Annotated in this window: 210 protein-coding genes, 3 pseudogenes and 1 riboswitch (2 of these 214 running past the window's edge); of the genes and pseudogenes, 112 read left to right on the top strand and 101 right to left on the bottom strand. The window is 70.4% G+C overall.

The features are described from left to right. The 5 genes from OG302_RS05550 to OG302_RS05530 all read right to left on the bottom strand — a co-directional run. Window positions 1–313: the beginning of an acetyl-CoA carboxylase biotin carboxylase subunit family protein gene (locus tag OG302_RS05550; RefSeq protein WP_371525694.1), read on the bottom strand. Its footprint begins 929 nt before the window's first position; the window shows 313 of its 1,242 coding nt (coding positions 1–313); the start codon lies at window positions 311–313; its stop codon lies beyond the left edge, outside the window. 97 nt (window positions 314–410) lie between these two features. Further along, complete coding sequence (locus OG302_RS05545) at window positions 411–1,415, bottom strand: ABC transporter substrate-binding protein (RefSeq protein WP_371525693.1); 1,005 nt, start codon at window positions 1,413–1,415, stop codon at window positions 411–413. 82 nt (window positions 1,416–1,497) lie between these two features. Further along, window positions 1,498–2,418, bottom strand: a complete 921-nt coding sequence (locus OG302_RS05540; protein WP_371525692.1) for an ABC transporter ATP-binding protein — start codon at window positions 2,416–2,418, stop codon at window positions 1,498–1,500. Continuing rightward, the gene (locus OG302_RS05535) at window positions 2,415–3,470 is read right to left on the bottom strand and encodes a FecCD family ABC transporter permease (RefSeq protein WP_371525691.1); all 1,056 of its coding nucleotides are present in this window, start codon (window positions 3,468–3,470) and stop codon (window positions 2,415–2,417) included. The genes OG302_RS05540 and OG302_RS05535 overlap by 4 nt, the downstream gene beginning before the upstream one ends. Further along, window positions 3,467–4,486, bottom strand: coding sequence for a FecCD family ABC transporter permease (locus OG302_RS05530; protein WP_371525690.1), 1,020 nt, complete (start codon window positions 4,484–4,486; stop codon window positions 3,467–3,469). Before OG302_RS05530 ends, OG302_RS05535 begins: the two co-directional genes overlap by 4 nt. A 200-nt stretch (window positions 4,487–4,686) precedes the next feature. Here OG302_RS05530 and OG302_RS05525 point away from each other — a divergent pair, with 200 nt between their 5' ends. Together OG302_RS05525 and OG302_RS05520 are read left to right on the top strand one after the other, a co-directional pair. Continuing rightward, the gene (locus tag OG302_RS05525; protein ID WP_371750020.1) at window positions 4,687–5,577 is read left to right on the top strand and encodes a (2Fe-2S)-binding protein; all 891 of its coding nucleotides are present in this window, start codon (window positions 4,687–4,689) and stop codon (window positions 5,575–5,577) included. Window positions 5,578–5,628: 51 nt separating this feature from the next. Continuing rightward, window positions 5,629–6,765: an isopenicillin N synthase family dioxygenase gene (locus tag OG302_RS05520; protein WP_371525689.1), complete on the top strand. Its 1,137-nt coding sequence runs from the start codon at window positions 5,629–5,631 to the stop codon at window positions 6,763–6,765. On the opposite strand, the gene OG302_RS05515 is transcribed toward OG302_RS05520, so the two are convergent. Both OG302_RS05515 and OG302_RS05510 read right to left on the bottom strand, forming a co-directional pair. Next, window positions 6,752–7,486, bottom strand: coding sequence for a Clp protease N-terminal domain-containing protein (locus OG302_RS05515; protein WP_371525688.1), 735 nt, complete (start codon window positions 7,484–7,486; stop codon window positions 6,752–6,754). The genes OG302_RS05520 and OG302_RS05515 overlap by 14 nt on opposite strands. A gap of 56 nt (window positions 7,487–7,542) precedes the next feature. Further along, a complete protein-coding gene (locus OG302_RS05510; RefSeq protein WP_371525687.1) occupies window positions 7,543–8,205 on the bottom strand; it encodes an HD domain-containing protein in 663 nt (220 codons plus the stop codon). Between the two features lie 168 nt (window positions 8,206–8,373). Between OG302_RS05510 and OG302_RS05505 the strand changes: the two genes are divergently transcribed. Continuing rightward, window positions 8,374–9,384, top strand: coding sequence for a GlxA family transcriptional regulator (locus tag OG302_RS05505; RefSeq protein ID WP_371525686.1), 1,011 nt, complete (start codon window positions 8,374–8,376; stop codon window positions 9,382–9,384). Between the two features lie 42 nt (window positions 9,385–9,426). Here OG302_RS05505 and OG302_RS05500 read toward each other — a convergent pair whose 3' ends face one another. The 5 genes from OG302_RS05500 to OG302_RS05480 all read right to left on the bottom strand — a co-directional run bounded on the left by OG302_RS05500 (window position 9,427) and on the right by OG302_RS05480 (window position 14,670). Continuing rightward, entirely contained in the window at window positions 9,427–10,182 is a 756-nt protein-coding gene (locus OG302_RS05500; RefSeq protein ID WP_371525685.1) for a helix-turn-helix transcriptional regulator, read from the bottom strand. A 102-nt stretch (window positions 10,183–10,284) separates the two neighbouring features. Beyond that, window positions 10,285–11,196 carry an aminoglycoside phosphotransferase family protein gene (locus OG302_RS05495; protein WP_371525684.1) on the bottom strand — a complete coding sequence of 304 codons (912 nt, stop codon included), beginning with the start codon at window positions 11,194–11,196 and terminating at the stop codon, window positions 10,285–10,287. Between the two features lie 87 nt (window positions 11,197–11,283). Continuing rightward, entirely contained in the window at window positions 11,284–12,543 is a 1,260-nt protein-coding gene (locus OG302_RS05490) for an MFS transporter (RefSeq protein WP_371525683.1), read from the bottom strand. A gap of 153 nt (window positions 12,544–12,696) precedes the next feature. Next, entirely contained in the window at window positions 12,697–13,209 is a 513-nt protein-coding gene (locus OG302_RS05485) for a GNAT family N-acetyltransferase (RefSeq protein ID WP_371525682.1), read from the bottom strand. A gap of 126 nt (window positions 13,210–13,335) precedes the next feature. Then, window positions 13,336–14,670 carry a M64 family metallopeptidase gene (locus tag OG302_RS05480; protein ID WP_371525681.1) on the bottom strand — a complete coding sequence of 445 codons (1,335 nt, stop codon included), beginning with the start codon at window positions 14,668–14,670 and terminating at the stop codon, window positions 13,336–13,338. Window positions 14,671–14,851: 181 nt separating this feature from the next. On the opposite strand from OG302_RS05480, the gene OG302_RS05475 reads away from it, so the two are divergent. The 4 genes from OG302_RS05475 to OG302_RS05460 all read left to right on the top strand — a co-directional run bounded on the left by OG302_RS05475 (window position 14,852) and on the right by OG302_RS05460 (window position 17,890). After that, complete coding sequence (locus OG302_RS05475) at window positions 14,852–16,243, top strand: helix-turn-helix domain-containing protein (RefSeq protein WP_371525680.1); 1,392 nt, start codon at window positions 14,852–14,854, stop codon at window positions 16,241–16,243. 213 nt (window positions 16,244–16,456) lie between these two features. Beyond that, entirely contained in the window at window positions 16,457–16,954 is a 498-nt protein-coding gene (locus tag OG302_RS05470) for a hypothetical protein (RefSeq protein WP_371525679.1), read from the top strand. A gap of 78 nt (window positions 16,955–17,032) precedes the next feature. Next, window positions 17,033–17,449, top strand: coding sequence for a hypothetical protein (locus tag OG302_RS05465; RefSeq protein ID WP_371525678.1), 417 nt, complete (start codon window positions 17,033–17,035; stop codon window positions 17,447–17,449). Between the two features lie 54 nt (window positions 17,450–17,503). After that, the gene (locus OG302_RS05460) at window positions 17,504–17,890 is read left to right on the top strand and encodes a PPOX class F420-dependent oxidoreductase (protein WP_361831174.1); all 387 of its coding nucleotides are present in this window, start codon (window positions 17,504–17,506) and stop codon (window positions 17,888–17,890) included. Window positions 17,891–17,916: 26 nt separating this feature from the next. Here the strand turns inward: OG302_RS05460 and OG302_RS05455 are convergent, their stop codons facing one another. Further along, window positions 17,917–18,945 carry a tetratricopeptide repeat protein gene (locus OG302_RS05455; protein WP_371525677.1) on the bottom strand — a complete coding sequence of 343 codons (1,029 nt, stop codon included), beginning with the start codon at window positions 18,943–18,945 and terminating at the stop codon, window positions 17,917–17,919. 179 nt (window positions 18,946–19,124) lie between these two features. Next, window positions 19,125–20,339: a hypothetical protein gene (locus OG302_RS05450; protein WP_371525676.1), complete on the bottom strand. Its 1,215-nt coding sequence runs from the start codon at window positions 20,337–20,339 to the stop codon at window positions 19,125–19,127. Window positions 20,340–20,731: 392 nt separating this feature from the next. Here OG302_RS05450 and OG302_RS05445 point away from each other — a divergent pair, with 392 nt between their 5' ends. Further along, complete coding sequence (locus OG302_RS05445; protein ID WP_371525675.1) at window positions 20,732–22,960, top strand: MMPL family transporter; 2,229 nt, start codon at window positions 20,732–20,734, stop codon at window positions 22,958–22,960. 105 nt (window positions 22,961–23,065) lie between these two features. On the opposite strand, the gene OG302_RS05440 is transcribed toward OG302_RS05445, so the two are convergent. Together OG302_RS05440 and OG302_RS05435 are read right to left on the bottom strand one after the other, a co-directional pair. Next, window positions 23,066–24,040 (bottom strand): DUF3048 domain-containing protein, encoded by a 975-nt coding sequence (locus tag OG302_RS05440; protein ID WP_371525674.1) that lies wholly within the window; start codon window positions 24,038–24,040, stop codon window positions 23,066–23,068. A gap of 182 nt (window positions 24,041–24,222) precedes the next feature. Beyond that, window positions 24,223–25,368: a S1 family peptidase gene (locus tag OG302_RS05435; protein WP_371525673.1), complete on the bottom strand. Its 1,146-nt coding sequence runs from the start codon at window positions 25,366–25,368 to the stop codon at window positions 24,223–24,225. 329 nt (window positions 25,369–25,697) lie between these two features. On the opposite strand from OG302_RS05435, the gene OG302_RS05430 reads away from it, so the two are divergent. Next, window positions 25,698–27,659, top strand: coding sequence for a M13 family metallopeptidase (locus OG302_RS05430; protein ID WP_371525672.1), 1,962 nt, complete (start codon window positions 25,698–25,700; stop codon window positions 27,657–27,659). A gap of 72 nt (window positions 27,660–27,731) precedes the next feature. Here the strand turns inward: OG302_RS05430 and OG302_RS05425 are convergent, their stop codons facing one another. Together OG302_RS05425 and OG302_RS05420 are read right to left on the bottom strand one after the other, a co-directional pair. Next, window positions 27,732–28,265, bottom strand: coding sequence for a DinB family protein (locus tag OG302_RS05425; protein WP_371525671.1), 534 nt, complete (start codon window positions 28,263–28,265; stop codon window positions 27,732–27,734). Then, window positions 28,262–29,011, bottom strand: coding sequence for a glutathione S-transferase family protein (locus OG302_RS05420; protein ID WP_371525670.1), 750 nt, complete (start codon window positions 29,009–29,011; stop codon window positions 28,262–28,264). The genes OG302_RS05425 and OG302_RS05420 overlap by 4 nt, the downstream gene beginning before the upstream one ends. 621 nt (window positions 29,012–29,632) lie before the next feature. Then, window positions 29,633–29,746, top strand: a riboswitch (SAM riboswitch). 47 nt (window positions 29,747–29,793) lie between these two features. On the opposite strand from OG302_RS05420, the gene OG302_RS05415 reads away from it, so the two are divergent. From OG302_RS05415 to OG302_RS05400, 4 genes are all read left to right on the top strand, one after another. Continuing rightward, entirely contained in the window at window positions 29,794–29,940 is a 147-nt protein-coding gene (locus OG302_RS05415) for a putative leader peptide (RefSeq protein WP_371525669.1), read from the top strand. A gap of 76 nt (window positions 29,941–30,016) precedes the next feature. Continuing rightward, window positions 30,017–31,282, top strand: a complete 1,266-nt coding sequence (locus OG302_RS05410; RefSeq protein WP_371525668.1) for an LLM class flavin-dependent oxidoreductase — start codon at window positions 30,017–30,019, stop codon at window positions 31,280–31,282. A gap of 19 nt (window positions 31,283–31,301) precedes the next feature. After that, a complete protein-coding gene (locus OG302_RS05405; protein ID WP_371525667.1) occupies window positions 31,302–32,747 on the top strand; it encodes an NtaA/DmoA family FMN-dependent monooxygenase in 1,446 nt (481 codons plus the stop codon). A 14-nt stretch (window positions 32,748–32,761) separates the two neighbouring features. Continuing rightward, entirely contained in the window at window positions 32,762–33,889 is a 1,128-nt protein-coding gene (locus tag OG302_RS05400) for an LLM class flavin-dependent oxidoreductase (protein WP_371525666.1), read from the top strand. 271 nt (window positions 33,890–34,160) lie between these two features. Here OG302_RS05400 and OG302_RS05395 read toward each other — a convergent pair whose 3' ends face one another. Then, complete coding sequence (locus OG302_RS05395) at window positions 34,161–35,387, bottom strand: PucR family transcriptional regulator (RefSeq protein ID WP_371525665.1); 1,227 nt, start codon at window positions 35,385–35,387, stop codon at window positions 34,161–34,163. Between the two features lie 172 nt (window positions 35,388–35,559). On the opposite strand from OG302_RS05395, the gene OG302_RS05390 reads away from it, so the two are divergent. Beyond that, the gene (locus OG302_RS05390; protein WP_371525664.1) at window positions 35,560–36,732 is read left to right on the top strand and encodes a lactate 2-monooxygenase; all 1,173 of its coding nucleotides are present in this window, start codon (window positions 35,560–35,562) and stop codon (window positions 36,730–36,732) included. After that, complete coding sequence (locus OG302_RS05385; protein WP_371525663.1) at window positions 36,729–37,706, top strand: 2-hydroxyacid dehydrogenase; 978 nt, start codon at window positions 36,729–36,731, stop codon at window positions 37,704–37,706. The genes OG302_RS05390 and OG302_RS05385 overlap by 4 nt, the downstream gene beginning before the upstream one ends. Before the next feature lie 66 nt (window positions 37,707–37,772). Here the strand turns inward: OG302_RS05385 and OG302_RS05380 are convergent, their stop codons facing one another. Beyond that, on the bottom strand, window positions 37,773–38,594 hold the full coding sequence (locus tag OG302_RS05380; RefSeq protein WP_371525662.1) for an endonuclease I family protein: 822 nt from the start codon (window positions 38,592–38,594) through the stop codon (window positions 37,773–37,775). 243 nt (window positions 38,595–38,837) lie between these two features. Continuing rightward, a complete protein-coding gene (locus OG302_RS05375) occupies window positions 38,838–39,428 on the bottom strand; it encodes a TetR/AcrR family transcriptional regulator (protein WP_371525661.1) in 591 nt (196 codons plus the stop codon). Window positions 39,429–39,532: 104 nt separating this feature from the next. Between OG302_RS05375 and OG302_RS05370 the strand changes: the two genes are divergently transcribed. Beyond that, window positions 39,533–40,969 carry an aldehyde dehydrogenase family protein gene (locus tag OG302_RS05370; protein WP_371525660.1) on the top strand — a complete coding sequence of 479 codons (1,437 nt, stop codon included), beginning with the start codon at window positions 39,533–39,535 and terminating at the stop codon, window positions 40,967–40,969. A gap of 25 nt (window positions 40,970–40,994) precedes the next feature. Here the strand turns inward: OG302_RS05370 and OG302_RS05365 are convergent, their stop codons facing one another. Together OG302_RS05365 and OG302_RS05360 are read right to left on the bottom strand one after the other, a co-directional pair. After that, complete coding sequence (locus tag OG302_RS05365; protein WP_371525659.1) at window positions 40,995–41,777, bottom strand: thioesterase family protein; 783 nt, start codon at window positions 41,775–41,777, stop codon at window positions 40,995–40,997. 113 nt (window positions 41,778–41,890) lie between these two features. Further along, complete coding sequence (locus tag OG302_RS05360; protein WP_371525658.1) at window positions 41,891–43,114, bottom strand: acyl-CoA dehydrogenase; 1,224 nt, start codon at window positions 43,112–43,114, stop codon at window positions 41,891–41,893. A 216-nt stretch (window positions 43,115–43,330) separates the two neighbouring features. Here OG302_RS05360 and OG302_RS05355 point away from each other — a divergent pair, with 216 nt between their 5' ends. Further along, window positions 43,331–43,552, top strand: a complete 222-nt coding sequence (locus OG302_RS05355; protein ID WP_371525657.1) for a hypothetical protein — start codon at window positions 43,331–43,333, stop codon at window positions 43,550–43,552. A gap of 26 nt (window positions 43,553–43,578) precedes the next feature. Then, window positions 43,579–44,073, top strand: coding sequence for a hypothetical protein (locus tag OG302_RS05350; RefSeq protein ID WP_371525656.1), 495 nt, complete (start codon window positions 43,579–43,581; stop codon window positions 44,071–44,073). Here OG302_RS05350 and OG302_RS05345 read toward each other — a convergent pair. Then, the gene (locus tag OG302_RS05345; protein ID WP_371525655.1) at window positions 44,030–44,488 is read right to left on the bottom strand and encodes an Rrf2 family transcriptional regulator; all 459 of its coding nucleotides are present in this window, start codon (window positions 44,486–44,488) and stop codon (window positions 44,030–44,032) included. The two genes, OG302_RS05350 and OG302_RS05345, sit on opposite strands and share 44 nt — an antisense overlap. A 147-nt stretch (window positions 44,489–44,635) precedes the next feature. On the opposite strand from OG302_RS05345, the gene OG302_RS05340 reads away from it, so the two are divergent. The 6 genes from OG302_RS05340 to OG302_RS05315 all read left to right on the top strand — a co-directional run bounded on the left by OG302_RS05340 (window position 44,636) and on the right by OG302_RS05315 (window position 52,511). Further along, a complete protein-coding gene (locus tag OG302_RS05340) occupies window positions 44,636–44,734 on the top strand; it encodes a putative leader peptide (protein ID WP_371525654.1) in 99 nt (32 codons plus the stop codon). A gap of 125 nt (window positions 44,735–44,859) precedes the next feature. After that, window positions 44,860–45,834 carry a TauD/TfdA dioxygenase family protein gene (locus OG302_RS05335; protein WP_371525653.1) on the top strand — a complete coding sequence of 325 codons (975 nt, stop codon included), beginning with the start codon at window positions 44,860–44,862 and terminating at the stop codon, window positions 45,832–45,834. 401 nt (window positions 45,835–46,235) lie between these two features. Beyond that, window positions 46,236–46,463, top strand: a complete 228-nt coding sequence (locus OG302_RS05330; RefSeq protein ID WP_361040187.1) for a type A2 lantipeptide — start codon at window positions 46,236–46,238, stop codon at window positions 46,461–46,463. 93 nt (window positions 46,464–46,556) lie between these two features. Next, a complete protein-coding gene (locus OG302_RS05325) occupies window positions 46,557–47,363 on the top strand; it encodes an HlyD family efflux transporter periplasmic adaptor subunit (protein WP_371525652.1) in 807 nt (268 codons plus the stop codon). Next, entirely contained in the window at window positions 47,360–49,645 is a 2,286-nt protein-coding gene (locus OG302_RS05320) for an NHLP family bacteriocin export ABC transporter peptidase/permease/ATPase subunit (protein ID WP_371525651.1), read from the top strand. The genes OG302_RS05325 and OG302_RS05320 overlap by 4 nt, the downstream gene beginning before the upstream one ends. Before the next feature lies 1 nt (window position 49,646). After that, window positions 49,647–52,511 carry an NHLP bacteriocin export ABC transporter permease/ATPase subunit gene (locus OG302_RS05315; RefSeq protein ID WP_371525650.1) on the top strand — a complete coding sequence of 955 codons (2,865 nt, stop codon included), beginning with the start codon at window positions 49,647–49,649 and terminating at the stop codon, window positions 52,509–52,511. 36 nt (window positions 52,512–52,547) lie between these two features. Here OG302_RS05315 and OG302_RS05310 read toward each other — a convergent pair whose 3' ends face one another. The 3 genes from OG302_RS05310 to OG302_RS05300 all read right to left on the bottom strand — a co-directional run bounded on the left by OG302_RS05310 (window position 52,548) and on the right by OG302_RS05300 (window position 54,853). Next, window positions 52,548–53,723 carry a serine hydrolase domain-containing protein gene (locus tag OG302_RS05310; protein ID WP_371525649.1) on the bottom strand — a complete coding sequence of 392 codons (1,176 nt, stop codon included), beginning with the start codon at window positions 53,721–53,723 and terminating at the stop codon, window positions 52,548–52,550. A gap of 127 nt (window positions 53,724–53,850) precedes the next feature. Then, the gene (locus tag OG302_RS05305) at window positions 53,851–54,366 is read right to left on the bottom strand and encodes a lytic polysaccharide monooxygenase auxiliary activity family 9 protein (RefSeq protein WP_371525648.1); all 516 of its coding nucleotides are present in this window, start codon (window positions 54,364–54,366) and stop codon (window positions 53,851–53,853) included. A 139-nt stretch (window positions 54,367–54,505) separates the two neighbouring features. Beyond that, complete coding sequence (locus OG302_RS05300) at window positions 54,506–54,853, bottom strand: DoxX family protein (RefSeq protein ID WP_371525647.1); 348 nt, start codon at window positions 54,851–54,853, stop codon at window positions 54,506–54,508. Window positions 54,854–55,111: 258 nt separating this feature from the next. On the opposite strand from OG302_RS05300, the gene OG302_RS05295 reads away from it, so the two are divergent. The 3 genes from OG302_RS05295 to OG302_RS05285 are packed head-to-tail and all read left to right on the top strand — an operon-like array spanning window position 55,112 to window position 57,207. After that, window positions 55,112–56,035, top strand: coding sequence for an NADP-dependent oxidoreductase (locus OG302_RS05295; protein ID WP_371525646.1), 924 nt, complete (start codon window positions 55,112–55,114; stop codon window positions 56,033–56,035). Between the two features lie 54 nt (window positions 56,036–56,089). Continuing rightward, a complete protein-coding gene (locus OG302_RS05290) occupies window positions 56,090–57,073 on the top strand; it encodes an AraC family transcriptional regulator (protein ID WP_371525645.1) in 984 nt (327 codons plus the stop codon). 5 nt (window positions 57,074–57,078) lie between these two features. Next, window positions 57,079–57,207: a hypothetical protein gene (locus OG302_RS05285; protein WP_371525644.1), complete on the top strand. Its 129-nt coding sequence runs from the start codon at window positions 57,079–57,081 to the stop codon at window positions 57,205–57,207. 11 nt (window positions 57,208–57,218) lie between these two features. On the opposite strand, the gene OG302_RS05280 is transcribed toward OG302_RS05285, so the two are convergent. Then, window positions 57,219–57,812, bottom strand: coding sequence for a dihydrofolate reductase family protein (locus tag OG302_RS05280; protein WP_371525643.1), 594 nt, complete (start codon window positions 57,810–57,812; stop codon window positions 57,219–57,221). Between the two features lie 69 nt (window positions 57,813–57,881). On the opposite strand from OG302_RS05280, the gene OG302_RS05275 reads away from it, so the two are divergent. Beyond that, complete coding sequence (locus tag OG302_RS05275) at window positions 57,882–58,460, top strand: TetR/AcrR family transcriptional regulator (protein ID WP_371525642.1); 579 nt, start codon at window positions 57,882–57,884, stop codon at window positions 58,458–58,460. A 10-nt stretch (window positions 58,461–58,470) separates the two neighbouring features. Here the strand turns inward: OG302_RS05275 and OG302_RS05270 are convergent, their stop codons facing one another. Next, window positions 58,471–58,947, bottom strand: coding sequence for a carboxymuconolactone decarboxylase family protein (locus tag OG302_RS05270; RefSeq protein ID WP_371525641.1), 477 nt, complete (start codon window positions 58,945–58,947; stop codon window positions 58,471–58,473). 106 nt (window positions 58,948–59,053) lie between these two features. Beyond that, the gene (locus OG302_RS05265) at window positions 59,054–59,806 is read right to left on the bottom strand and encodes a sulfite exporter TauE/SafE family protein (protein ID WP_371525639.1); all 753 of its coding nucleotides are present in this window, start codon (window positions 59,804–59,806) and stop codon (window positions 59,054–59,056) included. Between the two features lie 223 nt (window positions 59,807–60,029). Here OG302_RS05265 and OG302_RS05260 point away from each other — a divergent pair, with 223 nt between their 5' ends. Together OG302_RS05260 and OG302_RS05255 are read left to right on the top strand one after the other, a co-directional pair. Continuing rightward, window positions 60,030–60,983: a LysR family transcriptional regulator gene (locus OG302_RS05260; RefSeq protein WP_371525638.1), complete on the top strand. Its 954-nt coding sequence runs from the start codon at window positions 60,030–60,032 to the stop codon at window positions 60,981–60,983. A 64-nt stretch (window positions 60,984–61,047) separates the two neighbouring features. After that, window positions 61,048–62,010 carry an ankyrin repeat domain-containing protein gene (locus OG302_RS05255; protein ID WP_371525637.1) on the top strand — a complete coding sequence of 321 codons (963 nt, stop codon included), beginning with the start codon at window positions 61,048–61,050 and terminating at the stop codon, window positions 62,008–62,010. Window positions 62,011–62,141: 131 nt separating this feature from the next. On the opposite strand, the gene OG302_RS05250 is transcribed toward OG302_RS05255, so the two are convergent. Beyond that, entirely contained in the window at window positions 62,142–63,248 is a 1,107-nt protein-coding gene (locus tag OG302_RS05250) for a sugar ABC transporter substrate-binding protein (RefSeq protein WP_371525636.1), read from the bottom strand. 273 nt (window positions 63,249–63,521) lie between these two features. On the opposite strand from OG302_RS05250, the gene OG302_RS05245 reads away from it, so the two are divergent. Continuing rightward, the gene (locus OG302_RS05245) at window positions 63,522–64,736 is read left to right on the top strand and encodes a carboxylesterase family protein (RefSeq protein WP_371525635.1); all 1,215 of its coding nucleotides are present in this window, start codon (window positions 63,522–63,524) and stop codon (window positions 64,734–64,736) included. Between the two features lie 4 nt (window positions 64,737–64,740). Here OG302_RS05245 and OG302_RS05240 read toward each other — a convergent pair whose 3' ends face one another. Continuing rightward, entirely contained in the window at window positions 64,741–65,661 is a 921-nt protein-coding gene (locus OG302_RS05240; protein ID WP_371525634.1) for an MBL fold metallo-hydrolase, read from the bottom strand. 79 nt (window positions 65,662–65,740) lie between these two features. Here OG302_RS05240 and OG302_RS05235 point away from each other — a divergent pair, with 79 nt between their 5' ends. The 7 genes from OG302_RS05235 to OG302_RS05205 all read left to right on the top strand — a co-directional run bounded on the left by OG302_RS05235 (window position 65,741) and on the right by OG302_RS05205 (window position 71,875). Further along, a complete protein-coding gene (locus OG302_RS05235; RefSeq protein WP_371525633.1) occupies window positions 65,741–66,169 on the top strand; it encodes a MarR family winged helix-turn-helix transcriptional regulator in 429 nt (142 codons plus the stop codon). A 277-nt stretch (window positions 66,170–66,446) separates the two neighbouring features. Beyond that, window positions 66,447–66,650 carry a cold-shock protein gene (locus OG302_RS05230; RefSeq protein WP_100598391.1) on the top strand — a complete coding sequence of 68 codons (204 nt, stop codon included), beginning with the start codon at window positions 66,447–66,449 and terminating at the stop codon, window positions 66,648–66,650. Window positions 66,651–66,813: 163 nt separating this feature from the next. Continuing rightward, on the top strand, window positions 66,814–68,340 hold the full coding sequence (locus OG302_RS05225; RefSeq protein ID WP_371525632.1) for a DEAD/DEAH box helicase: 1,527 nt from the start codon (window positions 66,814–66,816) through the stop codon (window positions 68,338–68,340). 67 nt (window positions 68,341–68,407) lie between these two features. Continuing rightward, complete coding sequence (locus tag OG302_RS05220; protein WP_371525631.1) at window positions 68,408–68,986, top strand: TetR/AcrR family transcriptional regulator; 579 nt, start codon at window positions 68,408–68,410, stop codon at window positions 68,984–68,986. A gap of 99 nt (window positions 68,987–69,085) precedes the next feature. Beyond that, entirely contained in the window at window positions 69,086–69,868 is a 783-nt protein-coding gene (locus OG302_RS05215) for an oxidoreductase (protein ID WP_371525630.1), read from the top strand. Window positions 69,869–69,991: 123 nt separating this feature from the next. Beyond that, complete coding sequence (locus OG302_RS05210) at window positions 69,992–70,561, top strand: TetR/AcrR family transcriptional regulator (RefSeq protein ID WP_371525629.1); 570 nt, start codon at window positions 69,992–69,994, stop codon at window positions 70,559–70,561. A 108-nt stretch (window positions 70,562–70,669) separates the two neighbouring features. Beyond that, window positions 70,670–71,875 (top strand): GDSL-type esterase/lipase family protein, encoded by a 1,206-nt coding sequence (locus OG302_RS05205; protein ID WP_371525628.1) that lies wholly within the window; start codon window positions 70,670–70,672, stop codon window positions 71,873–71,875. Window positions 71,876–71,893: 18 nt separating this feature from the next. Here the strand turns inward: OG302_RS05205 and OG302_RS05200 are convergent, their stop codons facing one another. Then, window positions 71,894–72,628: an ankyrin repeat domain-containing protein gene (locus tag OG302_RS05200; protein WP_371525627.1), complete on the bottom strand. Its 735-nt coding sequence runs from the start codon at window positions 72,626–72,628 to the stop codon at window positions 71,894–71,896. A gap of 119 nt (window positions 72,629–72,747) precedes the next feature. Between OG302_RS05200 and OG302_RS05195 the strand changes: the two genes are divergently transcribed. After that, window positions 72,748–73,902, top strand: coding sequence for a chitinase (locus OG302_RS05195; protein ID WP_371525626.1), 1,155 nt, complete (start codon window positions 72,748–72,750; stop codon window positions 73,900–73,902). 39 nt (window positions 73,903–73,941) lie between these two features. On the opposite strand, the gene OG302_RS05190 is transcribed toward OG302_RS05195, so the two are convergent. Next, window positions 73,942–74,121 (bottom strand): hypothetical protein, encoded by a 180-nt coding sequence (locus OG302_RS05190; protein ID WP_371525625.1) that lies wholly within the window; start codon window positions 74,119–74,121, stop codon window positions 73,942–73,944. Window positions 74,122–74,373: 252 nt separating this feature from the next. Here OG302_RS05190 and OG302_RS05185 point away from each other — a divergent pair, with 252 nt between their 5' ends. After that, window positions 74,374–75,210: an endonuclease/exonuclease/phosphatase family protein gene (locus tag OG302_RS05185; RefSeq protein ID WP_371525624.1), complete on the top strand. Its 837-nt coding sequence runs from the start codon at window positions 74,374–74,376 to the stop codon at window positions 75,208–75,210. On the opposite strand, the gene OG302_RS05180 is transcribed toward OG302_RS05185, so the two are convergent. Continuing rightward, window positions 75,207–75,740: a winged helix-turn-helix transcriptional regulator gene (locus tag OG302_RS05180; RefSeq protein WP_371525623.1), complete on the bottom strand. Its 534-nt coding sequence runs from the start codon at window positions 75,738–75,740 to the stop codon at window positions 75,207–75,209. The genes OG302_RS05185 and OG302_RS05180 overlap by 4 nt on opposite strands. A 110-nt stretch (window positions 75,741–75,850) precedes the next feature. Between OG302_RS05180 and OG302_RS05175 the strand changes: the two genes are divergently transcribed. Both OG302_RS05175 and OG302_RS05170 read left to right on the top strand, forming a co-directional pair. Next, window positions 75,851–76,615: a class I SAM-dependent methyltransferase gene (locus tag OG302_RS05175; protein WP_371525622.1), complete on the top strand. Its 765-nt coding sequence runs from the start codon at window positions 75,851–75,853 to the stop codon at window positions 76,613–76,615. Window positions 76,616–76,725: 110 nt separating this feature from the next. Then, entirely contained in the window at window positions 76,726–77,256 is a 531-nt protein-coding gene (locus OG302_RS05170; RefSeq protein WP_371525621.1) for a GNAT family N-acetyltransferase, read from the top strand. Here the strand turns inward: OG302_RS05170 and OG302_RS05165 are convergent. Next, the gene (locus tag OG302_RS05165) at window positions 77,243–78,247 is read right to left on the bottom strand and encodes a DMT family transporter (protein ID WP_371525620.1); all 1,005 of its coding nucleotides are present in this window, start codon (window positions 78,245–78,247) and stop codon (window positions 77,243–77,245) included. The genes OG302_RS05170 and OG302_RS05165 overlap by 14 nt on opposite strands. A gap of 230 nt (window positions 78,248–78,477) precedes the next feature. Between OG302_RS05165 and OG302_RS05160 the strand changes: the two genes are divergently transcribed. After that, on the top strand, window positions 78,478–78,876 hold the full coding sequence (locus OG302_RS05160; protein ID WP_371525619.1) for a molybdopterin-binding protein: 399 nt from the start codon (window positions 78,478–78,480) through the stop codon (window positions 78,874–78,876). 89 nt (window positions 78,877–78,965) lie between these two features. Here OG302_RS05160 and uvrA read toward each other — a convergent pair whose 3' ends face one another. From uvrA to OG302_RS05145, 3 genes are all read right to left on the bottom strand, one after another. Beyond that, window positions 78,966–81,452: an excinuclease ABC subunit UvrA gene (gene uvrA, locus OG302_RS05155; protein ID WP_371525618.1), complete on the bottom strand. Its 2,487-nt coding sequence runs from the start codon at window positions 81,450–81,452 to the stop codon at window positions 78,966–78,968. An 82-nt stretch (window positions 81,453–81,534) separates the two neighbouring features. After that, the gene (locus OG302_RS05150) at window positions 81,535–82,038 is read right to left on the bottom strand and encodes a hemerythrin domain-containing protein (RefSeq protein WP_371525617.1); all 504 of its coding nucleotides are present in this window, start codon (window positions 82,036–82,038) and stop codon (window positions 81,535–81,537) included. A 249-nt stretch (window positions 82,039–82,287) separates the two neighbouring features. Further along, window positions 82,288–82,728 (bottom strand): ATP-binding protein, encoded by a 441-nt coding sequence (locus OG302_RS05145; RefSeq protein ID WP_371525616.1) that lies wholly within the window; start codon window positions 82,726–82,728, stop codon window positions 82,288–82,290. A 325-nt stretch (window positions 82,729–83,053) separates the two neighbouring features. Here OG302_RS05145 and OG302_RS05140 point away from each other — a divergent pair, with 325 nt between their 5' ends. Together OG302_RS05140 and OG302_RS05135 are read left to right on the top strand one after the other, a co-directional pair. Continuing rightward, window positions 83,054–83,863, top strand: a complete 810-nt coding sequence (locus tag OG302_RS05140) for an alpha/beta fold hydrolase (RefSeq protein WP_371525615.1) — start codon at window positions 83,054–83,056, stop codon at window positions 83,861–83,863. Next, window positions 83,863–85,134 carry a PP2C family protein-serine/threonine phosphatase gene (locus OG302_RS05135; protein ID WP_371525614.1) on the top strand — a complete coding sequence of 424 codons (1,272 nt, stop codon included), beginning with the start codon at window positions 83,863–83,865 and terminating at the stop codon, window positions 85,132–85,134. The genes OG302_RS05140 and OG302_RS05135 overlap by 1 nt, the downstream gene beginning before the upstream one ends. A 15-nt stretch (window positions 85,135–85,149) precedes the next feature. On the opposite strand, the gene OG302_RS05130 is transcribed toward OG302_RS05135, so the two are convergent. Beyond that, window positions 85,150–85,614, bottom strand: coding sequence for a peroxiredoxin (locus tag OG302_RS05130; RefSeq protein ID WP_371525613.1), 465 nt, complete (start codon window positions 85,612–85,614; stop codon window positions 85,150–85,152). A gap of 194 nt (window positions 85,615–85,808) precedes the next feature. Further along, complete coding sequence (locus OG302_RS05125; protein ID WP_371525612.1) at window positions 85,809–86,651, bottom strand: SigB/SigF/SigG family RNA polymerase sigma factor; 843 nt, start codon at window positions 86,649–86,651, stop codon at window positions 85,809–85,811. 449 nt (window positions 86,652–87,100) lie between these two features. On the opposite strand from OG302_RS05125, the gene OG302_RS05120 reads away from it, so the two are divergent. Further along, the gene (locus OG302_RS05120; RefSeq protein ID WP_371525611.1) at window positions 87,101–87,427 is read left to right on the top strand and encodes a plasmid stabilization protein; all 327 of its coding nucleotides are present in this window, start codon (window positions 87,101–87,103) and stop codon (window positions 87,425–87,427) included. Window positions 87,428–87,506: 79 nt separating this feature from the next. Here OG302_RS05120 and OG302_RS05115 read toward each other — a convergent pair whose 3' ends face one another. Both OG302_RS05115 and OG302_RS05110 read right to left on the bottom strand, forming a co-directional pair. Then, window positions 87,507–87,746 carry a DUF5133 domain-containing protein gene (locus tag OG302_RS05115; protein ID WP_371525610.1) on the bottom strand — a complete coding sequence of 80 codons (240 nt, stop codon included), beginning with the start codon at window positions 87,744–87,746 and terminating at the stop codon, window positions 87,507–87,509. A 64-nt stretch (window positions 87,747–87,810) separates the two neighbouring features. Then, entirely contained in the window at window positions 87,811–88,719 is a 909-nt protein-coding gene (locus OG302_RS05110) for an RNA polymerase sigma factor SigF (protein WP_371525609.1), read from the bottom strand. A gap of 303 nt (window positions 88,720–89,022) precedes the next feature. Between OG302_RS05110 and OG302_RS05105 the strand changes: the two genes are divergently transcribed. Next, complete coding sequence (locus tag OG302_RS05105; protein WP_371525608.1) at window positions 89,023–90,186, top strand: PP2C family protein-serine/threonine phosphatase; 1,164 nt, start codon at window positions 89,023–89,025, stop codon at window positions 90,184–90,186. A 71-nt stretch (window positions 90,187–90,257) separates the two neighbouring features. Here OG302_RS05105 and OG302_RS05100 read toward each other — a convergent pair whose 3' ends face one another. The 13 genes from OG302_RS05100 to OG302_RS05040 all read right to left on the bottom strand — a co-directional run bounded on the left by OG302_RS05100 (window position 90,258) and on the right by OG302_RS05040 (window position 111,035). Then, entirely contained in the window at window positions 90,258–90,755 is a 498-nt protein-coding gene (locus OG302_RS05100) for a MarR family winged helix-turn-helix transcriptional regulator (protein ID WP_371525607.1), read from the bottom strand. A 288-nt stretch (window positions 90,756–91,043) separates the two neighbouring features. Continuing rightward, the gene (locus OG302_RS05095) at window positions 91,044–91,931 is read right to left on the bottom strand and encodes a lysophospholipid acyltransferase family protein (RefSeq protein WP_371525606.1); all 888 of its coding nucleotides are present in this window, start codon (window positions 91,929–91,931) and stop codon (window positions 91,044–91,046) included. A 77-nt stretch (window positions 91,932–92,008) separates the two neighbouring features. Further along, window positions 92,009–92,689, bottom strand: coding sequence for a DUF1295 domain-containing protein (locus tag OG302_RS05090; protein WP_371525605.1), 681 nt, complete (start codon window positions 92,687–92,689; stop codon window positions 92,009–92,011). A gap of 28 nt (window positions 92,690–92,717) precedes the next feature. Continuing rightward, entirely contained in the window at window positions 92,718–93,890 is a 1,173-nt protein-coding gene (locus OG302_RS05085) for a Rieske 2Fe-2S domain-containing protein (RefSeq protein WP_371525604.1), read from the bottom strand. An 11-nt stretch (window positions 93,891–93,901) separates the two neighbouring features. Next, on the bottom strand, window positions 93,902–96,595 hold the full coding sequence (locus OG302_RS05080) for a PEP/pyruvate-binding domain-containing protein (protein ID WP_371525603.1): 2,694 nt from the start codon (window positions 96,593–96,595) through the stop codon (window positions 93,902–93,904). 22 nt (window positions 96,596–96,617) lie between these two features. Then, entirely contained in the window at window positions 96,618–97,706 is a 1,089-nt protein-coding gene (locus OG302_RS05075; protein ID WP_371525602.1) for a cyclopropane-fatty-acyl-phospholipid synthase family protein, read from the bottom strand. An 11-nt stretch (window positions 97,707–97,717) separates the two neighbouring features. After that, the gene (locus tag OG302_RS05070) at window positions 97,718–98,551 is read right to left on the bottom strand and encodes a thioesterase II family protein (RefSeq protein WP_371525601.1); all 834 of its coding nucleotides are present in this window, start codon (window positions 98,549–98,551) and stop codon (window positions 97,718–97,720) included. Further along, window positions 98,538–99,608, bottom strand: a complete 1,071-nt coding sequence (locus tag OG302_RS05065) for an NAD-dependent epimerase/dehydratase family protein (RefSeq protein ID WP_371525600.1) — start codon at window positions 99,606–99,608, stop codon at window positions 98,538–98,540. Before OG302_RS05065 ends, OG302_RS05070 begins: the two co-directional genes overlap by 14 nt. A 3-nt stretch (window positions 99,609–99,611) precedes the next feature. Continuing rightward, a complete protein-coding gene (locus OG302_RS05060; RefSeq protein WP_371525599.1) occupies window positions 99,612–106,181 on the bottom strand; it encodes an aminotransferase class I/II-fold pyridoxal phosphate-dependent enzyme in 6,570 nt (2,189 codons plus the stop codon). A 16-nt stretch (window positions 106,182–106,197) separates the two neighbouring features. After that, window positions 106,198–107,841, bottom strand: a complete 1,644-nt coding sequence (locus OG302_RS05055) for a D-alanine--poly(phosphoribitol) ligase (RefSeq protein WP_371525598.1) — start codon at window positions 107,839–107,841, stop codon at window positions 106,198–106,200. Continuing rightward, the gene (locus tag OG302_RS05050; protein WP_371525597.1) at window positions 107,838–109,724 is read right to left on the bottom strand and encodes an aminotransferase class I/II-fold pyridoxal phosphate-dependent enzyme; all 1,887 of its coding nucleotides are present in this window, start codon (window positions 109,722–109,724) and stop codon (window positions 107,838–107,840) included. The genes OG302_RS05055 and OG302_RS05050 overlap by 4 nt, the downstream gene beginning before the upstream one ends. Then, window positions 109,721–109,984 (bottom strand): acyl carrier protein, encoded by a 264-nt coding sequence (locus tag OG302_RS05045; protein WP_371525596.1) that lies wholly within the window; start codon window positions 109,982–109,984, stop codon window positions 109,721–109,723. The genes OG302_RS05050 and OG302_RS05045 overlap by 4 nt, the downstream gene beginning before the upstream one ends. A 67-nt stretch (window positions 109,985–110,051) precedes the next feature. After that, entirely contained in the window at window positions 110,052–111,035 is a 984-nt protein-coding gene (locus OG302_RS05040) for a beta-ketoacyl-ACP synthase III (RefSeq protein WP_371525595.1), read from the bottom strand. 336 nt (window positions 111,036–111,371) lie between these two features. Between OG302_RS05040 and OG302_RS05035 the strand changes: the two genes are divergently transcribed. The 7 genes from OG302_RS05035 (at window position 111,372) to OG302_RS05005 (ending at window position 117,119) form a co-directional block, all read left to right on the top strand. Beyond that, the gene (locus OG302_RS05035; RefSeq protein WP_371525594.1) at window positions 111,372–111,617 is read left to right on the top strand and encodes a phosphopantetheine-binding protein; all 246 of its coding nucleotides are present in this window, start codon (window positions 111,372–111,374) and stop codon (window positions 111,615–111,617) included. After that, window positions 111,614–112,840, top strand: a complete 1,227-nt coding sequence (locus OG302_RS05030; protein WP_371525593.1) for a beta-ketoacyl synthase — start codon at window positions 111,614–111,616, stop codon at window positions 112,838–112,840. Before OG302_RS05035 ends, OG302_RS05030 begins: the two co-directional genes overlap by 4 nt. 70 nt (window positions 112,841–112,910) lie before the next feature. Next, entirely contained in the window at window positions 112,911–113,339 is a 429-nt protein-coding gene (locus tag OG302_RS05025; protein WP_371525592.1) for a DUF6041 domain-containing protein, read from the top strand. Window positions 113,340–113,364: 25 nt separating this feature from the next. Next, complete coding sequence (locus OG302_RS05020; RefSeq protein WP_371525591.1) at window positions 113,365–114,255, top strand: DUF6206 family protein; 891 nt, start codon at window positions 113,365–113,367, stop codon at window positions 114,253–114,255. Further along, a complete protein-coding gene (locus OG302_RS05015; protein ID WP_371525590.1) occupies window positions 114,252–115,031 on the top strand; it encodes a 4'-phosphopantetheinyl transferase superfamily protein in 780 nt (259 codons plus the stop codon). The genes OG302_RS05020 and OG302_RS05015 overlap by 4 nt, the downstream gene beginning before the upstream one ends. A 46-nt stretch (window positions 115,032–115,077) precedes the next feature. Continuing rightward, window positions 115,078–116,244, top strand: a complete 1,167-nt coding sequence (locus OG302_RS05010) for a RedV protein (protein ID WP_371525589.1) — start codon at window positions 115,078–115,080, stop codon at window positions 116,242–116,244. 254 nt (window positions 116,245–116,498) lie between these two features. Next, window positions 116,499–117,119, top strand: a complete 621-nt coding sequence (locus OG302_RS05005; protein ID WP_371525588.1) for a DNA-binding response regulator — start codon at window positions 116,499–116,501, stop codon at window positions 117,117–117,119. On the opposite strand, the gene OG302_RS05000 is transcribed toward OG302_RS05005, so the two are convergent. From OG302_RS05000 to OG302_RS04975, 6 genes are all read right to left on the bottom strand, one after another. After that, on the bottom strand, window positions 117,075–117,464 hold the full coding sequence (locus OG302_RS05000) for a RedY protein (RefSeq protein WP_371525587.1): 390 nt from the start codon (window positions 117,462–117,464) through the stop codon (window positions 117,075–117,077). The genes OG302_RS05005 and OG302_RS05000 overlap by 45 nt on opposite strands. Window positions 117,465–117,497: 33 nt before the next feature. After that, entirely contained in the window at window positions 117,498–118,655 is a 1,158-nt protein-coding gene (gene redW, locus OG302_RS04995) for an L-prolyl-[peptidyl-carrier protein] dehydrogenase (RefSeq protein ID WP_371525586.1), read from the bottom strand. Then, entirely contained in the window at window positions 118,652–121,486 is a 2,835-nt protein-coding gene (locus OG302_RS04990; protein ID WP_371525585.1) for a polyketide synthase, read from the bottom strand. The genes redW and OG302_RS04990 overlap by 4 nt, the downstream gene beginning before the upstream one ends. After that, window positions 121,486–122,304 carry a BTAD domain-containing putative transcriptional regulator gene (locus OG302_RS04985; RefSeq protein WP_371525584.1) on the bottom strand — a complete coding sequence of 273 codons (819 nt, stop codon included), beginning with the start codon at window positions 122,302–122,304 and terminating at the stop codon, window positions 121,486–121,488. Before OG302_RS04985 ends, OG302_RS04990 begins: the two co-directional genes overlap by 1 nt. A gap of 208 nt (window positions 122,305–122,512) precedes the next feature. Next, window positions 122,513–123,205, bottom strand: a complete 693-nt coding sequence (locus tag OG302_RS04980; protein ID WP_371525583.1) for a response regulator — start codon at window positions 123,203–123,205, stop codon at window positions 122,513–122,515. Beyond that, a complete protein-coding gene (locus OG302_RS04975) occupies window positions 123,202–124,569 on the bottom strand; it encodes a sensor histidine kinase (RefSeq protein ID WP_371525582.1) in 1,368 nt (455 codons plus the stop codon). Before OG302_RS04975 ends, OG302_RS04980 begins: the two co-directional genes overlap by 4 nt. Before the next feature lie 515 nt (window positions 124,570–125,084). Here OG302_RS04975 and OG302_RS04970 point away from each other — a divergent pair. From OG302_RS04970 to OG302_RS04960, 3 genes and pseudogenes are all read left to right on the top strand, one after another. Next, a pseudogene (locus OG302_RS04970) lies at window positions 125,085–125,327 on the top strand (MFS transporter); the annotation flags it as partial. Between the two features lie 225 nt (window positions 125,328–125,552). Further along, on the top strand, window positions 125,553–127,964 hold the full coding sequence (locus tag OG302_RS04965; RefSeq protein WP_371525581.1) for a phosphoketolase: 2,412 nt from the start codon (window positions 125,553–125,555) through the stop codon (window positions 127,962–127,964). A 91-nt stretch (window positions 127,965–128,055) separates the two neighbouring features. Beyond that, entirely contained in the window at window positions 128,056–128,412 is a 357-nt protein-coding gene (locus tag OG302_RS04960) for a hypothetical protein (protein WP_371525580.1), read from the top strand. A gap of 10 nt (window positions 128,413–128,422) precedes the next feature. Here OG302_RS04960 and OG302_RS04955 read toward each other — a convergent pair whose 3' ends face one another. After that, window positions 128,423–128,785, bottom strand: a complete 363-nt coding sequence (locus OG302_RS04955) for a DoxX family protein (protein WP_371525579.1) — start codon at window positions 128,783–128,785, stop codon at window positions 128,423–128,425. A 12-nt stretch (window positions 128,786–128,797) separates the two neighbouring features. Continuing rightward, window positions 128,798–129,292, bottom strand: coding sequence for a cupin domain-containing protein (locus OG302_RS04950; protein WP_371525578.1), 495 nt, complete (start codon window positions 129,290–129,292; stop codon window positions 128,798–128,800). An 80-nt stretch (window positions 129,293–129,372) separates the two neighbouring features. Between OG302_RS04950 and OG302_RS04945 the strand changes: the two genes are divergently transcribed. The 3 genes from OG302_RS04945 (at window position 129,373) to OG302_RS04935 (ending at window position 134,026) form a co-directional block, all read left to right on the top strand. Next, entirely contained in the window at window positions 129,373–130,224 is an 852-nt protein-coding gene (locus tag OG302_RS04945; protein ID WP_371525577.1) for a LysR substrate-binding domain-containing protein, read from the top strand. Window positions 130,225–130,328: 104 nt separating this feature from the next. After that, window positions 130,329–130,946: a TOPRIM nucleotidyl transferase/hydrolase domain-containing protein gene (locus OG302_RS04940; protein WP_371525576.1), complete on the top strand. Its 618-nt coding sequence runs from the start codon at window positions 130,329–130,331 to the stop codon at window positions 130,944–130,946. Between the two features lie 239 nt (window positions 130,947–131,185). Next, on the top strand, window positions 131,186–134,026 hold the full coding sequence (locus tag OG302_RS04935) for an NACHT domain-containing NTPase (protein WP_371525575.1): 2,841 nt from the start codon (window positions 131,186–131,188) through the stop codon (window positions 134,024–134,026). A 13-nt stretch (window positions 134,027–134,039) separates the two neighbouring features. Here the strand turns inward: OG302_RS04935 and OG302_RS04930 are convergent, their stop codons facing one another. Next, window positions 134,040–134,282, bottom strand: a complete 243-nt coding sequence (locus tag OG302_RS04930; protein ID WP_371525574.1) for a DUF6411 family protein — start codon at window positions 134,280–134,282, stop codon at window positions 134,040–134,042. 201 nt (window positions 134,283–134,483) lie between these two features. Between OG302_RS04930 and OG302_RS04925 the strand changes: the two genes are divergently transcribed. Beyond that, the gene (locus OG302_RS04925; RefSeq protein ID WP_371525573.1) at window positions 134,484–135,707 is read left to right on the top strand and encodes a phosphatidylserine/phosphatidylglycerophosphate/cardiolipin synthase family protein; all 1,224 of its coding nucleotides are present in this window, start codon (window positions 134,484–134,486) and stop codon (window positions 135,705–135,707) included. Window positions 135,708–135,767: 60 nt separating this feature from the next. Here OG302_RS04925 and murJ read toward each other — a convergent pair whose 3' ends face one another. From murJ to OG302_RS04910, 3 genes are all read right to left on the bottom strand, one after another. After that, window positions 135,768–137,450, bottom strand: coding sequence for a murein biosynthesis integral membrane protein MurJ (gene murJ, locus OG302_RS04920; protein ID WP_371525572.1), 1,683 nt, complete (start codon window positions 137,448–137,450; stop codon window positions 135,768–135,770). Between the two features lie 47 nt (window positions 137,451–137,497). Continuing rightward, window positions 137,498–138,121 (bottom strand): hypothetical protein, encoded by a 624-nt coding sequence (locus tag OG302_RS04915; RefSeq protein ID WP_371525571.1) that lies wholly within the window; start codon window positions 138,119–138,121, stop codon window positions 137,498–137,500. A 92-nt stretch (window positions 138,122–138,213) separates the two neighbouring features. Next, entirely contained in the window at window positions 138,214–139,275 is a 1,062-nt protein-coding gene (locus tag OG302_RS04910) for a methyltransferase (RefSeq protein ID WP_371525570.1), read from the bottom strand. A 201-nt stretch (window positions 139,276–139,476) separates the two neighbouring features. Here OG302_RS04910 and OG302_RS04905 point away from each other — a divergent pair, with 201 nt between their 5' ends. The 5 genes from OG302_RS04905 to OG302_RS04885 all read left to right on the top strand — a co-directional run bounded on the left by OG302_RS04905 (window position 139,477) and on the right by OG302_RS04885 (window position 144,571). After that, complete coding sequence (locus tag OG302_RS04905; RefSeq protein WP_371525569.1) at window positions 139,477–140,469, top strand: GlxA family transcriptional regulator; 993 nt, start codon at window positions 139,477–139,479, stop codon at window positions 140,467–140,469. Window positions 140,470–140,598: 129 nt separating this feature from the next. Further along, window positions 140,599–141,243, top strand: a complete 645-nt coding sequence (locus OG302_RS04900) for a cysteine hydrolase family protein (RefSeq protein WP_371525568.1) — start codon at window positions 140,599–140,601, stop codon at window positions 141,241–141,243. A gap of 173 nt (window positions 141,244–141,416) precedes the next feature. After that, window positions 141,417–141,494, top strand: a complete 78-nt coding sequence (locus tag OG302_RS04895) for a 50S ribosomal protein bL37 (protein ID WP_370443954.1) — start codon at window positions 141,417–141,419, stop codon at window positions 141,492–141,494. Between the two features lie 120 nt (window positions 141,495–141,614). Next, window positions 141,615–142,025 (top strand): VOC family protein, encoded by a 411-nt coding sequence (locus OG302_RS04890; RefSeq protein ID WP_371525567.1) that lies wholly within the window; start codon window positions 141,615–141,617, stop codon window positions 142,023–142,025. Between the two features lie 152 nt (window positions 142,026–142,177). Further along, window positions 142,178–144,571, top strand: coding sequence for an ATP-binding cassette domain-containing protein (locus OG302_RS04885; protein WP_371525566.1), 2,394 nt, complete (start codon window positions 142,178–142,180; stop codon window positions 144,569–144,571). Window positions 144,572–144,895: 324 nt separating this feature from the next. Here the strand turns inward: OG302_RS04885 and OG302_RS04880 are convergent, their stop codons facing one another. Beyond that, complete coding sequence (locus OG302_RS04880; protein WP_371525565.1) at window positions 144,896–145,078, bottom strand: hypothetical protein; 183 nt, start codon at window positions 145,076–145,078, stop codon at window positions 144,896–144,898. Window positions 145,079–145,740: 662 nt separating this feature from the next. Further along, the gene (locus tag OG302_RS04875; RefSeq protein ID WP_371525564.1) at window positions 145,741–146,031 is read right to left on the bottom strand and encodes a hypothetical protein; all 291 of its coding nucleotides are present in this window, start codon (window positions 146,029–146,031) and stop codon (window positions 145,741–145,743) included. A gap of 396 nt (window positions 146,032–146,427) precedes the next feature. Here OG302_RS04875 and OG302_RS04870 point away from each other — a divergent pair, with 396 nt between their 5' ends. The 5 genes from OG302_RS04870 (at window position 146,428) to OG302_RS04850 (ending at window position 155,446) form a co-directional block, all read left to right on the top strand. Continuing rightward, a complete protein-coding gene (locus tag OG302_RS04870) occupies window positions 146,428–147,987 on the top strand; it encodes an alpha/beta hydrolase (RefSeq protein WP_371525563.1) in 1,560 nt (519 codons plus the stop codon). 360 nt (window positions 147,988–148,347) lie between these two features. Further along, window positions 148,348–149,511 carry an acetyl-CoA carboxylase biotin carboxylase subunit family protein gene (locus tag OG302_RS04865; protein WP_371525562.1) on the top strand — a complete coding sequence of 388 codons (1,164 nt, stop codon included), beginning with the start codon at window positions 148,348–148,350 and terminating at the stop codon, window positions 149,509–149,511. 244 nt (window positions 149,512–149,755) lie between these two features. After that, window positions 149,756–152,494: an alpha/beta fold hydrolase gene (locus tag OG302_RS04860; RefSeq protein ID WP_371525561.1), complete on the top strand. Its 2,739-nt coding sequence runs from the start codon at window positions 149,756–149,758 to the stop codon at window positions 152,492–152,494. Window positions 152,495–152,508: 14 nt separating this feature from the next. Beyond that, entirely contained in the window at window positions 152,509–153,471 is a 963-nt protein-coding gene (locus OG302_RS04855; protein ID WP_371525560.1) for an NAD-dependent epimerase/dehydratase family protein, read from the top strand. A 1-nt stretch (window position 153,472) separates the two neighbouring features. Next, complete coding sequence (locus OG302_RS04850; RefSeq protein WP_371525559.1) at window positions 153,473–155,446, top strand: aminotransferase class I/II-fold pyridoxal phosphate-dependent enzyme; 1,974 nt, start codon at window positions 153,473–153,475, stop codon at window positions 155,444–155,446. Between the two features lie 6 nt (window positions 155,447–155,452). Here OG302_RS04850 and OG302_RS04845 read toward each other — a convergent pair whose 3' ends face one another. Then, window positions 155,453–155,902 carry a hypothetical protein gene (locus OG302_RS04845; protein WP_371525558.1) on the bottom strand — a complete coding sequence of 150 codons (450 nt, stop codon included), beginning with the start codon at window positions 155,900–155,902 and terminating at the stop codon, window positions 155,453–155,455. 151 nt (window positions 155,903–156,053) lie between these two features. Between OG302_RS04845 and OG302_RS04840 the strand changes: the two genes are divergently transcribed. The 3 genes from OG302_RS04840 (at window position 156,054) to OG302_RS04830 (ending at window position 160,384) form a co-directional block, all read left to right on the top strand. Further along, entirely contained in the window at window positions 156,054–157,832 is a 1,779-nt protein-coding gene (locus OG302_RS04840) for a carbamoyltransferase (RefSeq protein WP_371525557.1), read from the top strand. Between the two features lie 130 nt (window positions 157,833–157,962). Beyond that, the gene (locus OG302_RS04835) at window positions 157,963–159,438 is read left to right on the top strand and encodes an esterase (RefSeq protein WP_371525556.1); all 1,476 of its coding nucleotides are present in this window, start codon (window positions 157,963–157,965) and stop codon (window positions 159,436–159,438) included. A gap of 136 nt (window positions 159,439–159,574) precedes the next feature. Then, window positions 159,575–160,384 carry an SDR family oxidoreductase gene (locus OG302_RS04830; RefSeq protein ID WP_361830921.1) on the top strand — a complete coding sequence of 270 codons (810 nt, stop codon included), beginning with the start codon at window positions 159,575–159,577 and terminating at the stop codon, window positions 160,382–160,384. A 30-nt stretch (window positions 160,385–160,414) separates the two neighbouring features. On the opposite strand, the gene OG302_RS04825 is transcribed toward OG302_RS04830, so the two are convergent. Together OG302_RS04825 and OG302_RS04820 are read right to left on the bottom strand one after the other, a co-directional pair. Next, entirely contained in the window at window positions 160,415–160,927 is a 513-nt protein-coding gene (locus OG302_RS04825; protein WP_371525555.1) for a hypothetical protein, read from the bottom strand. Then, window positions 160,911–161,165 (bottom strand): hypothetical protein, encoded by a 255-nt coding sequence (locus OG302_RS04820; protein WP_371525554.1) that lies wholly within the window; start codon window positions 161,163–161,165, stop codon window positions 160,911–160,913. The genes OG302_RS04825 and OG302_RS04820 overlap by 17 nt, the downstream gene beginning before the upstream one ends. A gap of 220 nt (window positions 161,166–161,385) precedes the next feature. Here OG302_RS04820 and OG302_RS04815 point away from each other — a divergent pair, with 220 nt between their 5' ends. After that, entirely contained in the window at window positions 161,386–161,772 is a 387-nt protein-coding gene (locus OG302_RS04815) for a winged helix-turn-helix transcriptional regulator (protein ID WP_371525553.1), read from the top strand. 16 nt (window positions 161,773–161,788) lie between these two features. Next, entirely contained in the window at window positions 161,789–162,634 is an 846-nt protein-coding gene (locus OG302_RS04810) for an aldo/keto reductase (protein ID WP_371525552.1), read from the top strand. Here OG302_RS04810 and cynR read toward each other — a convergent pair. Next, window positions 162,612–163,499 carry a transcriptional regulator CynR gene (gene cynR, locus OG302_RS04805; protein ID WP_371525551.1) on the bottom strand — a complete coding sequence of 296 codons (888 nt, stop codon included), beginning with the start codon at window positions 163,497–163,499 and terminating at the stop codon, window positions 162,612–162,614. The genes OG302_RS04810 and cynR overlap by 23 nt on opposite strands. A gap of 131 nt (window positions 163,500–163,630) precedes the next feature. Between cynR and OG302_RS04800 the strand changes: the two genes are divergently transcribed. Both OG302_RS04800 and cynS read left to right on the top strand, forming a co-directional pair. Beyond that, the gene (locus OG302_RS04800) at window positions 163,631–164,224 is read left to right on the top strand and encodes a carbonic anhydrase (RefSeq protein ID WP_371525550.1); all 594 of its coding nucleotides are present in this window, start codon (window positions 163,631–163,633) and stop codon (window positions 164,222–164,224) included. 55 nt (window positions 164,225–164,279) lie between these two features. After that, the gene (gene cynS, locus OG302_RS04795; protein WP_371525549.1) at window positions 164,280–164,750 is read left to right on the top strand and encodes a cyanase; all 471 of its coding nucleotides are present in this window, start codon (window positions 164,280–164,282) and stop codon (window positions 164,748–164,750) included. Window positions 164,751–164,760: 10 nt separating this feature from the next. On the opposite strand, the gene OG302_RS04790 is transcribed toward cynS, so the two are convergent. Both OG302_RS04790 and OG302_RS04785 read right to left on the bottom strand, forming a co-directional pair. Then, window positions 164,761–165,300 (bottom strand): GNAT family N-acetyltransferase, encoded by a 540-nt coding sequence (locus OG302_RS04790; protein ID WP_371525548.1) that lies wholly within the window; start codon window positions 165,298–165,300, stop codon window positions 164,761–164,763. 82 nt (window positions 165,301–165,382) lie between these two features. Beyond that, the gene (locus OG302_RS04785) at window positions 165,383–166,702 is read right to left on the bottom strand and encodes an aminotransferase class I/II-fold pyridoxal phosphate-dependent enzyme (RefSeq protein WP_371525547.1); all 1,320 of its coding nucleotides are present in this window, start codon (window positions 166,700–166,702) and stop codon (window positions 165,383–165,385) included. Window positions 166,703–166,770: 68 nt separating this feature from the next. On the opposite strand from OG302_RS04785, the gene OG302_RS04780 reads away from it, so the two are divergent. After that, window positions 166,771–168,081, top strand: coding sequence for an MFS transporter (locus OG302_RS04780; RefSeq protein ID WP_371525546.1), 1,311 nt, complete (start codon window positions 166,771–166,773; stop codon window positions 168,079–168,081). Window positions 168,082–168,169: 88 nt separating this feature from the next. Here the strand turns inward: OG302_RS04780 and OG302_RS04775 are convergent, their stop codons facing one another. Further along, window positions 168,170–169,237 (bottom strand): YncE family protein, encoded by a 1,068-nt coding sequence (locus tag OG302_RS04775; RefSeq protein WP_371525545.1) that lies wholly within the window; start codon window positions 169,235–169,237, stop codon window positions 168,170–168,172. A gap of 211 nt (window positions 169,238–169,448) precedes the next feature. On the opposite strand from OG302_RS04775, the gene OG302_RS04770 reads away from it, so the two are divergent. After that, the gene (locus tag OG302_RS04770; protein WP_371525544.1) at window positions 169,449–170,951 is read left to right on the top strand and encodes an alpha/beta hydrolase; all 1,503 of its coding nucleotides are present in this window, start codon (window positions 169,449–169,451) and stop codon (window positions 170,949–170,951) included. A gap of 18 nt (window positions 170,952–170,969) precedes the next feature. Here OG302_RS04770 and OG302_RS04765 read toward each other — a convergent pair whose 3' ends face one another. From OG302_RS04765 to OG302_RS04750, 4 genes are read right to left on the bottom strand one after another with little or no spacing between them, the layout of a single operon-like run. Continuing rightward, window positions 170,970–171,917 carry an aminoglycoside phosphotransferase family protein gene (locus OG302_RS04765; protein WP_371525543.1) on the bottom strand — a complete coding sequence of 316 codons (948 nt, stop codon included), beginning with the start codon at window positions 171,915–171,917 and terminating at the stop codon, window positions 170,970–170,972. Beyond that, window positions 171,914–172,858: an aldo/keto reductase gene (locus OG302_RS04760; protein ID WP_361830887.1), complete on the bottom strand. Its 945-nt coding sequence runs from the start codon at window positions 172,856–172,858 to the stop codon at window positions 171,914–171,916. Before OG302_RS04760 ends, OG302_RS04765 begins: the two co-directional genes overlap by 4 nt. A 45-nt stretch (window positions 172,859–172,903) precedes the next feature. Continuing rightward, complete coding sequence (locus OG302_RS04755) at window positions 172,904–173,818, bottom strand: adenosine kinase (protein WP_371525542.1); 915 nt, start codon at window positions 173,816–173,818, stop codon at window positions 172,904–172,906. A gap of 21 nt (window positions 173,819–173,839) precedes the next feature. Beyond that, entirely contained in the window at window positions 173,840–174,880 is a 1,041-nt protein-coding gene (locus OG302_RS04750; protein WP_371525541.1) for a LacI family DNA-binding transcriptional regulator, read from the bottom strand. Between the two features lie 346 nt (window positions 174,881–175,226). On the opposite strand from OG302_RS04750, the gene OG302_RS04745 reads away from it, so the two are divergent. The 7 genes and pseudogenes from OG302_RS04745 (at window position 175,227) to pulA (ending at window position 185,866) form a co-directional block, all read left to right on the top strand. After that, window positions 175,227–176,498 (top strand): extracellular solute-binding protein, encoded by a 1,272-nt coding sequence (locus tag OG302_RS04745; RefSeq protein WP_371525540.1) that lies wholly within the window; start codon window positions 175,227–175,229, stop codon window positions 176,496–176,498. After that, window positions 176,499–177,509 (top strand): carbohydrate ABC transporter permease, encoded by a 1,011-nt coding sequence (locus tag OG302_RS04740; RefSeq protein ID WP_371525539.1) that lies wholly within the window; start codon window positions 176,499–176,501, stop codon window positions 177,507–177,509. Next, window positions 177,506–178,420, top strand: coding sequence for a sugar ABC transporter permease (locus OG302_RS04735; RefSeq protein WP_371525538.1), 915 nt, complete (start codon window positions 177,506–177,508; stop codon window positions 178,418–178,420). Before OG302_RS04740 ends, OG302_RS04735 begins: the two co-directional genes overlap by 4 nt. Before the next feature lie 66 nt (window positions 178,421–178,486). Next, complete coding sequence (locus tag OG302_RS04730; protein ID WP_371525537.1) at window positions 178,487–180,136, top strand: glycoside hydrolase family 13 protein; 1,650 nt, start codon at window positions 178,487–178,489, stop codon at window positions 180,134–180,136. Next, the gene (locus tag OG302_RS04725; RefSeq protein WP_371525536.1) at window positions 180,124–181,209 is read left to right on the top strand and encodes a LacI family DNA-binding transcriptional regulator; all 1,086 of its coding nucleotides are present in this window, start codon (window positions 180,124–180,126) and stop codon (window positions 181,207–181,209) included. Before OG302_RS04730 ends, OG302_RS04725 begins: the two co-directional genes overlap by 13 nt. 374 nt (window positions 181,210–181,583) lie before the next feature. Next, window positions 181,584–182,981: pseudogene (locus OG302_RS04720) on the top strand (alpha-amylase family protein); the annotation flags it as partial. Between the two features lie 179 nt (window positions 182,982–183,160). Then, window positions 183,161–185,866 (top strand): pullulanase-type alpha-1,6-glucosidase, encoded by a 2,706-nt coding sequence (gene pulA / locus OG302_RS04715; RefSeq protein WP_371525535.1) that lies wholly within the window; start codon window positions 183,161–183,163, stop codon window positions 185,864–185,866. A 26-nt stretch (window positions 185,867–185,892) separates the two neighbouring features. Here pulA and OG302_RS04710 read toward each other — a convergent pair whose 3' ends face one another. Continuing rightward, a complete protein-coding gene (locus OG302_RS04710; protein ID WP_371525534.1) occupies window positions 185,893–186,327 on the bottom strand; it encodes a GNAT family N-acetyltransferase in 435 nt (144 codons plus the stop codon). Then, entirely contained in the window at window positions 186,324–187,289 is a 966-nt protein-coding gene (locus OG302_RS04705) for an MBL fold metallo-hydrolase (RefSeq protein ID WP_371525533.1), read from the bottom strand. Before OG302_RS04705 ends, OG302_RS04710 begins: the two co-directional genes overlap by 4 nt. A gap of 128 nt (window positions 187,290–187,417) precedes the next feature. Here OG302_RS04705 and OG302_RS04700 point away from each other — a divergent pair, with 128 nt between their 5' ends. The 6 genes from OG302_RS04700 (at window position 187,418) to OG302_RS04675 (ending at window position 191,869) form a co-directional block, all read left to right on the top strand. Further along, window positions 187,418–187,627, top strand: coding sequence for a hypothetical protein (locus OG302_RS04700; RefSeq protein WP_371525532.1), 210 nt, complete (start codon window positions 187,418–187,420; stop codon window positions 187,625–187,627). Then, entirely contained in the window at window positions 187,614–189,002 is a 1,389-nt protein-coding gene (locus OG302_RS04695) for an amidase (RefSeq protein WP_371525531.1), read from the top strand. Before OG302_RS04700 ends, OG302_RS04695 begins: the two co-directional genes overlap by 14 nt. A gap of 54 nt (window positions 189,003–189,056) precedes the next feature. Beyond that, window positions 189,057–189,617, top strand: coding sequence for a TetR/AcrR family transcriptional regulator (locus OG302_RS04690; RefSeq protein WP_371525530.1), 561 nt, complete (start codon window positions 189,057–189,059; stop codon window positions 189,615–189,617). A 209-nt stretch (window positions 189,618–189,826) separates the two neighbouring features. Continuing rightward, entirely contained in the window at window positions 189,827–190,711 is an 885-nt protein-coding gene (locus OG302_RS04685; RefSeq protein WP_371525529.1) for an MEDS domain-containing protein, read from the top strand. A gap of 35 nt (window positions 190,712–190,746) precedes the next feature. Beyond that, window positions 190,747–191,139 carry an ATP-binding protein gene (locus tag OG302_RS04680; RefSeq protein WP_371525528.1) on the top strand — a complete coding sequence of 131 codons (393 nt, stop codon included), beginning with the start codon at window positions 190,747–190,749 and terminating at the stop codon, window positions 191,137–191,139. 196 nt (window positions 191,140–191,335) lie between these two features. After that, on the top strand, window positions 191,336–191,869 hold the full coding sequence (locus OG302_RS04675; protein ID WP_371525527.1) for a GNAT family N-acetyltransferase: 534 nt from the start codon (window positions 191,336–191,338) through the stop codon (window positions 191,867–191,869). Here OG302_RS04675 and OG302_RS04670 read toward each other — a convergent pair. After that, on the bottom strand, window positions 191,838–192,506 hold the full coding sequence (locus OG302_RS04670) for a class I SAM-dependent methyltransferase (RefSeq protein ID WP_371525526.1): 669 nt from the start codon (window positions 192,504–192,506) through the stop codon (window positions 191,838–191,840). The genes OG302_RS04675 and OG302_RS04670 overlap by 32 nt on opposite strands. Before the next feature lie 83 nt (window positions 192,507–192,589). Between OG302_RS04670 and OG302_RS04665 the strand changes: the two genes are divergently transcribed. Continuing rightward, window positions 192,590–193,246, top strand: coding sequence for a helix-turn-helix domain-containing protein (locus OG302_RS04665; RefSeq protein WP_371525525.1), 657 nt, complete (start codon window positions 192,590–192,592; stop codon window positions 193,244–193,246). Window positions 193,247–193,254: 8 nt separating this feature from the next. On the opposite strand, the gene OG302_RS04660 is transcribed toward OG302_RS04665, so the two are convergent. Then, window positions 193,255–195,312 (bottom strand): phosphocholine-specific phospholipase C, encoded by a 2,058-nt coding sequence (locus OG302_RS04660; protein ID WP_371525524.1) that lies wholly within the window; start codon window positions 195,310–195,312, stop codon window positions 193,255–193,257. 189 nt (window positions 195,313–195,501) lie between these two features. On the opposite strand from OG302_RS04660, the gene OG302_RS04655 reads away from it, so the two are divergent. Continuing rightward, window positions 195,502–196,671 carry a damage-control phosphatase ARMT1 family protein gene (locus OG302_RS04655; protein WP_371525523.1) on the top strand — a complete coding sequence of 390 codons (1,170 nt, stop codon included), beginning with the start codon at window positions 195,502–195,504 and terminating at the stop codon, window positions 196,669–196,671. A gap of 85 nt (window positions 196,672–196,756) precedes the next feature. Here the strand turns inward: OG302_RS04655 and OG302_RS04650 are convergent, their stop codons facing one another. The 3 genes from OG302_RS04650 to OG302_RS04640 form a co-directional block, all read right to left on the bottom strand. Then, the gene (locus OG302_RS04650) at window positions 196,757–197,212 is read right to left on the bottom strand and encodes an RDD family protein (protein WP_371525522.1); all 456 of its coding nucleotides are present in this window, start codon (window positions 197,210–197,212) and stop codon (window positions 196,757–196,759) included. A 154-nt stretch (window positions 197,213–197,366) separates the two neighbouring features. Beyond that, complete coding sequence (locus OG302_RS04645; protein ID WP_371525521.1) at window positions 197,367–197,927, bottom strand: DoxX family protein; 561 nt, start codon at window positions 197,925–197,927, stop codon at window positions 197,367–197,369. A gap of 84 nt (window positions 197,928–198,011) precedes the next feature. Beyond that, window positions 198,012–198,422: a hypothetical protein gene (locus tag OG302_RS04640; RefSeq protein ID WP_371525520.1), complete on the bottom strand. Its 411-nt coding sequence runs from the start codon at window positions 198,420–198,422 to the stop codon at window positions 198,012–198,014. A 165-nt stretch (window positions 198,423–198,587) separates the two neighbouring features. Here OG302_RS04640 and OG302_RS04635 point away from each other — a divergent pair, with 165 nt between their 5' ends. Then, window positions 198,588–198,956 (top strand): hypothetical protein, encoded by a 369-nt coding sequence (locus OG302_RS04635; RefSeq protein ID WP_371525519.1) that lies wholly within the window; start codon window positions 198,588–198,590, stop codon window positions 198,954–198,956. Window positions 198,957–198,983: 27 nt separating this feature from the next. Here the strand turns inward: OG302_RS04635 and OG302_RS04630 are convergent, their stop codons facing one another. After that, a complete protein-coding gene (locus OG302_RS04630; protein ID WP_371525518.1) occupies window positions 198,984–199,175 on the bottom strand; it encodes a hypothetical protein in 192 nt (63 codons plus the stop codon). Between the two features lie 301 nt (window positions 199,176–199,476). Between OG302_RS04630 and OG302_RS04625 the strand changes: the two genes are divergently transcribed. The 3 genes from OG302_RS04625 (at window position 199,477) to OG302_RS04615 (ending at window position 202,733) form a co-directional block, all read left to right on the top strand. Then, complete coding sequence (locus OG302_RS04625) at window positions 199,477–200,745, top strand: aminotransferase (protein ID WP_371525517.1); 1,269 nt, start codon at window positions 199,477–199,479, stop codon at window positions 200,743–200,745. Between the two features lie 248 nt (window positions 200,746–200,993). Further along, window positions 200,994–201,917 carry a hypothetical protein gene (locus tag OG302_RS04620; RefSeq protein WP_371525516.1) on the top strand — a complete coding sequence of 308 codons (924 nt, stop codon included), beginning with the start codon at window positions 200,994–200,996 and terminating at the stop codon, window positions 201,915–201,917. Window positions 201,918–201,980: 63 nt separating this feature from the next. Next, window positions 201,981–202,733, top strand: a complete 753-nt coding sequence (locus OG302_RS04615; RefSeq protein WP_371525515.1) for a type 1 glutamine amidotransferase — start codon at window positions 201,981–201,983, stop codon at window positions 202,731–202,733. 22 nt (window positions 202,734–202,755) lie between these two features. Here OG302_RS04615 and OG302_RS04610 read toward each other — a convergent pair whose 3' ends face one another. Then, window positions 202,756–203,364, bottom strand: a complete 609-nt coding sequence (locus OG302_RS04610) for a GNAT family N-acetyltransferase (protein WP_371525514.1) — start codon at window positions 203,362–203,364, stop codon at window positions 202,756–202,758. A gap of 100 nt (window positions 203,365–203,464) precedes the next feature. Next, on the bottom strand, window positions 203,465–203,782 hold the full coding sequence (locus tag OG302_RS04605; protein WP_371525513.1) for an ArsR/SmtB family transcription factor: 318 nt from the start codon (window positions 203,780–203,782) through the stop codon (window positions 203,465–203,467). 167 nt (window positions 203,783–203,949) lie between these two features. Between OG302_RS04605 and OG302_RS04600 the strand changes: the two genes are divergently transcribed. Continuing rightward, entirely contained in the window at window positions 203,950–204,279 is a 330-nt protein-coding gene (locus tag OG302_RS04600; protein ID WP_371525512.1) for a putative quinol monooxygenase, read from the top strand. Window positions 204,280–204,314: 35 nt separating this feature from the next. On the opposite strand, the gene OG302_RS04595 is transcribed toward OG302_RS04600, so the two are convergent. After that, complete coding sequence (locus tag OG302_RS04595) at window positions 204,315–204,884, bottom strand: TetR/AcrR family transcriptional regulator (RefSeq protein ID WP_371525511.1); 570 nt, start codon at window positions 204,882–204,884, stop codon at window positions 204,315–204,317. A gap of 70 nt (window positions 204,885–204,954) precedes the next feature. Between OG302_RS04595 and OG302_RS04590 the strand changes: the two genes are divergently transcribed. Next, window positions 204,955–205,848, top strand: coding sequence for an NADP-dependent oxidoreductase (locus OG302_RS04590; protein WP_371525510.1), 894 nt, complete (start codon window positions 204,955–204,957; stop codon window positions 205,846–205,848). 64 nt (window positions 205,849–205,912) lie between these two features. Here the strand turns inward: OG302_RS04590 and OG302_RS04585 are convergent, their stop codons facing one another. Further along, window positions 205,913–206,797, bottom strand: coding sequence for an NAD(P)-dependent oxidoreductase (locus OG302_RS04585; protein WP_371525509.1), 885 nt, complete (start codon window positions 206,795–206,797; stop codon window positions 205,913–205,915). Window positions 206,798–206,960: 163 nt separating this feature from the next. On the opposite strand from OG302_RS04585, the gene OG302_RS04580 reads away from it, so the two are divergent. Together OG302_RS04580 and OG302_RS04575 are read left to right on the top strand one after the other, a co-directional pair. Continuing rightward, window positions 206,961–207,557, top strand: coding sequence for a TetR/AcrR family transcriptional regulator (locus OG302_RS04580; protein ID WP_371525508.1), 597 nt, complete (start codon window positions 206,961–206,963; stop codon window positions 207,555–207,557). A 37-nt stretch (window positions 207,558–207,594) separates the two neighbouring features. Then, window positions 207,595–207,800, top strand: a pseudogene (locus OG302_RS04575) (hypothetical protein); the annotation flags it as partial. Window positions 207,801–207,853: 53 nt separating this feature from the next. On the opposite strand, the gene OG302_RS04570 reads toward OG302_RS04575, so the two are convergent. The 4 genes from OG302_RS04570 to OG302_RS04555 all read right to left on the bottom strand — a co-directional run bounded on the left by OG302_RS04570 (window position 207,854) and on the right by OG302_RS04555 (window position 212,078). Continuing rightward, complete coding sequence (locus OG302_RS04570) at window positions 207,854–208,291, bottom strand: STAS domain-containing protein (RefSeq protein ID WP_371525507.1); 438 nt, start codon at window positions 208,289–208,291, stop codon at window positions 207,854–207,856. A gap of 156 nt (window positions 208,292–208,447) precedes the next feature. Beyond that, entirely contained in the window at window positions 208,448–210,931 is a 2,484-nt protein-coding gene (gene fxsT / locus OG302_RS04565; RefSeq protein WP_371525506.1) for an FxSxx-COOH system tetratricopeptide repeat protein, read from the bottom strand. A gap of 92 nt (window positions 210,932–211,023) precedes the next feature. Next, complete coding sequence (locus tag OG302_RS04560; protein ID WP_371525505.1) at window positions 211,024–211,299, bottom strand: hypothetical protein; 276 nt, start codon at window positions 211,297–211,299, stop codon at window positions 211,024–211,026. Between the two features lie 125 nt (window positions 211,300–211,424). Further along, the gene (locus OG302_RS04555; protein ID WP_371525504.1) at window positions 211,425–212,078 is read right to left on the bottom strand and encodes a hypothetical protein; all 654 of its coding nucleotides are present in this window, start codon (window positions 212,076–212,078) and stop codon (window positions 211,425–211,427) included. Between the two features lie 322 nt (window positions 212,079–212,400). Between OG302_RS04555 and OG302_RS04550 the strand changes: the two genes are divergently transcribed. After that, window positions 212,401–212,910, top strand: a complete 510-nt coding sequence (locus tag OG302_RS04550; protein WP_371750019.1) for a GNAT family N-acetyltransferase — start codon at window positions 212,401–212,403, stop codon at window positions 212,908–212,910. Window positions 212,911–213,038: 128 nt separating this feature from the next. Then, the gene (locus OG302_RS04545) at window positions 213,039–213,998 is read left to right on the top strand and encodes a GNAT family N-acetyltransferase (protein WP_371525503.1); all 960 of its coding nucleotides are present in this window, start codon (window positions 213,039–213,041) and stop codon (window positions 213,996–213,998) included. Between the two features lie 51 nt (window positions 213,999–214,049). Here OG302_RS04545 and OG302_RS04540 read toward each other — a convergent pair whose 3' ends face one another. Next, window positions 214,050–214,988: an oxidoreductase gene (locus tag OG302_RS04540; RefSeq protein ID WP_371525502.1), complete on the bottom strand. Its 939-nt coding sequence runs from the start codon at window positions 214,986–214,988 to the stop codon at window positions 214,050–214,052. A gap of 118 nt (window positions 214,989–215,106) precedes the next feature. Between OG302_RS04540 and OG302_RS04535 the strand changes: the two genes are divergently transcribed. Beyond that, window positions 215,107–215,769, top strand: coding sequence for a TetR family transcriptional regulator (locus OG302_RS04535; protein WP_371750018.1), 663 nt, complete (start codon window positions 215,107–215,109; stop codon window positions 215,767–215,769). After that, window positions 215,762–216,448, top strand: a complete 687-nt coding sequence (locus OG302_RS04530; protein WP_371525501.1) for a ribonuclease H — start codon at window positions 215,762–215,764, stop codon at window positions 216,446–216,448. The genes OG302_RS04535 and OG302_RS04530 overlap by 8 nt, the downstream gene beginning before the upstream one ends. A 3-nt stretch (window positions 216,449–216,451) precedes the next feature. Here OG302_RS04530 and OG302_RS04525 read toward each other — a convergent pair whose 3' ends face one another. Together OG302_RS04525 and bla are read right to left on the bottom strand one after the other, a co-directional pair. Next, window positions 216,452–218,104, bottom strand: coding sequence for a penicillin-binding transpeptidase domain-containing protein (locus tag OG302_RS04525; protein ID WP_371525500.1), 1,653 nt, complete (start codon window positions 218,102–218,104; stop codon window positions 216,452–216,454). Window positions 218,105–218,264: 160 nt separating this feature from the next. Next, on the bottom strand, window positions 218,265–219,212 hold the full coding sequence (gene bla, locus OG302_RS04520; protein WP_371525499.1) for a class A beta-lactamase: 948 nt from the start codon (window positions 219,210–219,212) through the stop codon (window positions 218,265–218,267). Window positions 219,213–219,381: 169 nt separating this feature from the next. Here bla and OG302_RS04515 point away from each other — a divergent pair, with 169 nt between their 5' ends. The 3 genes from OG302_RS04515 (at window position 219,382) to OG302_RS04505 (ending at window position 222,292) form a co-directional block, all read left to right on the top strand. After that, entirely contained in the window at window positions 219,382–220,344 is a 963-nt protein-coding gene (locus OG302_RS04515) for a LysR family transcriptional regulator (RefSeq protein WP_371525498.1), read from the top strand. A gap of 62 nt (window positions 220,345–220,406) precedes the next feature. Beyond that, complete coding sequence (locus OG302_RS04510; protein ID WP_371750017.1) at window positions 220,407–221,333, top strand: serine hydrolase; 927 nt, start codon at window positions 220,407–220,409, stop codon at window positions 221,331–221,333. Window positions 221,334–221,506: 173 nt separating this feature from the next. Next, on the top strand, window positions 221,507–222,292 hold the full coding sequence (locus tag OG302_RS04505) for an SAM-dependent methyltransferase (protein WP_371525497.1): 786 nt from the start codon (window positions 221,507–221,509) through the stop codon (window positions 222,290–222,292). A gap of 28 nt (window positions 222,293–222,320) precedes the next feature. On the opposite strand, the gene OG302_RS04500 is transcribed toward OG302_RS04505, so the two are convergent. Then, window positions 222,321–222,668 carry a hypothetical protein gene (locus OG302_RS04500; RefSeq protein ID WP_371525496.1) on the bottom strand — a complete coding sequence of 116 codons (348 nt, stop codon included), beginning with the start codon at window positions 222,666–222,668 and terminating at the stop codon, window positions 222,321–222,323. 211 nt (window positions 222,669–222,879) lie between these two features. On the opposite strand from OG302_RS04500, the gene OG302_RS04495 reads away from it, so the two are divergent. Continuing rightward, window positions 222,880–223,890 (top strand): LacI family DNA-binding transcriptional regulator, encoded by a 1,011-nt coding sequence (locus OG302_RS04495; protein WP_371525495.1) that lies wholly within the window; start codon window positions 222,880–222,882, stop codon window positions 223,888–223,890. A gap of 233 nt (window positions 223,891–224,123) precedes the next feature. After that, window positions 224,124–225,555, top strand: partial view of an extracellular solute-binding protein gene (locus OG302_RS04490; RefSeq protein WP_371750016.1) — the 5' portion only. 11 nt of this gene lie beyond the right edge of the window; the window shows 1,432 of its 1,443 coding nt (coding positions 1–1,432); it begins with the start codon at window positions 224,124–224,126; its stop codon lies beyond the right edge, outside the window.

Here is a 225,555-nt window from a genome sequence, read left to right as displayed (position 1 = left end):
CGGCGGCCAGGGCGGCCTGGGTCTGCAGGTGGTCGCTGTTGGTGAAGATCGCGTCGGGGGAGTGGTGGGCGGAGATCCGGCTGATGACGGCGCGGAAATCGCGTACGTCGCACTCAAGGATCTGCAGGGCCTCGGAGTTCTCCAGGATCTCCAGGTGAGCCGGGCGCTCCGTGGAATCCGGGCCCTCCCGGCGACGGTGCGCCTCCGGCTGGTCGGTGAGGAGCGTGACGTCGAGGCCGAGCCTGCGCGCGGCGGGCAGAAAGCCTTCGGTGACCGAGTCGGTGGGGTTGCGGGCAAGGACGTACAGCCGCATGTGCGAGTCCACTTCCGGGTGCGAGCGGAGGTGCGTGTGGGGGAGAAGGGGAGGGGCGGGCCGCAACCGAGCGGGGCCCGCCCCCGAAGGCGGGTGGCTACTTGGCCGGGAGCTCGACGTCCGTCGCCTTGGCCACGTCCTCAAGGACGTGCTCTGCTGCCTGGACCCCGATGCCCGACATCCACGTCTCGTCCGGGACGGTGAAGACCTTGTCCTTCTTGACGGCCGTCAGGTCCTTCCAGACGGGGTTGGACGTGACGTCCTTCTGCTGGGTCTTGTCGGGGGCGTCGGCGGTCGTCACGAAGATCAGGTCGGCCTCGGCCTTGTCGATCTGCTCGGGGCTGACGTCCAGCATCGTCTTCTCGGGGTCGGACGAGTTCTGCGAGGCCGGGCGCTCGAGGCCGATGTCGTCGAGGACGACGCCGCTGTAGGCGGACTTCTGGTACAGCCGTGTCGGGCCCGCGACGAAGCGGACGACCGAGGCCGACGGCATCTTTCCGTCGTACTTCGCCTTGATGGAATCGCCCAGGGCCTTGGCGCGCGTCTCGTAGTTCTTGAGCGCCGTGTCCGCCTGGCTCTCCATGCCGAGGGCCTTGGCGTGGACCTTCAGGTTCGCCTTCCAGGGGCCGCCCGTGGTCTCGGTGAAGACGGTCGGCGCGATGCCCTTGAGCTTGTCGTAGACCTTCTCGTGCCGGACCTTGGAGGACAGGATCAGATCGGGCTTGAGGGACGCGATCAGCTCCAGGTTCGGTTCCTCCATCGGGCCGACGTCCTTCACCCCGCCGATCTTGCCCTTGAGGTACGAGGGGAAGCCGCCCGCGGTCTTGAAGTGCGGGGAGACCGCGCCGACCGGCTTGACGCCGAGCAGCGTGACGTCGTCGAGCTCTCCGGTGTCCAGGACGACGACCTTCTGCGGCCGTGCGGGGATCTCGGTGCTGCCCATGGCGTGCTTGACGGTGCGCGGGAAACCGGTTTCGGCGGCGGAGCCGGCCTTGCCCTTGTCGTCGCCCTCGGAGTCACCGCACGCGGCGAGCGCGCCGGTGCCGAGGACGACGGTGAGCAGGACGGCACTGAGCCTGCGTGGAACGCTGCTGGTGGTCATGAGGCCTGGATTCCCTTGCTGTGAGCGGATGGTGGGGAGGGGAGGCGGGCGGACAGTGCGTACCGATGTCTGACGGTGACGATCAGGCGGGGACGGCCGGATCGTCCGTGGCGCGGCGGGCGGCTCTGCCCTTCGGTACGACCAGTGGGGTGCCGGTCTCCGGGTCGGGGACGACCCGGCAGTCGACGTCGAACACGTCCTTGACGAGCTGGGCGTCGAGTACGTCGGCGGGAGCCCCGGCAGCGGCGAGCCGGCCGTCCTTGAGGACGACCAGGTGATCCGCGTACCGGGCGGCCTGTCCGAGGTCGTGCAGCACCATCACCACGGTGCGGCCCGCCTCGGCATGCAGATCGGCGACCAGGTCGAGCACGTCGAGCTGGTGGCGCAGGTCCAGGAAGGTGGTCGGCTCGTCCAGGAGCAGGAGTTCGGTGTCCTGGGCCAGCGCGAGGGCGATCCAGGCACGCTGACGCTGGCCGCCGGAGAGCTGGTCGACGCTCCGCTCGCGCAGTTCCGTGGTGCCGGTGCGTTCCAGCGCCTCGTCCACCGCCGCCTGGTCGGCCTTGGACCAGGGGCTGAGGAAGGTCTGATGGGGGTACCGGCCGAGGCGTACGAGGGCTTCGACCGTGATGGCCTCGGGCGTCACCGGCTGCTGCGGCAGGAGACCCATCCGCCGGGCAAGGGCCCGCGCCGACATCCGGTGGATGTCCGCGCCGTCCAGGGCGACACTTCCGCCCGCCGGTGCGAGCAGCCGCGTCAGGCCGCGCAGCAGGGTGGACTTGCCGCAGGCGTTCGGGCCGACGATGGCGGTGACCGCGCCGCCGGGCAGGGTCACGTCGAGGCCGCCGACCACCACCTTGTCGCCGTACCGCAGGTCGAGCCCGTGCGTGGAGAGTTGATTGGCGGGGGACGCCGGTGCGGACGTCCCCGCGGACGAGGACTGCTTGGACGGCTGCTTGGACGGCTGCTTGGACGACCGCGTGGATGACGGCTGCGTGGGGCTCATGCGGCACTCCGGTTGACGGGCCTGCTCTGTCGGATCATCAGGACGAGGAGCCAGGGAGCGCCGAGCGTCGCGGTGACCACCCCGACGGGGAGCCCGGACACCGGGAGCAGATGCTGCACCACCAGGTCGGACGCGAGCAGCAGCACCGCGCCCGCCAGGCCGGTGAGCGCCAGCGTCCCCGGTGTGGGCGGGCCCGCGACGAACCGCACCAGATGCGGTACGGCGAGCGCCACGAACGCGACGGGCCCGGTGAGCGCGGCGGCGAGCGAGGCCAGCACGATGGCGGTGACGAGGAGTTGGAGGCGCGCGGCCGACGGGTTCAGGCCGAGGCCGCCCGCAGACTCATCGCCCAGGTCCAGCACGGCGAGGCGCCGCTGGAGCGCGAACGCGGCCATGAGCGCGAGCGCCACCGCGCCTCCGGCGGCCCACACCTCGGTCCACGTCCGCCCGTAGAGCGATCCGGTGGTCCACTGCAGCGCGGAGCCCGCGAGTTCGGCGGGGAAGCGTACGACCATGAGGTTCACGGCGGCGGCGAGGCCCGCCTGGACCGCGAGCCCGACGAGCACGAGCCGGGTGACGGTGAGCCCCGAGCGCCAGCCGAACACCCCGAGCAGCAGCGCGGCCAGGAGACCGCCGCCCAGCGCGGCCAGCGGGATCAGCGTCTGGGAAGCCCCTGTGGCGAGCAGCACGACGGCTCCGAAGGAGGCACCGCCGGTCACGCCCATCACGTCCGGCGAGGCCAGCGGATTGCGGAACACCCGCTGCAACAGCGATCCCGCGACCCCGAGCCCGACCCCGGCGACGACAGCGGCGATCACCCGGGGCGCCCGGAAGTCCCGCACCACCATGACGTCCGCCGGGTCACCGAGGCCGACCAGGCCGCGCAGCGCGACGGACGCGGGCAGCGGCAGCTGGCCCGTCGTCAGGGCCAGCGTGACGAGGGCGAAGAGGATGCCGAGACCGCAGATGCCGAGCAGTGCCAGGCGGCGCGACTGCCGGACCCGTGCCCTGGTGGGGGTGGCCGCTTCCTCCCGTACGGCGAAGACGGTCATCGCGCCACCTTCCGGGCCAGGACCGCGAGCAGCGGTGCGCCGAGGAAGGCGCTGACGATGCCCACCTCCAGCTCGGAGGGGCGCACGACGACGCGCCCGAGGACATCGGCGGCCAGGAGCAGCAGCGGCCCGGCGATCAGGCAGCCCGGCACGAGCAGCCGGTGGTCGGAGCCGACCGCGAGCCGCACCAGGTGCGGGGCGGCGAGGCCGATGAACGCGACGGGCCCGGCGACCGCCACCGCCGAGCCCGCCAGCAGGACGACCGCGATGCCCCCGGTCACGCGGATTCTGGCCACCGGCACGCCGAGCGCCTGCGCCGAATCGTCGCCCAGCGCGAGGGCGTTGAGCGCGGGGGAGATCGCGAGGGCGACGACCAGGCCGATGACGAGGGTGGGCAGGACCGGCCAGAGCGCGTCGAGCGTGCGGCCGGACAGCGAACCGGCAAGCCAGAAGCGGGCCTCGTCCAGGGTGCGTTCGCTTGCCAGCATCACGGCCTGGGACCAGGAGAGCAGCACCATCTGGAGGACGACGCCGCCGAGCGCGAGCCGCACCGGATCGAGGTCACCCGCGCGCCGGGCGAGGAGCTGGGCGAGCATCCCGGCCGCCGCGGCACCGAGGAAGGCGAACCACAAGTACTCGACGGGTCGCGTGAGATGCAGGGTGTAGATCGCGACGACGACCGCGAATCCGGCGCCCGCGTTGATGCCGAGTGTGGTCGGCGAGGCGAGCGGGTTGCGCGTGATGCCCTGGGCGACGGCTCCGGCCACGCCGAGGGCGGCGCCGACGGCGAGCGCGACGACGGTGCGCGGAAGGCGCAGTCCGGTGACGACGATCGCGTCCCGCCCGTGGGCGTCGCCGAAGAGCGCTTCGGCCACCGTGGAGAGCGGCACTGGACGCGATCCCAGGGCCAGGCTCAGCGCGGCGCACACGGCCAACGCGCCGATTCCGGCGAGGAGCAGAGGGATCCGTCGCGCGAAGAGGCTGCCTGGCGGGACGGCCCGAGCGATCTTGGACACGGGGCGAGAGTTTAGGTTAGGTATACCTAATGATGTCAACTCGCTGTGAGGAGTGGATCACTCGGGACGCAGATGTTCGCGGCGCGCCGTTCACGATGCGGCAAGTTGAAGAGAAATAAGGTAAGCCTTACCTAGTTCGCGGTGGACGGGTCCGCCGTCGGACGCCCGATGGACCTGCCTTCCAAGGAGTACGAGTGCCGCTGACCGTGGCCCCGGACCTGGCGTCGAACGCCACCGCCCTGAGCCCCGCCGCCCTGCTCGCCGAGACGTACCGGCGGCTCGCCACGCACTGCGAGTCGCTCGCCGTCACGGTGGCGCGACCTGACTCGGCCGTGAGCCAAGGGTGGGTCACCGGTGCCGAACTGGTGTCACATCAAGGTGCTCTCGACGCCTTCGTCGGGGCGGAGGCCGCACGCATCCGCGCCGGCCACGACCACACTCCGCGGCCGGACGTCGCCGCGTCCCGCGCCCTGCACGGCTACCTCTGGTCGGTCTCCCTGCTGATGAGTGGCGCCTGGCACCTGGAGCGGCGTGTGCCGCGGATCCACCCCGAGGAGGTGCGCGTCCACCTGGAGACCGGTGAATTCGAGATCGTCCCCGGCTCCTTCGCCTGCCTCCCGGACGACCCGGCGGCCGGACTCCCCGGAACGCGAGTCCTCGCCGACGAGGAGTCGCTGCGCGCCGAACTCCGCGCCGCGGTCGTCGCGCACATGCGTCCGCTGCTCACGGCCATCGGCCCCCGACTGCGGCGCGGACAGCGGGCGTTGTGGGGGATGGCGGGGGACGACCTCATCTCCGGGATCTGGTACCTGGGCCGCATGCTCGGCCAGGAGGACGAGGCCCTGTGTGCGGTGGACGCCCTGCTCCCCGGCCCTGTCGAGCCCTTCCCCGGTGGCGCGGCCTTCCGCAACCTGACGACCCGTGACGGCGAACGGCACCCGACCCGCACCCGCCTCGGCTGCTGCCTCTACTACACGATCCGGGCCGCCGAGGCCTGCGGCACCTGCCCCCGCGTCTGCGACGCGGAACGGCTGCGAAGGCTGGAGGCGGACATCACCTCGGCCGACGTGCCGTCGGAGGCAGGGCAGTGAGATCGTGACAGGGAATCGGGCCCAGACCCTCGCTGACGCCAGGAGACGCCGATGTCCCCCTCCGCGACCGAACCGCAGGTGCCGGTCGGGCCGCCGCCGCCCTTCGAGGTTCCCGTCATCGACATCACGCCGTACGTCGACGGCGGCCCCGCATGTCAATGTGCGAGCGTGGCAAGGCAGATGGACGACGCCTGTGCCCGCGTCGGCTTCGTCCAGATCCTCGGTCATGGCATTCCCGACGGGACGGTGGACGGCCTGACCGCCGCCATGGACGGCTTCTTCGGCCTGCCCCTGGAGGGGAGGAAGAGCTACCGGGTGACCGGTGCGAACCGCGGCTACAGCCCGCCCAAGAGCGAATCCCTCAGCCTGAGCCTCGGCGTGGAGTCGGCCGGGCGGATGAACGACTTCTTCGAGGCGTTCAACATCGGCACCGAAGCCCGCTCGTTCCCCGGCCTCGATCTCTCCGAGGACGATTACGGACTCAACGTCTGGCCCACGCAGGTCGACGGCTTCGAACCGGCCGTGCTGGGCTACTTCGCCCAGGCCGGACGCGTGGCACGCACCCTGACCCGCGTTTTCGCGGACGCGCTGGGGGAGCCGTCGGACTTCTTCGATTCGCTGACCGACCACTCCATCGACGTACTGCGCATGAACAACTACGCCCTGCCCGAAGGCCCCGTCACCCTCGACGGTGACCTGACGGGGATGGGCGAGCACACCGACTTCGGCCTGGTCACCGTGTTGTGGGCGGACCAGGTCGCCGGGCTGCAGGTGCTCGGCACCGACGGGGCCTGGCACGACGTCTCCCCCGTCGACGGTGCTCTCCTGGTCAACCTCGGCGACCTGACCGCCCGGCTCACGAACGACCGCTGGATGTCCACCCTGCACCGCGTCAAGCCGCCGATCGTGGACGGCGGCATCGTCCGGCGCCGGTCCGCCGCCTACTTCCACGACGGTAACGTGGACGCGGTCATCTCCACGCTGCCGAGCCATCTCGACGCCTCCGGCGAACTGGCCTACGAACCGATCCTGGTGCGCGACCACATCAAGGCGAAGCTCGCCGGATCCCGGCAGGGCAAGGCGAACGCGGCGGCCGTCCGGGAGGCGGCGCGGGTGCGCGCGGCAGCGGGGCGGGAACCCGGAAAGGGTGGCCCCGCGGCCGGATCCGGCCCGGTCACGCCTCGTTGAGGGAGGGGCGGATTGCCTCCAGGGCCTCGGTGATGTGCGTTTCGGCGGCCGACTTGTCGATGCCGAGCCCGGCGAGCGCGCCCGAGCCGCCCTCCGCCTCCAGGAGCGAGAGCAGGATGTGCTCGGTCCCGATGTAGTTGTGCCCGAGCCGCAGTGCCTCGCGGTAGGTGAGCTCAAGGACCTTCTTCGCCCCGGCGTCGTACGGGATGAGGTCGGGCACCTCGGCGACCGCGGGCGGCAGCCCCGTGGTGATGCCCTCGCGGATCGCGTCGAGTGAACTCCCCTGTGCGACAAGGGCCTTCGCGGCGAGGGCGTCCGGCTCGGTCAGGAGGGCGAGGGCCAGATGGCCGGGCCCGATCTCGTCGTTCCCCGCGGCACGGGCCTCCTCCTGCGAGGCCATGACCACGTTCTTCGCCCGGGGGGTGAACCGGCTGAAGCCCTGCCGGGGATCGAGGTCCGACATCTCGCCGGGGTCCTTGGGCACGAACCGCTTCTGGGCCGCCTGCCGGGTGACTCCCATGCTCTTGCCGATATCCGTCCAGGAGGCGCCCGAGCGGCGCGCCTGGTCCACGAAGTGGCCGATCAGATGGTCGGCGACGTCGCCGAGGTGATCGGCGGCGATCACCGCGTCGGAGAGCTGGTCGAGGGCCGCTTCGGGATGGGCCGTCTTGATCGCCTGGATCAGGTCGTCCAGTCGAATGGGGTGTGCAGGTTGCGTCATGTGTCAACGGTAGGTTGACAGTTGAGTGGGTGTCAACCCTGGGTTGACATCCTTCTCTACTCCGCCCAGGGGGAGTTCTGGATGACCTCGACGAAGTCGCCGCGCACGTAGCCGGGGACGAAGTGCTCCAGGACGTCGGCCTTCACGTTGCCGAAGGTGGTCTCCGGCTTGGGCGCGATGCCCTCGGTGAACGCCTCCAGAATCCGCCGCTTGAAGTCGGGGCGCGGATGCAGCGCGGTGACCTCGGCGCGGTCCTCGGCGGACAGGTCGTCGTAGCCGATGCCCAGGACGTCGTACTCCACCCCGGCGGTGACCAGGGCGACCTCCGGCTCCATGAACTCGGGGATGCCCGGGGTGGTGTGCAGGGCGATGGCGGTCCACACCCGGCGCACGCTGTCCTCCGGGACGCCGTGACCGTGCAGGAAGCGGCGGGCCTCATCGGCGCTGTCCACCTCGAACCGGCGCCCGCTGTCCCGGAACCGCTCGTCCAGGCCCAGGTCGTGGAACATCGCGCCGACGTAGAGCAGCTCGGGATCGAAGCTCAGCCCCCGCCGGGCGCCTTGCAGGCTGCCGAACCAGAAGACGCGGCGGGAGTGGTGGTAGATCAGCTCGCTCGCCGTGTCCCGCACCAGCTCGGTGGCTGCGGCGGCGAGCTTGGTGTCCGGCACGGCGACTCCGGCCGCGGAAGAGGTGAGGGCGGGGGATACGTGATCAGGCATGGCGTGACTCCTGTGGGCGTGGTCGCTGTCGTCGTCGTTCTCGGCATCGGGTGGCGTTCTTCCCGGCGGTTCCTGGGATCAGCCTGCTCGTCGTACGCCCGCCACGGCCATGTCCCTGTGGACACGTACCCCACACATATGGACACGTCCTGCCGTTACCGTGGACGCGTGCGCGAACCATCCGGCGGACCCCGCCCCCACCACGTCTGCGTCCTCGCCTTCGACGGCGTGCGCCTCCTCGATGTCGCGGCCCCCTTGGAAGTCTTCGCCACCGCGAGCCGTTACACCGGCGGCCGCTACACCGTGCGGGTCTGCACCCCCGACGGGCAGGACGTCCGGACCTCCACCGGGCTGCGGATCGCGGCGGATCTTCCGGCGGCCGACGTGAGCGGCACCGACACCCTGGTCGTTCCCGGGCACGCCGAGCTCGTCACGTTCGCCGAGCGGCCCGACCTCGTCGAGCTGGTGGCCCAACTGGCCGACGGGGCAAGGCGGGTGGCCGCCGTGTGCACCGGGGCCTTCGCCCTCGCCGCCGCGGGACTCCTGCGCGGCCGCAGGGCGACCACGCACTGGGAGCACGCGGCGAAGCTGGCCCGGCTGTACCCCGACATCACCGTCACGGCGGATGCCATCTACGTCCAGGACGGGCCCGTCCTCACCTCGGCCGGGGTCACCGCGGGCATCGACGTCTGCCTGGCCCTCGTGGAGCAGGACCACGGCCCCGACATCGCACGGCGGGTCGCCCGTGATCTCGTGGTCTTCCTCCAGCGACCCGGCGGGCAGTCGCAGTTCTCCGCGGCATCGCGTGCTCCCGCGACCAGTCATCCGGTGCTGCGCCCGCTCCTCGACGCCATCGCCGCCGACCCGGCCGCCGACCACCGCCTCGCGACCCTGGCCGGGCGGGCCGCCGTGAGCCCCCGACACCTGACCCGTCTCTTCACGCGGCAGCTCGGCAGCACCCCGGCCGCGTACGTGGAGTCACTCAGGCTGGAGGCCGCCCGCATGCTCCTCGAACGCGGGGCGAGCGTCACCGGCGCCGCCGAGCGCAGCGGCCTCGGCAGCGACGAGACCCTGCGCAGGGCCTTCGCCCGCCACCTGGGGACGACGCCGTCCGCGTACGCCGCGCGCTTCCGTACGACACGGGTCGAAGTGAATCCGGCGGTCCGTGCCCAGGGCTAGGGCGACCCAGGGTGTGTCGCGATGTGCAGGGCGCGGCCGTGGTCAGTTGTGCGCCCGCCAAGCGCCGGGTGTGTGGCCGAAGGCCCGCCGGAAGACATCGATGAAGGCGCTGCTCGACGCCCAGCCGCAGCGGTGCGCGACCACGGTGACCGGGGTGTCGTCGGCCAGCAGACACAAGGCGTGGTGCAGGCGCAGCTGCGTGCGCCACTGCGGAAAGCTCATGCCGAGTTCGGCCCGGCAGAGCCTGGTCAGGGTGCGGTCGCTGACCCCGGTCGCGGCGCCGAGCTGCGTCAGGGTCCGGGGGTCCGCCGGGTCGGCACGCAGGACGGCGCACACCGCGACCAACCGGGGGTCACGGGCCGCCGGTACGTGGACGGGCTGCTGGGTCGAGCGGCGGAGCTGGTCGAGCAGAACGGCCCGCAGGCGGCGGCGCTCGGCGGCACTGCCCGGGTGCGGTTCGGCCTGCCCCGTGTAAGCGATGATCAACTCGCGCAGCAGCGGGGTGACTTCGAGGACGGCAGGCCCGGTCAGACACAGCGGGTTGTCCGGCACCGGCAGGCCCACCAGGTGGAGGTCCGTGTCGCCGTACGCGCGATGCTCGTGGACCGTTCCCGCGGGGACCCAGATGGCCCGCGTCCCGGGGGCGACCCAACTGCCCGCGTCGGTGGTGACCGACAGGACGCCCCGGCCCGCGTACACGATCTGGTGCTCGTCGTGGCGGTGCGCGTCGACCTCCGCGCCCGCACGGAGAGGGAGGAGGCCGGTGGTCGCACGAGGAGTGTGGCGGATGTTCGGCACAGGCCGAGATTTTATCGGAATCGGGAAGCCGAAGACGGAAGCGGGAATCGGGGAAGCGGGAAGATACAGGCGGCCGTCCCTCCCGTCCGCGTGACCGAAGCGTCAGCAGTCCGCAAGGACCCGGTCGAGCGTGGCCCGGCCCGCGACTCCCCAGGTCCGCTTCCCGCCGGGAAGCCCCTGCTCCCCGGCGCGGCCGATGTGGATGAGGCCGATGGCGCGGAGCACGGCCCAGCCGCGAGCGCGTCGTACGGTCGCCTCGTCCACGGGACCGTACGCGTCGAGGAACCGTGACGCCGCGCCTGCGGGAAGCAGGATCCACGCGGCCGAGAGGTCGGTCGCGGGATCGCCGGCGCAGAGTTCACCGAAGTCGAGCACGCCGGACAGTGTTCCGCCGGAGACGACGACGTTCGCGGGGTGCAGGTCACCGTGCAGCCAGACCGGAGGGCCCGCCGGACCGGGGGCCGAGACGGCGTCCTCCCAGAGGTCCCGTACGGCGGCGGGAATGTCACTGAAGGCTGCGGCGGCCTCAAGACCCTCGACGAATCCGTGCGCGTAATTGCTGAGGGGAAGGCCACGCGTCGGATTGACCGGTGCGTCGGCGGGCGCCTCCACGTGGAGTGCCCCGAGGAACGCGGTCAGCGTGTCGGCCGCGTGGTCGCCGCGGCTGATGGTGGTGCGGTCGGCCGGTTCACCGGGAACCCAGGCCGCGATGGTCCAGGGCTTCGGGAAGCGGGTGGACGGTTCACTGATCCGCAGGGGGGTCGGCACCGGGAGGGGCAGGCGTGGGGCCAGGGCAGGGAGCCACTGGTGCTCCTTGCGGAGCAGGTCCGGGGCCCGGTCCGTGCACGGCAGCCGTACGGCCAGGTCTTCGCCCAGGCGCCACAGCTGGTTGTCCCAGCCGCGCACCGTCCCGTGGAGGTCGAGGCCCGCGAGGTCCGGATGCTGCTCATGGAGCAGGGAGCGGACCAGTGCCTCATCGATCTCCACGACGTCGCCCATGTACAGAGAACCCATTCCTCGGAGTCGGAGCCGGAGTCGGAGTGCGGTAGGTGGCCGATGAATATACGCCCCTCCGCCGCGGTCCCGGCCGATCCCCATTCCTCATCCCTCACTGGCCAGCGGGCGGGGTGACTCGATCCGTTGTCCCGCATCCGCGACCGACCCCGCGCGCTCCGCCCACCGCACCGCGGGGCCCATCGCGAGGCTCGCCCCGAGGAAGATCCCGCCGAGGAGCAGCCAGCCCGGCACGCCCCAGACCACGAGCAGCGAAGTGAGCAGGAGCGGGCCGAGCGTACGGGCGACGGGGACCCCGGTGCCGAAGAAGCCCTGGTACTGGCCCACTTGGTGCGCGGGCGCCAGGTCGAAGCTGATCTGCCAGGAACCGGCGGACTGCTGCATCTCCGCGATGACCTGGAGCACCGCCCCCGCCACCAGGACGGCCACTGTCGTCCACACCGGAAGCCCCGCGGCCGAAAGGGCGAAGACCGCGCACGAAGCGAGCATGACGAGCCCGGAACGGCGCACCGCACGCGTGGCCGTGCGCGGTCCGTCGACGTCACGGGCCATGCGGACCTGGAAAGCCATCACCGCAAGGGTGTTGAGGACGAAGAGCGCCGATACGAGCCAGCTCGGCGCGTCCGTCCGATCCACCACCCACAGCGGAATCGCCAGGCTCAGCAGCGGCATCCGCAGCAGCAGGACCGCGTTGAGCGCGGTGATGACGGCGTACGGCCGGTCGCGGAGCACGGCCAGGCGGGGCTCACCCTTCCCGCGCGCCGCGGACCTCGGTACCGCGGGCAGCCGGAGCAGCACCAGCGCGCAGAGCAGGAAGCTGGCCGCGTCCAGCGCGAAGACCGCCAGGTAGGCCTCGTGCGTGTCGTAATTCAGGGCTATGCCGCCGATGGCCGCACCGACGGCGAGACCTGCGTTGAGCGTGGACTGGAGGTGGGCCAGGGCGCCCGTGCGTTCCGCCGGGGTCACCAGGCCCGCGAGCAGTGCCTGCCGGGCGGCGGCGAGCCCGCACTGGGCGACGGCGTACAGGCAGGCCGCGAGGAGGAACGCGACGAAGGAGCGGATGAACAAGAAGGAGGCGACCGACGCGCCGGTGGCCAGGGCGAGCAGCACCGCTGTGCCGCGCGGTCCCTTCCGGTCGGCGAGGGCGCCCAGCGGAACGCCTGTCACGGAGCCGATGGCCCACGCGACCGTGAGCGCGAGCCCGATCTGTGTGGGGGAGAGGCCGATGACGCGGGTGAAGTACAGGGCAGAGGTCACGTAGTAGGCGCCGTCGCCGAGCGAGTTGCTCAGCTGGGCGGCGGCGAGCACGCGTGGTGCTCCGGCCGGCGGCAGGATCTGAAGCGGCACAACGCTCCCGGAGTAGGCGGCCGTTGGGCCGTTCCTTCGCTGATGAGAGCAGGCTAGCCAGCCGAATGGTCGGCCCTGTGGACCATTTATCGGTGGTGAGTGTGGGCCAATTCAGTGCCTGACGCGGTGGTGCGCCCCGAGGGTCCGAAGCGGTCAGCCCGGCTGCCGGACCATGAACACGTCGACCGGGTCCGCGTCCTCGGCGTCCTCGGCGTCCTCGGCGTCCTCGACGCTGAAACCGTGGCGTTCGTAGAGACGTCGGGCCGCACTGCCCTGCAGGACGTTCAGGCGGACCGGGTCGCCGGCGGCGTCGGTCCGGTCTAGCAGCGCGCGCAGCACGGCCGAACCCAGGCCCCGGCCCTGGAGGGCGGGGTCGAGGTAGAAGTGTTCGAGCCACTGGCAGTCCTCGGCCGGTCGCAGGGCGACGCAGCCCGCGAGGGCGCCGTCGGCGACGATGACCGAGGTGTGCAGGGGAGAGAAGGAGTTCCGGAACCTCTGGCGGACCCGGTCCTCGTCGAACCGGCCGAGCCGCTCCAGATCCGGGCGCATCACGGTAGCGCGCAGCTCGGCTATGGGCTCGACGTCGGCGGGCTCCGCGGTCCGCAGCGCCCACTCGGGGGCGGGGGCCACCGCCTCCCGTGGCTGCTGCTGTGCATGCGTGGTCATGGCCGAAGTATTCCTGACCGCGCGCCGGCCGACCGAAGCGGCCGCCGCAGGTCATCGTGCCTGCGGCGACCGCCTCGTGTGGCCAGCGGGTGCTCAGTGGGCGCTCAGCGCGTGATCGGCGGGTGGTCAGCGCGTGGCCTGCCAGCTGAGCGAACGGGTCATCAGCTTGCGCAGCTCCGGGGCGCGGACCGCCTTGTTCGGGTCGGTGGCGCGTGCCGTGACCGTGTGCACGCGGCCGTCGGCCGGTACCCGGAGGGACTTGAGGGTCACGCCGGCCGCGTCCCGGGCCTTCCGTGCCTCGCGGCCGTCGACGTACCAGCGCAGTCGGGCGTGGGAGGACGCCTTGACGTGGATCCGCTCGGTGCCGCGCACCTTCCGGTCCGTGGGAGTGGCGGAGGTCAGGACGGGCGCGTGCTGGTGGAAGCCCGCGATCATCGCCTCGCGTCCGGGCAGATTGAACTCACGGCCCAGGGTGCGCATGATCGAGTCCTCGGTGGGGCGGTTGAGACCGTGCCCGTGATAGCCACCCCCCTCGTACGCGCCGACCGAGCCGCCGTCAGGAGATTCCTGGCCGAGCCACCGGTGCCACTTCACCTTCTGGGCTGCCATCTCGTCGGCGCTGAGTTTGCTGAGGTTGGACTCGCCGGGCTCGGGGCCGGTGTAGGTGCTCTCGTCGTACCAGTACTCGTCGGCGAGCTTGCCGAACGAGTGGCCGGTCTCGTGCACGGCGACCTGATCCGAGTCGGGGTGGTCGGAGGAGGCGGTGCCTATGCCGTCGTACCCGGACGGCGAGGTGATGTCGTTGTAGCCCGCGCCGCCGTACTTGGTGGAGTTGCTGAGCACGATGACGAGATCGGGGTCGGCGGCCTTGCTCGCGTACGCCTCGACCTTGTTGGTGTCGACGCACAGCAGCCGCTCGGTGCCGTCGCAGAAGAAGGCCGAGTCCAGGGCGGTGTTCTTGTGCACGTCGCTCGTCGGGTCGCCCGAGACGCCGGAGTCCTGCGAGTGGGCGTCGACGGCCCAGACGTTGAACAGGTCCTGGTACTGGGCGTACGGCTCGACGGCGGCCATCTCCTTCCACTTGGTGCGCACGTCGGCGTGGAAGTCCTCCTGCTGGGCGGCGGTGTAGCCGTCGCCGATGAAGACGACGTCGACCTTGGTGTCGCTCGCTCCGGCCTCCACGATCGGCAGGACGTCGCCGTCGTCCTTGATCGTGGCCCGCTCCTTCCTGTTGAGCGAGGTGGAGGCGGGGACTTCGGTGTGGCGGGGGTGGCCGTCGGGTCCGGTGAAGTACTCGACCTTGACGCTGTCGGCACCTTGGGCGGCTTGCGCGGCGCCGTCCTGGCCCTGGCCCGCGGCGACCGGCGCGGTGACGGCGAGCGCCGCGGCCAGAGCGACACCGGTGGCCGCGGCGAGCCGCTTGCGGGATATGCCGGATATACGGGAAGCGTGTCTACGCATGGATGATCTCCCGAGCGTTGGCGCGGACCGAGTCACCGAGTCGTCGAGTCACTGAGTCGTGGAGTCGTCGAGTCACGTCAAGTCCGCGATATAAGTGGGGGGTTAAGGGAGCTTAAGGCGCGGTTCAATGTAGGGGCTGCGGGGAAGTCAGGCAATGGCCGAGACGCAAGGAGGGGGAGAGATGACGGAGAAGGGATCCGGCGGCGCACCGCTGAACGAGCCCGCGACGATCGGGCGCCGCGTCCTGCGGCTGCGTACGGAACTCGGGCTCACCCAGAGGCAGTTGGCCGAGCCCGCGTACACGCCCGCCTACGTCTCCACGCTGGAGTCGGGCAAGGTGCGGCCGTCCGAGGCCGCCCTCCGGCACCTGGCCCAGCGGCTCGGCGTCACCCCGGAGGAGCTCGCGACGGGACGCCCGGCCCGCCTCGCCGCCGAGCTGCGCCTGCGCCTCACCGACGCGCGGCGCGCCCTGGCCACCGGATCCCCCGAGGACGCCGCCGCCCTCTTCCGCGCGCTGCGCGCCGAAGCCGTCGAGCACGCCCTGCCGGGGGAGGAGGCAGCCGCGCTCCTCGGTCTCGGTGACTGCCTCCTCGAATCCGGCGACCTCGACGACGCGCACACGTGCTTCGCCTCGGTGGAGCGACTGCTCGCCGACGAGCCGCTCCCGCGCCGCGTCCCCGCCATCCGGGGTCGCGCCAACGCGCACCGCCTCATGGGCGAACTCCGTTATGCCTGCCATCTGTTGGAGACCGCGCTCGACCAGCTCAACGCCGCGGGCCTGCACGACCCCGACGCGCTGCTCCTCCTCTACTCGGCATCCATCGCCCCGTACATGGACATGGGCGCACACGAGCGCGCCGCACACGCCGCCGAACTGGCTCTCGCGCTGGCGCCGCGCGTGGACGATCCCGCCCTGCTCGCCGGGATGCACCGCGGGGTCGCCCGTACGCTCATCGCCCAGGGCCGGATCGCCGAGGCCGACGCGTCGCTGGCCAGGGCCCAGGATCTCTACCAGCAGCTGCACATCCGCACCGAACTCGCCCACTGCCACTGGATGCGGGGCTATGTGCACGCCCAGGACGGCGACCTGGAACGCGCCGAGAGCGAACTGCGCACCGCGCACGCCATGCTCACCGCCAAGCGGGCCGCGCTCTACGCCGAGCAGGTCGAGGTGGAACTCGCGGACGTCCTGCGCAGGCGCGGCGACACCAGGGAGGCCGAGGCGCTGCTGAGACCGCTGCTGGCCGCGGGCACGGAGTCCACGGAGGTCCCGGCGCTGCGGGCCGGGCGCAGTGCGGTGCACATGGGCGCCGCGCACCGGCTGCTCGGCCTCATCGCGGAGGAGTGCGCTGACACGGAGGCCGCCGAGGAGCACTACCGCGCCGCCCTGCCGCTGCTCGAACGCGCGGGCGCGGCCGGGGACGTGGCCGACCTGTGCTGCCTCCTCGGTGATCTGCTCCGGCGCACGGGACGGACGGAAGCCGCCCTGGACACCTACCGCACCGGCCTCGCCCACCGGGCCACCCCGGGCACGACGACGCTGGGACCCGCGCCCGCGCCACCGCCGATGTGAGGGCCGCCGGGCCGTAATCGAGGCGCTTCGGGCCTCACCCCGAGAGGCCGCGGCACTTCCCCTTCCCTTTCTTGGGCAACCTGATGTCCCCGCATGTCCGATCACCTGCTAAAAATACGGTCGGCACAGGGACATGAACGCCCTTGTGCGAACGCATGGCATCAATCTGAAAGTTGGACCCGCAAGGGTCGCAGGGGGAGAGGTATCAGCCTGATGAACCGCATACGTACGACCGCAGCAGTCCTGGGCACGGCAGGAGCCCTTACGGCCGCTCAGCTCGGCCTGGCCGGATCCGCATCGGCGGTGGACGCACCGAAGGCACCGAAGGGTGCGGCTGCCTCGGCACGGAGCGCGGCCTGCCCGATCGACATCGTCTACACCTCCCGGTTCCAGATCACCCCGGACAAGAAGGTGAAGGGCGGCCTCTACTTCGGACTCAAGAACAAGAGCACCAAGAGCTTCAAGAAGGTCACCTTCACCGTCACGAACGTCAAGAACATCCGCTTCGGCACGGCGAAGGCGAAGGGCGGCAAGGTCACGCACAGGACCTCGAAGACCGTCTCGGTCTACGACAACAACCTGAAGGGCAAGGCCAGCCTCGGTGTCAGGGTCGCGACGACCCTGAAGAACACCAGGACGTACAAGGTGAAGTTCGCGGTCCGCGGCACCGGCTGGAACTGCTCCGTCGACCAAGGCACCTGGGGCGCCTGACCCTCACGCACCACGCGCCCGCGGGACCCGGCCCGGCCCGGTTCCCGCGGGCGCACCGCGTCCCGGTACGGTCTGCTGATGCCGCGCAGCGAGAAGAAGCCCCGACGTCTCGTCGTCGAGGGGGAGGTCTTCCTCTGGTCCGTGAGCCACACCCACCGCGTGCCGCCCGGTGGAGGCTACGAAGACTGCTGCGAAGTCCTCGCCGTCCGGCGGTTCCAGGCACGGGGGCGGCTCCGCATTCTCTTCCGGGACGGTGCCGGCAGGCTCGTGCCCGATGGCTTTCTGCACTCCGGGGCGGTCGGCACCACGGAGAGCGGCGACTTCCTGAACCTGCACGAACCCGGCACCGCCAGGGCGCTGCTCGACGCGGCGATGGCTCACGGGTGGCATCCCGATGAGCCGTCGGAGCGGGAGCTGGACGGCTGGGTCTTCTTCGAAGCCGTGGCCGCCCGCGTCCGTGACTCGCCCGCGCGGAGCGAGCGTGATCGCGAGTAACATCCGCACCGTCGGGGGTCGTGGTTGAGTCAACAAGATGTCTGGAGCGGTCAAGTGGACGAGGTGGCGAAGCCCGGGCTCGGCGCCGGGAAGTACCTGCTGGTCAGCAGCTACCGCAAGAACGGCACCGCGGTGCCGACCCCCGTCTGGGTCGTCGAGGACGGCGACGCGCTGGGCATCTGGACGGTCACGGACTCCTGGAAGGTCAAGCGGATCCGCAATCGCGCCGATGTCCTGATCGGCCCCTGCGACCTGCGGGGCAACCCCACCGGCGAACAGGTCCCCGCCACCGCGGAGATCTGTGATCCCGAGGTGACGGCGCATTACCGCACCCTCATCGTGCGCAAGTACGGCCTGATCGGCCGCCTCACCCTGCTCGGCAGCAAGCTCCGGCGCGGCACCAGCGGGACGATCGGGATCCGCATCACGCCGACGGAGTGACACCCCGGGGCCTCGACGCCCCGGCGTCACGTCATGCTGAACTCCGCGACCGTCTCGTTCCGGAATTCGATCGCCGCCTCCCGCGCCTGCCGCAGCCCGATACGCGCGAAGTCCCCTTCGAGCTCGGCGAGTTCGGCGAGTGTCTCGCTCCGGTCGCGGCCGAGCCGGGCGCGCGACTTGACCAGGCCGAGCCGGGACAGGGCCACCCCGCGCGGCTCCCGCATGGCGTCGAACTCCTCCAGGGCGACGGCGTACATCTCGCGGGCGGCGGCGTAACTCCCGTGCCGGTACAGGACATTGCCGCGCATCTTGTGGTTGTACGCGAGCGCGCTCGCCAGATCCATGGCGCGGCAGATGACCTCCGCCTCGGAGAGCAGGTCGAGGGCCTTCTCCGTCTCGCCCCGCAGTGACAGGACATCGGCGACTCCGCGCAGCGACCAGGCGCGCCCCCGCGCGTCCTGGGCGTGGGCCGAGATCCTGACGCACTCCTCGAACAGCTCTAACGCCTCGGCGTAGTCGCCGGTGTTGCGCCGCATCTGGGCGATGCCGGACATCGCCCACACCATGTGCCGTGCCTCGCCGTGTGCCCGGCCCTGCTCCAGGAGCTGCTCGTGGAGGGCGGCCACCGCCGCGTAGTCCCCCTGGATGCGCCCCGTCTCGGCGAGCCCGGCGAGCGCGTAACCGTGCGCGAGCCGCTCGCCGCTGTCGGAGGCAAGCTCGACGCCCCAGGTCAGCAGCCGTCGGGCGAGCCGCAGCTGGCCGCACTGGCGGGCGAGCGTGCCGCCGCTCCACAGGGCCCAGGCCATGGCGCCCGCGTCCCCCGCGACGCGTGCGCTGCGGTAGCTCTGCCGCCAGGCGGAGCCCGCCTCGTCCACCTGGCCGAGGCGCCGGTTGGCCTCGGCCAGGGCGAGGGCTGCGCGCGCCCTCTCCAGTGCGGTGTCCGCCTGGGAGAGGGCGCGGTCCGCCGCCGTCAGCACCTCCTCGTAGGAGGAGTTCACCCCGAGTGACGCGCCCAACTCGCCCTGATATTCGGGCGCGAATGCCTTGCCGTGCATAGATTCATGACCTCTCGATCAACTCCGTACGTCGGTCTCCGTACGTTGATCAAGAAGCTACGAGCCAGGCGGGGTGCGGCGAATCCCTCCGCATGTGGGTCATGCCGTACGACTCCAGGGCTACGGACAGGGCCATGGTCATCATCGGGATGTACGGGAGAGCGGAGGGTCCGCGATCGTCAGCCGGCGTCCGGGGTGGCGTCCTGCGCGGCGGTGGCCGTGTCGTCGAAGACGGGCATGTCGTCGAAGACGGCGACGGCGTCAGCAGCCGCGGTGACGGTGGCGGCGGCCGTGGCAGTAGCAGTGGCGGAACCGGCGGCAGCCGAACCCGCCGTCGCCGACTGCAGCGCCGTGATGCACGCGGCGATCGACTTCTGCAGCTCCTCCAGGCGCAGCAGCATGTCGTCCTCGTAGATGTCGTCGACCTCGGCGTCGTCGAAGGTCAGCTCCTCGAAGACCTTCGTCGCCTTCTGCAGGCTGCTGTAGAACTTCGCGCGGCGCTCCTGCACCCGCAGCTGCGGGTCGCTCTGGACGGTCTGGGCGACCAGGTCCTTCACGGTGTCGTACGCCTCGCGGGCCCACTCGCCGGAGTCCTCGCCGTCGTCCAGCTCGTCGATGAGGGAAAGGTGGCGCTCGGCCTCCTCCTTCAGCTCGGCGGGCGCGTCGATCAGCTGGCCCGCCGGCGTCTTGACCTGCCCCTTGTCGACGATCTGGCGGACGTAGTCGACGCGGTCGCCCGCCTTGGCCTCGGCCGCGACCGCCTTCTTGAGGTCATCGGCCCGCACGATGTCCCGGACGAGCTCGGTGCGCAGCGCCGGGTCGTCGTCGAGCCGGTCCATCAGCGCGCGCCGCGCCGCCTCGGCGGTCCCGGGGTCGGCGAGGATCGCGGCCCGCAGCGCGGTGGGGTTCTCCGCGACCTCCAGGGCCTTGGTGGGGCGGATGCCCTCGGCCTCGGCGGCCTCCGTGATCGCGGTGCCGCGCGGGGAGAGGGCGCTGGAGCGGGACGCGTAGTACGTCAACCAGACGTCGGAGTCGGGAAGTTCGATGTCCTCGCCGGGCGTGAGCGCCTCGAAGTGGGGTACGAGGCCGTCGTCAGCGGCCTTGTCCCACGCTTTGTAGTAGCGCATGACGCGCTCGGCGGAGCAGCCGGCCAGCTCGCTGAACTCCTTCGCCGAGACCTTCGGCGTCTCGTCGGCACCCTGTCCGCCGGGGCGCACGCTGCGCGCCACCTTCAGGGCGAAGGCCCAGCCGCCGGTCCGCGCGTAGGCACCGAACTCGCGGGCGTCCCGGGCCACCGCCTCGGGCACGTCGGCCGACGTGCCCGAGGCGGGGTCGTCCACGGAGGTGTCGTCGGACGAGTCGGCGGCTTCAGACGGCGCGATGGCAAGAGTCACGAAGGTTCTCCTGGATGGTGATGACAAGTATCTGAGAGCTGACTCGACACCTTATCTCTCCTATTGAGGTGGTATGAGGGCGAGTTGTTCTGTGGTGAACAGGTGTCCCACGGTACGGAGGCGAAGCCTCCGGTGATCGCCGGTCGGATGTGGGGTCTACACATCCTGACCACATCTCCTCCCCGAGGATGACCCAGCGTGCACGGCACTACAGCGGCCGTGGGCCGATAGTCCGACTCTGAGTCTGACTTCCGGGCCGGTTCCCGCCCGGACTATGGAGGGGAAACCTGCTGATCGCCCTGACGTGCACTGATGTGACGACGGGGAGTCGCCTCTGCCTTGCCTGTCCCTGCCTGTTCCGCCTGCCGATTCCCGACGGGAGCCCTTTCGCCGTGGCTACGTTCCTCTACAAACTGGGCCGCCTCGCCTTCCGGCGACGCCGCTATGTGGCACTGATGTGGGTGGTGCTGCTGGCCGGCGTCGGTTTCTCCGCGTCCGCCGCACCCGCACCGCCCGAAGACTCCTTCTCCATGCCGGGGACCGAGTCCCAGAAGGCTTTCGACCTCCTCGACGAGAAGTTCCCCGCGGCCAGCGCCGAAGGCGCCACCGCCCGCGTCGTCATCCGCGCCCCCGACGGGGAGAAGCTGACCCAGTCCGGCCCCAAGGCCGACGTCGAGAAGCTGGTCAAGACCCTGGGCGCAGGACCGCAGGTCGCCGAGGTCGCCGACCCGTACAAGGCGAAAGCCGTCAGCAAGGACGGCACCACCGCGTACGCGTCCGTCACGTACAAGGTCGCCGCCACCGAGCTGACCGACAAGGCGCGTGACGCGCTCACCAAGGCCACCGACGACACCCGCAAGACGGGCTTCACCGTCGAGACCGGCGGCGACGCCGTCATGGCCGAGCAGGAGATGGGCGGCTCCGCCGAGCTCATCGGCATCGCGGTCTCCGCGGTCGTCCTGATCATCACCTTCGGGTCGATGGTCGCCGCGGGCATGCCGCTCCTCACCGCCATCATCGGCGTGGGCATCGGCGTCTCGGGCATCGCGGCCCTGGGCAGCGTCCTCGATCTCTCCTCCACCACCTCGACGCTCGCGATGATGATCGGCCTCGCCGTCGGCATCGACTACGCCCTGTTCATCGTCTCCCGCTACCGGGCGGAGATCACCGACGGCCGGGAGCCGGAGGAGGCCGCGGGCCGGGCCACCGGAACCGCCGGATCCGCCGTGGTGTTCGCCGGACTCACCGTCATCGTCGCGCTGTCCGGCCTCGCGATCGTCAACATCCCGATCCTCACCAAGATGGGCCTGGCCGCGGCCGGCACGGTCGCCGTCGCCGTCCTCATCGCGCTCACCATGATCCCCGCGCTGCTCGGCTTCGCGGGCAAGAAGGTGCTGCGCCGCAAGGACCGCAAGAAGCCCGCGAGTGAACTGCGCGACCCGAACGCCAAGCCGAAGCTGGGCACCCGCTGGGCACGCTTCGTGCTGCGCCGCCCGGTCCCGGTCCTGCTGCTCGCCGTTGTGGGCCTCGGTGCGGTCGCCGTACCGGCCACCAGCCTGGAGCTCGGCCTGCCCGACGAGGGCACGTCGGCGCCGGACACCACGCAGCGCAAGGCGTACGACATGCTGTCCGAGTCCTTCGGGGCCGGCTTCAACGGCCCGCTGATGGTCACCGTCGACACCGACAAGGACAAGGGAGCGGCCGCCGCGGCCGGCACCGTCGGCAAGGAGATCGCCAAGATCGACGGCGTCGCCGCCGTCACGCCGGCGAACGGCAACAAGTCCGACGACACCGCGATCTTCAACGTCGTACCGGAGACCGGTCCCAGCGACCACAAGACCGAGGGCATCGTCAAGGAGATCCGCTCGACCGTCGACGGCCTCGGCGACAAGACGGGCTCCGAGGTCCTGGTCACCGGTGCGACCGCCATGACCATCGACTTCTCGCAGACCCTGGACGATGCGCTCCTGCCCTACCTGGGACTCGTCGTCGGCCTGGCCTTCCTGCTCCTGATGCTGGTCTTCCGCTCGGTCCTCGTGCCGCTCAAGGCGGCGCTCGGCTTCCTCCTGTCGGTGGCCGCCGCGCTCGGCGCCGTCGTCGCGGTCTTCCAGTGGGGCTGGCTCGCCGACATCGTGGGCGTGGACCAGCCGGGCCCGATCATGAGCATGATGCCGATCTTCATGATCGGCGTGGTCTTCGGTCTCGCCATGGACTACGAGGTCTTCCTCGTGACCCGCATGCGTGAGGCGTACGTCCACGGGGCGCGCCCCGGCGAGGCCGTCGTCACCGGCTTCACACACGGCGGACGGGTCGTCGCCGCCGCGGCGGTCATCATGATCAGCGTCTTCTCCGGCTTCATCATGGAGAACGACGACATGATCAAGATGATGGGCTTCGGCCTGGCCATCGCCGTCCTGTTCGACGCCTTCGTCGTCCGCATGGCGATCGTCCCGGCCGTGCTCGCCCTGCTCGGCAAGAAGGCGTGGTGGCTGCCGAAGTGGCTGGACCGCGCGCTGCCGAACGTCGACGTCGAGGGGGAGAAGCTGCACAAGCAGCTCGGCGACTACCCCACGGCGCACCAGGAGGACCCGGAAAGGGAGCTCGAGTCCGTACGCGGCTGAGCATCTGACGCTCCGTGCGGAGCACCCCCGTCGGCCCGGTGACCGAACACGGTCACCGGGCCGACGCCTGTTAGGGGCCTGTCAGGGGCCTTCGGCCGGGGTGGCTCAGCGGTCCGCGAAGACCATCCAGACCTGCCCGGGAGCGAAGGGCATCCGCCGGCCGTTGGAGAGCGTGAACGACGTGCCGCCCTCGGGACTCGACCGCTTCCAGTGGGTCCGGTACGCCTTGCCGCCCCGAAGGACGGTCGCCCTGCCGCTGCCGACCGTCTTGATGTACGGCGTCGCCGCGCCGTTGACATCCTTGTAGCGCGACGGCGGCATGTCCACGTGCTGGATCACGATCGTCCTCGCCCCGAGGCGCGCCCCCGAGGTGCTGCGGGCCGGTGCCCCGTCGAAGGACGCGAGCCAGCGGTGCTCCTGGGGCGACCAGCTGAAGGTGTGGCTGGCCGAGGAGTAGCGGACGGTCCGCACCGATGCGGGAGTGCCGCCTTCCGGGGCCGGGCCGAAGCGGAAGCCGATGTCGGTGGGGTGGTCGGCCCGCGGGGCCGAGCGCAGCAGGGCCTGGGGGCGGACGAAGAGGTTGTGCGGGGCCGGGCGGTTGCCGTCGCGGAAGTAGGCGCTGGGGACACGGCCGTGCGGGCGGACGTACAGCGGTGACTGCTTGAGCATCTTGTGGAGCGAACTGCGCACCCCCGAGTAGGCGAGTGCCGGGCGGCCGAACTGCCGCAGCAGCTCGACGTCGGACTCCCGTGCGCTGCGCACCGGGCCGACGGCCTGGGGGAGGCGGCTCGAGTACACGCCCATGAGGCGGCTCATGCCGCCCTCGACCTTCTCCACGTAGACGATGTCCGCCTGTGCCAGACCGGTGTGCGGCCGGGCCATGCGCGCGTTGTCGAACTTCACCGCGAGCACCGGGCCCTGGTCCGCCCTCGTTCCGGTGAAGGGCGACCGCTCCAGCGGCGGGGCCCCGGCGTCCGCCGGTGCGCCCGGGAGTGCGGCTCCCGTCGTGAGCGCGCCCACGGCGACCGTGACAAGAAGACGCGTGCCGATGCGGGCGCGGCTGCGGGCCCTAGCAGTCATCGTGGTTCTCCGTTCGTCCCCGAACGCGTGGTCCCGGGACCGGTTCGTTCCTGGCAGTGGCAGCCGCAGTCCTTCCTCCGGGGCGCGTGCGGTGAACCCGGTTAGGGCCATACAGGCGCCAGGACTCACCGCAGCGGCGTACGCGCCGGACCCTCTCGCGGGCCCGGCGCGGTCCGGCGCCGTCAGGCGGTGTGCAGGGTCAGCCCGTAGCGCCCGAGGATCTCGTTGACCGGCTGGTGCCAGGTCTCACCGCCGCCGCTGCAGTTGCCCCAGCCGCCAGAGGTGACGCCCTGGGCCTGGTCGCCGCTGATGAACGAGCCGCCGGAGTCGCCGGGTTCGGCGCAGACGCTCGTCTTGGTCATCTGGTGGACGGCGCCCTGGCTGTAGTTGACGGTCTCGTTCTTGGCGAGCACGGTGCCGCAGTGCCAGTGCGTGGTGGAGCCGGAGCGGCAGATCGACGCACCCACGGGTGCCTCCGCCGAGCCGCGGACGAGCTGGTCGGAGACGGTGCCCCAGCCGAGCACCACCGGGACGGTCCACCAGCCGTTGCCCACGCTGACGTACGCGTAGTCGTTGTCGGGGAACGAGGAGCCCTGGAAGTTGCCGATGGGCGAGTTGTCCCAGCCGCGCACCGCGGCGCCCGCCTGCCCGCAGTGGCCCGCCGTGACGAACCCGCCGTGCACCGAGAAGCCGATGGAACAGCGGACGTTGCCGGTGTAGTACGGGTCGCCGCCCACGGTGCCCGCGGCGAAGGTGCTGGGAGCCTTGCCGACCGTCTCGACCTGGACGGGACCGGCCTTCCGGGCCCGGTCGACGAACCGGCGGACATCGTTGTCGTCCTTCTGAGCAGCGACGACGTTCACCACTATCTTGTTGCTGCGCGGCGCCACGTGCCAGCTGCTGACGCCCTTGGGCGCGGACAGGGAGTCGATGCGCTTCTTGGCGGCGTCCAGTTCCTTCGCGCTGTGGCGGACCACGCGGACGGTGGCGCCGGTCTCGCGCAGGGCGTCGGTCCTGCCCGCGCTGGTGGTGGCGACGGTCAGCTTGCCGGTGTCGGCGTCGTACCAGGATCCGGCGTACGTGGATCCGGCCGCCCGCTGCGCCGCGCGGTCGACGCGGGTCGCGTTCTTCTCGGCGGCGAGGCGGGCGCGCGCCTGGCTCGCGGTGAGTCCGAGGTCGTCCTGCAGGGCGGTGAGCATGCCCGCGGATGCCGGGGGAGCGGCGGGTGCGGGGGCGGCGATCGCGGTGGGGGCGAGCGAGGCACTCGCCCAGGTGCCGGCCAGAAGCAAGGAGGAGAAGGCGATGCGGACTCCGGTTCTGCGTCTCACGGCAGGGCCCTTTCTGTCGTTCCATCGGGGTGGGGAGGAACAGGGGGGATGAGAGCGCTCTCACGATGAGTTCAGGCGGAGCATAAGAGCGGCTCGGCAGTCATGTCCATACCAACTGGGAGTCATCCGGAGGCAATTGGAGCCAAAAGACAGCAGCCGGGTGGTGTTCACCGACACGCCCGCGTGCCCGGGTGGCCGACGGTGACACGGTGACGGCGCGGCAGCTGCGGGAGTGCGTCGGCGGCTGAGGACGGCGGGGACCGGCCGGGGCGCGATCGGCGGTCGCAAGCCGATCGTGTTCGGCCACGCTGTCCGCGTAGGGTGCGTGAATGAGCATGCTGGATGACGCCCGCACGGGCATGAACCCCGAGATCCGGCCGCAGGACGACCTGTTCGGCCACGTCAACGGTCACTGGCTGGAGCACGAGCCGATCCCCGAGGATCGCTCCAGCTGGGGCCCCTTTGTGCAGCTGGTCGACACGGCCGAGGAACAAGTGAAGGCGATCATCCAGGAGCTGGCGTCGGCCGCGACGTCCGGTGCGGTCCCGGATGACGCCCGCAAGATCGCCACGCTGTACGCCTCCTTCATGGACGAGGAGACGATCGCCGCCCGCGGGCTCGCCCCGGTACAGCCCCTGATCGACGAGGTCGCGGGGCTCCGGGACACCCGCGAGCTCGCGGCGTTCCTCGGCCGCTTCGAGCGGATCGGCGGCTCCGGTCTCTTCGGCTCGTACATCGACTCGGACGACCGGGACTCCGACCGCTACCTCTTCAACATCCTCCAGGGCGGGCTCGGCCTGCCCGACGAGTCGTACTACCGCGAGGAGAAGTTCGCCGAGATCCGCGAGAAGTACCTCGCCCACCTCACCGAGCTGCTCACGCTGGGGCAGCACGCCTCGCCCGCCGAGGCCGCGCAGACGGTCCTCGCCCTGGAGACGCGGCTCGCCGCCGGCCACTGGGAGCGGGCCGAGACGCGTGACGTCCAGAAGACGTACAACCTCACCACCCTGCACGAACTGATCACCCTGGCGCCGCACTTCGACTGGCGCGCCTTCGCCGAGGGGCTCGGCGGCTCGGACGCCACGATCGCCGAGACGTGCGTCCGCCAGCCGTCCTACTTCCGTCACCTGTCCGCGGTCCTCGACGAGGTGCCGATCGAGCAGTGGCGGGACTGGACGCTCGTCCGGGTGCTGCGCTCCAGCGCGCCTTACCTCACGGACCCCTTCGTCCGGAACAACTTCGAGTTCTACGGCCGCACCCTCAACGGCACCCCGGAGCTGCGCGCCCGGTGGAAGCGGGCGGTCGCCTTCGTCGAGGGCTCCATCGGTGAGGCCGTCGGCAAGGAGTACGTGGCACGGCACTTCCCGCCGAGCTCCAAGGCGATGATGGACGACCTCGTCGGCAACCTCCTCGAGGCCTACCGCCAGTCGATCGCCCGTCTGGACTGGATGACGGACGAGACGAAGGAGCGTGCGTACGAGAAGCTCGCCACGTTCCGTCCCAAGATCGGCTACCCGGACACGTTCCGCGACTACTCGGCGCTCCAGGTCTCCGACGACGACCTGCTCGGCAACGCGCACGCGGCAGCCGCCTTCGAGTCCGACCGGCAGCTCGCCAAGATCGGTGCGCCGGTCGACCGCGACGAGTGGTTCATGCTGCCGCAGACGGTCAACGCGTACTACAACCCGGGCACCAACGAGATCTGCTTCCCCGCGGGCATCCTGCAGAAGCCGTTCTTCTCGCCCGACGCCGACCCCGCGGAGAACTACGGCGGCATCGGCTCGGTCATCGGCCACGAGATCGGCCACGGCTTCGACGACCAGGGCGCGCAGTACGACGGCGCGGGCAACCTCAACGACTGGTGGACCGCGGCCGACAAGACGGCGTTCGAGGCGAAGTCGAAGGCACTGGTCAAGCAGTACGACGCGTTCTCGCCCCGCAACCTCCCCGGCGAGTTCGTCAACGGCTCGCTCACGGTCGGCGAGAACATCGGCGACCTGGGCGGGCTGACCATCGGGCACACGGCGTACAAGATCGCGCTCGACGGCGCCCCGATGCCGGAGAGCGACGGCACGACCGGCTCCCAGCGGCTCTTCATGAACTGGGCCTACTGCTGGCGCACCAAGCGCCGCAAGGAGCAGGAGCAGCAGTACCTCACCATCGACCCGCACTCGCCGCCGGAGTTCCGGGCCAACATCGTCCGAAACCTCGACGAGTTCCATGAGGCGTTCGGGACGGCGGAGGGCGACGGGCTCTGGCTTGACCCGGCGGAGCGCGTCAGGATCTGGTGACCTGATCTCCCCAGGGGCGGTCGCGGCACTGCGCCGTGGCCGCCCCGATCTGTTTCCGCGCCGCCCGCCCGCTCACCGGTCCAGCCGGCGCGCGACGCGCAGCAGGCGGAGTTGGCCGATCTCGGCGGCGTTCTTCATCAGCTCGGAGTTCACCCAGGCGAGCATGTCGGCCACGGTGTGCCCGGAGTCGTACTGCCAGGGAAACGGCGCGGTGGCGTCCAGGGCGGCGTCGTCGAGCCGGTCGAGCACCGCCAGCCAGTCCGTACGCAGGTCACGCAGCCACTCGACCGCTGCCTTGCCGCCACCTGGCCAGGTGATCTCGGTCCGCTCCCGCGGCGGTTGCCCCCGCGCGTGGTCGATCGTCACGCTCCACCACCAGCCGATGTGCCAGCTGATCCAGGCGATCGTCGGAACAGGGACGGGGTCGGGTTCGGTCTCCGCGAAGTCCGCCACCCACCCTCCGTCGCCGTCGGGCCGCATCGTCCAGCAGAGCGGGGCGGGCTCCCACAGGAAGTCCTCGGGTTCGAGCCGCTCCAGGTGGTACTCGAAGAGTGACCAGGTCAGGTCGAACTGCCCGCGGAGCAGCGTGTGTCGGGAATCGGTCACCGGGTGACCCTGGCACAGGGCCTCTCTGCCGGGGAAACGGATTTCGTGCCGCACTCGGGCGGGCTCTGCCGCCGCTCCGGTCCAACGGGGTGAGGGTGGTTGGCGTAGAAGGCCGGGTGGTCGCGCAGGCGGCGTACGTAGGCCTGCACGTCGGGGCGGGCATCAATGGCCTCGGCCGCGTCCGGGGTCCGGTGGACGAGCCGCGCCCACAAGTCCACGTCCGCCGCGGTGAGTTCCTCGCCCACCAGGTAGGCGTGGCAGGCCAGTCGGCGGTCGAGTTGGTCCAGCGTCGCGGGGGTGAGGGGGCCCGCGAGCTGCTCGTGCCAGGCGTCGATCCGTGCCGCGAGGGCCGGTGGGCGCAGCCGGGGCAGCGGGCCGCCGGCGTGTGCGGTGAAGCGGCAGGTCAGGTCGCGCAGGATGTCGGGGGTGTGATTGCTGACGACGTGCCCGCTCCATCGGTCGCACAGTGCGGGAACGGTCGGCGGACCGTCGAAGTGGTGCTCGGTGGCCTCGTAGTGGCGGTGTAGGTCGGCGTGGGCCGCCGTGGTGGTGTCCGGTGTCAGGAGCGTCGTGGTGACCGCGTTCCTGAGCCCGAGCAGGTCGAGGGTGATCGAGACGCGCAGGGAGCCCGTACATCCGGCCGAGAGGTACAGGTGATAGCGGTGGGGCGCCGGGTAGAAGCCGCCCGCGAGATCGGCTCCGATGCGGCTGCGGATCAGCGGGCGGTGCGACGTGGTCTCGGGCATGGCTCTCCAGACAGGTGAGGGGGCGCCCGCGGCGCTCGGCGCCGGCGGGACGGCGGGGGAGAGAGCGGGGGGAGAGGGGGCGGGGCAGCAGAGGGCCGCGGATGATCGCGGAGAGCCGGAGCGATGACGCGAGCCCTTGCCTTCCGGGTGGGCGACCGGCTCTTCCGCGGTGACGTCAGACGGCTGGAGCCGAGGCGCTGCACACGCGCAGCAGGTCGATGTGCAGCCGCCTGGTCAGGACGTGGGGGCGGGGTCTGGGTGCGGACAGGGGGGATCGCGGGGTGCTGTTCCTCGCGGCGACCGCCCTGGACATGTTCACCAGCCCTGCTTTCGAGGCCCGTTGTACCCGGAGTTGCACCCGGAGCCGATGGCCCGCTCGGGGACCCGCTCGAGACCGTCCCCGGAAGTCTGGGTCCGGGGTTCCCCCGCCGTCAAGAAGGCCTGTGGAACTCCCCGACCCCCACGGATCTCCCTGGAACTCCCCGGACGGCAGCGGAACAGAAGGCGTGGCCCGCCGGTTGACCCTGACGGAGTCCCACGCAGAGACACGTACGGCGATGTGAGCCCGGCCATGATCCACGGGCATTGCGCACGGCTACGACCTCACGTAACGTCCGAGAAGGTTACGAGTGTCAGCGTCAAGCCCTGGCTTGCTGACCGGCAACCCTCCCTCGCGGCGGGGTGCTCCAGGTGAGGACCAGGCGGTTCCCGGCCAGGGTTCCGCAAGCGCGAGACAGGCCGGGCTCCGGGCCCGCCGAGCCGGAAGGGCGGAGGTGACGCACATGCCACTGGTGCCGCCCGTGCCTGCGCCCGCGCCGCCCGTTCCCGCGCCGCGCGTCCTGGTGATCGCCCCCAGCCGCCAGGTGCATCTGTACTCCCGGCCGCACATCGACCTGCAGCGTGTCGCCGGCGCGCTCTGTCGTTCCTGACCCGTCACCCCGCCGCCGCACCCTCGGAGCCGAGGGGCCGGTGTTCTCGTACGGTCGATCAGGAAGGCACTCCTCCGTGTCGTCATCACCTTCACCTTCATCCGCCCTGCCCTTTTCCGCTGACTCCGCTCCTCCGGCCGCGCTGCACCTCGCCGTCGCGCTCGACGGCGCGGGCTGGCACCCGGCCGCCTGGCGCGAACCGGTCGCCCGGCCAGGGGAGTTGTTCACCGCCCGGTACTGGGCCGATCTGGTCACCGAGGCCGAGCGCGGTCTGCTCGACTTCGTGACGATCGAGGACGGGCTCGGACTCCAGTCCTCCCACTTCACCGAGCCCGACGGACGCACCGATCAGGTCCGCGGACGGCTCGACGCCGTCCTCATCGCCGCCCGCGTCGCGCCGCTGACCAGCCACATCGGTCTGGTGCCGACAGTGGTGGCCACCCACACCGAGCCCTTCCACATATCCAAGGCGATCGCCACGCTCGACTACGTGAGCACGGGCCGTGCGGGCGTACGCGTGCAGGTCTCGGCGCGCCGCAACGAGGCCGCGCACTTCGGACGCCGCACGCTGCCCGCCTTCGAGGACGTCGAGGATCTCGGCAGGCCGGAGGTACGGGAGTTGACCGCCGACCTCTTCGACGAGGCGGCCGACTACGCCGAAGCCGTGCGCCGCCTCTGGGACAGCTGGGAGGACGACGCGGAGATCCGGGACGTCGCCACCGGCCGCTTCATCGACCGCGACAAGCTGCACTACATCGACTTCGAGGGAAAGCACTTCAGCGTCAAGGGTCCCTCGATCACACCCCGGCCGCCGCAGGGCCGGCCCCTCGTCAGCGCGCTCGCCCACGAGGGCCCGACCGACGCACCGTTCCGCCTCCTCGGCCGCTCCGCGGACCTCGGATACGTCACCCCGCGCGACGCCGGGCACGCACACGCCATCGTCACGGCGGTCCGCGCCGAACAGGACGCGGCCGGACGCGGCGACGAGCCCCTGCACCTCTTCGGCGACCTGGTGGTGTTCCTCGACGACGCCCCGGCCGCCGCCGCGGCCCGCCGGGAACGGCTGGATTCCCTCGCCGGGCAGCCGTACACCAGCGACGCGCGCATCTTCACGGGCACGCCCGCTCAACTGGCCGATCTGCTCGCAGAGTTGGCGCAGGCCGGGCTCACCGGTTTCCGGCTGCGCCCCGCCGTCGTCGGCCACGACCTCCCGGCGATCACCCGGGGCCTGGTGCCCGAACTCCAGCGCCGCGGCGTCTTCCGCCGCGCGTACGAGGCCGACACCCTGCGCGGTCTGCTGGGCCTCGCCCGCCCCGCGAGCCGCTACGCCGCCACCGCCTGAGCGGGAAAGGACCACCGACATGAGCAAGTCAACGTCACCGGACAAGCCGCTCAAGCAGATCCACCTCGCGGCGCATTTCCCGGGCGTCAACAACACCACCGTGTGGAGCGACCCCGAAGCCGGAAGCCACATCGAGTTCAGCTCCTTCGCGCACTTCGCACGCACCGCCGAGCGCGCCAAATTCGACTTCCTGTTCCTCGCCGAGGGACTGCGGCTGCGCGAACAGGGCGGCCAGATCTACGACTTGGACGTCGTCGGACGGCCCGACACCTTCGCCGTCCTCACCGCGCTCGCCGCCGTCACCGAGCACCTCGGCCTTACCGGCACCATCAACTCCACCTTCAACGAGCCCTATGAGGTGGCCCGCCAGTTCGCCAGTCTCGACCACCTCTCGGACGGCCGCGCCGCCTGGAACGTCGTGACCTCATGGGACGCCTTCACCGGCGAGAACTTCCGTCGCGGCGGATTCCTCCCGCAGGAGGAGCGGTACTCCAGGGCGAAGGAATTCCTCACCACGGCACACGAGCTCTTCGACTCCTGGCGCGGGGACGAGATCCTCGCCGACCAGGAGACCGGCACCTTCCTGAATGACGCCAAGGTGGGCGCCTTCGTGCACCAGGGCCGGCACTTCGACATCCAGGGGCAGTTCAACGTCCCGCGCAGTCCCCAGGGGCGCCCGGTCATCTTCCAGGCGGGCGACTCGGAGGAGGGGCGGGAGTTCGCCGCCGAGGGCGCTGACGCGATCTTCAGCCGGTACAGCACCCTCGAAGAGGGGCAGGCGTTCTACACGGACGTCAAGGGACGCCTGGCCCGTCACGGCCGCACCCACGACCAGTTGCTCATCCTGCCCGCCGCGACCTTCGTCCTCGGCGACACGGACGCCGAGGCGGAGGAACTCTCCCGGGAGGTGCGGCGCAAGCAGGTCAGCGGCGCCACGGCGATCAAGCACCTGGAGTTCGTCTGGAACCGCGACCTCTCCGCGTACGACCCGGAGGGTCCGCTGCCCGACATCGACCCGGACCTCGGCGAGCACACCGTCGCGCGCGGCCGGGCCCAAGTGCGGATGTACCGTGACCCGCTGGCCACCGCCCGGGAGTGGCGCGAGCTCGCGGCCGCGAACAAGTGGTCCATCCGCGACCTCGTCATCGAGACCGGCAACCGGCAGTCCTTCGTCGGCTCCCCGGCCACCGTCGCCGAGGCGATCAACTCCTTCGTCCAGGCCGACGCGTCCGACGGGTTCATCCTCGTCCCGCACATCACCCCCGGCGGCCTCGACGCCTTCGCCGACACCGTGGTCCCGCTGCTCCAGGAGCGCGGCGTCTTCCGTACGGAGTACGAGGGCACCACCCTGCGCGACCACCTGGGCCTGGCCCACCCCGACGCCACGCCGAGCATCCCCGAGCCCGTATCCGTCCCCACGCCCGATCCCGCACCTACGTCCGTGCCCGCGTCGGCCGGTCGCTGAGGAGGACCACACACATGCCAGCCATCCCTCTCGGCGTCCTTGACCTGGTCCCGGTCTCGTCCGGCTCCACCGCGGCCGAAGCGCTCCACAACTCCATCGATCTGGCCCGGCAGACCGAGCGATTCGGCTACGCCCGCTACTGGTTCGCCGAGCACCACCTCAACCCGGGCGTGGCAGGAACCTCACCCGCGGTCGTCCTCGCCCTGACCGCCGCCGCGACCTCCACGATCCGGCTCGGGGCCGGCGCCGTACAGCTCGGTCACCGCACCGCGCTCTCCACGGTCGAGGAGTTCGGCCTGATCGACGCCCTGCATCCCGGACGCCTCGACCTGGGACTCGGCCGCTCCGGCGGCAAACCACCCGGTACGCCCCCCGCCGCGCCGCCGACCGTGACCCCCGTCGTCGACGGTCACGCGCCCAACGGGCTGCGGATCCCGCCGCGTTTCTCCTACGAGCATCTGCTGGGTTCGCCCCGCGTCGCCCTCCAGCGCAAGCTGCTCCAGCAGCCGCACGCGCAGGCGCAGGACTACGGGGAGCAGGTCGACGACATCCTCGCGCTGCTCGCGGGGACGTACCGGTCCGCTGACGGCATCGAGGCGCATGTCGTCCCCGGTGAGGGCGCCGACATCCAGGTGTGGATCCTGGGCAGCAGCGGCGGCCAGAGCGCGGACGTCGCGGGCCGCAATGGCCTGCCCTTCGCCGCGAACTACCACGTCAGTCCGGGCACGGTCCTGGAGGCCGCGGAGGGCTACCGTGCCGCGTTCGAGCCCTCCGACATACTCGACAAGCCCTATGTCAGCGTCTCCGCCGACGTCGTCGTCGCCGAGGACGACGAGACCGCCCGCGAACTCGCCGCTGGCTACGGCCCGTGGGTCCGCAGCATTCGCACGGCCGAGGGCGCCATCCAGTACCCCACGCCGGCCGAGGCACGCGAGCATACCTGGACCGACGCGGACCGGGCGCTCGTCGAGGACCGCACGGAAACCCAGTTCACCGGCTCCCCGGCACGCGTCGCGGACCTCCTGGAACAGCTCCAGGAAGCCACCGGGGCCGACGAGTTGCTCATCACCACGATCACCCACGGCCACGCCGACCGGGTGCGTTCCTACGAGCTGCTCGCCGAGGAGTGGCGGCGCAGGTGACGGGACCGTCCGCCGGGCGAAGGGCCGCCCGGCGGACGGTTGCGGGAGCCCGCGTCAGGCGATGGGCCAGCAGTTGCGCCCCAGGTGAGAGGGCCGCTACGGGGGTCTGGGCTGCTGGGTTGTGCGGTCGAGGGTGGCCGGGTGACTGGGATCGTGGCTGCATCTGGATAGGTGAACCAGGTCTGTGCGCGGGGGCGTTGGGCCGCGATCGTGCGCCGGGGAGGGGAGACCGCGCATCGGGGGAGGCGAGGCCGTACGCCTGCCCTCGTCGTCATCGGGCGGGCCCCTGCCCGCCCCGGCCCCCGAGCACGATCGTGCGGGCGATGTCCAGGGTGAGGCGCTGCCAGGGGTCCTGGGGGTCGCGGGACGTGATGTCCCGGACGCGGCGGAGGCGGTAGCGCACGGACTGCGGGTGGAGGTGGAGTTCGCGGGCCGCGGCGTTGGCGGAGCCGGTGTCGATGTACGCGGTGAGGGCTTCCAGGAGGTGGCGCTGGGCGCCGTCGACGAGGTGGCCGAGGACGAGGCGGCCGATCTGGTCGGGGCTCACCACGGGGTGGCCCGCGAGCAGGGCAAGGACGTGTGCGTCGGCGTCGGTGAGGACCCGGTCGGGGTGATGGGCGTGCGGGGGAGCGGCGTCCAGGGAGCCCGCGGCGAGCCGGTGGGCGACCGCGACGCGGTCCAGGCTCTCGCCCGAGATCACGCAGCCGCGCCAGGCGTGCCTGCGCAGGACGTCCGGCGCGGCGTCGGCGGAGCCGGCGGGCAGGAGCAGGACGGCGCGCGAACCGTGGGTCGTCGCCAGGGAGGTCGTCGCCGGGGACGTTCCCGGCGCCCCGCCGCCACCGAGGGCCGTGAGCAGGGCGGTGGACGTGGTCAGCGAGATGTCGGACGTGCCGCTGTCCAGGGCCCTGGTGTCCACCGGCTCCGCAACCAACAGGCAGTAACGCTCGGGTAGTTGAACGCCCAGGCGGGATGCCCTGGCGCCGAGCGCGCCCAACGACGCGTGCCGGCCGGCGATCAGGTCGTCGAGCAGCAGTTGGAGTGATCGGTCGCGGTCACCCGTGAGGCGCTCACTGGTGGCCGCGTACGCCGTCGTCATCTCCTCGGAGATGGTGTCCATGGCGGTGAGCAGCAGCTGTGTGAGGGCGAAGGCATCCTGCGCGGACAGGTGCGGGGCGCGGGCGGCGACCTCGTCCGCGAGCACCGCGGCGGCGACCCGGTAGGCGCGGAGCACGGCCTGCAGGGGGCGGCCGTCCGCCGCCCGCGCCGCCGCGATCCCGCGGAAGCGCCGCAGATCCCCGGGGCCGATCGCCCCGCCCGTGACCCAGTGGTCCAGGAGGCGGTCCGTCGCCCACGCCGCGATGGCCCGCACCTCCGGGAACCTGCTTCCGTCCAGCGCCGTATACGCCGGAACCTGTTCGTGCACCGCGTCGACGACCGCCTCGACGAGGTGGGGGTCGGCCAGGAGTTCCTGCCGGACACGCTCCCGCTTGTTTGTCACAAGGTGATAGTCCCATCGGAAAAGGGTGCGTACGACCATGGACGGGGCTTGTCACTGTGGCAAGGATCGTCGGGTGGGCTGTGCCCTCTCAGGCCCTCTCAGGCCCTCTGCACTCCCGCGCCCTAGCACGCAGCCTCAGGCAGTCTCACGGACACCGGACGGGACCCACCACATGACGAAGCCGAACTGGGCGGACTTCCAGTACGAGATCTATCTCAACGGCATGACGGGCGCCGTACCCCGACTGCCCACCGACCTGACCCGCCTGGAGGAGCTGACCGAGCAGCGCCTCGGCCCGGGACCGGTCGGCTATGTCTCCGGAAGCGCGGGCAACGGCAGCACCGCCCGCGCCAACCGCGAGTCCCTGGAACGGCGCCGGATCGTGCCCCGCGTGCTGCGCGACGTACAGGAGCGCGATCTGTCCGTGGAGGTGCTCGGCCACCGGCTGCCCGCGCCGCTCGCCCTCGCCCCGGTCGGCGTCCTGTCGATCATGCACCCGGAGGGCGAGTCCGCCGCGGCCCGTGCGGCAGCGGCCCGCGGCGTCCCGTACATCCTGTCCTCGGCCTCCAGCACCCCCATGGAGCAGGTCGCCGAGGAGATGGGGGACGCACAGCGGTGGTTCCAGCTGTACTGGGCCAAGGACCGCGACGTCACCAAGAGCTTCCTCGACCGGGCGAAGGCCTCGGGCTTCACGGCCCTGGTGGTCACGCTCGACACACCGCTCCTCGCCTGGCGGCCGCGCGACCTCGACCAGGCGTACCTGCCCTTCCTGCACGGCGTGGGGACCGCCAACTACTTCAGCGACCCGGCGTTCCGGGCAGGTCTCGCCAAACCGGTGCACGAGGACCCGAACGCGGCCGTGATGCACTTCGTCGGGATGTTCGCCGACCCCGCGAAGACCTGGCCGGACCTGGCGTTCCTGCGCGAGAACTGGGACGGTCCGATCGTGCTCAAGGGGATCCTGCACCCGGACGACGCCCGCCGCGCCGCCGACGCGGGCATGGACGGAGTGGTGGTCTCCAACCACGGCGGCCGGCAGGTCGCGGGTTCCGTCGCGGCGGCCGACGCGCTGCCCCGCGTGGTGGAGGCGGTCGGCGACCGGCTCTCCGTCCTGTTCGACAGCGGGATCCGCACCGGCGACGACATCTTCAAGGCACTCGCCCTCGGCGCCGAGGCCGTGCTCGTCGGACGGCCGTACGCCTATGGGCTCGGCCTCGACGGCCAGGCAGGCGTCGACCACGTGATCCGCTGTCTGCTCGCCGAGCTCGACCTCACCCTGGCCCTGTCCGGGCACGCCGGGCCGGCCACCCTCACCCCTGACGACCTGATCGAGGAGATCGCATGACCGCCGTGAAGAACGTCCTCGCCATCGTCTCGCCCCACATGGGCGGCCGCGCCGCGGGAGGCGCCCTCGCCGGGCTGCTGCCCGCGACGGCGCATGTCACCGTCGTCGAGTCGGCCGACGAGGACCCCGCGGCCCTGCGCGCGGCACACGTCATCATCACCGCCCTCGCCCCGGTCACGGCCGAACACATCGCGGCGGCGCCCGACCTGGAAGTCGTCCAGTGCGCGAGCCACGGCTTCGACTACGTCGACGTGGACGCCGCCCGCGCCCGCGGGATCTTCGTCTGTTCGATCGGCTCCAGCGGGGCCGAGAAGCAGAACGTCGCCGAGCAGACCTTCGCCCTGATGCTGGCCCTCGCCAAGCAGCTGATCCCGGCGCACACCGCTCTCACCGAGGCCGACTGGGCGCTGCCCCGCCTCCAGCAGTCCATCACGGAGCTCTCCGGAAAGACGCTCGGCATCGTCGGACTCGGCCACATCGGCGAGGAAGTCGCCCGCCGGGCGGTCGTGTTCGACATGAGCATCGTCTACGCGGGACCGAGGCCGGTGAGCGCCGAGATGGAGGCCGGCCTCGGCGGGGCGCGGCACGTCGAACTCGACGAACTGCTCCGTACGTCCGACTACGTCAGCCTGCACGCCCCGCTGACGCCGGACACCCGCCATCTCCTGGACGCCGAACGCCTGGCCCTCCTGAAGCCGACGGCCTTCGTCGTCAACACCTCACGCGGCGCGCTCATCGACCAGGATGCCCTCGCCGACGCCCTCACGGCAGGCACGCTGGCCGGAGCGGGCATCGACGTCTTCGACCCCGAACCGCCCACCGCCGCCCTGCGCCTGCTCAAGGCGCCGAACGTGGTGCTGTCCCCGCATGTCGCGGGCGTCACGCGCGAGACCCTCGTCCGCATCGGCCTCGCCGCGATCCAGAACGTGGCCGGCCACCTGGAGGGCAAGCCGCTGGGTGACGTGGTGTCCTGACGGTGCCTCAGTCGCTGGTTGTGGCGGCGCCCCAGGGCAGCTGCCACAACCAGCGACGACTGCGACCTACCAGATAGCTCCGACCCACTCGGGGTGGTCGATGAACGGGTTCCGGTTGTGCTGGAACTTGTCGAAGATGACCTGGTTGCGGTTCTTCTCGAACGTGTCCGGCGGGTCCTCGTCGCTCCACTGCTTCAGTACGGACAGCCGTCCGATGGCGGGGGCGCTGCCGTTGTCGACCTTGTCGTTGGGCTCCAGGTCGGCGAAGCCGTCCTCGCCGTCATAGCGCACGGCCATGTAGAGGATCATGCGGGCGACGTCGCCCTTGACGGCGTCACGGGGCTCGAAGGAGTCGGCGTCGGTGAAGTTGCCCGGCGCCTCGCCGACCTCGCTGCCGCCGTTGTCGAAGTCCTTGTTGCCGCGCGTGCTGTTGACGGACACATCCGCCGGGCGCAGGTGGTGGATGTCGGTGCCCGGGCCGGTCGCGGTGCCGAAGTCGCCGTGGGACTTGGCCCACACGTGCTCACGGTTCCACTGGTCCGGGTCGCCGCCGTTGCTGTCCTTGCTCTGTGAACGGCCGGTGTAGAGCAGAATCACGTTGCTGCCGTTGTCAGGGTCCGCGTCGGTGGTCTTCAGCGCGTCCCAGACCTGGTCGTACGACAGCTTGGTCTGGTCGCTGATGATCGTGTGCAGGGCGCTCTTCAGCTCCGGACCTGTCTTGCCGAGCGCGTCCTTGTAGTACGTGTCGTCATAGGCGCCGGCGGCTGCCGCGGTCGGCGTGGGGGCCGTGGTCGCGGCGTCGGCGGCGGCCGGGACGGTGATCCCGACGAGGACCGCGGCGGCGGTCATGGCCAGCGGTTTCCAGCGACGTATATGAGGGACGGGCATGTGGGGGTGTCCTCTCCCGGAGGCTCACGCACCGCGGATCCCTTCAACAGGACCCGCGTTCTACGCGAGTTGACAAGTGGGCCAACGGGAGAGTGGCACGGGTGGGCACGTCGCTGTATGAACGTTGTGGGTCGACTGTGTGACGATGTCGTGGACACGACATGCTGCGCGAATGGGTGGATCCCGGGACGGTGGATCCCGGGACGGTGGATCCCGGGACGGTGGATCTCAGGACGGTGGATCTCAGGGCGTGCGTACGCCGTCGAGCACGGCGGCGACGGTGCGGCGGGCGAAGTCGTCGTCCAGCGGCCGGCGGCGGAAGACGACGCGCAACCAGACCGCGCCGGCGAGCAGGTCCATGAGGAGCATTGTGTCGGTGCCGGGCGGCAGTTCGCCGCGCGCGACGGCGCGGTCGATCAGCGACTGCTCGCGTGTGAGGCGGTCGGCGAAGAAGCCCTGGATGTAGGTGGCGAGCCCGGGATCGCCCACGGCCGCTCCCAGCACGGACCGGGCGACGGCACCCGACGGCTGCGTGGTCAGCAGTCGGACGAGGCCGTCGACGAGGTGCTCCAGGTCGCCGCGGAGATGCCCGGTGTCGGCCATCGGTAGGTCCATGAGCGGCGCGTCGATGAGGGCGGCCCCCACGAGCGCGGACTTGGAGGGCCACCAGCGGTAGATCGTCGTCTTGTTGACGCCGGACTCCTCCGCGATGCCCTCGATCGTCATCGACTCGAAGCCGTCGCGCGCGAGGGCCTTCAAGGTGGCGTCGAAGATCTGCTGCTTGCGCCGCGGGCCGCCGCCCCGGGTGGCCTGCGGACGGTCGTTCGTCGTCATGGTGCGGAGTCTAACGCAACGCAACGGTGCGTTGCGTAAGGGAGGTTGAGAGGCTACGGTCGGCGAAACGCAACGCACCGTTGCGCTTGTGGGGAGGAGACGCCATGGAGCAGGTACTGCTCACCGACGGGGTGCGGGAGCCGGGCGCGAGCGGGGCGGGCGAACCGGCCGGCGGCGCCGCGGGGACCGTCGCCCGGCTGCGCGCGACGTTCGCCACGGGCCGGACGCGGCCGACGGCCTGGCGCCGACGGCAACTGCGCGCGCTGCGCGCCCTGTTGACCGAACAGGCGCCCGCGCTCACCGAGGCGCTCGCCCTCGACCTGGGCAAGAGCCCGGTGGAGACGCACACATCGGAGCTGGGATTCGTCGTCAACGAGATCGACCACACGCTGCGCCACCTGGAGCGCTGGCTGCGCCCGCGCCGCGTCCCGGTGCCCCTCACGCTGCTCCCGGCCCGTGCCCGGACGGTGCGCGAACCGCTCGGCGTGGTCCTCGTCATCAGCCCATGGAACTACCCGGTGATGCTCGGGCTCGCCCCTCTGGTGGGCGCCCTCGCCGCGGGGAACTGCGCCGTGCTCAAGCCGAGCGAACTGGCTCCGGCGACCTCCGCCGTGCTGGCCCGTCTGCTGCCCCGCCATCTGGACCCGGACGCCGTCGCGGTCGTCGAGGGCGCCGCGGAACGGACCACGGACCTCCTGGAACAGCGCTTCGACCACATCCTCTACACCGGCAACGGCACGGTGGGCCGCATCGTCATGACGGCCGCCGCCCGCCACCTCACCCCCGTCACCCTGGAACTGGGCGGAAAGTGCCCGGTGTTGGTCGAGCCGGGCACCGATCTGGCCGCCGCCGCGCGACGGATCGTCTGGGGCAAGTTCCTCAACGCGGGGCAGAGCTGCACCGCCCCCGACCACGTCCTGGCCATCGGCGGCACGGCAGGCCCGCTGGCCGACCACCTCGCCGACGCGATCACGTCCATGTACGGGACCGACCCCGCCCGCAGCCCCGACTACGGCCGCATCATCAACGACCGCCACTTCGACCGGCTCACCGCCCTGCTCGGCGACGGCCGCCCGGTGATCGGCGGCGAGCACGACCGGGCCACCCGCTATCTCGCGCCCACCGTGCTCGCCGACGTCGACCCGGACGCCCCCGTGATGGCCGAGGAGATCTTCGGCCCCATCCTGCCGGTCCTGTCCCTGCCCGACCTGGACACCGCCGTCGCGTTCGTCAACGCCCGCGCCAAGCCGCTCGCCCTCTACGCCTTCACGCCCCACCGGGAGACCCGGCGGCGACTGCTCACGGAAACATCGTCGGGCGCCGTGGGCTTCGGGCTCCCCAACGCCCATCTCACCCTGCCCGGGCTGCCCTTCGGCGGCGTGGGGGAGAGCGGCACCGGCAGCTACCACGGCCAGTACTCGATCGAGACCTTCAGCCACACGAAGGCCGTCCTGGACAAGCCGCTGCGGCCCGACACCGTGCGGGCCGTCTATCCGCCCTTCACGGCGGCCAAGGAGCGGTTGATCCGCCGCTTCACGTGATCGGGCGCCTCGGATGCCAAGTGGCCTACAGGGGACGGACGGTGAGGATCTGCTCCGCGTGGCCGACCGGGCCCGAGATGTCGTGCAGGACGGTGCTCGTGATGCCCTGGCCGGTCGGGCCGAAGGTGACCGTGGTGTCGAGTCCCGTCCAGCGGCCTTCCGGCTGGCGGTGGAGGTGGACGGTGAGGTCGACGTTGGGGAACATCCAGGTGGTGGGCGGCTGGCGAACGGCGATGCCGTTGGCGGTGTCCACGAGCGCGATGAACGACGCGAGGGGGCTCGCGGTCCGCCCGGCGACGAGGTCGAGACCGGTGGAGATCCAAGCCGTCGTACGGCCCGGCTGCGGCGGTCCGACGGGGCGTACGTCCACGGAGGCGATGTACCCGCCCGGCCATACGGACGCCATGTGCCAGGGCGCAAGATCCTCGGGATGCGTGAGCTTGTCGGCGCCGCCGCCCGCGACGGCGCTGGTGTCGCCGGAGGCGAGCAGCCAGGCACGCGCCCGGACCACCGGACGGCCGGCCATGAGCACGACGGCCTCGACCAGTTCGATGGTGCGGCCCGGCCGGATGGTCTCCACCCGGATCTCGCACTCGTCGAGGGCGAGCCGTCCGAGGATGTCGAAGCTGATCCGGGACAGGACCAGTCCGCTGTCGGGCCGCGCGGCCACGTACCGGTCGATGGCGTGGACGATGAGGCCGCCGAGCGGGCTGAAGTGCTGTTCGTCGACGTCCCAGGCGCCACCCGCGTGGAGCGTGGGCTTGTAGCGGTGCTCGTCGATGGGCTCGTAGTAGCTGCCGGTGTGCACGGTGCTTCCCTCTCGGCCTTGCGGGTACGGAGCGGGACGGCCACAGGGTGTCGAGCTGTACGGGTCCCAGTATCCGAAGATCGTACTGGCTGGGCGGGAAGGGGGGGCGACGGCTAGTGCAGGCCGTTGAGGTAGTGCTCCCCGATGTCGCGGAGGCGGTGCGCGGCCGAGCTGTGGGCCGTCAGGGCACGGGCGTTGCGCCAGAACCGGTCGAGGCCCGGGTCGGCCGAAGGGGCGGGCACGTCGGCGGTGAGTTCGAGGACGCGGGTGGTGATGTGCAGGGCGGACTGGGTGGTGACCGCTTCGGCCGCGCCCACGAGGAACGCGATGTCGGCGCGCTCGCCGGCGCCGAGCGCGGGGCCCGTCTCCAGGCCTCTGGCCAGCGCGTCCGTCGCGCGGTCCACCACCGCGGCCGCGCTGTGCGCGGCCGTCGCCAACTCTCCGTAGGCGAGCAGCAGATAGGGGTCCGTGGGCGGCGGCCCGCAGTCTCCGCCGGTGACGAGAGCCGCCGTCAGGGCGGGGCGCGGCAAGGCGCGGCTGATGTCGCGTGCCTCGGCCAGCGCGCCCTCCGCGTTGCCCAGACCGACCTGGACGAGCAGGAGGCGGCGGGTCAGCGGGGCGAGCGCGGTGAACGGTGAGATCTCGTGCTCGTCCACGGGGACCGTGCCGAGCACCTGGTGCGCCGCCACCGGTACGTCGTCGTAACTGACGCCGCCCGCACCGCTCAGGCGCTGCCCGAGCAGGTCGTGTGCCGGTTCGGCGCGCACGCCGGGGTGGGCCGGGTCCACGTGGACGACCACCCATTCGCCGTTGTCCGTGCGCCGCACGGTATGGACGAACCGGTCGGCGACGGCGACGCCCGCGGTCAGGGGGCGGCTGCCATGCAGGACGTATCCGTCGCCGGCCGGGGTGAGCGCGAGGTCGCTGCCCGTCTGCGCGTCCGGCAGCTCGATGTCGCCGCCCCAGAGCCACTGCTCGCCTACGGCACGCAGTTCGAGCGCGGCGGCGGCCTCGGGGGTGCCGAAGAGGCGCGGACTCCACGACAGGGAGTGGTGGTGTGCGAGGAGTTCGGCGATGGAGCTGTCCGCCGCCGCGATGTCCCTGACCGCGGTACACGCCGTGCGCCAGTCGCTGCCCCGGCCGTCCTGCCCGTCCTGTCCGTCCTGGCTGCCCAGGCCGTACGGGGTCAGGAGCGCCGGCAGTCCCGCCTCGCGCAGCCGCGAGACCTCGTCGACCGGAGGCTTGCCCGCCCGGTCGCGCAGGTCCGCGTCGACGGCGAGATCGTCGGCGAGTTCCCGGACGACGCGTGGCGAGGCGGAGGGGATCAGCGTTGTCACGGGGACGCCTCACAGATTCCTAGTTTCCCTACCTGATTGATAGGAATAGTGAATGTGAACTGACGCCGCGACAAGGGGGTGTTCAAGGGGCGGACCGCGGTGTCTCGCAAGGTGGGATCGAGATGGCCGTTCCGATGGCGGCCCCTGCTGCCGATCGCCCCTCGGCGCACCGAAATTCAGTTACGGAACCACGTCCGGGATACCTAGCATCCGAGCATGCCAAGACCCTCCGGCTTCACCTACGAGCAACATCCCGACGCCAGCGTGACGATCACCCACCACGGGCGCGCGGCCGGCACCCTGCGCGGTGCGCGCGCCGACAAGTTCCTCGCCGAGGTCGCGTCCGGCGATGCCCAGCTGGTGATGGCCCGCTGGACGGGTGCGTACAAGCACGGCAATGAGCGCACGGCCCGCAACCACCCGCGCAACCGGCGCTAGGTCCCGAGGTGGGGGCGGGAAGAGGTGTGGGACTGGTCGAGCGGCTGTGGGCGGCCGGGGAGATGCCCTTCCGTGACGGGCTCTACCGGTCGGACGACACCGGCGTGGAGGTCCACGTGGACGGCCCCGGGGCCTACCACCCGGACGCCGGGCAGCCGATCCCCTTCCGTCTCGGAGAGCCGCTCGACGTGGCCGAGGCCATCGAGGAGGACGGCGTCACCGAGGCGTACCCCGCCTTCGAGAGCCCGCTGCCGGACGGAGCGGGACGGGTGTCCGGCGGGGGCAGCGGCATGGGCAACATCGGGTACCTCGCCCGTCTCGACGCCGACCGCTCCTTTAGATGGGTCCTCGTCATGTTCCACTCCAACCCGTTCGTGGGCGTGCGCCACGAAGGAGCGACCGCCGTCTTCACCAACGACTGGGGAAACCGGCTGGCCCTCGACCTCACCCGACCGGCTCTTGCCCGGGGCGTCGTCCCTAAGGGTTCGTCCAGGCCGCGGGATCCGCGGCGAGATCCGTGACCGTGGTGGGCAGCTCGGCGCCCGCGACATCGGCGAGGGACACACCGTCGAGGATCTGGCGGACGTTCGCCCGCACCGCGATCCACAGCGGCAGCAGGGATTCCGCGGGCCCGCTGTAGGCCAGCTCCGGGGGGCGTACCCCGCGCACCGACACCAGAGGGCCCTCCACGACACGGATGACGTCCGCGATGCTGATGCGGTCGGCGGGCCGGGCCAGGCGGTAGCCGCCGTTGCCGCCGCGCTGGCTGAGGACGAGACCGCCGCGCCGCATGTCGTTGAGGATGCCTTCGAGGAACTTGTGCGGGATCTCCTGGGCCTCCGCGATGGCCTCGGCCTTCAGCGGCCCGTTGTCCTGGCACGCGGCGAGTTGCAGCGCGGCACGTACCGCGTAGTCCGCCCTGGCTGAGATCCGCATGGCCGCATTATGCTGCACCGCCCCGTATGGCCCGCATCGCCCCTGATCCCGGGGAGGACAAGGGCCACTTACGTCTGCGATGTCGGGCCCGTTGCAGGGTCGTGAAGCGGGCGGGGGATTCCTTGACCCTCCTTCCGGCGGGCGCACATGCTCCTGGACATGACCGCGATGACCCCTCTCGTCCCGCGGCTCCACGTAGACCTGGGCCGCCTCGCCTCCGCGGCGTGTCGTCCGCGCGTGGCCTGACCGCCGCCTCCCCCTCTCGGTCGCTGCCGAAGCCGCTGCTGTGCCGCTTCCGCTTCCGCGCCGCTGCCCGGTGGCTTCCGCTCCGAGTACATCCAACGCTCGCCCCATCGAAGGGATCCCGACCCATGACGACGACCGCACCCGCAGTAGAGACCCCCAGCGCCCCGGCGTCCCCCACCGTCCAGAAAGTGGGCGGCCGCATCGGCGCGGTGATATCCGGTGTCCGCCTCGGCGGTGACCTGGACGAGGCCACGGTGGCCGCCGTGCGCGCCGCGCTCCTCGAGCACAAGGTCGTCTTCTTCCGCGACCAGCGGCACCTCGACGCGGAGAGCCACGAGGCCTTCGCCCGGCTGCTCGGCACCCCCGTCGCCCACCCCACCGTGCCGTCCGTGGACGGCCGTTATGCCCTCGGCATCGACAACGACCGCGGAGGCCGTGCCAACCAGTGGCACACCGACGTCACGTTCGTGCCCGCCTACCCGGCGTTCTCCATCCTCCGCGCCGAGGTCATCCCGCCGTACGGCGGCAACACCCTGTGGTCCAACACCGCCGCCGCGTACAAGGACCTGCCCGAGCCGCTGCGCGTCCTCGCCGACAGCGTGCGCGGCGTGCACACCAATGACTACGACTACGCGGCCACCCGCCCCGGCGCCTCCTCAGCGGCGCTCGAACAGCACCGGAAGGTGTTCACCGCGGTCACGTTCCGGACCGAGCACCCCGTGGTCCGCGTCCACCCCGAGACCGGCGAACGCACGCTGATCCTGGGCAACTTCCTGCAGAAGCTCAGCGGGTTCAGGGCCGCCGACTCCCGAGCCCTGATCGGCGTACTCCAGTCGCACGTGGAGCGGCCGGAGAACACGGTCCGCTGGCAGTGGCGCGCGGGCGACGTCGCCATCTGGGACAACCGTGCGACGCAGCACTACGGGGTCGACGACTCCGACGACCATGAGCGGACGCTGCGCCGCGTGACCATCGACGGCGACGTGCCGGTCGGCGTCGACGGCCGCCGCTCGGTGCTGCTCGCCCCGGAGTCGGTGCCCGAGCCCGGCCACGGAATCGCATCCGGCGCATCGACGGACGGCGCGGTCGCGGAGGCCTGAGGTTCCCGGTGTCCCCTTCGGCGACGATTCGGCACGCCTTCAATAAACCTGCACATCGAATGCGCAGCCCAGTCACGCCATTCGGCGAATACTCCACGTGCGGCGCTTGTGTATTGACCATAGAACTTTCGCTTTGGTGCGAGAGTGTCCGCTTTGGTGGAAGGAGTCCTTCCGCTCACGAGATTTCCTTCTGTGAATCTTGTGAAGGAGCTGCCCCCGCGCGGTGAACATGCCTGCACGCAGCGGTGATTCGATGCCGCGAGCGCTGTCGAGCACCGCTCCGTCGATTGGATGTACGACCTGCGAACGTGCTTTGATCCTGGCCACCGCGGAATTCGCACATCAAGTTCCGCAGTGTTGGAAACACCTTTGCAACATTCATGAGAAGGGCAGCTCACACCATGAACTACACCCCCCAGGTCGAGACCCTCGAGATTTCCGACGCCGACCTCGACAACGTCTCCGGTGGCCTCGTCGCCGGTGTCGCGGGCAACGTCACGGACACCGTTGACTCCATCGCCCCGGTCTCGGGCGTCGTCGGCGGCGTCGTCGGCACCGTCGAGGGTGTCACCGGTCTCAACACCGGCGCCGTCACGGGCCTCGCCGGCGGTCTGACCGCTGGTCTCTGAGCCTCAGCTCACTGAGACGCCATGATTCGTGAGCCCCGGAACCACTGGTTCCGGGGCTCACGGACGCCACAGGCAAAGTAAGGGAAGCGTTCCGTGCAGTTCCGTCAACAGGCTCTGTCCAAGCTGCAGTCGCCCGAGGAACTCGACCTGCCGGTGCGCTACGCCCGACCCCAGGGCCTCCTCGTGCTCGCCGTCACCGTCGTCGTCATGGCCGCCGCGAGCATCTGGGCCGTGACCGGCTCGATCCCCTCCACACTGCGTGCACCCGGCATCCTCACCCACGGCCAGGGCAGTTACGTCCTGCAGAGCCCCGTCACCGGACAGGTGACGCGCGTCCTCGCCGAAGAGGGGAAGCGGGTCGCCGCCGGTGCTCCCGTGCTCAAAGTCCGCACGGAGCAAGGCGACAAGGTCGTACGCTCCATCGCCGCGGGCCGCGTGACCACCTTGGTCGCCAGGATCGGCACCGTCGTCACCACCGGTGCCGACGTCGCGACCGTCGAGCGTGTCTCCGGCAACGACGACCCCCTCCTCGCGATGCTCTACGTACCCGCGGACAGCGCGGCCACCGTGCCCGTCGGCGCCTCGGTGGACCTCACGGTCCAGTCCGTGCCCACCGACGAGTACGGCATGCTGCGCGGCCGGGTGAAGGCGATCGGGCGCACCGCCCAGAGCGACCAGAAGATCAGCGGGTTCCTCGGCGACAAGGACCTGGCCGGGCAGTTCACCAAGGACGGGCCACCCGTGGCCGTCCTCGTCTCGCTCGCACGCTCGTCGGCCACCAAATCCGGCTACCAGTGGTCGTCCGCAGGAGGCCCGCCCTTCGCGCTCGACTCCATGACCCTGGCCGACGGCGCCTTCCACCTCGCCGAGCAGCGCCCGATCGATTGGCTGCTTCCGTGACCGCACCGCCCCCCTCCCCGGCACACCAGCAGCAACTGCCGCCCCCCGGCGGCCGTCGCAGGCACCGCCCCGAGCCCCCGCAGCGCAACCGCCGCCGTGCCGCGCCGCGCCCCGCGTCCAAGGGCAAGCGGCAGAAGACCGTCCGTACGCCCACCGTCCTGCAGATGGAAGCCGTCGAGTGCGGTGCCGCCGCGCTCGCCATGGTCCTCGCCCACTACGGACGGCACGTCCCGCTGGAAGAGCTGCGCATCGCGTGCGGCGTGTCCCGCGACGGCTCGCGGGCCAGCAACCTCCTGAAGGCAGCGCGCAGTTACGGCCTCACGGCCAAGGGCATGCAGATGGAACCGGCCGCCCTCGCCGAGGTGAAGGCGCCCGCGATCCTCTTCTGGGAGTTCAACCACTACGTCGTCTACGACGGCATGGGCCGCCGTCTCGGCCGACGCGGCGCGCACATCAACGACCCGGACAAGGGCCGCCGTTTCGTCCCCGCAGAGGACTTCGACACCAGCTTCACCGGCGTCGTCCTGGTCCTCGAACCGGGCGAGAACTTTCGCCCCGGAGGCCGCAAGCCGGGCGTCATGCGCGCACTGCCCGCGCGGCTGCGCGGCACCACGGGCACCATGCTCGCCGCGCTCTTCGCCAGCCTGCTGCTCGTCGCGGTCGGCGCGGCGCTGCCCGCGCTCAGCCGCACGTACATCGACCTGTTCCTGATCGGCGATCAGACGTCCCTGCTGGGTGCGCTGTTCGCGTCGATGGGCGCGATGGTGGCGCTCACCGTCGTCCTCACCTGGCTGCAACAGGCGAACCTGCTGCGCGGCCGCATCATCTCCTCCACGCTCAGCAGCGCCCGCTTCCTACGCCACCTGCTGCGCCTGCCCGTCACGTTCTACGCCCAGCGCAGCCCCGCCGACCTCGTCCAACGGCTCGCGTCGAACGACGCGGTCGCCGAGACCCTGGCCCGCGACCTCACGGCCGCGGGCGTCGACGGCATCGTCGTACTCCTCTACGCGGCCCTGCTGTGGACGTACGATCCCCAGCTCACCCTCGTCGGTGTCGGCATCGCCCTGCTGAACATCGTCGCGATGCGCGTCGTCGTCCGATTGCGGGCCACCGGCACGCAGAAGCTGCGCGCCGACAGCGCCAAGCTCACCAACACCTCGTACACCGGCCTGCAGTTGATCGAGACGATGAAGGCCACCGGCGGCGAGAACGGCTACTTCCGGCGCTGGGCGGGCCAGCACGCCACCACCCTGGAGCAGCAGCAGCGCCTCGGCGTGCCCAGCGCCTGGCTCGGTGTCGTCGCGCCCACCCTCGCCACCCTCAACAGCGCGCTGATCCTGTGGATCGGCGGTCTGCGGGCAGTGGAGGGGCATCTGTCGATCGGTCTGCTCGTCGCCTTCCAGGCGCTCGTCACCCGCTTCACCGCGCCGATCACCCGCCTCAACGGCGTCGCGGGCCGCATCCAGGACTTCGGTGCCGACGTCGCCCGCCTCAAGGACGTCGAGAACTTCCCCGTCGACACCCTCTACTCCCGCCCCGAACCGGCCGCGAGCACCCGTCGCCTCAAGGGCCACGTCACGCTCGACGACATCACCTTCGGCTACAGCCCCCTCGACAAGCCGCTCCTGACCGGCTTCTCCCTCACGGTCGGCCCCGGCCGGCAGGTCGCGCTCGTCGGCGGCTCCGGCAGCGGCAAGTCGACCGTCTCCCGGCTGATATCAGGGCTCTACAGCCCCTGGGAGGGCACGATCCGCATCGACGGACAGCGCCTGGAGGACATCCCGCGCGGCGCGCTCGCCGCCTCCGTGTCCTTCGTCGACCAGGACGTCTTCCTCTTCGAGGGCACCATCCGCGACAACGTGGCTCTGTGGGACCCCTCCATCCCGGACGACGCCGTCGTCGCCGCCCTCAAGGACGCCTGCCTGTACGAGGTCGTGGCCCGCAGGCCCGGCGGCATCCACGGCCGGGTCGAGCAGGACGGCCGCAACTTCTCCGGCGGGCAGCGCCAGCGCCTGGAGATCGCGCGGGCCCTGGTGCGCCGCCCCAGCATCCTCGTGCTCGACGAGGTGACCAGCGCACTGGACGCGGAGACCGAGCAGGTCATCATCGACAACCTGCGCCGCCGCGGCTGCGCCTGCGTCGTCATCGCCCACCGTCTGAGCACCGTGCGCGACAGCGACGAGATCGTCGTCCTGGACCACGGCTCGGTCGTGGAACGCGGACGTCACGAACACCTCGTCGCCGCCGGCGGAGCCTACGCCGACCTGGTCAAGGAGCACTGAGGTGACCTCGGTACCGGAGCAGTACACCCAGGCCGCGTACAACGACGACGCGGTCGCCGCCGCCTTCGGCGCGCTCGGCACCCCCGCCGACTGCACCGGCCTGCGCAGCGTTCACCTCGAAGGCCCGCAGGTCCTGTGGCTCGTCGTGGCCGGCGCGCTCGACCTGTTCGCCGTCGACGCCGTGCAGCAGGGCCACTGGCACTTCCTCGGCCGCCTCGAACCGGGCACCCTGCTGCTCGGGCCCGTCGAAGGCCCCCAGCACACCCTGGTCGGGCGCCCGCTCCAGGGCTGCGAGCTGCGCCGCATCCCGCTGCGCGAGCTGTACCGCCCCGACTACGGCGACACCTGGGCCTACGAGCAGCAGTACCCCAGTCAGTACGACACCCAGGACCAGGCCCTGAGCCTCCTTGAGCACGCCTTCGCGCTCGGCATCGGACGCAGCCACCGGGTCCTGTTCGAGGCGCCGCTCGACGGCCGCACCCTGGGCGACGACGTCGTGACCGACGACGACATCCTCTGGATGCCGGTCGCGCCGGGCAGTGTGCAGTACGGCTCCGCCTACAGCTCGGAGGCCGCGGGCGATCTGCTCGTCGACGCCGCCATGTGGCAGCGCATGGTCAACCAGCAGTACCGGCTGCTCTCGACTCTCGACCGTTGGATCGAACGCCTGGAGCGGGCGCACGAGGACCGCACGGCGGCCGGCATCAAGGCGGGCGAGACGGTCCGCGAGCAGGCCGACCGGACGCTGATCGCCTCCATCGGCCGCTCCGGCAGGGGCGGTGCGCGCCGCACCGCATCGCGGGGCGGTGACGACGCGACGTACGCGGCCTGCCGCCTGGTCGCCGAGGCCGCGGGCATCAAGCTGTCGGGAGCCGCGGAGGGCGGTGCGGTCAGCGACCGGATCGACCCGGTGGAGCAGGTCGCGGTGGCCTCACGCATCCGCACCCGTGCCGTGCGGCTCGACGGGCGCTGGTGGCGCGAGAACACCGGCCCGCTGGTCGGGCACCGGGCTGCCAGTGGGCAGCCGGTCGCGCTGCTGTGGCGGCGCGGCGGCTACGAGTCCGTGCACCCCACCTCCGGCCGGCGCACGCGCGTCGACAAGACCAACGCGGACGAGTTCGAGCCGCAGGGGGTGATGTTCTACCGGCCGCTGCCGGAGCGGACGTTGACGCCGTGGCGGCTCTTCCGCTTCAGCCTGCGGGGCACCGGCGGCGACGTACGCAATCTGGCGATCGCCGGTCTGGTGACGGTCGCGATCGGGGCGCTCGTGCCGATCGCGACGGGACAGGTGCTCGGCGTCTTCGTGCCGAACGGCGAGAAGAGCCTCATCGTCCAGGTGTCCCTGGCGGTGATGATCACGAGCATCGTCTCCGCGGCTTTCATGCTCCTCCAGAACCTCACCATCCTGCGGATGGAGGGCCGCATGGAGAGCGCCCTCCAACCAGCGGTCTGGGACCGCCTGCTGAACCTCCCCACCCGCTTCTTCGCCTCCCGCTCCACCGGTGAACTGGCGAGCGCGGCGATGGGTGTCAGCGCGATCCGCCGAGTCCTGTCGGGCATCGGTCCAGTGGCCCTCCAGGCCGGCACGATCGCCGCGATGAACATCGTCCTCCTGCTCCTCTACAGCGTCCCGCTGGCCCTGGCCGCACTGGCGATGCTGGCGGTCATCGCAGGCGTGTTCCTCACGCTGGGTCTGTGGGAACTGCGCTGGCAGCGCCGCCTGATAGAACTCTCCAACAAGCTCAACAACCAAGCCTTCCAGACGCTGCGAGGCCTGCCCAAACTCCGGGTGGCCGGGGCGGAGAGCTTCGCGTACGCGGCCTGGGCAGGGGAGTTCGCACGCAGCAGGGAGCTCCAGCAGCGCGCGGGCCGCATCAAGAACGTGACGACGGTCCTCAACTCCGTCTACCTGCCGCTGTGCACGCTCATCATGTTCGTCCTCCTCGCGGGCCCGGCCCGCGGCAGCCTCACGGCAGGGGAGTTCCTCACCTTCAGCACGGCGGTGACGATGCTCCTGACCTCTGTCACGCAGCTGACCGGTGCGCTGATCTCGGCGGCCGGGGTGCTCCCGATGTTCGAGCAGATCAAGCCGGTGCTGGAGGAGGCACCCGAGGTGCGCGGCGCGAGCACCCAGCCGGGCGAGCTGCAGGGCGAGATCGAGGCCCGGTCCCTGTCCTTCCGCTACACGGACGACGGCCCCCTGGTCCTGGACGACGTGTCCCTGTCCATCCGCCCGGGCGAGTTCGTCGCGGTCGTCGGCCCCAGTGGCTGCGGCAAGTCGACCCTGCTCCGCCTCCTGATCGGCTTCGACAAGCCGGTCTCGGGCAACGTCCTCTACGACGGCCAGGACCTCTCCGCCCTGGACCAGGCGGCCGTCCGCCGTCAGTGCGGCGTCGTCCTGCAGAACGCGCAGCCGCTCACCGGCTCGATCCTGGACTGCATCTGCGGCGCCGAGACGTTCACGCAGGAGGAGGCGTGGGAGGCCGCCGCGATGGCGGGCCTCGCCGAGGACATCAAGCGCATGCCGATGGGCCTGCACACCATGATCTCCGGCGGCGGAGCGGTCTCCGGCGGCCAGCGCCAGCGTCTGATGATCGCCCAGGCCCTGATCCGCCGCCCCCGTGTCCTGTTCTTCGACGAGGCGACCAGCGCCCTGGACAACGAGACACAGCGCACGGTCATCGACAGCACCCGAGCCCTGAACGCCACCCGCATCGTCATCGCCCACCGCCTCTCCACGGTGATGGACGCCGACCGCGTCATCGTCATGTCGGAGGGCCGAGTCGTCCAACAGGGCCCACCCGCCCAGCTGCTGGCGGACACGGGCGGCCGGTTGCACGAGCTGGTGCGACGGCAGCTGAGCTGAGGCCACCGGGGCCTCCGGGCCCGTGGCTGTCTCCTCTCAGCTCCCGGCCGCGTACCGCCAGAAGTCCCGCATCAGGTCGGGGAAGCTGGGGCCGCCCATCTGGAGCTGGCTGAACATCAGGGTGACCGTGCCGGTGGACGGGATGATGTGGGCCGTCGTGCCGGTGCCGCCGACCCAGCCGTAGCGGCCCGGAACGTTCCACGGTTCGACGGCCTCGACGTCCACCGAGCCGCCGAAGCCCCAGCCCATCCCTTCGAGGAAGAGACCGGCTGACTCCCGCTCGGCGGTGGTGAGTTGATTGGTCGTCATCTGCCGTACCGAGTCGGGTGTGAGCAGGCGGCGTCCGTCCGCCGTCCCCCCGGCGAGCAGCATCCGTCCGAAGGCGAGCCAGTCGTCGACGGTCGACACGAGGCCGCCGGCGCCGGACGGGAACGGGGGCAGGCTGCTCCACTGGCCGTCGGGGGCGTCGAGCAGCTCAAGACCGCTGCGGGGATCGCGTTCCGGCCCGGCCTCGGACCCGGCCGCGTAGTAGCTGGTGAACCGGTCGAGCTTGCCGGGCGGCACCGCGAACCCGGTGTCGGTCATCCCCAGCGGCTCGAACAGCCGCTCCGCGAGGAACTCGGGCAGCGAGACCCCCGTGACCCGGGAGATCAGGACGCCCTGGAGGTCGGAGCTGAGGTTGTAGAGCCAGCCGTCACCGGGCTGGTGCAGGAGCGGGATCCGGGACAGCGCGGCCATCCAGGCGTCCGGCGCAGGGGTGGCCTGCGGTTGCGGCGGCCCCTGCTTCAGCTCGCTGAACAGCGGCGCGACCGCGGGCAGCGCGAAGTCGGACGGGAATCCGTATCCCGTACGGGAGGCGAGCAGATGGAACACGGTGATGGGCCGGACCGCCGGGACCACGTCGTCCACCGGTGAGTCAGGAGCGCGGACGACGCTCGGCGACGCCAGCTCCGGGAGCCACTCCCGGACCGGGGCGTCCAGCGTGATCCGGCCCTCGTCGACCAGCATCATGACGGCCGCGGCGACGATGGGTTTGGTCACCGACGCGATACGGAAGAGGGAGTCCCTGGCCATCGGTGCGGTGCCCTCGACATCGACGGACCCGACGGCCGCGACCTCCTCGCCCCGGTCACCGCGGGCCACCAGGCCCACCGCTCCCGCCACGGAGCTGTTGCTGACGTGCGTCTCCAGAGTCTTGCGCAGATCGGCCATGTGTCCACCATCTCAGCCCGGACCCGCCGTGTACGCGAAAGCCCGGTCTGCCGGGCCGTCGGCGTGGAGGCACCGACGGCCCGGCAGACCGGGTGGGGTGGCGTGGGGGAGCCACCCGCGCGGGGGCTCAGCCCCCGATGTTCACATCGATGCAGGCGTAGAAGGCGTTGGCGGTGTCGGCGATGTTCCACACCGCGAGCACCTTCTGCTTGCCGCTGAGGCCGCCGAAGTCGACCTTGTGCGTGACGGTCTCACCCGGCTGGGCGCCTCCGTCGTCCACCTCGGCGATCTTGTTGCCGCCGACGAAGTACTGCCAGGTGCTGGTGCTGTGACGTGCCGTCAGCTTCCAGCTGAACTCCTGCGACGAGCCGACATCGGTGGCCTTCCAGCCCTTGCTGTCGTCGTCGAGTTCGGCGAACCGCGCGTTCCCACCGCTGCACGTCGTCTGCCCCTTGGGGCCTTCGACGCTCTGTGGTTCGTTGGTGATCTCTCCGCAGGACACGGTGCCTGCCGCGCACTGTGCCTGACGGCTCGGGGGCGAGGAGACATAGCCGTGCGCGCTGGCCGGGGTGACGGAGGCCAGGACGAGCACGGGCGCGATGGCCGCGCCCAGAGCGGCTGCCAATTTCTGCTTCTTGTTCATCTCTGTTCCCTCTGAGTGGGGGATGAGGGGCAAGAGACAACCGGGCGCCTCGGTCGACTCATTGGCCTAGACCATACTTGTTGTCGGGGCTCAGTCAACCCTTCAAGTAATGCCCGTGGGAAGGAAGTTGCGACTGGGGTCAGCCGGCGAAGCCCAGGGCCAGGGCGCCGACCACCGGCGCCGCGTACAGCAGGGGGAAGGGAATGTGTGCGTACCAATGGGCCCGGATCACGGTGATGACGGCGCCGGTGAAGTACAGCGCGAGTGCTGTCCCGGCGGCGACGCCGATGGCCGGCACGAGCAGTCCGACCAGCAGGCCCGCCGCCCCCGCGGCCTTGGCCGCGCCGAGCCAGGGCAGCCACGAGAAGGGGACGCCGTAGTCGGCCATGGGCTCCACGACCCACTTGGCGCGCAGGAACACGGAGACGGCCGAGAAGCCCACCATGACGGCGGCCAGGACGGTGACGACAACGTAGGCGGTGGACATCAGGAATGCTCCCATCGGGCGGGTGCCTGGCCGGACTTGCTCCGGCCGGGCTTCTTGCTTGCTTCACTGCTCTGACGGGCCGCGCCGCGGGAATGTGACCGATGGACGCCGATCGAGGTGTGACCTGGGACACGCATGGCCGAGGGTACCTCTGGGTGAGACGCTGGGACATTTGGAAGAGACAGAAGGCTATTCTGCGGCTCATTCGATCTCCCTAAGGTTGAGGACATCAACCGGACGAGATCCAGGAGAATCACCGTGCGCGCAGTCATCCAGAAGTCCATCGGCGGCCCCGAGGTCCTTGAGGTCGTGGAGACCGAACAGCCGAAGCCGCTGGCCGACGAGGTCCTCGTCAAGGTCCACGCCAGTGCCGTCAACCCGGTCGACGTGGCTGTCAGGTCCGGCGCGCTGCCGCTGCTCGGCGAGCCCCCCTTCGGCGTGGGCTGGGACATCTCCGGGGTGGTCGAAGAGGCGGGCGCCGACGCCGGGTTCGCGGTGGGCGACGAGGTCTACGGCATGCCGCACTTCCCCCGCGCCGCCACCGGGTACGCCGACTACGTCGTCGCGCCCTCCGGCCAGCTGGCCCGCAAGCCCGCCTCGCTCGACCACGTGCACGCCGCGGCCGTGCCCCTCGCGGCGCTCACCGCCTGGCAGGGCCTGGTGGGGGCGGCGGACGTCAAGGAGGGCGACCGGGTACTGATCCAGCGGGCCGCCGGTGGCGTCGGCCACTTCGCCGTGCAGATCGCGAAGGCGCGGGGCGCCCATGTGATCGCGATAGCCAGCGCGGCCCGGCACGATTTCGTACGCGGCCTCGGCGCCGACGAGATCATCGACTACCGCACCACCGACTTCACCGAGGCCGTCAAGGACGTGGACGTGTTCCTCGACTCCACGGCCCAGGGCGACCTCTCACTCGGTGTGGTCCGCCCCGGCGGCGTACTCATCAGCATCCTGGAACACCACGACACGGAGCTCGCCGCGCGTGTCGAGGCCGCCGGTCGGCGCTTCGCCGGAGTCATGGTCGAACCGGACGCCGCCGGTCTCGCAGCCGTCGCGGAGCTGATCGACGCGGGCCGTGTGCGCCCCTTCGTCGAGGAGACGTTCCCGCTTGAGGAGGCCGGAAAGGCACACGAGCTTGTCGCCTCGGGACACGTACAGGGCAAGATTGTCCTGACGGTCTGAACAGGGCGGTCTGCATGGGGCGGTCTCTAGGGGGCGGCCCGGACAGGGCGGTCCGTGCAGGACGACCGCGACGGGCGGCACCAGGAAGGGCGAGGCCGGATGGACATCCTCACCGAGGCACTGGCCTCGATGCGCACCGGGCACCCGGCGTCCGTACGGACAAACGGCCGGGCCCCCTGGGGCCTGCGGCTGCCGCCCGTCGCGGGCGCCGGGTTCCACGTGGTGCTCTACGGGACCTGCTGGCTGGTCCCGCTGCCCGAGACGTCCCCGCACCTGGAGCCGATTCCGCTGAACGCCGGAGATGTGATCTTCCTGCGTGACGGGCGGGGCCACATCCTCGCCGACCAGCCCTCCACCCCGGCCGAGGAACCCAAGGACGAGCAGTTCCACGGGGGTTCACCGATCGGCTCGGTCACGCTCGGCGGCGAGGGCGCCGAGACCAGTCTGCTGTGCGGCAACTACCACCTGGACCAGGGCCGCCCGCACCCCCTGGTGCGCCAGCTGCCCGAGGTGATCCACCTGCCGACGCGGCACGGCCGCCACCCGGAGCTCAGTGCTGCCGTCCAGCTCCTGGGCTCCGAGCTGGAGAACCCCCGTATCGGCTCCGACGGCATCGTGCCCACCCTGATCGACTCGCTGCTCCTCTACATCCTGCGGGCCTGGCTGGACGATCAGCCGCCGGCCACCGCTCAGGGCTGGGCGGCGGCCCTGGGCGACTCGGCGGTCGCGCCCGCCCTGACGGCCATGCACGACGACCCCGCGGCCTCCTGGACGGTCGAGTCCCTCGCGGTGCGGGCCGGACTGTCCCGCGCGGCGTTCGCCCGGCGGTTCGCGACGCTGGTCGGGGAGCCGCCGATGGCGTACCTGACCCGGTGGCGCATGACGACCGCCGCCCGCATGCTGCGGGAGTCCGACGCCCCGCTCACCACGGTCGCCGCCCGCACCGGATACGGCTCGGAGTTCGCCTTCGCCAAGGCCTTCAAGCGCGAGTACGGCCTGGCCCCGGGCGGCTACCGCCGCCAGAGCAGGGCGGCCTAGGCCGTTTGGTTCCAGACCGGAACGTCACCTGCCTCAAGCAGTGGCGCGGCATCGCCACCCGCTACGAGAAGACGGCGACCATCTACCCGGCCGGACTCCACAGCGCGGGCATCTTCCTCTGGTCCGCCCCCTGAACCGGAACCGCCTAGCGGCGGGTGAGGCGGGTGAGGGTGACTCCGCTGGGGAAGGCGGTGCGCTCGGCGACGTCGAAGACAGTGGGATCGAAGGCACCGTCGACTGCCGGGACTCCGGTGCCGGCAATGACCGGATACGTCTTGAACAGCAGCTCGTCGATCTCGGGCATCAGGGCGCCCGCGAGCCGGCCGCCCCCACAGAGCCAGATGTCCAGCACGGCGCCCACCTCGCTCTTGAGCTCGCGGACGAGAGCGAGCGGGTCACTCGGCACGACGGTGACGACTGGGTCGGTGTCCGGCTTGAGCGTGCTGGACACCACGTACTGGCGCAGGTGTGTGTAGGGATTGGTGATCCCGGCGTCGAGGGCTGGGCGGTAGGTACCGAGGCCCATGACGACGGTGTCGAAACGCCGGTTCGGCACGTCGGCGACGCCGGCGGCCGCGCGATAAGCGGTCGGGACGGTCTCCGGGTAGAGCGCGTTCATCCAAGTCGAATAGGCGGCGGCCTGCTGCGCGTCGCCCTGCGGGAAGAAGTCGAACTCGCCGCCGGGACCGGCGATGCGGCCGTCGAGCGAGACGCCGATGTAGTACACAAGCTTCCGCAAAATGGTCCCCCACTCGTAGTACTATGGTTGAAGTGTTTTGAACGTAGTACTACACGCGGAGTGATGTCAATGGTGAGACGGAATGACCAGCGGCGCGCGGCCCTCGTCGACGCAGCGATCGAGGTGCTGGCCAGGGAAGGCGCACGCGGTATGACCTTCCGCGCCGTGGATGCCGAGGCGGCCGTTCCCGCCGGTACGGCGTCCAACTACTTCTCCAGTCGTGACGACCTGTTCACTCAGGCCGGCGCCCGGGTCTACGAGCGACTCCAGCCCGACGAGGCCACGATTGCCCGCCAGCAGGCGGCCGGCCGCGACCGGGACACCTACGTAGAGCTGATGCGCGACCTCGTCGGCCGTATCGCCTCCTTCCGTACCGGGTACCTCGCGCTGCTGGAACTTCGCCTCGAAGCCACTCGCCGCCCCGAACTGCGCAAGGTCCTCACTCAGCGAGTCCGGGCCGACGTGGATGCCAACGTCGCCTACCACGAGACTTCCGGTCTCCCCGGCGACACCACGGCGGTCAAACTGCTCATGCTGACGCTGAACTGGCTGATCGTTGAACAGCTCACCCTGCCGGACGTCTTCACGGAGGCAGAGCGTGAACAGCTGGTAACGGCCGCGGTGGAGCGCATCGTGGCGGGGGAGTAGTTGCCCGGCGTCAGCCGAACTGGCCAGGCCGGTAGCCCCCGGCGGGCTGCTGGACGATGAGGTTGAAGCGGTTGGCCGCGTTGATGAGGGCGATGAGCGACACCAGGGCGGCGAGCTGCTCCTCGTCGTACTGCTTGGCGGCGTTCGCCCACACCTCATCCGGTACGCCACCGGCCGCGTCCGCGATCCGCGTGCCCTGCTCGGTCAGTTCCAGGGCGGCGCGCTCGGCCTCGGTGAACACCTCGGCCTCCCGCCAGGCGGCGACCAGGGCGAGGCGTACCGGAGTTTCCCCGGCGTGCGCGGCGTCCTTGCTGTGCATGTCGGTGCAGAAACCGCAGCCGTTGATCTGGCTCGCCCGGAGCATCACCAGATCCTGGGTCGTGGACGGCAGCGTCGACTCCGAGAAGATCGTCCTGCTCGCGGACGCGAGGTACTCCAGGGCCTTGGCCGCGAGAGGGCTGGCGACGAGATTCAAGCGGGCTTCCATGGTGAACTCCTTGCCGTTGCCGGTGATTGCACCTCCTACACGCGGCGGCCCGGCGTGATTCGACAGCAAAGAACGTGACGCCCGTCACCTCGTCGTGTTGAGGGTCTCAGATCGCCACGGCGACGGCCGCCGTCACCCCGACCACCACAATGAGCCCGCGCAGCACGGCGGGTGAGAGGCGGCGGCCCACCCGCGCTCCGATCAGACCGCCCGCGGTCGATCCGACGGCGATCACGCCCGCCACCGTCCAGTCGACCGTGGTCACGGCGATGAAGATGACCGCGGCGACGCCGTTGACGATGGACGCGAGGACGTTCTTGACGGCGTTCAGGCGCTGCAGGTCATCGCGGAGCATCGACCCGAACAGGCCCATGAGCAACACCCCTTGGGCTGCCCCGAAGTAGCCGCCGTAGACGCCGGTGACCAGGACGCCGGCCCACAGCGGAGCGCCGCCGTCCGCGCGGCCGCGCGCGTCGCGGTGCGCGAGCCACTTCTGGAAGCGGGGCTGCAGCAGCACCAGCGCGCAGGCGAGCAGGATCAGTACCGGCACCGCGGCACGGAACGTGTCGGCGGACAGCTTCAGGAGCAGGACCGCTCCCGCGACACTGCCCAGGAGCGATGCGAGGCCGAGCCTGATGAGCCGGCGCCGCTGGCCCTTGAGCTCGGCGCGGTATCCGTACGCCGCGCTGATCACGCCCGGGACGAGGCCGACGGCGTTGGAGACGTTGGCCAGCACGGGCGGGTACCCGAAGGCGAGCAGCGTGGGGAAGGTGATCAGAGTGCCGGAGCCGACCACCGCGTTGATGCCGCCTGCCGCGACGGCCGCGGCAGCTATGGCCACTGTCTCGAATGCCTGCATGGAGCGCCCTTCCCGGGACGGTCGGCGTACCGGGCAGCCCGGGACGGAGGGGTCTGATGCGGAGCCGACGGGTCGGCACCTGGCCCGGGCCGCCCGTCCTCCGGAGGACGGGCGGCCCGGGCCAGGTTGCCGCCCTGGGCCCGGAAAGATCGTCCCGCTCTCCCAACACCCAAGTCAATCCTCGGATTTCCTTGCAGACCCCCAAGCTGTAGCTTCACTGTCCATGACTCTCGACGACCTGCGCGTCTTTGTCGCCGTCTGCCGGACGGGCAGCCTCAGCGCCGTCGCCCGTGACCTCTCCTGTACGCAGCCCGCGGTCAGCCAGCACATCAGGCGGCTGGAGCGTGAGCTGGGACTCAGCCTGCTCGAACGCCACCGGCGCGGGGTCGTGCCCACACCGGCCGGGCTGCTCCTGCAGAACGCGGCGGCCGGCGGCCTCGGCGACATCGACCACGCCCTGCGCCGGCTGAGCGACCTGGTGCGCGGCGAGGCCGGATCGGTGCGGATCACCACCGGCGCGACCACGGTGCGGCACTTCATGTCCGACGCGATCGTCGCCTTCCGCCGCCGCCATCCCCAGGTGAGCCTCGAATTCGAGACCGCGCACTCCAGCCGCAGTTGCTTCGATGCCCTCATCGCTGGTGGCCTCGACCTGGCCTGGATCACCCTCGGGACCCCGGTGAAGGGCATCGAGCAACGCCCTGTCATCGAACTCCCGTGGGTCCTGGCCGTCCACCGCGAGGACCCCCTCGCCACGAAACCGCTGATCGCCACCGCCGACCTGGCCGGAATCCAGCTCATCGGGCTTCCGGAGAGCACGACCTCCCGTGCGCGCCTGGACGCCTGGTTCACCGAGCGCGCCATCAGCCCGGCCTCCGACACCAGCGTCGCCGACTGGGACACCGCCCTCCTGCTCGCCGAACTCGGCCTGGGCCACGCGATCGTGCCCGACCTGCCGGGCTGGCACGGTCCGGGCCACCCCGACCTGCGCCTGATCCCCATCCCGGAACTGCCCACCCTGTGGGCCGGCTGGGCCGTACGCCGCTGGGACGCGCTCTCCCCCTTGGCCAAGGCCTTCGCCGACACGGTGAGCCGCAACTGTCCGGGCGCACGTATCCCCCAACAGGCGTCGGAGCAGTCGGAGAAGAGGGAAGAGATTGTCAGTGGCCGTCTGTAGCGTTCAGTAAGTGGCCGACTACGACACGAGTCAGATGCTGGGGTCACCACGAAGGGGGAGTGTCATGGGTGTTGTCGAGGGTGGCGGCTGGGAGGGTTTCGGCCGGGAAGGCTGGCGTGATCTCGCGCTGGTCCGTGACCGCCTGGAGCGCGGGGCCGACCCTCATGTGTGGGGCGGCGGCCGTCCCCTGCACCAGGCGGCCGTGTTCGGCTCACCGGAAGTGGTCGCCGAACTGGCGCGCCGCGTCGATGACGTCGACGCGGCGGAGGAGGTCGGCACCGCCCTCTGGGCAGCGGTCCTGGCGGACCGCGCGGACAATGCCCGTGTCCTGGCAGCCGCCGGCGCCGACCCGTGGCGGATCGTGTTGGCGGACTGGTCGCCGGGCCGGCTCAGCCTGGCGGGTCCGACCCCGGGCCTCTTCATGGTTCCGGCCGGTGAGCGCGGCCTGACCCCGGCGGAGTCGGCCGCCGCGACGGAGGCCAGACGGCTGACCGCGGCCCTCGGCGACCTCCACGACGACGGCATGGGCCTGGCGTTCGTGGCCGGGATCGACGCGGCCGAGGCCGCGCGCCGCCTGGTGGCGGAGCCCTACGAAGACCCCGAGCTGGACGAACTCCTGGAGGACCCCTTGTCGTACGACATGGATGAGTCCCTGCGGATCGTCGGCGCCACCGAAGTCCCGGGCGGTTGCGTCGTCACCCAGCCGTGGGGCCACGCACCGTCGATGCCCGGGGTAGTGCGCCCGCTCTCCGCGGGCACCGTCTGTTATGGCCTCTATGCCAATCCCAAGAGCGGCGACCAAGGCAGCATCACCCGCGATGGAGTCATAGTGGGCTGGGACCTGCACCCGGGAGGCGGCCCCCACGAGGGCGACTCCTCGGCGGAGGTCCTCGCCGCCTACCTCTACCGCCAGAACGCCATCGCCTACTCCTGCGCCTACGTGGGCCTGCGGCCGACCGACCCCCGCGCCGTCACCGGCCCGCCCGACCTGTGGCTCAAGCTGCCGCGGCACGTCTGCGAGGACTGAGCGGCCCGGCCGACGCTCACCGGCACACCGCTCAGGATGTGGATGCGACCCGTTCGGCCGTTTATCCTCGCTGTTGTGAGCTTGCTATGCGGTCTGGGCTGGCGAATTCCAGCTCATCCTCCGAGCGGGGCTCAGCCCTTGAGGCCGATCGTCGCGCACGCCGCCTTGAACTCGGCCGTGCAGATCTCCTTGGTCTTGTAGATGCCGTCCTTGATGACCGTGGACTTGACGGTGTCCCGGGTCAGGGGGCGGACCGAGACCAGGAGGGAGGGGATCTTCTTCGTGGTGGCGTTCTCGGACCTGTCCCCGGCCAGGGCGTCGTACTCGACCATGCGGCCCTGGGCGATCCGGACCGCCATCTGTGCGGCGCCGACGGCCTCTTCGGGGTAGGGCTTGTACACGCTCATGTACTGCTCGCCCGTGACGATGCGCTGCACGGCCGACAGCTCCGCGTCCTGGCCGGTGACCGGCGGCAGGTCGGTGACGCCCGCGGCCTTGAGGGCCTTGATGGCGCCGCCCGCCATGCCGTCGTTGGCGGAGTAGACGGCGGCGATGTCGCCCTTGCCGATCGCGGTGATCGCGTCGGTCATGTGCTCGCCCGCGATCTGCGGCTTCCAGCCATCGGTGTCATACGTCTTGGCTATGACCACCTGGTTCTGGAGCTGGGAGAGCGCGCCCTCCTTGAAGACGGCGGCGTTCGGGTCGGTGGGCGCCCCGTTGATCATGACGATCTTGCTGGCCTTGCGGGCGCTGCCGAGCGCCTTCAGGATCGCCTGGCCCTGGACCTGGCCGACCAGCTCGTTGTCGAAGGCCACGTAGCCGGAGACGGGTCCCTCGGCGAGGCGGTCGTAGGCGATGACGGGAATGTCCGCCTCCTTCGCCTTCTTGACCGCCGGTGCGAGCTTCTTCGCGTCCACCGCGCTCACCAGGATCGCGTCGACCTTGTCGGCCACCATCTGGTCGAGCTGGCTGTTCTGCTTGGCGGCGTCACCCTCGGCGTTGGCGTAGACGAGCTTGCCCTTGCCGTTCGTGAGCTTCGCGACCTGCTTCGCGATGATGGGGTGGTCGAACTTCTCGTAACGGGCCGTCTCCGTCTCGGGCAGGAGCAGACCGACGGTGACCGCGTCACCCTTCCGCTGGTTCTGCGCTTTCCCGTCGTCCGAGCCGAGCAGGCTGCCGCATGCGGCGAGCGAGAGTGCCAAGGCGCTCACAGATACGGCGACGGTGGCTTCACGCATACGGGTTTTCATTCGCCCACTTCCTCGATCGGACCGCTTCGTTGTGGTCCGAGATGGCTGAAAGCCAACCCTGGAGTGTTCCCGGCGTCAAGGAGTCAACACATAACGAGATTGCAATGGAATATGCGTTTCAGTATTGAACTGTCCCGCATTGACACGTGACATCAGCGGCGGGACCGTGGCCGTTCATGACTCGTCAATGGTGGCGCTGTTCCGTGCGGGGGCGGAGACTTCGCCCGGTGCAGCCGTACTCACCACGGAGGGCGCCGACGCATGACCGAACCGACGATGATCCGCACCGGACCGATCCGCTACGCCACCGCCGAGCGCTTCGCCCGCCCACGGCCCGTACCGCACCCGGATCCCCACCCCTCCAGCCACCCCTCCAGCGGTGAGATCTGCCCGCAGCTTCCCTCCCGGCTCGACGCGGTGATGGGCCCGCCCCTGGACCGCCACCCACACGGCGAGGACTGCCTGAACCTGTCGATCACGACACCGGCCCGTGACGCCGGGGCCCGCCCGGTGCTGGTGTGGTTGCACGGCGGCGGGTTCAGCAGCGGAGCCGGGCTCCTGGACTGGTACGACGGCGGCGCGCTCGCCGCCCAGGGCGATGTGGTGGTCGTCGGCGTCAACTACCGTCTCGGCGCGCTCGGTTACCTCTGTCTCGACGGGGTCAGCGAGGGCAACCTCGGTCTGTACGACCAGCTGGAAGCGCTCCGCTGGGTCGGCGCGCACATCGCCGCGTACGGGGGAGACCCGGCCGACGTCACGGTGCTCGGCCAGTCGGCCGGCGCCCTGTCCATTCGCCTCCTCCTCGACCTGCCGGAGGCCAAGGGGCTCTTCCGCCGCGCGATCCTGCAGAGCGCCCCGCTCGCGCTCGCGGCCCGCCCCCGCAAGGAAGCCCAGGTCCTGGGCCGCCTCTTTGACGATTTCCTCGCCACGGACCCGTACACCGCTGACGTGTCCGCGATCCTGGCGGCCCAGCGGGAGACCGCCCTGGCCAACCTGAGCCGCTCCGGCAGCACGATGGAACCCGCGTTCACCCCCGTCGAGACCGAACAACCCGTCTCCTCCCACTCCTTGGAGGGGAACGTACGGGGCCTCGACATCCTCTACGGCTGGAACCTGGACGACATGACCGCGTTCCCCGGCGAGGGGGACGACGCGGCGGAGCTGACCCGCCTCGCCTACGAGGAACCCCTCGCCCTCTTCGGGGCCCGGGCGGCACGTGCCGGCGCCCAGGTGCACACGTACCGCCTCGACTGGCGCCCGGCGGGTTCACCCTTCGGCGCCACCCACTGCCTCGAACTCCCGCTCCTCTTCGGCTCGCGCGAGGCGTGGCGGGCGGCGCCGATGCTCGGGTCCGTGCCCTGGGAGGACGTGGACGCGCTCGGTTCGAAGCTGCGCACCGCCTGGCTCACGTTCGCCCGCACCGGGACGCCCGGGCGGATGTCCGCACCGCTGCACCAGGGGCGGGTGCCCGACTAGGGTCTTAGGAGCCGTCGTCGTCGAGGGGCTGCCATACGGCTCGGCCCTGCTCGGTGCGGACCCGTCCGAAGACCACGTCGGCGAAGTGGATGCCGAAGCCGATCGTGCCGGGCTCCTGGAGTTCCTCGACGAGGCGGTGGCGGAAGTCCGCGGACCGGACGGAGTCGTGGTCGGGGGCCGCGGACCACTCGGGGTGTCCGACCTGGACGGGGGAGTGGAGCGCGTCGCCGAAGGCGATGAGGCGCCGTCCGTCGGAGCCCTGCCCGCCCCTGGTGATGACGTAGGCGGCGTGGCCCGGTGTGTGGCCGGGGATGAACCGCACACGGACGCCGGGGAAGATCTCCTGGCCGTCCGCCACGGTCCGCACCTTCGGTGCCAGCGCGTCGAGCGTCTCCTTGCTCGTGCCGTGTGCCTCAAGGAGATGGCGTTGTGACCACTCGGGCTCGGCCACCAAGTAGTCGGCCCGGGTAAAGGCGGGGCTGTCACTGCCCGGTCCCGGATGCCAGGCCCAGCCGATGTGGTCGGTGTGCAGGTGGGTGAAGGCGACCGCTTCGATCTCCTCGGGCGCGCGGCCGAGCGCGGCGAGGTTCTCCAGGAGCGCGCCGCCCTGGATGGCGCCTATCGCGCTGCCCGGCTCGGCGGGGAAGGACCGCGGCCCGAAACCGGCGTCGATCAGAAGAGCGCGGTCGCCGTGCTCCACCAGCAGGCCGCCGATGCCCGCGGTGAGGTGGCCGGTCTCGTCCACGTACTCGGCGTGGGCGGCCCAGTCCGCGTCGGTGCTGGCCGGCAGCCAGCCGCGCGGCGTGAGCTGGACGGCTCCGTCCGGTACGTACGTCACCTTCGTCTCGCCCAGTCGCAGGGAACGGATGCCGGAGGGGCGGCGCAGACGTGCGGTCGCGGTGTGGTGCTGGGAGGAAGTGGTCATGGGGACGACTATATGCATCAAGCTTGAATCATTCAAGCTAGTAATATGCAGACTGGTTGCACTTGCTAGGCTTGGCCTCATGACGAACCCCGAATCGCAGGCCATCGCCGAGCGGCAGCTGTGCGGCCTGGTGAACGGGATGGCCGACCAGATCGCGGAGCACCTTCGTGAACGCGCCGTCAGGCTGGGGCTCACCGCTCCGCAGGCCACCGCCCTGCGTGAGCTCGCGGGGCCGATGACCATGCGCGAGCTCGCCGAACGCATGAGCTGCGAGCCCTCCAACGCCACCTTTGTCGTGGACAAGCTGGAGAAGCAGGCTCTGATCGAACGGCGCCCGCACCCCTCCGACCGCCGCGCCAAGCAGCTGGTGCTCACCCCGGAGGGTGTCGCGCTGCGCGAGCGGCTCCTGGGGATGCTGGGCGAGGACTCGCCCCTCGCAGCCCTCACGCAAAAGGAGCAGGACGCGCTGCGCGACCTGCTCCAGCGCGCCATTTCCCGCCCGAGGTGAGACCAGAGGTCCACAAATTTCCGCAATGTGGTGGGGGCCCGGGGCCGGTCGGGTGAAATCTGTAGAGCTTGCCCGCGCCGTGACGGCCATCTCGTGCTACTGTTGATCGTAGTTGCAGTTGTGGTTCCCATAAGACTTCAAGTGCCTTTGGTGGATCTATTCCGCCGGGCACTTTTGTATTTCCGGGAGAAGTTTTCCCGGACGGGGCAATCAACGTGGCGACGCCGGGGTCCGCACAGTGCGGGTCTCGGAGCTTGCCCCGAAGGAGATATTTAGTATGGCTACTGGCACCGTGAAGTGGTTCAACTCGGAAAAGGGCTTCGGCTTCATCGAGCAGGAGGGTGGCGGCCCCGACGTCTTCGCCCACTACTCGAACATCGCCACCCAGGGCTTCCGTGAGCTTCAGGAAGGCCAGAAGGTGAACTTCGATGTCACTCAGGGCCAGAAGGGCCCGCAGGCCGAGAACATCGTTCCTGCCTGACGCTGAAGCGTAAGACGACGCTGGTGCCCGCGCCTCACGGCGCGGGCACCAGCTCGTTGCTGTTTAAAGAAGTTTTGTCTTTTATTCGGCCCGTGCTTGCAATTCGTTCGGTTGAAATTCACCGAGAATTCCTCGATGCGTGCCATATCGAGGAAGGTTCTCCATGAACCGTTCAGCTCGCACGAACGACCGCTATTCCAATCCCCGTAACGGCGGCGGCTCCCGCGGTGCCAACCCCCGCAACGGTGGCGGCCGCCCCGGCAACCGCTCCGGCGGCCAGGGACGCCGACCCGCCGCCCCCCAGGGCGAGTTCGCCCTGCCGGTCACCCTCACCCCGGGCCTGCCCGCGGCGGAGACCTTCGCCGAACTCGACATGCCGGCCCCGCTGTTGAAGACGCTCACCGGCCTCGGCGTGACCGAGCCGTTCCCGATCCAGGCGGCCACGCTGCCGAACGCCCTCGCGGGCCGGGACGTACTGGGCCGCGGCCGCACCGGATCCGGCAAGACCCTCGCCTTCGGGCTCCCGCTCCTCGTGCGCCTCGAAGGTCGGCGCGCCGAGTCGAAGCGGCCCCTCGCCATGGTCCTCGTACCCACCCGGGAGCTCGCCCAGCAGGTCACCGAGGCACTCACTCCGTACGCCCGCTCGCTGAAGCTGCGTATCGCCACGGTCGTCGGCGGCATGTCGATCGGCAGGCAGGCCGGAGCCCTGCGGTCCGGTGCCGAGGTGCTCGTCGCTACGCCCGGACGCCTCAAGGACCTCATCGAGCGCAAGGACTGCCGCCTGGACCGGGTGAGCATCACCGTCCTCGACGAGGCCGACCAGATGGCCGACATGGGCTTCATGCCCCAGGTCACCGAACTGCTCGACCAGGTGCGCCCCGACGGTCAGCGGATGCTGTTCTCCGCCACGCTCGACCGCAACGTCGACCTGCTGGTCCGCAGCTACCTCCACGATCCCGTCGTGCACTCGGTCGACCCCTCCAAGGGCGCCGTCACCACGATGGAGCACCACGAACTGCACGTGCACGGTGCCGACAAGATGGCGACCGCCACCGAGATCGCGGCCCGCGACGGCCGGGTGATCATGTTCCTGGACACCAAGCACGCCGTCGACCAGTTCACCAAGCACCTGATGGGCAGCGGCGTACGTGCCGCGGCCCTGCACGGCGGCAAGTCGCAGCCCCAGCGCACCCGCACCCTCGCCCAGTTCAAGACCGGCGCGGTGACGGTCCTGGTGGCCACGAACGTCGCCGCCCGCGGCATCCACGTCGACAACCTCGACCTGGTGGTCAACGTCGATCCCCCCATCGACCACAAGGACTACCTCCACCGCGGCGGCCGTACGGCCCGCGCCGGTGAGTCCGGCAGCGTCGTCACCCTGGTGACACCCAACCAGCGCCGTGACATGAACCGTCTGATGTCCGCCGCGGGCATCAGGCCGCAGATCACCCAGGTGCGCTCCGGCGAGGCCGCGTTGAGCCGCATCACGGGCGCGAAGGCCCCCTCCGGGGTGCCGATCGCCGGCAGCGCGCCCAGCACGGAGCGCCCCAAGCGCGGCGGCGCCCCCTTCCGGGGGATGGGCACGCGTCCCGGGCAGCCCGGCCGCTCGGGCGGCGGCTCCCGCCGGACCGCCGAATCCCGCGAGATGGCGGAGGCCCGTAAGGCCGCACGCGTGCGTCGCGCTGCCTGAGTGCCGTCCTGAGTACCGCCTGGACCGTTCTTGACCTACGGGTAAAGAACGGTCTAGGCTTCTGATCATGGGAAGGCCAAAGCAGTTCGATCCGGACGCCGCCGTCGAGCAGGCCATGGACGTGTTCTGGCGCAAGGGATATGCCGCCACCACGCCCCAGGACCTCGTGGACGCGCTCGGCATCGGCAAGGGCAGTCTCTACAACACCTTCGGCAGCAAGCACGCCTTGTTCGAGCAGGCGCTGCGCCGCTACCGCGACAGTCAGGCCGCGGCTCTCATCGAGATGCTCGAGGAGTCGGGACCCGTGAAGGGGCGGTTGCGTGCGGCGCTGTGGCTGCTCGTCGAGATGGATCTCGCCGATCCGGACCGGCGCGGCTGCATGGCGGTGAACACCGCCGCGGAGCTGGCCGGTACGGATGAGGTCGCGACCGATCTGGTCCGGCGTATGTTCGACCGCACCGAAGAGGCCTTCTCCGCGCTGGTGGAGAAGGGGCAGCGAGCGGGGGAGATCGACCCCGCCCGTGACGCTCGCGCCATCGGGAGTCTGTTGCTGACCACGGTCGTCGGTCTGCGGCTGATGGCACGGGTCGCGGAAGGCCCGGAGCGTCTGGCCAGGGTGATCGACGCGATGGTCGACTCCCTCTGACCTTTCCGGCCCGTTTTTTTCTGGGTGTTCCTTGATGCTGGTGTGTACCCAAATTTTGTACCTGTAGGTCAAAAATATGTCTGAAGGAGCTGGGGAAGCATGAAGCTCGACCTCGATGGCAAGACCGCCGTCATCACCGGTGCCAGCCGCGGTATCGGCCTGGCCACCGTCAAGGTGCTGATCGACGAGGGTGTGCGTGTCGTGGGCGCGGCCCGCACCATCACCCCCGAACTCAAGGAGTCGGGAGCCTTCGCCGTGTCGGCCGACCTCGGTACCCCGGAGGGAGTCGCCGCCCTCATGGACGGCGCCTTCACCGAACTGGGCGGCATCGACCTGCTGGTGAACAACGTCGGTGGCGGTGATGCCGTGGAGCCGGTCGGTTTCCTCGACACCGACGACGCGCAGTGGCAGGGCGTCTTCGACCTCAACCTGCTCAGTGCGGTCCGCGTCAGCCGCGCCGCACTGCCGAGCCTGATCGAGCGCCGCGGTGCGATCGTCAACGTCTCCTCCATCAACTCCCGCCTCCCGGCGGCCGGTCCCGTCGCCTACAGCGCGGCCAAGGCCGCACTCACCTCCCTGGGCAAGTCGCTGGCCGAGGAGTTCGGGCCGCGGGGCGTACGGGTCAACACCGTCTCGCCCGGCGTGGTGCGCACCGCCATCTGGGAGGACCCCGACGGCTTCGGCGGCAAGGTCGCCGCCGGGTTCGGGGCCGAGCACGCGGAGTTCCTCACGCAGATACCGACGGCGTTCAACATCACCAGCGGGCGGATCACCGAGCCCCGGGAGGTGGCGTCACTGATCACGTTCCTGCTCTCGGACGTGGCCGGCAACGTCACCGGCGCGGATTACGTGATCGACGGGGGCACGGTCAAGACGGTCTGAGGTCTGGAGGGGCCGGGGGGTGGGGAGTGGCCTAGGGGTACTGCCTCTTCCTGTGCGGCTAGCTGATTTGCCTAAAGGTATTAGGCAGCTGCATAATCAGTTATGCCGAAGAGGAGGAAGGGCATGGTTCGCGCAGGACTGACCGTGGAGCGCCTGGCGCAGGCCGGGGCGGAGCTGGCCGACGAGGTCGGCTTCGAGCAGGTGACCGTCTCGGCGCTCGCCAGGCGCTTCGACGTCAAGGTCGCGAGTCTGTACTCGCACCTGAAGAACTCGCAGGACCTCAAGACGCAAATCGCCCTCCTCGCCCTGGAGGAACTCGCCGACCGGTGTGCTGCCGCGCTGGCCGGGCGGGCAGGGAAGGACGCGCTGACCGCGTTCGCCGACGTCTACCGCGACTATGCCCGGGAGCACCCCGGCCGCTATGCCGCGGCCCGGCTGAGGCTCGACCCGGAGACGGCCGCCGCCAGCGCGGGCGTCCGGCACGCACAGATGACGCGGGCCATCCTGCGCGGCTACGACCTGACGGAGCCCGACCAGACCCACGCGGTCCGGATGCTGGGCAGCGTCTTCCACGGATACGTCAGCCTGGAGATGGCGGGCGGCTTCAGCCACAGCGAACCCGACTCGCAGGAGACGTGGTCACGCATCCTGGACGCCCTCGACGCCCTGCTGCGGAACTGGCCCGCGTCCTGACCTGGGTTCGACCGGGGCCGGACCTGGCCGACTCCCGTGGGGGCGGCGGCGTATCGCCGCATCGGCGCCTCCCGACAACTCAGACACCATGATCAGCAGGCGGAGACCATGCACACCGATCACACCGAGCACGACGACTGGATCACCACACCCATCACCGAGGACATCCTGCGCGGCGCCCTCGACCTGGAGCGCACCGCGCACGGCGTCCTGCCGCACCGGCTGCCCGCACGGGCCCGCGCCCAGTGCGCAGACGGACAGCTGGCCATGGCCGAGTCCCAGCCCGCCGGTGTACGCCTCGTCTTCCGCACCCGGGCCACCGCGCTCGAACTGGACACACTGCCCACCAGGCGCGACTACGTGGGTGCCCCGCCCCGTCCGGAGGGTCTCTACGACCTGCTCGTGGACGGCCGCCTGGCCGGTCAGGCCTCCGTGAGCGGCGGCAACACCCTGATCATCGACATGGCTGCCGGGACGTTCGAGAACCGGCCCGGCCCGGTCGGCACCCTCCGCTTCGCCGAACTGCCCGACGGCGCCAAGGACATCGAGATCTGGCTGCCGCACAACGAGACCACCGAACTCGTCGAGCTGCGCACCGACGCGCCCGTCGAGCCCGCACCGGACCGGGGCCGCAAGGTGTGGCTGCACCACGGCAGCTCGATCAGTCATGGCTCCGACGCCGCGAGCCCCACCACCACTTGGCCGGCGCTCGCCGCTTCCCTCAGTGGTGTGGAGCTGATCAACCTCGGGCTCGGCGGCAGTGCGCTGCTCGACCCGTTCACCGCGCGCGCCCTGCGGGACACGCCCGCCGACCTGATCAGCGTCAAGCTCGGCATCAATGTGGTCAACGCCGACCTGATGCGTCTGCGCGCCTTCGGGCCCGCCGTCCACGGCTTTCTCGACACGATCCGTGAAGGCCGTCCCCGTACGCCGCTGTTGGTCGTCTCGCCGATCCTGTGCCCCATCCACGAGGACACGCCCGGCCCCAGCGCGCCGGACTTCAGCAACCTCGGATCGGGGCGGCTGCAGTTCCTCGCCATGGGTGATCCGGCGGAGCGCGCGAGCGGGAAGCTGACGCTCGGTGTCATCCGCGAGGAGCTGGCCAGGATCGTGGAGCAGCGGGCGGCAGAGGACCCCCACCTCTACTACCTCGACGGGCGTGAGCTGTACGGGGAGGCGGACTCGGCCGAGCTGCCGCTGCCCGACCAGCTCCACCCGGACGCCGACACGCATCGGCTGATGGGCGAGCGGTTCGCCAAGCTGGCGTTCGAGACCGACGGTGCCTTTGGCGGCATCGGCGCCTTCGCGGGCTGAGGGGCCCCAAGCCGTGGCTCACCCGACGTCGGCGCGCGCCTTGGCTCCTTGGACGAGCAGCCACTGGACGACGTCACCGGCGTCCTGCGCGCGGGCGACGTCCAGGGGTGTCATGTCGTCGTAGCCGATCCAGTTCACGTTCGCCCCGAGCTGCAACAGGCGCTCGGCAGTGGGGAGTTGGCCGCCGTGGCAGGCGCCCCAGAAGGCGCTGGTGAGCTCGGAGGCGGTGGGGGAGTCCGGGGCGGCGAGGAACGCCTCCACCTGGTCGAGCAGGCCGAGGGTGGCCGCGTCCTGCAGGTCCGCGCGGGCGCCGTGCTCCAGGAGTCTGCGGGCTGCCCGCCACTGGCCGAAGCCGCGCGCGTCGGCGAGCGGGGTGCCGCCGCCGATGACGGCACCGGACGCCTCGATGTCGGCGCCCGCGGCGATGAGGGCGTCCACCGCGATGATGTCGTCGTTGCCGGCGGCCCAGTGCAGAGGCGTTTCGGAGTGGGCTCCGACGAAGCGGGCGTCGGGGTCGGCGCCCGCGGCGGCGAGGGTGGCGATGACCGCATCGGCGCGGGGGTGGTGGCCGGGCCAGTCGGTGGCGATGTGCAGGAGACTCCGCCGGCCCGCGGCGGGACCGTCCTGACTGATCCGGCTGGTGGCCAGTGCCGGGTGGTCGGCCAGGAGCTTGCGGAGCGCGGGGATGTCGCCCTTCCGGATCGCCTCGGTCACCGAGACGGCCGACGGATCGGTGGAATCGAGGATGTCCATGAAGGGGCCTCCGGCTCGATCGACTTGGTCCAGACCTATTGACGGAAGGTCTGGACCTCTTTACGGTGTGGCGCGTCGCACCACTTACGTCTCCAGGCACCACAGTCCAGGAGGTAAGCGTGTCATCCCGAACCTCTCCCCAGGCCCCTGCCCCGCGCCGTGCACCCTCCCGTCTCCTGGCGGCCGGTCTGGCGATCGCCTTCAGCGTACCGGTGCTCGTCGGGGTGGCGCCGAGCACCGCGGCACCGCAGGACAGCCGCGACGCCTCCCGGGCCGCGCGGGTCGCGCAGGCCGCCCACGATGCCCTGGGTGCCCAGGACGAGACGTGCGCGGTCAAGTCGAAGCCCACCGGGAAGGTGCTCCAAGGCTACTGGGAGAACTGGGACGGATCCGCCAACGGCGTTCACCCGCCCTTCGGTTGGACCCCGATCACCGACACCCGCATGCGCGACCACGGCTACAACGTGATCAACGCGGCGTTCCCCGTCATCCGCTCCGACGGCACCGTCCTGTGGGAAGACGGAATGGACTCCACGGTCAAGGTCGCCACCCCGGCCGAGATGTGTCAGGCGAAGGCGAACGGCGCCACGATCCTGATGTCGATCGGCGGCGCGGCGGCGGGCATCGACCTCAGCTCAAGCAAGGTCGCCGACCGCTTCGTCGAGACCGTGGTGCCGATCCTGAAGAAGTACAACTTCGACGGCATGGACATCGACATCGAGACCGGCCTCGTGGGCAGCGGCAACATCAACCAGCTCTCCGCGTCACAGGCCAACCTCGTCCGCATCATCGACGGCGTCCTGGCCAAGATGCCGTCGAACTTCGGCCTGACGATGGCCCCCGAGACGGCGTACGTCACCGGGGGCAGCGTGGTGTACGGCTCGATCTGGGGCGCGTACCTCCCCATCGTGAAGAAGTACGCGGACAACGGCCGCCTCTGGTGGCTGAACATGCAGTACTACAACGGAAGCATGTACGGCTGCTCCGGCGACTCCTACTCCGCCGGAACCGTGCAGGGATTCATCGCGCAGACGGACTGCCTGAACAAGGGCCTGGTCGTCCAGGGCACCACGATCAAGGTCCCTTACGACAAGCAGGTCCCAGGCCTGCCCGCACAACCGGGCGCGGGCGGCGGCTACATGGCCCCGAGCCTGGTGGCCCAGGCGTGGAACCACTACAACGGAGCGCTGAAGGGTCTGATGACCTGGTCCATCAACTGGGATGGCTCGAAGGGCTGGACGTTCGGCGACAATGTGAAGCGGCTTCAGTCGTAAGCTGGTTGAGGCTGCGGCGCGCAATGCTGCGGGGCGGGATCAGACGCGCTTGGGCGGGGACAGGGTCGTCATGTCCAGCGGGCCCATGGTGACCACCGATTCGGAGACCCCTGAGGTCCAGACGGTGTCACAGACGGTGCAGGTGAAGCGGTTGGAGAGGCCGTCGGTGTGACGGCCGCATCGTGGGCACTGCTCCGTCGTGAAGTATGCGTCTGCCATGGCTGTATACCCGTCACTAGGCCTTCCGTCCGATCGCGTCGCCAGATCCCGCTGTCAGTCCTGAACAGTTCTGCATGCTCGCAGGCGCAGGGGGCCGGGAGAAGTCCGGCCCCCTGCGCCGCCGTGCACGACGGGCGGCAGAGCAAGTGAAACTCACCAGGACGAGGTCCGAAAGCAAGTTGAAGGCGGAACGTCCCATTAACCTCATGCGTGGAGACGTCAGATGTCACGTGCATCCACACTGAGGAGGCGATGGTGCTCGGAAGGAGCACACGGTTGGTCGCGGGAGCCATGGCCCTGGCCTGCATGATGCTCATCGGCCCCAGTGCACCGAGCGACGCGCTCTTCGCGAGGCCTCCCGTCGAGCCCGTCCGGGATGTCGCGCCGAACCGGGTCATGACGTGGAACATCTGTAACCCCTGCGCCGAGAGCGACGTCGACCGGGCCGCGGAGATCGCCAGGCATGCGCCGCAGGTCATCGGCCTGCAAGAGGCGTGCGTGGGTGACGTCGAGAGGATCCGGGACTATCTCGAGCATCTGCACGGGCTGGTCTACCACGTCGAATACGGTTCGGTGCTGCGCAGTTGGGGCCGTTGCGGGGGAGTGCCGTGGAGTCCGGGAGGCTTCGGTCAGGCGGTCCTCTCGGCGGCACCGATGACGGACCGCGTGAACGTGGAGTACCCCGACGGCGGGTCCGAGGACCGTGGGTACATGGGGGTCACCACGACCGTGGGCGGCCGGTCCGTCCGGGTCTTCATCACGCACCTCGCCCAACGACAGCAGGAGGCCGTCCGGGCCGCCCAGGTCGAGGTGCTCGCCGCGGCCGTCGCCCGGCACGACCGTGCCATCGTTCTCGGCGATTTCAACGCCGTGCCGGAGTCTCCCGAACTCGCCCCGATGTGGAGACTGGCCACGGACGCGGACCCCCAGTGCCGTCCTTCGCTCGCCGGCACGTGCCATCCGACCACCGACTGGCAGAGCAAGTTCGACTACGTCTTCCTGCGAGGCATCAACCCGCTCAGGCACCGCGTGCAGCTCACCTCGTACTCGGACCACGACATGCTGCTCGCCGACTTGAAGCCCATCTAGCGTGAGCCTGGGGCCGAAGAGGCGTCCGCCGCTTCCCGTGCGGCGATCAGCGGTCCCAGTAGCCGGGTTCCCGTCCCCACCTTGCCGCCGGGGCCGGGAAGCTGGGTCGTGTCGGCCACCGTGAGCGGCTCCTGGCAGGCTTCGCAGGTCATGACCGGCGTGGTGACGTGCCCGCAAGCGTCATGGCGGATCTTCGCCGGGGGGCCCGCGGGTCCCGCGTACCACTTGTCGCCCCAGGCCATCAGGGCCAGCAGGACGGGGTAGAGCTCCTGGCCCTTCTCCGTGGCCGCGTACTCCTCGCGGGGCGGGCTGGCCTGGTACCGCTCGCGCGTCAGTACGCCTTCCTCGACGAGCCGCGCCAGTCGCGCGGCGAGGACCTTGCGGGACAGGCCGAGGTCCTCGGCCAGCTCGTCGAAGCGGCGGATGCCGACGAGGACGTCGCGCATGATCAAGGCCGTCCAGGCGTCGCCGAACAGGTCGGTCGCGCGGGCGATCGAGCAGGCGACATCGGAGAGAGGGGTACGGGTCACGCTTCCACCGTAAAGGCCTTGGGTTCCCTCAGGGAACTCGGCGGTGCTAGGTTTCTTGAGGGAACCTGATCCTGACCCTGGTCCTGAACCTGATCGTCGAGGAGCCTGCCATGACCGCCGCCCCGCTCATCGCACTGGACTCTGCCTCGGCCGTCGACGGCCGCCACATCCGGGCCGTGACCTTCCAGAACGTACGCATGGAGTATCTGGGACGCGTGCTCGGGGAGCTGGACCTCGCGGCGGCAGGCAGCAGGGCGCTCGTCGTGGGCAGTGGACGCGGCGTCCTGGCCCGCGGCCTCTCCCGGCTCGGGTTCGAGGTGGTCGCCGTCGACCCGTCCGTCGCCGCGACGGCTCTCGCCACGGACGCGGACGAGGGACTCGGCATCACGTACGGGACGACACCCGCCACGGAACTCGACTTCCCGGACGGTTCCTTCGACCTCGTGTACTGCGCCGACACCCTTGAGATCACCGAGAAGCCGGACGCGGTCCTCGCGGAGGCGGCGCGTGTGCTGCGCCCCGGCGGCGCCTTCGTCTACGACACGGTGAACCGCACCCCCGTGTCCCGTCTCATCTACCTCGGCGCCTTCCAGGCCTTCCCGGGCACACGCATCATGCCCCCCGGCCGCTATGCCGCACAGCGTCTGCGCCGCCCGGAGGAGCTCGCCGAGGCCTTCGGCCGGGCAGGGCTCTCGACGCGGGGCGTCACGGGGTTCAAGCCGCGCAACGTACGGAGTCTGGTGCGGGCGACGCGCGGCCGCAGGCGCGGCACGCTGACCGACGAGCAGCTGCCGGAGCTGGTCGACATGGAGCTCGAACCCGAGGGCACCAAACCGCTGGTGACGTACTTGGGCCACGCGGTCCGCCGCGCATAGACGCGGCCCCGGCCCGCGCCGGATCCCGTCCTGCGGTACGACGACATGGCCCGCCGAACGATGAGGCGGCGGCGGGGCCGGCGCGGGACGTGACTGCGTACGATGCGCCGATGATCGACAGCAGCTATGTGGCACAGGGACCGCGGGTCGCCATACGCCGCCTGAGCCGCTCGGACTTCGCGGAGATCCATGCGCTGCGGGAGGAGAGCGCACCGATGCTCGCTCGCTGGCTCGGGGTGCGGGAGAACACGCGGGAGGCGTTCGACAGCTCCCTGGACCGGTTCGAGCAGCCCACGCGTGAGGGCCTGGTGATCTGCCTGGCCGGCACCGGGCAGATCGTGGGCGGTGTCAACATCAACGACATCGTCAGGGGGACGCTGCAGAGCGGCGTGCTGGGTTATACCGCGTACGCGTCGACGGCCGGACGGGGCTATATGACCGAGGGGCTCGGGCTCGTGGTGCGCTTCGCCTTCGACGAGTTGGGCCTGCACCGGCTTGAGGCCAACATCCAGCCCGGCAATCTCCGCTCGTTGAAACTGGTCGAGCGCCTGGGGTTCCGGCGCGAGGGCTACTCCCCGGCCTTCCAGCACATCAACGGTGAGTGGCGTGACCACGAGCGCTGGGCGCTCACCGCTCAGTAGGACCGTCCACCCGCTCCGAAGCCGCGGTACGCAGCGCGCTGCTCGAAGCGACGACCCGGCCCGTCCGGGAGCCCGAGAGCGCCGCGAGCGCGACCGCGGCCAGGGCGAGCACGACGCCCGCGACGGTGGCCGCCGTGACGTGGGTGTCGCCGTGCGGCAGCAGCAGGTCGAGGGCGAGCGAACCGACCAACTGACCGGTGATCGTGCACAGCCCGAGCAGCAGGACGCCGAGCTTCTGGACCGTGGCGACCGCGATGGTGATGAACGTGATGCCGACCAGGCCGCCGAGATAGAGGTACGGCTCGGTCGGCAGGCGGGACGGAACCCCAGCGGCCACGGCGTGCACCAGGAAGATCACGGTCAACGCGCCGGTACCGGCGACGAAGTTGAAGAACGTCCCCGCGTACGCGGACCCCGCGGCGTTCTTCACGTGCCCGTTGACCGCCTGCTGCCAGCTCACGCACACGCCCGCCACCAGCGGCAGCACCAGCATCAAGTACGGGAATCCGCCGCCCAGTTTGTCCGCCATCGACAGGCCCACGGCCGCGAGCACGAGCACCGCACCGACGACTCTGCGCCGCGTGGGCCGCTGCGGTCCGGCAGGACCGAGCCCCATCCGGTCGAAGAGCAGGCCCCCGGTGACCTGGCCCGCGACGATCGCGACCGTGAACAGTGCGACCCCCAGAGCACCGACGGTCAGCCCCTGCGCGAGCAGGAAGGCAGCGCCGCCGAAGCCGCCGAGCACCTGCCACCACTTGAGCCGCCTGCCGCGTACGTCCGCGAGCACCAGGCCGACCCCGCGGCGCGGCCCGCGCAGCACGAGGAGCCCGAGCGTCAGGACCACGAATCCCGAGCCGAACGAGATCACCGCGGCGGTGAATCCGTCGCCGCCGAGCCCGGCGGCGAGCTCACCGGTGATGCGCGCTTGCAGGGATATCAGGGTGCCGGAGAAGACGGCGAGGAGCAGCCAAGGGGCCGCGGTGGCGGGCATGTGCGGACAACCTCTGGGGAATCGGTGCCGGGCTTCGGTGGTGGGTTCCGGTCCTGGGCTTGGGGGCTTGGCTTCGGTGGTGGGTGGGGCTCTCAGCAGTTCCTTTCTAACTGATCACGGCGTCGGCGGGCAGGGCGGGACCGGATGACGAGACAGCGCCGGGCGGGGCAAGGGGCGCCCGTGGCCGTAGATCCGCAGGCTGTGCACGGCACGGGCCTAGAGTGCGGTGTGTGGCGTCGTACAGCATTGGGCAGGCAGCGAAGCTCCTTGGCGTGAGTTCGGAGACCGTCCGGCGGTGGGCCGACTCCGGGCGTCTGGGCATGGACCGGGAGGGGCCGGGGAACCGGGCGATCGACGCCGTCGGTCTCGCCGCGTTCGCGCAGGAGCGGGCCCAGGGGATGCATCCCCTGCCGGAGAGCCCGGTGGCCACGTCCGTACGGAACGCGTTGGTCGGGATCGTGACCCGGGTGACGCTCGACGACGTAGCCGCCCAGGTCGAGATCCAGTCGGGACCGCACCGGATCGTCTCGCTGGTGACGCGGGAGTCCGTCGAGGAGCTCGGCATCGAGGTCGGTATCACGGTCACCGCGCGCGTGAAGTCGACCAACGTACATATCGACACCCCTTGAACTCCTGCCCCGGTGCGCATCAGCGGCACAACAGCACGGCGTGGAGGTGCCAGGCGTCGTACGGCGTGGTGCGTCCGGATGGTGATGGATCAGGGTCGTGTCAGCCGCGGCGCGAGATAGGGCGCGGTGGCGCTGCGTCGTGATCTGGCGACTTTCGCGGGTGTGCCGGTCGCCACCACCCGGCCGCCGGCGTCACCGCCGCCCGGTCCGAGGTCGATGACCCAGTCGGCGGTGGCGATCGTGTCGAGGTCGTGCTCGACCAGGACGACGGTGTTGTCGGCGTCGACGAGCCGGTGCAGCTGGCGGAGCAGCAGTGCGATGTCCGCGGGGTGCAGGCCCGCGGTCGGCTCGTCGAGCAGGTAGAGCGCGTGGCCGCGGCGGGCCCGCTGGAGTTCGGTGGCGAGCTTGATGCGTTGCGCCTCTCCGCCGCTGAGTTCCGTGGCGGGCTGGCCGAGCCGCAGATACCCGAGGCCGACTTCCCGGAGCGTCTCCAGGCTGCGGGAGGCGGCGGGCACATCGGTGAGGAACGTGGCCGCGTCATCGACGGACAGCGCGAGGACGTCCGCGATGTGCTTGCCGCGGTAGGTCACTTCGAGCGTCTCGGCGTTGTACCGCGCGCCGTGGCACGCCGGGCACGGGGCGTAGGTCCCCGGCAGGAACAGCAGCTCGACCGAGACGAAGCCCTCGCCCTGGCACGTCTCGCACCGCCCCTCGGGAATATTGAAGGAGAAGCGGCCGGGGGAGTAGCCGCGCGCCCTGGCCTCGTCCGTCGTCGCGTACAGCTTGCGTACCGCGTCGAACATCCCTGTGTACGTCGCCAGGTTGGAGCGGGGGGTGCGGCCGATGGGCCGCTGGTCGACCCGCACGAGGCGGTCGAACGATTCGACCCCCTCCGCGTCCTGGACGTCGACCTCGAACTCCGCTGCGTCCGCGGCATCAGCCTCCTCGCGCTCCTCCGGCGCAAGGCCGAGGTGACCGCGCACGACCTCGGCGAGCACCTGCGTGACCAGGGTCGACTTCCCGGAGCCGGATACGCCGGTCACCGCCGTCAGCACGCCGAGCGGTACGTCGACGGACACCTCCCGCAGGTTGTGGCGCGAGACGCCGCGCAGGTGCAGCCAGCCCTGCGGCTTGCGGGGACGGTGAGCGACCGGCTCGGCACGTCCGAACAGATGGCGGCTGGTGGCCGACTCCTCGATCTTTTCGAGCCCGTCGACCGGCCCGCTGTACAGCACACGCCCGCCCGCCTCTCCCGCGCCGGGCCCGATGTCGACGACCCAGTCCGCCCGCCGCACGACGTCCATGTCGTGCTCCACGACGAACAGCGAGTTGCCCGAGGCCTTCAGCCGGTCCAGGACGTCGAGGAGTGGCTCCGCGTCGGCGGGGTGCAGTCCCGCGGAGGGTTCGTCGAGCACGTAGACGACGCCGAACAGGCCCGAGCGCAACTGCGTGGCGATCCGCAGGCGCTGCGCCTCGCCGGGCGAGAGCGTCGTCGAGCGGCGGCCGAGGCTGAGATAGCCGAGCCCGAGGCCGAGCAGCACCTCGACGCGTGCGACCACATCGGCGCAGATCCGTACCGCGGCCTCGGTGGTCTCCCCGGACCGGGCGGTCGAGGTGGCCGCCGAGGCCTCCGGCAGTTCCGCGACGGGCCGCAGCAGGGCCGCGACCTCGGTGAGCGGCATCGCGTTGACCTCGGCGACGGAGCGGCCCGCGAAGGTGACCGCGAGGGCTTCGGGCCGCAGGCCGCTGCCCTCGCACGCGGGGCAGGGGACACCCTGGACGAAGCGCATCGCACGGTCGCGCATCCGCTGGCTCTTGGAGTCGGCGAGTACGTGCATGACGTGCTTGCGGGCGCTCCAGAACTTCCCGTAGTAGCCGTAGTCGACACGTCCTGGCTCGGGCTCGATGAGAACGGACGGCTGCTCGTCGGTGTAGAGCAGCCACTCCTTGTCCTTCTTCCTGAGCCTGCGCCACGGCTTGTCGATGTCGATGCCCAGACCGCTGACGATGCTGCGCAGATTGGCGCCCTGCCAGGCACCCGGCCACGCCGCGATCGCGCCGTCACGGATGCTCAGCGACGGGTCCGGGACGAGCAGCTCCTCGGTGACGTCGTGCACCGCGCCCAGACCGTGGCACTCGGGGCAGGCGCCGGCCGACGTGTTGGGCGAGAACGCCTCGGCCTCCAGCCGCTCGGCGTCCGGCGGATAGGTCCCGGCACGCGAGTAGAGGATGCGCAGCAGGTTGGACAGCGTGGTGAGCGTGCCGACCGTGGACCGCGAACCGGGCGTCCCGCGGCGTTGCCGCAGGGCCACGGCGGGCGGCAGCCCGGTGATCTCCTGCACGTGCGGAGCGCCGACCTGCTGGAGCAGCCGGCGGGCATAGGGCGCGACGGACTCGAAGTACCGACGCTGGGCCTCGGCGTAGAGCGTGCCGAAGGCGAGCGAGGACTTGCCCGAACCGGAGACGCCGGTGAAGGCGACCATCGAGTCCCGCGGAATGTCCACGTCCACGTTCTTCAGGTTGTGCTCGCTCGCGCCCCGGACACGCACGCAATGGTCAGCCGCATTTTCTTCCATGGCATGTCTCTTAACCGTTCCGAGCCGTGGCGGTTGGCCGCCACGCGAATGAAACGGGCCCGCCGGGGCGCCTGACCGGTGGTCAGTCCTTCAGGATGCGGCGGACGTTGTCGATGCTTCCGCAGCCCGCCTTGAGGTGCTTGTCGCGTTCCCTGGTGAAGGCGGTGCCCAGTTCCTCGCGGCGTGCCATGGCCACGTTCTCGCGTGCGCCGTTGAGGATCGTCCGCTCCTCCTCGTCGGTGTGGTGGGCCACCGCCTCGACGAGCTTCTCCAGCTTCTCGTCCCAGTCGTCGGAGCCGACCTCGGTCACCTCCAGGAGAGCGAGGAGCGCCTCGTTGCCCTCCTCGTGTTCCTCGACTCCGTGTTCGACCTCGTCGTTGTCGATGTCCCGGTAGCGCCGGAGGGCGGGGTAGACCTCGGCCTCCTCGGCGAGCGCGTGCGCGATGAGCAGGTCGGCGAACTTCTTCAATGCTTCGGCCCGTTCGGCCTCCACGCTGCGCATGTCGCGGAACAGGTCTTCCATCCGCCGGTGGTCATCGAGAATCAGCTCGACGACGTCCATGGTCGGTGTTGCCTTGTCCGGCATGTCGGGGCTCCTTCTCGGCAGGGGGCAGGGCACAGAGGGCTCAGCGCTGTGAGCGGTTTCGTGGTGAGTCTTTCCGCGGTGACCGACTCGTGGTGAGCGACTTCGTACAGATACGTAGCGCGCTCACCGGCCCACGAGATGCCTCGTGTACCCGGCCGTCGCGTGTGTCACTCCTGCGGCCCAGCCCTGCGGTTCAGCGAAGGCGAGCGCCCGAGTGCCGCCGGTGCTGTTCGGGGAACCGTGAGCGGATCAGCGAGGGCCGCGGGGAGAGTGGGCTCCACGGAGGCCGAGGCCGGGCTCGTCGGTCAGGGCGATGTCGGCGGTGACGCACTTGCCGCCCGGTTCGAGGTGGACGTGGAAATTCCGGGAGACGGCCCTGACGATCTCCAGGCCGTGCCCGCCGATCCTGTGCGGGTCCTCGGAGCGGGCGACGGGGCGGGCGCGGACGCTGTCGTGCACGCTCACCGCCACCGTGGAGTCCATGATGCGCAGCTCCATCAGCATCGGCCCGGGGGCGTACTTGCGGGCGTTGGTGACCAGCTCGCTGACCACCAGTTGCGTCAGGTCCAGCGCGCGGGCGGAGATCTCCACGGCATGCTCCGTACGGGCGCGGGTGAGGAAGTCGAGCGCGAGATGACGTGCTTCGGCGATGGAGCAGTCCCCCTCGTTCAAGGGGAGGGCGACAGCCATGGGATGAGCTGCCAACGACCCCTCGCCGCCAATGCCGGCTGACTCCATTTCCTCTCCACCTTCGTCCCCGTGTCCCCGATTTCTGCTCACCTACCCTGCCGGACGCGAGACATTCTGCTCCGGCCCAGACCGATAATCCGTTCGAGTGCGCGCATGCTCGGGCCCGCGCCGCAGGAGCGGGTGCGGTGGAGAACATGGTGACAGACACACGGCGAGGACACCCCGTGCTTCACCCTCGTACATGCCGCGCGGGGCACCGGCGGCGCCGCGGACCGTCGGGGAAGCGGAGGAAGCAGTCGGCGGGGATTCTGCGACGATGTTCCTTATGACGGCACTGAGCAGGAACCATGTGACGGTGACCGGCCGCACCGGAGGGCCGGTGGTGATGCTGGCGCACGGGTTCGGGTGCGACCAGAACATGTGGCGGCTGGTGGTGCCGCTGCTGGAGCGGGACTTCACCGTGGTGCTGTTCGACCACGTCGGGGCCGGGCGCTCCGATCTGTCGGCGTGGAGCGAGCAACGCTATTCCTCGCTGGAGGGCTACGTGGAAGACGTGCTGGAGATCTGCCGTGAGCTGGCGCTCGGCCCGGTGACCTTCGTGGGGCACTCGGTGAGCGCGATGATGGGCGTCCTGGCCGCGGCGCGGGAGCCGGAGGCGTTCGCCGGTCTGGTCCTGCTCGCCCCGTCGCCGTGTTTCATCGACGATCCGGCAGCCGGCTATCGCGGCGGGTTCAGCCGCGAGGACATCGATGAACTCCTCGGCTCGCTGGAGGCGAACTATCTGGGCTGGTCGGGTGCCATGGCTCCGGTGATCATGGGTAATCCCGAGCGGCCCGAGCTGGGCGAGGAGCTGACCAACAGCTTCTGCCGCACCGATCCGGACATCGCCCGCGTCTTCGCCCGTGTCACTTTCCTGTCCGACAACCGTGAGGACCTCGCCGAGGTCGGCGTTCCCACGCTGGTCGCGCAGTGCTCCAGTGATGCGATCGCACCCCCGGAGGTCGGAGCCTTCGTACGCGACCGGATCCCCGGAAGCCGTCTCGTCACGCTCGACGCGACCGGGCACTGCCCCCAGCTCGCCGCGCCGGAAGAGACCGCTGCCGTGCTCACCGACTTCGTCGGAACCGCGCGATGATGAGCAGGACCAGCGACGGCGGGAACGGCGAACCCCCGGGTCCCGGGGGTTCGCCCGGCGACGAGCAGGCGGCGTTCTCCGCGCTGCTGGAGGACAGCGTCGAGGATCTGTACGAGCACGCGCCGTGCGGCTACCTCTCCACCCTCCTCGACGGCACCATCGCCAAGATCAACATGACGCTGCTCGACTGGCTCGGGTACGCCCACGACGAGCTGGTGGGCCGCAAGACGTTCTCCGACCTGCTGACCGTGGGCGGCCGGCTCTACCACGAGACGCACTTCGGCCCGCTGCTGCGCATGCATGGCGAGGTCAGAGGGGTCGCCCTGGAACTCAAGGCGGCCGACGGCAGGCGCCTGCCCGTCCTGGTGACCTCCACGGTCAAGACCGGCGGTGACGGACAGCCGCTGCTGATCCGCACCACCGTCTTCGACGCCAGCGACCGCCGCGCCTACGAGACGGAGCTGCTGCGCGCCCGGCAACAGGCGGAGCGCGAACGTGAGGAACTCAAGCGGCTCAACGCCGTCCTCCAGCAGACGCTGCTGCCCCCGGCGCTGGTGAGCGTGCCCGGCCTGGAAGTGGCCGCGCACTACCACATCGCCTCCACCGACATGGTCGGCGGCGACTTCTACGACCTCTTCCCTCTCGCCGCGGGGACCTGGGGGCTGTTCCTGGGAGACGTGTGCGGCAAGGGCGCCGCCGCCGCGGCCATCACCTCGCTGGCCCGCTACACCCTGCGTGCCGCAGCCGTCTACGATCCCGATCCGGCCACCGTCCTGCGCAACCTCAACACCGTCCTGAACCACGAGTACAACGGCGACGACCCCCGCTTCTGCACGGTCATCTTCGGACTGCTCACCCCCGACGCCGAGGGGGGTGGCTTCCGCGTCACCCTGGCCAGCGGCGGCCACCCCCCGGCCCTGCTCCTGCGCGCCGACGGAAGCGCCGACTACCTGCCCACCCCGGGTGGCCAGCTCGTCGGGGTCCTTCCCGACGCGCACATCGCCACCACGACCATCTGCCTCGCGGCAGGCGACACCCTGCTGCTGTACACGGACGGCCTCACCGAAGCCCACACGGCGTCGAACAGCGAGGACGAGCGCTATGGGGACGAAGCCCTCCTCGACTTCGCCCAGGCCCTGGCACCGACGACCGCCCCCGGCGCCGTCGCCGCGATCCGCGGCCTGCTCGACACCTTCGGCACCGGCGTCGACGACGACACCGCCGTCCTCGCGATCAGCGTGCCCGGACACACCGGCGACGACCACGACTGACGCGCGGGAGCCGGCTCAGCGGGCCGTCGCCCGCAGTGTGTCCAGGGCGCGGTCCGCGTGGGTGCTCATGCGGAACTCGCTGCGGACCACCTCTAGTACGCGCCGGTCGGTTCCGATGACGAAGGTGGCCCGCTTGGTCGGCAGGGGGCCGAAGCCGCGTGCCACGCCGAACCGGCCGCGTACCACTCCCTCCGGGTCGGACAGCAGCGGGAACCCGAACGTGTGCAGCCCCGCGAACTCGCGCTGGCGCTCGACGGCGTCCGAGCTGATCCCGACCGGTCTGGCGCCCACCGCCGCGAACTCGGCGGCCAGGTCCCGGAAGTGGCACGCCTGGGCGGTGCAGCCGGGGGTCATCGCCGCCGGGTAGAAGAACACCACCACCGGGCCCTCCGTCAGGAGCGACGAAAGGGACGTGGGCGTGCCCGTCTCGTCGGGCAGGGTGAAGTCCTCGACGAGGGAGCCGACTTGCACGCGGGTCATCGCTGGGCTCCTTGGAGGGGGTGAGGAGGGAGGGCGGGCACGGGGGTCTCCTGACGGCTCGGCGGCACGGGCAGCGTGGCCGCGATACTACTCGGCGGTAAGGAGGGAGTGGTCCGGCGGTCCGAGCCCCTGGGGCGGCCCTGGCGCCCCAGGGACTCGACGCGGGCAGCGCACGGTTCGCGCGCTGCCCGCGGTCATGCCGCCTGAGCGTGCCCGGTGCCGAACTCTCCGCGGGTGGCCTCCGCGCGGACACGGGCACAGCTGGTGGTGATCAGGCGGGAGACGTGCATCTGCGAGATGCCGAGCTCCTCGGCGATCCTGCTCTGCGTCATGTCCTCGAAGAAGCGCAGGTACAGGATGGTCCGCTCACGCTCCGGCAGCCGCCGCAGACCGGTCTTGGCGGCCTCCCGGTCGGTGATGCAGTCGTAGGCGGGGTCGGGCGCCCCGAGCGTGTCGGCCAGGCTGAATCCATCGGGGTCGGCGGAGACTTCGGCGTCCAGCGACAGGGCGCTGTAGCTCGACATGGCCTCCATCCCCTCACGGACCTCATCCTCGGTCAGCTCCGCACGCTCGGCGATGTCGGCCAGGCTGGGCTCGGCGTCGCTGCCCGGCCGCTCCAGGAGGTCGCGGCGCGCGACCCGGACCTTGTTGCGCAGCTCCTGAACGCGGCGGGGCACCCGCACGTCCCACATGCGGTCGCGGAAGTGCCGGCGCAGCTCTCCGGTGATGGTGGGCACGGCATAGCTCTCAAAGGCCCCGCGCTCGGGCTCGAACCGCTTGACGGCCTTGATCAGGCCCATGGCGGCAACCTGCCGCAGGTCCTCGAGGTTCTCGCCCTTGTTGCGGAAGCGGCCGGCCAGCCGGTGTGCCATGGGCAGCCAGGCCGTCACGATCTCCTCGCAGAGCAGGTCGAACTCGGGCCCGCTGTCCAGCGTGGCCAGATGCGCGAAAGCCGACTCGGTGTCGGGAGCGTCGTCATGGATGTGCCGGGTTCCCGTTCGACGACAGGCAGCGTGTGCGGTGAGATCGGTAAGCATCAGGAATTGCTCCTCAGGCGGTGGACGAACTAGTGACCGCGGAGAAACGGGACGGCCCGGGGCCGGGCATCCGACAGGAGAGGGCATACCGCTCCCCGCGAATGCGCCTCCGGTCCGAAGCACGAAGTCCGCCTGCCCCTGGACTCGGTGGGGAAACAAACGGGAGCCGTGCGCCTGCGTACGGAACCGTGGGCGAAGGCCTGCGGAACGGTCGTCACGCACCCGCGGGCCGATGAATCACCCGCCTCTTTCCGGGTACCTGAGGGTCTCGGGTGCCTGAGGGCACGCACCGCCCAGAGGGCACGCACCGCCAAGTCACCCGGCTCGCCGCCGCCTGATCCGCCGACATGCGAGCCGCACGGTGACCAAGAACGATGGTGACCAAGAACCATGCGGACGAGACGAACAGCCCGGCCGCGTGGAACCCGCCGATGAGAAGGGTGCAGGGCATGCCTGCTGGATCCAGCAAGAAGCGTGAACGCCAGTACGAGCACATCAAGGACAGCGCCGAGGACCGCGGGGCCTCCACGAAGCGCGCCAAGGAGATCGCAGCCCGGACGGTGAACAAGGAGCGGGCACGTTCGGGAGAGTCGAAGACGGCCAGCAAGACGTCCACGGGGGACAGGAAATCGGCGTACGAGCGGGGCGGGGAGCGTTCGCACAGCGGCGCGCAGGGCCCGACCAAGGATCAGCTGTACGCCGAGGCCAAGAAGAAGAATATCGAGGGCCGTTCGTCCATGAACAAGAAGGAACTCAAGCAGGCCCTCGGGCGCTGAGCCTCAGGCGCCCGGCCTCGTAGAACGGCCCGCGTCGATCGGCCGCCTCAGGGTGCGGCCGATCGACGAAGGGCGCGCGTTACCGCAGCGCTTCGGCCGACAGCAGGGAGTCGTCGGCGGGGCGGGCGCCGGGCAGGTGATGGCTCGCGGCCACCAGGGCGGCGTCGATGTCACTGGTGCCGGTGGCCAGGCACAGGCTGTAGGCGACGTCTTCGTACTCCTGGCGGCCTTCGGCGCCTCCCTGGTCGGCCCGCAGTACGGCCAGGGCCTTGTAGCGTTCCAGCAGGTCTGCCAGGACCACAGGGTGTGCCAGCAGCATGAGCATCCTCTTTCGGGGGTGCGGTTCTCGGGGGGGTGCGGTGCGGACCTCGTATGAGGGGGTGTCAGGCCAGCATTCCCCTGCGGAGCTTGTTGAGGGTGCCGGTGAGAAGACGGGAGATGTGCATCTGGGAAACGCCGAGTTCGGCCCCGATCTGCGACTGCGTCATCTCCTGGCCGAAGCGCAGTTCAAGGATGCGGCGCTCCCGCTCATCGAGTTCGTCGAGGAGCGGTGCCAGCGCGTGCAGATTCTCCACCGCTTCCATGGCCGGATCCGGTTCACCCATCACATCGGCCAGCGTGCGCGTCGGCGTGGCCGCGCTATCACCGCCGTCGGTGGGTGCCTCCAGGGAGCCGGCCGTATAACCGTTGGAGGCGACGAGGCCGTCGATGACCTCTTCCTCGGTGATGGACAGGTATTCGGCAAGTTCCTTGACGGTCGGGTCATGGTCCAGATGGGCCGAGATCTCCTCCTTGGCCTTGGCGAGCTCCACGCGCAGCTCCTGGAGCCGGCGCGGCACGTGCACGGCCCAGGTGGTGTCACGGAAGAACCGCTTGATCTCGCCGAGGATGTACGGCACGGCAAAAGTGGCGAACTCGACCTCACGACTGAGGTCGAACCGGTCGATGGCCTTGATGAGGCCGATGGTGCCGACCTGGATGATCTCTTCCATGTCGCCGTTTCCGCGGTTGCGGAACCGGCGGGCCGCGAAGTGCACCAGCGTCAGGTTCATCTCGATAAGGGTGTTGCGCGCGTACTGGTACTCGTGCGTGCCTTCTTCCAAGGTCTGCAGCCGGTCGAAGAACAACTTCGACAACGCGCGGGCATCCTTCGGGGCAACCTTGTCCGTGTCCTCTATCCACGGGAGCGCACCCTCGACGGCAGCCGCCTGGCCCACGGCCGGGATCTCGCCCGAGGCCGCGGTCCCGTCCGCGTGGACGGTCTCGGCAGCCTGTTCAGAGATCAGTGACATGTCTCTACCTCCCCTGGTCTACGAAGCTTCCTCGTACCGCCCCTGCCCCGACTCATGACAGGCATGTGCGTTGAACCAAATTTTCTTGCTGTGGGGAAATAGTTGTCTCCATGCATCGTACGATGTGGGAGGTTGCCCGGCTTCAGCCAGGCATCGCCCAGACCTGACAGCCCCAGCCACCGGAGTGACTCCTCGGGCGCACCGTGTTGGACTGGAGTCATGTCCCCGGACGCCGAAGGCCGACGGACCGGGGATGCTGTCGGCCGGGTCAATTCGGCGTGGATAAACGAGAAGCAGGATCACGTGGACAGATTCGCTGCCGTCGAGCGGGAGCTGCGCAACGCGGCACCCCATTTGCTGCTCGATGTCGTGACGGGGGCGTTGCGGGAGCAGTACGGGGTCGAGAAGGCGGAACTGAGGCTTGCCGACTACGGCTTGACCACCCTTCAGATGGTGGAGGACGTGCCGCTCGTCTCCGAGTCGGTACCCATCCAGGGCAGTCCGCAGGGCAGGGCCTTCGGCGCCCAGGAACCCTGCGTCGAGTCCAAGGTCGTGGACGGCATGGCGACCATCCATCTGCCGGTGACCGTCCGCGGGGACCGGATGGGGGTACTCACCGTCACCCTCCCCGAAGAGCGCCATGGCCAGGCCCACCTGCCGGAGATGCAGCGCATCTGCGAGGCGCTCGGCCACGAGATCCTGGTCGCCGAGCGCGACACCGACCTGTACCTCCTCGCGCGCAGGGCCGCCCGCCTCACGCTGGCCGCCGAGATGCAGTGGCAGCTGCTGCCGGGTCGCTCGGTGACGCGTCCGGAGTTCCAGCTGGGTGCCCACCTGGAGCCCGCGTACGCGATCTTCGGTGACAACTTCGACTGGTCGGTCTCGCCGCGCTACCTCACGCTCACCGTGACCAACGGAATGGGCCAGGGGATGGAGGCGGCGCTGCTCACCAACCTCGTGGTGAACGCGCTGCGCAACGCCCGCCGTGCGGGACTCGACCTTCCCGGCCAGGCGAGCCTCGCCGACCAGGCCGTGTACGCGCAGTACCGGGGCGAGCTGCATGCCTCCGTCCTGCTCCTGCGTTTCGATCTCGCCACCGGCGAGGTGGAGGTCGTCGACGCCGGATCGCCTCGTATGTGGAGGTACCGGGGGCGGGCGGTCGAATCCGTCGACTTCGACGCGCAGCTTCCGCTGGGAATGTTCGAGGAGACGGCCTACGTCGTGGAGCGCCTGCAGCTGGAACCGGGCGATCGCATCCTGGTGAGCAGCGACGGAGTCTACGAGAGCGTCTCGAAGGCGGGGGAGCGGTACGGGGAGCGGGCGCTCGCACGGTCCCTGTCGGCGCATCGCCTGCTGCCCGCGGCGCAGGTGCCGCAGGCGGTGCTGCGTGATCTCGCGGAGTACCGGGGTCCGCTGCCCCTGGACGACGACGCTCTGGTGGTCTGCCTCGACTGGTTCGGGCGGTAGCAGACGGCGACGGCGGTGTCGTGAGCGGAGAATGAGCCGGCCTGAGCGCTCAGTGGTCCGGTCTATCCGGTCTAGCCGACCGAGCGCCAGGTTCTGGCTCTGTCGTTGTCCTGCTCGGACGCGATGGCCACGTCACGAAAGCCCCGGAGGCCTTCCAGCAGGGCGCGGCGCGCTTTGGGCGGCATGGCGTCGATGGTGGCCATCAGTATGCTCTCGCGCCGCTTGCGGAGGTCGGCGAGGTACGCCCTGCCATGGCTGGTCAGCCGAAGCTCCAGTTCCCTTCGGCTGACCGGGCTGGGCGTTCGTTCGATCAGGCCCGTGGCCTGCAGCCGGTCGCACAGGCGGCTCACCGACGGGGGAGCCGACCCCAGGGCCTCGGAGAGCATCCGCAGATTGATGCCCTCCTCGCGGTCCAGTGCGTACAGCACACGCAACTGGGACGGAGACACGGGCCCGGTCGGGACGGCCTCACGTCCCTGTTCCCACATGACTTCCAGCAGTTCGATGAACTCGGAACCCGCGTGAGCCGCATCCCCGGAGCTGTGATCGGGTTCGGGACTCAGACCCATGTCGATGACACTCCGATCGGCGTTGTCTCACTCGTACATCTTGCCACCGGGGCACGGTCCACACATCGTGACCGGATCGGCCTACAAGGAGACGCAGGTCGCGAAGCTTCCCTCAGATGACGGGCACGGTGCGGCGGGGGCACCGGTGGAGCACGCGGCACCGGATCGCATCTCGGCACGGGCGGTTGTGCGACGAAGCATAGTGGAAACCGCCCCGGGCTTCGCTGCCGAGGGGGTATGCGTACGGTCCGCGACGGGGGACACGGGCCCTACGCACACGTACAGAAGCTACGAGAAGAGTGACCCTCGTTCTTGGAGCATTTCGTTGATGCGGTGCTGGATGGTGTCCTTCACCTCGGTCGCCAACTTCTCCACCACGAGCGGATCGTCCGCGGCGCCGGGGGGAAACCCATCGGTATGTACGGGTGGATCGAAGCGGATGGTCCATTTCGTCGGGACCGGTATCAGCCCGAGTACCCCGAAGAGGGGAAATGTGGGCGTGATCGGGAAATAGGGCAGTTTCAGCATTCTGGCCAGCGTGCGGGATTCGCCGATCATGGGATAGATCTCCTCCGCACCCACGATGGAGCAGGGGATCACCGGCCGTCCGGTCCTGAGCGCCAGCGCGGCGAAGCCACCGCGTCCGAAACGGCGCAGCCGGTAGCGCTCCTCGAAGGACTTGCCCAGGCCGCCGTATCCCTCGGGCATCACACCGACCAGCTCGCCCTCGACGAGAAGCCGCTCCGCGTTCTCCGGGCACGCCCGCACATGGCCCAGCTTGCGGGCGAGGTCACGCACGACGGGCAGGGAGAACGCGAGGTCGGCCGCGAGCATGCGCAGATGGCGATGGGCGGAGTGGTGGTCGCGGACGGCCACCTGGAGCATCAGGGCGTCCAGGGGGAGGGTGCCCGAATGGTTCGCCACCAGCAGGGCGGAACCGTCCGCCGGGAGGTGCTCGAGTCCCTGGACCTCGACCCGGAAGTACTTCTCGTACAGCGGGCGAAGGACCGGCATCAGCAGTTCGTCGACGAGGTCGGGGTCGAATCCGAAGTCGTCGACCGCGTTCTCCTCGGAGGACAGGCGGCCGAAGAGGTCGACACCGGTGGCGAGGATCTCCTGGAGCAGCTCCGTCGCGAAGGAGGGGGAGCTCTCGGAGGATGTCTCTTCGTCTGGCACGCCGTTCTCTCCTCAGTTCTCGGTGAAGGTGCGGTGCGACGGGCCGATGGTGTCCCGCCGCACCGCGATCGGTTCGCTCAGTACACGAAGGGGACGAACTTGGCCGTCTTGGCCGAGTACTCCTGGAACGCCGTTCCGTACCGTTCGGCGAGATACTTGTCGAGCATGGGAATGTTCAGGAAGATGAACATGCACGCCATGATCACCGGAATGACGAAGGCCCAGACGGTGCCGGTCACCAGCGCGAAACCGGAGAAGAGCACCGCGTCACCGAAGTAGTTGATGTGCATCGAGTACTTGAACAGGCCCTCGGTATAGAGCTTGCCCTTGTTCTCCGGATGCCTCTTCCACAGCTTTCGCTGGTACTCCGAGCCGGTGTTGAGGTACGAGCCGAAGACATAGAGGGCCACGCCCACCCATGTCGCCACTCCGACCGGCGCCGTATTGGTCCCGCCGAGGTACGCCATCGTCCAGTGGATGACCATGACCCAGAGGCCGACCGTGAAGGTCTCCGACCATTCCATCTTCCGTTGCAGCATCACGAAGTTCGTCGCCATGAACCGCAACAGATAGATCACGGAGAGAGCGACCAGGAGCGCACGGCGGAGCATGACCGCCTCGTCGAACTCCGTCCCGAACCAGTCGGCCACCGTGTCCGCCCCTCCGAGGAGGAACCAGGCCGCACCGGCCACGGCGATCGTGTTGCACGCCGTGACCAGGGTCTTGGGACCGGTCGACGGATCGTACCCGCCGTACATGTCTCACCTTCGCTTTCGAGTCAGGGATTCACCGCTGCGCGTGCGCGCCGGACCAGTCCTCGACTTCCTTGCTGACCGGCACGATCGCCGCGGTGCTTTCGCCGTCGGCCTGGCGGCGCTTTCCGTTGCCCTTGCTCTTGTCTGCCCCCGGCTTTCCTCCTTGAGCGCCTTCCGCCGCTTCCTGGATCAGATGGGCGCGCATCGCGAGGTACTTGGCGTTCACCTCGTCGACGGGAATGAATTTGTTGATGCCGCCTGCGCTGATCTTCGGCTCCTGGTGTTCCATGATCCGCGCGTCCTGCGGGTCCTGGACCCACTTCTCCATGTACAGCGATGCCCAGGGCAGCAGCCGGCGCAGCTTCTCGGAGCGGAGGATCGGCTTGGCCTTCTCGTACTCGTACCAGCGCATGACATGCTCGGTGTGCGTGTCGTCGATGGGCACGAGCCACGAAGTCGACTCGAACTGTTCGGTCACCACATGCACCATGCACGGGAAAGTGAACGTGATGACGTAGTGCGTGGAGTTGGTCGGATCCGCCTCTTCGCAGTGGTCGAACGAGTAGCGGATGGTCTGCCCCTCGGTCTCCACGTGGTGATTGGCGATCTTCGTGGCGGCGAGGTAGCGCTCCTTGCCGTCGAGGCCGAATTTGCTCGGCGTCCCGTACAGGAGCAGGTAGTCGATGTAGTTGAACCAGTGATCCCGGTGCACATAGGTCACGTGGTAGAACTCGAGCAGGCTCTCGATGTAGCGCGTGTAGTGCACCGGCCGGGTCCACCGCTGCGTCGAGTAGAGTTTTCCGTTCTCGGTGATCTCGCGCGGGGCCTGGATGTCGGGGAGATCGGCCTCGGCGCGCTCTTCACCCCACCACATCCACACGAGACCGAACTTCTCGCGCACGGGATAGGTGGGCACTTTGAGAGATCCGGGAATGCGGGCGTTCGCACCCATCGCCGGTATCGCCTTGCAGGCGCCGTCGGATCCGAACCGGAAGCCGTGGTAAGGGCATTCGACGGAATTGCCCTTCATGCGGCCGTGCGCCAGATTGGCGCCCTTGTGCGGGCATCGCGCACCTTGGCAGACCAGGTTTCCGTCGATGTCCCGCCAGAGCACGAGCTCCTCGCCGAGCCGGCGCGTGCCCAACGGTGCGTCGTTCTTGACTTCCTTGGCATCGAGTATGGGATACCACTGGTTGGGGATCATCCCTTGTCCTTTCAGCCTTCGGCGACTTCGACCGTTCCGGCGTCGCCGTCGACGATGATCAGGTCACCGGTGTTGATGACCTGGGTCGCGTGCTTGGTGTTCACCACCGAGGGCACGTTGAATTCACGGGACACGATCGAGCTGTGCGAAAGCATGGATCCGATGTCCGTGACGACACCGCCCGCGATGGCGAACAGCGGTGTCCACGAGGCGTCCGTATAGCGCGTCACGAGAATCTCGCCGGCCTCGAACTCATCGGCCTGCCAGACGAGATCCTCGACGATGCGAGCGCGGCCCACCACGCGGCCGGGGCTCGACGCGAGGCCGCGCAGCGACGCGCCGGACGGTGCGGGCCGCACCGCCTGGGTGACGTCGTGCTCCCCGACGAACGTGAGCGGCGGCTCCGGCAGCCGCTTGTGGTACTCGTGCAGCCGGCGCGCCTCGTCGAGCTTCTTCCGGTCGAACGCCGCCGCCGCGTCCGCGTCGCCGGCCAGATAGGAACGGACGTCCTCGAAGTCGAGATACGCCACCTCGTCGAGGGAGTGCAGCACACCGTCGTCCACGAGGCGTCGGCCCACCTCGTAGACCACGTTCCGCACCAGCCAGATCGAGGTGACCATGGACATGCGGGTGTTCTCGCGGAGTTCGCTGCACAGGGCGTAGAGGGAGATGACCGTGTCGATGGTCTTGCGCTTCGGCAGCGAGAGCTTGTCCAGGGCGTCGCGCGAGGTGTCGTGGGCGCTGCTGCTGCGCTTGAGGATGTCCTGCATCGAGAACCCGTCGGCGGCGTACCGCCGGATCATCTGGAAGATGTACGACGGGTCGTCGATCCAGCGCGGATGACTGATCTCCATCTCCTGATGGCCGCGGGCCCCGTTGGCCCGCAGGAAGGGCTCGATGTGGCCGTTCCAGAAGGCGCGCCCCTCGGTGTCCTCGCGCAGGGCGTCCGCGATGCCTTCCAGGGGCTGCTCGTTGATGAGGGCCAGGACACGGGGACGGTCCTTCGCGGCCTGGGCGACCGCCCAGATCTCCTTGGCCGACTCCACCGTCCGCAGGCTCGACATGTCCGTCTTGATGCGGTTCTGGAGGTTGGTTCCCTCGTCGCCGAGCCACAGCGCGCACAGCTCGCTCAGCACTCCGTAGAAGCCGAACGCGTTGATGTAGTACGGCATGTAGCCCACGTGCATGTCGTGGAAGTAGCCGAGGTTGCGGCGCAGCTCGGTGTGGAGTTCGTGTCGGCTCATCCTGGACAGGTCGAGCTGCCGGGCACGGTCGAACTCGTAGAGCCGCGACGTCGACATCTCCTGCGACCGGGTCTTCATCCGGGCCATCTCGTTGACGGTGCTGCGCAGCCAGAACGCGGTCGACTTGGCGTCCTCCCACCCGTCGGGGAAGGTGCCGAACGGGTTGGAGTAGTCGTCGACGTTCGCCTCCTCGCTGACGAAGCGCGCCGTGAAGCGCCGCTGGTCACGAGTGGGAAGGCACTGGCCGAGCATGTAGGAGGTGAAGGAGATGTTCAGGTAGATGTGGCCCTGGAGGTATCCCATGTGGTGCTCCGCCGCACCGGTGTCGCGCACGCCGACGGCGGCCGCGGTGTCCCGGTGCACGTGCTGCTGGTAGTACCGGGTGAAACTCAGGCCGAGCGGGGTCATCAGGCCCACGAAGATCTCGCCGATGTCCATCCGGGACCAGAGCGTGCCGGTGCGGATCTCATCGGTCTGCGGGCTGACGTACGGCGTCCGGGACGTGGTCGTCGTCGCGGTGGGGTCCACGGGCGGCAGGGTGGTGATCGGGCGCGTCTGGAACAGGTACAGGCGGCCGTCGAGCATGCCCCACTCGATGTCCTGCTCGGCGCCGTAGTGCTCGCGGATCCGCACCGCGAGACCCGTCAGCTCGCCCAGCTGCTCGTGGCTCAGGCACGGCACGTTGCGGGCCGCCGCGGCCACCTTCGTCATGCCGATCTTTCCGGGCTCCAGCGGCGCGCACTTGGTGACCTTGTGGCGGACCTGCTCCTCGACGACGTCCAGCGTGCGGTCGTCGACGACGAAGAAGTCACTGGAGACCCGGCCTGACACCAGTCCCTCGCCAAGACCCTGGCACGCCTCGACGACCACGCGGTTCGGCCGGGCGCTCACCGGGTCGACGGTGAACAGGACACCGCTGACGTCCGCGTGGATCATCTCCTGGACCACGACGGCGATCGACCCGTGCGGGGCGTCGTCGGTGCGGTAGGCCGTCGCCCGGTCCGACCACAGCGAGGCCCAGCACTGCCGCACAGCGGCCAGCAGGTCCTCGTCGCCCGAGACGTCGAGGACGGTGTCGTGCTGTCCGGCGAAGGACTGCGCGACGGAGTCCTCCCGGGGCGCGGAGGAGCGTACGGCGACGCGGGGGCGCCCGAGCCGCTCGTAGGCGGCCAGGATGGACTCCGCGAGCGGCCGTGGGATCTCCGTGGCCAGGACCTGCTCCCGGACCGTACGGCCGTCGGTGCCCCGCACCTTCTCCGCCAGACCGGTGTCGCACAGGAAGGTGTCGAACAGCTCGGTGGTGAGGCAGAAGGCGGGGGGCACCGGCAGCCCCGCCGCCGTCATGTCCGCGAGTCGGGTGGCCTTGCCGCCGAGCACGGCGGGATCCGCCCGCCGCGTGCCGTCCAGAACGACGATGTGCGGGGTCGGTGCGGTCTGGACCGCGGGATCAGTGCTTGTCATGATGGGTTCGTCTCCTGGACGGTCAGGACTGCGCGGGCTGGGGGTTGCCTGCCGTGAAGGCACGGAACTGCTCTCCCGGAACGAGCTGATCGGCCCGCACGTCGACGAAGCCGGCCTGCTTGAGCTGGGCCACGAGCTCGTGCTCGCGCGGCAGCGCGCCGCCGAAATCGGAGTACGAGAACCAGAGGTTGAGCGCTTCCAGACCGATGTTCCCGCCCTGGCAGGGGCTGGTGAGCAGCAGCCTGCCGCCGGGCGCGAGGCAGGCACGGGCCCGCCGCAGGGCGTCCACCCGCTCGTCCTCGGGGAAGTAGTAGATGCTGTTGTGCAGGGTGACGAGGTCGAACTGCGGCTGGAGTTCGAGCGTGCGCAGGTCCGCCTGGCGGGTCTCGACGCGGTCGGCGAGCCCCCACTCGGCCATGTTCCGGGCCGCCTGGTCCGCGACCTCCTGCTGCATGTCGACCGCGACGGCGGTGAGCCGGGGGTTGAGACCGGCCGCGTGCCGCACGTAGATGCCGCTGCCGCAGCCGATCTCCAGGAGCTGCTGCGGTGTGTCGCGGACCAGAGTGCGGGAGATGGCCTCCTCCACCAGCGGCTGCACCACCCGCGTGGAGCGGGCGATGACCGAGCCGTCCTGGTCGTCGAGGGAGAAGCGCCGACCCTCGCGCAGCATCCTCGGCCCGTCCAGGAGCGCGGGCAGATGGAACCGCATGACCTCTTCGAGGGCGGCGGCCAGCGCGTCGTTCCCGGGCTGGGCGAACGCCTTGGCCGGAAGGCTCTTGAGGCGGTAGCAGCCCTCGCTCTTGCCGAGGTCGCCGAGGCGCACCCCCATGTCGAGCCAGTCCTTCAGGCGCTGCTTGTCCTCGGCGGGCACCCTCAGCTTGTCCGCCAGCGTGTCCAGGTCACAGGGCCGCACGGAGAGCCAGCGCAGCATTCCGGAGCCCGCGGCGGAGGAGAGGAAGGCGGCCCGGTACATCGGCTCCACGAACCCCTTGGACAGGGCCAGGAGCACCGGCATGCGCGGGTTGCCGAGCACACGGGCGGCGGTGAGGACGTCGGTGAGGGGTGCTTCGACGCGGCGGGTGACGGTCTTGGTGAGACTCAGTATGTCCATGGGGCGTTCCTTCAGGTCATGGCGGGCAGGGGAGCGGTGTGCCGACCGGCCCCCGGCCGGCTCAGTTCGTCGCGTACGTCACGCAGCAGTCGGGTCCTCTGCGGCTCCTCGTTCAGGAAGAAGTGACCGCCCGGGTGATGACGGCGCAGGAACGAACTCCCGGTGTACGCGCGCCATGCCTCCATCTGGGGCACCGGGGCGATCGGGTCCCCGGCAGCGGAGAAGGCCGTCATCGGGCAGCTCAGCGGGGGACGGGGCCGCCACCGATAGGTGTCGCAGACGCGCAGGTCGGCCCTGAGGACCGGCAGCCGGCGTTCGAAGTAGGCGGTGCCGACCGTCCCCGCCACGTCGAGTCCGCCCAGACCGCGGACGAAGTCCCGCAGTTCGGCGTCGCTCAGCGCGTGGTCGGCGCGGTCGCCGTGCAGATGGGGCGCCCTGCTGCCCGAGACGAACAGATGCCGCGGCTCGGCCATGCCGCGCTCCCGCAGCTCGCAGGCCAGCTCGTAGGCGAGGAGCGCGCCCATGCTGTGACCGAAGAGCGCGTAGTGGTCGCTCAGCCCGTGCTCGACGAGTGCGGTGGCCATGTCCGCCACGAGCGGCGCGGCCGAGGTGTACGGCTCCTCGCGCAGTCGCATGCCGCGCCCCGGCAACTGCAGGGCCACGACGTCCGCCGTACCGCCAAGCGCCTCCTGCCAGCCCCGGTAGGCCGAGGCGGTGCCGCCCGCGAAGGGAAGACAGATCAGGCGCAGGCCGCCGTCCTCGGGTGGTTGGCCCGCGCGGTCGCCGTGACGCTGGGTGGCCGGGAACCAGGCGGTCCCCGGCAGGGCTGTCTCAGCGGGCGACATGGGCACGCCCTTCGGCGGAGTCCAGCCACTGGAGGGTGCGGCGCAGGCCCTCGGGAAAGTCGATCTCGCTCTTGAAGCCGAAGTCCCCCTGCGCGCGGTCGATCGCGTAGGACTGGTCGCGGTCGAAGAGGTGGACCGCGTGCCGGGTGAGCACCGGCCGGGCCTTGATGCCCAGCGTGCGGTAGAGCCCCTCCGAGACGGTCGCCACCGTGGTGGCCACGGAGGTCGGCAGGCTCATGCGGGGCGGCTTGAGGCCCATCCCTTCCGCCAGTGCGCCGATGTACTCGCGCCAGGTGGTCAGCTGGGGGTCGCGCAGGTTGTAAGCCTTGCCGACGGTCTGGTCGGAGACGGCGGCGTTGATCATCGCGTCGACCAGGTTGTCGACGTAGATGAGTCCCGCGGGCACCTCGCCCTTGCGGATGTACACCATCTGCCCCTGCCGCAGCAGGTTGCCGATCTCGATCACGAAGTCCTTGCTGCCGGGGCCGTAGACGGAGACCGGGCGGACGATGGTGACCGGCACGCCGGTGCGCTCGGCCGCCTCGCGGAGGGCACGCTCGCCGAGCACTTTGCTGCGGTTGTACGGCAGCCCGATGTCCGTGGGCCCGGCGCTCTCGTCGCAGGGGCGGCGGGGATAGCCGTAGACGTCCGTGGTGCTGACGTGGAGCACGCGCCGGACGGTGCCTGCCGCGTGCGCGGCCTCGACGACGTTCTTCGGGCCGTCGACGTTGGCCCGCCGGAAGTCCTCCCACGGGCCCCAGTCGGCGGACATCCCGGCGCAGTTGTAGACGTGGGTCACCCCTTCCGCGGCGCGCCGGAGGCTGTCGGCGTCGTCCAGGGCGCCGACCACGACGTCGGCGGCGGCCTCCGCGAAGCCGGTGCGGTCGCTGCCCGACCGGACGAGGACACGGACACGGTGTCCGCGTTCGGTCAGCCTGCGGGTCAGATGACCGCCGACGAAGCCGCTGGCCCCGGTGACCAGCACGTCGGGCCGGCCGTCGGGGGAAGCGGGTGCGGACGCGGCAGCGGGAGCCGGTTCATTGCTGTTCTGAGCCATGAGTCACACCAGAAGGTCGAGGGAGTGTTCGAGGTCGGCTTCGCTGTGGTCGACGTTGATGAAGAACCGGAGACGGCACGCGTCGCGGGCGACGGCCGGATAGCCGATCGGCATGACGTTCACGCCCTGTGCGAGCAGGGAGTTGGACAGCGCCATGGTCTTCTCCCAGCCGCCGGTGATGACCGGGACGACCGCCGAGGCACGGGAGACCCCGATGTCCAGACCACGGGCGCGGGCGCCGGTCCGGAAGTACTCGGACAGCTCCTGCACCCTGGCCACCCGCTCCGGCTCGTCCCGGATGACCCGGAAGGCCTCGAGCGCCGCCGCCGTGTTGGCCGGGGAGATGCCGGTGCTGAAGATGTGCAGCGGCGCCGTGTACTTGAGGTACTCGATGACCGGACCGCGGGCCGCGATGTATCCGCCCAGGCTGCCGATGCCCTTGCTGAGCGTCCCCATCCACAGGTCCACGGCCGCGGGATCGGTGCCGAAGTGCTCGCCGACACCGCGCCCGGTCCTGCCGAGTACGCCGATGGAGTGCGCCTCGTCGATCATCAGCATCGCGCCGTGGCGCCGTTTGATCTCGATGAACCGCGGCAGATCGGGGATGTCGCCGTCCTGGCTGTAGGCGCCCTCGATGACCACGAGCGCACGACGGTGCCGGGAGCGGGCGGCGCCCAGGATCTTGTCCAGCGCCTCCCAGTCGTTGTGGGGGAAGGGGCGACGGCGGGCCCCGGAGAGCATGGCGCCGCGCACGGTGCTGTCGTGGATCCACTCGTCGTGGACCACGAGGTCCTCCGGCCCGAACAGGTGTCCCACAGTGGCGACGTTGGTGGCATGACCGCCGGCGAACACGATGGCGCCCTCGGTGCCGAGGAAGGAGGCGATCTCGGCATCCAGTTCGTGGTGCAGCGGAGTCTCGCCGAACAGCAGAGGGGTCGCCGAACTGGACGTGCCATAGCGGTCGATGGCGTCCTTCGCCGCCTGGCGCACCCTCGGGTGGTGGGATAGCGCGAGGTAGTTGAACGAGGCGAAGTTGATGACGTCCTGCCCGGCGACCGTGGCCCGCGCCGAGTTGAAGCCCTCGTGCGTACGGCCGTAGGGGTTCGAGCCGCTGGAGCCGATCTGCCGCAGACGGTCCTTGTGCACCGCGAACTCGGCCCACTCCTCGATCGAGTGCTCCTGTTTGACCGGGGTCACGGACTCCACCGGCGCGGCCACGGGAGCCGGTTCGGAAGAAGGAGCGGACGCCCCCGCCTCATGCAGTCGGTCGATCAGGTCCTGCACGGTGGGATCCTCCGGCAGGTCTTCCTTCAGTCGCTCGGCCTCCTGGGGGAAGTGCACGGCGATCCGCCGCTGGAGATCGGTGCGCATCAGTGAGTCCAGGCCGAGATCCATGCCGATCCTGGCGTGCGGGGCTATCTCTTCGGCCGGGAAACCGCAGACTTGCGAGATGCCGGCGAGGACGACCCCGCGCACGTCACTCGTGGCCGGAGCGGGGCGGGCCGCGGGCTGCGGCAGGGGAGCGGGTACGACGGTGACGGTGTCCTCCGGGTGAGCCGGGGCCACCGGCCGGCGGGCGGTGGCGAGCCAGTACCGTTCGCGTTCGAAGACCGTGTGCGGCACGGGGACGCGGCGCGCGGAACCGCCGTGGTCCACCGCGGCCCAGTCCACCTCGCCGCCCGCGCAGTGCAGGCGTCCCAGGGACTTGGAGAGCGTCTCCCAGTCGCCGTTGCCGCGCCGGAGAGAGGGCAGCCACAGGGAGGCGGTACCGCCCTGCGGTGCGCTGTCGGCCCCGGAGGCGACCATGGAGCGCCCCAGGTTGAGAAGGGTCGGATGCGGGCCGATCTCGACGAAGGCGGTGCACCCCATGCGGCGCAACTCGGCGAATCCGTCGGCGAATTGCACCGTGCCGAGCATGTGCTCCGCCCAGTAGTCGGCGTCGACGCGCGCGACCGGACGCCCCGTGGCGTCCGAGATCCACGGGATGCGCGGCTCCCGGAACCCGATGCCGCCCGCGGCGGCCAGAAGGAGGGGTGCCGCGCCGGCCATCAGCTTCGAGTGGAAGGCGTGCGACACGGCGAGCGGCCGGACGGTGATGCCCGCCGCCGTCAGGCCGGGACCCAGGTCGGCGATCTCCTCGGCCTCCCCGGACAGGACCAGATGATCCGGGGTGTTGACCGCGGCGATCGTCACCGAGGCGAAGCCGTCGGCGGCCGAACGGACGGCCTCGGGGTCGCCCACGCAGGAGATCATCGCGCCCGAGCCGGGCTGCGCCTCCATGTGCCTGCCGCGCTCCGAGGCGAGCAGCAGCGCGTCCTCGAGGGTGAGCACTCCGGCCACGCATGCCGCGCCGAACGCGCCGACGCTGTGCCCGAGCAGCGCCGCGGGGCGCACACCGAACGCCATCCACAGCTCGGCGAGTGCGATCTCCAGGGCCACGAGGGCGGGCTGGCAGTAGCGCGTGCGCCGGAGCCGTTCGGCCTCCGCGGTGTCGAAGAGCAGGCTGAGCAGCGGCACGTCGATGAGGGGCCGCAGCACCTCGTCCGCACGGTCCAGCGTGGCGGCGAACGAGGGATGCGCCGCGTACAGCTCCTTGGCCATGCCCGCGTACTGCGTGCCCTGGCCGCTGAAGAGGAAGGCCACCTTGGGCCGCTGCGCTCCCACCACTTGGCCGCGGGAGACCGCGGTCGACGGCTCGTCGCGCGCCAGGTCCTCCAGGGCCGCGTCGAGTCCCTCCGCGGTGGACACGGTGAGGGCGGCGCGGTGCGAGAGGTGGGACCTGCCGGTGTTCGCCGAATGGCACAGGTCGCCCAGCGGCGTGTCCTGGTGCGCGGCCAGATGCGTGCGGTACTGCCGCGCGAGCGTGGTCAGGGCGGTCGGTGTGTGGGCCGACAGGCACAGGGTGTGTGCCGGGCGGGGGGATGTCACGGGCGGCTCCTCCGCTGTCGTGGGGGCGGCGGCCTCGACGATCACGTGGGCGTTCGTGCCGCCGAACCCGAAGGAACTGACCCCGGCGCGCGCGGTGCCCTGCTCACCCACGGGCAGCTCCTGGAGGCGGGTGGGCACCGCCAGGCCCGACCCCGGCAGGGTCATGCGCTGGTTGAGGGTCTTCAGGTGCAGCAGGGGCGGCACCTGGCGGTGGCGCACCACGAGGGCCGCCTTGATGAGGCCGGCGACACCGGCCGCGGCCTCCAGGTGACCGATGTTGGTCTTCGCCGAGCCGATGAGGCAGGGGCCCTCCTCGGGCCGGTCCCGGCCGTACAGTCCGGCCAGGGCCTCCCATTCGACCGGGTCGCCCAGGCGGGTTCCTGTTCCGTGGGCCTCCACGTAGCCGACGTCCGCGGCGGACAGACCCGCCTGCGCCAGCGCCCTGGTCATCACGGCGCGCTGGGCCGTTCCCCTGGGCGCCGTGAGGCCGTTGCTCCGGCCGCCGTGGCCCACGGCCGAGCCCTTGATCACGGCGTGGATCCGGTCGCCGTCGGCGAGGGCGGCGGAGAGCGGCTTGAGGCAGAGGAGACCGGCCCCTTCACCGCGTACGTAGCCGTCCGCCGCGTCGTCGAAGGTGCGGCACCGCCCGCTGGGGGCCAGCATCTGCCCGTCCGCGAAGGCCACCGAGAGTCCCGGGGCGAGCATGAGGTTCACCCCGCCCGCGAGCGCCGCGTCGCACTCGCCGTCGCGGATGCTCTTGCAGGCCATGTGCACGGAGACCAGCGACGAGGAACAGGCCGTGTCGACGGCGAGGCTCGGGCCGTGCAGGTCGAAGAAGTACGACAGCCGGTTGGCGGAGATCGACTGGGCGCTGCCCGTCGCGGAGTAGACGTCGACGGCCCGGGGGTCGGGCAGTTGCAGCTCGGCGTAGTCGTGGCTGCTGATGCCGACGAAGACACCGATACTGCGGCCCGCGACCGTGGACGGCGCGATCCCCGCGTCCTCGAACGTCTGCCAGGCGGTCTCCAGGAGCAGCCGCTGCTGTGGGTCCATCCGACGGGCCTCACGGGCGGAGACTCCGAAGAAGCGCGCGTCGAACTCGTCGACACGGTCGAGGAATCCGCCGTGCTCCGGGGCGGCCACCGTCCGGTGGTCCCAGCGGTCGGGCGGCACCTCCGTCACCGCGTCCCGGCCGTCGAGCAGGAGGCGCCAGTAGCTGTCGACGTCCGGGGCCCCGGGGAAGTGACAGCCCATGCCGACGACGGCGATCGGCTCGTCGGGCGACGTGGCCGCCTGGGCCGGCCCGGTACGCCGAACGGCCCTGGTTGTGAGAGTGGTTGACGGCGCCGCGGGAGCACCGAGGTGGTCGGCCACCTCCTTGATGGTCGGGTGGTCGAAGACCACGCCGGTGGCGAGGTCGCGCCCCAGCCACGACCCGAGTTCGGCCATCAGCGCCACGGCCTCCTTGGAGCCGAGCCCCAGTGACACGAAGGGCGTGGTGGTGTCCATGGCGGTCACGGGCAGCCCGAGCCGGTCCGCGACCCGCGCGGTCAGCCAGGCCTGGATCTCGTCGCTGCTGTACCGCGCGTCGGGGGAGGGCGCACAGGCCTGCCCGCCCGTGCAGAGCCCGATGAGCGTGCCGACGTACGGACGTACGAGCAGTGTGCCGACGGGGAGCTGGATGCCGAGCTGCTGCTCCACCGTGCGTACGACATCGAGCAGAGCGAGGTAGCCGATGCCGAGCCGGTCGAAGGAACGCTCGTCGTCCGCCCGCACATCGGTGGCATCGGACAGTGCGGTGACGGCACGGAGCACCGCATCGGCGGCTCGGCTCCGGCGCTCCGCAACCGTCAAGTCCGCCGGTTCCGGGGCTGCTTCGTCGCGTGTGACGCTGCCCGCCACCACGGTGAGCGAAAGGCCGAGCAGGGCGTCCCGGGTGGCCCGGCGCTGGATCTTGCCGCTGGTGGTCATCGGGATCGTGGACGGCTTGAGCAGGAGGACGGCGTGCGGAGCCACCTCGTGCTCCTCGGCGATGCGTGCCCGCAGCGTGGCGAGCACGGCGGCGGGCTCGTCCGCCCGCTGGGCGCTGATCTCGCAGGCCAGCACGAGCTGTTCGCCCGTGGGCGTGGGGATGCCGAAGGCGGCGCAGTTGCCCGGACGGATGGCGTCGGTGGCTTCCTCGGCCGTGCGCTCGATGTCGTGCGGGTAGAGGTTGCGGCCCTGCACGATGACGACGTCCTTGATCCGGCCCGCCACGAAGAGTTCACCGTCGCGCAGGAAGCCGAGGTCGCCCGTGCGCATCCAGGCCGTGCGGGGCGCGTCGTGCAGGCGGGCCTCGAACGTCTCGGCGGTCGCCGCCGGATTCTTCCAGTAGCCCTGCGCGACGGACGCACCCGTCACCCAGATCTCGCCCAGGCGGCCCTCCGCGGCGCGGCGGTGGGTGCCGGTGTCGACGACGGCCACCGCGACGCCGTCGACGGCGGTGCCGCACCCGACGACCCGGGTGGTCCGCACCGTCGTCGGCCCGACGGGCTCGGCGACACCGGATCCCAGTGCTGCGGCGTCGAAGCCGTCCACGCTGAGCTCGTCACCCCGGCCGACGCCGGTCACCAGGAGTGTCGCCTCGGCAAGGCCGTAGCAGGGCAGCAGGGCGGTGCGGTCGAAGCCGCAGGAGGCGAAGACCTCCGCGAAACGGTCGAGCGTGTCGGCCTGCACCGGCTCGGCTCCGTTGACCGCCACGCGCCAGCGGCTCAGGTCCAGGCCCGCGCGCTGCTCGGCCGTGACCCGCTGGAGGCACTGCTCGAAGCCGAAGTTGGGCGCGATGCTGGTCGACGCCCCGGTACGGGAGAGGGTCTCCAGCCAGGTCAGGGGCCGCTGCACGAACGTCAGCGGTGACATCAGGTGGGCGGGGATGCCGCTGTAGAGGGGGGTGAGGATGCCGCCGATGAGACCCATGTCGTGGTAGGGCGGCAGCCATGAGACCAGCGCCGACTCCTCGTCGTGCCCGAGCCGCAGATGGATGGAGCGCAGGTTGCGCACGAGGTTTCCGTTGCCGACCATCACCCCCTTGGGCGTCGACGTGGAGCCGGAGGTGTACTGCAGGAAGGCGACGGAGTCCGCGGTGCTGCCCGGGTCGTCCCACAGGTCCGCCTGCGCGGTGTCGAGCTCCTCGCTCACCAGCCAGCACAGGTCGTCGAGGCCGGACGGGGCGGACGAGGCGAGCAGCCCGACGGCGGTCTCCCGCACCGCACGGGTGGTCAGGGCGTGAGTGGCGCCCGAGTCCTGGGCGACGGCGGCGAGACGCGTCAGCGTCTGCCCGGAGCGAGCCCGGTTCGGCGGATAGGCGGGGACGGCGAGAGCGCCCGCGTACAGGCACCCGAAGAACGCGGCGATGTAGTCGAGCCCCGGCGGGAGCAGGAGCAGGACCGGCTTCCCGCCCAGGTTCTCGCGCCGCAGACCCACCGCCACGGCACGGGCCCGCAGATCGAGTTCGCGGTAGGTCCAGGTCTCGCCGGCGTCGTCGGCTGAGGTCAGAAAACGGTAGGCGGGGGCGTCCGGCATCAGTTCCAGCCGCCGCCGCAGCAGCGCCGCGACGGTGGCCGGTTCCTCTCCCTGCCAGTGCGTCTCGATGGGGCGTGGACTCACGGTCGTCTCCGTCGCGTTACCGGGCGGAGCCCGAGGGCTCCGCGATCGACTGGGCGGGTTCCTGGCACAAACGGCGGTAGTCGGTCTTGCCGTTGGCGTTGCGGGGCAGCTCCTCCAGGCATGTCGCCGATTGCGGCAGCATGTAGACGGGGAGGTGCTGGGCGCAGTGCTTCTTGATCTGCAGCAGACCGGTCCGGGCGGCCCCCGCCCGCAGGGTGTAGAAGAGCTCGAGGCGGGACCGGGTGCCGTCGCGTCGTACGGTGACGGCCGCGTCGGTGATGTCCGGGTGCGCGAGCACGGCGGCCTCGATCTCGCCGAGTTCGATCCGGTAGCCGGACAGCTTGACCATGCGGTCGCGCCGCCCCCGGTAGACGAGCAGGCCTTCCGCGTCGTAGCTGACGAGGTCGCCGGTGGGGTGCCTGCCACGGCCGTGGTGGGCCGCGGCCGGCTCCTCCTCCCGCCGCCAGTAGCCCGGGGTCACGCAGTCGCCCTCGACGATCAGTTCGCCGATCGTGCCGGGGGCGCGCACCACGCGGCCCTCGTGGTCGAGGACGGTCAGCCTGGCCCCGCTGACGGGACGGCCGATGGGTACGGGAAGGTCCCGTACGAGGTCTTCGGGACGGACCCTGTGGTACGTGCAGACATTCGTCTCGGTCGGCCCGTAGAGGTTGTACAGGGCCGTGCCCGCGCCGAGCCGCCCGGCGAGCGCGCGCAGCTGGGGCAGCGGGAACTCCTCCCCGGCGAAGAGGACGTAGCGCAGGTCGCGGGTGGTGTCCTCGGTGAGCACATCGGCCGATGCCAGGAGGTGGAGGATGGAGGGGACCGAGTACCAGACGGTGACGCCGTGGGCGCGGATGCCTGCGGACAGGGCGGTGACGTCGCGTGTCTGCTCGTCCCCGACGATCCACACCGCGGCGCCCACCGTCAGCGCCACGAAGAGGTCGAAGGTGCTCAGATCGAAGTTGAACGAGGCGTGATTGGCGAAGACGTCCTCGGGGCCGACGTCGAACTCCTCGCGCGACCATCCCACGAAGGCGGCGATGTTGCGGTGGGTGAGCCGGACGCCCTTGGGCGTGCCGGTGGATCCGGACGTGTAGAGGAGGGCCGCGAGATCGTCGGGGCACAGCGAGGGCAGCAGGGCGACCCGCCAGGCCGCGGCGCGCACGAAGTGCGTCCACCGGAACACCGGGACCCCGCCGACCGTCCGGGGCAGGGCGGCTGGACCAACTGCCGTGGCCGTTTCCGGAGCTTCGGGCGCTTCTGGCGTGTCCACGAGGATGACCTTGAGGCTGCCGGGCAGCGCGCACCCGGCGAGCGCGTCCAGACGGTGCGCGTCCGTGCACAGCACGGTGGGCTCCGAGTCGGTGAGGATCGTGGCGACCCGGTGGGCCGGCTGCCCTCCGTACAGGGGTACGTAGGCGCAGCCCGCGTGCAGGGCGGCGAAGATGGCCTCCGCGTAACGGGGCTGTTTGTCCATCCAGATCGCGACGCGGTCACCGATCCGGACGTCGAGGTCGAGGAAGCGGGCGGCGAGCGCGTCGACACGCTCGGCGAACCGGCCGTAGGTGAGGGTCTCTTGACCCACCAGCGCGGGCCGTTCGGCGTGTGCGCGCGCCAGGTCGGGCGAGAGCCGGATGACGGAAGGGCACAGGGGGTTCATATGCCGCGCTCCCCGCCGCCCGACGCCGTCAGGGCGGGCAGGACGCCGGTCTCACGGGCCGCGTCGACGAAGATCTCCGCCGCCTGCTCCAGATCGGCCGGGGTGTGCTCGCAGGTCACACTCACCCGCAGCCGCGCGTCACCGATCGGCACTCCGGGGTAGACGACCGTCTGGCAGAACAGACCGCGGGCGCGCACCGCACGGCCCATCTCCATCGCCCGGCGCTCGTCACCGATGACGACGGGCAGGATCGCGCTCTCGGTGTTCTCCAGGTCGAACCCGGCCGCCTGGAGCCGGTCACGGAGCATCCGGATGTTGGACCACAGCTGGGTCAGGCGTTCCGGCTCACGCTCGATGACGTCGATGGAGGCGATGAGCCCCGCCGCGACGCCCGCGGGGATGTTCGCGGCGAAGACGTAGGAGTGGGAGTAGTAGCGAAGGTACTCGACGACCTCTTCCTCGCCGACGACGAAGCCGCCCATCCCGGCGAGGGCCTTGCTCATGGTGCCCAGCTCCAGGTCGACCTCGCCCTTCAGGCCGAAGTGCTCGGCGGTGCCGGACCCGCGGGTGCCGAGGACCCCGGTGGCATGGGCGTCGTCGATCATCACGCGGGCGTCGTACTCCTTGGCAAGACGCACGATCTCCGGCAGGTCGCAGACGTCGCCGTGCATGCTGAACACACCGTCCGCGACGATGAGCGTGCCGCCCTTGCCCTGCCCGGCGCCGTGCCGCAGCGTCCGCTCCAGGTCCGCCATGTCGTTGTGCCGGTAGATGCGGCGGGTGGCGCCGGAGAGCCGGGCTCCGTCGGTGATGCTCATGTGGTTGAGCTTGTCGACCACGAGGGTGTCGTAGCTCTTGACGAGCCCCGAGATGGCGCCCAGGTTCGCCGCGTAGCCGCCTGGATAGACGATGCAGGCGGGCCGCTGCTTGAACGCCGCGAGGCGGCGCTCCAACTCCTTGTGCAGCATGTTCGTGCCGCCGATGAAGCGGGATCCCGTGTGGGTGGCGCCGAAGGTGCGGGTGGCGTCGCACACGGCCTCGACGACCTCGGGATGGTTGGCCAGGCCGAGGTAGTTGTTGGACGCGAACATGAGGAACTCGCGCTTGCGTCCGGCCAGTTCGTCGAAGATGACGGCGCGGTTCGAGCAGCGGGAGTGGAGGGGCATCCCGTACCAGTAGAGCTGTTCGCTCTGCCGTCCGCGCAGGTAGCTGCCGAAACTCCGGGTCTTGGCGAACAGGTCACTGCTGCGTTCCTCGACGAAGTCCTTCATCGAGCGGCCGTCCCAGCCGTCGTCGTGTGCCGTCGGGCCGGCCGGCGGGTGCTCCGACGTGCTCGGGCCGTCGATGTCGGCGGACGCGGCGCGGAGGCGGTCGGCGAGCGTGCGCAGCGTCGTGGCGCCGGCCGTGGCGGCTACGTCCTCAGGCAGGCCGAGCGTCTGAGCGGCCTCGGTGACGACGGCGGTGAGCAGCACCGAGTCGATGCCCAGCTCGCTCTCGAAGTCGGCGTCCAGGGCGAGCTGTTGGCGCGGGTACTGGGTCTGGTGCACGGCTGCCCGCAGCACGGCCCGCAGCACCGGATCGTCACTGTCCGCCGGGGGCGGGGAGGCCGGCGCCCCAGTGACGGCACCGACCGTGTCGGTGACCGCGGACACCAGCTCCCCGATGGTGGTGAGGTCGCGGGGCAGCGACCCGTCGATGCCGAAGTGTTCGCCCACCGAGGCGAGAATCGACTCCAAGATGACGGAGTCGATGCCGAGTTCGCCCTCGAAGTGGCTGTCCGGCAACAGGTAGGACTCGTCGTACAGGGTCCGGGCCGCGACGATCTCCACCACCTGTCGGCGTATGTCTGCCGTTTCCTGCCCGGAGTCCATGAGGTCCGTCATGCCGCGCTGCCTCCCTTTTCCTTCCGCAGCCGCTCGACCAGGTCGCAGATGGAGTTGATGGACCGGAAGTTCTTCAGGGAGACCTCGCTCACCGGAACGGTGATCCGGAACTCGTCCTGGAGGTGGTGGACGAGGTCGAAGATGCCGACCGAGTCGATGATGTTGAGCTCGGCGATGGGCGTCTCCGGCTCGATGCCGTCGGCGTCGCCGTCCATCCAGACGTCGACGATGTAGTCGGTGATCAGCTTCTGAGGGGTCATGGCGTCCTCGGCTCGGTTCTCTGCGTGTACGTGCTGGCCCTGCGGTTCGCGGAAGAGGGGGCGTTCCTCAGCGGGCGATGTCGGGCCAGGTGAGCGCCGTCGCCCCCCAGGTGAGCCCCCCGCCGAACGCGGTGAGCAGGAGCCGGTCGCCCGTCTTGAAGGTGCCTTTGGCGTGCGCCTGGTCGAGTGCCAGCGGGATCGAGGCGCCGGCGGTGTTGCCCACGTCGGCGATGTTGGTCACGCTGCGTTCCTGGGGAATGCCGATCTCGTCGGCGAGCCGCAGGGTGATGCGCTGGTTGGCCTGGTGGCTCACGAGATGGTCGACATCAGCCGTGTCCCATCCGGCCTGCCCCAGCACGTCCTGGGCGCACTCGCCCATGCGCTGGACCGCGAGCCAGAAGACCCGCTTGCCCTGCATGGTGAAGTACGAGGGCTCGGCACCGGCCGCCGCACGCGGCCCCGGCGGGGCGACGGTGATCAGGTCCCTGCCCTCGCCGTCGCTGCCGAGCACGCAGGGGCCGAGCGCGCCGGGCTCGTCCGGATCGCCGCCGCGCAGGACCACCGCGCCCGCTCCGTCCCCGAAGATCACCGAAGTGGTGCGGTCGTCGGGGTCGACGATCCGGGAGAAGGTCTCCGCCCCGATGACGAGGGCACGCCGGGAGACTCCCGACGCGATGAGCCCGGCGGCGCTGGCGAGCGCGTACAGGAAGCCGGTGCACACGGCCGAGACGTCATAGGCCGCCGCGTGGCCGAGGCCCAGTCGCGCGGCCACGGTGGGGGCGGTGCCGGGGCAGGGGCGGTCCGGCGTGGTGGTGGCCACGATGACGGTGTCCACGTGCGCGTCGCCCGAGGACTTCAGGGCACGGGCGCCCGCACCGACGGCCAGGTCGGAGGTCTCCATATCGTCCGGGGCGATGTAGCGGCGATGGACGCCGGTCCGTGACCGGATCCACGCATCGGTGGTGTCGAGCCGGCCCTCCAGCTGCTCGTTGGTGACCAGTTGGGGCGGCAGCCAGCTTCCTATGCCGGCCAGTACGGCGGTGCGGGTCACCGGGCACCGCTCCGACGGCAGTGCCCGGACCAGGGCCCCTGGCAGGGTGTGCGGCTGCGACGGCAGGAAACCACGGACGCTCCTCGCTTGTTGCTGGCCGGGTGGTGCTGGCGCCGGGCTCCCCCGACCGGGCCGAGTCTGTCTCCGGGCGCTGACCGCTCGCTGACGAGTGGCTGACCATGCCCAGGTCAGCCACTCGTCAGCGAGCGGTCAGCCTTGCTGCCCAGACTCGGTCGGGACGTGTCGCTTCACTCTCCCGATGGCGGTGAGCGCCCCAGACGGTGTCTGGACGGCCGTGCGGTGACCCGGCTCGACCTTCCGAAAGGCAGAACAGGCATGAGTGCTACGTACGATCAACTCGTCGATCTGCTCGTCGAACGCTTCGCGGTGGACCGGGCGAGGATCCGGCCCGAAGTCACCTTCGAGGAGCTGGAGATGGACTCCCTCTTCCTCGTCGAGCTGCTCCTTGTGATGCAGTCCGAGTTCGACGTCAAGATCAGTGATGACGCGGCGTCCCCGACGGACACCATCAGCCACGCGGTGGGGTTGATCGAGGGTCAGCCGTCCGCCACGACGTCGTGAAGCAGGGCCCCGCGATAGCCGTCACCGGTCTCGGCCTGGTCACCGCGGCCGGGATCGGTGTCGACGCCTCATGGAACGAGGTGTGCAAGGGCGTGTCGGCCGCCGCGAAGGACCCGCGGCTCGCGGGTCTGCCGGTCGACATCTCGTGCACGGTGCCGGACTTCGCCCCGGCCCGGCACGTCGGGCCCCGCAGCGCGCTGATGCACGACCGCTTCGTCCAACTCGCCGTGGTGGCCGCCCGGGAGGCGGTCGCCGACAGCGGTCTCGACCCGGAGACCTGGGACGGCACCCGCGTCGGCGTCGTCATGGGGTGCGGGGTCGGCGGCGTGAGCACCATGGAGACCCAGCACGGCAGGCTGCTGGCGAAGGGACCGGGCGCCGTGTCGGCCCTGACGGTGCCGATGCTGGTGCCCAACATGGTGGCGGGCAACCTGGCGATGGACCTGCGCGCCACCGGACCCAACCTCGTCACGGCCACGGCCTGCGCATCGGGTGCCACGGCGATCGGTACGGCGGCCCAACTGCTGCGTGAGGGGGCCTGCGACATCGTGGTCACCGGGGGCAGCGAGGCCGCCGTGAGCCCCACCCTGGTGACCGGCTTCGCACAGATGGGGGCGCTGTCCCGGCGTACGGCCGAACCGGCCACCGCCTCCCGGCCGTTCGACCGTGACCGTGACGGGTTCGTCATCGGTGAGGGCAGCGGTGTCCTGGTGCTGGAGAGGGAGGCCGACGCCCGTGCCCGCGGCGCCGGCGTCCGGGCCAGGCTCGCCGGATACGGGGCGTCCGCCGACGGCCACCACCTCACGGCTCCCGACCCCGAGGGCACGGCCGTCCTGCGGGCCGTGCACGCGGCCATGGAACAGGCAGGAGTCGTGTCCGGCGAGATCACTCACGTGAACGCGCACGGCACGTCGACGCCCCTCAACGACGCGGTGGAGGCCCGAATGCTGCACGGTCTCCTCGGGGTTGGCGCCGCGGTCACTTCCACGAAGGGCGCACTGGGCCACACACTGGGCGCGGCCGGCGCGATCGAGGCAGTCATGACCGTGCTGGCCATCGAGCGGTCCACGATCCCTCCGACGGCGAACCTCGTGCAGCAGGATCCGGCCCACGAGCTGGACCTGGTCACGGCGGTGCCCCGTGAGGAGAAGGTCGAGGTCGCCATGAGCAACTCGTTCGGCTTCGGGGGGCAGAACGCGGTGCTGATCCTCACCGCGGCCTGACCGGCGTCACCGTGACGCTCCGCCCGACGCCCAGCGTCCACCCAGCCACCCCACCGGAAGAAGACGTCAAGTGAGCGGACGAGCCCTCCTTCTGCAGCGCATCGTCGGATGCCTCTACATCGTCGCGGGAATAGCGAAGTTCTTCCCGCGGATCGAGTCGGTCGAGACGCGCCTCGACAATGCCGCCGAGTCGAACACGGACACCTTCATGGAGGGCGCCACCGACTGGCTCGCCCGCCACCCCACCGGCGTCATGTGGTTCGTCGCGCTGACCATGGTCGCCGCGGGCGCGGCCATGCTGTGGAACCAACGGGCCCTGGTGGTCGCGGCGTTGTACGGCCAGCTGCTGATGCTGGTGAGCTTCGTCGCGATCCTGGTGACCAGCGAACCGCAGATCCTCGTGCTGGACGCCGCGTTCTTCGCCGCGGCCATCTACCTCCTCTACCGCTACCACGCGCACCGGCCGGAGCCGGCCGTCGCCGGGCGGACGACTTCTTGATCCAGGAAGCAGGCGACAACCACCCATGACGTTCACCGTCCCCGGCCGCGAACTCGAGGACCTTGAGGCGCAGGTGCAGACAGCGCTGCGCACGGCCGACGGCAGTGCCCTGACCGTCCTCGGCTACGGCGAGGTGACACTCGTCCTGCGGCTGGAGACAGCCGCGGGTCCCTTCGCCTGCAAGCGGCTCCCGGTCTTTCCGACGCGGGAACGCTTCGCACGCTACGAGCGCACCCTCGCCGAGTACCTCGAACGACTGGACAAGGGAGGCGTACGCGTCGCGCCGACCGAGCTGTGGAGCATGCCGCTGCCCTCGGGCCGCGTCGTGGCCTACTGCGTCCAGGAGGCCCTGCCGCCGGAGCGGTTGTGCTCCACCCTGCTCCAGACCGAGGGCCAGGTGTGGGCCAGGGACTTCTTCGCCCGCTTCCTCGACGTGGCGGACGGTGTCGTCGGCCCGTCCCTCGGCCTGGACGCCCAGGCGTCGAACTGGATCGACCTGGACGGTGAACTGATCTACCTCGACGTCACCACGCCCATGATGCGCGACGCGCGGGGTCACGAACGGCTCGACGTCAAACTGTTCTTCACCTCGCTGCCGTGGCTTCTGCGCGACGCGGTCCGGCTGTCCATGACCAAGTCCATCTTCGACAAGTTCTACTCGACGCGTGGCGTGGTGCTCGACTTCCTCGGCAACCTGCACAAGGAGCGCCTGGAGAAGCTGATCCCGGACTTCGTCGAGGACAGCGCCCCACGCCTCCCAGAGCCACTGACCGTCGACGAGGTCGCCGCGTACTACCGGGACGACGCCCGCATGTGGGAGCTGATCCAGCGGCTGCGCAAGGCGGACCGCTTCTGGCACCGCTCCGTCCGGCGACGCCCCTACCCCTTCCTGCTGCCGCCGCACGTCGAACGGTGACGGGGCCCCCGGCGGGCGCGGTCGGCCTCGGCGGACCGCCCGTGAGCCTCGATCCGGCACGCCCGCTCGCCGTGCGCCACCTCACCGAGCGCCTCACCCTCGCGGTGGTGTCGATCGCCTGGCTCCGCGCGCAGGGCGACACCGCGCGGGCCAGGACCGAGAAGCGGCACCTCTCGGCACGGGAAGCGGCACAGGCGAGACTCCTGCCCTCGCCCCGGCGCCGTTACGAATGGCTGGCGGGGCGCCTCGCGCTCAAGCATGCCGTGACCGCCTATCAGCACCGACGCCTCGGCAGGTCGGGGGAGCCCCGCGCCATCCAGGTCAGTGCGCTGCGCGACGGGCCGCGGGCAGGGAAACCCGTGGTCGACGTGCCCGCCGAGGTCGGGCTCTCGCACTCGGGTGACTTCGCTGTCGCCGTCTGCGGTCCGCACGCCATCGGTGTCGACCTGGAACACCGGCGTGAACTGCCGCCCATGGTCTCCGAGTTGCTCACACACGACGGAGACCCGTACTCCGCCCGCGCCGGCCCCCGGCAGGTGGCCGCGATGCCGCTCGCGCTGCGATGGGCCTGCAAGGAGGCGGTGCTCAAGTACTACGGCTTCGGCCTGCGCATCGACACCAGAGAGGTCGGGCTCACGGGCTGGGAGCAGGACGGCCGGTTCCGGTGGAGCGCGGGACCCGGCCTGCTCCGCCGTGCTCCCGCGGCCGGCAGCGTTCGTCTGGAGAGCTGGGCCGGAGAGACGAACGGGTACTCGCTGGCCCTCGTGTGGACCTAGTACTCGCGTGGACAGAAGGCTCGTGTGGACATAGTGGAGGACACGGATGGACGCCGCCGCACGGCAGGACCGCTTCGAGGAGGCCCTCGACGAAGCCACGGGCATCGCGGCCCTCAGCCCTTCGTCGCACAACTGCCAGCCCTGGGCGCTGGCCCGGCTTGCGGGCGGGGCGCGCGAGGCGGCGCGGTCCCACCTCGGTGTGGACGCGAGCGGCACCCACCAGTACCTCGTGCTCGCGCTCGACCGGCAGCGTGCCCTGGGTTCCCTGGCCGCGCACGAGGTGGAGATGCAGGTGAGTTGCGGGGCCTACTGGCGGATGCTGTCCCGTGCGCTGGCCGCGCGGGGATGGGAGCCCACGCACACCCGGACCGTCACCGAGGGGGACGGCCCGGATCTGGGGGTGGACTGGCCGTCGGCCTGGTCGCCGCTGTGTGTCATGGCGGTGGCCGAGGCACCGTCCTCCGGCGATTCTCCTGCGGACTTGTGGGCAGCGGCCCGTAGCCGCCGCACCAACCGTGGGCCCTACCGGCCCGAACCGATCGATGCCGCGCTCCTGCGCGAACTTGCCCGACCGCCCGCGCGGGGCGACGCGAAGCGGGTGGCCGTGCGGCACGTGACCGCGCCGGCCGAGCGGAAGGCGCTGGCCTCCTTCGTCGCCCGGCATGCGGGGCGCGACTTCAAGGACGACCTGGCCTGGCGCGAGACGCATTCCTTTCTGCGCTTCGACGACGGTGAAGCGCAGGCGCACGGTGACGGTTTCACCCTCACCCAGCTCTTCGGTCCCATGTCCCGGCCGCGGCACGCGGCCATGCGTCTCGCGCTTTCGCCGGCCGTCATGCGCCTGCTGTGCCGGCTGGGATTCCACCGGGTCCTCGCGGTGGGGCTCGCGGCGATGGTGCGGCGCGGTCCGGCGCTGGTGACCATGAACTTCACGGCCGGTACGCCGGATCTCGCCGATGCGTTGCAGGGCGGTGCCCGGCTGGCGGACTACTGGCTCGCCGCCGCGCGGGCGGGGCTCGGCCTGCATCCGGTGAGCGTCGTGCTGCAGCACGACGACCTGAGACGGCAGGTGCAGAGGCGTCTCGGCCTCGACGGTCGCCCGTTCTTCCTGAGCAGGCTCGGCCGGCCGCTCGCGGAGGCACCGCCGTCCGTACGCCGTGGCGGGGCGTCGCGGTATCGGACGGTCGGGGATTCATGGGCCGGCCAAGGATGATGCTCACTTTTTTGCGGTAGAAGATTCAAATAGCTTGCAGGGTTGCATTGATGAACCCTGCAAGCCGCGTCCCTTTAGGTGTTCTTTGGTCACCCAGTTGTGCTAACGTCCCACCCAGTCGAGGACTATCGGGGGGATTAATTCTTGTGTCTGCCCACCCTTCACGGAATTCGTCAGCGGATGGGCTTAAGTGCTGCGGCCGCACCGCAGAGCAAATCTTCGCGAGTCTGCGTATCTACTGCGACCGCGCGATCATGGCCGACGGCATGCGCGCCCTGCTCCAGCAGCGCGCTCCCGGCATACGGGTGGACACCTGCGTCCTCGACACCTTCACCGCCGTCCCTGGGGTCGCCCCCGACGTGCTGGTGGTGGTCGCACCGGTGCTCACCGTCGATGACCCGGTGCAATTAGGTGAGCTCGCCCAGCAAAGCAAGGTCATCTTGCTCAGCAAGCCCGAGAATGCACACCGTGCCTTCGAGGCGCTGAAGGTGGGCGTTCGCGCCGTACTGTCCACCAGGAGCGCGGGCGACGAGCTCGTGCACGTCATCCGGACCGTCGTCGAGGTCGACGCGGTGGTAGCGCCCGTGGCCGCCCGGCGGTTCCTGCAGGTGACCGCAGGGGACCGTTCACGAATGCTGGCACAGAACAAGGAAAGCAGGCTAACCCCCCGTGAAGAGCAAGTGCTATTGCTCCTCGCGGAGGGATTCTCCAACGGAGAGATAGCAAAGAAGCTCTCCATCTCGAATGCAACGGTCCGTACCCACGTGCACAACGTATTGGGGAAACTCGGCGCCAGGTCGCGCTCGCAGGCCGTGGCCATCGCCTATGAGTCACGTTTCATCGGTGACATGCGCGGGAATTCTCTCCATTCCTGACGGCGCGCCGGATGGCGTATCGGACAGCGACCCGGCGGTGTAGCCGGGTTCGATGCGGGTTCCGCTCACTTCCCCCACGACGGACGCCATGGTGTCGAAGGCGGAGACCAGTTCCTGAAACGGCGTCGTTCGCATGTCCCGCCGGAAATCCTCGCCGCTGGTCACCGAGATCACCTCGAAGTAGTGGCAGGGCGCGTCGGGTTCCGCGGCCACCCGCTGGACGCTGAAGGCGAGCACGCTGGGGAGATTGCGGCAGGCCGCGTAGTCGACCTCTCTCACCCATGACTCGAAACGGGCGGCGGCGGTGCCCTCGTGGAGACGGATGTGGTGCGCGATGATGTCCATGTCGGTCCTTGGGTCTCGTTACTGCGCGGCCGTTCAGCGGCGCGCGGCCGTGCGGGCGCCAAGGCCCAGGGCGCGCGCGACGTTGTTCTTCTGGATCTCATTGGTGCCGGAGAAGATGCGCGACGGCACGGCGTCCCGCAGCAGGGCCTCGGCCTCGCCGTCGAGCACGCCGAGTGCTCCCCGCAGTTGAACGGCGTCGAGGCCGAGCTGCACGGCGGCCTCACTCACCGCGATCTTGGCCAGTGCGGGAGCGATCGTGTCCTCGGAGCCGCGGTCCAGACCCTGGGCGGCCTTGTAGAGCATCAGCCGTGCCGCCTCGTGCCTGGCCAGCATGTCGACGACCCGGTGGCTCACGGCCTGGAAGCCGCCGATGGGCGTGCCGAACTGCTCGCGCTCCTTGACGTGGGCGACGGTCGATTCGAGTACGCGCTTCATCGCCCCGAGATAGATGGCGAACAGGCAGGTGCGCTCCCACTTCATCGAGGCGGAGAACACGCTCGCCCCCGAGCCCTCCGCGGCGAGGATGTCGTCGGCACCCACGGGAACGTCGTCGAAGTACACGTCTGCCATCGGTGAACCGCGCAGCCCGGCCTTGTCGTAGCGCTGTCCCACGGTGAGCCCCGGGGTGCCCGCCCGTACCAGGAACGTGGTCAACCCGAAGTAGCCGCCGCCGGGTTCGGTGGCGGCCTGCACGACGAACACGTCGGCCACCGGGGCGTTGGTGGTGAAGCACTTGGAGCCGTTCAGCAGATACCGGCCGCCGTCGGAGGTGGCGCGGGTGCGCAGATGGAGTGCGTCGGAGCCGGCTTCGGGCTCCGTGATGCAGTGGGCCGCGATCTGCTCGCCGGAGGACAGCGCCGGAAGCCATATGCGCTTCTGTTCCTCGGTGCCGAACTCCACGATCGGCATCACGGCCGCGAACAGATGGGCCGCGACGGAGAACGCGAAGCCCGTGTCACGTGAACCATGACCGAGCGCCTCCATGGTCGCCGCCGCGGTGACCGCGTCCAGGCCGCTGCCGCCGTAGGCGCCGGGCACGCTGGCGCCGACGAGTCCCTGCTTGCCGGCGAGGCTCCAGCGGTGCCGGAAGGTGTCGGGGTCGAACTCCGTGAGCGGGGTGAGTTCCCGTGCGGCGAAGTGCTCGACCGCGGCGCACATCTCACGGGTGTCTTCGGGCAGGTCGAAATTCATCGCGGTCCGTCCATGTGTTCCTCGATGAGCAGGTGGTAGTTGATGCCGCCGGTGCCGAAGGAGCTGACGGCCGCCCGGCGCGGCTGCCCGTCCTGTGCTTCCCAGGCGCCGGCCTCGGTGGAGACGCGCGCGGGGATCCGGGCGAGGTCCAGATCGGGATTGAGCGTGCGCAGGTTGGTGTTGGCCGGAATGGTCCGCGTACGCAGCGCCTGCAGGGCACGCAGCAGCCCGGCACCGCCGGCGGCGGCGAAGGTGTGCCCGATGAACGATTTCGCCGAGCCGATCTCGAGCGGGCGTCGGCGCCGGGAACTGGAGTAGACGTCCGCGGCGGCCTCGATCTCCGTGCGGTCGCCGACCCGGGTTCCGGTGCCGTGTGCCTCCAGATAGCCGACGGCCGAAGGCCCGTACTCGACCTGAGCGAAGGCTTGTCGCATCGCCCGGACCTGTCCCGCGGCGTCCGGCGCGATGAGCGACTTCGCGTCGTTGGAGGCGCCCACGGCGCGCAGGAGCCCGAACACCGGCTCGCCGTCCCGGCGTGCGTCCCCGTAGCGCCTGAGGAGGAAGAGCGCGCATCCGTCACCGGGAGTGAAGCCGTCGGCCGCCGTGTCGAACGGGGTGATCCGGTCGTGGGACAGGAGACCGAGGGACGAGCACAGCACCAAGTCCCTTGGGTTGCAAGGGAGTTCGACGCCCCCGGCGATCGCGTAGTCCGCGCTTCCCGAGCGGAGTCGGCTCACTGCCACGTCGAGTGCCGCGAGCGACGAGGCGCAGGCCGCCTCCACCGCGACCGGGACCGCGGACAGGCCGTACTCGTTCGCGATCAGCGCGGGCACCCCGCCGGCCAGCGCGCCGTCCAGCATCGACAGCGGGTCCGCGGCCTCCGGCTCGCCCCAACGGTCCCGTACGAGCTTCAGCAGGCTGCGGACCTCATCGGGGCCGAGTGCGTCAAGGCCGGGCAAGTCGCGCGCCACGGCTTCGAGTTCGTCGATGCAGAGACCGGCGTTCAACTGCCGCTCCCTGGCGAGGCCGAGGTTGGTTCCCACGGCGATCACGCCCTGCCCGCCGAGCGTGCCGGGGCCCTGACCGCGGCGCGCGAACACCTCCGCGGTCACGCTCAGCGCCAGGCGCTGCGCCGCGTCGAGCGCGGCGTAGCGGCGGGGCGGAATGCTCAACCCCGCCGGGGGCGCCTGGGGTGTCCGCACCGGAGCGCCCGCGTCCAGGTAGCTGCGGTCCAGGCTCATCCTGCCGGGGGCGTGATACAGCTCGCGGTCGAACAGCGACGCGGGCAGCGGGCCGATCCGGTCCCGCCCGGAGCGCATCGTGGCCCAGTAGGCGTCGGCGTCGGGGGAGTCGGCGAACGTGCCGCCGAAACCGATGACGGCGATCGGCTCGCGGATCTCCGTGCCGTGCCGTGCGCCGCGCCGGGGGGCCCGTGGCGCGGGGGCGGCCGGGCGGTGCTCCTCCAGGACGAGATGGCAGAGCGTTCCGGTCAGGGACGAGCCGCTGACCGCTGCCCGGCGTGGCGCACCGTCCGGCGGCTCCGGCCAGTGTTCCGCGGCCCGCAATACGCGGAAGGGCGTCGCCCCCAGGTCCAGTGACACCTCACCGTCCAGCGGGCGCTGCGGTGGCAGGGACCGGTGGTGGAGGGCGAGCGCGACCTTGCTGACGCCGGCGAGCCCCGCATTGGCGAACGTGTGCCCGAGCCGGTCCCGCACGCTGCCGAGGGCGATGGAAGCGGGGGACCGGACAGGGGCCGGGCCGGGCGCGGGGTGCCCGAAAACGGACGCCAGGGAGTCGAGTTCGCTGCGCGTCTCGGGAGCGATCCCGGAACCGGCGCTCTCGACGTACTGGACCGACGCCGCAGGCACCCCGGCCCGCCGGTAGGCCGCGGCCGCCGTCTCGGCACGCTGCTCGTGCGAGGTGGAATAGCGGAAGACACCCGGACGCGCGTCGTGCCGGAGCGAGCAGTCCAGGACGGTGGCGTAGACGCGGTCACCGTCGTGGACCGCGGTCGACAGCCGCTTGAGCAGCACGCCTCCCACGCCCTCCCGCACCGCGAACCCGGCGCCGTCCGCGGCGAAGGGGCGGGTCCGGTCGGCGGCGAGCCTCTTGCCTGCCAGCGCGTGCCCGAGGAAGCGTCCCTCGACGCGCTGTCCGGTCAGCACCAGCACCGCGTCCGAGAGGCCGGCACGCAGGCTGTCGACGGCATGGGCGATCGCGAGGTACGACGTGGCGTCCGCGGATTCCAGCGCCAGGGTGCGGCCCCGGAGCCTGTGGACGGAGGCGATGCGTGCGGGGATGGTGCTCGCCATCTCCCCGACCCGGTCGTGCGGTGAGGCGCCGAGCCGGGACCGCAGTGCGACGCGGAACTCCTCGGTGGTGCCGGATGCCCCGGAGGAATCGGTGTGTCCTGCGGCAGCGGCGGCTTTCCCCAGGTCGCGGCCGTAGCGGGCACCCTCGATACGGAGGGCGTTGGCATACTGCCGGTCGAGGCCGAAGCACGTCCCGACCACGACGTCCGTACGGTCGGCGGGCAGCCGCTGCCGATCGCCCGCGTCATCGAGGCACTGCCCCGCCGCCTCCAGCATGAGGAGCTGCATGCGGGCCAACGAGCGGGCCTGGGCCGGGGGGATGCGGAAGCGCGCGACGTCGAGCTCGATGTCGGCGAGCGTGGCCCCGGCCCGGGGCGGCTCCGTGGCGGTGAGCAGCTTCCAGTAGTCGTCCACACCGCGTGCTTCGGGATAGAGCGCCGAGATTCCCACGATGGCGATCGGCTCGGGGGACGCGGCTTCGTCGGCGACGGGTTCGGGGTGCGCGGCTTCGTCCCCCATCAGGCGGTGAGCAGTTCGTCGTTGCCCGGGGTGGGGCGACCGGTGCCCGGTATCTGGCGTCGGGCCAGGGACGGGTCCTGGCAGAGGATCTGATGATGCCTCTTCTGCAGTCCGCTGCCCGGCTGGATGCCGAGTTCCTCGTCGAGCCGCTGCTGGGTGGCGCGGAACAGGCGCAGTGCGTCGCCCTGCCGTCCCGAGCGGTAGAGAGCGATCATGAGCAGTTCGCAGAACCTTTCGTTGAGCGGATGCTGGGCGACGAGCTGCTGGAGTTCGGCGACGGCGCGGGGCTCCTCGCCGACTGCGAGCAGGGCACGGGCCAGGTGCTCCCACACCGTCAGCCGCCGCTCCTCGTAGAGCGCCGCGGCGCTGTGGCAGCGCAGTCCGTCACCGGCGTCAAGGAGCGCCGGGCCCCGCCACAGGCCGAGCGCGGCCTCCAGCAACTGCCGGGCCCGGTGGGGTTCGTCGGCCAGTGCGGCGGCGCCTTCCGAGGCCAGCGTGAGGAATCGATGCGCGTCGACGGCCTCGCGGGGCAGCGCGAGGAGGTAGCCGCCGGGCACCGAGCGGATCACGGAGGCGCCGCGTGCCCCGCTGGGCTCGTCGAGCAGCTTGCGCACGCGAGTGGCCTGCGCCTGAAGGGCGTTGCTGGTGTTTCCTACCTCTTCCCCTGCCCAGAGTTCGTCGGCCAGCTCGCGGCAGCCGATGACGCGGTCCACCTTCAGGGCCAGGGTGGCGAGCATGGTGCGCACCTTCGCGGCGCGGACTTCACGGGTGCGGCCGTTGGTCGTGACGGCTATGGGACCCAGTATCGCGATCTGCATGGAAGTTCCCCCTGATTGCGCTCGGACTGACGACTCACCGGTACGCAGGTCTTGGAGCGCGGTGTCAGTCCTGAAGCAGTCAGTCTTGTCATCGCTCCCTCGCCGTGTCATCGGCCGAGCTGTCGGTTCCCCGCTCAACACATGGTGGGGACGCACTCCGCCGTCTCAACGAATGGTTGAGAAACGAAGCGGTACGGGGAGGTCCAGGTCACCTCTCGCCGGGCGTGATCAGTCCCGACTCGTAGGCGGCGATGACGAGTTGGGCGCGGTCGTGCATGCCCAGCTTGGTCATGATCCGGCTGACATGCGTCTTGGCGGTGGACGGGCTCAGCCCGAGGGCGCCCGCGACCTCCTGGTTGTTCAGTCCCCGGGCCACCAGGGTCAGCACCTGACGTTCGCGGTCGGACAGCGTGATGAGGCCGTCGGGGGCCGGGCAGCCGGCTTTCGGGGCGGCCGGTGCGCGCAGGGCGTACGAGATGAGGCGGGACATCGGTCCGGGTGCGAGCAGCAGTTCCCCGGCGGCAACCGTCCTGATGGCGTCGAGCAGTTCGGCCGGGCGCGCGTCCTTGACCAGGAAGCCGGAGGCTCCGGCCCGCAGCGCGTCCATGACATGCTCGTCGGTGTCGTAGGTGGTGAGCACGAGCACGCCGACCCCCGACAGCTCCGGATCCCCGGTGATCAGCCGGGTGGCCTCGATGCCGTCGAGCTCCGGCATCTGCACGTCCATCAGGACGAGGTCGGCGCGGGTGCTCCGGGCCAGCAGCACGGCTTCCCGCCCGGTCGCAGCCTCACCGACGACGCTCATGTCGGGTGCGGAGGCGATGAGTCTGCCGAAGGCGGACCGCACCAGCGTCTGGTCGTCGGCCAGCACGACCCGGATCGGTTGCGCCGACGAGCTCATCTGCGCTCACCGGGGCCTTCCTGACCTTCCTTGCCTTCGGGGCCGGGCACGCCGAGGGGAAGGTACGCACGGACCGCGAACCCCGAACCGTCGCTGCTGGGTGCGGCGGTCAGCGTCCCGCCCACGCTGCGGGCACGTTCCCGCATTCCTGTCAGACCGAACCCGGGCGCCGCGCCGGTGACACCGCCGGTCGCGCGCTCCGGAACCTTCGGGCCGCTGTCGTTGAGGACGACGACACGCAACGCCGTGCCGTCCACGGTGTGTTCGACCGTCACCCACACATGGACGCCGTGGCCGGCATGCCGCACGGCGTTCGTCAGGGCCTCCTGAACGATGCGGTACGTGGCGGCTTCCACGGCGGCGGGCACCGGCCTCCCGGACGAGGTGTCCCCCTGCCGCGCCGCCGCGTCCCGCACGTCGAGCACGACGTGGGCGCCGGTCGTCCGCGCCGTCCGCACCAGGTCGGTCAGCCCCGCGATGTGCGGCAGCCGCCGTCGGTCCTGGGGGTCCGCGGCGGCCGTCCCTGCGGGCCCGTCCGCAGGGGCGGGGGAGTCGGAGTCACCCTTCCGCAGCGTCACGAGCGTGGTCCGGAGCTCACCGCGTGCGCTGCGGCACGTCTCGGCGATGCCCTCCAGCGCCTCGGCGACGGACACGCGATCGAGCCTGCCGGGATCCTCGACGAGCAGATGGGCCGCCACCGAGGTCTGCACGCCGATCAGCGTGATGCTTTGCGCGAGCAGATCGTGCAGGTCGCGTGCGACCCGCAGGCGCTCTTCGGCGACGCGCCGGGCGGCCTCCTCCTCACGGGTGTGCTCGGCGTGCTCGGCGCGGTCGATGAGCGCGTCGACATAACGGCGGTGGACGCGCAGGGCCTCGCCGATCACCGCGACGGCGACCAGCCAGCCGGCGTCCCGGAACATGCCGGGCACGGCCTGCGCCTGCCCCACCGCGAGCGCGGCGGCCGTCATCAGCAACAGCGTGCCGCCGAGCGTGAGCAGGCTCCGGATCGGAGGGCCGGCGACGGCGAGGTGGAACAGCACGACGACACCCACCGGGAGCGCCGCGGTGTGCGTGTAGTCGAGCAGGTGGTACGGGGCGTTGAGCACGAGGACGGTGATGGCGGCGAACCACACGGCACGCCTGCGCAGGAGCAGCACCAGCGGCATGGCGGTCAGCAGGAGCCAGCCCCACACGTCGGGCGCCCGTCCGTTCTGGGTGGCGGGCAGCACGGCCAGGAGGGTCTGGAGGAGCAACAGCGAGGCGACCACGGCCACATCGCGCGCGGCGGTGTGCGGCACCGCCGCCCGCCGGGGGAGGAGCGTGTGCGCGATGGCTCTGGCGATCGGGTCCTCGATTGTGCTCACGGCACCATCCTGGATGACGTCGCTGTTCCCCGGAGCAACTCCCGTGCCGCATGGCGGGATCTGGCGCGTCGCCGGGTGAGGGAGCCGGGCAGGGGGCGGGCCGACGGTGCTCCTCGCGGCATCATCGGCCGTCCCCGCCGGTCGGAGCCCCATCCGCGCCTCTCCTCACCTCTGGTCGTCTGGTGCCCGTCCAGCCTCCCGTGGCAGCGGAGGAAGGCCATCCGCCGACGGGCGGAGATGGGCCGTACTGCCGCAGGGTGGCCCGAGGCGGCGCTACTCCCCACGGAGTACTCCCGTCCGGGTGGGCATGCGGCGCCCGGCATCTACAGCGCGTAAAGGCTGCCGGGTTACGGCCATGCGCCGGGGCCGTACTCGCGACCAGGATGGCGAAGGCAGGAACGAGGGGGCGAAGCCCCGGTGCCGGGTCCGGAAACGGGATCCGGCACTGGGGCATGAGCCGCAGTGACCGGGCGATTGCCCATACCCGGTGTTCGCCGTGCACGACAACCTGCTGCGTCCCCGGCGCGCGTCTCGCGTCCGGCATGGACCCGGGTCAGGCGCTGACCGTCCTGACGTTCGCGGGCACGGAGATCGTGGTGCTGCCCGTGGGCTTCGACGTGCCGGCCAGGCTGAATCGGCTCACCGACCCGGAGGCGGAGAGGGACCGTCTGGCGGACGCGTCCGCGACGAAGAAGCCACAGGGGCCGGAGGGGCCGGAGGGGCCGGTGACGCCGCTCGGTGACACCGTCCGCAGGTGACAGAGGACGGATTACGCGGGAGCGTACTGGGAACCCGGCGGCGCGGGGCATGCGTCCGGCGGGCTTCGGGAGGCGGGTGATCCGGCACGCCGTTACGTTGAGCGTGGCCGGTCACGCATCCGATGACGCGCCACGCCCTTCGTCCGGACCGCCGGGGGCGTACGCCGCCGTGCCGGTCCGCAGCCCCGACCTCAGGACCGGCCGTCATCCTCGGAAGGAGCACCCATGGGCGACCCCGCGGCGAACGCGGTCTCAGCCGCCGAACCGGCCTCCGATGCCGAACTGCAGGCGCTGGAACGGTATTGGAGGGCTGCGAACTACCTCTCGGTGGGCCAGATCTATCTGATGGACAACGCCCTGCTGCGGCGCCCTCTCACGGCAGAGGACATCAAGCCACGTCTCCTCGGCCACTTCGGCACCTCGCCCGGTCTCAACCTGGTGCACGTCCACCTCAACCGCGTCATCAAGGCGCGGAACCTGGACACCGTCTGCATCTGGGGCCCCGGGCACGGTGGGCCCGCCGTGCTTGCCAACTCCTGGCTGGACGGCACGTACACCGAGACGTACCCCGACATCACCCGCGACGAGGAGGGGATGACCCGGCTCTTCCGCCAGTTCTCGTTCCCCGGCGGAGTGCCGAGCCATGTCGCCCCCGAGACGCCCGGCTCCATCCACGAGGGCGGCGAGCTCGGCTACTCCCTCTCGCACGCCTACGGAGCCGCGTTCGACAAGCCGGACCTTCTGTCGGTATGCGTCATCGGCGACGGGGAGTCCGAGACCGGGCCGCTGGCCGCCTCCTGGCACTCCAACACCTTCCTGGACCCGGTGCACGACGGCGCGGTGCTGCCCGTCCTGCACCTGAACGGCTACAAGATCGCCAACCCGACCATCCCGGCCCGGCTGCCCGAGGACCAGCTCGACGACCTCATGCGCGGATACGGGTACGAGCCGGTGCACGTCACCGGCGACGACCCCATGACCGTCCACCGGGACTTCGCCGCCGCCCTCGACCGCTGCCTCGACGGCATCGCGGCGATCCAGCGCGAGGCCAGGGCCGGCGGCGAGACCGAGCGCGCCAAGGACGCCCCCGGACCGCGCTGGCCGATGATCGTGCTCCGTACCCCGAAGGGCTGGACCGGCCCCAAGACGGTGGACGGCAAGCCGGTGGAGGGCACCTGGCGCGCACACCAAGTGCCCCTGCCCAACGTCAGGGAGAGCGACGAGTACCGCCACCAGCTGGAGGAATGGCTGCGCTCCTACCGGCCCGAGGAACTGTTCGACGCCCAGGGGCGCCCGGCAGCCGGGCTCGTCGACATCGCCCCGCAGGGCACCCTGCGCCTCGGCGCCAACCCGCATGCCAACGGCGGGCTGCTCCTGCGCTCGCTCCCGCTGAAGCCGCTGGAAAAGTTCGCGGTCGACGTGGACAAGCCGGGCGCCACCATGAACGAGCCGACGCGGGTGCTCGGCGGTTACCTGCGCCAGGTGATGGCCGACACCGCCGAGCGGCGCGACTTCCGGCTCGTCGGCCCGGACGAGACCGCCTCCAACCGGCTCGACGAGGTCTACGGGGCGTCCGGAAAAGCCTGGCAGGAAGAGATCCACGACGTGGACGAACACCTCACCCGGCACGGTCGGGTGATGGAGATCCTCTCGGAGCACACCTGCCAGGGCTGGCTCGAGGGCTACCTGCTGACGGGCCGTCATGGCCTGTTCTCCTGCTACGAGGCGTTCGTCCACATCGTCGACTCGATGGTCAACCAGCACATCAAGTGGCTGCGCACCACCCGCGAGTTGTCCTGGCGGGCGCCCATCGCCTCGCTGAACTACCTGCTGACGTCCCATGTGTGGCGCCAGGACCACAACGGCTTCTCACATCAGGACCCCGGCTTCATCGGCCACGTGCTCAACAAGAGTCCCGAGGCGGTCCGGGTCTACCTGCCCCCGGACACCAACACGCTGCTGTCCACCGCCGAGCACTGCCTCGCCTCACGTGACTACGTGAATGTGATCGTGGCCGGCAAGCAGCCCGGCTTCGACTGGCTGAGCCTGGACGAGGCGCGCGCCCACTGCGCGCGGGGTGCCGGGGTGTGGACCTGGGCCGGCACGGAGGCCCCCGACCAGGAGCCGGACGTCGTACTGGCCTGCGCCGGGGACGTGCCCACCCTGGAGGTGCTCGCGGCCGCGAGCCTGCTGCGCACCCACCTGCCGGACCTCGCGGTGCGCGTGGTCAACGTGGTGGACATCGCGCGGCTGCTGCCGGAGGGCGAGCACCCGCACGGCATGCCGGACGCGGAGTTCGACGCGCTGTTCACCCGCGACAAGCCGGTGATCTTCGGATTCCACGGCTACCCCTGGCTGGTGCACCGCCTCGCTTACCGGCGCGCGGTCCACCCGAACCTGCATGTCCGCGGCTACAAGGAGCGCGGCACGACGACCACGCCCTTCGACATGGTGGTCGCCAACGACCTGGACCGCTTCCGCCTGGTGATGGACGTCATCGACCGGGTGCCGGGCCTCGGCGTCCGCGCTGCCGAGGCACGCCAGTGGATGCAGGACGCGAGGCTGCGCCACCACGACTACGTACGGGCGAACGGCGTGGACCTGCCGGAAGTGCGGGACTGGTCCTGGCAGGACTGATCCCCCCGCCGCCTCTTGATCCATACTCTTCCCTGGTTGCTCAGGGGAGGGGTTGGTCATGCGGCGCGACAGGGCGAGGGGCGCATCAGGCGTGGGAAGGGTGGTGCGAGCGGTGACGGCGGCTGCTGCCGTCGTCACCGCCGGCTTGCTGGCCGGCTGTTCCTCGGACGACTCCGACTCCGCGCGGGACGAGGAGTTTCGGCACACCTACTGTTCCGCGCTGGGGAGTTGGCAGAAGGAGAAGAGCGAGACGCCGGGCAGCGACGGCTTCGGCGGATATACGGTCGTCGCTGCCGCGAAACGGCTGAACCGGGAGGGACTTGACCGCGAAGGCAGCCACATCCTCGATGACACCGCGATGGCGGTCGGCGGCGACACCGCCGCCGAGGGGCGTGCCGTCTCCTACTGCGACGAATCGGGCTACGAGACCCTGATGAAAGCGGGCTAGTTCTCGGATCTCAGAGCCATGCCGTGGCCAGCCAGACGGTCGCGGACGCGGTGAGCAGGAGCGTGATGTTGAGGGCGATGTCGCGGTCGCCGCGGCGCAGGTGCACCCTGGTCGCGCCGATCTGCAGGACCACGAAGCCGATGGCCGCGGCCAGGGCCGGCCAGGGCGCGATGCCGGTCAGCGGCGGCAGGATCAGCCCGATCGCGCCGAGCACTTCGGTCACCCCGATGACCCGCACGAACGGCATCGGCGTGCTGTCCACCCAGGCCATCATCGGTTGGAGCTGCTCGCGGCTCCGCACCACCTTCACCCCGCCCCCGTAGAGGTAGAACAGGGCGAGCAGGCCGGCGACGATCCAATAGGCGATGTTCATGATGTCCGGCCCTCAGGCGAAGTCGGTGGCGGGTTCGGTGGCGTAGCGGCTCATCACTTGGATGTTCGCTTGTGGGGTCAGCGGCTGGCCGCCCGCGATCATGGCCTGCAGATCCCGGAAGTACTGCACGTACAGGTCAGGCGTGAAAGTGCTGACCATGACGGCCGGTTGATCGGTCGTGTTGGCGAACGTGTGCGGCGCGCCGGGCGGAACCATCACGAGCGACCCCGCGGTCGCGTCGTAATGCTGCTCGCTGACCGTGAAGCGCACCGTGCCGGAGACCACGTAGAAACCCTCGTCGTGCTGGGCGTGACGGTGCTGCGGCGGTCCCGGCGTGTGGGGCGCGAGGACCGATTCGACGAGCCCGATGCGGTGCCCGGTGTTGCTGCCGTCCTCCAGGACGCGCAGCCGTGTGGTGCCCAGAACGATCGTCTCGCCCTCGTCCGGGCCGACCACTGATACGGAGGCGACAGGCGCCGGCTCACTGGTTCTCGCTTCGTCGGTCATGCCTCGATTCCACTGCCACGGCACCGCGACCGTCCAAGACCCGTTCCACACCACCGATACCCTACGGGTATCGTCGCAGCATGGAGCTACGCACCCTGCGCTATTTCGTGGCGGTCGCCGAGGAACTCCACTTCGGCCGGGCCGCCGTCCGGCTGCACATGAGCCAGCCGCCCCTGAGCCGCGCGATCAAGCGGCTGGAGTCCGAGGCGGGCGCCGCGCTGTTCGAGCGATCGCCCTCCGGAGTCACCCTCACCGCCGTGGGGGCGGTGCTGCTCGAAGAGGCGCGCGCCCTGCTCGACCAGGCCGACGTCCTGCGCGTACGCGTGGCCGCCGCGGCCGGCGCCGCGACCATCACCGTCGGCATCCTGGGGGACAGCACCGACCCGGGCGTGACCCGTCTTGCCGGGGCCTACCGCCGACGGCACCCGGAGGTCGACGTGCGCATCCGCGAGGCCGATCTGACCGACCCGACCTGCGGGCTGCACGCCGGTCTCGTCGATGTCGCCCTGACCCGGGGGCCGTTCGACGAGACGGGCCTGACCGTGCACGAACTGCGCGCCGACCCGGTGGGCGCGCTGCTGCGGGCCGACGATCCGGCGGCCCGCGGTGACAGGCTGAAGCTGGCCGACCTGACCGGCCGCCGATGGTTCGTCTTCCCGGCGGGCACCGACCCCCGGTGGCAGTCGTACTGGAACGGCGGAGAACCGCGCGAAGGCCCGGTGGTGCGCGCCGTCGCGGAATGCAGACAGGCCGTTCTCTGGAACGGAACCGTCGGCATGACGCTCCTGGACCACGAGCCGGGGGACGGGCTCACCGTGGTGCCGATGATCGACATGCCGCCGAGCCGCGCGGTGGTGGCATGGAACGCGGGCGACACGAATCCGCTGATCCGCTCCTTCGTCCGCATCGCGATCGCCGCCTACCGGGACTGAGTACACCGGGACGCGGCGAACTGAGGCCGAGCACCTGGGGCATGGCGAGCGGCGCCGTCGAATATCGCGTGCCGTCGTGTCGGTGAACGTGCAGACTCGCCCCCATGGCGGACATGCGGGCGTTCCGGGACGCGGTGACCGACTGGGCGGCCGGCGGGCCCGGCGGGCCGGCGATCGAGCTGGCCCAGCAGGTGGGGGTGCGGACGGCGGTGCTCCTCGAAGGGCCGAGCGACCTCGAAGCCGTCGAGGCGCTGGCCGCGCGGCGCGGCCGGGACCTGGCCGCCGAGGGGGTGTGCGTCGTGTCGATGGGTGGGGCGATGAGCATCGGCCGCTACACCGAGCTGCTCGGGCCGCCCGGCCTCGACCTGCGTCTTGCGGGCCTGTGCGACGTGGGCGAGCGGCGCTTCTACGACCGCGGTCTGGAGCGGGCGGGCGCGCCGGGCCGGGACTTCTTCGTGTGCGTGTCGGACCTTGAGGACGAACTCATCCGCGCGCTCGGCACGGCGAGGGTCGAGGAGACGGTCAGGGCCGAAGGCGATGAACGGGCCTGGCAGACCTTCCTGCACCAGCCCGCACAGCACGACCGGCCCCGGCACCAGCAGTTGAGGCGCTTCCTCGGCACGAAGAAGGGCCGCAAGATCCGCTACGGCCGCCTCCTCGTCGAGGCCCTCGACCCCGCACTGACACCGGCACCGCTCGACGACCTCCTCACGAGCCTGTGAGCCCCCACGCGGCCTGCTGAGCAGGCACCCGGACGCCTCTGCGCACATCCTGCACACCCGGCGCCCCCCGTTCCGCCCTGCCGGTCGTGCCTCTGCTGGGACAATGTGCGGCACCAGCCAGGGCGCGGCGGACGGGGGCGCGACTCATGAGGTACTGGCGGCGCGGGATATGGGTGGGGGCAGCGCTGGGGACCGGCGCGCTGGCTGCGGTGACGCTACGGGACCGGAGCCTTGAGGGCGTGGGCCCGCTCCTTTCGGTCCTTGGGTTCCTGGTGTCGTTGGCGGGGCTCCTGCACACGACGGTGCGGCCCGCCGTCGTCCTGTCGCCCGCCGAACAGTTGGACCGGGCCGCCGATGCCCTCGCGGACGCGGTGCGCGCCCAGTGGCAGGCCGAGTGGCGGCTGCGCAGGCTCCAGGACCCGGAGCCGCTCGCCGTGCGCTGGTCGTCCGCGCAGCCCTGGCTCTCCGATCTCGACGAGGCCGTCGGCTGGCCCGCCCGGGACGCCGAACGCCCCGACCTGTCCGGCCGCCTCTCCGAGATCACCCAGGTCTTCGGCTATGTGCCCTCGCGGCGCCTTGCCGTGCTCGGACAACCCGGAAGCGGCAAGACGGTGCTCGCGGTGCGGTTCACCCTCGACCTCCTGGAACGCCGGAACGCGGGCGACCCGGTGCCGTTCCTGTTCCAGGCGGCGAGCTGGCAGCCCGATCAGCAGGATCTGCGGCAGTGGCTGGCGGACCGTATCGTCGCCGGACACCCCGCCCTGGCAATCGACGGGCCGTCAGGAGACATGCTGGCCAAGGAACTTGTCGTCTCCGGGCGTGTCCTGCCGGTCGTGGACGGGCTCGACGAACTGGGCGGACCGTCGCGTACGCGCGCGATCTGGCGACTCAACACCGAACTCGACGCCGGTGACCCGCTCTTACTCACCTGCCGCAGCGGCGTGTACTCCGACGTCGTGGAGGCCGGAGACGTCCTCACGTCGGCCGCCGTGGTCGAACTCCAGCCGCTGGGCTTCGAAGAGGCCGCCGGGTACCTGACCCGCACCGCCCGCCCCGTGCGCGGGCCCGGCGGCGCGCGTGCCACGACCTGGGACCCGGTGCTCGAACACGTCAGACGCCACCCCGACGAGGCGGTGGCCCGCTGCCTGCGCCAGGTTCTGGAACTGCCCCTGATGGTGGCGATGGCGCGCGCCGTGTACGGCGACACGAGCGCCGACCCCGCCGAACTGCTGCACCGCCGCGAACTCGCCGAACCGGGCGCCATGGAGAAGCACCTGCTGGACGCGTTCGTCCCCGCGTCGTTCCGCACGTCGGCCCACTGGGACGGCGCCGACGCGATGCGCCGACTCCGCTTCCTGGCCCGGCACCTGGAGCGCCGCGGCACCCGCGACCTGGCCTGGTGGGAGCTGCACCTGGCGCTGCCGGGTCCGCTGCGCCTGCTCGGCCCCCTGCTGCTGCTCGGTGCGGTCGGGGAGATCATCTGCCTCGCCGCGTGGCTGGCGGTACGAGACGCCGCGGCACCGGTGGTGGCGGCCGCGATCCTCACCGGCCTGTGCGCGGGGTACGCGGCGCTCGCGCGCGAAGGCGCGGGCCTGCGGCGCACCCTGCTGCTGTCACTCGCCTGCCTGATCCCGCTCGCGGCGACCATCGGAGCGGCACGCCCGCTCTCCCGGGACCCCTACTTCGACGTCCCGTTCGCCGGTATGCAGGAGCTTCTCGGCTGGCTGACCGTCGGCGCGCTGTACGGCGTGGCGGTGGCGGCGGGGCTCGGCGTCATCGGCGTCACGGCTGCTCCCGCGCCGGCGACGATGCCGTTCCCCGTCCTGCGCACCTGGCGCCACCGGCGATGGCTGTGGAAGACGGTGGCAGCGCTCTTCGTGGCGCTCCCCGCCGTACTCCTCACCGATCTGCTCGTGTACCCGGCCTCGCGGACGACCCTGCTGACCGTCGCGGCCGTCGCCGCCGCGTTGGGCGCCTTCGCCGTACGCGGGGAGGGGGCAACGGCCGTCGCGACCGGCAACCCGCTCCGTCGGCGGTACGGACCGGGCCAGGCGGGCAGACTCGGCTGGGCCGTCCTCCGCGGGCTCGGCGTGGGGCTGGCGGCGGGGGCCGTGCTCGGCCTGGTCTTCGCGCTCGTGGTGGGCGGTACGGCGGCGGGGAGGGCCGCGATGCGCGACGACTTCCCGTTCGGGGCGACGGTCCACCGCTCGGCCGACGCGGGCCGCTACGTGGTGGCGGACGACGGCACGCGCTTCGGGGTACGTCCGGACGGCAGGACGTACATCCGCCGGGCGCGCCCTCTGAGAGGGGCCGTCGTCCCGGACTGCTACGGGCAGGGCCCGGTCTTCGTCCCCCGGAGCACGCGCCCGGAGGACGATCCGTGCGGAGGTGGCGAGGGCCACGGCCAGGACGGCGGGAAGCGGGCGAGCGTCACGACCGTCACGGACGTGACCGCGGGCACCCTCGAAACGGGTGCCGTGCGCGTTCGACTGCCGGACGGCCGTGTCGTGGAGGCCGACGGCCTGGCGCACGACCTGGACGACACGCAGTGGCAGTGGCTCACCCGGCAGAGCCCCGGCCAACTCATGGGCTCCGCCTTGTCGTTCGGTCTCGCGGGCGGTCTCGGCCTCGGATTCGTGGCCGGGTTCGCGGCGGGGCTGCACCGCTGGCTCGGTGCGCCCGTCGACACGTCCCGTACGCCGAGCCCGCTGGCCAGCCTCCGCACGGACCGGGACACGGGGCTGGTCCGCGGATTCCTGATCACGCTGGTGGCCTGGCTCTGCGCTCTGTTCGTCGCCGTGCTGCCCCTGGGCGCGGCGGTCGCGACCGTCGTGGTCATCCCGACGGGCCTCGTCACCGTCGCCCTGTCCGCATGGGGGCGTCTTCTCACGGCCCGCCTGTGGTTCTGCTCGACCGGCCGGCTGCCCTGGCGGCTGATGGCCTTCCTCGCGGAGGCGCATGAGCGGGGCGTGCTGCGACAGGCGGGGGCCGTCTACCAGTTCCGGCACGCGCGGCTACAGGAACGGCTGGCTTCCACGGACATCGACGCGGGCGGTGGTGGGGACGGCGACGGTCGTTGAGGGGTGCTCCGGGTCAGAAGGGCATGCGGCCACGGGTGCGCCGACCGGCGGCACCGCTGCGGCCCACGGCCTTGGAGCTGCTGCGGAACGGCTTGCTGAAGAGCCGGCCCAAGATGCCCGGGGCCTTGCCGCCGGCGCGTGAACCGGCTCCCAGGGTGCGCTGGGTGCCGCGCTCGGGGTGCCGGGAAAGGCGGGGCAGGAAGAAGGCGAGGACGGCCAGAACGATACAGACAGCGACTATGCCGACAATGATCACGAGAGGCTCCCTGTGTCGAGGCGTGTCGAGGTGTTCCTGCCGGGTGCCCCGCCGTGCGAGGTGTATGCGCTGGCCCCGACCGCCACCATCACCCCGGCAACCCCGGCGCCCCGCCCGGTAAGGTCGGCTCGCCGCTCAGCCCGTGCCGGACCGGGCGCCGCGGCCTGATGCATCCTCCTCACGTACCGGCCAGGTGACACCATGACCAGTACGCAGGAACCGCCCGAGCTGACTCCGCGGACGCCCGACGGGGCGGGCACACCCTCCGCCGAGGACCGCGTCACGCGGATAAGACGGCGCCTCGAACGGCTGATAGGCATCGCGGCGACCGAGGGAAACGCCCTCACACCGCTGCGCAACGGCGACGAGATCTTCGCGGCCATGCTCGCCGGGATCCGCCGTGCCGAGCACACCGTGGACATGATGACGTTCGTGTACTGGAAGGGCGACATCGCCCTCCGGTTCGCCGAGGCACTCGCGGAGCGGGCCCGCGCCGGGGTGCGCGTGCGGCTGCTCCTCGACGGGTTCGGCAGCCGGCTGATAGAGACCGAGCAGCTCGACGCGATGGACCGGGCGGGGGTGCAGGTGGCGTGGTTCCGCAAGCCGCAGTACCTCTCACCGCTCAAGCAGAACCACCGCTGCCATCGCAAGGTTCTGGTCGTCGACGAGGAGACCGCGTTCACGGGCGGGGTGGGGATCGCGCAGGAGTGGTGCGGCAACGCGCGCGACGAGAACGAGTGGCGCGACACCCATGTCGAGGTCCGCGGACCCGCGGTGGACGGCATGGCCGCCGCGTTCGCGCAGAACTGGGCGGAGTGCCACGACGAACTCTTCGACGACCGGGACCGGTTCATCGAGCAGCGCCCGCAGGGTGACGCCATCGTGCAGGTGGTGCGCGGCTCGGCCAGCCTCGGCTGGCAGGACATGCAGACCCTGATACGGGTGATGCTGGAGTCGGCCGAGGACCGCTTCCGGCTGTCCACCGCGTACTTCTCGCCGGATGCGTACTTCATCGAGCTGCTGTGCGACACCGCGCGGCGTGGGGTCGAGGTGGAGATCCTGCTGCCGGGACCGCACACCGACAAACGAGTCAGCCACCTTGCGGGCCAGCACTATTACGAGGACCTCACCGCGTGCGGGGTGAAGATCTTCCAGTATCAGCCGACGATGATGCACGCCAAGATCATCACCGTCGACGGGGTCGCCGCGCTGATCGGCTCGACCAACTTCAACCGCCGCTCCCTCGACCACGACGAGGAAGTCATGCTCGCCGTCCTGGACCCGGAGTTCACTGCGACCCTCGACGAGCACTTCGACGACGACGTGGCGGTCAGCGACCTGATCCGGCCGGGCCGCTGGAAGAGACGCTCTGTCGTCCAGCGCGCCCGGGAGCTGTCCGTCCGGCCGATCCGCCGCTTCCTGTGAAGAGTCCGGCTGACGAGCCCGCCTGACGAGCCCGCCTGACGAGCCCGGCGCGGGCCGGACTCAGCGCATTCCGGGCAGCCGCCGCAGCTCGCCGACCTTCATCAGCCGGGCAAGGACGAGGTATCCCAGGACCGTCGTGAACACCCCGGCGCAGAGCGCGGCGGCGGTCGGCCACGTCCCGCTGCCCAGCCCCGCGCACGCGCGCGTCGCGGCCCAGCCGAGTCCCGCCGCGGGGCCCGCGGAGCAGAGCAGCTTCCCGTAGGTGCGGCGCAGGGTGCCGTCGTCGATGCGGGCTCCGAGTCTCCTGCGCAGCAGGTACGCGGTGAGCGCGAGGCCGGCCAGATAGGACAGGGAGTAGGCCCCGGCCATGCCGACGACCGCCCAGCGGGCCGGCAGCAGCAGATGACAGGCCGTGGCCAGGGCGATGTTCACCACCGCGATCCAGGACGCCATGAAGAAGGGCGTCCGGGTGTCCTCCAACGCGTAGAAACCGCGCAGCAGGAGGTACTGGGCGGAGAACGGGATGAGGCCGAGTCCGAAGGCCTGCAGCATGTAGCCCAGCGGCCGGGCCGACGCGGCGTCCGCTGCCCCGTGGGCGAACAGCAGCGAGGCGATCTGCGGCCCCAGGGCGAGGAGGAGGAAGGCGGCGGGCACGATGACCACGCCGCTGATCCGCAGGGCCCGGGACAGGTCCGCGCCCAGGTCCTGGACCCGTCCCTCCGCCGCGGCGCGGCTCATGCGTGGCAGCAGGGCCGTCACCAGGGACACGGTGACGATCGACTGCGGCAGCAGCCAGATGGTCTGCGCGTAGGTGTAGGCGGAGTAGCCGACGCCGTCGTGCGGCAGCTCCTGGTCGGCGGCGTTGGCGTAGTTCGTGACCACCGTCAGGGCGGCCTGGTTGGCCAGGACGAACAGCAGCGTCCACTTCGCCGCGTGAACGCTGCGGCCCAGGCCGGTGCCGCGCCAGTCGAAGCGCGGCCTGAACCGGAAACCCGCCGCCCGCGCGAACGGGACGAGCGCCAGGGCCTGTACGGCGATGCCTGCCGTCGTGCCGAGGCCGAGCAGCCGCACCTGGGTGGTGGTGATGTCCTCGACCCGATCGGGGACGGTCATCAGGGTCAGATAGGCGGCGAACATGCCGACCAGCACGACGTTGTTCAGGACCGGCGTCCACATCATCGCGCCGAACTTCTCGCGGGCGTTGAGGACTTGTCCGTAGATGCTGAACAGGCCGTAGAAGAAGATCTGCGGAAGCAGGAACCTGGCGAACGTCACCGTCAGTTCGAACGACGCGTGCGTGGCGGGGGTGTCGCGCATGTACAGGCCCACGATCTGTGGGGCCGCCCACACCGCCAGCGCCGTCCCGACGCCGAGCACACACACCACGAGCGTGACCAGACGCTGCTCGTAGGCGCGCCCGCCGTCGGGCTGCGTCGCCCTGGCGCGCACCAGTTGCGGCACCAGGACGGCGTTGAGCGCGCCACCGATCAACAGCGTGTACAGGCTCGTCGGCACGGTGTTGGCCGTGTTGTAGGTGCTGGCCAGCAGGCCCGTTCCCAGCGCGGCGGCCTGCAGCACCTGCCGGATGAGACCCGTCGCCCGCGACACCACCGTGCCGACGGCCATCAGCAACGACGAACGGACGAGCCCGCCCTGCTTCTTCTTCCGTCGGGCGGCATGCCGCGCGCCCGTTCGCTGCTCCTGCGGCCTGGTCCGCGCCGCGGGGCTCGCCCCCTCCACCATGTGGTCAACCTATGCCGACGAGCATCAGCGGCCGCCACCGGCCCGGGTCACCCGGTGATGGACCCCGTGAACTCCGGAAAGTCCAGGTTGAGTTCCTCGCTGTTGCGCTGCACCGTGACGACGATCTTCTTCCCGTACTTCGTCTCGAGCGCGTTGTCGTTCGTCTTGGTGGCCGACACCCCGGGAGCCAGTCGCCCCTGGAGCGGCTCGGCCCCCTTCTCGAACGCGGTCTGCGCGGCCTCGCCGCCGTTCGTGGCGCCCTCGATGATGAGGGACAAGTCATCGAGGGCGACGGCGGACTTGCCGGAGTTCGTCAGCTTCAGCCGCACACGGAAGTCGGTGTTGCCGGGCTCGGCGGACTCCATCAGCTCGGCGTCGTAGTCCTTGAACACCTTCGCCTCGGTGACGGACACCTTCAGGCCGTCGGGCCAGGTGTAGGACTCGCCGAACTCCAGGCCCGTCGCCTTCTCCTCGCTCCCGTCCGCTTCGCTGCCGGCACCCTCCTCGGAGCAGTGCTTCGTCCAGTCGGCCTGACTGATGTCCTCATCGGCGCAGTCGACCTTCTTGGCCGCCGCCCCCTTCGAGTCGTCCGACGGCTTCGAGTCGGCCGCGTCGCCGCCACCGTCACTGCCGCCGCACGCGGTCAGAGCGGCCAGAAGCATGGCGGCCACAGCCGCAGTAGCGCGAACGCGCATATGTCCCCCCGAGGTTGAGCCAGCCGGAACACGGTAGGTCATATGCGGTTGAAATATGGAGGATGTGATCAGGTCGTGATGCGGGCCGCTGTCGCCTCGATGAGGCAGAACGGATCCGCCTGCGCCAGCGGGGTCACCGCCGTGAGGGTCAGGCCTGCCTCGTGGCAGAGGTTCTCGAAGTCGGGACGCGTGCGTTCCCTGCCGCCCACGTTCACCATCATGTTGAGGTCGGTCAGGTACGTGAGTCCGGCGGTCTCGGTGTCGACGACCTCGGGCAGGACCGGCTCCACGATCAGTACGCGTCCCGCGGGCGGCAGTACCTCGCGGCAGTGGCGCAGGATCGAGGCGGCCTGTTCGTCCGGCCAGTCGTGCAGGATGCTCTTCATCAGGTAGACGTCGGAGCCTTCGGGAACCGAGCGGAAGAAGTCTCCGGCCACCAAGGAGCATCGCGTCGTGAGCCCGTGGCGCTCCAGCGTCGCCGAGGCCTGGGCCAGGCCCTCCTCGGTGTCGTGAATGACGCCCGTCAGGGCCGGGTGCTCGCGGAGTACGGCGCTCAGCAACGTGCCGTCCCCGCCACCGACGTCGGTCACCGTGGTGAAGCGGCCGAAGTCGAAGGCGCGCGGCAGGGCCGCCGCGGCTGCCCTGACCGCCTGGCCCATGGCCGCGTTGAACTCCGCGGACAGGTCCGGGACCTCCTTGAGGTAACTGAAGAAGTCCTTCCCGAAGATGGCGTCGAACGCGACGTCACCGGTCCGGACGCTGTCGTCCAGGTGCTCCCAGGCGCGCAGCATCGTCGGCTCGGTGAACATCCGTACGAGCGAGGTGATCGAGCCGGGCCGCCCGGGGTCAAGGATGGCTCCCGCGGGGGTCACCGAGAAGGAGCCCGCGGTGTGTTCACGCAGCAGGCCGAGGCTCGCCAGCGCCCGAAGGAGCCTGGTCATGGGCTGGGGGCGCGCTCCGGCGTCGGCGGCCACTTCGGCGGCCGACCGCTCCTTGTCGCCGATCAGCTCCATCACCCGCAGCCGGACGGCCGCGCGGACGGTCTGCGCGGCCAGGCTTCCGAACACGAGCTGGGCGACCAGGTCACGGACGCCCTCGGTGTCGTTCGCAGTGGTGTCGTCGTTCGCCATCGTTGGTTCCCCTCGGTTCGCCGGGCAGCCGGTGTGCCGCTCGGTGCCCCGACTCTGCCGATGCCGGGCAGCGGCCGTCTTGGACGAATGTTCCCGGCGGCGCGGCAGCGCGACGAGTCGTCCACCGGTCGTATGAGGCATGTCCGGATGTGACAGAGAACCGTCATTGCGGCCATGGGTGGGGGCGGTGAGGATGGGGTCATGCCCACTCCGCACCGTGTCGTCATCGCGGTCTTCCCCGATGCCGACCTCCTCGACGTCACCGGCCCGGCCGAGGTCTTCGCGCTGGCCAACCGGGAGACCGCGGGCCGTGCCGGCTACCAGGTCCGCCTCGCCGGGCCGGTCGCCGGCGAGGTCCGTACGTCGGCCGGGGTGCGGCTGATCGCCGACCTGGGCTTCGACGAGGTGCGCGGACAGGTGGACACCCTGCTGGTGCCCGGCGCGGTCGACATGACCGAGGAGGGCCCGGTCGCCCGCATCGACGCGGACGTCGTGGAGTGGGTGAAGGCGACCGCCCCGCAGGCCCGCCGAGTGGCATCGGTGTGCGTGGGCGCGCACGTGCTGGCGGCGGCCGGGCTCCTCGACGGGAAGACGGCGACCACCCACTGGTCGACCGCCGCCCAACTCGCGGCCGAGCACCCGGCCGTCACGGTCGACCCGGACCCCATCTTCGTACGCACCGACCGGGGCCGGCTGTGGACCGGGGCCGGGATCAGTGCCTGCCTGGACCTCGCCCTGGCGCTCGTGGCCGAGGACCAGGGGGAGGACGTGGCCCTGTCGGTGGCCCGGCAGCTGGTCATGTACCTCAAGCGCCAGGGCGGTCAGAGTCAGTTCTCCGTGCCGCTCAGCCGTCCCGCGTCCGCCCGCCGCGACATCGACGCACTGCGGCTGTGGATCGCCGAGCACCTCGACGAGGACCTGTCGGCGGCGGCGCTCGCGGCCCGCATGTGCCTGAGCGAGCGGCACTTCGCCCGGGTGTTCAAACAGGAGACGGGCACCAGCCCCGCTGACTACGTGGAGGCCGCCCGCGTGGAGGTGGCGCGCCGCCTCCTGGAGACCGGCGACGGTCCGCTCGGCCAGGTCGCGACCGCCGCCGGGCTCGGCTCCGTGGAGACGCTGCACCGGGCGTTCAACCGGCAGCTCGCCACCACACCGGCGGCCTACCGCCGCCGCTTCCGCATCCAGACCCCCTGACCCTCTTCACCCCCGGCCCACCCCTCCCCGGCACCCGCGCCATCCCTCGGGCACACAGGCGAGCCCTGCGGCTTCGCCATGCCCACTCACCGCGCAACACCGAACACCACACGCGAAAGGCACTCACCCATGAGCACGTACACGAATCAGTCCTCCACGGACCAGCCCTCCACGACCCTGCGCGACGTGATCGGCCTGGACAGCCAGCCGCCCCGGCTGAGCGAATCCGCACTGATCCTGATCGACTTCCAGAACACCTACCGCACCGGCGTCATGGCCCTGGACGGCGCCGAGGAGGCACTCGCGGCCGGGGCCCGCCTCCTGGAGCGCGCCCGTGCCGCGGGCACCCCGGTCGTCCACATCCTCAACGACGGCGGCGAAGGCACCCCCTACGACATCAGCGCCCACATCGGGGCCATCAGCGACGAGGTCGCCCCGGTGGACGGCGAGGCGGTCGTCGTCAAGCAGTTCCCCAACTCCTTCCACGCCACCGAGCTGGAAAAGACGCTGACCGACCTGGGCATCGCCCCGGGCAGCGGCAAGGACCTGGTGCTCGCCGGGTTCATGACACACATGTGCGTCAACTACACCGCCCAGGGCGCCTTCAACCTCGGGTACCGCCCCACCGTCGTCGCCGAAGCCACTGCCACCCGCGCCCTTGCCGCCCCCGACGGCACCGTCCTGCCCGCCGCCGCGCTGCAGACCGCGGCCCTGACCACCATCACCGACCTGTTCGGCACCGTCGTCGCCACCGTCGAAGCGATCCCTGCCTGAGCCTTCCGTCCCCGGGCGCGCGGCCGGGTGCGCGGCGTCGAGGGGAGCAGATCACCACATGTGGTGTGCGTCGTGACGTAGGCCACGTCATTACCAGGCGTTGTTCTGGGTAGGGGGCGCATGATCGCCTGGGCTCGTGCCCGGGAAGCACCACGGGAACCACGGAGGTATCCATGTCCTCGAAGCGACGTCGCAAGAAGAAGGCCCGCCGCAAGAACGGCGCGAACCACGGCAGCCGTCCCCAGTCCTGACGACGGGCGCGGCGATCGGGGGCGGCACCATGCGGTGCCGCCCCCGAGGCATTTCCCGGTGACCGGACCGGTCAGGATTCGAGAAGCGCGGGCCCGAGCGCCGCGCCTAGCGTGAGGTCCATGGACGTCACCCTTCTCGCGAGCTTCCTCCCGCACAGCGACCCGGACGCCTCCCTCGCCTTCTATCGGGACATCCTCGGCTTCGAGGTCCGCCACGACATCGGCCACGACGGGATGCGCTGGATCACCGTCGGCCCCGCCGGCCGACCCGGCACCTCCCTCGTCCTGCGGCCGCCCGCCGCCGACCCCGGCATCACCGCCGCCGAGCGCCGCACCATCGACGAGATGATGGCCAAGGGAACCTACGCCGGCATCCTCCTGGCCACGGCAGACCTGGACGGCACCTTCGCGCGGCTGCGGGCCATGGACGCGGAGATCGTCCAGGAGCCGACCGAGCAGCCCTACGGCGTACGCGACTGCGCCGTGCGCGACCCCGCCGGGAACCTCCTCCGCATCCAGGAGCTGCGCTGAAGGCAGCCACCGCTAAGCGGAAGGACAGAGATCCGTTGCCGCGGCCACGCCGACGAAGTAGAACCTGACGTAGCGCTCGGCGATGATCAGATCGAGTCAGGCGACACCGACGGAGACCGCGCGGGCGGCTCCGCCCGACAGATGGAGACACCATGAGCCCGGCCAAGAGAAGAACCACCCAGTCGCCTGAGCTCCATGCCGCCGACAGCCACGACCTGATCCGTGTGCACGGCGCGCGCGTGAACAATCTCAAGGACGTCAGCATCGAGCTCCCCAAGCGACGCCTGACGGTGTTCACCGGTGTCTCCGGCTCGGGCAAGAGCTCCCTGGTGTTCAGCACGATCGCCGCGGAGTCGCAGCGGATGATCAACGAGACCTACAGCGCGTTCGTGCAGGGCTTCATGCCGACGCCGGCGCGCCCCGAAGTCGACGTACTCGACGGCCTGACGACCGCGATCATCGTCGACCAGCAGCGGATGGGCGCCGACCCCCGCTCCACGGTCGGCACCGCCACCGACGCCAACGCGATGCTGCGCATCCTCTTCAGCCGCCTCGGCAAGCCGCAGATCGGCCCGCCCAGCGCGTACTCCTTCAACACCGCATCGGTCCGGGCGAGCGGCGGGATCACCGTCGAACGCGGTGACGCCAAGACCAAGACCGTGAAGGCGACCTTCCACCGCACCGGCGGCATGTGCACGCGCTGCGAGGGCCGGGGCTCGGTCTCCGACATCGATCTCACCCAGCTCTACGACGACTCGAAGTCGCTCTCCGAGGGCGCGTTCACCATCCCCGGCTGGAAGTCGGACAGCCAGTGGACCGTGCAGGTCTACGCCCAGTCCGGCTTCGTCGACCCGGACAAGCCGATCCGCAAGTACACCAAGAAGGAACTGCGGGACTTCCTCTACGGGGAGCCGGTCAAGGTCAAGGTCAACGGCGTCAACCTCACCTACGAAGGTCTGATCCCCAAGATCCAGAAGTCGTTCCTCTCCAAGGACAAGGAGGGAATGCAGCCGCACATCCGGGCCTTCGTGGAGCGGGCGGTCACCTTCTCCACCTGCCCCGAATGCGACGGCACCCGGCTCAGTGAAGGGGCCCGGTCCTCGAAGATCAAGAGGATCAGCATCGCCGACGCCTGCGCCATGGAGATCCGCGACCTGGCCGAGTGGGTGCGAGGGCTCAAGGAGCCGTCGGTGGCGCCGCTGCTGACCGCGCTGCAGCAGACCCTCGACTCGTTCGTGGAGATCGGCCTGGGCTACCTCTCCCTTGACCGCCCCGCGGGCACGCTGTCGGGCGGCGAGGCACAGCGCGTCAAGATGATCCGCCACCTCGGTTCCTCGCTCACCGATGTCACGTACGTCTTCGACGAGCCGACCATCGGTCTGCACCCCCATGACATCGAGCGGATGAACAAGCTGTTGCTGCGGCTGCGGGACAAGGGCAACACGGTGCTGGTCGTCGAGCACAAGCCCGAGGCCATCGCGATCGCCGACCACGTCGTGGACCTCGGCCCCGGTGCCGGTACGGCGGGCGGTGCCGTCTGTTTCGAGGGCACCGTCGACGGGCTGCGGGCGAGCGACACCGTCACCGGCCGCCACCTCGACGACCGTGCCACGCTCAAGGAGACGGTCCGGGAACCTTCCGGCTCGCTGGAGATCCGCGGCGCCACCCGCCACAACCTGCAGGGCGTCGACGTCGACGTCCCGCTCGGTGTGCTGTGCGTCGTCACCGGCGTCGCGGGCTCCGGCAAGAGCTCACTGATCCACGGCTCGGTCCCCGCGTCCGCGGGCGTCATCTCGGTCGACCAGGCGCCCATCAAGGGGTCGCGGCGCAGCAATCCGGCGACGTACACCGGACTGCTCGACCCGATCCGCAAGGCGTTCGCCAAGGCCAACGACGTGAAGCCGGCGCTGTTCAGCGCCAACTCCGAGGGTGCCTGCCCCGTGTGCAACGGCGCGGGCGTCATCTACACCGACCTGGGGATCATGGCCAGTGTCGAGTCCCCCTGCGAGGACTGCGAGGGGAAGCGGTTCCAGCCCGCGGTCCTCGAATACACCTTCGGCGGCCGGGACATCAGCGAGGTGCTCGCGATGTCGGTGGCCGAGGCGGCTGAGTTCTTCGGCGAGGGCGAGGCGCGTACGCCTGCCGCGCACAAGATCCTGGAGCGGCTCGACGACGTGGGGCTCGGCTATCTCACCCTGGGCCAGCCGCTCACCACGCTGTCCGGCGGCGAGCGGCAGCGGCTCAAGCTGGCCACCCACATGGCGGAGAAGGGTGGCGTGTACGTCCTGGACGAGCCGACCACCGGCCTGCACCTCGCCGATGTGGAGCAACTGCTCGGGCTGCTCGACCGGCTCGTGGAGTCCGGCAAGTCGGTGATCGTCATCGAGCACCATCAGGCAGTCATGGCGCACGCCGACTGGATCATCGACCTCGGCCCCGGGGCGGGCCACGACGGCGGCAAGATCGTCTTCGAGGGCACGCCCGCGGATCTCGTGGCCGACCGCTCCACGCTCACGGGAGAGCACCTCGCGGCGTACATCAGCTGATCCGCAGCAATCGCCTCTGTGGCCGCGCGCATGCTTTGTTGTATTGGCCCGCGGTCGCTTGGCGGCCGCCGGCACGGAGAAATGGCGGCGTCTGGGCAGAGAATATGGATCGACAGGCTTCCGCGCAGCTTACTTGCATAAACTCGTCACTCAATCGAGTGTCACAGTTTGAAAAGCGACACTGCCGATGAGGGTCAGCGTTGAGTAGTCGCGAGCAGGTTGCGATGTTGTGTGCAAAGAGTTGCGCTCAAAAGGAACTTGAACAGGTGGCGATCGTGGGCCGACGCGCGGTAGGCCCACGTCACCTCTTGGCTAGGGGAGGAACTAGGTGTCGGATCCTGTGCGGTTCAGCCTCCTCCCCATCCGCCGGGCGGCTCGGGAGGCCAGCCGGACGAGGAGTGCGGCCTCGGGCACGAGGGCGCACGCGAAGGTGGCGAAGTCACCTGCGTCCGCCGAGTTGTCGATGATCCGGCCCAGCAACTCCGCACACTGCAGTGCTGTGTTCATCGCTCTCCGCGAGCGATCATGGTCGCGGCCGTCCCCTTCGGGGCGGTCGTCGTCGGCTGGATCGATCGGTCGACGTTCGGGCATAGGGCGTCACTGTTCTATGTCGGAGGTCGGCACTCCTGGGCCCCTGGGCAAGGAGTAAGTCCCAGGAGTGCCGGCGCACAGCCATTCTGCGCGTTACACCTGCCAACGACGCTCGGGCACGATGGGTACCGAACCGGCGCTCGGCTTCTCTCGTTTGGGTATGAATTCGAAGACCGCACACAGACGGTCCATCGAGTCAGTAATCTGCATCTGACGTTCCCTTGAGCCCGTGGCATGCGCATGCCACGGGCTTAATGCCGGACGCGGACGAAATCCTGCAGGTTCCGGGAGCGGAAAGGATCGTTGGACTGCGCATGAGCGATGCGGGGAACGGGGTGCCTTCACCACGGCCACCCCGTGCCGGGACGAGGACCGGTGGTGGGGAGGCTGCTTCGCAATCCCCGATCTACGACGCGTTGGTACGCGAATGGCAGGCGCAGGACCGGGAAGTGCCGCGTACGCCCGCCCCGCGCTCGCGCTGGGAACGCGTCGACCCGCAGGATCTGTTCCACCGAGGCTGACCGGCCGCCGCTGACGTCGCCGCCGCGGGCGGATACGGGGTGCGCACCCGCGTCGCGTCACGTGAGCGGCATCGCGTGCCGGGCATGGGTGTTGAGCCAGCGGCAGATCGCGAGGGCGACGGTGTCGTCGAGTGTGCTCAGTGCGTCGATGGCCTTGGTGTCGTCGGGGTGGGGAGGAATCCCGGCCGTGGTGAGCGTCGCGTGCAGGCTCAGACGGTGCCGGTCGCGGGGTGTGAGCACGGTCGGGGCGGCCATGTCCAGACGCTGCGTCGGGTCCGGCGGAGGCAGCAGGAAGTCGGCCTCCGCATCCCAGTTGACGGTCGGCAGGATGGTGGCGGGTGAAGTCATGGCGGCTTCCTCACGACGTGCGGGCAATGCCTGTGTCGGACAGGAAGCGGTCGGGCGGCCGTCTGGTTGCACCCGGCCCGCCAAGCCACCCGAACGCGGTAATCGCCGGGCGCTGCGACCATGTCGGCTGTTCACGGCGGGGAGTTGGGCGGCGTCGCCCGTGGACGCCGGGTTCTGAGCGGCTGGTTGCTCTGAGCCCCCGACCCACGTACTCCTCCCGAGGGAGTAGACGCATGGCCCCTGTGTGGCACGTGAGGCGGAGTCACTCGGGCCTCCGGGATGAGTCGCGCGGCGGCTGGACGGGACAACATCGCTCATGTCCCGCAATATCCCTGCCCATGGGGCCCCTTGGAGCCCATCGAGGTTTACCAGGGGCCCACCGGAAGGATCGTCCGCATGCAAAGAAGACCGCTCGTACCGCTGCTTGCCGTGAGCGTGATGGCGGCTCTGGCCCCCGGCCTCGCCGCCACTCCGGCCACCGCAAGCCCGTCCGCCTCTACGGCTCCCTCCGCTGCTGCCTCCTCGTCGTCAGTCCCTACGGAGGCCGGGGCCCTGCGTCCGTACACCCGGCAGAAACCGGTCTGGGGGCGGTGTGGCGGGAACACTCCCGCAGCCCTCCAGTGCGCGACCCTGAAGGTTCCGCTGGACTACCGCGCCCCCGGCGGGAAGAAGATCGACATCGCGATATCCCGGCTCAGGACCAGCGCCCCCGGCAAACGCCATGGCGTGCTGCTCTCGAACCCGGGCGGGCCCGGCGGCCCCGGTCTTGAGATGCCGCTGGAGCTCGACGAAGCGCTGCCGCGGAAGGTGAAGGAGCGGTACGACCTCATCGGGTTCGACCCGCGGGGAGTCGGCCGCAGCACACCCGTCCAATGCGGCCTCGACGCCGAGGACAACACGGTGCTGCGCCCGCTGCGGACATTCGACAAGAACGCCCTCTGGGCCAAGAGCGTTGCCGACAAGTGCCGTTCGAAGGCGGGGGACACCCTCCCGTACATCACCACCCGCAACACCGCGCGTGACATGGACGTCCTGCGAGCGGTCCTGGGCGAGCGGAAGATCTCGTACTACGGAGTCTCGTACGGCACTGCCCTCGGCGCCGTCTACACGCAGATGTTCCCCCGGCGTGCCGACCGCTTCGTCCTCGACAGTGCCGTCGACCCGAAGCGGGCGTGGCGCGGGATGTTCCAGGTCTGGGCCCCGGAGGCCGAGCGGGCGTTCCAGCGGTGGACGAAGTGGACCGCCGCACACGACGCCACCTACGGCCTCGGTGACACACCGGGCGCGGTGAGCAAGAGCTTCTGGGACGTGGTCGCCAGGGCGGACCGGGATCCCATCGAGTTCGACGGGGTGCCGCTCGACGGCGCCGGGGTGCGGGCCCTGGTGCGACGGGACTTCTACACCGTCCGCGACGCGGCCGAGCGGGTCGTGAAACTGAAGGAGGCCGCCGGGGGCAGGACGGCGAACGGCCCGGATGATCCCGAGCCTCCGGCGGAGGACGACATCTCGGCCGCCGTGACCGTGATGTGTGCTGACGGGCCCTGGCCGCGCGACCCCGAGACGTACCACCGGGACTTGATTCGTGACGCGGTCCGCTATCCGCTGTACGGGGACTTCGCCTCGGGCATCATGCCCTGCGCCTTCTGGGACAAGCCTGTTGAGCCCGCCACCGCGGTGAACAACGAGGTCCCGGCGCTGATCGTGCAGAACGAGTGGGACTCGCAGACCCCGCTGGTCACCGCGCGCGCCATGCACCGTCAGCTGAAGGGCTCGCGCTTGGTGACGGTCGACGAGGGGGAGGGCCACGGCGTCTACTCCACGAACCCGTGCGCGGACTCCGCTGCTGACTCCTACCTGGCCACCGGCAGGCTCCCCGCCGCCGACGTGACCTGCCGGGCGACCGGGGGCGAGCGGCGCGCCGCCTCCTCGCTCCCGGCCCCGGGACCTCTGGGCTGACCGCCCGAGGGGTTTTCCGGCAGCGACCGGAGCGGGTGCCTGAGCGGGTGGCGGCCACCGCCACCCGCTCAGGCACATCTCGTACATGGAACCCTTGCTTGCCTTCTCTTCCCCATGCGGTGCCATATGGGGCTTTGTTTACTTGTACCGGTCGAATTAAGCAGGCGGTGGCGCGGTGAATTTGCTCCACTGGGCTGGCGCGGAATGAATCATTCCATGCCTATTCGACTAAAGCTTTACTTGTGAGTTAAATCACATCTCAACTGACAAACGATCATGACTGCGCATATCCACATGCCTGTTACGGGTGTGACAGGATGCGTCGAGTTGGTTGGCTAGCTTTATTTCGGGGAGACAAGCATGCCGACGATGATTGTTATCGGATACAGGGACGATCTCGACCAGGCACTCCTGCGCAGAGGGTTGGATCCCTGCTATATAGTGCAGGCGCCCGCGAGCGCGCCAGAGGGGCGACGCTTCAAGCGGGTCGCCGACATTGAGAACGCTCAGGAAGTATTGCGAGCAGTGCTCTCCGCGCATGTTGATGATGTGGCAGGAGTGCTCACCGTTCATGAAATGGGTGTCTTTTGTGCCGCCTATGTGCGGCGGCAGTTGAACCTCCCTGGAAATATGGACTCAGGAGCAGCCCTCTATTTCCGGGACAAGTATCTTCAGAAGAGCAAGCTGCCGCCGCACATCCAGCGGGCGCAGTGCCGGTACGTCACGAAGGACACTGCATTCCTGGAGCTCTCCAGGGACCTGGGGGACGTCTTCGTGATCAAGCCGGCGATCGGAGCCGGCTCGCTGCGCACGAGCATCGTTCGATCTTCCGAAGAGTATGCGCGGGCCCTGGAGCTGTTCCCGGGCCGGTCGGACGTCGAGATCGTCGCCGAGTCCTTCGTCGACGCCCCCGAGGTCTACATGGACGGCATCTGGAAGAACGGCCGTCTTCAGTGGTCGTCGATGAGCAGCAATCACATCTCACCGCTCAGTGCCGTGCAGGGCGGCATCCTGTCCGCGCACATCCTGGACCGCAGGCTGCGTCCGGAACTGTTCCGGCAGGCCGAGGAGCTCGCCGGGCAGGCGCTGGAGAGTCTCGGCGCACCTGACTGCGTATTCCACATGGAAGCCTTCGCGCGGGAAGCCGGTCTCACTTTCGGCGAATGCGCCATCCGGCTGCCGGGCGCGCTTTCCCCGCAGGTCAACCAATTGACTTTCGGCGTCGACCTCTTCGACGTGGAAATAAGCCTGGCCCTCGGCGAGGAGCCGGCGCAGGTCCCGGACATTCGTGTTCCCGACCGGTTCTACGGATACATCCTCCTGCGCCGTCCGAGCGACGGCACGTTGACCCAGCGAGATTTCGAGCGTCACTTCTCCTTCGACGAGATCAAATATCCTGTGTCGCCCGATGCGTCGATCGGTCCGTACGGCAGATACGGACAGGCGATCGTCTCCGACCCGGACGAACTGAAGCTGCAGAAGACGATCGACGAAATCGTCCGCTTCAACGAGGGCGGCGGCTGACGGGTACCGCCCATACCGCCGATCTGTAGGCGGTTTCCACGAGAATTTCTGGCCGCCAGAAATTCCGAGCTCGGCACGTTCCCCGTGGCCTCCCATGCGCCGAAGTGCGCCCGTGAGCCCGTGAGCCCGTGAGCCCGTGCGCCGACGTGCGCCCGGCGTGAGGACCGGCCCGCGCCGAATTGCCAGACATTCCCCCATCGCTTCCCAGTCATGGTGCTTTCTCTGATCGGAGGTCGTCATTCCTATGCCGGACCAACGTCATGCCTCGACGCTCCCGCAGCTGCTCGAAAGCGCGGCCCGGGACACATCGCGCGGCATCACCTTCATCGGCGGCTCCTTCCTCTCGTACGCCGAGTTGCGGGAGTGCGCCTGCCGGATCGCCCAAGGGCTGCGCGACGGCGGCACCGCCCCGGGCGAGCGCGTGCTCATCTCCGCCCACGACCCCGAGAGCTTCTTCCGTGCCTTCTGGGGGTGCGTCCTGGCCGGAGTCGTGCCCTGTCCGGTCGCGCCACCGGCCGACCCTTCCCGGTGGCGCACCCAACTGGAGCACCTGCGCACGCTCTTGGGCGACCCCTTGGTGATCGTGTCCAAGGAGTCCCAGGGCGACCTGCCCGAAGTCGGTCTGCGGGCAGTGACAGTGGAGGAGCTGAGTCATGCCGCTGCCGAGCACGCCCGGCTCCACGAGTCCGCCCCGGACGACCTCGCCGTACTGATGCTCACCTCGGGGTCCACCGGATCGAGCAAGGCGGTCAGACTCACCCACGCCAACCTCCTCGCGGCGCAGGCCGGGAAGGCGGGTGCGCTGGACCTGGGGCCCGACGACACGTCGCTGAACTGGATATCGGCCGACCACATCGCCGCGATCGAGGCGAACCTGCTCCCGATGTTCAACGGGGCCGACCAGGTCATGGCGACCCCGGCCACGGTGCTCGCGGACCCCGTGGAATTGCTCAGACTGGTCGCGGCCTATCAGGTGCGAGTGACGTTCACCCCCAACTTCCTGTTCGGACAGATCAACCAGGCCCTAGCCCAACGCCCCGTACCACCGGGGGAGTTGGATCTGTCGCAGGTGCGGCACATCATCTCCGGCGGCGAGGCCACCGTGACCGGCACCGTCCGGGCGTTCCTGGACGCCCTCGCCCCTCACGGCCTGCGCGAGGACGTGATCGTGCCCGCGTTCGGGATGACCGAGACGTGTGCGGGCAGCGTGTTCAACCGTGAATTCGCCGCCCGTGACCAGGAGACGGAGTTCCCTCCGCTGGGCCGTCCCGTACGGGGGCTGCGCATCCGCATCGTGGACGGCGACGGCACGGTCCTCGCCTCCAGCGACCGGCCCGCCACGGCCGAATCCGGTGAGGTGCAGCTGCGCGGCACGATGGTCACCGACGGCTATTTCGGCAATGAGCAGGCCACCGCCCAGGCATTCACCCCCGACGGCTGGTTCCGCACCGGCGACCTGGGACGCCTGGACGCCGAGGGCCGGTTGACGCTGGTCGGCCGGACCAAGGACTCCGTCATCGTGAACGGCGTCAACTACTACAGCCACGACCTCGAATCGGTCCTCGACGAGCTGGACGGCGTACGGCGGGGCCAGATCGCGGCCTTCCCGATCCGCCCCGAAGGCGCCGATTCGGAACAGCTCGCCGTCGCGTTCGTCCCCGCGGGCGATCCGGCCGACGACTCCGCCGTGTACCGGGCCCTCGTGGCGATCCGCAGCTCAACGGTGATGCACTGGGGATTTAGGCCCCAGCTGATCCTCCCCGTCGCCGAGGCGGACATCCCCCGCGGCAACCTCGGCAAGGTCCAGCGGTCGCGGCTGCGGACGGCCGTCGAGGCCGGCGCCCTGGACGCTGCCGTCCGCCGGTCCGACGAGGTGAGCACCCGCTTCCTCGGCGATTACGTGGCACCGGAGGGCGACGTCGAGACCGCCCTGGCCGCCATCTACGCCCGCGTCCTGAACACCGAGAAGGTTCCGACGACCGCCAGCTTCTTCGACCTGGGCGGCACATCGCTGGACGTGCTGCGGCTCAAGCTGGAGATACAGACCGAGTTCGGCATCGACGCCGTACCGATGTCCACGCTCCTGCAGGCCCCCAGCGTGCGCGCACTGGCCGTCCGTCTCGCCGCCGCACGGAGCGCCGACGCAGGTTCCGCCTACGACCCGCTGGTGCCCCTCCAGGTCACCGGCGACGGCACGCCGTTGTTCTGCGTCCACCCCGGCCTGGGGGAGGTGCTGGTGTTCGTCAACCTCGCCAAGTACTTCACCGGGGAGCGGCCGTTCTACGCGCTGCGGGCCCGTGGGTTCGGGCAGGGCGAGAGTCACTTCGCATCGTTCGACGACATGGTCACCACCTATGTGGAGGCGATCCGGCGGACCCAGCCGAGCGGACCGTACGCCGTGGCGGGGTACTCCTACGGCGCGGCCGTCGCGTTCGAGATCGCCAAGCGGATCGAGGCCGACGGCGACGAGGTCAAGTTCGTCGGGGTCTTCAACCTGCCGCCGAGCATCTCCGGGCGCATGAACGAGATCACCTTCACCGACGGCGCGATCAACCTGGCGCTGTTCCTGGAGCTGATCGCCCCCGCCGACATCGAAGGGCTGACCGCCACCCTGCGACCGCTGCCCGAAGCCGACCAACTGGCCTATCTCGTCGACCACGCGCCGAAGCGGCGGCTGATCGAACTCGACCTGACCGTCGAGCAGTTCACCACCTGGGTGCACCTGGCGCAGAACATGGTCCACCTGGGCCGGAGTTACGAACCCTCGGGGACCGTCGACGGCGTGCGCGTCTTCTACTGCACCCCGCTCAAGGGCACCAAGCAGGAGTGGCTCGACAACCAGTTGCGTCACTGGGACGACTTCACGCGCAACCCCAACCGGTACATCGAGGTCGACGGCGAGCACTACACCCTGATGAGCCCCCAGCACGTACAGACCTTCCAGGCAACGCTGCGGCACGAACTGAGCCTCGCGCTCGGCTAAGGACGGACACAGGAATGCAAGGCAAGAAGATTCTCGTCACGGGTGGCACCGGGCAGGTCGCGATGCCCGTCGCCGAAGCGCTCGCCCAGGACAACGAGGTGTGGTGTCCGGGCCGGTTCGGCGACCCGGCCGCCCGCAAGGCCCTGGAAGCAATGGGCGCGCACACCTTCACCTGGGACATGGCCACCGACACGCTGGACGACCTGCCGCGCGACTTCACCCACGTACTGCACTCGGCGGTGCACCGGGGCGACGGCACGGACTTCGCGGACACCGCCCGCGTCAACGCCGCGGGCACCGCACGGCTGATGACCCACTGCGCCACCGCGGAGGCGTTCCTGTACGTCTCGTCCGGGGTGGTCTACAACCGGGCCGACAGCACCCACCGCTACCGGGAGAGCGATGCCGTGGGCGGCGCGGTGCCCTGGCTGCCGACGTACCCGGTCGGCAAGCTCGCAGCCGAAGGAGTGGCGCGGGGCCTGGCCGAAGCGCTCGGGCTGCCGACGGTGATCGCCAGGCTCAACATCGCCTACGGCCCGTACGGCCACGGTGGTGTGCCCATGATCCTGTTCAAGCAGATGCGCGAGGGACAGCCCTGCGCAGTGCCCCGGCAAGGGCAGAACTACTGCAACCTGCTGCACACCGACGACCTCGTCCGGCAGGTGCCGCTGCTGTGGGGCGCGGCAGGGACGCCCGCACGGGTGGTGAACTGGGGCGGGGACGAGGAAGTCGGCATGACCGACCTCCTGGAGCACATGTCCGCGCTCACCGGCGTGCCGGTCCAGCTGGACCGCAGCGACTACAGCCGCGAGACCGCGCTCTTCGACCACGAGGTACGCCGGGGTCTGATCGGCGACTGCTCCGTCGACTGGAAGGACGGCATAGCCCGCACGCTGGCCGAGCTGTTCGAGGAGTACCGCGACCGCATCGAGGCCCACGCCGGCGAGCACGCGGCGGGGCGAGGAGTGGAGCACTGACATGCGCAGACCCACAGACGCAGCGGCGCTGCAGCAGATGCTCGGCGCCGCCCTCGGCTCCCGCGAGCCGGTGGGGCCCCTGGCCCGACTGGCGGGCGGCAAGGGGGCTTTCGACTCCCTGGACCCCGCCGTCCTCGAACGCCCCACCCTGATCGGCGGCGGGGCCCTGTACACCCCGACCAGCCCCGCTCCCACCGCCCCCGCGGCCGAAGAGCTGGTGCGTCGCGCCCAGGCGCTTGACGTGCCCCAGATCCTCGTGCCCAACGTGCGCCGTACCGACGACTCCCGCGCACTGCGGGCCGCGGGATTCCTGCCCTGCGCCGCCGACCCCGAGTGCGTCGTGCGGCTGACCGGGGACGTGGACGAGCTCCTGCGCGCCCGCGTGGGCGGCGGCCGACAGCGCGCCCTGCGGCGTTGCCATGACGCCGTCTCCCGTGACCTCACCTGGGAGCGGATCCGCGTGAGCGAGCTCGGCGGGCAGCCCTGGGCGCGGGACGCCTTCGTGGAACTGCACCGGAACGGGGCGGAGCGCCACGGCGGCGGCCACAACCCGTACAACGACCAGGCCCTCGACGCCCTCGTGGACGGATCGTTGGCCGATCGCGCGGAGATACTGGTGCGCCGCCGGGGGAGCACCGTCGTCCAGGTCGCGCTCACGGTCAGGTCCCACAACGGCCGGGGGCTCTACCACCTGACGCAGGCCATCGACCCCGCCGCATACGACCCCGTCTCCGAGAGGGAACTCCACGAAGCGGCCCTGTACGGGCTCTACCTCGACGCCCGGCGCGCGGGCCTGCACTGGGTCCACCTCGGCCCGGGGAACACCGACGGCAAGCGCGGCCTCGGAGCCGACCTGTTCGTCCCCCTCGACCACTGGCTGCGCGCCGAAGGCGTCACGGTCCCGGACGAAAGAGGGGAGGAGCCCGCCCTGTCGCGCTTCGCGGCTCCTCCCGTCACGACCGTGCCGGTCCCGGGCCCGGCACGCGCCCGCAACCAGCCACGGTTCGACACCATCGACCTGTCGAGCAACACCAACCCGTTCCTGGGCGCCGCCGGCCAGTACCCCCATCTCGACACGACCGAGCTCGCCCGCACCTACCTGGACACGATCTCGAAGCTGCCCGGCCACGGGGGCACCGGCGCTCTGACACCGGACCATCTGCTGTTCTCCAGCGGGTCGGTCGACGGCGTCATGCTGCTCCTCGCGGCGCTGGCATCACCCGGTGAGAGCGTGTGCGTCACGCCGCCCACCTTCCCGCTCTACGCCCACTTCGCCCGCCTGCTGCGCCTGCCCCTGGTCGAGGTGCCCCTGGACGGCGACGACCTGTCCGAACTCGACACGGAGCGGATCCTGGCCGCCGATCCGCGGGTGACCATTCTGTGCGATCCGAACAACCCCGTGGGGACCAGACTGGATCCGGCGCAGGTGCGGGCCCTCGTCACGGGCACGCGGGGCCTTGTCGTGATCGACGAGGCGTATGTCGAGTTCAGCGAGAAGCCCTCGTACGCCGGTCTCGTCGCCGAGCACGACAACCTCATCGTGCTCAGAACACTCTCGAAGGCATGGGGCCTGGCCGGCGCCCGTTGTGGGATCGCCCTGGCGCGGCCCGGCATCATCGACGCGCTGCGGCGGGTCCAGGTGCCCTTCGGATTCACCGACGCGTCGCAGGCCGCCGTGCGGGACCGGCTGACCAACACGCGGCGGCCGCTCGCCGCCATCCGGCACATCCGGGCCGAGCGCGACCGGATGGCCGGACTGCTGGCGGATCACCCGGCGGTGGAGCGGGTGTTCCCCTCGGAGGCCAACTTCCTGCTGGTGCGACTCCACCAGCACGAGCGCGTCATGGAGCAACTCCACCACGCCGGGATCGTCGTCGCCGACGTCAGTTTCCTCATTCCCGGCACCTGCCGCATTTCCATCGGCAACCGGCGCGCGAACGACGCCCTGCTCGCCGCGTTCTCCGCCGCGCCATGAGGCTGCTCAGGAGTCGGTGATTCCATCCGTCAACGGAAGGGGTCTATTGGCCCCTTCCTTCATCTCGACGACCAAGAACGACAGAACCTGGTCGCCGATATTCCTGAAGTCATGGAGGTGATGACGCTCTTCGGTGAACGTGAAATGCCGGGTCTGCCCGCGGACATACGAGATCTCTCGGCTGCTGCCGTCGCTCGCGTGCTGGCGGGCCCGGCCATCGGTGAGGGCTATCCAGGTGTAGTCGAGGACGTGCCGGTGGACCGGAATGCGCTCGCCCGGCTGGAGATGGGTCTCCCACATGCGCAGTGAATCGGTCTCTTTCACCAGCGTCTGGCCCACTCGGCCGTTGTGGGCGTTGTTCTCGAAATCCTTGTGCAGCGGAGGGCTCCAGCGGTCAAAGCCATCGGCGACGACTGTGCTGGTCAGAGGGGTTGCAGCTGAAGCGTTGTGGCCCACGGAGCGGATCCTTTCGTCACGGGTGTCCGGCATCAGATTATGACCGCAAGAATTGGAGTGGCAAGGTCGTGCGGCACTCCTATCCCACATGCATGCGGGCCAAGTAGCCTGCCGTGCACCGTTATTGTCATGCTGGGGAGGCTGAAGGCCCGTGATTGTGCTCGGTTACAACGGATTCACCAGGGGCGCGGAACTTTTCGGACGTCTCTACGGGGCGACCGGCGTCGGTCGTAATCTCCTTGTGGGGCACGACGCCGCGGCAGCCCTGACCATCGACGGCGAAGTCGTCGCCGCCGTCGAGGAAGAACAGCTGAGCCGGGTCAAGAAGACGTCCGACTTCCCGGCGAACGCGATCAAATGGTGCCTGGACTCCGCCGGTGTGGAACTCGACGACGTCGACGTATTCGCCTTCCCCTGGCGTTTTTCGCCGACCGTGGCGGAGGAGATGATGTCGCAGATAACTGGCTCCGACATGTCGGTCGCGGCGAAGTTCGACTCCCTGCGGCGCACGGGTGAGCTCTACACCGGCATGCTCAGCCGCGAGGCGGTGTACGGAGACTTCGTCCAGCGCACCGGCCACGCACTGGACCCCAACAAGCTCGTCCTGGTGCCCCATCACCTGGCCCACCTCATGTGCGGTGCCTATCTGGCGGGCGGGGGCGACGCGGCCTTCCTGGTGAGCGACGGCCGGGCCGAGACCCTCTCCTCCGTCATGGGCGAGCTGCGCGACGGCGTGGTCCGCCTCTTCGACGAGAGCGCCGTCGGCATGGCCAGCTCGCTCGGCGTGGCCTACGGACGGATCACCCGCTATCTGGGCTTCGTGCCCAACAACGACGAGTACAAGGTCATGGGCCTGGCCGCCTACGGCCCGCCGCCCCAGCACAACCCCCTGCTGGAACACGTGGTGCGCCTGCACGAGAACGGCTCGTACACCCTGTCCATCCCCAGCGACACCGGGGCCTACTACGCGCTCTTCGACAGCCTCTTCGACGGTGACAGCGAGAAGCGCGAGGAGTTCGACTTCCGGGTCAGGGTCGCCGGTCTCGCCCAGCACATGGTCGAGGCCGTCACCGCCCATCAGATGCGGAGTCTGACCGCCGCGTCCGGCATGGACACCCTGCTCTTCGAGGGCGGCCTCGCGCTCAACTGCGTGGCCAACACGAAGATGCTGGAGCGGTCGTCGTTCACCGGCATGGAGGTCAGCTTCGGGGCGAGCGACCCGGGTGTCGCCATCGGCGCGGCTGTGTACACCGCCGGTCTCAGGAACCGGCCCAAGGAGGCGGTCACCACGCCCTACCTGGGGCCTTCGTACGACCAGCAGCAGATCCTCGACGTCCTGGGGGAGTACGCGGACCGTGTGGTGTGGCAGGAGGAGCCCGACGTCTCGTCGGCCGCCGAGAGGACGGCGGGGCTGCTGGCCGAGAAGAACGTCGTCGGCTGGTTCCAGGGCCGTGCCGAGTTCGGACCACGCGCCCTGGGCAACCGCAGCATTCTCGCCAACCCGGCCTTCCCCGACATCAAGGACATCATCAATATCCGGGTCAAACACCGGGAGCCCTTCCGTCCGTTCGCGCCGGTCGTCCTCGAATCCGAGGCTCCCCGGGTCTTCGAGATGGGCAAGAAGACCTCGTCCCCGTACATGACGTTCGTCTTCCCGGTGCGCAAGGAGTACCGGGAGCGGATCCCCGGCGCCTGCCACGTGGACGGCACGGCACGGGTCCAGACGGTCGACGAGCGGCAGAACCCCGCGCTCGCGGAGCTGTTGCGCGCCTTCACGGCACGGACGGATGTGCCGTGCCTGCTCAACACCTCCTTCAACGTGGCCGGCGAGCCCATCGTCTGCTCACCGAGGGACGCCCTGGAGTGCTTCCTCGCCACCGAGATCGACCACTTGGTCATCGACCGTTTCGTGGTCACCAAGAAGTCCTGATCCCGGGGAATCGAAGGCCGCGTACAACCCTTGTGCCCCAACCGGTGTCGAACAGGGCGCCGGACAAGGAACGGGCCCTTTCCGGACACCCTCGCGCCTGCCCGGCCACTCTTCTCCACAGGAGCCGCTCGTGCGCAAGAACCGTTCGGCCGCCCTCGCCGCGGCCTCATTCCTCCTGCTCACCGGGGCGGGCATCGTCGCCGCCCCCTCCGCCGTCGCGGGCACCCCCGGGGGTACGCACGCCGACGACCGCAACAGCGACTTCAACGGCGACGGATACGAGGACGTCCTGGTCGGGGCCCCGGGGGCGACGGTCAGCGGCCAGAAGGGCGCCGGGCTCGTCACGGCCCAGTACGGCTCCTCCAGTGGCATGAACACCACCAATGTCGCCCGCTTCAGCCAGTCGACGGCCGGTGTCGCGGGCGCCGCGGAGGCGGGCGACGGCTTCGGGAAGGCCGTCGCCACCGGCGACCTGGACGGCGACGGCTTCGACGACGCGATCGTCGGCATCCCCGGCGAGGACATCGGCGACACGGCGGACGCCGGTGGTGTCGCGATCCTTTGGGGCTCGAAGCAGGGCCTCAGCGGTGAAGCCAGCGACTGGCTGGAGACCCAGGAGCCCACCAAGGGCGAACAGTTCGGCCTGAGTCTGGCCGCGGCACACCTCACCGGTGAGACGCCGGGCGACGTGCTCGCCGTACTGGACCGGGACGACCTGGAGCTCTTCGCGTACGACGCCGCACCGCAACCCGGGCAGGCCCCGCTGAAGCGCCGGGCGACCGAGCGCCTTTCCGCGGCGGCCGAGGAGCGCGACATCACGCCGAAGTCGCTCACCACCGGCGACTACGACGACAACGGCTACGCCGACCTCGTCGTGTCCGGCGTGACCGTGGGCGACGAGCCGGGGCACGGCTGGTCCGCGTACTTCTCCGGCAACACCGACGGACTCAAGTACGAGCACGATCTGCGCGGCGGACCCGTGGCCGCTTCCGGCGACATCAACCACGACGGCTTCGACGACCTGGTGACCGGCGAGCCCAACTCCCCGGACGACGGGGGCGAAACGATGACCGGCGGCCTGGTGGGCGTCCGCTACGGCGACGAGAACGGCCTCAAGGACGAGGCCAAGTGGTGGACCCAGGACAGCGCGGGTGTGCCCGGAACCGCCGAGAGCGGTGACGGCTGGGGCGGCGACCTGTCCGTGGCCGACACGAACGGCGACGGCTACGCCGACGTCGCGATCGGCGCCCCGGGCGAGGACATCGGCACGGTCGCGGACGCCGGCGCGGTCTGGGTGCTGCGCGGCGCGGAGGTCGGCCTGACGTCGGCCGGCGCCAAGTCCTTCGACCAGAACTCCGCGGACATCCCCGGCGTGGCCGAGAAGGGCGACAAGTGGGGTGCCCAGGTGCGCCTGACGGACCCGAACAGCGACGGGCGTTTCGGACTGCTGGCCGCCGCGCCCGGCGAGAACGCCGGTGACGGAGTGGTGTGGGTCCTGTCCGCGGGGGCGGGCGGCATCACCGCGGCGGGGTCCTGGACGTACGGCGGGGACTCGCTGGGCACGCCGGGCAAGGGCGCGGCGTTCGGCGCGGCGATCGACGAGTAGGAACCGGCGGCCCGCAAGGGCCCTCGGGCAGGTAAAGGCCTTCGGGCAGACATCCGAACGCGGTCGTGAGCGGCCGACGCGGCCTACGTATGATCACGGCCATGTGCTCACGACCGCGTTCGGAGGCTGAACAGGCATGACGGAGAGTCGAGTTGTCATCGTCACGGGCGGCGGGACAGGCATCGGTGCCGCCACGGCCCGGCAACTGCGCGCGGCAGGGCACCGCGTCGTCGTCTCCGGGCGGCGGCCCGAGCCGCTGCGCCGCGTCGCCGAGGAGACCGGGGCGCTGGCCCACCCCGCCGACGCGGGTGATCCCGCGGCGGTCGCCGGTCTCGTCGCGGCGGCCACGGAGGCGTACGGCCGCATCGACGGGCTCGTGCTCAACGCCGGAGTGGGGCGCAGCGGAGCGGTCGGCGACCTGTCCGACGAGGACTGGGACGCCGTGCTGAGCACCAACCTCACTGGACCCTTCCTCCTCATGCGGGCCGCGCTTCCCCACCTGCTCGAAGCACGTGGCTCGGTGGTGGCGGTCGCCTCGGTCGCCGCACTGCGCAACGGCGTGGCCAACGCCGCGTACGCCACGTCCAAGGCGGCGCTCCTCCAGCTGTGCCGCTCCCTCGCCGTCGACTACGGAAAGGCCGGGCTGCGCGCCAACACCGTGTGCCCCAGCTGGGTGCGGACCGAGATGGCCGACCGGCGGATGACCCGGTTCGCCGAGGAGGCCGGTCTGGGGGACGGCGGGGCCGACGCGGCGTACGAGGAAGCGACGCGGCTCGTCCCGGCGGGCCGGCCGGGAGAGCCCGAGGAGGTCGCCGAGGCGATCTCCTGGCTGCTTTCGCCCGCCGCCTCCTTCGTCAACGGTGCGGTGCTGACCGTCGACGGCGGGGTCACGGCGGTGGACCCCGGAACCTCCGCGTTCGACTTCAGCATCACACCGCGCGCCTGAGAACCCGGTCAGGGGCGGCGGGCTCCAGGGTCAGCCGAAGCGTTCCACGCGGAGCTGGGCGGGCGGGTACGGCGAGAAGGAGGTCGTGCCCACCGACCAGTAACCGCTGTCCGTGCCGGGGATCGGGGCGATGGCCTCGGGCAGATACGTGGGCGTCGTCTCCGGTCCCCGTTCGCTGACCCAGGCCGTGCCGTTCCAGCGCAGGTAGTGGGCGCGCTTCTGGTCCCAGAGGTCCCAGCCGGAGATACGGTCGGGCCGCCCCGCGGCATCCCCGGCGATGCCGCTCAGCAGGCCGACCGTGACCGGCGCCTGGACGATGCTCCACTGGGTGCCGTCCCAGTGCTGCGGCGTGACGCCGGGCGGTTTGCCGGGCGGCCCGCCCACGCCGTACGCGAACCCGGTCAGCCAGATGTCGTCATGCGCGACCGGGAGCAGCCCGGTCACCGAGGCACGGATGCCGAGCGTGCGGGGCACCACCGTCCAGGCGCCGTCCCAGCGGGCGATGATGTCGCCGTAGACCCACACCTCACCGCCGGATGTCACCTGGACGCCGGACGGCGTGGGCGCGGCCTCGTCCGGCAGCGGCCTGCACCAGCGCCACGTCGTGCCGTCGGTGAGCTGTGTCCCGGACTCGCCCCGCCCGGGGAAGTCCGCCTCGCGCGGCGACGGAGAGCAGATGGGCGGCGTCCTGCCCGGCCGTGGCGGCGCCGGACAAGTGGAAGGGCAGGGTCAACCCCGCGCCGGTGATGGCCAGTCCGCGGACAAGGACGCGTCTTCGCATGGAGGGAGCCCTTCTTGAGGTCTGCGGGTCTCTACGCGGGCGACACCCTGAAACGGGCTTGGTGAGCCGTCAATGCACAGGGGTGCGCGTTTCGTGTTCTGCAGGGCTCGACTCCCGCAGGGCCATGCGAGAGTTCGCGGCTCGGGCACGGAACCGAACTTGCTTTCGGTTCGTCGTCGTTGGGTGACAGGTGTGCCGCCACTTCCCTGAAGGGGGACGCATGAGCGCCAACTCGGCCCGGACCAGGCCGGCGACGCCGGTCGGGCCGCAGGTCTGCCCGGTCGGGCCGGTCGTCGACATCGTGTTCAGCCGCTGGGCCACGCCGATCCTCTGGACACTGAACGAGTACGGCCGCCTGCGCTTCGTGGAACTGCAGCGCGCCATCGCGGGCATCACGCCCAAGGTCCTGACGCAGCGGCTGCGGCAGCTGGAACGGGACGGCCTGGTGATACGCACCTACTACCCCGAGGTCCCGCCGCGCGTGGAGTACGAGATCAGTGAACTCGGGCGCAGCCTGGGGCCGTTGTTCGCCACGCTCGCCGAGTGGTCCACGGAGAACCTGGACAAGGTGGAGCAGGCCCGGACAGACTTCGACGGCGACAAGTGAGGGGCGGACGCCACACATGACAAAGAGCACCTTCCGTATCGGAGGTGAGATCGGCGTGCGTCGGATCGGGTTCGGCGCGATGCGCCTCGCGACCGAGGCAGGGGCGCCCAGGGAGGCCTCCATCGCGGTGGCCCGGCGGGCCGTCGAGCTGGGCATCACACTGATCGACACGGCGTACATGTACGGGTGGGGCGCCAACGAGGAACTGCTGGTCGAGGCGCTGTATCCGTATCCCGACGACCTGCTGATCGCGACCAAGGTCGCCATCGAACGGCCAAGCCCCGGCGAAGAGGCGTCGGTCAACGGACGGCCGGAGTTCCTGCGTGAGCAGGTCGAGCAGGCACTGCGTCGGCTGCGCGTCGAGCGGATCGGGCTCCTCCAGATGCACCGCCTCGATCCGAAGGTGCCGCTGGCCGAACAGCTCGGCACACTGCGGGAGTTCCAGCTCGACGGCAGGATCGGCCATATCGGTCTGTCGGAGGTCACCGTCGACGAGCTCGACGAGGCACGGCGGATCGTCGACGTGGCGAGCGTGCAGAACCGCTACAGCCTGCTCGACCGCGAGCACGAGGCCGTGCTCGACGCCTGCGACGGGGCGGGGATCGCCTTCCTGCCCTGGCGGCCGGTCCACCCGGCGGCATCGGCCGCCACGGCCGAGGTCGCGGCTGTCGCCGCCGAACTCGACGCCACGGCGGCGCAGGTCGCGCTGGCCTGGCTGCTCGACCGTTCGCCGGTCGTGCTGCCGATTCCCGGCACCGCCTCGCTCGACCACCTGGCGGAGAACGTCGCCGCGGCAGAGCTCCGGCTGAGCGCCGGGCAGCGTGAGCGCCTCGACCGGATCACGCTTCCCACTGCCGGATGAGCCGGGTCAGCGCCTGCGCCGCGGCACTGGTGTAGGCGCTGTCGCGGCGCAGGAGCACCACCGTGCGCGCGGGCAGGGCGGGAGCGAGCGGGACGGGGCGCAGGTGGGGGTGGTCGCGGGTGAGGGCGTCGGGCAGGACCGTGGCCAGCTCGGTGCGCCGGACGATCTCGGTCAGGGCATTGATCGAGTTGGCCTCCACGGTGATGCGAGGCTGTACGCGGTGCGTGGCGAGGTAGCCGTCGATGTGGCCGCGCGTGGCGAAGTCGCCGCTGAGCAGGGCGAGTTCGACACCGTCCGCCATCTCCCGCACCGGTAGCGCGTCCGCGCGCCCGCTGTGCGGGTGGCGGGAGCCGACGACCAGGCCCAGGGTCTCGGTGAACAGCGCCGTGGCGGCGATCCCGGGGAGGTGGTCCGCGCTGAAGGCGATGCCGAGGTCGAGTTCATCGGCGAGCAGCGCGGCTTCGATGCCGTCCTGGTTCATCTCGCGCACGTCGAGGCTGATCGCGGGATGACGCTCGTGGAACCGCGCGACGAGCGGGCCGATCAGATAGGCGGTGAACGTCGGTGTCATCGCCAGGCGCAGATGACCGCGGCTCAGGTCCTGTACGTCGAGAACGGCACGTTCGGCGGCGGCGAGGTCGCGCAGGGCGCGGCGCGCGTGCGGGACGTAGGCCTCACCGGCGTCGGTCAGGCGCACGGTGCGGCCGGTGCGGTCCAGGAGCTGGACGCCCAGTGACCTCTCCAGCTGCTTGATCTGCTGGGAGAGGGTCGGCTGCGAGATGCGCAGGTCTTCGGCGGCGCGGGTGAAATTGCCGTGTTCGGAGACGGCGAGCAGATAGCGCAGGTGACGCAGTTCCAGAGCCATGCCCCAACTATAGATGGCATCGATGGCAGACATGGCAAATGCGTCTTGGACGCTATAGGTCCAGGTCATGCATGGTGGATCTCGTCAGGCCCGCCGGGCCCGACGCCCCTACACCGTTGAAGGGAGTGACCATGCAGGACCTCACCGAGGGTGTCGCGCGCTTCCGGCGCGACGTCTTTCCGGCGAAGGCGGACCTCTTCACCCGCCTCGCGGGACACCACCGGCCGACGACGCTCTTCATCAGCTGCTCCGACGCCCGCGTGGTGCCGGAACTGCTCACGCAGAGCGAACCGGGTGAGCTGTTCGTCATCCGGACCGCCGGCAACCTCGTGCCCGCCTACACGCCCGGTGCGGACGGGGTCGCGGCGAGCATCGAGTACGCCGTCGCCGTCCTGGGAGTGTCGGACGTCGTCGTCTGCGGGCACTCCGCCTGCGGTGCGATGACCGCCCTAGCCGAACAGCACGACCTGAGCGGGCTGCCGGCCGTCGCCGACTGGCTGCGCCACGCGGACGCCTCCCGGGCCCGCGCCACCGGGGAGGCGACCGGGCTGGAAGAGACGGGTGCCCTCGTACGGGAGAACGTGCGCGCCCAGCTGGCGAACCTCGCCACCCACCCCTCCGTGGCCCGTGCCCTGCTCCGGGGAACGCTCACGCTGCACGGCTGGGTCTACGACATCCCCACCGGCACGGTCGAGGAACTCGACACGGCCGCTCGCGCCGCCTGAGCACCACGTCACGGCGTCGCCACCCCACCACCCCACCACGTAAGGAATTCTTCTCATGCAGCACGCCCAGTTCGACCCCGCCGCCCGCCGGACCCTGGCCGTCACCGCCGTCGAGGCCAAGGTGCGCAAGGACCTGTCCTGGCAGCAGATAGCCGATGTCACCGGCTACTCGGTCGCCTTCGTCACCGCCGCCGTGCTCGGCCAGCACGCCCTGCCGGAGCCCGCCGCCGAGGCCGTCGCGGAGCTCCTGGGCCTGGACACCGACGCGGCGACGCTGCTCCAGACCATCCCGACGCGCGGCTCCATCCCCGGCGGTATCCCCACCGACCCGACGATCTACCGCTTCTACGAGATGCTCCAGGTCTACGGCACCACGCTCAAGGCCCTGGTCCACGAGGAGTTCGGCGACGGCATCATCAGCGCGATCAACTTCAAGCTGGACGTGAAGAAGGTCGCCGACCCGGACGGCGGTGAGCGCGCCGTCATCACCCTGGACGGCAAGTACCTGCCGACCAAGCCCTTCTGACGGGCCGGAGTCAGATCGCCGGGCGGTCGATCCGGTAGAGGTAGTGGGCGCGGTCGTCGATGGGGTTGTCGGGTTCCAGCGACACATCGGCGACCCGCAGCAGGCCCGCCTTCTCCAGGATGCGCCAGGACGCGCGATTGCCCACGTGCACGGGGACGAGCACCGCGGTGGCGTCGGGGTGATCGGCCCAGGTGGCCCGGACGACCTCCTGGATCATGCGGGTGCCGAGCCCCTGGCCGATCCGCTTCGGGTCCCCGATGAGGTAGTCGACGGACATGGCTTCCTGAGGGATCTCCGCCTGGTGGGCCAACTCGCTCAGATCCTCCGCGTAGTCGGCGAAGCGGTAGCGCTGGACGAGGCCGAACGGTTCACCGTCGAGCAGTATGAGCAGGTCCTCCGACGGCTCCTCGCCGCGGGCCGCCGGGCCGAAGTCGCGGGCGACCGCCTCGGGCGAGGTCTCGTGGTGCCACCAGCGCGCGACGTGCGGCTGCCGCAGCCACTGCCGCAGCAGGGGGAAGTCCGTTTCGTCGAGTCGACGCCAGCTGATCATCGGGCACCTCGGCGGTGGGGCTCGGGGGAGCGGAACGGTGGCAGCTGCGCCCATTGTCCCGCCCTCGCGCCCCTGAGCGCCCTCAACCCCCGTACGTGGCCTCGGACTCGCCGAGCACCGCGGCGAAGTCATCCGCGAAGCGTGCGGCTTCCGACACTTCGAGGGTGGCCGACGTGACCCGTACGGCCGTGGGCGTGGCGATGCGGAAGCGTGAGCCCGCGGCCACCCACCACCCCCGCGAGCGCAGTCCGTTGACCACCGCGGACTCGTCCCGCACCGGCACGGACACGTTCAGCCCGCTCGCCCCGTGTGCGGCGATCCCGCGCCGAGTGAGCTCGCCGGTCAGCGCCTCGCGCCGCTCGGCGTAGACCCGCTCGGCCCGCCCCACGAGCGCCCTCGCATCGGGATCGGCCATCGTGCGCTCGACCGTTTCCTGCAGCAGATGACTGACCCACCCCGAGGTGAGCAGCATCCGCCCCTCGTGCCGGGCCAGCGTGGTCGCGTCGCACGCCAATGCCGCCCAGCGCAGGTCGACGCTCAGGTGCTTGGACACGGTCCGCACCTGCGCCCACCGTTCGAGCCCGCCGGACGCCAGCGAGTGCGAGGGCGCCCCCGCGACCTCCGCGTTGTGATCGTCCTCGATGACCAGCACTTCCGGGTGGCCGCCGAGTGCTTCGAGCAGGGCGTCGCGGCGGGCCGCCGAGAAGCAGCCGCCCACCGGGTTCTGACCGCGCGGGCTGCACACGACCGCCCTGACGCCCGCCCGCAGGGCGCCGCGCAGCGCCTCCGGCCTGATCCCCTCGTCGTCCACCGCGACCGGCACCATACGCAGGCCCAACGCCGGTACCAGGTCCAGGAGATGGTGGAACCCCGGGTCCTCGACGGCCACCGCGTCGCCCGGCTTCAGCTCCACGGAGAGCAGCCGCGCCATGCAGTCAAGGGCGCCGTGCGCGAAGGTCACCCGGTTGTCCGGAATCCCGTCCCGCGCGAACCACTCCCGGGCCAGTCCCTCGAGCCCCGCGCGGCGCGGCGAACCGCGGTGCGAACCGCTGACGGGGGCCACTCGCTCGGGCGGCAGCAGCGCCGGCATCAGTGCCGGGTCCGGATGTCCGCCCGCCAGATCGCGCACCCCGTGCGGCACCTTCGGCGGCCTGCGCGCCCCGACCGCGGGAGCCTGGGCGACCACCGTTCCGCCACGCCCGCGCGTGACCACGATCCCGCGCTGCCGGAGCTCCCTGTAGGCCGTCGCCACCGTCCCGGCGCTGACCCCGAGCTCATCGGCGAGCCTGCGCACCGGCGGCAGGGCATCCCCCGGACCCAACCAGCCCTCGGCCACGGCCTGTTCGACCGACGAGGTAATGCCCTTGGCGGTCGTGCCCTTGATCGCATATTGTGCTGCCACGTAACTGATTATGTATCAATACAAAAGTCGGGTCAAGGTCGGATCAAGTGGGAAACCAAGGGGGAGTGGTGAGCCTCAGCCGTCGGCGGGCCGCACTGTACGCACGCATACCGGGGGGCCTCGACGGGCGCCGCATGCTCTGGATCGCCCTGATCAACAAGGTGGGGACCGGGCTGTGGATGGGGGCGGCCGCCCTCTACTTCACCCTGGTCACCGGGCTCTCCGTCGCCGAGGTCGGCGTGCTCATGGGAGCTTCGGGGGCCGTGGGCATCGCGGGGGCGCCGCTCGCGGGACACCTCGCCGACCGATTCGCCGTCACCCGCGTCATCATCGGCTCCCAACTCGTGCAGGCCGCGGCCCTGTTGGCGTTGCTGACGACGGAGAACTTCTCCCTGCTCCTGCTGTACTCGGCCGTGAACAGCCTCGCCGACCGCGGCGCCAACGTCCTCACCAAGCTGTACGCCGCCCGTATCGCGGGCCAGGACCGCACCAAGTACCAGGCCGTTCAGCGCACGGTGGCCAACGCGGGCTGGGCCATCGGCGGCCTGGCGGGGGCGCTCGCGCTCGCCGTCGGCACCACTCACGCCTACCAGGCCCTGCTCGTCGGGAACGTGCTCAGCTTCCTCTTCGCCGCGTTCCTCACCCTGCGCTGCGCGGAACCGCCGTCGCCCTCCCGGGTGGTCACGGACTCCGCGGCGTCCGCGCTCCCCGCAGCTCCTTCCAACCCGTGGCGCGACCGCCGCTACCTCCTCTTCACCGCCACCGAGGCGGCGCTGTTCCTCGACGACGCGGTGCTCCAGGTCGGCATCCCGCTGTGGATCGTCCACGCCACGGACGCCCCGCACGGCCTCGCGCCGCTGCTCATGGTCCTCAACTGCGTGCTCGTCGTCTGCTGCCAGGTCCCGTTGTCCCGCTTCGGAGGTACGCCGGAACGGGCCCGCCATCTCCTCGTACCCCTCGCCGCCTGCTTCGTCGTCGGCTGCGCCGCGATGACCGTCTCGGTGGCGGGCGGCACTTGGCCGGCCGTCATCGCGCTCGTGATCGCGGCGATCGCCTTCACCTTCGCGGAGATACTGCACGCCATCGCGTCCTGGGAGCTCTCCATCGCGCTCGCCCCTGATGACGCCCAGGGCGCCTACCTCGGTGTGCACGGACTGTCGTCTTCGGCCCAGCGCAGCGGGGGACCGCTCCTGGTCACCGCCGTCATCGCCGCGGGACCCCTGGCCTGGCCGCTGCTCGGCGCGGGTGTGATCGTGACGGTGGCGGCGCAGAGCCGTCTCGTGCGCGAGCGGCCGCTCCGGCCGGGCGGACCGGTGGATGTGCCCGGCGCACTGCCCGACCGTGAACGCGGTGAACGCGGTCAGCGGCTCGGGTCGTGACCCGTCGTACGTGCGGACGTCCCGCCCGCCACGCGATCGTGGCGGGCGGGACGAAGAGGTGAGGAACCGTGTGCGGGTCCGCGGAGGCTCAGCGGCCGATCCGGATGCGGTGCGCCTGGTCCTGGCCCTCGGGGCCGGTGCCGGACTTGTCGACCACGAACGCCGTACCGCCCGTCACCTGGATGTGGTTGGGGCTCGCGCCGGTGGCCAGGGTCTCGACGACGGCGCCCTTGGCGGGGTCGACGACCGTGACGGTGCCGGGGGTCCGGTTGGCGACCAGGACCTTGCCCGAACGCCGGTCGGTGGCGACGGACAGGGCGCCCGCGCCGGTCGGCACGGACTTCTTCACGGTGCCCTTTTTGAGGTCGACGACGGAGAGGCCGCCGGCGGCCTGGTCGGCGGTGTAGGCGGTGCGGCCGTCCTTGGAGAGCGCGAGGGAGATCGGGCCGTCGCCGGTCGGGATGAGGCGGGGGCTCTCGCCCTTCGGGGTGATCTCGATGATCCGGTCGCCGCCCAGGTCGGCGGCGTACGCGGCGCCGGTCCGCTCGTTCACGGCCAGGCCGGCCGGGGTCGACCCCTCGACCGTGACGCGCTTCTTCTCCTTGAAGGTGCGGGTGTCGAAGGCGACGACGGTGCCGTCGCCGAAGCTGCTCGCCCACGCCGTGTTGTGCCTGGTGTCCACGACGACCTCACGGGCGTGGTTCACGCCGGGCAGTGAGGCGAGGTGCTTGCCGGTGCGCTGGTCGTAGACGGCGACGGAGTTGTCGCGGGTGTTCGTGGTCCAGACGGTGTTGTGCTCGTCGTCGACGGCGATCCCGTAGACCGCCTCGACGGCGCCGGTCTCGGCGTTGGTCACCGGAGGCGTGTAGCTGTCCTTCACCTTGAGCGTGCGCGGGTCGACCTTCAGGAGGCTGGAGTTGGTGACGGGCGGCCGGCCCACCGCGGAGGTGGCCCACAGCACGTTGTTCCGCTCGGAGTACGCGGACTGGTAGAGACCCTTCACGAGCGGCGCGGACTCGACGGTCGAGCCGGACGCTTTGCCGGAGGTCTGGCCGGGCTGCGCGGACGCGGTACCGGTCAGGGCCAGCGCACTGCCCGCGGCGAAGGCCACGGCAACTGCGGCGGTACGGCGAATGCGGCAGGTGAGAGAGGTCATGCTGCGTCAATCTCCTTGACTGAGGCGCCTCCAGGAGAGGCGATCACCCGATAACTTAGCTTAGCCTAACCTAAGTATCACGCATTCAATTGTGTGGCGCCCGACACATCCGACCCTCTCTCCCCTAGGGGGAAGGCAAGGGCAAACCCCCACCCCGCTAAGCCAGTTGGGAGGATGTGGCGGCCATGCGGGGGCGGCGAGGATCTTCCCCATGACGAAGAACAAGCGAAACGCCGCCCTGCTCGCCGCCTCGGCGGCCATCCTCAGCCTCACCGCACCGCTGGCCGCGACGGCCTCGACTCCCGCCGCCCCCAACGCTCTCTCCACCGTCGGGCCCCTGGACTGGCAGCCGTGCGAGGGCAGGGGCCTCGACCCCCGCCAGGAGTGCGCCACCGTCGACGTCCCGATGGACTACGCCGACCCCACCGGCAAGCAGATCGGCATCGCCGTCTCCCGCATCCCCAGCGAGAACCCCGAGGCACGCCGAGGCGCCCTGTTCCTGATCCCCGGCGGGCCCGGCGGACTCGGCCTCGACACCCCGTCGGGCAAGGGCCAGAAGCTGCCGAAAGCGGTCCGCGACACGTACGACCTGATCGGCTTCGACCCACGCGGCCTCGGCCGCTCCACCCCGGTGAGCTGCGGTCTCGAACACGCCGACCTCGCCATGTCGAGGTTGCGCCCCTGGCCTGCCGCCGACGGCTCCATCAGCGAGAACATGACCACCGCGCAGCGGATGTCGGATGCCTGCGCACGCAACGGCGGTGATCTCATCCGCCACATCACCACCGCCAACGAGGCCCGCGACATCGACCGCATCCGGGCGGCCCTCGGCGAGCGGAAGCTCTCCGCGTGGGGTGTCTCCTACGGCACCTACGTCGGGGCGGTCTACAGCCAGCTCTTCCCGCGCCGCACCGACCGCGTCGTCCTGGACAGCAACGACGACCCCGACCCCACACGGGTCTCCCGCGCCTGGGTCGCCGCGCACGAGCAAGGAGTCGAGGACACCTTCCCGGAGTTCGCCAAGTGGGCCTCGGCACCGGGCAATCCGCACCGCCTCGCCGAAACGGCGGCCGAAGTGCGCCCGCTCTTCCTGGAACTGGCCGCCGAGCTCGACCGCGAGCCGATCCCATGGCCCGGCGCCAACCCCGGGGAACTCAACGGCAACGTCCTGCGCCAGACCCTGCTCAACACGCTCTACGACCCCGACGGCTTCCCCAAGCTGGCCGAGCTGATCCTGGCCGCACGGAAGGGCACGGTCCCGCCCGCGCCGCAGGGACCGCCGGAGGCGATGATGCAGAACGCCGTCGCGGTGGGCTCCGCGGTCCTCTGCAACGACATCGAGTGGCCCAGGTCGCCAGCCGCGTACGAGAAGGGGGTCGCCGAGAGCCGTGCCAAGTACCCCCTGACGGCGGGAATGCCGCGCAACGCGATGCCGTGCGCCGCCTGGCCCTACAAGCCGAAGGAGGCCCCGGTGCGGATCACCGACAGCGGTCCGTCCACCATCCTGCTCGTCCAGAACGAGCGCGACCCGGCGACCCCGCTCAGCGGCGCCCTCAAACTCCGTACGGCCCTGGGCAAGCGCGCCACCATGGTCACGGTGAACTCGACCGGCCACGACGCCTATCTCGACAACGGCAACGAGTGCGGCGACCGGACCGTCTCCCACTACCTGGCGACGGGGGAGCGGCCGGGGCGCGACACCTACTGCGCCTAGCCACCGGACCCGGCAGGGTCAGGCCAGCAGCTCCGCGGTGTCGAGGAACGGCCGGCCGAGCTCCTCCGCCCCGAAACCGAGCACGAAGAGGCCGGTCGACACCCGCTCGAGGAAGCCCCACTCCCAGACCGCCTGCCCGTCCACCCCGGTCCGGTCCGCCAGGAGCGCACAGTAGGACCGCAGCAGAGCGTCGGCCGCGGCCCGGTCCCTGCCCTTCAACTCCGCGCACCAGTCGCGGAGCACGACCCCCAGGTCGTACGCGGGATCGGCGAGGAACCCGTCGGGGTCCACGAACACGAAGCCCGCATCGGCCCCGGCCCTGGGTGCGAGGACTTGCAGCGCGTTGCCGGGGTGCGGGTCGCCGTGCACGACGACGCAACGGCCGGGATCGAAGGCGGCGGCGCGGCGTCCGGCGTACGTCAGTGCCCGGGTCACCACCCGCTCCGAGCAGGGGCGGCCGAGGCTCTCCCACAGCCGTGCGACCAGCTCGCCGAGCGTGCGGGCCTTCTCCTCGGCCGGATCGACGGTGAGCTCCGCGGCGCGGGGCACCCGCCAGGCGCTGCGGAGCATGACGCACAGCGTCTCGATCTGCTGCCGAGGGGCGAGGCCGATGCGGTCCATCGACGGGCCGAGCGCCTCCTGGAGCATCGCGTGACGGCCGAGGTCATGGGCGAGGAGGCGCGCGTACCCCCGGCCCTCCGCTAGGCGCAGGGTGCGCACCTGGCCCGCGAAGTCCGGTGCGGGCAGGGAGACCTTGAGCACCGCGTCCCGCCCCTCGCGGGTCCTGGCCCGCGCCACGTACGAGGTGGTTCCGCCGGGCAGCGGCGGCCCGACCTCGATGGACCACCGCCGCTCCAGATCACCGAGGAGACCGGGCAGTTCGGTCAGCCACCGCTCGCCGATGGCTCCCAGGCCGTGGGCCTTCTCGCGTACGAGGGGCTGGACTTCGACGGCGGGTTCGGTCACGGCAGCGGGCCGCCCCGGGCGGTGATCCACAGGTCGTACCACTCCTCGTGGGTGAGTTCGGGTTCGCGGTGGACGGCGTCCCGGCAGGCGAGGATGCGGTCCGGGCGGCTGGTGCCGATGACGGGGGCGATCCGCGCCGGATGCCGCTGGAGCCACCACAGCAGGATCGTCTCCGGGGTCGTCCGCTTGCGTGCGGCGAGATCGGCGACGAGCCGTGCGGTCGGGGTCTCGCCGCCGCCGGTGAAGCGGCCCCGGGCGAGGGCTCCCCAGGCCTGCAGCTGGATGCCGTTGGCGGCGCAGTACTCCAGGGTCCCGTGCGGGAAGCCGCTGTCGGCGGCGGCCGGTGTGTTCACGAGCACCCCGGCCTCGACCCAGTCGCGGCTCTCCAGGCTCATCTCCAGCTGGTTGGCGACCAGCGGTACGTCCAGGTGCGCCCGCAGGTGCGCGATCTGCGCGGCGCTCATGTTCGACACACCGAACCGGCGCACCAGACCCTGCCCGTGCAGCGAGGCCAGCGCCTTCGCGATCTCCTCCGGGCCTGTCAGCGGATCGGGCCGGTGCAGGAGCAGTACGTCGATCACGTCGGTGCGCAGCCGGGTGAGGCTCTCCTCGACGCGCTGGACGATGGTCGGCCCGCGCAGGTCGTACAGACCGGGCCGGTCGCCCTCGGCCAGGCGGATGCCGCACTTGGTCTGCAGGACGATGCGTTCGCGCAGTCCGGACGCCCTGGCGAGCACCTCGCCGAAGACCGCCTCCGACTTGCCGTGCCGGTAGATGTCGGCCTGGTCGAAAACCGTGATGCCGGCCTCAAGTGCTGCTTCCACGGCGGCCTCGGCCGCGTCGATGTCCTCGGGGGCGTACGGCGTGGTGTCCCAGGTGCCGCCGAGTCCCATGCACCCGTACAGCACACGACCGGTGTGGACGTCGGTCCGCGATGCCATGTCTCTTCCTCCGTGTCGCTCCGTGGTGGACCCGGCCATCGTCGCTCAGGCCCGCGGTGGTCCGGCGGCCAGGGAGAGGAGTCGCTCCCTGCCGATGACGTCGGTGCGCGTGGCCGGGACGGTACAGGCGTACGCGCCGGCGATCGTGCCGTAGCGGGCGCAGTGCAGGGGTGGCTCGCCGGCCAGCAGGCCGAAGAGGTAGGCCGCGGCGAAGGCGTCACCGGCGCCGTTGGAGTCCACCACCGGCGCGGGGGGTGTGGCGGCCGGCACGTGGGACAGTTCGCCGTCGACGAGGAGATGGGCGCCCTCGGCCCCGGCCGTCGCGACGACCGTCCGGGCCCGGCCCCGCGCGGCGATCTGACGCATGGTCTTCTCCGGGTCGGCCAGGGCGGCCGTCGACAGGAAGACGAGGTCGGCCTCGTGCGCGAAGGCCTCGTGGTACGGCTCGGCTCCGTCCCAGTCGTGCAGGTCGGTCGAGATGCTCACCCCTGCCGCGCGCAGCGTGGGCAGGGCGAAGGCGCAGGGATGGGTGAGGGAGACGTGGGCGTGCCGGCTCACGGCGGCCAGGGCCTCGACCGTCGCCCGGGGCAGCCGGTCGGTGCCCTGCGCACGGCTGTTGTCGTACAGCGAGAGGCGCCGTCCGTCGGGGCCGACGAGGTTCACCGCGCGCTTGGTGCCGTTGCTCTGGAGAGCCTCGGTGAAGGGGATGCCGCGCTCGCGGTGCAGCGCGCGGATCAGGTCGCCCTCGTGGTCCGCGCCGATGAGGTCGATGTGATGGGTGCGCAGCCCCAGCGCCCTCACCCCCATCGCGACGAAGTCGCCGGTCTGCCCGGCGCGCGTCTCGATCGCGGGCACCATGTAACTGTCGGCGTAGGGGAGGGGCAGCTCGGGGACGTACACGATCGAGTCCACGCCCGCGCCGCCGAGCACCAGCACGTCGATCTCGGTCTCAGTGGGCACGGACGCTCCTCGGCGCACTCGTCAGGACTGGTCCGCGTTCCGGTCGGCGCGGCCGGAGGCCGTCGAGCCGCGGACCACGAGCTCCGGCATGAAGAGGAACTCGCTGTGCGGGGCGGGCGTTCCGCCGATCTCCTCCAGGAGGGTGCGGACCGAGGCCTGGCCCATCGCCTGGACCGGCTGGCGGATCGTGGTCAGCGGGGGGTCGGTGAACGCGATGAGCGGGGAGTCGTCGTAACCGACCACCGAGATGTCCTGCGGCACCCGCAAGTCCCGTTCCCGGGCGGCCCGGACGGCGCCGAGGGCCATCATGTCGCTGGCGCACACGAGCGCGGTGCAGCCCCGGCCGATGAGCGTGCCCGCCGCGGCCTGGCCGCCCTCCAGCGTGTAGAGGGAGTGCTCGATCAGCTCCTCGGAGTCCGCGGGTGACAGGCCGAGGGCTTCGCGCATGCCGAGCTGGAAGCCCTCGATCTTGCGCAGAACGGGCACGAAACGCTTGGGTCCCACCGCGAGCCCGATGCGGGTGTGGCCCAGCGAGGCGAGGTGCGTGACGGCGAGCCGGGCCGCGGCGCGGTCGTCCGTGGAGACGAAGGGGGCCTGCACCTTGGGGGAGAAGCCGTTGACGAGGACGAAGGGCACGCCCTTGCCGCGCAGCACTTCGTACCGCTCCATGTCGGCGGTGGTGTCGGCGTGCAGGCCGGAGACGAAGATGATCCCGGAGACGCCGCGGTCCACGAGCATGTCCGTGAGTTCGTCCTCGGTGGAGCCGCCGGGCGTCTGGGTGGCGAGGACCGGTGTGTAGCCCTGGCGGGTCAGGGCCTGGGCGATGACCTGGGCGAGCGCGGGGAAGATCGGGTTGTCCAGCTCGGGCGTGATCAAGCCGATCAGTCCTGCGCTGCTGCGCTGGCGCAGCCGCGTGGGACGTTCGAAGCCGAGCATGTCCAGGGCGGCGAGGACGGATTCGCGGGTGGCCGCAGCCACACCGGGCTTGCCGTTGAGCACGCGGCTGACGGTGGCTTCGCTCACCCCCGCCTGCGCTGCGATGTCGACGAGCCGTGCGGTCATGCGGGGACTGTACCGGTGATCCGCCGGATTGCACACCGGTTGTGAAAGCTTGCAGAAAGCTCTGCCCTTGCAAGGAGCTTGCGGGCCACTCCGGACGCGATGAGGGCGGCCATGTGCCACCTCAGGGGCCTGTCAAGCGCAGCAAGAGAAACCGAAAGGACACACGGCGGTAACGATCAGCAGTCCTTGCAGAAATTTCCCGCAAGCTCTTTCGGGCGCTTTTCAATCCTGTTACGTTCCCTGGCAACCCGGCGCCGCGTCGAGTGCGGCTCGCAGGAGGCAGCTCAGTTGGGGTCCAGCTGGGGTTCCGCCTCCCCTTGTTCCGGGATCAGTTGAAGGAGTTCACATGCGGCGTGGCATAGCGGCCACCGCAATCGTCGCGGCCCTGGCCCTGACAGCGGCAGCGTGCGGTGGCGATGACGGTGACAGCGGCAAGAAGGCTTCGGGCAAGCTGTCCGGGACCGTCACTTTCTGGGACACCTCGAACGATGCCGAGAAGGGGACCTACGAGAAGCTCGCCAAGGGCTTCGAGAAGCTCCACCCGGACGTCAAGGTCAACTACGTGAGCGTCGCGTTCGGCGAGGCCAACGCCAAGTTCAAGAACGCCGCGGGCGGCAACTCCGGCGCCCCCGACGTCATGCGCACCGAGGTCGCCTGGGTCGCGGACTTCGCCAACCTGGGCTACCTCGCCCCGCTGGAGGGCACCCCCGCCCTCGACAAGGCGGACGACTACCTCCCGCAGGCCGCGGCAAGCACCAAGTTCAAGGGCAAGACCTACGCCGCCCCGCAGACCATCGACACCCTGGCGCTCTTCTACAACAAGAAGATGCTCAAGGAAGCCGGTGTCGAGGCGCCCAAGACCTTCGACGAGGTGAAGAGCGCCGCGAAGAAGATCAAGTCGAAGACCGGCAAGACCGGCCTCTACCTGCGCGGTGACGACCCGTACTACTACCTCCCGTACCTCTACGGCGAGGGCGGCGACCTCCTCGACACCAAGAGCAAGAAGGTCACCGTCGACGACCCCCAGGGCGCCGCGGCCTTCAAGGTCATGAAGGACCTGGTCGACTCCAAGGCGGCCACCACCGACGCGAGCGACGGTTACAACAACCAGCTCAACGCCTTCAAGGACGGCGACGTCGCGATGGCCCTCGACGGACCCTGGTCCATCGAAGGAGCCATGCAGGGCAAGGAGTTCAAGGGCGACAAGGCCAACCTCGGCATCGCCCCCGTGCCCGGCGGCAGCGACCGGCAGGCCTCCCCGCAGGGCGGCTGGAACCTCGCGGCCTACGCGGGCTCCAAGAACCTCGACGCCAGCTACGAGTTCATCAAGTACATGAGCTCGGCCAAGGTGCAGCAGCAGACCACCGAGAAGCTGAGCCTGCTGCCCACCCGTACCTCTGTGTACGACGTGAAGTCCGTCAAGGACAACCAGATGGTCCAGTTCTTCAAGCCGGCCGTGGACAAGTCCGTGGAGCGGCCCTGGATCCCGGAGGCCAACGCCCTGTTCGAGCCGATCCGGCTGCAGATGGAGAAGGTGCTCAGCGGCAAGACCTCGCCCGAGGACGGGGCGAAGGGTGTCGGCGACGCCTACCGCAAGCTGCTGAAGGACTACAAGTAAATGGCTGTTGACAGCAGCCAGTCCCTTGCCAAGGCCGCGGACGCCCACGGCGTCCGCGGCCGCGGCCCGCGGACCGGCAAGACCCCAGGACGGCTCCGCAGGTCGCTGTCCACCCACTGGTACGCCTGGGCCATGGTCGCCCCCGTGGTGGCCGTGATCGGCGTGATCATCGGATACCCGCTGGTGCGGGGCCTGTACCTGTCGACGACCGACGCCAACGAGGCGAACGTCGAGCGCACCATCGGCGTCAACCACATCCCGGCGACCTACAAGTCCGTCGGCCTGGACAACTACACGGCGGTCCTCTCCGACGGCGTCTTCTGGGACCGGCTGACCTGGACGGTCATCTGGACCGTCTCCTGCGTCGCCATCTCCTTCGCGCTCGGCCTCACCCTGGCGAACATGCTCAACCGCAAGCTGGCGGGACGCTCCCTCTACCGGATGGCGCTGATCCTGCCGTGGGCGGTGCCCGCCTTCGTCTCCGTCTTCACCTGGCGGCTGCTCTTCAACGAGAAGAACGGCATCCTCAACAAGCTCCTCGCCGGTGGCGGCATCGACGCGATTCCGTGGCTCAACGACCCCACCTGGGCCAAGCTCTCGGTGATCATGGTCAATGTCTGGCTCGGCGTCCCGTTCATGCTGGTCGCCATGCTCGGCGGACTCCAGTCCATTCCCGGCGAGCTCTACGAGGCCGCGGAGATGGACGGCGCGAACGCCTGGCAGCGCTTCCGGCACATCACGCTGCCGGGCCTGCGCACCGTCAGCAGCACCGTGATCCTCATCAGCGGCATCTGGACCTTCAACATGTTCCCGGTGATCTTCCTGCTCACCCGGGGCGGTCCGGGCGACGCCACCGAGATCCTGGTGACGTACGCCTACCGGCTCTCGTTCGTCGTGAGCCCGCGCGACTTCGCGGGATCCGCGGCCTGGGGCGTCATCATTCTGCTGCTCCTTTCGCTCTTCGCGGTCGTCTACCGCCGCGCGCTCCGCAAGCAGGGAGAAGTGTGGTGACCACCGTGACCAACTCCGAGGGCCAGGCCAAGGCCCCGTCCCAGAGCCGCCCGAAGTCCCCGAACCGGCCCAAGAAGGTCAGGCAGCGCGGTGAACGCGGGCCGCTGGCCTCGGTCGCGCTCCACGTGGGCCTGCTGCTCGCCTCCGCCACCGCGGTGCTCCCACCGCTGTGGCTCCTGATCACCTCGTTCAAGCCGACGAGCGAGGCGTTCTCCACCGACCTGGTCAAGGACTTCACGTTCCGCAACTACGACCACGTCGTCAACGACACCGAGTTCCTGAGCTGGCTCGGCAACTCCCTGTTCGTCGTGGGACTGACCACGGTGATCGGCGTCTTCATCTCCGCGACCACCGGCTACGCCGTCAGCCGCTTCAAGTTCCCCGGCATGCGGCCGCTGATGTGGCTCCTGCTGATCACCCAGATGTTCCCCGTCGCGGTGCTCATCGTGCCGCTCTACAACCTCCTCGCCAGCCTGGGCCTGCTCAACCAGCCCATCGGCCTGGTCGTCACCTATCTGACGATCGCCGTGCCCTTCTGCGCCTGGATGATGAAGGGGTACTTCGACACCATCCCGGTGGAGATCGACGAAGCCGGACGTGTGGACGGGCTCAACCCGTTCGGCACCTTCTGGCGGCTCATCGTGCCGCTGGCCAAGCCCGGTCTCGCCGTCACCGGCTTCTACAGCTTCATCACCGGCTGGGCCGAAGTCGCCTACGCCTCCGCCTTCATGACCGGCGAGGAGAACCTCACCCTGGCGGGCGGCCTGCAGACCTTCGTCAATCAGTACACCAGCGACTGGGGCTCGCTGACCGCCTCCGCCGTGATCGTCGCGGTGCCCGCCGCGGTGATCTTCGGCTTCGTGCAGCGCCACCTCGTCTCCGGCCTCACGGCCGGCGCGACGAAGTCCTGACGCGGCACCCACCTCTTGGACGCGGCACACCCCCCTCGCACTCGACCTCTCGATCTCAGGGAAGACATGACCCAGCATCTCGCTGCCCCTGCGGCCCCCGCCTCCGGCACTCACACGGACTGGTGGCGTGGCGCGGTGATCTACCAGGTCTACCCGCGCAGCTTCGCCGACGGCAACGGTGACGGAATGGGCGACCTGGACGGCATCCGCGCCCGGCTGCCCTACCTCAGGGACCTCGGCGTCGACGCCGTCTGGCTCAGCCCCTTCTACTCCTCGCCGCAGGCCGACGCCGGTTACGACGTCGCCGACTACCGCGCGATCGACCCGATGTTCGGCAGCCTGCTCGATGCCGACGCCCTGCTCCGGGACGCCCATGACCTGGGCCTGCGCGTCATCGTCGACCTGGTGCCCAACCACTCGTCGGACCGCCACGACTGGTTCCGGCGCGCCCTGCGCGAGGGTCCCGGTTCGCCCCTGCGCGAGCGCTACCACTTCCGGCCGGGCAAGGGCGAGGGCGGTGAACTCCCGCCCAACGACTGGGAGTCCGTCTTCGGCGGCCCTGCCTGGACGCGCACACCGGACGGCGAGTGGTACCTCCACCTCTTCGCCCCCGAGCAGCCCGACTTCAACTGGGAACACCCGGCCGTCCACGACGAGTTCCGCTCGATCCTGCGGTTCTGGCTCGACATGGGTGTCGACGGCTTCCGCGTGGACGTCGCCCACGGCCTGGTCAAGGCCGAAGGCCTGCCCGACATCGGTCGCGGGGACCAGCTCAAGCTGCTCGGCAACGACGTCATGCCGTTCTTCGACCAGGACGGCGTGCACGAGATCTACCGCAGCTGGCGCAAGGTCCTCACCGAGTACGCGGGCGAGCGGATCCTTGTCGCGGAGGCGTGGACCCCCACCGTCGAGCGCGCCGCCGCGTACGTGCGCCCGGACGAGATGCACCAGGCCTTCAACTTCCAGTACCTGGGCACCCACTGGGACGCCGCGGAGCTGCGCGAGGTCATCGACGTGTCGCTGGCCGCGATGCGGCCCGTCGGCGCCCCGGCGACCTGGGTGCTCTCCAACCACGACGTCACCCGCCACGCCACCCGGTTCGCCAACCCACCGGGGCTCGGCACCCAGCTCAGCACCGCCGGCGACCGCGAGCTCGGCCTGCGGCGCGCACGCGCCGCGACGCTCCTGATGCTGGCACTGCCCGGCTCCGCCTACGTCTACCAGGGCGAGGAACTGGGCCTGCCGGACGTCACCGAGCTGCCCGACGAGGTGCGCCAGGACCCCTCGTTCGTCCGCGCGAGCGGCCAGGACGGATTCCGCGACGGCTGCCGGGTGCCCATCCCGTGGACCACCGAAGGCTCCAGTTACGGGTTCGGTGCCGGCGGCAGCTGGCTGCCGCAGCCCGCAGGGTGGGGCGAGCTCAGCGTCCAGGCGCAGACCGGTGACCCCGCGTCCACCCTGGAGCTGTACCGCAGTGCGCTCGCCGTGCGCCGGGAGCAGCCGGGGCTCGGCGCGGGGGACTCGCTGGAGTGGCTGGAGGGCCCCGAGGGCGTCCTGGCCTTCCGCCGGGAGGGCTTCGTGTGCACGGCCAACACCACCGGCGCGGCGGTGCGGATCCCGGCCCCCGGCCGGATCCTCCTGTCCAACGCCGAGGTGGAGACGGTGGACGGCAAGATCGAGCTGCCCGCCGACACGACCGTCTGGTGGGCGGTGTGACCCTCTCCCTGCCGCGGTCCGCCGACCGGGGGGACGGGGGAGATCGGGGAGACCGGGGTGTCCCGCGGCTCGCGGACATCGCGGCCCAGTCCGGCGTCAGCGAGGCCACCGCAAGCCGCGTGCTCAATGGCAAGCCGGGGGTGGCCGCCGGCACCCGGCGCCGGGTGCTCGCCGCCCTGGACGTCCTTGGGTACGAGCGGCCGATGCGGCTCAAGCGGCACAGTGCCGGTCTGGTCGGCCTGGTCATCCCCGAGCTCAGCAACCCGATCTTCCCCGCCTTCGCGCAGGTCGTCGAACAGGTCCTGTCCGGGCACGGCTACACGCCGATGCTGTGCACCCAGATGCCGGACGGGGCGAGCGAGGACGAGCTGGTCGAGCAGCTGGAGGAGCGCCGGGTCAGTGGCATCGTCTTCCTCTCCGGGCTGCACGCCGACACCACGGCAGACCCCGCCCGGTACCTCGAACTGCACGCGCGCGGTGTGCCGTTCGTCCTGATCAACGGCTACAACGAGCACATCCCGGTGTCCTTCGTCTCGCCCGACGACCGCGCGGCCGTACGGATGGCGGTGCGCCACCTCGTCGACCTGGGCCACGAGCGGATCGGCCTGGCCATCGGGCCCACCCGCTACGTCCCCTCGCTGCGCAAGGCGGAGGGGTTCACGGCGGCGCTGCACGCGCTGCTCGGCCTGGAACAGGGGGAGGCCGAACAGCTCGTGCAGCGCACCCTGTTCACCGTCGAGGGCGGGCACGCGGCGGCCAGTGCCCTCCTCGACCAGGGCTGTACGGCGATGGTCTGCGGCAGCGACATGATGGCGCTCGGCGCCGTCCGGGCAGCGCGCGAGCGCGGCCTGTCGGTGCCCGGCGACATCTCCGTGGTCGGCTTCGACGACTCGCCCCTGATCGCCTTCACGGACCCGCCGCTCACCACGGTGCGCCAGCCGGTGCAGGCGATGGCGAGCGCCGCGGTGGGCGCGCTGATCGAGGAACTGCACGGCAATCCCGTACAGCACACGGAGTTCGTCTTCCAGCCCGAGCTGGTGGTGCGCGGCTCGACGGCGCAGGCGCGGCGCTGAGAGGGAGGTCCTCGGTGCCGGCCCCTGGTGGGGCAGCGGGGTGATGATGTGGCGCCGAGGCCTCTCCGTCCCAAGCTCCGGTCCGAACGGCCGGGCGCGTGGGGCCCGTTGCACGGGTCCCCCGGCCGCCCGGACCGGAGTCGTGGTTGAACGTAACACCGTCGCAATGTCTTGCGAAAGGTTTTGCGGCGCGTGAACTCCCGGGATCCCGCATCTGACGCGAGAGTCTGCGCGGAGGGTTGACCGGGGTTCTTGAGGGTCGTACGGTCTCGACCGAAAACGGCGTTGAAATGTTTCTGCAACATCCTTCAACGGCCTTACGGGCACGGCGCGTTGCCGGACAAGGTCACACCTCACTCATGCAGGAGGCCCTCATGGCTGGCCGAAAGACCCGAGCCCGCAGACCCGTCGCCGCCGCCCTCGCCCTGGTCGCGGGAGCCGCGGGCGCCCTCATCGCAGGAGCTCCGCAGGCGCAGGCCGCCCCACCCGGCGGCAAGGACGTCACCGCCGTGCTCTTCGAGTGGAAGTTCGACTCGGTGGCCAAGGCGTGCACCCAGCAGCTCGGCCCCGACGGCTACGGCTACGTCCAGGTCTCCCCGCCCCAGGAGCGCATCCAGGGCGAGGCGTGGTGGTCCGCCTACCAGCCCGTCAGCGACAAGATCGGCACTAGGCTCGGCGACCGGACCGCGTTCAAGAACATGGTCGACACCTGCCATGCGGCCGGGGTGAAGGTCGTCGCCGACGCGGTGATCAACCACATGACGAACGCCTCCGGCACCGGCTCGGCCGGTTCCGCCTTCACCAAGTACGACTACCCGGGCACGTACTCGGGCGCCGACATGGACAACTGCCGCTCGGCCATCAGCAACTACCAGGACCGCTGGAACGTCCAGAACTGCGAACTGGGCGGCCTCGCCGATCTCGACACGGGTGAGGAGTACGTACGGGGGCGGGTCGCCGCCTACCTGAACGACCTGCTGTCCCTGGGCGTCGACGGCTTCCGGGTCGACGCGGCCAAGCACATCCCCGTGGACGACCTGAAGAACATCAAGTCCAGGCTCAGCAACACCGGCGCCTACTTCAAGCAGGAGACGATCTACGGCGCGGGCGAGGCGGTCTCCCCGAGCGAGTACACCGCCACCGGCGACGCCCAGGAGTTCCGCTACGGCTGGGACCTGAAGCGGGTGTTCAACGACGAGAAGCTCGCGTACCTGAAGAACTTCGGCGAGGGCTGGGGCTATATGCCCAGCGGCTCGGCCGCCCTCTTCGTCGCCAACCACGACACCGAACGGCACGGCCAGACCCTCAGCTACAAGGACGGCGCGAACTACACCCTCGCGCACGTCTTCATGCTGGCCCTGCCCTACGGCGCCCCGGACGTCCACTCCGGCTACGAGTTCAGCAACATCGACGCGGGCTCGCCCAACGGCGGCCAGGTCAAGGCCTGCTACAGCGACGGCTGGAAGTGCCAGCACGCCTGGCCCGAGATCAGGAGCATGGTCAAGTTCCGCAACACCGCCCGCGGGACCGGCATGACCAACTGGTGGGACAACGGCAACGACGCCATCGCCTTCGGCCGCGGCGACAAGGCGTACGTGGTCGTCAACCACGAGGGCTCCACCGTCGACCGGACCTTCCAGACCTCCCTCGCCGCGGGCAGCTACTGCGACGTCCAGAGCGGCAGGAGCGTCACCGTCAACCGCTCGGGCCAGTTCACGGCCGCCGTGGCGCCGAACACCGCGCTCGCGCTGCACACCGGGGCACGGAGCTGCTGAGCGCCGCCCCTTCCGCATGACCGGCCGCCCGGCGTTCGCTTCCCCGCCGCCGGGCGGCTCACCCCGGACCGGGGCTCCGTTCCTCACCCGCGGACGGACTGATTCTGCCCCCGCAGCACTCACACTCCGTACCCGGTTCCCACCCTGTTCCCATCCTTCACAAGGAGAAGTTTCCCTTGACCGGCTCCCCCCGCCGCACCCTGGTCACCACGGCCATCGCCCTGCTCGCCGCGGTCGCGCCCCTGACGTCCTCGGCCACCGCGGCACCCCGAGCACCTGCCGCGTCCGACGCGCCCGCCGCGCTAGACCTGTCCACGTCCCGGGCCCAGTGGATCGACAGGAACACCGTCGCCTGGGACGTCCAGGGCGATGCCGCCTCCCAGGAGCTGGTGTACGCCCGCGACGGGCAGCTCACCGTCAAGGACGGCGAACTCGCGGGCAAGGGGCAGCGCATCCGCCTCGCCCCGGCCGAAGGCGGCCTCACCGACGCCCAGCGCGAGAAGTACCCGCACCTGAAGAGCCACGCGGCCTTCACCGTCGACCCGCGTGACCGCGACCGGGCCCGCCACGCCCTCACCGGCCAGCTCGTCGCCACCCGCAGCAGCGCCGACGGAACCCTGCTCACCGCCACCGGAGTCCAGACCCAGGGCATCCTCGACGACCTCTACAGCCCCACCGCCACCAAGGCGGCCCTCGGCCCGCGGTTCCGCGACGGCCGCCCCACACTCGCCCTGTGGGCTCCCACCGCCCAGTCCGTCAGCCTGGAACTCGACGGCAGGCGGGTGGCGATGCGGCGCGACGACACCAGCGGGGTGTGGTCCGTCTCCGGTGACCGGAGCTGGTCGGGCAAGCAGTACCGGTACGTCGTGAAGGTGTGGGCGCCCAGCGTCCAGAAGATTGTCACCAACAAGGTCACCGACCCCTACTCCACCGCGCTCACCGCCGACTCGGAGCGCAGTATCGCCGCCGACCTCGACGACCCGAAGCTGGCCCCCAAGGGCTGGGAGCAGCTCAAGAAGCCGAAGGCCGAGCCGCTGCGCGACGCGCAGATCCAGGAGCTGCACATCCGCGACTTCTCCGTCGAGGACCGCACGGCGCGGCACCCCGGCACGTATCTGGCCTTCACCGACACGGCGTCCGACGGCATGAAGCATCTGCGCAAGCTCGCCAAGGCGGGCACCTCCTACGTCCACCTGCTGCCCGCCTTCGACATCGGCACCATCCCCGAGCGCGCCGCCGACCAGGCCACGCCCGACTGCGACCTGACGTCGCCCGCCCCTGATTCCGGCGAGCAGCAGGCCTGCGTCACCAAGACCGCCGCCAAGGACGCCTATAACTGGGGATACGACCCCCTGCACTACACGGTGCCCGAGGGCAGCTACGCGAGCGACCCCGCCGGGACCCGCCGCACGGTCGAGTTCCGGCAGATGGTCCAGGGCCTCAACGGCTCCGGCCTGCGCACCGTGATGGACGTCGTCTACAACCACACCGTGGCGAGCGGCCAGGCCGACAAGTCCGTACTCGACAAGATCGTGCCCGGCTACTATCAGCGGCTGCTGGCCGACGGCACCGTCGCCAACTCCACCTGCTGCGCCAACACCGCTCCCGAGAACGCCATGATGGGCAAGCTCGTGGTCGACTCCCTGGTCACCTGGGCCAGGGAGTACAAGGTCGACGGCTTCCGCTTCGACCTGATGGGGCACCACCCCAAGGCCAACATCCTGGCCGTCCGCGAGGCCCTGGACGCACTGACCCTCAAGAAGGACGGCGTCGACGGCAAGAAGATCGTCCTCTACGGCGAGGGCTGGAACTTCGGCGAGACAGCCGACGACGCCCGCTTCGTCCAGGCCACCCAGAAGAACATGGCGGGCACGGGCATCGCCACCTTCTCCGACCGCGGCCGGGACGCGGTGCGCGGAGGTGGCCCCTTCGACGAGGACCCCGGCGTCCAGGGCTTCGCCAGCGGCCTGTTCACCGACCCCAACGCCTCGAAGGCGAATGGCACACCGGCCGAGCAGAAGGCCAGGCTCCTGCACTACCAGGACCTGCTCAAGGTGGCCCTCACCGGCAATCTCGCCGCCTACACGTTCACCGACTCCGCGGGAAAGCGGGTCAAGGGCTCCGAGGTCGACTACAACGGCGCACCGGCCGGATACGCGGACGCTCCCGGCGACGCCCTCTCCTACACCGACGCCCACGACAACGAATCGCTGTACGACGCCCTCGCCTTCAAGCTGCCCGCGGACACCACACCCGCCGAGCGCGCCCGTATGCAGGTGCTCGCGATGGCGACCGCCACCCTGGCCCAGGGACCTTCCCTCTCCCAGGCCGGCAGCGACCTGCTGCGCTCGAAGTCCCTGGACCGCAACTCCTACGACAGCGGCGACTGGTTCAACGCCCTGCACTGGGACTGCCGGGACGGCAACGGCTTCGGACGCGGCCTGCCCCCGGCCGCCGACAACAAGGACAAGTGGCCCTACGGGAAGCCCCTGTTGACCTCCCCGAACCTGACCCCGGGCTGCGCCGAGATCAACGGAACGTCGGCCGCGTACCAGGACCTGGTGAAGGTGCGGGCGACCGAGCCCGCGTTCTCGCTGGCCACCGCCGGCCAGGTCCAGTCCCGGCTCTCCTTCCCGCTCTCGGGCACCTCCGCCGAGACTCCCGGCGTCATCACCATGGAGGCCGGGAACCTCGTGGTCGTCTTCAACGCGACCCCGGAGGCACAGCAGCAGCGGGTGACGGACCTGAAGGACACGGCGTACCGGCTGCATCCCGTACAGGCCAAGGGCGCCGACGCCACCGTCAAGTCCTCCTCGTACGAGAGCGAGTCCGGCACCTTCAGCGTCCCCGCCCGCACGGTCGCCGTCTTCGAGCGGGGCTGAGTCAGGGGTGTAGCGCTGTTCGGGCGCTAGTCGCACTCGCCGACACCGGGGGGCTCCACGGACGGCAGGTGGATCAAGCCTGCCTCCGTGGGGCGGAAGCCGCAGGATGCGAAATAGAAGTCCCGTAGCCCGGGCTCGAAGTCGACGTGCAGCCACTCGCAGCCCGATGCCCGCGCATGCGCTGCCGCGAGGCCGACGACTGCCGTGCCGATGCCGCGATGCTGGTGCGTGTCGCGCGTCTTCGTGTCGATCAGGAAGGCGTGATCCCCGCCGTCCCAGGCCACGTTCACGAATCCGACGAGGAGGCCCTCGACGTCACGGGCCCCCACCCAGCCGAGACTGTGCTGCTTGATCTCGTCCCACCAGCCGGCGACAGCGTCGCCGCCGTGCGACCTGACGAGGCCGGTCATCTCCTCGTCGGTGATGGCGTCACGCCATGCGTAAGAGATCGCTCCGCTCATCGGGTCAGTATCGCCGAGCCGTCGCCTGAGCCTGCGCCCGAGACCGTGGGTGACACGGGGGTGAGCCGGTAGGCGTCGCCCTCCCTGATCACGTGGCCTGCGGTGGGGGGCGGGAAATGACTGCCCAGCAGGAGAGTTCGGGTGCCGGAGAGTGCTGCCAGGAGTTCGTGGCGGGTCCTGGTCGCGGCTGCGGGGTCGATGTCCACGCAGCTGCCCAGGTCGGGGTGGGCGAGCTGGACGGGGTGGTGGACGCAGTCCCCGGTGATGAGCGCGCTCTCGCCGTGACTGCTCAGTTCCACCGCCACCTGGCCCGGGGTGTGGCCCGGGGTCGGGCGCAGGCGGACACCCGGCGCGATGTCGGCGCCCTCGGAAGGGACGTCCACGAGGTCGAGCAGTCCGGCGTCCCTGATGGGGTGCACGGAGTCCCGGAACATCTGGCGCCGGGGCTCGTCCATGTCCGCTCCCGCCCAGTAGTCCCATTCCGTGCGGGTCGCGAGGTAGCGGGCGTTGGGGAAGGTGGGTACCCAACTACCTTGGTCGGCCCGGGTGTTCCAGCCGACGTGGTCGGTGTGCAGGTGGGTGAGGACGACGAGATCCACCGTCTCGGGCGCGAATCCGGCCGCCGTCAGCCGTGCCAGGTAGTCACTGTTCAGGTTGTCCCATGCGGGGTTGGCCCGCTGCTTGCCGTTGCCGATGCCGGTGTCCACGAGCATCCGCAGGCCGTTCACCTCGACGGCGAAACTGTGGCTCGCCAGTCGCAGGACACGCTGCTCGTCCGCGAAGTCGGGCCGTAGCCAGGGGGATTGGGCCACGATCTCCGGGGTTGCTCCAGGCAGCAGCCAGGGGCCCGTCTGCGGGGGGAGTGGCACCTCGTCGACGCGGTGGACGGTGAGGTCTCCCACGGTCCAGGCAGCCGGGGTGCCGGGGAGGGGGGTGGCGGCGTGGCGTGTGGGCGCGGACATGGAGGCTCCTCCGGGTGGGTGAGTGACGCGATTCCGAAGCTAAAGGCAATGCGTTTGCGTTAAGGCAGCGTAGGACCTAGGCTCGCACTAAAGCAAACCGTTAGCCTTTGTGAGTCGAGAGGGCGTCCATGAACACCGCCGAGATCACCCCGCAGGAGGCCGCCCGAGGGGCGCTCCGTGCGGGGCTGCCGCTGGGGAGCGACCGTCACGAGGTGGTGGCGGCGACCGCCACGTACATCCAGTCCGTCGTCGCCACGCTGCGCGAACTGGACTTCGGCGACACGCCGCCCGCGATGCACTACACGCCCGGACAGGAGGACGTCGATGCAGCCGTTTGAGTTGTCCCTCGCCGACGCCGCCCGTGCCATGGCCGCGAAGGAACTCTCCCCGGTCGAGCTGACCGACTCGGTGCTCGACCGCATCGGGGCGGTGGAAGCGCGCCTCCAGGCCTACGTCGCCGTTGCCGCGGAATCCGCCCGGAGTTCCGCGGTCCGGGCCGAGCGCGAGCTGGCCGATGGGGCGTCGCGCGGTCCGCTGCACGGAATACCCATGGGCCTGAAGGACCTGATCGACGCCCAAGGCATGCCCACCACGGCGAGTTCGCGCGTCAGGGAGGGCCATGTCGCCGCACGCGACAGCGCCGTCGCCGCGCGGCTGTCCGAGGCCCGAGCGGTGCTCCTCGGAAAGACCCACACCCACGAGTTCGCCTACGGTCTCACCACCCCGCAGACGCGCAACGCCTGGGACCACAGCCGCGTCGCGGGCGGTTCGAGCGGCGGCTCCGCCGTCGCCGTCGCGGCGGGAGAAGCCACCTTCGCGCTGGGCACCGACACCGGCGGATCGATCCGTGTGCCCGCGGCGCTCAACGGCGTGGTCGGCCTCAAGCCGACGTACGACCTGGTCCCTCGCCGCGGAGTGACCTCGCTGTCCTGGTCCCTGGATCATGTCGGCCCCCTCACCCGCACCGTGGAGGACGCCTCGCTCGTCCTCGCCGCACTGGTGGGAGGCGCCGCCGCTCCGAGCGCCGGGGCCACCCCGGAAGGCGACCTCGCAGGGCTGCGGGTGGGAGTGCCGCGCAACTACTACTTCGAGCGCATCAGCCCGGAGGTGGAGGAGGGCGTGCGCAGGGCCATCGGGCAGCTCCAGGAGCTCGGGGCCGAACTCGTCGAGGTCGAGATCCCGTTCACGCGCTACATCCTGCCCACCCAGTGGGGGCTGATGGTCCCCGAGGCGTCCGCCTACCACGAGCAGACGCTTCGCTCGGTGCCCGACCTGTACGCGCCGGACGTCCGCGTCCTGCTGGAGGCGGGCGAGCTCGTGTCCGCCGGTGACTACCTCCGGGCCCAGCGTGCGAGGACGCTGATGCGCGAGGCGTGGGCGAAGCTGCTCGGCAGCGTCGACGTGATCGCGGCCCCGACGGTGCCGATGACGGCGGCCGAGGCGGTTCGGGAGAGCGTGGAGTGGGCGGACGGCACGGTGGAGGCCGTCTCCGAGAGCTACGTCCGGCTCTCCGCGCCCGCCAATATCGCGGGGGTGCCGGCGCTGACCCTGCCCGTGGGCCAGGACCACGCGGGCCTGCCGATCGGCATGCAGCTGATGGGGCGCCCTCTCGACGAAGCGACCGTGCTGCGGGTGGGGCGTGCCTACGAGGTGGCCACCGCCGACACCGGCAGCGGTGTCGGAGCGGGGCGGCTGGCTCCGATCGCGGCCTGAGTGGCGGCACCACGTAGAAGCAACGAATGTGCGTTAACGGATTAGGCTGGAGTCATGAGTCCCAAGCCCATGGTTCGGCCCGGAGGGCGCAGCGCCCGCGTTCAGGAATCGGTCCACGCGGCAGTCCGTGAGCTGCAGACCGAGCTGGGGCGCGAGGCGCTGACCGTTCCGCTCGTCGCGGCTCGCGCGGGAGTGACGCCGTCGACCGTCTACCGCCGGTGGGGAGACCTCCAGGAGCTCCTGTCCGACGTCGCGGTCGAGCACCTGCGCCCCGAGGCACCGCCGGCCGACCTCGGCAGCCTGCGTGCGGACCTCGGTGCGTGGGCCGAGCAGTTCCTCGACGAGATGGCCTCCCCGCCGGGGCGCGCGTACATCAGGGACGCGCTCCTCGGAGACCCGGACGGGAGCAACGCGGGCCAGTGCTCCGCCTACGCCGCGGATCACCTCGACATCGTCCTGGCCCGCGCGTCGGAACGGGGCGAGGCCGCCCCGGACAGGGAACAGATCATCGACCGGGTCGTGGCGCCGATGATGTACCGCATCCTCTTCCGCCCGAGCCGGCTGGACGCCGCCTACGCGCGCGCACTCGTGGATCACGCCCTCTCGGCGTCGTGACCACGGAGACCGCCGCCAGGCGCCGGAAGCCATCCGGCGGACAGAAGTAGCGGGGAACGGTTCATCTTCACGCACTCTCGATCGCCAAGAGGGGGTGCGATGTCAGCTATCTGTCGCTGTCTGCGGCGAAGCGCCGCCGTGAGGTAAGGACCGCTAGCGTGTGGCCCCCAGTTGTTCCCGTCGGGCCTCGTCGGCCCCGGAGGTGAGAAATGGCAGATGCCGCCGGCTCGGCGTCGGTCGGTACGATCCCGGTGCAGCATCTCCGGGCGGGCGACCACGCGTTCGTCAGTTACGCCGACGACGACGCGGGCCGCGACGTGGTGTCTGCTTTCGCGTGGGCGGGACTCGTGAAGCGCGAGAAGGTGATGGTCTTCCCCGACCCGCACATGGACGACGATCAAGTGTGGGCCAGGCTGGACACGCCGGAGGCCGTGCTGGGATCCGCCCGGGCGCAAGGGCAGTTGGTGCTCAGCAGCATGCGTTCCCTCATCCATCCCCAGGACGCGTTCACGCCCCGTAGGCAGTGGGAGCGCATCAGGGAGGAGACCAACCGGGCCCTGGCCGAGGGCTATACCGGGCTGCGCACCTACATCGACATGCACTGGGTGCGGGAGCTGGGCGCCGATGTCGAGGTGATGATGCAGCGCGAATCCCACGCCGAGCACCTGTTCACCGACCGCCCGTACACCGAGATCTGTGCCTACGACAGCCGATGGTTCGACCCCGATGTCCTGGCGGCCATGCACGAGGCGCATCCCTGTCGGCTGCTGCCCCGCATGGGCGCCCTGCACGTGGAACAGGCGGTGGGAGTGGTGCAGTTGGCCGGCGAGGCGGACCTCGCCACCCGGGAGGAATTCCTCAACGCCGTGCGCGACGGGCTGCGGCGCCGCGCGGATTCCGGGCAGCCGGTGACCGTGGACCTCACCGGCCTCGTGTTCCTCGGCGTCGCCTGCGCCGTGGACCTGCTGCGGCTGGTCCTCGAATATCCGCACGGCCCGGTCCGGGTGGACTGTCCACCGGTACTGGCCCGCATACTGCGCCGAGTCGGCGCCGACCAGGTGCCCCACATGGTGATCAGCGAGGTGGGCCGCTGATGGCGACCACGCCCGGTCCTCGTGAGCTTCCTCCCGTGACCCTGCTGGAGTCGCGATTCACCCAGGACGATCTGCCCCGGCTGCGGATGCTCGTCGATCAGTACGCCGACCACCAAGGACTGCCCGAGCCGCGGCGCAGCGACTTCATCGTGGCCCTGGACGCGGTGGCGGTCAACGCGGTCGAGCACGCGGGCGGCGGCGGCACGCTGGTCCTGCAGCGCAGCGACGGCCGGCTCGCCTGCCACATCCACGACGCGGGCCCCGGCTTCAGCGCCGATGTCATCCCCGAGCTGGCCCCCGGCCTCGACGGCCACGCGGGCGGCCGGGGCCTGTGGCTCGCGGGCCTGCTCACCGACGAGCTCACCATCTCCGCGGGACCCGGCGGGAGCAAGGTGACCCTGACCGTGCACCTGCCCAAGCCGCGGTGAGGCCCTGCGGCAGGGCGGTCCGCGCATCGAGGCCTGTACGATCGATCGACGCGCGAATGACGCGACTGCCGCTGCGACAAGGGAGGTTGATGAATATGGCCCGCCAGACGCTTCATCAACATGCCCTTGTCCGGGTCGCACCGCGCACACGGTTGGTGTGAGCGGCCCGGTCGTCTGAAACGACCAGGAGTACCGCGTGTCTTCTTCTCTCTCATCGTCTTCTTCGTTCTCGTCGTCCGGCACGGACCTGACCACGGACCGGCTCGTGCTGCGGCCCTGGTCTCCCGACGAGATCACCGCCGTCCTCGGCGACCGCCGCCTGGCGCACTGGGCGGAGGACTTCCCCGCCGACGAAGGCCGGGTCATCGCCGGATTCATCGCCGACCGGCCGGACGCGCTGGGCCCGTACGGACAGCGGCAGATCATCGAGCGGGCCAGTGGCCTGGTGATCGGCGCGATCGGGCTGTTCTGGCCGCCGAACGACGGCGCTCTCGAGATCGGCTACGGCATCGTGGCCTCGCGGCGCGGCCTGGGCCACGCCTCCGAAGCCGCCCGCGCCCTCACGGCGTACGCCCTGACCTCGCCGGACGTGCACACCGTGTACGCCGATGTGGAACTGGCCAACCCGGCCTCGGTCCGTGTGCTGGAGAAGGCCGGACTGCGGCGCTGCGGCGAGGACGCGACCACGGCCCGCTTCGTCACCGGCCGAGGGGACGGCGCCGCACTGTGACGGTGTAGTTGGTCCGCGTGGAGGGCTCCCCGTCCGGGGCCGTCAGGGCGTGCTCGTGGGTGTCGCAGACGAGCACGTCCCACTGCCCGGCCGGCAGGTCGAGGGCGGCAAGCACCTTCTGGGGGGTGGGAAAGTCCACGCCCGGGTGCGGTTCGGTCTCCCAGGCGGGGAAGCCCATGTGGCCGACGATCAGGAGGGTGCCGCCGTCGGCGACGGCCGCGGCGGCACCGCGCAGGATCTGCTCGCGCGGCATCTCGTGCAGGGAGTGCAGGAACTGGGCGGAGACCAGGTCGTAACTGCCGGCCGGGAAGGAGACTCCCAGGTCGTGCCGCTGCCAGTCGATGCGGTCGGCGACCTGCGCCCGGGCCGCGTGCTCGGCGGCGCGGCCGAGGGCGACACCGGAGATGTCGGTGGCGGTGACGCGCCAGCCCTGCCGCGCGAGCCAGATCGCGTCGCCGCCCTCGCCGCAGCCCAGGTCCAGGGCGCTGCCCGGAACGAGCCCCTCGGTCTCGCGGACGAGTGCGGCATTCGGCTCGCCGCTCCACAGACGGCCGCTCTGCTGGTAGCGGTCGTCCCAGAACGCCTCGGCCGAATCGGCGGCGGAGGCGGTGTGGGTGCCGTGATTGTGGTCGCTCATGTGGGCTCCTTCTGCTCTGCGGCAACCCTGCGCGCGGCCGGGGCGGCTTGACAAAGATATTTGCCGACACGGCAAATAGCGGGATGAGCGACGACGCCGAACTCACGGATGTGCTGACCGCCGTCGGGCCGCGGCTGCGGGCCCTGCGCAAGGCGCGGGGCGCCACCCTGGCCCGGCTGAGTGAGGAGACGGGGATCTCCCTGAGCACGCTCTCGCGCCTTGAGGCCGGGCAGCGCGAACCCACCCTGAAGCTCCTGCTGCCGCTGGCCAAGGCGTACGGCGTGCCGCTCGACGAACTGGTCGGCGCGCCCCAGACCGGCGACCCGCGCATCCACCCGCGGCCGTTCGTGCGGCACGGCAACACCTGGGTCCCCCTCACCCGCTACCTCGGCGGAATGCACGCCTACAAGCGGGTCCTGCCGGTCACCAGGAACGGCACCCGGCAGACCGCGCGCCCCGAGCAGGGCGTGCACGAGGGCTACGGGTGGCTCTACGTCCTCTCCGGCCGCCTGCTGCTGGCCCTGGGCGACCACGACCTGGTGCTCACCGCGGGCGAAGCCGCCGAGTTCGACACGCGCACCCCGCATGGTTTCGCCAACGCCGGTGACGTTCCCGTCGAGTTCCTCGCCCTGTACGGGGCCCAGGGCGAGCGCATGCACCTGCGCGTCAGGCCCGGCAGCGGCGAAGAGGCAGAGGAGGCAGAGGAGGCAGAGGAGGCCGAGGAGGCCGAGGGGGCCTAGCACCGTGGTCAGGCGGTGCGGAGCGCGGGGTCGCTGGTGCCGGGTTCGCCCGTCTCGACGTGCCCGGCGAGCCTGCGCAGGTAGGCGTCGTCGCTGTCGGACCTGACCCGCAGGTCGTACCAGCGCTTGCTGTGGCCGAGGTCGACCCAGCGGGTCTTCCGGCCGCCTGCCGCGATCGTGAGCTCCGTGCTCTTGCCGCCGTAGGCGTTGGTGACGGTGAGGCGGCAGGCGGCCTTGGCCGGGTTGGTGAAGGTCAGCCTGATGCGGCCGCTGCTCTCGTCGTGGCGTCCCGTCACCTCCGGGCTCGGGGTCGCGGCGGTGCCTTCGTACGTACGCAGATAGCCGTTGGGGCCGTGCACGGTCAGTTCGTACGTCCCGTCGGAGGCGGCGGTGCTCCAGGTGTCGGAGAGCTTCTTGCCCGCCTCGGCGGTGTAGGTCCAGGGCCCGTCGTCGCGGTTGCCGGAGGTGACGAGGAAGCAGGCGCCGGTCTCGTCGCCCGGTGTGAAGGTGAGCTTGACGGTGCCGGCGGAGGGCTTGACGGCCGCGGTGACGAGCGGCGTGTAGGGGAGGGGCCGGGTGGGCCTGGCGCCCTTCTCCTGCTTGGGCAGGGCGGGCGAGGCGGGCGGTGAGGGGGTGTAGCTGTCGTGCCGTTCCTGGTCGGGCGGCTCGTAGGCGTCGGTGCTCGGCAGGTCCGCGCGCTTGGTGTGCTTGAGGCTGAAGTCGAAGGCCGAGGTGAGGTCGCCGCAGATGGCTCGGCGCCAGGGGGAGATGTGCGGTTCGTGGACGCCGAAGCGGCGCTCCATGAACTGGATGACGGAGGTGTGGTCGAAGACCTCGGAGCAGACGTAGCCGCCGGTGGACCACGGGGAGACGACGAGGGTGGGCACCCGCATGCCGAGCCCGTAAGGGCCCGCGCTGTAATCGCTGTCGCCGGGGAAGAGGTCGAGCTCGGTGTCGACGGTGGACGCGCCCCAGGAGGAGTCTGCCGGCGGACAGGGCGGCGGCACGTGGTCGAAGTAGCCGTCGTTCTCGTCGTACGTGATGAACAGCGCGGTCTTGCTCCACACCTCGGGATCGGACGTCAGCGCGTCCAGGACCTGCGAGATGTACCAGGCGCCGTAATTCGCGGGCCAGTTGGGGTGCTCGCAGAATGCTTCCGGAGCGGCGACCCAGGATATCTTCGGGAGTTTCCCGGCCTTGACGTCCGCGCGGAGGTCGTCGAGGAGATGGCCGCCCTTCTTGACGTTCGTTCCCTTCCGCGCCTTTTCGTAGAGGGGGTCGCCGGGCTTGGAGTCGCGGAACTTGTTGAAGAACATCAGCGAGTTGTCGCCGTAGTTTCCGCGGTAGGCGTCCTCCAGGACACCCCACAGTCCGTCCTCGGTGAGGCCGTCGCCGATGTCCTGGTAGATCTTCCACGACACCCCGGCCTTCTCCAGGCGCTCGGGATAGGTGGTCCAGTCGTAACCGGCCTCCTCGTTGCCGAGGACCGGCCCGCCGCCCTTTCCGTCATTTCCGGCATGCCCGGAGTAGAGGTAATAGCGGTTGGGGTCCGTCGCGCCCATGAATGACGAGTGATAGGAGTCGCAGACCGTGAAGGCGTCGGCCAGTGCGTAGTGGAACGGAATGTCGTCCCTGGTCAGGTATGCCATCGTCCCGGGGGTCTTGGCCGCTATCCAGTCGTCGTACTTGCCCTTGTTCCACGCCTGGTGGCCGGTTTCCCAGTCGTGGCTCAGCCCGGCGATGAACTGCATTCCCAGATCGTCGGCGTCCGGGTGGTAGGGCAGGACTTCCTTTCCGCCACCGGACTGGTGCCATACGGACTTTCCGCTCTCCAACATCAGCGGGCGGGGGTCACCGAATCCGCGGACGCCGTTGAGCGTGCCGAAGTAGTGGTCGAAGGAGCGGTTCTCCTGCATGAGGACCACGATGTGCTCGACATCGTCGATCGATCCGGACCGGGCGGAGGCGGGGATGTCGGCGGCGCGCATGATGCTGGCGGACAGAGCCGCGACGCCCGCGGTGCCACCCGCTGCCTGGAGAAAGCGTCGACGGTTGAATGCGGGCATGAAGCTGTACCTCTGAAACGTGGGGGATAGAGGGCCGGTCACCGTAGACCGACCCGCCCTCGCGACGTCAAATGGTGAGTGGAAAAGGTGAAGGAACAGGAAGATTTCACCTTCAGGAGCAACGCGGCGGGCCGTTGTGGCATCGCCGCCCGACAGCAGCCGAGTACCGAACCGGAGGACCAGCGAGCCATGTCAGAAGACGTCGACGCCCCTGTCATCCTGAGCAACGAGCCCGGCTCCTTCCCCAGGAGCGTGCTCGCCGAGCGGCACCCCGCGCTCATCAAGAAGGTGCGTGACGCCTTCCCCTACGGGCCGCGTCAGCACCGCGCCCTCGACGCCCTGCTGACGCAGGCCACGGAGGGAGTGATCGAACCCATGGGGCCGGAGGCACACGACCGCCACCTCTGGGAGGAATGGGGGCGCGAGTACGTCGGCACGTCCTGGTTCGACGTGCCCTTCCTGTGGGCCGAGAGCTACTTCTACCGCCAACTCCTCACGGCTGTCGGTTACTTCGAGGACGGGCCCTGGCAAGGGATCGACCCGTTCCGTCCGTTCAAGCAGGCGGAGCTCCACACCGGGGAGGCCGACGAGGAACTGGCCGCGCTCGACCGGCTGGCCGCGCGGCCCCTCGACGAGCAGCGTCAGGCGCTGCTCCTGGGCTCGCTGTGGGGCAATCGCGCGGACCTGGGCTTCGCCGCGGGCGGCGGCGGAGCCGGGGCCGTCGACTCGCGTCTCGTCGCCGACGACTCCGAGGTGCTGTGGTCCCTGCTGCCCGAGGGCGGCGCGGGCACGCTGTGCCTCGTCGCGGACAACGCGGGCCGTGAGCTGCTGCCCGACCTCATCCTCATCGACCACCTTCTGCTGCGGCAGCGCGCGGAGCGGGCCGTCCTGCACGTCAAGCCGTACCCGTACTACGTGTCGGATGCCATGAACGCCGACGTGATCGACTGTCTGCGCCGTCTGAACCGTGCGCGAGGTGCAGCGGCAGAGGTGGGCGAACGTCTGTGGTCGGCCATGGGCAACGGACGGCTCACCGTCCGCAGCCACACGTTCTCCTGCGCCCCGCTGCCGTACGCGCGGATGCCCGACGACCTGTGCCAGGACTTCGCCGGGGCCGACGTGACCGTCATGAAGGGCGACCTCAACTACCGCCGCCTCGTCGGCGACCAACTGTGGCCCGCGACCACGCCGTTCGAGGAACGCACCGCGTACTTCCCCGGCCCGGTGGCCGCCCTGCGGACACTGAAGTCCGACGTGATCGTCGGCCTCGACGAGCGGACCGAGACGGCCCTCGACGCCGAACACGGCCAGGGGTGGCGAACCAGCGGGACCCACGCCCTCATCCAGGCACGGCGGTGACCTGCCGCGAAGCTGCCGCCAGGCGTGACCGGTCGGCGAAAGGGACTCAGCGGGGTCGGCAAGCCCGGCCACCGCTCGCGCCGGGTCAGGAACGGGCCGTCCGTCGCCCCACGCGCACGCCCACCGCGTCCTGCTGTTCAACATCGCTGTCCGTCGCCAGATGGACGGGGACGAAGACGATCATCCAGTAGAAGCCGAACAGCCAACGGCCGGCGAGCCGGACGAGGCCGGGACGCCGGCCGTCGGAGGCGCGGACCACACGCAGACCCGCGGTCGCTTTCCCCAGACTGGCCCTGACCGCCTGGGTGAGCAGGACATGGTTGACGAAGGAGACTCCGACGGCCACGCCGAGCGCGGTCCCCCACACCGTGGGGGACTGCGGCCGGAGTCCGACCACTCCATCGCTCACCTTCACACCGGCCGCGGCTCCGACCGCGATGCCGCACACCAGAGCGACGAGCGCGTCGATGACCGCCGCGGTCACCCTGCGGGTCTGCGAAGGGGGAACAACACGGGTGGGGGCGTACTGCTGATCGACCACGGCTCTGTTTCCCGGCCTCTTTCCCTGTCCTGTGTCCGAACGTCCTGTGTCCGAACGCAGGCCGGTCACCACCCGGCCCAGGCCGCACGCTACTGTCCGGGGCCGCGTTGCCGCCCAGGGGGGTGGTGCGAGGCTGGGCGTGGTCAGTCGGTGGTCAGTCGCGCAGGGCCATCAGGACGATCGCTGCCGAGACCACGCCGAGGGCCACGGCAGCGATCCCGTGCGACAGACGGTGTGCGCGCGGGACGGGCAGGAGGCGGTCCACGGCGAACCTGCCGGGACCGGCGAGCGCCAGGCTCACGGCGGCCGCCAGCAGGATCAGGTCGTACTCGATGCCGGCGGGGTTGAAGAAGCCGTTGCCCCACTTCATGGCGATGGCGTTGAGCATGATCCCGACGATGCCCGCCCCGGCGAGCGGTGTGAGCAGGCCGATGGCGAGGCCGAGGCCGCAGAACGTCTCGGTCAGGCCGGCGATCGTGGCCATGGTCTTCGGTGCGGCGTAGCCCTCGCTCGCGAAGAAGCCCGCGGTGCTGTCGAGGCCGGCACCGTTGAACCAGCCGAAGAGCTTCTGGCCGCCGTGGACGGCCATGGTCAGACCGACCGCGCAACGCAGCAGAAGGAGCCCGATGTCACCGCCGTGGTGCGCGGAGGCGAAGGGGGAGCGGCCGCCGCCCAGGACGGCGGTGGATGCACGGGTGGAAGCGGAAAGGGGCATGCGGATCTCTCCTGTTGATCAGTGAAGGGTGATGAGTGGCTGCCGACCGGTCCTGTCGGCGGGGTGCGGGTGGAGAGATCCCGTCTACGTTCTGATGACCTGGGTTCTGTAGAGGTCCACGGACGTCGCGTCCGGGGGAGAGGCACCGGGCAGTGCGGGGGCCTCGTCCCGCGGCTCGTACGACGCGGGCGCCACCTCGAAGGTGGGCGAACTGGTCCGTTCGGGAGCCGGCAACGCCTCGCGCGGGGCCCCGTTCTCGCCCTCGTGACAGCCACGGCCGCCGTCGCGGTCCCGGTCACTGTCACGGCTGTGGGTCGTGCGCTCGGCGTACGGGCCGAAGACGACGGCGGTCGCGCCGCGTTCCTCGGCGGCCCTCGTGACAGCGGTGCCGGACGGCCCGTCGATCCCGAGCATGGGGAGCAGGAAGAGGACGGCCATGGCGAACAGGGCCGTGCGCATCGCACCGCCCTGGGGTCGCATCTCCCGCATGGCCACCGACTGATGGTAGGCCAGAGCGGGTGGCGGGCACAGGAGGGGACTGAGACGCCCGGGAATCGGTCAGCTCTTCCGGGGGGAGAAGGGTACTCACGGAGGCCGAGGTTGGTTCCGGTTGTGCAAGGAGTCGACACAAATTCCCGGTGCGTGCACGATGCTGGACGCATGCTGCTGCCGTCCTGTGAGAAGACCGAGCTGATCGAGGTCGTCCGGCTCACCGACCCTGTGGTGAACGTCGGTTCGGCCGACCTGATCGGCCAGGACGTCGCGCTGTGGGCGGCCGATCAGGCCCGCGACGCACTGGCACTGCTGGCGGGAATCCCCGACGACGAACTGCACCGCTGCTTCTTGCCGGGCTGGGGGATCCGGGCCCACAGCTCCACGGGACTGCTGTTCCGCATGGCGTTCTGCTTCCGGTGCCACGGCGCGCGCCTGTGGGGGCCGGGCGTTCCCGCCGAGCAGGAGGGACTGCAGGGCTTCGCCTCGGAAAGCCCCGCAGCCCTCGACCTGCTCCGACGCTTCCGGACAGGCTGACGGTCCGTCGGCCGAGGAACGGGCGGGCTACCACCGGACGCACGTGCTGTCATGGGCGGGAAGATCGCCCGTACGCAGATAGTCGTTGACCGCGTTGTCGTGGCGGGCCTGGAGTATCAGTACGGGTGCGTCGTTTGCGATGGCCGTGCCCGGTTCGCGGGGCTCGGCGGCCCAGAACGCACACGGGGCGATCATGCCGTTGACGTAGGGGCCGAACACGGGCTGGGTGGTGCGGCTGCGCTCACTACAACGCTTACGCGTCCCGGAGCATCCGCACATCGAACTGCTCCAGTGACCCTGCGTGCCCTGCGTGACATGCACGACAGGAGTGACGTGTGTGACCACGGGGCAGGCGTCCAGCGCCGGGAGCGCGCGGTACCGGAAGGGTGACGAACGCCACCTGCCCGGACATGGGCAGGCCATCGCTTTGTATCCTCGGCAGGCAGTGCCGATACCTCCGGCGCAGGCACGGGCAGCTCACCGGCCCGGCCGGCGCCGACAACGTAAGGACACAGACACCATGACCACCGAGCTGAGCCCCGACGCCGTGACCGGGCTCCTTGAGCGGGCCCGCCAGGACTACCAGGACCTCGCGGGACGAGGGCTCTCGCTCGACCTCACGCGTGGCAAGCCGGCGCCGGAGCAGCTCGACCTCTCCGAGGACATGCTGAGCCTGCCGGGCGGGCGGCACACCTCCGCCGACGGCGCGGACGTACGCAATTACGGCGGTCTGCAGGGTCTGGTGGAGCTCCGGGAGATCTTCGCGGACGTCCTCCAGGTGCCGGCCGGGCAGCTCCTCGCGCTCGGCAACTCCAGCCTGGAGCTGATGCACGACTGCCTGGTGCACGCCCTGCTGAGCGTGGTGCCGGGAGCCGAGTCGCGCTGGGTGGACCAGGAGCGGATCGCGTTCCTGTGCCCGGTTCCGGGTTACGACCGGCACTTCGGGCTCTGTGAGCGGTTCGGGATCGACATGATTCCCGTGCCGATGACCGCCGAGGGTCCGGACATGGACGTCGTGGAGCGGCTCGTCGCCGAGAACCCGGCGGTCAAGGGCATCTGGTGCGTCCCGAAGTACAGCAACCCCGACGGCGTCTGCTACAGCGACGAGACCGTCGCCCGTCTCGCCTCGATGCAGACCGCCGCGCCCGACTTCCGGATCTTCTGGGACAACGCGTACGCCGCCCACCACCTCACCGAAGAGCCCGTCGAGATCGCCGATCTGCTCACCGCCTGCGCGGACGCCGGTAACGAGGACCGTGTCTTCGTCTTCGGCTCCACCTCGAAGATCACCGTTGCCGGTGCGGGCGTCGCCTTCTTCGGCTCGTCGCCCGCGAACCTGAAGTGGCTGCTCGCCAACAACGCCAAGCGCTCGATCGGTCCTGACAAGATCAACCAGCTGCGGCACGTCATGTTCCTGCGGGACGCCGACGGTGTGCGGGCCCACATGGAGCGCCAGCGCGCCCTGCTCCAGCCGAAGTTCGAGGCCGTGGCCCGGATCCTGGAGGCGGAGCTCGGCGGCACCGGCCTCGCCCGCTGGACCGACCCCAAGGGCGGCTACTTCGTCACCCTCGAAGTGGCCGACGGCTGCGCCAAGGAGGTCGTACGCCGTGCCGCCGACGCGGGCATCGTGCTGACCCCGGCCGGTGCGACGCACCCGTACGGCGACGACCCGCGCGACGCCACCATCCGCATCGCGCCGAGCTACCCGAGCCTCGCCGAGCTCGAGCAGGCCATCGCGGGGCTCGCCGCGTGCGTGCGTCTCGTGGGGTACGAGCAGAAGGTCGCCTAGGTCCGCGGACGGACCACGACCGGAAGTCGAACCGCCGTGTCAGGCGCGGCGGTTCGACTTCCGGCCACCGGCTACCGGCTTATGGGTCCACCGATTTACCGGCGCGATCCGCGAAACGCGCATATCGGAGCAACCGGCCGACGTATGCCCCGCGTTCCCGTTCCCTTCCCTCTGCCCGGTGACGGGGTTCCGGTTCCGGCCAGTAAACTGCGCCCGCTCAGAAGCGTCGCAGGAGGCAAGGGGGAACCGTGGCACACGGGGGATATCAGGGCTGGGGACCAGGGAACGGCCAGCCGCAGGGCGGTGGTCCGAACCCGTACGGACCGCCGCGACCCGGTCAGCCCGGTCCGTACCTGCCCCCGCAGCCGCAGCCGTATCCATACCCGCTCCCGCCGCAGCCCGTCCGGCGGCGGCGTTCCGGATGCGCGCTCTTCTTCGTCTCGCCGCTCATCCCGTTCATCCGTTCCGCCCGCCGCCGCGCCGAGGCGATCTTCAACCAGCCCGGTGCCGGGCGCGTCGAGGATCCGCTCGTGACGAAGGTGCAGCTGGGGCGGGCGATCGCCGGTCTGGCCGCCAGCCTCCTCCTCGTCTACACATACGGGGCGGACGAGGGCTGGAGCGGGGTCGCCAACGACGGCGTCGTGAAGCTGATCCTCGCCCCACTGCTGCTCATCATCACCGGGCCCCTCATCGTCTTCGGCTTCATCCGCTACGCGCCCGCCACCCATCGGAGCGTGCTCCGCTCCCGGCTGCGTGCGCCGCTCAAGGCCGTGGGCTGGTACATCGGCATCCTGGCGGGTGTCGGCCTCGTGCTCGCGGGCAGCGCCCTGGTGCTCAAGCAGAACTACGGCACGCTCGTGAACGGCCTCATCGCTCTCGCGCTGCTCATCGGGCTCGTCTGGCTGCTGCCGTTCCTCCTCTTCGCCTCCGCTTTCGCCGCCCGCTATGCCTTCAACACGTCGAACGTGCACGCCGCTCTGCCGGCCGCGCTCACCGTCGTACTCGTCTGGGAGCTGATGCTCTCCAGCCTCGCGCTCGAAGGCGGACTGCCGCCCGGGCCTCCCCTCGCGCAGTGGTGCGCGGTCCTCGGCGGGCCGATGTCCGTGACCGCGGTGGCGCTGTGGGAACTGCACCGCATGCGCACCCGCCATGGCGTCCGCATCCGCCACTAGACCGAACCGCACCGGGTCCCGCTGGGCCCGTTCGACTCCGCTGAACCCCGTTGGAGACCCCGCATGTCCGCGCGCACCGTCCTGATCCTTCAGCACGTCGAGGTCGAGAAGCCCGGCCTGATCCTGGAAGCCCTGGAGGGCAGCGGGCTCCACGTCGATGTCCTGAACCTGATCGACACGCCGGGCGCCTCGGCCCGCGATCTGCCGCCGGTGACGGAGTTGGCGGGCCTGGTCGTGATGGGCGGCCCCATGAACGCCGACGACCTGGCCGGGCATCCGGCGCTGAAGCTGGAGAGGGACCTCCTGGCCGACGCGCTGCGGGCCGGGGTCCCGACTCTGGGCGTGTGCCTGGGCGCTCAACTCCTGGCCCGGGCCCAGGACATGCCGGTGCGGTCCGGTGCCGCTCTCGGCCGGGGGAGCGAGATCGGCTGGGCTCCGCTGCGCGACGTGGACCGGGATGATCCGGTCGTCGGCCCGCTGGCCGACGCCCCTGGCGTACTCCACTGGCACGGCGACCGGATCATCCCCGCCGACAGCACGCGCGTCCTCGCCCGGACCGAGACCACCGAGTGCCAGGCGTTCCGGGCCGGGCCGGCCGCCTGGGGGCTCCAGTTCCACCTGGAGGTCACTCCGGAGCTCCTCGACGACTGGCTTGCCGACCCGTCGTTCGCCACTGAAGCCGTGGACTTCCTCGGCGCCGGTGCCGAGGACCGGCTGCGGGCCGATGCCCGTGCCGTCGCCGCCGACCTGCGTCCGCGGGCCGAGCGGAGCCTGGCCCATCTGCGGGGTCTGTTCGTGGGACGCGCAGGCCTGTAGGAACTGCCGCGACTGCCGGGAACTACGGCAACTGCTGCCCGGCCGGGGAGTCATGGGCGGAGTCGGACGCACCCTTCCGCTCACCGAGAACCATCTCGCGCTCCAGCTTGGAGGGATCGCCCTTCATCGGGACGGTCACCCCGGAGCGCGCGAATCCGTACCGCCGGTAGAACGTCTCGGCCCGCGCGTTGTCCTCATGGACGAACAGGCGCACCCGCGCCACGTCCGGCACCGACCGTGCCCACTCGACCGCCGTCTCGAAGAGCGCATCGATCACTCCGCTTCCGCGGTGCTCGGGACGGACGAAGACGCCGACGACATGCGCCTGGCGGCGCTGAATCGCCCCGCCGAACACGTCGTCGCTGTCCGGTTCCTCGATGAGTACGGTCACCGTGCCGCTCCAGGTCCCGCCCGGGCCCTCGGCGACGAACTGGCGCACCCGCGTCCCGTCGGCCGCCCTCTCGGCCCGCTCCTGCCAGAAGGAGTCCGGCTTCGCGGCGGCCTCTTCGTACGTTTCGAGAAAGGCGATCGGAGCCACCGGGTCCTTCAGCGCGGCGAGCCGCAGCTCCTTCACCCGGAGCCACTCATCGGCACGTATCGGACGGACGTCAGCACGGGAAACCTGGTTCATGCTGCCGCACCTTACGTGATCGCCACCCTGGAGGTCTGCTGCATTTCCGCAGGTCCCCGGGGTGGAGAGCGGTGCGTCGAGAGGGCTGGTCCCGCGCGGCTCACTCCTCCGGCTCGGCTGCCACGACTTCCAGGAGCCCGGGAAACCGCTGCTCCACATCTGCCCGGCGCAAGGTGGCCATCCGGCTGTTGCCGCGGGAGACCTGCTGGATAAGACCGGCCTCGCGCAGCGCGCGGAAGTGATGTGTGACGGTCGCCTTGGAGACCGGCAGCGCGAAGGAACTGCACGTGCGCGCCGTGCCGTCGGGCGCCACGGCCAGCTCGCGCACCACGCGGCGGCGCAGCGGGTCCGCCAGCGCGGCGAGCACCGGACCGAGCCGCATCTCCTCGACGGTCGGATGACCCTCGTCGTCGGGCATGCCGGGCGCCTCCCTTTGGATACGGCTCTTAGGTACGGCTTGCATCGTACCTGCAGGCCCGCTAGCGTCCGTCCGGCATCGAGGTACGAGATCAATCGTACCTATCCATCGATGCGCCCACCGACGTCTTTGGACGTCTATCAATGTCTGTCGAGGAGAGAGCCTTCATGGGCCAGATGGAAACGCCGTTCACGCTCGTCGGCACCGCCCGCCCCAAGCCCGAACGCACCGACGAACTCAAAGAGCTCCTGCTCTCGTTCGTCGAGCCGACGCGGCAAGAGCCCGGCTGCCTGGAGTACCACTTCCACGAGGACCGGGACGAGCCCGGCGTCTTCGTCTTCTACGAGGCCTGGCGCTCCCAGGCCGATCTCGACGCCCACTTGGCGCTCCCGCACATGCGGGCCTTCTGGGAGCGGCGGATGGACTACCTGCGGTCCGACCTCGACATCCGCTTCCTGACCATGCACAGCCCCTACCGGCCCGCAGTCGAGGCCTGAGCGCGGGGGAGTTCCCGCTGCGGGCGCCTGGAAGGTCAGGTGGCTTTCCAGGCCGCCTCGACCATCGAGAAGATCTCGTCCACCGCGGCCTCCGGGTCGGCCGCCTCGCGGGCCAGCGAGAACGCGTCGATCGCGAACCTCGCGATCGCCCGGCAGGCCGTCGCGGACTGCGACAGTCCGGGATCGGCGGCGATGGCCGCGGCCAGCGACTCCGCGTGGCGCAGCCTCATCGATCCCTCGTACTCCCGCAGGGCGGGCGTCTCGTCGATCAGGCGCCAGATCGGGGCCGCGCCGTCCGCCGTGCAGTGCCGCACCAGGGCGAGGATCTCGCGGTGCAGTGCGGGGATGAGCGGCTCGCCCGCCGGCCGGCCGGCGGCTGCCTGGGCGAGGCGCTGCTCGAAGTCCGCGTCCAGGTCGAACACCAGGGCCTCTTTCGAGGCGAAGTGGGAGAAGAGCGTGGTGACGGCCACGTCGGCCTCGGCGGCCACGTCGCGGATGCCCACCGCGTCGTACCCGCGCTCCAGGAAGAGGTGCAGGGCGGTGTCGGCGATCTTCTTGCGGGTCGCGGCCTTCTTGCGCTCGCGGCGTCCGGACGGCTCGGTCATGCCCGAACGCTAGCAAATACAAAACAAAAACGGTTAGGAAAAGCTATCGGTTAGTGCTACGTTCGGTCGCATGAAGAGAGTGAGCTTCGCCGAGTTCGGCGGTCCGGATGTCCTGCACCTCACCGACGCCGAGGAGCCCCACGCGGGCCCCGGCCGGATACGTATCGCCGTACGGGCGGCGGGAGTGAACCCCGTCGACTGGAGGGTCCGGAAAGGCCAGGTCCTTGGGGCCCATCCGACCGAGTTGCCCGCCGGGGTCGGGCTTGACGCCTCGGGGACGGTGGACGAGATCGGTGAGGGCGTCGAAGGGGTCGCGGTCGGCGACCACGTGTTCGGCGAAGGGTCGAGCACCTACGCCGAGTTCGCCGTACTGTCGGCCTGGGCCCGTATGCCCGAGGGTCTGACGTTCGAAGAGGCGGCCGGTTATCCCTCCGTGGTCGAGACCGCGCTGCGGATCATCCGCGAGGTCGGAGTGCGGCCCGGGCAGACGCTGCTGGTCAGCGGTGCGTCCGGGGGAGTCGGATCGGCCGTGCTGCAGATCGCCCGCGACCGCGGCATCACGGTGATCGGCACGGCGGGGGGCGCGAACCAGGACTACTTGCGCAGCCTGGGCGCTGTGCCCACCACGTACGGCGAGGGCTGGGTCGAGCGGGTGCGGCAGCTCGGCCAGGTCGACGCGGCTCTCGATCTGGCGGGCTCGGGAGTGATCCGCGAGCTGGTCGAGCTGACCGGAGACTCCCAAAAGGTGATCAGCATCGCCGATCTCGGTGCGCCGGAGTTCGGTGTCCGGTTCTCCGGCGTGGCCGGGAGCGTGCCCGACGCGCTCGCCGAGGCCGTCGGCCTCATCTCGCGGGGAAAGCTCCACATCCCGGTCGAGAAGTCGTACGCCCTCGCCGAGGCCGCGGCGGCGCACATCGACAGCCAGGCCGGTCACACGCGCGGGCGCCGAGTCATCGTCGTCTGACCCGTTTCCCACACACCCGCAGGGTTCCCACGCGCCCGCAGAGGGGCACGGACCGCAGCGATGATCAGTCGTAGCGCGCGGAGTCGGTCCGTGCCTCCAGCGCGCGCAGTACGGCCACCATGTCCTCGCCGCCGTGGCCCTGCGTCACGGTCTCCTCGAATAGGGCATGGCAGACGTCGAGGAGGGGAGATGCCAGACCGGCCTTACGGGCGGCCTCCGCGATCAACTGGTTGTTCTTCAGGACGTCTTTGGCCGCCGCCTGGACGGCGAAGTCGCGGGCGAGCAGTTTCGGCGCCTTCACGCGGGACACGGGGCTGGCCATCGGGCCCGCGTCCAGGACGTCCAGGAAGCGGCGCCGGTCGAGTCCGTGCCGGTCGGCGAAGTGGAAGGCCTCGGCCAGACCGGTCACCAGCGTGATCAAGAAGAGGTTGACCGAGAGTTTCATCTGCAGGGCGTCGGGGACGTGTCCGCAGTCGAACGTCTCCCGGCACATGGGCGCGAGCAGGGGCCGCACGGCGTCCACGGCGTCGGCATCACCTGCCAGCATGGCCACCAACTGGCCCTGCTCCGCCGGGACTCGGGAGCCGGAGACCGGGGCCTCGACATAGCGCCCGCCCGCGGCGCGGACGTCGCCCTGGAGGCCGCCCGAGTACGCCGGTGACGTCGTGCCCATGTGGACGATGACGTGCCCGGCGACGCGCGCGGCGAAGTCCCGTGTCCCGCGCCCCAGGACCGCGTCGACGGTGCTCTCGTCGGCCAGCATGAGGATCACGACGTCGGCCCGGTCGAAGACGTCGGCGGGGCCGGCCGCGATGTCGGCCCCGGCGGCGCGCAGGGGTTCGCAGCGGGCCGGGGTGCGGTTCCAGACGAGGAGGGGTGTTCCCGCGCGGGCGAGGTTGAGGGCCATGGGCTGACCCATGACTCCTAGTCCGACGAAGCCTGTGTGCACGACGCACCTCCGCTTGCGGTCTGCGTCCGGCTCGCGCTGACGCATCGCCGTCGCCGTCATCGACTATGACAGCGGTCATAGTAGTGCACTTTATGACGGTGGTCATAGAGTGAGTTCCGGAAGACAGGCGCACTGTGGCGTCGGAGAGCGGTGGAGGTCGGGCATGGCGGTGTCAGGACGTGGGCCCCGCGAGCGGATGGTCTTCAGCGGGGCCCAGCTCATCCGGCGCGACGGGGTCGCCGCCACGGGGATGCGCGACGTCGCCGCGCACGCCCGGGCGCCGCGCGGATCGATCCAGCACCACTTCCCCGGGGGCAAGGAGGAGTTGGTCAACGAGGCGGTGGGCTGGGCCGGCCGCTACGCGAGCCGCCGCATCGGCCGTTTCCTCGCGGCCCTGCCCGAGCCGACTCCCAGCGGGCTGTTCGCCGAGATGGTGCGTCAGTGGACCGACGAGTACCGGAACGCCGGATTCGAGGGCGGCTGCCCCGTCGCCGCCGCGACGGTCGACTGTGCGGAGTCCACCGAGTCCACGCGAGAGGCCGTGTCCACCGCTTTCACCACCTGGAGCGGCTCGGTGGCCCGCGCCCTGACGGACATGGGCGTCCCGGAGGTGCGGGCCGACGCGCTCGCCACCCTCATGATCAGCTCCCTGGAGGGGGCGATTCTGATGGCCCGGGCCGAACGGGACGTCCGTGCGCTGACCGCCGTCGCCACGGAACTCGGGCCCCTTCTCGACGCCGCGGTGCCGACGGTCGACTGACCTTCCCGGCCGCCCAGTTCGGCGAAGAAAGTTCGTTACCCGCCTCGCCCGTTCCAAGGACGGCACCTATTTCACGTACGACAAGGCGGTGCTCTCCACCTCGATGCTGCCGAGCGGTTCGACCGAGACGTTCTGCGCCGCGTGTCCCGACACGACCTGCCATCGCGGGGGATCAAGCACGCTGACGTGGGCGCGCGGAACGTCGGAGGCCCTTACCTGCTGACCCGCAGGAACAGCATGTACGAGGCAGGGGAGCGTCTTCAGGGTGCGATCGCCCTGGCCCGGGCGGAGTAGCGTCAGTCGCGCGGCGGGGTGTCGGCCGGCTTGCCGTCCGCGTGGGCGGTGGGCGAGGGCGGCCAGACGGGGCGATGCGAGGGCGGCAGGGCCAACAGGGCCTGGCCCACCGTGAGATAGCGGGGGAAGATCTCCGTGCTGCCGGTCAGGGCCAGCAGTTCGGCCAGATGCTTGCCGGCTCCCGCCAGCAGGAGCTGGCCCTCGCGGCGTCGCAGCAACCACCGCACCCCGAGCAGGCAGTTGAGTCCACGCGAATCGCAGAACACCAGCGCCGTCACGTCGAGTATGAGATGTCGATGACCGGCCATGACGGCGGTACCGAGGGTGCGCAGGAAGAACTTCTCGCCGCCCCGGTCGAGTTCACCGCTCACGCGCAGCACAGCACACTCGTCGCACCGTGCGAGCTCATGGATGATGAGGCGATGGGTCTGCGTCGACATCGCGCCTCCCTGTGGTCGTCGAACGGAAGCCCGGGTGCATGCCGCTGCGTGGTCCGCGTCGCTCCCGGGTCCCCCGTTCCCCCCGCCCTACGCCTCGCTTCCCCCATCGGGACGAGGGACATGGCTGCACGGTGATCCCCTGAAGGCCTTCGATATTCATCGGCCTCGGGGGATCGGGGCCCGCCTTGCCGGCATGGACGCCCCACGGGCGCGGGCGAGGTCGGCGCGGGCTCCTTCGGTGTAGGGGTGTGCCGGACCGAGTACGCGCTCGTAGTCGACGAGCACCTCACTGAGGGTGCTGACGGCGCGGGAGCGTTTGCCCGCAGCCAGCAGGGCGAGGCCGAGATTGCGGCGGGCGTTGAGGGAGCGACGACTGTCCGGGCCAAGAACGCGCCGTCGATCGGAGGCGACCTGGGCGAAGAGCTTGAGGGCGCGGGAATGGTGACCGGCCGCGGTGTGCGCGCGGGCCAGGAAGAGCCGGATCACCAGGGTCTCCGGATTGTCGTGGCCGAACTCTTCCTCCCCCAGCCGCAGCAGATGGTTCAGTTCCTCAATGGCATCGTCGACGCGACCGACACCCTCCAGCGCGAGCGCCCGGTAGCGCCCCCACCAAAGGTGGAGGTAAGTGCCCCTGCGTTCGGTGCGAAAGGTGTCGGCAAGGACGAGGTCGTGCAGGGCCAGGGAGTCCTCGTAGCGACCCACGCGCTCGTACATACGGGCCAGTTCACCGCGGGCGTTGCGGGTGACTCCATGGTCGGATCCCATGCCGCGCTCACTGTCCCGGGCGTTCTTCTCGAAAAGCGCCAGCGCCGCCGCGTCGTCGCCTCTGGACCTCAGCGTGCTGGCCAGATTGATCTGTGCCAGCAGCGTCGTGTGAGTGTCCGGACCGTTGACACCGAGGCTGTCGGCGAGATTCTTCCGGTGCAGTGCCTCCGCGTCGTCGAGCCGCCCGGCTCCTTCCAGCGCGTAGCCGAGCGCGTTGACCCGCCGCAGTGGTTTCGGGTGGAGCGGACCGAACCGTTCCCGTGCGGCGGCTACAGACCGTTCGCGCAGTACCACCGCCACGTCGAACCGATCCAGCGCCTGGTACGCATGGGTCAGTGCGTCCAACGCCGCGAAGAAGTTGTCGTCCTGGGGCGGCACGAGCCGCTCGTGCTCGGCCAGCATTTCCTGGCCGACCGCACACGCACGCGCCGCTTCACCTCGGCCCACCAGCAGCGTCACCGCGGCTCGCGGCAGATCCAGCAGATCGCGGAGGCCGTCATCGCCGAGAGGCTCGGCCGCCGCCCACAGCGCCAGGATGTGGTCGGTGAGACCCCGGTCGGCTGCGTCCGGCGTGGTGGCGCCTTCGGCCTCCGTCAGCAGGCGGCGCAGGGCCGCTGATGCTTCGGCCAGGCGAGCGCCGAGACGCCCCTCGTCGATGAGCTGGTCCCGGACGATCCGCTGGACGAGTCGGTGCATCAGGACGGTGGTTCCGTCCAGGCTCAGCGTCACCACAGAGGCTTCGCACAACCGGCCCACCGCGCCGTCTGTCCGGGCCACGTCCTGGTCCGCACAGACGCTACGCAGATCGTCGCGGTGCACGCCGGACGGCGACAGGAGCGACATGAGTTCCACCACGCGACGTACCGCCGCGGCGTCCTCGCCGGTCTGCACGTGCTCGATTGCCAGCGCCAGGGCGGCCGCCGCCCCCATCGGGTACGGCTCACCCGGTGCACGCCGGACGACCTGCGCGAGCCGGTTGTGCCGGAAACGGTCCCGGTACTCGGCGAAGGTAAGGCCCTGCGTACGGATCACCCACGCGGCCTGGGCCAGGGCCAGCGGAAGCTTGCCCAGATCCTCGGCCAACGCCCCGGCTTCGGCGTGGGAGCGGCCCTCTGTATCCCCGGCCCCCGCCGTCCGGCGCAGGAACGCCACAGCTTCATCCCGAGTGAACACCCCGATGTCCACGGTGGCGCCGAGATGGGTGACGGAGCGCACCGTACTGGTGATGAGAGTGCGAGTGGGGCCCGTACGAGGCAGCCAGGGCGCCACTTCGTCCGGATCGACGACATTGTCGAGCACCAGCAGGGCGGGCTGCCGCAGCCGCTCGAGCCACCGACGCGCCGCGGCAGCCGCGAGCTGAGCGTCCTGGATGCCACCCTTGACCCCTGCCACGTCCGCGACTTCATCGAGCCCGGCGACGACCTGTCCCGGCACCTCGGCCACGATCCAGACGACGACACTCCAGCCGGCGTCCACACAAGCGCGCGCGTACGCCCCGGCCAACTGCGTCTTCCCCACGCCACGGCCGCCGGTGAGCGCGCAGACGACCGTGACCCGATCGCTTTCCATGCTCATCTCGACCGCCTCGAACAGTTCGGCGCGTTCCTGGAAGGCGAGGGGCTCGTGCGGCAGTGGCCCGATGATCAGAGGCTCGTCCGGTGATGGCATCGGCGTACCGCCTGGGGTCGGAGAGGCCGGTGCAGAGCCACGGGCGGCGAACCAGCCCCCCGCGCTCAACACCGAGGCGCTGGCCGTCGACGCGAGCGCGAGGGCGGCTTCCGGACCCGCGTCGATGGCTGTCAGCACGGCCCACGGCACGGCAAAGGCGCCCAGCGTGGAGATCACCACGACCGTCCAGCGAACCCCATGACCCACGGTCGACCTCCGGCATGTCCGGCATTGCTGCGCCCCTCGATGCCCTCAGAGTGCCCAAGTGTCGTGCCTGCCAACATAGTTGGCGTGCCGGCTCACGGTGCCGATTCGTCTTCGCCTTCGTCGGTGACGTCGTTGGCGCGGCGGATCGTGGGCCAGCAGGAGGAGCACAGGTCCAGCCAGCGGTCTCCGGCGGGGGAGTGGACGATGACGGCGCAGCTCGCCGTGCGTCCGCAGCCCAGGCAGAGGTGGTGTTCGTCGTGGACGCGGCGCAGCAGGGTGTCGCCCTCCGCGTCCTGCGGCGCCGCGGGGAGCAGCGTCGGCTCGGCGGCGATCAGGTGGAGCAGGCCGGTGGCCGCCGCGGTGTTCACGGCTGTACCACCCGCGCTCGGGCGGCTTGCGGAGTGCCCAAGGTTTCTGTCCCTTCTGCCGTGGCCCCGCTTCGGTCGAGAGGCAGGCTCATGCTCATGCGCGTGCGGAAACTCCGGAATCAGTCTCAGGCGAGGTCCTCCAGCGTCACACGATGACCCGCCCGACGCCGTACGAACCCGCGTCGTCCCGCAAGCAGCGCGATGCCCGTCCATCCGCCGACGCCTACGGCCAGAGTGCCGAGTCGGCCCCCGGGGTCGACGTCGGATGCGGCCTCCATCGGGACGACGCCTTCCGGGTCAGTGATGACGTCGAGCCGCTCGCCCACCTCCCACCCAGGGCTGTCCCCGCTGTAGGTGAGGGGCTCGTCGAGCTTGCCTTTCGGGCCGACGAGGGTGAAGCGGTGGTTGTTCGAGCCGTCGGCTTCGGCGCTGTCGGCCGTGATGCGAACGCTCGTGCGCAAGCCCCGGGCGTCAAGCGCGGCCTCGGGCGCGTACTGCACCGAGCCCACGAGGACGCCGATCGCCGGCAGGAAGGAGGCGAGGGCGAGCCACCGGGCGTTGTGAAGGAGGGCCACGGGGAGCGCGAAGGCGAAGCACCCGATGACTCCGGTGGAGATCGGGATCCAGTCCGTGCCCACCGTGAGACAAGAGATCCCGGTGTTGGCGGCAGCGATGGCCCAGCCGACCGCGATCACGATGAGGGTGAACACGAAGTACATCCCCCGGGTCACTGTTCCGCTCGTCCCGCTCGTTGACTTCTTCATGTCCACAACACTCATCCGGGCACCTTAGACAGTCTCGCGCAGGGCGTGACGGGAGGGGCGGGCGGCGGCGCATGCCGCGCGTCCGGAAGCGGCCCGATGGTAAAGTCGGCGGCGTTCGTGTGATCCGGATCGAGGATGTTGGGAGGTGGGGTTGATGACCGCGCTCGAGGCCACTGCCGTGCGCACCGCCCGGACCACCCTCACGTCCCGGGCTGTGGCCTGACCTCAGTCGGATCGGATTCGCCCCGCCGGGAGCGTGAGCTCGCGGGGCACCACCCACACGAACCCACCAGGAAACGGATCTACATCCATCATGTGCAACGCCATGAGCAACAGCATGGGCAACTCCTGGATCACGCGCGCCGAGACCAGCGCTGACATCCCCGCCATCCGCGCCGTCGTCGCCGCCGCGTTCGAGACCCCGGCGGAAGCCGACCTCGTCGACGCGCTGCGCGCCGACACCGCGTGGACCGACGGACTGTCCGTCGTCACCACCGACCGGGCAGGCAGGATCGTCGGCCACGCGCTGCTGACCCGCTGCCACATCGGGGACACTCCGGCCCTGTGCCTGGCCCCCGTCGCCGTACTCCCCGAGCATCAGAAGACCGGTGCGGGCTCCGCGGCGATCCGTGCCGCGCTCGGCGTGGCCACGGACCGGGGCGAGCGCTTCGTCACGGTCCTCGGGCACCCGGCGTACTATCCGCGGTTCGGCTTCACCCGTGCCTCGACGTACGGCATCGGCATCAACATCGACGTCCCGGACGAGGCCATGATGGCCCTTGCCCTCGACGCCGGTCACCCGCTGCCCAGCGGCATGGTGCGCTACGCCGCGCCGTTCGGCATCTGACCGTCCGGCACCGCCGGAACTCTGCCGTGCCGGGGCTCTCGTGGCCCCGGCGCGGCGCCGGAAGGCCCCTGACAGGGCCCCGGAAAAGTCCGTTGCGGACCCGGCTCCCGGCATCGGAGAGTGGATCCATGACCATGCCCACCACCCTCCCGCCAGGCCTTGCCGTGCGCCCCGCGACGGTCGACGACGCGGCGGCGGTGTGTGCGCTGCTCAATGAGATCGACCTGCTGGAGATCGGCCGCGCCGACACCGAACTCAGCGCTGTCCAGGCCGACTTGAAGCACCCGGAAGTTGACCTGGAGCACGACTCCTGGCTGCTGTTCGACGACGGGCGGCTGGTCGCGTACGGCCTGCTGTGGGACGAGTCCGGCGGTCAGCAGATCGACACGGAATACTGCACGCTGCCCGACCGGCCCCAGGCCTCCCAGCACCTGCTGGACCTGATGGAGTCGCGCGCCGCCGAGCGGGCCGCCGCCAACGGAGCGGACCGGGCCGTGGTGCACCTGCACCTCAACATCGCCCCCACCATGGACCTGCGCGCGCTGCGTGAACGAGGCTGGACGCCGGTCCGCCGCTACAACTCGATGGTCCGCCCCCTGTCCCGGGAAGCGGACCGGTTGCCGGAGCCGCCACCCGGTGTGACCCTGCGCCCCTGCCTGGCCGAGCCGGACCGCCGACGTGCTCACGCACTGCTTCAGGAGACCTTCGCCGAGCACTTCGACTTCCACCCCCGCACGTACGAACAGTGGCTGGACGATCTCGACGCCGAGCGCGCCGACTGGTCGCTGATGTGGATCGCGCACCTCGACGGCCTGGGTGACGCGGCGGTGCTTCACACTGACAACGACCGCACCTCGATGGCCTGGATCGGCCACCTCGGAGTGCTGCGCAAGGCCCGGGCGAACGGCCTGGGCAGCTACCTCCTGCGGCATGCCTTCGGCCACTACGCGGCGCTGGGGCGCGAGCGGATCGGCCTGGCTGTGGACACCGACAGCAGTGGCGCCCTCGCCCTGTACGAGCGCCACGGCATGACCCTCGACTTCGCTGTTCAGGCCTGGGAGTTGATCCGCCCCGTGGCGGCCCGCTGACAGGGCGACTGGGTAGGCGGCGATCCGGCCGGCCCTTATACGGCTATACGGCTATACGGCGGCCGGGAAGGCGAACCGTACGTCGGTCAGCTGCTCCGACAGCTCCCACAGGCGCCGCCCGGTCTCCGCGTCCGCGGCCACGGGGGCCAGCTGCACCCGGGTCGGGGCGCCGCGCAGTTCGGCCAGGCCACCAGGACCGATGAACTGGCCGCTCTCCACCGCCGGGTCGGTCGCCGCGTACAGCTGGGGCAGTGCGCCGTCGGCCGGGCGCTGGGCGAAGAGCGGGTTGCCGATGCGGCCGAGCAGCACCCGCCACGGGCCGGTCGGCGTGCCCATCTGGAGGTTGGTCGCGGTGTAGCCGGGGTGGGCGAGCACGCTAAGTATCGGGCTGCGGGAGTCGGTGAGCCGCAGGTGGAGTTCGCGGCCGAAGACGGCGTTGGCGAGCTTGGACTGGTTGTAGTGGCCCATGGGCTTGTAGCCGCGCTCGCCGGTCAGGTCGTCGAAGCGGATGTGCCCCTGCCGGTGGTTGATCGAACTGACCGTCACCACCCGGGGGTCGCTCCCGGCGGCCAGCAGGTCGAGCAGCAGTCCGGTGAGCGCGAAATGGCCGAGGTGGTTGCAGGCGAACTGCAGCTCGTGCCCCTGCCTGCTCAGGGTGCGGGGCGGCGCCATGACGCCCGCGTTGTTGATGAGCACGTCGATGTGCGCGTGGTCGGCGTGCAGCCGATCGGCGAAGCCGCGGACCGATGCGAGGTCGGCCAGGTCGAGGTGGCGTACCTCCAGACGCGCGCCCGGGTGTGCGGCGGTGATCTCCGCTGCCGCCCGGTGGCCCTTGCCCTCGTCGCGCACCGCGAGGATCACGTGCCCGCCCTTCGCGGCGAGCGCCCGGGTGGTCGCGAGACCGAGGCCGCTGTTGGCCCCGGTGACGACGAACACCCGCTTCGTCTGGTCGGGAATCTGCTCGGCTGTCCAGCGCTGTAGCTGCGTCATGCGGCACATGTTGTCGCCAGTGGCACTCAGTGTCAAGAGGAGCCTGAGTGTCATGGAAGGCATGGTGTGTACGGCTGGCGTGTAGCATGGCCCGGTGAGCTCCCGCCCCGAAGTGACCATGGCCGAGCGCAAACGACAGCTCGTCTCGAACGAGTTGACCGAAGCGGCGCTGCAACTCCTTGCCCGGAAGGGGTTCGACGCGGTCACCGTCGACGAGATCGTGACCACCGCGGGGGTCTCCCGGCGGACGTTCTTCCGGTACTTCGCGTCCAAGGAGGACGTGGTCGTCCAGTTCCTGGCGGACATGGGCGTCGGCATCCACGCGGAGCTGGCGGCCCGCCCCGCCGATGAGCGGCCCTCGGTGGCGCTGCGGCACGCGGTGTGGGTGCCCCTCGCCGCCTGCGGCGACCACTCCGAGCGGGTGCTGCCCGTGGTGCGGCTGATCCTGCGTACCCCGGCCCTGCGCGCACGCTTCCTGGAGCACCAGGCGCAGTGGGGCGACGACCTGACGGGGGAGGTGGCGCGCCGTCTGGGGCGGGACGCGGGCGTGGACCTGTACCCGCGGCTCGCCGCCGGAATGGCGCTGTGCGCCTTCGACGCCGTGCTGCAACGGTGGAGCGACAGTGACGGCGTCGAGGATCCGGCCGAGCTGACCGACCGGGCCTTCGCGGTCATCGCCCCGGCGCTGGACGCTCCCGAAGCCCAGGGTCCGGCGGGCAGGCGCCGGAGGGGCGGTGGCCTTCGGAGCTCTCCGGGGCTGGCATCATCGAGGGATGTCTGACTTGATCATCGCCGCCTGTGACGGAGCCGCGAAGAAGAACCCCGGTCCTGCGGCCTGGGCTTGGGTGGTCGCCGATGCCGACGAGCGCCCGCAGCGGTGGGAGGCGGGACCGCTCGGCGACGCGACCAACAACGTGGCCGAACTGACCGCGCTGGCCGAGCTGTTGGAGTCCACGGACCCGGCCGTCCCGCTGGAGGTCCGCATGGACAGCCAGTACGCGATGAACGCGGTCACCAAGTGGATCGCGTCCTGGAAGCGCAACGGCTGGCTGACGGCGTCGAAGAAGCCGGTGGCAAACAAGGACCTCGTCGTGCGCATCGACGCACTGCTGCAGGGCCGGGCGGTCACCTTCCGGCATGTCGCCGCCCACCAGGCGGACGGCGACCACCTCAACGCGATCGCCGACGTCGCGGCGAGCGACGCCGCGACGACGCAGCAGCCCGCCGGGACCGTCCACGGGGCGCTCACGATCCCCGAGCCGCGGCCCGAGCGCATGACCGCCTCGCCCGCCGCCCGGCCGCGCAAGAGCTCGACGGCGCGGACGGGCAAGGGGAGTTCGGGCGGAGTCATCAAGGCCAAGTTCCCCGGCCGCTGCCACTGCCAGAAGCCCTACGACGCGGGCGAGAAGATCACGAAGAACGCGCACGGCTGGGGCCACGTGGAGTGCAAGGACTCCTGAGGCTCAGGAGGGGTCGTCGGGCACGGCGCCCAGCAGGCTGCGGACGACGGGACCGGCCGAGGCGCCGCCGGTGACGCCCTTCTCGACGACGCAGGCCACGGCGACATTGCCGCGGTGGGCGACGAACCAGCCGTTGTTGGGCGCGTCCTCGGAGACCTCGGCCGTACCCGTCTTCGCGCCCACGTCGCCGGGCAGGTCGGCCAGGATCGAGGCCGTGCCGTCGGTGACGGTGGCGCGCGTCAACTCGCGCAGCTGCGTGACGATTTCGCGCGGCAGCGGCGTGGTCCTGGTCGTGTCCTTGGCGCCGCTCGTCAGGGTGGGCTGGTGGAAGGTGCCGGACACCGCCGTCGCCGTGACGGACGCCATGATCAGCGGGTTGGCCTGCACCCTGCCCTGGCCGATCATCGACGCGGCCTTCTCGGTCTGGTCACGCGGGGTCGGGACAGACCCGTCGTACGACGGAATGCCAACGCTCCACTTCTGCCCGACCCCGAAGTACTTGCCTGCGACATCGCCCAGTTCCCCGTCACCGACCTTGTCGCGCAGGCTGATGAAGGCGGTGTTGCACGAGGCGGTGAAGTCCTTCCGGAAGGTGGCGCCCCGGTGCTCGGAGGTCTCGACGTTCTGGAACCGCTTGCCGACGGTGAGGTACTTGGGGCAGTCCACGACATCGCCGGGTGCGACCGCGTCCTTGAGCAGCAGCGCGCTGGTGGTGACGATCTTCCAGGTGGAGCCCGGCGCGTAGGTGCCCGAGACGGCGCGATTGAAGCCGGAGGAAGGGGAGTTGGCCACGGCCAGGATCTCCCCGTCGTCGATCCGCAGGGCGACGAGCGCGGCGTCCTTGCCGTCGGTCTCGGCGGCCAGGGCCTTCTCCGCGGCGGCCTGCCAGGTGGCGTCGAGGGTGGTGGCCACAGGCCGGTCGGCGGGCCGGCCGGACTTCTTGCCGAACGAGGCTTCCGTGGCCTTGACCTTGCCGGTGGCCCGGTCGACGAGCCGCACCGCGCCACGCGGTCCGCCTCCCGCGTCCCCGGCCATCTGGGGAAGGAGCGGGCCGAGGGAGGGGTACTTCTCACTCGACAACGCGTTCCCGTCGCGGTCGTTGATCTCGGGCCCGGCGGTGTCATCCCGCTCAAGACGGAACTTGTCCGTGGCGCTCAGCTTCGGGTGCACGAGGGACAGCGCCCACTCCACCTTCCAGGCGCCGTCGTCCTGCTTGCGCAGGGGCACGGCGGAGGAATAGGTCCAGGTGCCCAGCCCGGTGACGGGCATCCTGGCGGTGAAGGCCATGGTCACGGCGCCGTCCTCACCGGCCGTGACCGCCCCCGGAGTCAGCTTCGGCCGGCTGATGTCGAGCCCGGCGGTGAAGCTGTTCAGGACGCGCTCCGCCTGCTCGGGCCGCGAGGTCAGCGCAGCCGCCCGCGCCATGTGGCCCGCCTCCCAGTCGGCGAGGAAAGCGCGCGCCTGCTTCGTCGCCTCGGGGTCGGGTATCGCGGGCCCCGGGTCGAAGGGGCCGAGCTCCGTGGCGTACCCGATGCCCGCGGCGAGTGCGAGGGCCAGGCCCGCCGCGACCACCACGCGGGGCGCCTTCCTCGTGGGCCTGCGGCCGGGGCCGACGGGTCTCCGGCCGGGGCCGGTGAGCGGTGCGACATCCGTCATCGGGGGCTCCTTGTCATGGGTTCCCGCTGCGGACAGCGGAACGTCGGGGAGGGGGGCGGTGCGCACGCGGCAAGCCCGTGCGGTGCGCACCGCACGCTTCCGTCAAGGACACCGGGGCGTTCTTTTCGCTATGACCAAGGACAGCGAGGCGTTCTTTTCGCTACGACAGTGAGTCGACGGCCACGGAGGCCGCTTCCGCGATCAGCTTGTCGGAGGGCTCGGCGTCCTTCTTGCCGCGGTTCGACAGGATCGACATGACGATGGGGGCGCCGTCGGGCGGCCACACCACGGCGATGTCGTTGCGTGCGCCGTAGTAGCTGCCGGTTCCGGTCTTGTCGCCCACCACCCAGTTCTTGGGCACACCGGCCTTGATGGTGTTGTCCCCGGTGGTGTTGGTCCGCAGCCACTTGGTGAGCTGCGCGCGTTCCCCCTTGCGCAGAGCGTCCCCCAGGACGAACGCGCGCAGGTCCTTGGCCAGCGCCCGCGGTGTGCTCGTGTCCCGCTTCTCGCCCGGGACCCAGGTGCTCAGATCGGGCTCGATGCGGTCCATCCTTGTGACGTCGTCGCCCATCTTCTTGAGCACGGCGTTCAGGCCCTTGGGGCCGCCGAGCCGGTCGAAGAGCAGGTTGGCGGCGGTGTTGTCGCTGTAGCGGACGGCGGCGTCACACAGTTCGCCCAGTGTCATCCCGGTGTCGACGTGCTTCTCGGTCACCGGCGAGTTGGCGACGAGATCGTCCTTGGAGTACGTGATCTTCCGGTCGAGGCCGCTCAGGGAGTACTTGCGCAGCACGGCTCCGGCGGCCAGTGCCTTGAACGTGGAGTTGTAGGCGAAGCGCTCCCCGGCGTTGTAGGCCACCTCGTGCCCGGTGCCGGTGTCGACGGCGTAGACGCCCAGCCGCGCGTCGAACTTGCGCTCAAGTGCCTTGAATTCACGGCCGGACGCCTTCGTCGCCCCCGCGGGCTTCGTGGTCGCCGTGGACGGTGACGACGAAGCCGATGAGTCGCCGTCCGCGCAGGCCATGAGCGGGACGATGCAGAACGTGGCGAGCGCACCGAGAACGGCGCGACGGGCACGGGTCTGCCGCAGACGGGCACGGGTGAGCTGCATGGGCAAAACCTCCGGGGCGCCCTGGGGGCAGGGCGCATAGGGGACGGGGCGGCACGGCTCCGTCCCGGTGCGTGGTCGTGAGTGCCGGAGCCACCCTCACCCGGGGGTGCGTATGCGGTCCAATACGCTCATGCGCGATTCCATGCTGATCTGGCATAGGATCCGGGGCGTGGATCTGGTGGGAGCATGTCGCGCGTTCGTGAGCGTGAGCGAGTACGGCAGCTTCACCGACGGAGCGGCCGCGGCGCGGATGTCCCAGTCGGTGGCCAGCCGTCGCGTCGCCGCGCTGGAGGAACGCTTCGGCGAGCCGCTGTTCGAGCGCACCTCCCGGCGAGCCGTCCTCACCCCCTTCGGGCGCGACATGCTGCCCACCGCCCGGCAGCTCGTGCAGGCGGCGGACGTGCTCCTCGACGAGTCGGAGGCCGTCAAGCGCAAGCCGTGGCGGCTGGCGGTACCGGGGATCTGCTCCACGGTCGGTCTCGCCCGCCTCGTCGCCGAGGCGCGCGGTCACGGTGTCACGCTCGACCTGCGGGTGGCGGCGCCGACCCAGCGCACGGAGCTCCTCCGCGCCCAGCAGGTGCGCGCCGCGCTGCTCGCGGTGCCCGCGGACGAGGCGACGTGGTCCGTGCCGCTCGGGCTCGCCGGTGCGCGGGACCCCGGCGTACGGCGCGTCTTTCTGGAGACCCTGCGGGTCGGCCGCGCCTCGCCCGGTCCCGCCCGGCGCGTCTGGATCCAGCCGGAGGACGACGTACCGCACATCCGCGACCCCCTGACACGCTTGCGCGACGCGCTGGGCCTACGGCCCGCACAGCTCGTCGCCGCGGCCGACCTGACGAGTGCCGCGGCCGAAGTCCTGTGCTCCGGCGACCTGTTGCTGTGCTCCTTGGCACAGGCCGAGGAACTCGCCCTGACCTGGCGTCCCATGGGTGAGGTCACGCTCGGCAGGGGCTACGCCCTGGCCGCCGCGGCGGACGGCAACCCGCAGCACATCGAGGCGCGCCTGGGTGCCGCTATCGCCCGCTGCCTGGGCGCGGGGGAGCCGGCGGGGGCCCCGGCCGGGACCTCGGTTGGGCCCCGGGCAGGGTCTCGGACCGGCACCCAGGCAGAGGCCACGGGAGGGGCAGCGCGATGATCCAGGGTGGGGGTGGTGACATGAACGCCGGCACAGGTGGGGCCACCGGTACGGGGGATGGCATGGACGGATACACGCGAGGCGGCGCACGCACCGAGACCCTGCTGCGCGAGCTGCGCACGCAGTTGCGCGACGGCGGTCTGCACGGCTGCCTGCTCGTGCGGGACCTGCACACCGGAGACGAGCTGGGGATCGAGGCGGACACCCACCTGCCCTCCGCCTCCCTGGTCAAGGTCCCGCTCGCGCTCGCGACGCTGGAGCGGATCCGGCGGGGCGAACTCGACGGAGCGACGACGCTGGAGGTGCAGCCGGGGCGCGTCACCACGCCCGGCCCCACCGGGCTGAGCCGCTTCCGCCACCCCGCCCGGATCGCGATCGACGACCTGCTCTACCTGAGCACCTGTCTGAGCGACGGCATGGCCGCCGACGCGCTGTTCGAGCTGACCCCGCCCGCCCAGGTCACCGCAATCCTCCATGAGTTCGACATCCGCGGCATCGCCGTCCGGCACAGCGTCGGCGAGCTGTCCGACACCCCCGTGGAACGCTTCGACGCCGACCAGGTCCATCTCGCCCACGCCCTGGCCATCGACGCGGGCACCAGCGGCCGTGGCCACCGGGTGCCGCAGCTCGACACCACCCGGGCCAACACGGGCAGCGCCCGCACCTATGTCGACCTGCTGCAAGCCCTGTGGACGCCGTCGAAGATCCACCCGGAGGTGGCCCAGCGGCTGCGCGACCTCATGGCCCACAACGTCCTGCGGCACCGGCTCACCCCGGACTTCCACTCCGACGCCAGTACCTGGTCCTCCAAGACCGGCAGCCTCCTCAACCTGCGTCACGAGATCGGAGTCGTGGAGCACTCCGACGGCCAGTCCTTCGCGGTAGCCGCCCTGACCGAATCCCTCGTGCCGGCCGGTACGCAGCCCGGCGCCGATGCCCTCATGGCACATGTCGCGCGCAGCTTGCGCGACCACCTCCGGCAGCTCTAGCCGCGGGTGCCCCGCAGCCCCCGCCATCGCCCGACCACTGCCCCCGAGAACTCCCTCACCAGGCAGAACAGTTGACCTTTCGACCTGTAGGCTCGGAAGATCCTCGCAGGCTGGGCCGGGGGCACGGCGCCCACCGCACAGTGAAACCGGTCGGACACGTAGTGGAGCCATGGATGACTGCAGACGACGCCAACGTCCACATCGACACCAGCAAGCCGCACCCGGCGCGTGTCTACGACTGGCTGCTGGGCGGCAAGGACAACTACCTGGTCGATCAGGAGATGGGCGAGAAGCTGCCGCCCGAGGCACGCGCGAACGCGGCGCGGAACCGGGCGTTCATGCAGCGCGCCGCCGCCTGGCTGGCTGACAACGGTGTCAGGCAGTTCCTCGACATCGGCACGGGCATCCCCACCGCGCCGAACCTCCACCAGATCGTTCAGGCGGTCGCTCCCAGCTCCCGGGTCGTGTACGCGGACAACGACCCCATCGTCCTGCGGCACGCCGAGGCATTGCTGGTCAGCAGTCCGGAAGGCGCCACGGACTATGTCCAGGCAGACGTGCGCCGCCCCGAGGCGATCCTCGACCACGCTCGCGAACTCCTGGACTTCAAGCAGCCCATCGCGCTGTCCCTCATCGCCCTGATGCACTTCATCACCGACGACGAGGACCCCTACGCCCTCACACGCACCCTGGTGGACGCGCTGCCTTCCGGGAGCTATCTGGTGCTGTCCCACGGCACCACCGACGAACACCCGGAGCTCGCGGATTCCGTCACCGACACCTACAAGAAGGGCCAGGTGCCCCTGAGGATGCGGCGCCGCGCGGAGGTGGAGCGCTTCTTCGAGGGACTGGAACTGGTCGAGCCGGGCCTGGTGACGGCGACGCACTGGTACAAGGAATCGCCTGCCCCGAAGGCCGAGTTGAGCGGCTTCTACGTCGCGGTGGCCCGCATTCCCTGACGCGGGAAGCGGGCCTCCCGGCGTGGGCTCAGGAGAACATGACCGAGCGCATCTTCAGCCGCTCGCTCGCGCCACCGGTGTGGGGGCGCAACGTGAATTCGTCGCCGGAGCAGTCCGCGTTCGTGAAGACGATCGCGTAGGAGCCGGTGCGGTTCCTGGGGGAGTGGGCGGGCGGCTGGTCGTACTCCCGGGCGGCCTCGGCGAGCATGATGCACTCGCCGCTGTCCGGGTCGTGCAGGGTGGCCTGCTCCTCCTCGCCGGTGCTGTCGATGTACGTGTACCTGAAGTCGCCCTCGGCCGCGCAGGCGGAGCCGGGCACGGTCAGAGTCAGTACGGCGGCACCGGCCGCGGCGGCCAGTGAGTGACGAAGGCGCATGGATCGCTTCCTTAGCTGAGAACGGCAATCGGCACGTGAACGCATCCCGCATTCCCGGCCTGACCAGCAGTGATACCTGAATCCGACGGGATCCACCGCCGAAACGATCCGCCCTCACCCATTCGGTCCCGGCCGGGGTTCCCAGCAATCGTCCGGAACGGATTCAGCAAGCACGCAAACAGAACGCAAGAATTGCACTATTCTTGCGTGCATGACACGACGACTTGCTCAGGTGGCGCGGAAGGTCGGGGTCAGTGAGGCCACGGTCAGCCGGGTGCTCAACAACAAGCCGGGCGTCTCCGACGCGACCCGGCAGTCCGTGCTCTCGGCCCTGGACGTTCTGGGGTACGAGCGGCCCACCCAGCTGCGCGGCGAGCGGGCCCGGCTGGTGGGGCTCGTGCTGCCCGAGCTGCAGAACCCGATCTTCCCGGCGTTCGCGGAAGTGATCGGCGGGGCGCTCGCCCAGCAGGGGCTGACCCCCGTTCTGTGCACCCAGACCAAGGGCGGTGTCTCCGAGGCGGACTACGTCGAATTGCTGCTGCAACAGCAGGTGTCGGGCGTCGTGTTCGCCGGTGGACTGTACGCGCAGGCGGACGCCCCGCACGACCACTACAAGCGGCTCGCGGCGCGCAAGATCCCGGTGGTCCTCGTCAACGCGGCCATCGAGCGGCTCGGTTTTCCCGCGGTGTCCTGCGACGACGCGGTCGCGGTCGAGCAGGCCTGGCGGCATCTGTCCACGCTCGGCCACCGCCGCATCGGCCTGGTGCTCGGGCCCGCGGACCACATGCCCTCGCAGCGCAAACTCGCCGCCGCCCGCGCGCTCGTCGAACAGGCGGGTGGCGAGCTGCCCGACCAGCACGTCTCGCGGGGGATGTTCTCGATCGAGGGCGGCCAGGCCGCCGCCGCACGACTCCTGGACGCCGGGGTCACCGGCATCGTCTGCGCGAGCGACCCCCTCGCGCTCGGCGCGGTGCGCGCCGCCCGCCGCCGGGGATGTGGCGTCCCGCAGGACGTCTCGGTGGTCGGCTATGACGACTCGGCGTTCATGACCTGCACCGATCCGCCACTGACCACGGTGCGCCAGCCGATCGAGGCCATGGGTCGCGCCGCCGTCGAACTGCTCGCGCTGCAGATCGCGGGAAGCGCGGTGCCCACCGAGGAACTGCTCTTCGAGCCGGAGCTCGTGGTGCGCGGCTCGACGGGGCAGCCGCCGCGGGAGTAGCCGCGGGAAGGGGCCGGGCCGACCGCCTGACGATCGCTGCCTCGCGCCGTCCCTCCGTACTGTCAATTTCTTTCAATCATCGCGCGAGATATTGCGTTGATCTGTCGACGGTGCTTGAGTGAGCGCCGCCACACAGTCCGCGCAGCTGTGGGCTTCCTGCTCCTGCCATGCCGTCCCTGCCCGCACGGGCAGGCGGCGCTGTCCAAAGGGGTCCACCGATGAGCAGCTACCGGATGCCACTTCGCCGTATCCGCCGCCGCACCACCGTTCGTACGAGCGGCGCCCACCGCCGTCGTACGGCCACGATCGCCGTCGCCTCCGCCCTCGCCCTCACCGCCCTGGCCGCCTGCGGCACCAGCAGCAGCGACGGTGACTCCGACAGGGACAACAGCGCCAACGCGGCCAACGCCGCGGCCCCGCTGGACCCGAAGGCCAAGGTGACGCTCACCATCGACTGCATGCCGCCGGCCGCCGAGAAGGCCGAGCTCAAGCAGTGGAAGGAGGACGTCAAGGCGTTCAACAAGAAGTACCCGAACGTCACGCTCAAGGGGAAGCAGACCGACCCCTGCCTGGAGCCTCCCCGCTTCACGGCGATGCTGAAGGCGAAGTCCCAACCGGACGTCTTCTACACCTACTTCACCGACCTGCAGCAGGTCCTGGACAACGACGGCGCCCAGGACATCAGCGCGTACGTCAACGACAAGTCCATACCGGCCCTGAAGGACATGGACCCGCACGTCCTCGACGTCCTGAAGAAGGACGGCAAGACCTACGGCCTGCCCTACAGCAACTACACGATGGGCCTGCTGATCAACCGCAAGCTCTTCAAGAAGGCGGGGCTCGACCCCAACTCGCCCCCGACCACCTGGGCGGAGGTCCGCACGGCCGCCAAGAAGATCGCCGCCCTAGGCGACGGCGTCTCGGGCTTCGGCGAGTACAGCGCCGGCAACAACGGCGGCTGGCACTTCACCGCCACCACGTACGGCCTCGGCGGCGACATCGTGTCCGACGACGGCACCAAGGCCGCCTTCAACAACGCCACCGGCAAACGAATCGTCGACAACCTCAAGGCCATGCGCTGGGACGACAACAGCATGGGCAAGACCCAGCTCCTGAAGTGGGGCGACCTGCAGAAGCAGATGGCCTCCGACAAGCTCGGCATGTTCCTCGCCGCGCCCGACGACATCACCTACATGGTGCAGAACCTCGGCGCGAAGTACGACGACTTCGGGATGGGCCCGATCCCCGGCCAGAAGGCCACCCTCTTCGGCGGCAACGACTACATGATCAAGAAGGGCAGTTCGCCCGACCAGATCAAGGCCGCGATCGCCTGGATCAACTTCAAGTTCCTCAGCGTCGGCAAGGGCCAGTTCGACTGGGCCCGCAGCAAGGCGGACGGCCTGCCCGTCGGCCTGCCGCAGCCGAACTTCTGGACCGGTGAGAGCAAGGCCAAGGACGACAAGGCCCGCGCGGCCAGTTCGACCATGCCCGTCGAGAACTTCCAGGCGTTCACCGACAAGCCCGTCACGGGCAAGGCCGAGCCGCCGAAGGCCCAAGAGGTCTACAAGGTCCTTGACACGCTGATGTCGGCCGTCCTCACGAACAAGGACGCCGACGCGGACAAGCTCCTCAAGACCGCCGAGCAGCAGGTCAACCAGGTTCTGG

Source organism: Streptomyces sp. NBC_01283 (assembly GCF_041435335.1).
GTDB lineage: Bacteria > Actinomycetota > Actinomycetes > Streptomycetales > Streptomycetaceae > Streptomyces.
Note: the sequence above shows the minus strand (reverse complement) of the source record. Positions and strands in the feature narration are given on the sequence as shown.

What these genes read in the sequence shown, in the direction of transcription:
- OG302_RS04710 (WP_371525534.1), bottom strand. Translation starts at nt 186,327, where the DNA reads ATGAGCGGAGCGATCTCTTACGCATGGCGTGACGCCATCACCGACGAG.
- OG302_RS05055 (WP_371525598.1), bottom strand. Translation starts at nt 107,841, where the DNA reads ATGAACCCCCTGTGCCCTTCCGTCATCCGGCTCTCGCCCGACCTGGCG.
- OG302_RS05110 (WP_371525609.1), bottom strand. Translation starts at nt 88,719, where the DNA reads ATGTCACTGATCTCTGAACAGGCTGCCGAGACCGTCCACGCGGACGGG.
- OG302_RS04545 (WP_371525503.1), top strand. Translation starts at nt 213,039, where the DNA reads ATGACCATGCCCACCACCCTCCCGCCAGGCCTTGCCGTGCGCCCCGCG.
- OG302_RS05005 (WP_371525588.1), top strand. Translation starts at nt 116,499, where the DNA reads ATGGCCGACGGCATGCGCGCCCTGCTCCAGCAGCGCGCTCCCGGCATA.
- OG302_RS05440 (WP_371525674.1), bottom strand. Translation starts at nt 24,040, where the DNA reads ATGACTGCTAGGGCCCGCAGCCGCGCCCGCATCGGCACGCGTCTTCTT.
- OG302_RS04540 (WP_371525502.1), bottom strand. Translation starts at nt 214,988, where the DNA reads ATGACGCAGCTACAGCGCTGGACAGCCGAGCAGATTCCCGACCAGACG.
- OG302_RS04885 (WP_371525566.1), top strand. Translation starts at nt 142,178, where the DNA reads ATGAGCCCGGCCAAGAGAAGAACCACCCAGTCGCCTGAGCTCCATGCC.
- OG302_RS04655 (WP_371525523.1), top strand. Translation starts at nt 195,502, where the DNA reads ATGTCAGAAGACGTCGACGCCCCTGTCATCCTGAGCAACGAGCCCGGC.
- OG302_RS05340 (WP_371525654.1), top strand. Translation starts at nt 44,636, where the DNA reads ATGCTCCTGGACATGACCGCGATGACCCCTCTCGTCCCGCGGCTCCAC.
- OG302_RS05510 (WP_371525687.1), bottom strand. Translation starts at nt 8,205, where the DNA reads ATGCCTGATCACGTATCCCCCGCCCTCACCTCTTCCGCGGCCGGAGTC.
- OG302_RS05255 (WP_371525637.1), top strand. Translation starts at nt 61,048, where the DNA reads ATGGGTGTTGTCGAGGGTGGCGGCTGGGAGGGTTTCGGCCGGGAAGGC.
- OG302_RS04965 (WP_371525581.1), top strand. Translation starts at nt 125,553, where the DNA reads ATGGGCGACCCCGCGGCGAACGCGGTCTCAGCCGCCGAACCGGCCTCC.
- OG302_RS04890 (WP_371525567.1), top strand. Translation starts at nt 141,615, where the DNA reads ATGGACGTCACCCTTCTCGCGAGCTTCCTCCCGCACAGCGACCCGGAC.
- OG302_RS04870 (WP_371525563.1), top strand. Translation starts at nt 146,428, where the DNA reads ATGCAAAGAAGACCGCTCGTACCGCTGCTTGCCGTGAGCGTGATGGCG.
- OG302_RS04820 (WP_371525554.1), bottom strand. Translation starts at nt 161,165, where the DNA reads ATGCGAAGACGCGTCCTTGTCCGCGGACTGGCCATCACCGGCGCGGGG.
- OG302_RS05345 (WP_371525655.1), bottom strand. Translation starts at nt 44,488, where the DNA reads ATGCGGATCTCAGCCAGGGCGGACTACGCGGTACGTGCCGCGCTGCAA.
- OG302_RS04525 (WP_371525500.1), bottom strand. Translation starts at nt 218,104, where the DNA reads ATGACGGATGTCGCACCGCTCACCGGCCCCGGCCGGAGACCCGTCGGC.
- OG302_RS04500 (WP_371525496.1), bottom strand. Translation starts at nt 222,668, where the DNA reads ATGCGCCTTCGTCACTCACTGGCCGCCGCGGCCGGTGCCGCCGTACTG.
- OG302_RS05045 (WP_371525596.1), bottom strand. Translation starts at nt 109,984, where the DNA reads ATGACCCCTCAGAAGCTGATCACCGACTACATCGTCGACGTCTGGATG.
- OG302_RS05150 (WP_371525617.1), bottom strand. Translation starts at nt 82,038, where the DNA reads ATGCCGGACAAGGCAACACCGACCATGGACGTCGTCGAGCTGATTCTC.
- OG302_RS05385 (WP_371525663.1), top strand. Translation starts at nt 36,729, where the DNA reads ATGACCGCCGTGAAGAACGTCCTCGCCATCGTCTCGCCCCACATGGGC.
- OG302_RS05310 (WP_371525649.1), bottom strand. Translation starts at nt 53,723, where the DNA reads ATGGCCGATCTGCGCAAGACTCTGGAGACGCACGTCAGCAACAGCTCC.
- OG302_RS05355 (WP_371525657.1), top strand. Translation starts at nt 43,331, where the DNA reads ATGCCAAGACCCTCCGGCTTCACCTACGAGCAACATCCCGACGCCAGC.
- OG302_RS04535 (WP_371750018.1), top strand. Translation starts at nt 215,107, where the DNA reads ATGGCCGAGCGCAAACGACAGCTCGTCTCGAACGAGTTGACCGAAGCG.
- OG302_RS04775 (WP_371525545.1), bottom strand. Translation starts at nt 169,237, where the DNA reads ATGACCTCTCTCACCTGCCGCATTCGCCGTACCGCCGCAGTTGCCGTG.
- OG302_RS04590 (WP_371525510.1), top strand. Translation starts at nt 204,955, where the DNA reads ATGAAGAGAGTGAGCTTCGCCGAGTTCGGCGGTCCGGATGTCCTGCAC.
- OG302_RS04695 (WP_371525531.1), top strand. Translation starts at nt 187,614, where the DNA reads ATGCAGCCGTTTGAGTTGTCCCTCGCCGACGCCGCCCGTGCCATGGCC.
- OG302_RS04495 (WP_371525495.1), top strand. Translation starts at nt 222,880, where the DNA reads ATGACACGACGACTTGCTCAGGTGGCGCGGAAGGTCGGGGTCAGTGAG.
- OG302_RS05070 (WP_371525601.1), bottom strand. Translation starts at nt 98,551, where the DNA reads ATGTCGCCCGCTGAGACAGCCCTGCCGGGGACCGCCTGGTTCCCGGCC.
- OG302_RS05050 (WP_371525597.1), bottom strand. Translation starts at nt 109,724, where the DNA reads ATGACGGACCTCATGGACTCCGGGCAGGAAACGGCAGACATACGCCGA.
- OG302_RS05090 (WP_371525605.1), bottom strand. Translation starts at nt 92,689, where the DNA reads ATGTACGGCGGGTACGATCCGTCGACCGGTCCCAAGACCCTGGTCACG.
- OG302_RS05480 (WP_371525681.1), bottom strand. Translation starts at nt 14,670, where the DNA reads ATGCGTAGACACGCTTCCCGTATATCCGGCATATCCCGCAAGCGGCTC.
- OG302_RS05200 (WP_371525627.1), bottom strand. Translation starts at nt 72,628, where the DNA reads ATGGACATCCTCGATTCCACCGATCCGTCGGCCGTCTCGGTGACCGAG.
- OG302_RS05260 (WP_371525638.1), top strand. Translation starts at nt 60,030, where the DNA reads ATGACTCTCGACGACCTGCGCGTCTTTGTCGCCGTCTGCCGGACGGGC.
- OG302_RS04610 (WP_371525514.1), bottom strand. Translation starts at nt 203,364, where the DNA reads ATGAACCAGGTTTCCCGTGCTGACGTCCGTCCGATACGTGCCGATGAG.
- OG302_RS05415 (WP_371525669.1), top strand. Translation starts at nt 29,794, where the DNA reads ATGCCACTGGTGCCGCCCGTGCCTGCGCCCGCGCCGCCCGTTCCCGCG.
- cynR (WP_371525551.1), bottom strand. Translation starts at nt 163,499, where the DNA reads ATGGCTCTGGAACTGCGTCACCTGCGCTATCTGCTCGCCGTCTCCGAA.
- OG302_RS04600 (WP_371525512.1), top strand. Translation starts at nt 203,950, where the DNA reads ATGGGCCAGATGGAAACGCCGTTCACGCTCGTCGGCACCGCCCGCCCC.
- OG302_RS05075 (WP_371525602.1), bottom strand. Translation starts at nt 97,706, where the DNA reads ATGGACATACTGAGTCTCACCAAGACCGTCACCCGCCGCGTCGAAGCA.
- OG302_RS04555 (WP_371525504.1), bottom strand. Translation starts at nt 212,078, where the DNA reads ATGAGTGTTGTGGACATGAAGAAGTCAACGAGCGGGACGAGCGGAACA.
- OG302_RS05100 (WP_371525607.1), bottom strand. Translation starts at nt 90,755, where the DNA reads ATGGGTCTGAGTCCCGAACCCGATCACAGCTCCGGGGATGCGGCTCAC.
- OG302_RS04850 (WP_371525559.1), top strand. Translation starts at nt 153,473, where the DNA reads ATGCGCAGACCCACAGACGCAGCGGCGCTGCAGCAGATGCTCGGCGCC.
- OG302_RS04940 (WP_371525576.1), top strand. Translation starts at nt 130,329, where the DNA reads ATGGCGGACATGCGGGCGTTCCGGGACGCGGTGACCGACTGGGCGGCC.
- OG302_RS04950 (WP_371525578.1), bottom strand. Translation starts at nt 129,292, where the DNA reads ATGACCGACGAAGCGAGAACCAGTGAGCCGGCGCCTGTCGCCTCCGTA.
- OG302_RS05140 (WP_371525615.1), top strand. Translation starts at nt 83,054, where the DNA reads ATGACGGCACTGAGCAGGAACCATGTGACGGTGACCGGCCGCACCGGA.
- OG302_RS05540 (WP_371525692.1), bottom strand. Translation starts at nt 2,418, where the DNA reads ATGAGCCCCACGCAGCCGTCATCCACGCGGTCGTCCAAGCAGCCGTCC.
- OG302_RS04595 (WP_371525511.1), bottom strand. Translation starts at nt 204,884, where the DNA reads ATGACCGAGCCGTCCGGACGCCGCGAGCGCAAGAAGGCCGCGACCCGC.
- OG302_RS05470 (WP_371525679.1), top strand. Translation starts at nt 16,457, where the DNA reads ATGAACCGCATACGTACGACCGCAGCAGTCCTGGGCACGGCAGGAGCC.
- OG302_RS05080 (WP_371525603.1), bottom strand. Translation starts at nt 96,595, where the DNA reads ATGACAAGCACTGATCCCGCGGTCCAGACCGCACCGACCCCGCACATC.
- OG302_RS04880 (WP_371525565.1), bottom strand. Translation starts at nt 145,078, where the DNA reads ATGAACACAGCACTGCAGTGTGCGGAGTTGCTGGGCCGGATCATCGAC.
- OG302_RS04865 (WP_371525562.1), top strand. Translation starts at nt 148,348, where the DNA reads ATGCCGACGATGATTGTTATCGGATACAGGGACGATCTCGACCAGGCA.
- OG302_RS04570 (WP_371525507.1), bottom strand. Translation starts at nt 208,291, where the DNA reads ATGTCGACGCAGACCCATCGCCTCATCATCCATGAGCTCGCACGGTGC.
- murJ (WP_371525572.1), bottom strand. Translation starts at nt 137,450, where the DNA reads ATGGTGGAGGGGGCGAGCCCCGCGGCGCGGACCAGGCCGCAGGAGCAG.
- OG302_RS04945 (WP_371525577.1), top strand. Translation starts at nt 129,373, where the DNA reads ATGGAGCTACGCACCCTGCGCTATTTCGTGGCGGTCGCCGAGGAACTC.
- redW (WP_371525586.1), bottom strand. Translation starts at nt 118,655, where the DNA reads ATGAATTTCGACCTGCCCGAAGACACCCGTGAGATGTGCGCCGCGGTC.
- OG302_RS04980 (WP_371525583.1), bottom strand. Translation starts at nt 123,205, where the DNA reads ATGAGCTCGTCGGCGCAACCGATCCGGGTCGTGCTGGCCGACGACCAG.
- OG302_RS05430 (WP_371525672.1), top strand. Translation starts at nt 25,698, where the DNA reads ATGAGCATGCTGGATGACGCCCGCACGGGCATGAACCCCGAGATCCGG.
- OG302_RS05375 (WP_371525661.1), bottom strand. Translation starts at nt 39,428, where the DNA reads ATGACGACGAACGACCGTCCGCAGGCCACCCGGGGCGGCGGCCCGCGG.
- OG302_RS04750 (WP_371525541.1), bottom strand. Translation starts at nt 174,880, where the DNA reads ATGACCGCACGGCTCGTCGACATCGCAGCGCAGGCGGGGGTGAGCGAA.
- OG302_RS05165 (WP_371525620.1), bottom strand. Translation starts at nt 78,247, where the DNA reads ATGCCCGCCACCGCGGCCCCTTGGCTGCTCCTCGCCGTCTTCTCCGGC.
- OG302_RS04875 (WP_371525564.1), bottom strand. Translation starts at nt 146,031, where the DNA reads ATGACTTCACCCGCCACCATCCTGCCGACCGTCAACTGGGATGCGGAG.
- OG302_RS04660 (WP_371525524.1), bottom strand. Translation starts at nt 195,312, where the DNA reads ATGCCCGCATTCAACCGTCGACGCTTTCTCCAGGCAGCGGGTGGCACC.
- OG302_RS04580 (WP_371525508.1), top strand. Translation starts at nt 206,961, where the DNA reads ATGGCGGTGTCAGGACGTGGGCCCCGCGAGCGGATGGTCTTCAGCGGG.
- OG302_RS05205 (WP_371525628.1), top strand. Translation starts at nt 70,670, where the DNA reads ATGCACACCGATCACACCGAGCACGACGACTGGATCACCACACCCATC.
- OG302_RS05400 (WP_371525666.1), top strand. Translation starts at nt 32,762, where the DNA reads ATGCCAGCCATCCCTCTCGGCGTCCTTGACCTGGTCCCGGTCTCGTCC.
- OG302_RS05035 (WP_371525594.1), top strand. Translation starts at nt 111,372, where the DNA reads ATGAGTGCTACGTACGATCAACTCGTCGATCTGCTCGTCGAACGCTTC.
- OG302_RS05085 (WP_371525604.1), bottom strand. Translation starts at nt 93,890, where the DNA reads ATGATCCCCAACCAGTGGTATCCCATACTCGATGCCAAGGAAGTCAAG.
- OG302_RS05215 (WP_371525630.1), top strand. Translation starts at nt 69,086, where the DNA reads ATGAAGCTCGACCTCGATGGCAAGACCGCCGTCATCACCGGTGCCAGC.
- OG302_RS04700 (WP_371525532.1), top strand. Translation starts at nt 187,418, where the DNA reads ATGAACACCGCCGAGATCACCCCGCAGGAGGCCGCCCGAGGGGCGCTC.
- OG302_RS05120 (WP_371525611.1), top strand. Translation starts at nt 87,101, where the DNA reads ATGCCTGCTGGATCCAGCAAGAAGCGTGAACGCCAGTACGAGCACATC.
- OG302_RS04770 (WP_371525544.1), top strand. Translation starts at nt 169,449, where the DNA reads ATGACGAAGAACAAGCGAAACGCCGCCCTGCTCGCCGCCTCGGCGGCC.
- OG302_RS05220 (WP_371525631.1), top strand. Translation starts at nt 68,408, where the DNA reads ATGGGAAGGCCAAAGCAGTTCGATCCGGACGCCGCCGTCGAGCAGGCC.
- OG302_RS05495 (WP_371525684.1), bottom strand. Translation starts at nt 11,196, where the DNA reads ATGGGTTCTCTGTACATGGGCGACGTCGTGGAGATCGATGAGGCACTG.
- OG302_RS04685 (WP_371525529.1), top strand. Translation starts at nt 189,827, where the DNA reads ATGGCAGATGCCGCCGGCTCGGCGTCGGTCGGTACGATCCCGGTGCAG.
- OG302_RS04800 (WP_371525550.1), top strand. Translation starts at nt 163,631, where the DNA reads ATGCAGGACCTCACCGAGGGTGTCGCGCGCTTCCGGCGCGACGTCTTT.
- OG302_RS05465 (WP_371525678.1), top strand. Translation starts at nt 17,033, where the DNA reads ATGCCGCGCAGCGAGAAGAAGCCCCGACGTCTCGTCGTCGAGGGGGAG.
- OG302_RS04810 (WP_371525552.1), top strand. Translation starts at nt 161,789, where the DNA reads ATGACAAAGAGCACCTTCCGTATCGGAGGTGAGATCGGCGTGCGTCGG.
- OG302_RS04955 (WP_371525579.1), bottom strand. Translation starts at nt 128,785, where the DNA reads ATGAACATCGCCTATTGGATCGTCGCCGGCCTGCTCGCCCTGTTCTAC.
- OG302_RS04815 (WP_371525553.1), top strand. Translation starts at nt 161,386, where the DNA reads ATGAGCGCCAACTCGGCCCGGACCAGGCCGGCGACGCCGGTCGGGCCG.
- OG302_RS04790 (WP_371525548.1), bottom strand. Translation starts at nt 165,300, where the DNA reads ATGATCAGCTGGCGTCGACTCGACGAAACGGACTTCCCCCTGCTGCGG.
- OG302_RS05475 (WP_371525680.1), top strand. Translation starts at nt 14,852, where the DNA reads ATGACGGAGAAGGGATCCGGCGGCGCACCGCTGAACGAGCCCGCGACG.
- OG302_RS04510 (WP_371750017.1), top strand. Translation starts at nt 220,407, where the DNA reads ATGGACGGATACACGCGAGGCGGCGCACGCACCGAGACCCTGCTGCGC.
- OG302_RS04670 (WP_371525526.1), bottom strand. Translation starts at nt 192,506, where the DNA reads ATGAGCGACCACAATCACGGCACCCACACCGCCTCCGCCGCCGATTCG.
- OG302_RS05300 (WP_371525647.1), bottom strand. Translation starts at nt 54,853, where the DNA reads ATGTCCACCGCCTACGTTGTCGTCACCGTCCTGGCCGCCGTCATGGTG.
- OG302_RS05270 (WP_371525641.1), bottom strand. Translation starts at nt 58,947, where the DNA reads ATGGAAGCCCGCTTGAATCTCGTCGCCAGCCCTCTCGCGGCCAAGGCC.
- OG302_RS04760 (WP_361830887.1), bottom strand. Translation starts at nt 172,858, where the DNA reads ATGGCATCGCGGACCGACGTCCACACCGGTCGTGTGCTGTACGGGTGC.
- OG302_RS05135 (WP_371525614.1), top strand. Translation starts at nt 83,863, where the DNA reads ATGAGCAGGACCAGCGACGGCGGGAACGGCGAACCCCCGGGTCCCGGG.
- OG302_RS04530 (WP_371525501.1), top strand. Translation starts at nt 215,762, where the DNA reads ATGTCTGACTTGATCATCGCCGCCTGTGACGGAGCCGCGAAGAAGAAC.
- OG302_RS05520 (WP_371525689.1), top strand. Translation starts at nt 5,629, where the DNA reads ATGTCCCCCTCCGCGACCGAACCGCAGGTGCCGGTCGGGCCGCCGCCG.
- OG302_RS05485 (WP_371525682.1), bottom strand. Translation starts at nt 13,209, where the DNA reads ATGACCACGCATGCACAGCAGCAGCCACGGGAGGCGGTGGCCCCCGCC.
- OG302_RS05125 (WP_371525612.1), bottom strand. Translation starts at nt 86,651, where the DNA reads ATGCTTACCGATCTCACCGCACACGCTGCCTGTCGTCGAACGGGAACC.
- OG302_RS05190 (WP_371525625.1), bottom strand. Translation starts at nt 74,121, where the DNA reads ATGGCAGACGCATACTTCACGACGGAGCAGTGCCCACGATGCGGCCGT.
- OG302_RS05175 (WP_371525622.1), top strand. Translation starts at nt 75,851, where the DNA reads ATGACCGCCGCCCCGCTCATCGCACTGGACTCTGCCTCGGCCGTCGAC.
- OG302_RS05000 (WP_371525587.1), bottom strand. Translation starts at nt 117,464, where the DNA reads ATGGACATCATCGCGCACCACATCCGTCTCCACGAGGGCACCGCCGCC.
- OG302_RS04905 (WP_371525569.1), top strand. Translation starts at nt 139,477, where the DNA reads ATGCCCACTCCGCACCGTGTCGTCATCGCGGTCTTCCCCGATGCCGAC.
- uvrA (WP_371525618.1), bottom strand. Translation starts at nt 81,452, where the DNA reads ATGGAAGAAAATGCGGCTGACCATTGCGTGCGTGTCCGGGGCGCGAGC.
- OG302_RS05390 (WP_371525664.1), top strand. Translation starts at nt 35,560, where the DNA reads ATGACGAAGCCGAACTGGGCGGACTTCCAGTACGAGATCTATCTCAAC.
- OG302_RS05230 (WP_100598391.1), top strand. Translation starts at nt 66,447, where the DNA reads ATGGCTACTGGCACCGTGAAGTGGTTCAACTCGGAAAAGGGCTTCGGC.
- OG302_RS04740 (WP_371525539.1), top strand. Translation starts at nt 176,499, where the DNA reads ATGGCTGTTGACAGCAGCCAGTCCCTTGCCAAGGCCGCGGACGCCCAC.
- OG302_RS05210 (WP_371525629.1), top strand. Translation starts at nt 69,992, where the DNA reads ATGGTTCGCGCAGGACTGACCGTGGAGCGCCTGGCGCAGGCCGGGGCG.
- OG302_RS05405 (WP_371525667.1), top strand. Translation starts at nt 31,302, where the DNA reads ATGAGCAAGTCAACGTCACCGGACAAGCCGCTCAAGCAGATCCACCTC.
- OG302_RS04635 (WP_371525519.1), top strand. Translation starts at nt 198,588, where the DNA reads ATGCTGCTGCCGTCCTGTGAGAAGACCGAGCTGATCGAGGTCGTCCGG.
- OG302_RS04550 (WP_371750019.1), top strand. Translation starts at nt 212,401, where the DNA reads ATGGGCAACTCCTGGATCACGCGCGCCGAGACCAGCGCTGACATCCCC.
- OG302_RS04990 (WP_371525585.1), bottom strand. Translation starts at nt 121,486, where the DNA reads ATGGGGGACGAAGCCGCGCACCCCGAACCCGTCGCCGACGAAGCCGCG.
- OG302_RS04605 (WP_371525513.1), bottom strand. Translation starts at nt 203,782, where the DNA reads ATGCCCGACGACGAGGGTCATCCGACCGTCGAGGAGATGCGGCTCGGT.
- OG302_RS05185 (WP_371525624.1), top strand. Translation starts at nt 74,374, where the DNA reads ATGGTGCTCGGAAGGAGCACACGGTTGGTCGCGGGAGCCATGGCCCTG.
- OG302_RS05245 (WP_371525635.1), top strand. Translation starts at nt 63,522, where the DNA reads ATGACCGAACCGACGATGATCCGCACCGGACCGATCCGCTACGCCACC.
- OG302_RS04830 (WP_361830921.1), top strand. Translation starts at nt 159,575, where the DNA reads ATGACGGAGAGTCGAGTTGTCATCGTCACGGGCGGCGGGACAGGCATC.
- OG302_RS05250 (WP_371525636.1), bottom strand. Translation starts at nt 63,248, where the DNA reads ATGCGTGAAGCCACCGTCGCCGTATCTGTGAGCGCCTTGGCACTCTCG.
- OG302_RS05380 (WP_371525662.1), bottom strand. Translation starts at nt 38,594, where the DNA reads ATGCCCGTCCCTCATATACGTCGCTGGAAACCGCTGGCCATGACCGCC.
- OG302_RS04690 (WP_371525530.1), top strand. Translation starts at nt 189,057, where the DNA reads ATGAGTCCCAAGCCCATGGTTCGGCCCGGAGGGCGCAGCGCCCGCGTT.
- OG302_RS05240 (WP_371525634.1), bottom strand. Translation starts at nt 65,661, where the DNA reads ATGACCACTTCCTCCCAGCACCACACCGCGACCGCACGTCTGCGCCGC.
- OG302_RS04860 (WP_371525561.1), top strand. Translation starts at nt 149,756, where the DNA reads ATGCCGGACCAACGTCATGCCTCGACGCTCCCGCAGCTGCTCGAAAGC.
- OG302_RS05265 (WP_371525639.1), bottom strand. Translation starts at nt 59,806, where the DNA reads ATGCAGGCATTCGAGACAGTGGCCATAGCTGCCGCGGCCGTCGCGGCA.
- OG302_RS05010 (WP_371525589.1), top strand. Translation starts at nt 115,078, where the DNA reads ATGGACGCCGCCGCACGGCAGGACCGCTTCGAGGAGGCCCTCGACGAA.
- OG302_RS05130 (WP_371525613.1), bottom strand. Translation starts at nt 85,614, where the DNA reads ATGACCCGCGTGCAAGTCGGCTCCCTCGTCGAGGACTTCACCCTGCCC.
- OG302_RS04855 (WP_371525560.1), top strand. Translation starts at nt 152,509, where the DNA reads ATGCAAGGCAAGAAGATTCTCGTCACGGGTGGCACCGGGCAGGTCGCG.
- OG302_RS05225 (WP_371525632.1), top strand. Translation starts at nt 66,814, where the DNA reads ATGAACCGTTCAGCTCGCACGAACGACCGCTATTCCAATCCCCGTAAC.
- OG302_RS05065 (WP_371525600.1), bottom strand. Translation starts at nt 99,608, where the DNA reads ATGGCTCAGAACAGCAATGAACCGGCTCCCGCTGCCGCGTCCGCACCC.
- OG302_RS04895 (WP_370443954.1), top strand. Translation starts at nt 141,417, where the DNA reads ATGTCCTCGAAGCGACGTCGCAAGAAGAAGGCCCGCCGCAAGAACGGC.
- bla (WP_371525499.1), bottom strand. Translation starts at nt 219,212, where the DNA reads ATGCAGCTCACCCGTGCCCGTCTGCGGCAGACCCGTGCCCGTCGCGCC.
- OG302_RS05020 (WP_371525591.1), top strand. Translation starts at nt 113,365, where the DNA reads ATGACGTTCACCGTCCCCGGCCGCGAACTCGAGGACCTTGAGGCGCAG.
- OG302_RS04625 (WP_371525517.1), top strand. Translation starts at nt 199,477, where the DNA reads ATGACCACCGAGCTGAGCCCCGACGCCGTGACCGGGCTCCTTGAGCGG.
- OG302_RS04645 (WP_371525521.1), bottom strand. Translation starts at nt 197,927, where the DNA reads ATGCCCCTTTCCGCTTCCACCCGTGCATCCACCGCCGTCCTGGGCGGC.
- OG302_RS05330 (WP_361040187.1), top strand. Translation starts at nt 46,236, where the DNA reads ATGAACTACACCCCCCAGGTCGAGACCCTCGAGATTTCCGACGCCGAC.
- OG302_RS04615 (WP_371525515.1), top strand. Translation starts at nt 201,981, where the DNA reads ATGTCCGCGCGCACCGTCCTGATCCTTCAGCACGTCGAGGTCGAGAAG.
- OG302_RS05535 (WP_371525691.1), bottom strand. Translation starts at nt 3,470, where the DNA reads ATGACCGTCTTCGCCGTACGGGAGGAAGCGGCCACCCCCACCAGGGCA.
- OG302_RS05145 (WP_371525616.1), bottom strand. Translation starts at nt 82,728, where the DNA reads ATGGCTGTCGCCCTCCCCTTGAACGAGGGGGACTGCTCCATCGCCGAA.
- OG302_RS05115 (WP_371525610.1), bottom strand. Translation starts at nt 87,746, where the DNA reads ATGCTGCTGGCACACCCTGTGGTCCTGGCAGACCTGCTGGAACGCTAC.
- OG302_RS05275 (WP_371525642.1), top strand. Translation starts at nt 57,882, where the DNA reads ATGGTGAGACGGAATGACCAGCGGCGCGCGGCCCTCGTCGACGCAGCG.
- OG302_RS04925 (WP_371525573.1), top strand. Translation starts at nt 134,484, where the DNA reads ATGACCAGTACGCAGGAACCGCCCGAGCTGACTCCGCGGACGCCCGAC.
- OG302_RS04705 (WP_371525533.1), bottom strand. Translation starts at nt 187,289, where the DNA reads ATGTCCGCGCCCACACGCCACGCCGCCACCCCCCTCCCCGGCACCCCG.
- OG302_RS05420 (WP_371525670.1), bottom strand. Translation starts at nt 29,011, where the DNA reads ATGCCCGAGACCACGTCGCACCGCCCGCTGATCCGCAGCCGCATCGGA.
- OG302_RS05305 (WP_371525648.1), bottom strand. Translation starts at nt 54,366, where the DNA reads ATGAACAAGAAGCAGAAATTGGCAGCCGCTCTGGGCGCGGCCATCGCG.
- OG302_RS05515 (WP_371525688.1), bottom strand. Translation starts at nt 7,486, where the DNA reads ATGACGCAACCTGCACACCCCATTCGACTGGACGACCTGATCCAGGCG.
- OG302_RS05455 (WP_371525677.1), bottom strand. Translation starts at nt 18,945, where the DNA reads ATGCACGGCAAGGCATTCGCGCCCGAATATCAGGGCGAGTTGGGCGCG.
- OG302_RS04505 (WP_371525497.1), top strand. Translation starts at nt 221,507, where the DNA reads ATGACTGCAGACGACGCCAACGTCCACATCGACACCAGCAAGCCGCAC.
- cynS (WP_371525549.1), top strand. Translation starts at nt 164,280, where the DNA reads ATGCAGCACGCCCAGTTCGACCCCGCCGCCCGCCGGACCCTGGCCGTC.
- OG302_RS04900 (WP_371525568.1), top strand. Translation starts at nt 140,599, where the DNA reads ATGAGCACGTACACGAATCAGTCCTCCACGGACCAGCCCTCCACGACC.
- OG302_RS05170 (WP_371525621.1), top strand. Translation starts at nt 76,726, where the DNA reads ATGATCGACAGCAGCTATGTGGCACAGGGACCGCGGGTCGCCATACGC.
- OG302_RS04910 (WP_371525570.1), bottom strand. Translation starts at nt 139,275, where the DNA reads ATGGCGAACGACGACACCACTGCGAACGACACCGAGGGCGTCCGTGAC.
- OG302_RS05335 (WP_371525653.1), top strand. Translation starts at nt 44,860, where the DNA reads ATGACGACGACCGCACCCGCAGTAGAGACCCCCAGCGCCCCGGCGTCC.
- OG302_RS04985 (WP_371525584.1), bottom strand. Translation starts at nt 122,304, where the DNA reads ATGCAGATCGCGATACTGGGTCCCATAGCCGTCACGACCAACGGCCGC.
- OG302_RS04730 (WP_371525537.1), top strand. Translation starts at nt 178,487, where the DNA reads ATGACCCAGCATCTCGCTGCCCCTGCGGCCCCCGCCTCCGGCACTCAC.
- OG302_RS05235 (WP_371525633.1), top strand. Translation starts at nt 65,741, where the DNA reads ATGACGAACCCCGAATCGCAGGCCATCGCCGAGCGGCAGCTGTGCGGC.
- OG302_RS05370 (WP_371525660.1), top strand. Translation starts at nt 39,533, where the DNA reads ATGGAGCAGGTACTGCTCACCGACGGGGTGCGGGAGCCGGGCGCGAGC.
- OG302_RS05545 (WP_371525693.1), bottom strand. Translation starts at nt 1,415, where the DNA reads ATGACCACCAGCAGCGTTCCACGCAGGCTCAGTGCCGTCCTGCTCACC.
- OG302_RS04745 (WP_371525540.1), top strand. Translation starts at nt 175,227, where the DNA reads ATGCGGCGTGGCATAGCGGCCACCGCAATCGTCGCGGCCCTGGCCCTG.
- OG302_RS04665 (WP_371525525.1), top strand. Translation starts at nt 192,590, where the DNA reads ATGAGCGACGACGCCGAACTCACGGATGTGCTGACCGCCGTCGGGCCG.